Source organism: Glaciimonas sp. OK215 (assembly GCF_057787885.1).
Genome location: NZ_CM173544.1, coordinates 865,073 through 1,095,758 on the forward strand (window position 1 = coordinate 865,073; position 230,686 = coordinate 1,095,758).

The window sequence follows — 230,686 nt, forward strand, 5'->3', positions numbered from 1 at the left end:
ACCAATCTTTCAACGAGTCGGCTATTCGATTTGCTTACGATGGATACTTTCTTCGGACCGCGTATCGGGAAGAGAGCCAGCTTTTTCAAGTGGCTACAAAAAGAGGGCGTGCATGGCAAGGGGAGGTCGCGTACTACCAAGCGCAGCCTGATCGATCGTTGCCAATTAAATCTTCATCTGACTTGCTTCAACCGACAACCAGATGACGATAAACCAACAAATATTCTAGCGATACTCTGGGCCTACGAAGTCGCCACCGGCTTTTTTAATTGCCAATTGTTTACGATTGATGACGTCACAAATGTCAATGCCGCTGCTGGTGAAGCGGGTGACTTGCCCCAAAAATTCATTACCAACCGGCGCTGTACGTTACCTCTTTGGGCGATTAGCTGTGTTTGGGCGGACACAAGTGATCGGTTAGGTTTGCCAATTCGGTATGTGAAATTGACGCAGGACTTCATTGCCTACCCAGACTCGCAGCGGTCACTCGAAGAAGAATTAACCGAGTTGATCAAAATTGCTAAAGTAACGGTCACGGTTGAGCCGTCCGATGCTCAGCTCATTGATACAATCCCTTGGCCTTCTCGCGTTGCTTTGAACACGCTAAGAGTGGCAATCAAGACGCAGGTGAATGCGCACAACTTACGCGTGGCCCTTAAGCTTCGGGAGTTGAAGAATGAGATGAGGGATTTGCTGAAGAAGCCAAGTAGAAAATGGTCGAATAGTGTTAAGCGAGACATCCCGCCACTCGAGACGATACAGCTCAGAAAATACAACGATGATCATCCGATAGGTCATACTTCACTGGGATTGGTGTTCTGCCGTCCGGCGAAGTTATCGCAACCTGAATTTCTTCATGAGTAATCTCCAACTGCATTGTATGACCTGTCGGAACAAGCTATCACATTGGTCAAAGATATTCACATTTAGGTCCAGTAGCTAGCTGTTTAGTCCCGTGCGATCATATTCCTCGTCGTAGCTGGCCTCTGTTTCGAGCGAAGGCGGTTCTCGGCGAGTTGATTGCGGGCCGTCCACGGCAGCAGTTGAAACAATCATTTAAGCAGTCGAGAGCATGAGTACACGAATTCATCCACAGGCCCGCACCACCCCAAAGATCCGCCAGGAGATCAAGAACTCCGGCCTCTCGGATCGCGAGGCTGCCAAGGTCTTCAACATTACCCGGGCGACAGCGGCCAAATGGCTCAAGCGCGATGATGTGCAAGATCGTTCGCACCGCGCTCACACCTTGCATACAACTCTGACTGCCACGCAGGAGGCTGTCGTTTTATCTCTGCGCCAGACACTCTACCTGCCACTCGACGACCTGCTTTACATTACCCGGCAATACATCAATCCGGCAGTATCCCGTTCCGGTCTGGCACGTCTTCTGAAACGAGAAGGCATGGCACGGCTGGAAGACGTAATACCGAAGGCCGAAGGGGAAACCATCGCTCCCAAGAAGACCTTCAAAGACTATGAGCCGGGCTTTGTTCACATCGATATCAAATACCTGCCGCAGATGTCGGACGAGACGTCACGGCGTTATCTGTTCGTCGCCATCGACCGCGCCACGCGCTGGGTATTCCTGCACATTTATGGCGATATGACCAACGCCAGCAGCGTCGATTTTCTGCGCCGTCTAAAGCTGGCTTCGCCAATCAAGATCGTCAAGATTCTGACCGATAACGGCTCGCAATTTACCGACCGCTTCGCAACCAAAGACAAGAAGCCGAGCGGCAAGCATGCCTTTGATGTGGCATGCGCCGCCATCTCGATCGAGCATCGTCTGGCACCCCCGCGGCACCCGCAAACGAATGGCATGGTCGAGCGTTTCAATGGCCGAATCAGCGAAATACTGCAACAGACCCGCTTCGATAATGCAACGGACCTGGAAACGACTTTGCTGAACTATTTGAAGCTGTACAACCACCATATTCCGCAACGCGCGATCAACGGTCGAACACCAATTCAGGCGCTCAAGGAGTGGCAACGGAAGAAGCCAGAATTATTTGTTAAACGCGTCTATGATCAAACGGGACTGGACAGCTAGCTAGTCATATCCGCTCACGGCAACCTAACCAAACCATTCCCCCGCAACAGTTGCATCAACAAGAGCGTAATCTCCAGCACCTTTGGCAACAGCCCCCCTAATTGAGGGGACATTAGCTCAAAAGACGGCACTAGATCGTATCAATAATCGGATATTAGCCCCTTGTCGAATCCCGGTTCCGACTTACTAAAACGTTTGCTTATGAAAAATTTTGGATTATCTATTACAAATGGTGGTATATCGTTGTCAACGACAATAATTTGGCATTTGACGTTTTTTTGTTCTGCAATATCCGCTATATCAAGCAGTCGCTTATAAATATTTTCGTATATGGCTGGATCTGCGACCTCCGAGTCTTCACTTTTGTCTCGATTGCGTCCGATATTCTGGCCTGGTGTATCAAGCATCATAAACGTCGGAAAATTACATGGGTACAATATTGAATAAAGTAATTTTGAGAGAAAAATTCCTATCGATGCAATGGTTCGTAGACCGCCAGACGTTAGGCCTGTGTAAGGTCGATTTCTAACAAAATAATCAAATTGTTCATTTATATTAATACCAGTCATATTCTGTAGACCACTATTCTGCATAAACTGCGCAAATAGTTTACGGAGTCGATCCACGACCTCTTTGGAGTCAATTTGGTTATCCCGAGCACTAGTTAGACGAAGTTTAATTCGCTCAATTGCCTGTTTTAGAAGGTCTATTTTTTCGCCAAGATCATCAAAATTATGGATCACTCGGATATTGCGCTCCATAACCTTCCGCATCTCGACTATTTCCGATTTCTCTTTCTCAAGATGTTGAATAACGGCGATGCTAGCCGAAACCTCGGTAGCATATGTGGAGTCATAGCTTTCCACGGCATTTTGTAAATGCCGTGTAAGGTCGGTCTCCTCTTGGGAAAGTTGATCGGCAACAAGCTCCGTCTGAGAAATGAAGTTCTTCAGGCCCTGCAACCGATGTTTGAGGACAACGAGCTCGTGCGACAGTGAATGTAGCGGATCGGCACTCGAGTCGACATCAAGGAGTGAGTCACACACTACACACTTTACTATTTCACCCCGACCATAAACGCCATTAAAAGTGTCTTTTAACTGCAATGATGTTTCTATTGATGAAATTTCTTTTCCGTATGTATTTTTTAACTTCAAATAAGAGGTAAGCTCGTCGTATTTTTTGCGCTTATTTAACTTAACGAGCTCAAGTCTTTTTGATGCATTTTCAATTCCTAATTTTATAGCTTCATCTAACGAAAGAGCTTTTCGATGTTTGTCTTTTATTGCAATAATCTCAGAGTCAATTTCTAAAGCATTTGCTAATTTTTCGGCTAGCTCGACTTCATAATCGACGGTCAGATCGATTTCAACTTTTTTCAAGAATGCCATGATACTGTCGCGCTCTAAAATTTGATCCTTCAGATCTTTGACGTGCGAAGCAATTTCGGCTTCTATTTCAGAAACTTTTTCATTGTATACGTCGAGTAAATATCTCAGAACTTGTTTATTTTTAATATATCGAACTGGGTCGCTTATGTTGAGAAGCGTATCCGCTGCAATATCTTTTTGCTTTAAATATAAAAACTTCAACACATCCTTAAAGCCGACGCGGTCTAAAGTCGAATCCGTTTTACTCGGAGATTTCTTTACTTGAGTTCGAGGTAGCCCCAATAGATCCAAAACGTAAAAAGCAACGTATCCGTCGGGAGCATCATCTCCGATGCTAGCCCCGAGTACCTTTGGCATAATTAAATCGTTAATCGAACCCTGGTGGCAAAAAATGAATTGCGTAACGCTTAGAAGACTGCGTTGGAAAAAATATAGCTTTTCGTTGAGCTCGACACTAAGCTGTACTTCTCTACCTTTCTCAAGAATTTCATCATACGAGTCAAAACTTGATGCCCCCAAAGCGTATGCGATAAGTCCTAAAATGCTAGACTTTCCGGAGTCCATATCGCCCCAAATTACGTTTACTCCTTCATTGAATTCGATGTCATAGTTTCTAGTAACACCTTTTATCCGAAGTTGGCGCACAATTACGGATGGCGAAATATCAATCATTTTCTGCCTCTAATAAACTTTTGTATAATTGGGTTATTGATTTTGCACATGCAAACTTCAGGTGAGTTAGGGAGTCACGCCACAGGTCAATTAAGTCGTTGTTTTCGATGCTTATGTTTTTCACGGCTCGAAGGAATGGGGTGGAGTCTTCGAACACCACATTTATTATTCCCTTTGCCGCAAGTAAGGCTAGATTATTTTTTGCCTTGTGACGGAAAAATACTTCACTTGGAGATACGTTTTGGTCATAAACATCCTTAACGTAATACCGCTCATCTAGAACAATCGCAGGTTTTAGGTTTTTTAACACACGGCGTACAAATTGGTGCCGTGTAAGAACAAAATCAAAAAATAATGCTTTTTCAACATCTAATGCAAGATTGCCCTTTGCGTTTGTCTGCAATTCGCTTATCACCATATACGTTCTATAAATGGAGAGAAGATTTTCGTTTTCGGCATTAGAATACCGATATGTAAGCGCTTCACCCATGATTGACTTGGCGTTCTAAATCATCCAGGTTAAAGTCGCGATTCCATACCACGTCCCCGTCAAAACTATTGGCGAGTTGATGTAAAAGTCCCTTTTTGTGCACAAAATTCACATTTTTAATTGTCGCCTTCAAATTGCTGTCACTATTATTGAAAATCAATTGGTGTATTTTTATAACAAAGTCGTTATTTGATTGACTGCTTGTCATGTGTTCCGCAAACTGAGTTCGATACATGCTTAAAACCATTGTGTACAACGTACGTAGGTTGTCTTTGTCCTCATCGCTTACGACTCGCATCAAAGTTTCAGCGGAAAAGAAGGACTGTTTTGCATCATCAATTAGTATGTTCTGAATATCCGCAACCATGAGTTTTAAAACAAATATTTCTTTTTCATATTGTGGCGGCTCACCCATATCTGCGGCGATAAGTGCATTATTTTTATTTTTTATATTAACAAATGCCATGATTGAATCTCTAACCGCGAGATACGTCTCAGCCGTATTGTCAGCAGGTTTGCAAATCGACTTATGGTCTTCATTGAAGTGAAATATGTCAGTTGCCGGAATGTTCGCCGGAACAGCGCTTTGTGGCAGAACAACCTCGTCATTTTGAGCAATCAAGTAGACAGAGGGAGGTAGTTTGTCCTTGTGTTTCATCCATTTTCCGTCAAGATCCATCGTAAAGCGATCAAGAGGTACCAATTGTTGGGCCTGAGTGTTCCCTGCCCAGCTTACCAATAGAGCTTTTAATGATCCGCGATGAGGAACTGCAATAGATACGAAGCCGATGAATCCATATTGAGTTCCGTCATCAATGTTCTTGATAATTAATTCTTTTGAAATTAAGCCACCTAGACTGTGGCCAACAAAGATTACGGATTTATATGCACTGACCTTAGTTCGGAGGAATGTTGATAGACCTTGGGCTAGGTTTTCAATCGGCTGGTTTCTATGTACTTTTCGGAATTTATTTCCTAGCTTTCCAAGTATTGGGAGTTTTGAAATAAAGCTAAAAATTTCACGGACGATCACACCGTCAAAGGCTTCAGTGAGCTTTGAATAGTATTCAAAATTAAAGATATCGCAGTTTTTTCCAACGAAAATATCTTCTTCTAGCATTCCCATAAAGGAACGGCCTATAGCGTTCGTCCATGTGCCATCCCCTCCAGTAAAACCATGGACAAATATGACTGCGACTTCTTTCATGGCGTGAACTTTCTTATTTGAATAGACATGCATTTGAAGGGATGTTGAGGCTTGTGGATGTTCAGTTTTTTTTTTGCTCGAGACATATTAACGCTAACTGTAGCCAAAAAATGCACTTCGAGCGTTAGTTGTTTTTTCAGTCACGTAATTATCGGTGATAATTATGCAAACTTCACATATTTCAAGCTTCTTCGGTCCTCTGCAACGTCCGCTAAAAACCCGGATCAGAAGCCGAAATGCCTCGTGAAACTTATGTTTAGCCTATTGTAGACATCCGGAAGCACACGTCTGACCGGCTAGTTTTGGGAGTGGCCATTCGGAGGTGAACGTTGAAATTGTGGTGGTGGGATCGCCGTGCGAATGGGTGGGAAGGCTGATGCGAATACGCAACACCTCCGAATTCGGCGAAATTACCACCTCTTACAGACAGCATCAGGGTGTCAATATGCACGTATACCATCCCCTACCAATAAAATGACGCCAGTTACGCTGGGAAGTGCGTTGCCGATTTGAGCAGCAGCGCATCCCGAAATCAACGGGAGTTATTGGCATATATGATTTCATGGGTTAAATCCAGCCGTAGACCAAACCACTTTTGCTTTTCTTCACTTTTTTAAGGTAACAAGGGATATCAGGATGGAGAGAACGTCTCGCCGCCACGGCAGACCACTGATCACAACCGTCGGTGGCGCGTTGATGACCGATCAATCAACGCGCCGTCTTGTCCTGTTCGGCAAGCACGCAGCGAACGATATTTCCCACCAATCGCACATTTGCCGAGGAAAGCTGCGTCAACAGTTCGATCACAGGCATTAGCGCTGCCTGCTCCTGGCTGATGACTATCACTCCCGCTTGCAAAGTAGCCTCATCGGACGTCTTTTCATTTGCCTTCGACGGCTTGCGCGGCCCCTTTCCGAACCGTAGCCATTGAGGCGATACCCCAATCCAGTCAGCAAGCGCCAACAGCCTGGCCTGCGTCGGAATAGCATCCGCCAACAGCCACTTGCGTACCGTTTGTGCGGTCACCTTGTTTAACGGGTACTGACGATTGAACTCGTTCGCAATCTGCGTCGGGCTGGAGACGGGCAGTCTTTCGCGGATAAATTCCTTCTTCAATCGCTCGCTAAACTGTCGTCGGATTTCTTCGTTGGTTGCATCCATGTGGCGGAACGCTACCAACTTCGATAGTAACTATGTAGTACTAATAAGTTTCTGTGGTAACACATAGTTACTGTAAGATTTCGCAACTGCAACACCAACCACAACATGCATCATTTTTAAAAATGGAAACCACAATGAAAAATATTAAATTATTTGCAATAGCGGTACTGGCGCTGCACGGCACCTTGCCACCAAGTGCCTGAAATAGCGTCACTGTCAGCCTGATACAACTACTCAACATTTAATCAACACGAAGAGACATATAACGGTGCGTCTTTATTAAAGGGAAAGCATTATGACCAGCTTGGTATTAGATAAGAACGAAATCGTTGTACAGCCGGAGCGAGAAAAATACAATGCAATTCGTTGCAAGTATCAGGCTCTTGCAGAGAAGGCATCCAAAGATTTCTCCGATGCGTACTATGGTAATTTTAGCAACATCGACGACGTGCATGAGAAATGCAATGACGTTGCCATGAGACTCCTATTCCCAGTCGCTGAAGAAGCTATTCGTGACTTGATCGCGCAGGAAATATATGACATCGACATCAATGAATTTGATGCCTACTTTGCTCCCTACGTATCCTGGGATGAAGACTTTGCCGAGATCGATGACAAATACATGTCGATTGTCTTGAAGGCTGAGGAATCGGACGCCTATCGCACTCAACGCCGGGAAGGGCGTGGAAAATGGATAGGAGGCGGATTCGGTGTCGGTGGTGCGCTAAAGGGCGCGATGCAAGCCGGTGTTATGAATGCTGTGACCGGCTTAGGGCATATGGTCATCAATTCGGCAGCAAAAGGGATGAGCGCGGTTGGCGACGCAATGAAGAAAAACGCTCTATTTGCGGACCCAGCGACCAAATCAAATCTGACTGAGGCCATCTATCGATTGGTATTCAACGCCCATGAAGCACTTATTGCGGCGCTGACCGAGAAGAAGCCAAACTACATTAGCGGGAATGTGTCCGAAGAAGATGCAGGCAAAGCTAAGCGTTTGCTCGAAAATGTTGCGAAGGGCCGGCTGCCAGCCGACTCGATCAAGCCGGTGCTCATCGAGGCGCTTGCGCTAAATCCATACGACGACAATTTCTATCGCTATTGGCTCCAAGCATATGGCGATAAAGACGGTGAACTGGAAACCGTCGAAAACTTCTTTGGCATTTACGTTTCAAGCAAATCTAAAAAAGACTTGCTCTTTGCGCGCAAGTCTTCACTTGACCTATCAACGCCTGACGCTTGCGAAAAGAACCTGGCCGAATTGGAAGCGTATGCAATATCCATCGGATACCGTGGATTTCCCGGCGAAAGGGACAAGATTATTGCCCAAGCAAAAATGTTGGATCAGGAACGTCGAACGGTCGCTGGCGTCACGTATGAAACAACGGTCGAAGCGAACGCCGCACAGCAGCGGGCACAAGACGAACTTGCGAGGACTGTCAAAGGTGCTGTTTATGCGACGCATGCCGAAGCCGAGTATGCAAGAACGAGGAAAACCGTAGGGGTCGGCTTCATCGTGGGGATGGTGTTCCTGCCATTTATTGCTTTAATCACGCTAAGGAAAGGTTACAGCAAGCAGGTGAGACTTATCTCATTAGGGTGGCTTGGCCTTTTGTTCGTCTATGGGATGTTTATCGCTCCACGTGCCGGAAGTAACAACGTACCGAAGACGATCGACACACCCAGCGCGGCCGTTACCGCTCAGCCGATAACCGCCGCTTCCACTGCTTCGACGCTACCGATCAAATTGACGCCACCCGGCGCGATGGTAGCATTTGCGGACCTTTATGGAATCGTAGCGCCAACAAGCGACAAAGTGACTTTGCCTTCGGGTGAAGAAGTAACGATCTGGTATACCGGGCTTCTTGCGACCGACTCGGGGCCGCGCTTTTTGGTCATGTTAGCAAGAACCAATCATGATAAAACGTCCGAAGCAGATAGCGGCAAAATTGATGTCGTCAGCTATCGTGAAGAAGCTGGTCAATGGACGGTAGATGCGAAGGCAAAAGAACTGGTTGGAGTCGGTACTTTCGGGATCGCATCGCCACTCGTGAAAGAAGATCTGGCTAGAATTGACAACCATCCGCTGAAACAAGGGCTCACAGGCATTTTTCTGCCTGGCAGTAGCTCGACTCAGGGCTACAGTACAGACTACTTCGATGTGCTCGCTGTTGGCAGCGGGACTATCGAATATCTTGGGAAGGTTGAGACTGGCGGTGAAAATTCCGGTGGCTGCGATCCCAAGGTAAAAGACGGTTCCAGCATTTGTTACAGTTGGAAGGGTCAGGTGCAAGTTGAACCTTCACGAAATGGACAGCCAGGTGATATTTTGGTAAAGAAAACGGGGACCGTTAACATCGACTCCAAAATTGTCCCGGCACCGCAAGTCCGCTACGTATGGGTACGCGGCAAGGGCTACACCACATAGATGGAATAACACGATTGCCTGACTGACGGGGTGATGTCTGCCAGTAACACTACCACCCCTACCAATAAAATGACGCTAGCGACTGGATAGTGACTAAGCGCGTTGTCGAATTAAAAAACGCTGGTATCCATGTTGGAGGATCGAAAACGTATTAAAATAATTATCAAAGATATATTATTTTCAAGTACTACCAATCAAAAGGTCAACGTTGATTTCAAGCGTTGACCTTTTTTCATTGATGATTAAAAAACAAGGGAGTTTTAGCATGATTCATGCAAGCGTAAAGCCAACATGGGAATGGTCGAGTGGCAGCGGCAGTCGAGGTCGTTCTCGTAATAATAATGGCGTGAGTTTGCGATCCTCAGCAGGCTTGGGTTTGGCAAAGCAAGTTTTTCTGCCGCGCAGTCTCGATTTAAATGCCTCCTTTGGCCTGAAATATCGCCGCTGAGTCAGCTTGCGAGTTGACAGTTCTGATGCCAGTCCGTAAAGCATCCTGAATAACAATAGGGCAGTTTCGGTGGCCTTGTAGCTCAAAAAATGTCATCGCCACAAATCTAGAAATCCCCGCTACAGCGATGTTCGGGGATTTCATTTTTTACATTTACATTTACATTTCCCAGGAGTAATCCATGACTTCATCGCAAGCGCCCAAGAAAAGCAAAAAAATCAAACAAACATCTCCATCACCGTTGTCACCTGTGACACCGCCGGAAACACAATCCTTCGTTTTCCTACGTTCCGACTCTGCCAACAAGCTGGGCAAAAAAACGCAAGGGTCCTTGTCGTACCAATGGCTATGTGATGCCAGTCATCAACATTTGTCACTGCAAATCACCGGGAATGACGGCGCAGGATATTTCTCAAAAGAAATAATTTCATTTAACCAAATCGAACAAAGCCTGCGATCACGGGTAGAGGATAAACCCTTTCCTTCAAAGTTATTTAAAACATCATTTAGTGGCCAAAGTAGCAATAATAGCGGGTTCTTGGCGGCAATTCTCAGGGCGGAAAAATTGCTCGTAGCTGCCGCCGACACGGAAACTCAACATCTCGTTTCGGGTGACTGGAACAGCTGGGAGCAAGCCTTGCTGTCACTACCAGGCACAGCTATTGAGATCGCCTTAGCGACGGCAATCAAAAAGCCACCAGAGACCGCCGTTCCTGAAGTAACCACCGTGCGTGGCAATAGCAGTGTCGATGGAGGTAGTGCAAACGATGAGAACACCGCCAGTGATACTGGCGCCGCCGCTGATCTTTCCCGGCAGTCCGAATCGGATCACACGGATCAAAGTAAAACTTTGAAGCTTTCCAAGAAAAACCGGATTGATCTTATCTAGGCTCATTAACAATATGCGGGAGGACATATGAAACACCTAAAAATGCGTGAAACAACACGAGCTGCGAATTTCACGGTGGTAGTAAATTGGATGGAGCAGGCTTTCGGATGCTCAAAATCCTGTTCATATTGCAGTTGGCGGACTAGCCCCTACTTACCGCACGGCGCGCAAAGCAAAGAGGCGATTGTTGATTTTGTATCCAAGTGCAAGAAAAATTTCGTGACTGTAAGCGGTGGGGCAGACCCGCTGTTTCGATTTGATACCTACGGTGAGAAACTACTGGCTATGCTAGTCACCATACGCGAGCAGGGTTTCAAGACCCGTGTCATAACCCGCGAAATTGCACGGGTCGCCAAACTCAAAGGATGGGTAGATTGCGTGTCAATTTCACTTGATCCAGAAGTGATGGCGGAGTTGCCTCAGCACATCGCAGCGTGGGAAAGCATGGAGGTGGAGTGTTCGCTGGTCTTGCCTCCATTGCCTACCGCAGAAATTGTTCGCTTAAAGCCGCAATATTTTGCTTTGCTGCGCCAGCTATCCACCATGGGGGGTATTGGCAATTGGTGCAAGCGTTTGGTTTTACGGGAGAACCTGAATAGCATCTTTCCGCTCGACATGGAGCAACTGTCATTCGGTCATGCGGGGATAGTATTTGTACCGAGAACCTTGTGTTTAGGGGGGCGCTATTTGTCTACCGTCGATAGCAATGGCTACTCGCTTTTACACGACAATGCCGTGCTTGCGTATTCCACGGAAACTGGACACCCAAACCGCCGCAAACTGGACAGGCATTCCACGCCAAACTGGACACTTCGGGCGTAACGACGCGGGGTCGAGCTTGAGGTTTTACTCCTGATCAGGTGAGCTTGTCAAACGAGCACGCTTTTTACGCAGCGAATCCCCATTCAAATTGATCTGGTGGGCGTTGTGGACGAGCCGGTCGAGGATGGCGTCGGCCAGCGTGGCGTCACCGATGGCGGCATGCCAGTGATCGATCGGAAGTTGGCTGGTCACCACGGTCGAACGTGCGCCGTGCCGGTCGTCTAGCACCTCCAGCAGATCGCGGCGGTGCGTGTCGTTGAGGACAGCGAGTCCCCAGTCATCGATCACGATCACATCGATCCTTGCCAATTGCTTGAGCAGCTTGCCGTAGCGGCCGTCGGCGCGCCCGATGCTTAACTCGTCGAGCAGACGCGGCAGGCGAACGTAGTAGGCGCTGTAGCCCTGCCGGCAAGCCTGGTGGGCCAAGGCGCAGGCTAGCCAGGTCTTGCCGACGCCGGTCTTCCCGGTGAACAGCACATTCTGCTTCTCGCGCAGCCACTGCCCAGCCAGCAGCCGCTGGTAGAGCATCTTGTCCAAGCCGCGTGCATGGCGGAAGTCGGTGTCCTCGGCAGCCGTGTTCGGCTTGAGCTTGGCGCGCAGCAGGCGCTGGGCCAGCAGGCGGCCATCGCGGTCGGTCGTTTCGCGGTCGACCAGCAGGCCAAGGCGTTCCTCGAAACCGAGGTGGTCAAGGTCCAACGCGCTCTGTTCGGCCAGGGCACGGGCCATGCCAAAGAGCTTGAGCTGGTTCAGTTTCTCGTGGGTGGGGTGGTTCAGCATTGTCGTCCTCGGGTGGGTGGTTTAGTGCAAACTGAGATTGGATTGGTAGTAGGCGGGGCCGCGCACATTCTCGTGCTCGGGCAGGTCGAGCGCGCGCTGGTAGTCGTCCGGCGCCTGCTGGTCCAGGCCGTGCTTGAGGATCGATTGCAGGCTCTTCCAGCTGACCGCGTTGTGCTTGAGGGCACGCGCGCAGGCCGCCTCCAGGCGCGTGCTGCCGAACTGCCGGCCCAACTGCAGCACACCCAGGCAACTGCGGAAGGCTTGCTGCGGATGGCGCCGCTGGTGCAGCAAGCGTTCGATCAGGGTTTCGGTACGCGGCCCGATGGCGACGGCCTGGTTGCGCAGGCTCTCTGCGCTCACGCCGGCCATCGCGCGGTGTGCCGGCGGCATGTGTTCATCGATCGTTGTGTGACGGCCTTTGACCGTGCTGCGCAGGTGGCTGCTCAGGCGCGCGCCGCGCCGGAAGATCTCGACTGTAGCGGCCGTGATGCGGACGTCGACCTCTTGACGTGCATGCTGGCAAGGCACCGAGTAGAAGTGGCCGTCGGCCTCGACGTGGTAGTCGACGCCAACGCGGGCCAGCTTCCATTCAGCGTACTCGTAGGCCTTGAGCGGCAAGGCGCGCAGGGCTGGCTGGTCCATATCGGCGAAGGCGCTTGCGCGGCTGCCGGGCAGCTTCTTGAACGGGCGCTGGTTCAGGTCGGCCAGCAACGTGCGCAGCATGCGGTTGAGCTCATTGAGACTGAAGAAGCGTTGATGGCGCAGGCGCGCCAGCACCCAGCGCTCGACCACGAGCACGCCGTTCTCGACCTTGGCCTTGTCCTTGGGCTTGCGGGCGCGCGCAGGCAGCACCGCCACGTCGTAGTGGGTGGCCAGGTCCTGGTAGGTCGGGTTGATGTCCGGCTCGTAGCGCGAAGCCTTGCTGACGCCGCTGCGCAGGTTGTCGGGTACCCACAGTTCGGTGGCGCCGCCGAAGAAATCGAGCGCCCGCACGTGGCTGCCGATCCAGTCCGGCAGTTGTTGCGACCAGGTCGCCTCGATGTAGGTGTAGTTCGACGCGCCCAGCACGGCCACGAAGATCTGCGCTTGCCGGATTTCGCCACTGTGCATCTCGGTGATTTCTACGGTCGGGCCGGCATAGTCGATGAATAGCCGCTCGCCCGGCGTGTGGGTCTGCCGCATCGATAGCGACAGATGTTGGCGCCAGCGCCGGTAGTGCTCGCAGAAGGCGCTGTACTGGAAGCCATCGGTCTGTTCTGCCTTGTATTCCTGCCACAGCAGGTCAAGGGTGACGCCCTTGCGGCGCAGGCCGGCATGGACCGCCGCCCAGTCTGGTGCGGGGCGCTGCACAGCCGACGGTTCGCTGGGCGGAAACAGCTGGCGTTCCAGCGCCGCATCGTCCAAGCCGGGCGGCAAAGGATAGGAAAGGCCCGCCAGTTTGGCGCGGGAGAGGTAGTCGGTGACGGTACTCGGCGAGGCGCCGATGATGCGGGCTATTTCCCGTTTGGAGCGGCTGTGCTCAAAGTACAGCCGAAGAACTTCAGTGATTTTACGCATGGATAACCTGTTGTTGGCCATAAGCCTTTCTCCGGCAAAAACTTGCCAGAGTGCCACAGTTATCCCGCGTCGCTACGCTCTTTCAGGCCGTTTCAAACTGTCCAGTTTGAAGCGGAATTGCTGTCCAGTTTGCGCTGGACCGGGTGGCCGGTTTGCCGTGGAATCGGTGATCGGTTTGCCGTGGAATGGGTGTCCAGTTTGCCGCGGAAAACGCAGTGCTAGCAAACTTCCTGATGTCGCAGCCCGATCTTGTCTTATTCGGCGGTTTTGTCAAACATCTATTGCAACCAATAGTTCACCATCACTATGCAGATATTGATGTGATTGCACTTAATCAAGGTGTGATGCAAAAGTTGGAAACTTTGTTCGACTACCATTTTCAGGAGGTTTCGGCACCCACTAGCTACCCTCGCTACTTCATCGGAAAACCCTCGAAAGCTGGTAAGACCTTGCAGGTTATTTTGTTGCACTCCATGCCCGATGCTTTGGCGTTCGTTCACCAGGCACAATTTAATGGCGATAGAGTGGCCCTGTGCAATAACTGCTATTACTTTGATAAAGAAGTTGGCGAACACGATATCAGGCAAGCAATTTCTACGAAGGTAATGCAACGGGTTCCGTCAGAAAAACGCTTCTGGCTATTTCATGCAGACAGAGAGCGAATAGAAAATAAACATCGCGTCAAGCTGCTTAAGAAAGGGTTCCGGATTATCGAATGATCCGGCTTTGAATTTTATGGTTGTACATTTTTTCATATCGATACAGGCCAGCTTCCCAGCTGGCCTTTTTAATTAAAGGAACAAATATGTCAGCGACAATTTATGTTACGCCAGAAGCTATGGTGACCTTGGATGCGATCCGTAGCCTAGACCATTTCGACCGCTGCGGTTTAGCCGACAATGCTCAAACAGACGTAAGCCAGAAAGCAGGTTACTTTCTGAAGAGTGATACAAAAATGCGAGTAGCAATTTTGCCTGCAGCAGCAGACATAGCCGTGCGACTAACACCATTCGATCAAGTTTTATATGCACGACATGTCAGCCTGCCCGCTTCATTGCGTGGCTGTCTATTTGAACAGGCGCCCCATTTGCCGGACGCCTATGGCGAAATCGTAAAATACTGGTCTGGCAGTACGGTCAATAAAAAGTCATCAGGTAGTGCATATTATCAGTCAAGTTTAAACGAATATATGATTGACTTGTCGGTGTTGGAAAACTCTGATCTTGATCCAGAAACGCCATCGGCTTTGGGGGGAATGGACGATCTGCTTTCCGAAGGTGTGGTGCTCTATTTGAGTTGCATGCGGGCTTTGACATCGGCACTGCAACCGGACCAATTTTTGGAAATTCAGATACCGGTGTATTTGCCGATGCTGGGATTGGAGCAGGAAAGTTTTCGGACAACTGCGGAGTATCCACTCGACCCATCTTTACGTTGCGAGACGATATTCATAAAAATTGACGATATACGCCGAAGCCCAAACCCTGATGCAATCTACATCGACTTATTGCGATGGGAGAGCTTGGACTATGGCTTCTTTTACTGATTTGGGACTTGCCACAGCCGCATGGCGTTCCATAGAGGAATTTTCAGCGCAAGGCTGGAAGCGATCCTAGTCCAAGTTGATAAGTCTGCCTCGCTACGAGGTATGAAGTGGTTTTTTCGGGGTTCCGCTACATCGGCCGTCTGATGGCTTTCGTCCGTTTCAGGACAAATTTTTAAATGAAATTATTGACGCGATTTTGCTTGGACGGAAAACCCGTTTGGCCATGTCACGTCTATATCTATGAAAAAGGAGTAGCTATGGAAAGTGCATTAAAGCCGATCTTATTTTCGGCCGGACAATTGGTCGCAACACCTGAAGCACTGGCCTTGCTTGAAGCATCCGGCGTAACCCCGATGTCTCTAGCAATGCGGCATGTGCGTGGCGACTGGGGGAAATTGCCTGCTGAGGATGAATTAGCAAATCGATCGGCCTTGGACCATGGTCTTCGACTGTTATCCACCTATGTGGTCGGCGGGAAAACGGTGTGGCTGATCACTGAGGCTGACAGATCGGTGTCCACAATTTTGTTGCCAAGTGATTATTGATGCGCTGTTGATTCTATGTTCCGGTTTGACGTTGCCGGTCTGAGTTGAGTTCGGTTGGCGCAAACCACCGGAAATGGACCGGAGCTTGTATTCCCATTGGATATTGAGTGGGGAGAGTTACGTGCGCCTGTTGTAGATGTTAGCCGTATGCGGCGTCAGAAGCGTTGGTAGGCAGAAGTGTGACGGATTCATACTTCTTGCCTCTTTTTACAACTTTGTGTAGGAGTGATGGGTCATGAATCGTCAATTCCGGTTTAGTAAGAAATTGATTGATGCGCTTCCCGCGCATTCTGCGGAATCGCGATCAAGGGAAAGCGAATATTCTGATACGGAGGTAGCAGGTCTGCGTTTGTTGGTAAACCGATTGGGCCGGAAATTTTTCTATTTCCGATACAGCTTTGAAGGTGGCAAGCGCAGCATGAAGTTGGGTGATTATCCTGCCCTGGAAATTACTGAAGCGCGATCGAAGGCGTTGGAATGTCGCAGTCAATTGGCAAAGGGTATCGACCCCCAGCAAGAAAAGGTGATTGTCGAGAAGCTCAAGCCTCTGACGTTTGGTGAGTTTGCGATGAAGGAGTACTTACCCCACTCGAAAGCCAGCAAACGTAGCTGGCGAGACGATGAAAGTCGTTTGCGTATTCACTTGATTCCAGCCTTCGGCGAACTTCCCTTGGAAGAGGTAAAAAGTTATGGAATTCAGCAGCTACACGATACCTTGAAAGTCAGGAACTGTCCGGCAACGGCAAATAGGATGCTATCTCTCATAAAACGCATTCTTAACGTGGCGATACTATGGGGGAAGTTGGAGAAAAATGCAGCGAAAGGTATTCGAATGCACGGTGAGGATAACCAACGTCAGCGATATTTGTCGTCAGTGGAATTACGTACCTTCTGGATGGTGCTAGCCAAATTTGAAAATCAGGACGTGGCAGATGTGTTTCGCTTCTTGTTGAGCTCTGGCGTCAGGCGTGAGGAATGTTTAAGTTTGACCTGGGAGTGTGTGGATCTTGAAGCACAGCATATCTATCTACCAACATCTAAAACAGGTAGCAGGTTTGTCGTGTTGAATGAAACGGCGCTGGCAGTATTAAAACGTCGTCACCGGGTGCACGACATTCCTTATGTTTTTTGCAGAAGATGGATCACTCAAAAAGTAGATGAATGGCGACCCATACGGAGTGTCGATAAAGCATTTCGAAGAATCCTTAACAGTTGTCAAATAAACAATTTTAGAATACACGACCTTCGTCACACTTTTGCATCAATGGCAATTAATAATGGGGCGTCGTTGTACGACGTAAAGAACTTGCTGGGCCATTCTGATGTCAAGACAACAACTCGCTACAGTCACATTTCACCTACTCGTTTGCGCGATGCCAGTGCGCAGGTGTCAGCGGCAATTGCGTTTTCGCAGCGGGAGGAAATTCTGCCTTAGTGACTGAATTGATCCGATGGAAGCTCAATACGGAGCTTCCATTGGATTTCTTTAACACTGGGGTACAACTGCGAGCAATGAAGCGAGGGAGCATTTTGCGGCACTCCCCACACCAAGCGAGTTGCTGAAACTCTACGCCAAAGCTGCCGCGATTTCCCTGAAACTATTCAATCCGGCCTCAAGATTTTCGATGATTTCCCCCGCCAACTCATCTGGTTCGGGCAAATTATCCAAATCAGCAAGACTTTTATCCTTTAACCAAAAAATATCCAAACTCGTTTTGTCACGCCCGATGATGTGCTCATAGCTAAATTTGCGCCAGCGGCCATCCGGGTTATTTTTTTCGCCCCAGTTTTCCTTGCGTACATGGCGGTTTTGCGGGTTATAAAACGTGATGAATTCCTCTAGGTCATCAAAGCGCAGTGGCTTCTTTTTCAGCGTGTGATGAATGTTAGTCCGGTAATCGTAGAACCAGACTTCTTTCGTCCATGGCGCCTTACTCGCAGCATGATTGTCAAAGAACAGCACATTTGCCTTTACGCCGTTAGCGTAAAAGATCCCGGTGGGCAGGCGCAAAACGGTGTGCAATTCAGTCGATTCCAGTAGCTTCTTACGTACAGTTTCACCTGCGCCACCTTCAAACAGGACATTGTCTGGCACCACCACTGCCGCGCGCCCCGTTGTTTTGAGCATGGTACGGATGTGCTGTACAAAGTTAAGTTGTTTGTTGGAAGTCGTCGCCCAGAAATCCTGTCGGTTGTAAGTGAGGTCGTCCTTCTCTTGTTCGCCTTCGTCATTGGTGAAGCTCATTGAGCTTTTCTTGCCGAACGGTGGATTCGCCAGGATGTAATCGTAAGTTTTTGCGGAAGGAGCAACTAACGCATCATTGGGAGAAATCATGCTCTCGCCATCAATCTCGCCGATGTTATGTAAGAACATATTCATCAAAGCGAGGCGGCGTGTACCGGCCACAATTTCATTTCCAAAAAACGTGTCGTGTTTCAGAAATGCTTTTTGGTTCTTGTCCATCTGGTGTGTCGCGACCAGAAAATCGTAGGCGGCCAGAAAAAATCCACCCGTGCCGGAGGCTGGGTCAGCGATGGTCTTGCCTGGCTCTGGTCGCATACATTCGACCATCGCACGTATCAAGGCGCGTGGCGTAAAGTATTGCCCTGCACCGGATTTGGTATCTTCTGCATTGCGCTCTAAAAGTCCTTCATAGATGTCGCCCTTTACATCGGCGCCCATCGTGACCCACTGTGTTTCGTTCACCATGTCGATCAGGCGAAATAACTTGGCCGGGTCTTGTATCTTGTTTTGCGCTTTAGTAAAAATTGTCCCTAGCATTCCCGATTTGTTGCCTAGCTCACGCAGCAGCGTCACGTAATGCACCTCTAACTCTGCCCCGCGCTTTGCCTTCAGACTTTGCCAATTGTATTCAGTGGGAATACCTACGTTGCGCTTGTAAGGCGGTTGGCTGTATTCATCTGCCATCTTCAGAAAGATCAGATAGGTCAGTTGTTCCAGATAGTCGCCATAACCCACACCGTCGTCGCGCAAGGTGGTACAAAAACTCCAAACTTTGGAAATTATGGATGAGGTAGATGCGGTCGTGCTCATGTGTCAACCTTCGTTATTGAATTTTATTAATGAGATTACGCCTTAGCACGTAGCTTCATTTCTGCTTAGTTCTTTCATTGCTTTTTCAAGTTGGACTTGGGCATCAGTCCTATGTTTCTCGGCTAGAACTGCTGCTTCAGCAATGAGGTCAATGATGACAGGCGTCGCCTCTCCGACGCCAGCAAATACCGTTTTCAATCCGCGAGTAATACCCGCTCGTGCGCCTGGATGTAGCGCAGCAAATAATCCTCCAGCAAGCAAACCAATTTTCACCCAATCAGGTGCCTTATTTATCCCATCGTTCAATGCTTTGATTCCTATATACAACCCCCGAAGCGCAGCAACACTGACCATGGAAAATCTAACTCCGTTGACTTTTATGTTTAACTCAATTGCCGTAGCACGCGAATAGTTGCGAAGATGGGTTACGCACTGAATTGAGATTTGGTTTCCGCCCATAAGACGGATGTGCTTGTCCTTACTGACAATGCCAGCAGCGACGATAGTCTGTGCCAGCGCGATAAATTCTGCATCATCAGGGTCAACACCATTTTTTAAGACTGCGACCATTCCGCTATCTGGCTCAATTATTTTTATTTTTGCTTTGTAAATGAGCCATTCGGCAACCATCTGATCGATGTCTAAACCCTTTTCAACCGCGATCAAAGGAATTTTTTCTTCGACTTCTGTAACGAGGACAGGCGGGGCGTATAACTCGATGGTTTCTGCCTCAAGTGTCTCCATTAGTTGCGTCTTGGCGGTCTTATCTTTGCGTTTGGACACTAACCAAATTAAGTCACCAAGAACAATATTGCTATCCACCACCAAACGAAACTGAACTACACCGCCCAACGTCACATTGGAATCCTTCAAAGTGTGGATGACAGCCCTTAGCTCTTTCAGCTTATCTGAATGTACCGTAAAGACATCTGATAAATTGAACGGGGTACCGGCGAGTGTCCCGGTCACGCGTTTATTCTCCGGCGCTTTACCGGTGTTTCCCCCTCTTTTTCAGCCTTGATCCGTTCAAGCAAAACCGAAGCAGGTTCGTCTTGCGGGTCTTGTGGCACCAGTTCGCCTGAGAATGCTTTTTTCAGGATTGATTGGCGCAGGACTTCGGCCTGTTGTAACGATGTGGCGATGGTTTGCTCGAGTTGGTCTATTTCAGAGAGATGAGCGCCAAGAATCTCTGAAATTGCAATTTGCTCGGCCAAATGCGGTAAAGGTAGAGGGGTCAGAGAAACATCGGTTTGGTTAATGCTTGCTTGATTGACTGCGTGTTTGGCATTTGCACACAATCTTCTCCGTCCAAAATGGCTCGACAAATATGATGTCACAAAAAAGTTGCAAACTAAATTCGATGCAAGTGCCATCTTCATAATATTACTCTCAAAAACGACAGGTTCCGCCACCCCCTTTATTTCACAGCATTTTCCTAGGTACTCAATGCTGTTAACACGATTGATAAGAATATCTCCAACGTGGGCGGTAAAAGTCGTAACTTCATCCAAGGAAAGTTTAACTTTTTTAAAGCCCGAGGTTCTACGTAGAAGGCCATCATAAAAATCATCGATACGAATTATCGAAAATCCCGACCCATAATAATCCGCTGATTTATATATTCCATTCTTCGGACTATTGGAAAAGACTTCGCCAAAGCGAACCCAACCCCAACCAACCGGTAATCCGGGCAATTCTGCCAGTTCTTTGGCGGTCAACGGCGGTAAGGCTTTTGGGGCTTTGGGTTTGCTGTCTTGTTTGCCTGAGGCTTCCCAGTCTGCGAGTTGTTGCTGGTAGCGCTGGGTCCGTTGTTGCTGGATGCGTTTTTGTAAGTCGGCGGTAGTTTCCAGTTTGTTCGGGTTGTCGACACGCCACTGCGCCGTGAGCTTGCCTTCGAAGGCGTGCTTGAGCAGGGCTTGACGATACACCCTGAGCTGCGCCCGGGCGGTCTTTAGATTGTCTATACCCTTGTCCAACTCGGAAAACAGCTCTTCGATTTTGGCGACGATACGGTGTTGTTCGCTGGTTGGTGGGAGGGGTACCGGCAGCTTTTTAAACGCTGTGCCAGAGATTTCCTTAAACGTTGTACCGGTTGCTTGTGATTCGGCTAATTGCTTCGCACTTTTGAAATAGTAGTAAATGTATTCGTTAAAAACCCCTTCTATGGGGACAAGACTCTTAAAGCCTTGATTAGTAGTCATGTTGACGGAGCTGATGACTGTATATCCTATTGGTGCTCTCGAAGAAAAATGAATGCTGCCCGCAGGCATGACGGTGGCAGAGCTATTTCTTAAGCCCTCTTGAGTGATCGATTTCGCACCTTTACCGATATACTTATTGCTAAATCCCGTGAGATCCGAAGGTGAAATCCAACTGATATTTCCACCCCAATAGATATTTTCTTTTGTGGATGGTGTGCCTCCAGACACAACGTTACCGAGTTCAGCGATAGTCACCTGTTCCCAACTTTTTGGGAGATTCAACACTTTGTCCATTACGCCGCCAGCACTTCATTCAATTCATCCAACAACATATCCATTTTCGTTCCAAATAATTGATACATCTTACCTAACCCACCTTGCCCATCAAAAGGCGACATTTCCAGATCGTCGCGCTCTATGTGAAAGGAATTTACTACATGGTCGCGGATCATGCGCAGCCATGTCATTTGTTCTTCATTAAATTTTTCGCTTCCACCAGAGTGGTGCTTCATAACCCAATTCTGAAAGTTTCGGCGCACAGTGTCGTCGAAGGTGGCGAGCTTGCTATCCATGCCGCACACGCGGCGAATCAGGGCGACCAGGGCGGTCAGTTCGCCAATCGGTTGCTCACCCTTGTAATCGTCTAAGTGGCGGTAGGCTTGCCACACGCGTAGCGGGGCGAGCTTCGGTTGGTCTGCCTTGAGTTTATCCAGCACCTGGCGGATTAGATCAAAGCTGAGTTCGCGTCTTCTATACGGTTGGCTAAAGAAGATGGTTAGGGCAGCTATATTGTCTTGATTGGCTGTCAGATAGGAAGCAAATTCGTCGGTGATGGCTTGTGCATTGTTGGCCGCATCTTTGTCCCACTCGGCGCGTAATACGATGTCGATGCCATCGTGATCGATGGTTTGCTCTTTGTCGCGGCGGATGCTGTCGAAGAGTTCGACCAATTCGCCATTTAAAAAATTGGCGGCGGCGCTGACCAACTGCTGCTGCGCCAGTTCACGGTTGGAGTCGCCGGGGTCTGTTCCGATTGGCTGCCCTGCAATCTCTAACGCCTTGGCTTCGATGTTGTCGGCATCAATCGCGCTGAATAGTTTACCAATGATCTGGGTCAGTTCCACACCGCCAGCAGCTTCGCGAATGCGACGCTGGTCATTGGCATCGAGTTGTTTGTTGAGCCGCGCCAAGCGCCCTGCCAGTGATGACACGGTATCTTCGTCAGTCGCGCCCATCATCACACTCATTGCCAAGTCTTTCATCGGCACGGTGGGCTTGGTGATGAGCGGCTGGCTGGCGGTTTTCAACGACTTGGTCACGCCGATGGCATCAACTATGACATAGTGCGTTTTGGCGCTCAGGGCGGAGGGCGTGACTTTTTTCAGATCATCCATGTCCAGAGTGCGCGTGCCACGGCCTTTCATTTGCTCGAAGTAGTTGCGGCTTTTTACATCGCGCATGAAAAGCAAGCATTCCAAAGGCTTGACATCGGTGCCAGTGGCGATCATGTCCACTGTGACTGCGATGCGCGGGTAGTAGGCATTGCGAAAATCCGCCAACACCGATTTCGGGTCTTCTTCAATTTTGTAGGTGAGTTTTTTGCAGAAGGCATTGCCCTCGCCAAACTCTTCGCGCACGGTCTGGATGATGTCGTCTGCATGGCTATCGGTCTTGGCAAAGATCAGGGTTTTTGGCACTTCTTTGCGACCAGGGAAAATCTCCGGCAGATTGTCGCGGAAGGTGCGGATGACGGTACGAATTTGGTCCGGCGTAACGATATCGCGGTCTAGCTGCTTTGCGGAATAAACTTCATCTTCGTCTTGTTGTTCCCAGCGCTTTTTGCGCGTGAGCTTTTCGCGTTTCTGGACTTGCTGATCCTTTTCCAGAGCGCCGCCTTGCTGAGTAATTTGGGTTGCTATCACATAGATTTCATTGCCGACGTTGACGCCATCGGCAACCGCTTTTTCGTGGCTGTAATCGCTGACTACATTTTTTTTGAAGAAACCGAAGGTGCGGTTGTCTGGTGTGGCGGTGAGACCGATCAGGCTGGCATCGAAATAATCGATCACCTGTTGCCATACGTTGTAGATGGAACGGTGACATTCATCAATGAAGATGAAGTCGAAAAAATCTGGGGGAATTTTTTCGTTGTACACGACCGGCATCGGTTTTTTGGGTTGCGCTAATTCCGCTGGATTTATCTCTTCGGTGGCATCATCGAGTGGCGTGCCTTTGAGAATGGAGTAAAGCCGCTGAATGGTGCTGATGCATACCTGACTGTCCTTGGCGACAAATGAAGACTTGAGCCGCTGGACGTTATATAGCTCAGTAAACTTGCGATTATCATCAAGGGGCACGTACGCCATCATTTCCTGTTCGGCTTGTTCGCCAAGATTCTTGGTGTCAACCAGAAACAATATGCGTTTTCCACCCGCGTGCTTGAGCAGGCGATAAATCGAGGTGATGGCGGTATAAGTCTTGCCCGCACCCGTCGCCATTTGGATTAGCGCACGGGGGCGATCCGCTTTGAAGGATGCTTCTAGATTGGTTATGGCGATTTCTTGGCAATCACGTAGGCGCAAGTCGCTGGCTGGTAAATGATTAGGATTGAGCAACGGAATTTGCTGCAGGCGTTTACGCAGGCTGCTGCCAAGATCCAACCATTCTTTAATCGTTTCCGGACGGTGGAAACTGAATACATCACGTGAACGCGGCTTAGGATCGCGCGCATCGGTGAAGCGAGTAATGATGCCGGTGCTTTCATAAAGAAAGGGCAGGGGCGCTTTGTTGTTGATCCACTTCAGTTTGGCGGACGCATACCCTTCTGTTTGCTGCTCCACTTCAGTGATTTTATGGCCTAACTCTTCTTTCTTGGCCTCGATCACGCCTACCGCATTTTTGTCCACGAACAGCACATAGTCCGCCGGGCCAACATCTGTCTGGTATTCGCGCACTGCTACGCCGATACCAACGTTCAGATCTATTTTCTTGGCAGATTGAACGACCCATCCTGCCTGCTTGAGCAGCGCATCAATGTTATCTCTGGCTTTTTGTTCGGGGTTTTGGTTTTCGGTCATCGCTAAGTCAGTTTGCGCCTATAGGGCAGCCTGCGAATGAAAAAAGTATCTTAACCGTTATCTAAACGGTTAAGGTGCTTTTTGCCAACTCAGCAGTTGAAGCAGCAATAAAAACCAGATCGCATCAATGGAGCGGAGAGACGGGCAAAGAAAAACCAAGCTGAGACGTAAAGCACGCAGGGACCAGACGGAGACCAGACGAAAAAAAAGAGTTACATGCCGAAGCGTGTAACTCTTTGATCTTGTTGCGAATTCTGGCTCCCCGACCTGGACTCGAACCAGGGACCTGCGGATTAACAGTTGAACGTCTAGGCTTCTCGACCGGAATTGCGTTATCCCAACTTCAGTAAAATCAAGCACTTACGCGAATGCGACCGCATTCAACCGCAGCTGCCCGACCCCGTCCGCCGACCTCAACGCTATCATTTCTGCTATCACATCGGGACCTGCGGACATGCCCCATTATAAAAGTGGGGACCGTGCGTGACAAGCGATTCCGTCGGAGCGACGCGCGGGTCCCGGGCGCAGGACCACGCCTTTTTTCACCGACAGCGGGGCTGCACGTGTTACCCCGATGTCGCGGCTCCGGCAACTTGAATGCGTCGCGTTAAATTTCAACACACTAATCGTCTATCCAGTATGCAAGGTGGGCAGGTGGATGCGCCGCACGCGGTATCCAATGGCATTTGTCGCATTTGCTGGCGATTGGAAGAAAAAACTGTCCATATCGAAAAAGTTTCAAGTCATATACATTGTCAATACAACTTGTTTCTGTCACTTATTATGGCTAAATCAAAAACCGAACAGCTCAGCTTTCGAGTTTCTCCTCGTGCAAAGGCATTGATGCGCACTGCGGCAAGCAAACAACACCGTAACGCCTCGAAACTGGTGGAACACCTGGTTCTGGACACCTACGAGAAAAACCATATTCAAACCGAGTCCGATGCACTAATAGCGCCGAAGCCGGATAACGAATGAATAGCCCACATCCTCCTGCTTTGCACGACAGCGCGACAACCCTGGATAGTTCAGCCGAGCAAGTCAACCGTCTTGACTTGTCCCGACAGCTCAAAAATTTGCTGCTTGTCCGTCCGCTATTTGAGTTGGCCTTACGCACCAGGAGGACCGACGAGGGCGACCGCCTGTTTTCCGGTCTCGATACGAATTTCCTGGCCGTGTCCCTTCTGGACTTTGTCATGGAGGGGAGCGTCTTCGGATTTGGGCGGTCGCGCGAGGAGGTATTGAGCTACCTCGGTGAGAAAGCCCGCTTGCTCAAGTCATCGCTTTCTGAGTCCGACTCCCGAAAGGTGGCTGCTGCAGTGGTAGATGCTATCCACAACGCGGACAACCGCTCTGAGCGCTTCGAATACGAGTATTTCGATTCGTTTAGCGGAGAGATGAAGCGATATGCCTTTCACCTATTGCGATGGACCCGCTGCGAAGACGACCGAAGCTATTACCGCGTCACCGATGAAGGGCACCTCGTGTATTTAGGCATGCTCGACTTGGGCACGGAAAACATGCAGGTGCTGTTGGACAAAATGTTGGCTGAGCTTATCCGCCGCGGCCGCGTGGAGCAGGCGTTGGATGTGTCGGAGCGCGGTCGGCGTGAAGCAATGCGCTATCAAGAAAGCATTCGCTCACACTTGGAGCGCGCGCAGCGCTCACCGGATTCAGTTGCCTGGAAAGGAGACCTAGAGCCATTCCTTGACCGTTCCCGAGAACATATCGACGGGCGCCGCGACGAAGAACGAAAGCTCCAAGTGTTGGTCAACGAACAGCTTCGTGAGGCGACTGACGTCGGCACTCGACGAAAATTCGTGCGATTGCACGAGACGCTGGAGCAGGAGCTAGGTGTCCATCTGCGGTTGCTGCTTATGGTCGGCGAAGCAGGGGACCGATATCGGCAGGCACAAAAGACCTTGTTCCGCGCGCGACGTCGGCAAAAGCTGCCGGACATCGAGGAACACTTGCTGCCCCCGCTGTTGGCAGATACCGTCCAGCACAATGCCGAGCTAGGAGACACGTGTGGTCATGTTCTCCTGTCTGCGGAAGCACCGAAGCAGTTCAGTCTTGGGCAGGCGTTCGGGATGTTAACTGAGTTGCGGGGGACTGCCGAACCGCAAGAGTGGACCGAAGAAAACATGGTGCCACTCGACCAGTTGCCCCCGCATTTTCATGCGGACGTTATCGCGGCGGCCAAGGCGCATGTCGAGCAGGCGTTCAAGGAAGCGTTCGCGCGGGGTACGTCAATCGACAACGAACAAATTCTTCTCGCCGGCGAGGCCAAGCTCCTGCCGACCGCTGTGCAAGAGTACGCCATGCATCGGCTATATGAAATGTTCTCGGACCGGGACTCTAACCTCAACATTGAAAAGTCCGGCAGATTCAGGACGCAGCATGTAGCGGGCGAGCGGCTTGTGTATCAGGAAGTGGCAACACCACCGTCGGAGAATAATAATGACTGAATACCGAAACCTGGCATGCGATGCGGGACGGCTGTTGTCCAAGGCACTGCAGCCGGGCCTGACGCCGACCAACGATAAAGAGTATCGACTTCTTCTCAACAGATACGAAGCAGACAGTAGCTTTCGCGAGATTTTTGACTCGGTTGCGGAAGGCATGGAGCTGGCCCCGGTATCCGTCGATTTCCGAGGCGCTATTTTAGTCCCAAGCAGCGGCGAGAGCCTTTTTGCGATGCGCTTGTCCGATTTGCGCGCCAGTGGCCTCAAAATGGAACAGAAGGCGCTCATGGTGCTTATCCATCTCACCGTCGCGGCGCTGTTCTTCCCGACCGCCGAGAAGCTGTTCGATGACGGTTATGATTCACCGCCCGTGAGCGAACGACTAACTGCCACCCACTTACGCGACCTTGCAGCGACGGTAGCCGCCCGAAAAACCGAATTGCTGCCCGATTTGCCGCGCGAACTGGAGCCGGCCTGGCAACTGGTGTCGTCCATGCCGGAGGCGCTACCTGATAAAAAGAATCACAGCTTGTCCACGTTAGAAGGCACCGTCAGTGCTGTTTTTAAGCAATTACGAGAAGCCGGACTCGTTCGCTTGGACGCCGAGGAAGAGTCCCCGCGGTACAACGCCACTTGGCGTTACATCGCCCAATTGCGGGAAAACACCGTTGAAAACCTCTTCAAGGCAGTTCGCCACCTTCTGAACACAGCCGCCGCGAGTGCGGAGAAAGCGTAAGCCATGTATCGCATCTCACGGGTCTACATCGCCAACGCTGGCTATCGTCTTGCCTGGTACCCCGGTCTTCTGTTGCCATTCACCGATGCCGAAACAGGCTTGCCCACGCAGGCGATTTACAACTTGGCTAACCAGGGCGGGAAGACCACGTTTTTAGCGCTATTTTTTTCTGTCTTCGACACGAAGCAGGACCGATTTCTTCAAACCCTGTCGAACCCGGGTCAGCATTTCGTCGACTATTTTGACAAAGACGGATTGCCCGGAATCATTGTCGTAGAGTGGGACATGCCCGGCGGGGACCTCTTGTCTCCGCGGAAGCGGTTTGTAACAGGACAGTTCGTTTGTCTGCGTAAATCCGGCGATGGGCTGACGCCGGACCGGCATTTCTTTTCGTTCGAGGCGAACGACAGGCTGTCGCTCGATAATATTCCCGGACCCAACCTACCGGGGGCCTCGACCGGTGTTTTGCGCACCCGTGAAGATTGCGTTCGCTGGTTGCACGAAACGGCGCAAGCCAATCGGGGAAACTTCCAGTATTTCACCAACCAGACCGAGTGGAAGGCTACGCTGACCAGCCATGGTTTTGATGTTGAATTGCTTCACAAGCAGGTCGATTTCAATCGTAAAGAAGGGGCGATGGACGAGGCCTTTCTCGACTTCAAGTCCGAGCTTGACTTTGTCCGTCGCTTTTTGCTTCTCACCCTGAACCCGGATATGGCATGCGACACGCAACAGCTTGTTGCGTCCCTCTGTCGAAAGATGGGCAACCGCAAGGGTCTCCAGGACGCACTTGCGCAAATGGAACGGCTGGGGGATATCTTCCGGCCCTTTGCGAAAGCAGCGCAGGAGTACCAGACAGCGATTACTGCCCGTGAATCTGCGGAACAGGAGCTCGGCATTGCAGCCACGACGCTTGATGTTCATGTCCTGCAAAAGACCGACCAAGCCGAGGCGCAGAACACCTTGCAGCGGGAAAAGGACGCAGAACACACAGAACAATCGACACTCGCGACGGTGGCCGATGCCGATGCTGAAGCCTTGGAGGCAGAGCGGTTAAGTCGTGTGAGCCGCGACGCAGAAACTGGCGCCAAGCTCGCGGATACGCATCAAAAAGAAGAACATCGTCAGGTGCAGATAGTCGATGCCGCAAAGCTGAATGGCGAAATTCTTGGCTTGCAGGCAGACATAGCCGGACTGACCAAAGCACTTACCGATGCAAATCAGGGAACAGCACCGCTGCGTCAGAGTTTGGCGGAGACGGCTGCTATCTACCGCAGAATACTGATTGACCTCGCGAAAGCCGCCCGCACCCAAGCAACCACATTTCGCGAAACAGAGAAATCAGCGAAACAATCAGCGCAGCATCAGGAAACCTTGAAGGTGGCAGCCCAGCGCGATAGGCAGACCGCGGAACGCCAGCACACGGAGGCGAACACGCGCCTGGTTGACGCCGAAGGTCGGCGCAATACCTTGATAAAGGATAGTCTCCTAGGCGACGACGAGCAGGCGTTAGCCGCTATCGAACGGGTGACCGCAGAAAAAACGGCTCTCGCTGCAAACATTACCCGGCTCGAGCAAGAGGCCACTGACTTTGAGGCCAAACGAAAAGCCCTCGCCGCCGATGCGCTCACACTAGCAAATGAAATCAAGCCGGCTCAGGAGGAGTTGTCTCGGTGCGCGAAGGAAGTCGAAGACGGCGACAGCGCACGTGAAGCACTCTCGCACAACAGGGCGTTAGCGAAAGCGGCGGGCGCCGAGATTTGCAACCCTGACTCGGAGGTTCTGCCCGGCCGTGCGGCAGAGCTGCTGAGCCATGAGCAGGAGCGTTGGCGCACTGCCGAGCAGCACCTCTCGCGGCTTCAAGAAGGCCAGGACAGCGTTGACTTGACCGAATTGTTCGGACGGGACCCGGACGTGGCGCGAGTCGTGCGGTTACTGAGTGACCAAGGGATTCAGGGTGTCAAAGCCTATGCCGAATATATTGCGTACACGGTGCCAAGGGCAGAAATGGCGCGCGAGCTTGCGTTGTCGAATCCAGCCCGATACCTCGGCGTTGCGGTACCTAGCCTGAAGGATGTCGAGGCCAGCAAGGACTTGTTGGTAAAAGCGGCCTTGGACTTGGGTCGGCCGGTCGTCATCTCAGCTTACAGTACCTCCGCGGAGTCGAGCGATGCCCCTCTATTCGTCATCGGCCCGAACGACGACAGCTTGTGGAATAAGGTGTCGGCAGCTAAACGGGCTACCCAACTGGCGGGATTGATTGCAACCGCCAGTTCCGCCCGGGATGATGCACAAAAAATTGCGAGTGACACCCTGTTGGCCAAAAAGGACCTCGACAAGTATGTTGACCGGTTCGGCGAGGGCAAGCTCGAGCATCAGCGTACTAAGGTTAAGGACCTCCGGGATGAACTGGGCGTGGCAGAGCAGCGCATTACCGAAATGCGCAGCAATGCGGAGGATGCCACCGAACGTGCGCGTACTAGTCGTGCGGACGCCTCTCGCTTGCAAAAAAATGAAATGCCAAAGGTATCTTCCCATCTGCAGCGATTGACCGACTACTTCGACGACTGGGAGTCAAAATGCCCTGAATGGAACCTGCAACAGGCGGACGCGCTGCTAAGGAAAGACAAGTCGAAAGCCGCAGAAGACGCGGCTCTTGTGGCCCTCGGCCAAGAACGAGAAGCGGCGGATGAGGCTGCGCGTCAAGCGAAAAGCCGGGAGGAAGCCGCGTCAACTCACGACGAGAAGCGTAACGATTTAGTCCTCGCTGACGAGAAGTACGATGCGGATGCCGAGTTGAAGGCTAACCCCCGCACACTTCCTGAGATAGATTCCGACTACAAAACGTTGGTCACAGCACTGCGGGCGGCTGAGTCGGAAAAAACAGAACCTTTGGTGGTCGAGCAAAGGCTTAAAACAGGCCAGCTTAGGGAGAAACGGGATGAGTACAGCAGTAAGTATCCGGCCGACCGCTTCCCTCTATCCGAAGTACGACGTCTCATCGGTGGCGACTACCGCGAGCTGGAACTGGTAGCGCAAGGACGCTTCGAACATGCGCAGCAAAGCCATTACAACGCTTTGAGTTTATTCACCCGTGCAAGTACGACTTACGGCATTTATGAGCAGCAGCGAAAACATCCCAGCCATTTCGTGGCCGAGGCTGCGACTCTCACAATGGAGGCTCTGGTGAGCGAGATTAGCGTGCGTCGAAGCGAGAGTGTCCGTGCTACTCGCGCTGCGCAGGCCGCAAAAGACGTGGCAGTGGCCGCCCGTAGCAAAGCCAAGGAGTTGAGAGACAGCGTTAAGTTGTTTGCCGGGCAGCGGTCTTCTCTTGACGGGCTGTCCCTCGACTTTTCAACGGCACTGCCCGATGTTTCGCGTTTTACAGATGCGGGTGCCATCGCGGGCGAGGTAGGGCAACTCATGAGGGCCTATTCCGAATCAAAAAAAACAGCGGAAGCCGCCGAAAAACGCGCAAGACAGGCGTACGAGGCGGTCACCAGCATTGCCGGCGATGAAGCGTTTGCCAAGGCCGATTTCGAGATTGCCATGATGTTGCGTGACAATTCTCTCGATAACACGGCGGCGAGTGCCACTCGCATTCAGGACGCCATCGGCAACCGGATTGACGCACTGACACACGACCTTACCAAGATGGCGGAGGACTTTGCCAGGGCGACCGATGCGCTCATGGGGTTGGTCGGAGATACAACCAGGATTTTGCGACGCGCGGTTGAGCACTTGAAGCTGCCGGATAATGTGCCCATCGTCGGCGGCAAGAGTGTATTCAAGATGCGCACCGCTGTGCTGGCAATGAGCCAAGAGCAAAAGAAGCAGGTTCTGTCGACGTATATGGAGGAATTGACCGCAGACCGCAACATTCCGGAAACCGGCGCGCAGTTGGCCGCTCAGGCCTTGATGCGTCTTGCGGATAATAAGCTGGGATTAAAACTGCTCAAGATGGTCGAAATTGAGGATGAGCAGTATGTTGCGGTGGACAGATTGTCGCACTCCGGAGCAGAAAAGATATCCATGGCGCTATTCCTCTACTTCATCACCATGCGCCTGCGCTCCGAGCAGCGGGCTTCCGTTCATCGCGCGGAAAGCGGCGTTCTGCTCCTGGATAATCCGTTTGCAAAGGCAACTTTGCGGCCGATTTGGGTGGCTATTCACAGCTTGGCAGAAGCGATGGGCTTGCAACTCATCATTGCCACGGGCATGAATGAGGTCGAGACGCTGTCGGTTTTCAAACGACACCTGCGTTTGGGCAAGACACAGATGGATAAGACGACCGGACGAATCCACGTCAAGGTCACTGATTACCAGTTCTTCCCACTCCCGGACAAAGCCGCCGCATGAATACCTCACAACGACTTCTGAAGTGGCTGCAAGAGGAATCCGGAAAGCGGATTGCGCAAGAGCGGTTCCGCGTTGGGTTTGCCGAGGCCTGCCCTGAACTTGAGCACAGTGGCGCCTTCCGCACCGAGCTTCTCTCCGCGCTACAAACCTTAGAAATGGAGGGGCGCCTGGTCCTTCCGAAAGGTGCCGGCGGATGGGACACTGTCGGCAACCCGAAGCTTCCCTCAAGCATAACGATGGTCCGGACCAGTGTCTCTGCGCCGATGCCAAGTTCCGCCACGGTATGGGCGCCAGAACTGGCTTTTGCTACTGGTGTGCGACGCACCGACACGCTGGAACGGCTTCGCCGGATTAACGAGTATTTGATACATCATCGGGACAGGACTTGCACGGAGGTTCCGTTTCGAGAACGCGCGCTCGAGATATTCGATGACGAGAAGGCGTTTGAGGGCCAAATCAAGAAGGGCATGCTGTACGGCGTGCTGCCCATCAGTGTTCTCGGGATGTGCGACCCGGAGCCGCCTCTTCCACGGGAAGACTTCGAAGTGCCGGGCGCGCCCCTCTTATTGCTTGAAAATCATCACACGTATTGGTCATTTCTTCGATGGAATCGCGTCGCTCGTGTATACACATCAATTGCTTACGGTAACGGCAACACGATAATGAAGTCGGGCCGTGCTCTGGTTGATGCGCTAGAGCGAAGCCAGGCGGCTCACGCCGAGTATTTCGGGGACCTCGACCCGACCGGCCTGGTCATTCCGGCGACAATTAACGAGGAGCTACGCGGTCTTGGCCAACCGGAAATCAGGCCTGCGACTTTCCTATACCAACGACTGCTTGCTGAGGGCAAGCGTCGACCGTTGGGCGCCAATAAACGGCAAGACCCTGGCACCGCAATCGACTGGCTGCCCGCTGACTTAGCGATTCAGGCTAAGCAGTTGTTTGGCGACAGGACGTGGATGCCACAAGAGGGCTTGCGATTGCAGGTCGCTGAGCCACATTCGAGGATTATGGCGCCTGGCGGTACGGCACATCTTTAAGGTCAGCGTACAAGGCGAAGGACAGCCACACTTCCTGTGACGCCATGATTTTTCTAGAGGGAAGGCCTTATCGACACGCTGTAATGCGACTAGCTTATCTGGACCAACTTGAAGAGCGATTCACGGCGCGAGCCGAAAGCAACGACGCTGGATTCCGGCAAACAATAGCGAATGCGCGGCAGCTCACGGCGGGCCTTGATTTCACCGAGAGGCGAATCGAGGAATTGGCAAAAACTGCAGGAGTGCCAAATTATTAGTTTCACTGCTCGTCTTACTTGAAAAAGTAAAGAGACCGTATTTTAGTTCGACGCTTGGATTGGTGGGGGAAGGACCGCCGACAATCTAGCGGCGGTCTGTCACTAATACAAATCTGAGAACATGGGCGAAGACCCATGGTCATCTGACCCTACAACCTATCTTCCTTTGCCGATGGCTCAGCCCTGATTTTCGTCCGTATTGCGCATCCATTTTGGTTGTCCGCATCACTTACCCCGGCACCGACATAAGCTAAAGTCGATTTTGCGCGTGAATCTCATTCCATAGCTACTTGTCACGTTTCGAGGAGGCTTCAATGCTACAAAGTTCATAAGGCTCTTTTCAACATGATAGTTATGTCAAGTTCTCGCCTAGCGGTTCCTCGGGCTCGGTGCCGGTCAAACGGAAATGATTCTTAACCTCCCCGGCAAGCCTTCTGTCAATTTATTTATTTGAATCATCCGCAGCGTTGCTTGCCAATAGCGGGTGATTTCTGGTGTGTCCAGGCTTAGTAACCAGTCGGCCGCCTCGTCCTCAGCCTCAATCTCGGCAAGCTTTGCGTGAGTTTGGTGGGAAAAATCCTTTATGTACTTTATACGTTCGAACAGTACACCCTTACGGGTCTGTTGGTCCGAGCTCAGCGTATCGTCCGAAAAGAGCGATGCAAGCTCTTTTTCGTGCGTTTCAATACCCGTTTTGCAGAGCGCAATGTGCTTGTTTAATAGAGCCTTCTTTACTGAGAGTTCGGCCTTAACTGATTTTAGGTTTTCAATGAAATCGTCCAGAGTTTTGTACATATTTATGTGCCAGGTCAAAAGTGGTGGGTAACAATGCATGTAGCACTTGTCATTTAGCCTTTTAGCATCCCAGACGAGCACATACTCACCATTGCGGCGGGCGGAAGCCTCAGATAGTTTCACCATCCTGTCGTCTTCGCAATTTATCCATTGGTCGGCATCCGCGCGCGAAGCCCGGGCCAATTTTCAGGGTAATGAAAGCGTTCTCGGCTGTTTGAATTTGCAAGGCATTGCCATAGCAGCGTCACATGCGCGCATAACTTGACGCTAGAATCGCAAACTGTCGTTCAGCACCATCGTTGCTGCGCAGATGCGCATAATGTTTTTGCACAGTTTCTGGCCGGTCGTGTAACACTAATGCAGCAGTTTGCCAGTCATTTAGCGACACTTTGAGAATTGCGGTGGCTACGATATGTCGGAATCCATGCGGTCCGAACCCTGGGCAACGCCAGAAGTAGAGGCGAGTAAGCTGCTCGATTCTACGATTCAAGCCATACATCATGCCCGTGGACGTGACGCCCCTGCTCGAGGTAAAGAGATACGGATTGTCGGCTGAGGCGATGAGAGGGCGGTAATGCGCCAAAAAAATTTCAATATCCCGCCATATGGAATCATGGACGGGCATATCGTAGTTGCGGTCCCTCGCGGCACCAGCAAAATTTTTAAAGAATTTCTTGGGAACCGCGATGCGCCAGCCGCCATCTCGTCCGCGATACAGTCTTCCCGTGTCATCACCTGATATAACATCCATTGTTTTGTCGTCAACAATTTTCAACATTTTAATATTTTTCGCCCGCAAGGGATTTGAAGCGAATATTTTTATCAACAATCTGTCGCGTGCCCAGATTGCCTCTTTCACTCCTCCGGTGCTGGGTTGTGCCGCATTCATTCGTTGAATTGCGTCTGCCACACCATCCAAAGGATTATCTAGTTCCAGTATGGCTTTGAGAGGTTCAAATGAATTGCGGGATAATTCGCTTTGACCGGACAGCACATTCAGTGTCTCTTTGGCAAACGCGAACGCCTTGTCGCAGCGCTCGTGCCACGTCGCTTCGTTGAGTGACAATGATTTGGACAACAGGGGCGTATTGCAAAAATACCCCGTTTTCGGATGGCATAAGCTCTTGACCAACTTCAAGAAGCTAAAGATGGCTCCGTTTACCGTTTGCTCGGCCCGTTCGATGCGCCAGTCGATGTACTGCCCCAGAAATTCGCAGTTTGTGAGATGGGCGAGCGTTTGAGCATCGGTTGAGGGAAGGCCGCCCCCGCCGCGTGCGGGACAAAGCTGCAGCCAGCCGATATAACCGGAGACATAGCCCCACTGGATGCCTGCCGTGGCGACGTAGTTTGTGCCGACGAAGGAATGCCAGTTGCTTACGGTGCGGGGTACGACTTTTTCTGCCGTGACGCTCCATCTGCCATTCTTCTGTCGCGCTTTGCTGTACGTTGTCCGGGCTGTTTTGTATTGCACGAATTCAGTCCATTCTTCTCGTAGCCGCGGGTCGGCGTTTTTCACGACATAGGTATCGCCTACATTTTCGCGCAGCCGCTCGCGATAGCGAATCTGGGGCGCCTCGCCGGTTTCGGCGTTGTTGTCAAATTTTGCGCCTAACCCTGCCAGACCAATGAGTTCGCCTGGCGTGATACCAAAAAAGCGTTCAAGGCGCATTAGGGAAGGCCGCGCCTTTTCGCTCGGCTTCGCGCCCGCCAGCCAACGCTTGAATGATGCCAAGCTAATGCCGGCTTGTGTCGCAAGCCGCCTCTGGGAGATGCCATTGTTAAGCAGCTCCTGCAACGCGACAGTGAAGGGTGAGGCTTGTCCGGAGGCGGACGCGTACTCGCGGTCCAGCTCCGCAACTAGCTTATGCCAGCGCGCGAGGTAGGTCTTGCGATTCGCAATGTACGCTGCGTTTTTTCCGAGCTGGGATAGAATCGCAACATGCGCAGCACGATTTTTGTAAAAGCTGGCTCGCAAAAAGGACGATACTGAATTGTTATCGCTGACAGCGCATTCCGACATCATCGCATTCAAAGCCGAGACTAGATTTGCATAGATTTGTTTTGATTCACCTCGTTTGATGATGGTATCGGCCATTTTTTCTTTGAGTTGGCCGAAGGTTAGATTGAATGAGTTCATAGGACGCCTTCGCGCCCGATTCCGCTTTTGGCTTATCGACTTTCGCGAGTCATTAAGTGATGCAGGAATAATGTAATGAAGCATCTCCTTAACCCTTTGATTTGATTGAGGTTAACGTGAATGTTACATGACATTTCCCTGTCCAGGATGGCGCTCCCGACGTCATTATTGGAGCGCTTCCTACCGCCATTTTCGGAACAGAGCAAGAGTTCTCGCCTACGGTATAGCGATAGTTATTATTCGTGCGGTGCAGCAGAAAACGAACCGGTATCGCTCTTCGTGCCTCCTCTTGCTGCATGCGATGAAATGCTAGCACCCGACCGAGCTCTTTGTGGCGGGTACCAACCGTTGAGTATTCAAGATGCCTAGAGAAGTTGTTCCCGCCTGATGAGGGAACAGACTACCTGCGGACCTCCCTACAGTATTGGCGCAAGCCCCCAAAAGCATCTTCTACAAGCCACCAGCTTGTCTTGTCGCGATAATAACGCCTAGGCCGCATGCCGCGCAGTTCCCCGATAGGGCTGGACACTTGCACACGTTCTCGGCCGCAGTCGCCCTGAGCCTTGGCCAACCGAAGCGTAATGGCATCCTGTTGCGTGATAGGCCGCCGCGCCGGCCGGCTTCCTCCTGACAGGCATCTGGCGGGCATTAACGTCGATATGCCCATATCAGTCCGCTATAGACAGAATCTTCGAAGAATTAATGGGGGGAGAAGGCCATTGTATTGTGGCGTCGACGCAGCCCATCTTGGTTTAACCGCGCGGCGAATAAGGCATCTTGCCACGCCGAGGATAGGGTCGGTAAGCGCCCTCGTGCTATCGTTTTTTGCCAGCGATAAATTTACGGGCGCGCATCGCTATACGTTCCATCTCAACCAGCAAACGGTAAGGAAAGGAACGGCTCATGGCTTCTGTTTTAATAAATATTTCCCGCAATCGACACGGCACTATTATCCGAGGGGTCCGCGTCCTGCAATCCCAGTATGACAAGCAAGCAAAGCGCGATAAATTGGTCTATCTTGGCACGATTGCGCAGGGTGGGGTGGGCGTCCCGGCCACTATAGCCCAGCGCCTGACCACCGACGAATGCGAACATCTCAAGGCGCAATTGCTTATCGCGGCGAAGGTATATTGGTGCCAGCGCGCCAGCATTCTCGCGACGCAGTTGAAAGCAGTGCACAAAGCCCAGGAGAGCCTCGGCGTGCAGTACGGCGTGGTGCCGACAGAAGTAGCCCAGGGGCCAACAGATGGCGACTCCTAAAAAGCTGCCAGCGATAAAACGGCGGTTTTTCGTCGTGCCTAATGTGCCCGATGGCTGGGGTTCGTTTCCGAAAGAGTGGGGCGCGGCATCGTTATTTACAATGGTGCCGCGCGGTCGCCACGAGCAACGCGGATGTCTTCGCAATCAGCCATTGGCGCTGGGATTTACCAAAAACCGGTCGATTGAGCACGCAGGCACCGCATTGGATGCCGAACATCAGGATATCTTGCTTTTCCTGTTCAAGCTTGCGGAGGGTAAACTCCCAACTGCCACCTTCATTGAGGTTGATTTTTCGTTTTCTGAGGCACTGGTGTTTCTTGGCAAGGCCTACACCACCAACAACCGTCACTGGCTACGGGATAAGCTGGATGATTTATCTCGTCATCACTTGCACTCCAGGAACATCGAGACTGGTAAAACCATCTTTTCTGGGTCGCTCATTGCATGGGGGGATGACAAGCACCATGAGCCTGGAATTTCCGTGCGGAGTCGTCTGCGGGTGTCGCTCAGCCAGGCCATTCTCGCTGTCTACGAAAATGGCTACGGCAAAGTTGACCTGGACAACCGTAAGCTACTCGGTTCGAGTCACCTTGCGCGGCTATTACAAGTTGAGCTCGCGTGCCAGCCGGAATTGCACCATTCATATCTTTTAAGCACATTCCGACGCCTGTTCGGGTCAACTGCTCAGTTAGACGGCTTCAAGGAGCAGCTCAAAGCCGCGCTAAATCGGCTGAAGGACGCTGGTATTATCGCGGGGTGGTCCTATCAGAGCAGTGCCAAAAGCTCTGCTGACCCCTTGGTTGTTATTGAGAATTTAGCACGACCAAAGCGGAAGAAAATGCTCCAAGGCACAGCATAAACCCAGTTTTCCCTTTCTCCAGGACGAGGTTTGTCAGTGCGTCACCATTGCTGCCGAAACGCTGGAACAACTGCAGCGGGTGTTATGGAGGTTGTAAGCTGGAGTCCGGATGTTTTGGCATGCCGATGGTACTCATTTACCCACGAATCCTTACGCTGACCTGATACGACGCGGCAAAAATACTGTGGTGGGCAACACACCCTTCGCGCAGTTTTTTCCACCCATGCGCCAACGCGTCGCGCTGCTACTGATACCCCCCAAATAAAAATAAAAATATTTTCGCTAATCGTCTCAAAACCCCGCTTTTTTCAGGGGTCGGTGCCTATACGGCTCAGAACACAAATCTTTGCGTTCTTATAACCGACCCCAGCAACCGGAGATTTAGATGAAAACAATCAACACCACCAGCAACACACACTTCTGCACAGCCTGCAACGGCGTCGTCGACCGTGAGTACGACCGTTTTCTGGCAGCCGATTTCCCTTGGTTTTGCTGCGAGTGCTGCGAGAACAAGCTCAATTCTGAAGTGACGACAACCACGCCACAGTCTCGGGGCATAGGGGCACACGCCTTGTTAACTAAAAGCCGGCACCCGGCCGGAAGGAATCTTCCAGGTATCCCTGGAGACCTGCAATGAATAAAATCACCGTGGGTCCGCAGCATGCGGCACGTGTCGCCAAAAACTTCGAGCCCGTGGCGGATGCCCCTTTGGTCACCGTTTCGCTTATGCATATAGCGGAAATGATGACCTGCGAGCAAACTCCGACCGCCGTTACGTTGTTGTAAGCAAATGGGTAGGACCAGGCTACAGCACGACGCTCTACGATGGCAACGCGCATCAATTTTATCGAGCTACCCACAGCCACGGCGTTCGCGTATTCCTGAAAGCAATCGCTGAAAACCGAAAAAATATCAGGCTGCTTGCTCCGCATGAGCCGATGTTTGCGGGGGAGGGCGCTGCCCAATACTCGGCGAATCACTAATGACTGCTTACTTTAATCATCACGCACGAAACTCAACGGAGCTGGTAGTGCCACCCATGAAAATCAAAACAGGCTAGGCGTATCGCCCGAAGAAACATCATTTGCACTCGGCTTTTTAATAGCTTTGGGTTTTGGCGCTGGCACAGCAACCATCAATTCTGGCGGACAAAGACTCAGGTATGTTCGAGCACGCTCAGTATCTCTGCACTCCAGCCAGTCGTCGTATTCCGACCGCGGTATGATGACAAGTGAGCGCTTCTCATCACCAGGCTTATGAAACCGCCTCATCAAGGGATGTTCATCGGCGTTTATCGTCAATTGAGTAAACGAAAAAGATTCGCTTCCATCGGATTCAAGCCACGACCTGTAGAGGCTTGCTACGGCAAAGGGTGATTCGTCTGCCATGCCGATTTTCCACCGAACTGCCCCGCCAGTTTCCCAGCTGGGTTCATAAAATGCGTGCATGGGTACTAGACAGAGTTGGCCTGCCTTCCAAGACGTCGCGTAGCTGCGAAGTTGTCCTACACTTTCTGCGCGGGCGTTCATCGTGCTGAACCGTTTCACTCCCGGTGGGAGGTGCCGCTTCGGCACCATGCTGTACTCTGCGACGAGTGCCTCTCGTCGGCCCGGATTCTTGCTCCGGATGATGGGAGCAAGATAGTCTTGATATGCTTCTTCAGGCCAATTGACATCGGACTGCATTGGCGTATCAAACAGGTCGTAAAGGATTTGTCTGGATACAGTAACGTAATTGACGCACATAAAATTCACTCCGACTTTTGTAGTCCTGACCTTGGTGGCTCTCGCCACAAAGTAGCAGTTAGCGGCAGACAAACCAGTTCGCGCTTTGGGTGGTCAGGAAGTTGTATTTTTCGAGCACTCGTAGCCCGATTCTGGTTCCAGCCGATTGACCATTCGCATTAATTTTGCCACCAATTCGCACGCAAAGTTCCGCCAATCGCGCTTGAAACACTCATACATTTTGCACTCGGCTGACGGGCTGCCATCGCCTCTGAGCAGCCACTAATGTTGGCCATCTAGGCTTGTATCGAATCCAGATATTTTCACAACGCCAATATTTCTGCGTAAAATCACTCACAAATCGCGGTGGGCGGCGGAAGTCCCACACCGCCAAAAAAAGGGACTCCAAATGAAAAGTTTTCTTGAAAAACATCTGAAGAGTACCGGTAGTAGCCTTCTCACAGCAGACGGCCACGAAATCCAGGTGTTCGAATTGGTGCAACCGATAGAACCAGCAGGTTTAAGTCTCTGGGCCGCTAAGTTTCGTCAAAACTATTGCCTCGATGAGGAAATTGACATCCTACGGGACGGAACCGGCTTCACTCGAGCACAATTTTTACACAATCTCATATTCCCCGATGCCACCGAAAAGCCTGGACCATCCATACGTGCGGGTGACTTTGCCGAAATCCTTCTTGCAGACTATGTCGAATATACGCTTGGATTCTGGGTGCCTCGCGATAAATATGCGATGAAGGCGAGCCGTAACGAGTCCGCCAAGGGCGTCGACATACTCGGACTAAAGCTTGCGACACCAGGGTCGTATTCGACAGAGGATGAGCTCATTACCTATGAGGTGAAAGCCCAGCTTTCAGCGACCAAATATACCGGCCGGCTTCAACATGCAATCGACGACTCATCGAAAGATTATTTACGTTCCGCGATGAACTTACATGCTTTGAAACACCGATTAATACGGGCAAAGCAAATTAATGAGGCATTGACCGTAAAACGATTTCAGAACAAGGCGGATAACCCTTATCGGTACCGTTCGGGCGCAGCGGCTGTTTTGTGCGGGCGCTCTTATGATGAAAGCGGGATACTCAAATCGAGCGTTGGCAACCACAACAACGTGGATGACCTTGAGCTTATTGTTATTCGAGGGAGCGACCTAATGATGCTGGCTCACGCACTTTACGCAAGGGCAGCAGATGAAGCCGGAATTTGAGAGTCGACGACTGTTTGGTATAACGCGTTCGAAAGGGAAAATGTATGAATTCGGCTTACCGGAAAATTCTCATCTAAAGCTGCCCGCTGGTGTTGAACCTGATGCATTACTGCTTCTTACCGTTGGCACTCTGGGGGACTTCGTCGTTACGTTGCACCAAGCTATAGAGGCACGCAAAACGACTGATGATACGGATATACAAGACCTTAGCTTTGCTGCGAGTTACTTCGACGCACTTCTGGCTGCGGGTTACGTAAAACATATATCTGCAGACTTAATGCTGCTGGCGTCTGCTGCATATTACCTCGCACGACGTCCGGGCAGTAGCTTTGTAATTGCTAGGCGTTTGGAGTCTTTGGCAAGCGAAAGTCCAGTCGATGCATTTTTACGATGGATACTCCAAGCAAAATGGGACACCTATCTCGATAATACAGACACGTCGTTTGGCACGCTAGTCTCCGATTATACGAGGCTTCTCGCGTTTCATTTTTATGATGGTTCCAATTCAGAGGAATTACGAATCGCGACAGCAGCGCTAAGACGTCGTGCCTATGAAGTAGGAAACGCTCGTGAAGTCTTATTCGTGGATGTCGGAACGGCGATAGCGATGTTGAGGCTTGCATCTTCTTCATGGAATCTGCTTCCTAAATTTTCCAAACTGGGCATTTCTGAATGGACACCAATCATTCGTAAAGCTGGATTCCCGAAGGAGTTCTGGCCCTCACAAGTGCTACTTGGGGAGTCTGGATTTTTCTATGGTAGGTCTGGCGTAATACAAATGCCAACTAGCGCGGGGAAGACGCGTTCAGTGGAGATTATCATTCGGTCCGCGTTCATGTCCGGGCGAGCTACGCTAGCCGTTGTTATCGCTCCTTTCCGTGCATTGTGTCATGAAATTGGTGACGCTTTGCAAGCCGCTTATACCGGCGAGGACGTAAAAGTGAACGAATTGACCGACGCTTTGCAACTCGATTTTTTGGCAGAGATTGCAGAGTTATTTGGTCAAAAAAAGCCAGATACAAAATATATCTTGGTGGTCACACCCGAAAAGCTATTGTATATATTGCGCCAGCAACCACAGCTTGCCTCCGACATTGGGCTTGTTGTCTATGACGAGGGCCACCAATTTGATTCGGGTAGCCGAGGGGTGACGTATGAGTTGCTGCTTACCGAAATCAAATCCCTACTCTTGCCTGGGGCGCAAACAGTGCTAGTTTCTGCCGTGATGCAGAACTCGCGCGCAGTGGGAAGTTGGCTCATTGGGCAAGACGCAATTGTTGCCGACGGCAAGGGATTGTTGCCGACTTCGCGCTCAGTAGCGTTCGCGACGTGGGCTGAGTCGGCAGGACAGTTATTGTTTTACGAATCAACTTCATATAAAACGAGCGATTATTTTGTCCCAAGGGTCATCAAGAAATTCACGCTGTCTCGACTCAAGGGCGACAGGAAGGAGCACTATTTTCCTGACAATACGGGCACGGAAACCGCCAAAGACATCGCCCTACAGCTGGGAATATCGTTGGCGCCGAGCGGGACCGTCGCTATATTCTGCGGTAAAAAGGACACCGTAACGTCCTTGGCCGAACGAGTGGCGGAAATATACCATCGAGAATACCCTGTTCCGTCGCCAGCCACGTCCGCGGACCAAGATGAGCTTGTTAAGCTGAAGATGCTAATTGCGAGGCATTTTGGTACGGAGTCAATTCTATATAAATGCGCTGAGTCAGGAATTTTCTGTCACCACGGTAACACACCCCACGGACTTAGGCTTGCGATTGAATTTGCATTGCAAACGGCGAAGATTAAATTTGTTATTTGTACCTCTACGTTAGCTCAAGGCGTAAATTTACCAATTCGATACCTTATTTTGACTGGCGTCTACCAGGCCGGAGTGCGACTCAAAACGCGTGATTTTCAAAATCTTATTGGGCGCGCGGGTAGGGCTGGAATTCATACCGAAGGATTGGTGATTTTCTCTGACCCAAAAATTGTTGATTTGAGAGAGGATGAGCCATGGCATTTTGAGACATCGGTAGATTTATTGAATGCCGAAAAATCTGAGGATACAACAAGTTCGTTGTTAGCTATTCTCGGGCCGTTCAAAAGTCCGAAGAACAAAATGCATTTACCCATAGCTGCCGGGGAAATTGTCAATCTAGTATTCGCTGATATCGGACTTTGGTCCCAATGGGCGCAACAGCAGGTTAACCGCTTTTCTCGCTATGGGTATACCGTTAAGCAGCTAATTGGTGAGCTTAATCAGAGAGTGAAATTGTTGTTCGCTGTCGAAAGCTACTTGATGTCACAACGGGGTGATGTTTCATTCGACGAATTCAAAATCAAAGTTGCCAGGTTAGTTGAGACTACGTTGGCTTTTTCGCTCGCACCCGATGCTATGAAGGACCCGCTGCGAGAGCTGTTCGCACGCACCGCTGATTTTATTCATAGCCGTGCCCCTATAGTAGCTAAGCAAATCATATATGCGAAAACGCTTCTTGGGGTTCGCAGTGCTATACAGGTTGAGGCCTGGGTAGCCGAAAACAAACAGCGGCTAAGCGAAATCGAAGATAGCGGCGATTGGCTCGCGGCATCTTGGCCAATTCTCACCGACCAGATTAATAATAAATTTTTCCATTCTGTTACGCCGTCCAATCTCGGCTTCGAAATCACCCAAATGTGGATTGTTGGCGCAAGTTATAAGGATATTATTGCGCATTCTCAACGACAAAAGGCGAAGAAACCTTGGGGTGAGAATGGCTACAGGGCACTCACCGAGATGGATATTTTGACGTTCATTGAAAACACTTTGGGTTATGATGCGCCACTTGTGCTGGCCGCTGTTGCACAATTTCTTTACAAATCGCTGAATATTAGCGATGTGGAGAACACTCCACTATCGCTATTTCATAAGCGCCTCAAGTATGGCCTGCCGGATTGGCTATCAATATCCTGTTTTGAGCACGGATTCGCCGACCGAATGCTCGCTTCTGATATAACTCGGGAATTGGCTTCTGATGGCTATCAACAAGAATTTTTTTCCAATGCGCTAAAGGAAAACCGGCAAGCAGTTCAACGAGTAGTTGACGTCTATCCATCCTATTTCGAAGGCGCTATGGGCTTGTCGTAGCGAGGCGAAAGTCCTTCGCTCCGCGTGCTGTCTAGGCATGCGGTCTTCGTCAAGCCGGCCCTGACCGGCTGGTATTGTTGGCCGATAGCGGCTGTTCACGTTTAGATGTGAATCACTCGTAAGTTTGATGCGAATACTTCCAGCGCATCATCACTATGAAAAATCACGACTCCGCGTTTCCAAGTCGCCCAAAAAATGAGATAGGTCTACCAGTCGCATTGCAACCAGATGACGGACGTTATTGTGACACTGCCATTTGCCATATACCCCCAGCAAAGAAGCGCCGAGCAATTCAGCGCGTTGCTTCTCGACTAAGCTAGGCCAGACAATAACGTTGACTGGTCCGGTCTCGTCTTCCAGCGTTACGAATATCACGCCATTGGCAGTCTCCGGTCTTTGACGAACAGTCACAATCCCGCAGCCTCGAGCGAATTGCCCGTCTGAAAAAGTATTCAGTACTTCTACCGGTAGAAAGCGCATCTTCGTCAGCCTTTCTCGCAGCAAGGCCAGCGGATGTCTCCCTAACGTGAGCCCCAGGTGCCGATAATCCGCGACAATGCTTTCCGCCTCCGACGGTGCCTCAAGCTGGACCGGGGTCTCAATGACTGTCGCTGCACGAAGCAGCCCTTTGTCGGGCACGCTGGCAACTGCTTGCCATAATGCCTGTCGACGATTACCGCTCAACGATTCCAGAGCATTTGCAGACGCGAGCGCATGAAGGTGTCCTGCGTTTAATTGCGCACGACTAGCCAAATCCGTTGTGTCAGAAAATGGACTAATCGCCCGAGCTTCTTCAATTCGCCACGCGGCGTCCTGCTCCATGCCGCGTACGTTATTCAACCCGAGACGTACCGCCAGAGCGCCACCGTCCGTAAGCTCAAGCGTTGCCTCCCAATTGCTGATGCAAACATCGACTGCTCGGACATCGACACCGTGACGGCGCGCATCCTGCACCAGCGACGATGGAGAGTAAAACCCCATGGGCTGGCTATTGAGTAATGCCGCCAAAAACGCAGCCGGCTCGTGGCACTTGAGCCAGCTAGATGCGTATGCAAGTAACGCGAAACTTGCAGCGTGCGACTCCGGGAAACCATACTCCGAGAATCCTCTAATTTGGCCAACAATGGATGTGGCAAATTCTGTCGTATAACCACGTTCTGCCATCCCGGTCATGAGCTTGTCCTCAAATTGTTCTAAGCCGCCTTTCCTCTTCCAAGCCGCCATCGCGCGCCGCAGCTGGTCAGCCTCTCCAGCAGAAAATCCGGCAGCGACCATCGCGATTTGCATCACTTGTTCTTGGAAAATCGGGATGCCCAGCGTACGCGAGAGCACAGCCTCCATTTCGACGCTCGGATACGTGACCGGGTCAATCCCTTGACGGCGCCTCAAGTACGGATGAATCATGCCACCTTGAATTGGCCCGGGGCGGATGATGGCAACTTCAATCACGAGGTCATAGAAAATTCGCGGCTGCAAACGCGGGAGCATCGACATCTGCGCGCGGCTTTCAATCTGGAATACTCCGACGGTGTCAGCCTGGCATATCATTTCGTAGGTGGCGGCATCCTCGGCTGGGATGTCGCGCAGCTCAAAGCGTTCTCCGCGCTGCTCGGACACCAGCTCCAAAGCGCGCCGGATGCAGCTCAACATACCAAGTGCAAGAATGTCGATTTTCAGCAATCCAACCGCGTCCAAGTCGTCTTTGTCCCATTGAACGATTGAACGTTCTGCCATTGCCGCATTCTCAATGGGCACCAGGCGCGAGAGTTTCGAATGCGAGATGACAAATCCGCCCGGGTGCTGCGACATATGTCGGGGGAACCGCATCATTTGCTCAGCAAGGCTGCCCCATTTTTCAGCGATAGCCGAATCGGGGTCAAATCCACAGCTTTGCAACCTCTCGCGTAAATCTGCCTTACCGCCCCAGCGGTGGCCTGCCTTCGCTACTCGGTCGACGACGGAAAGGTCAACTCCAAGCGCAGTCCCTACATCACGCAACACACTGCGCGGGCGATAACTGATGACGACGGCAGTCAGTGCAGCCCGCATGCGGCCGTACTTTTTGTAGATGTATTGGATGACCTCTTCGCGGCGCTGATGCTCAAAATCGACATCAATGTCTGGCGGTTCATTCCGCTCTCTTGATATGAAACGTTCGAACAACAGCGTACCGCGAACCGGGTCTACTTCGGTAATGCCGAGGCAGTAACAGACCGCGCTATTGGCAGCAGACCCCCGACCTTGGCAGAGGATATGGTTGGACCGAGCATATCGGACGATGTCGTACACGGTTAGAAAATAGCTCTCGTACTGCATTTCTGCAATGAGCCCTAACTCTCGCTCTAACTGCGCTTGTACATTGTCGGGGATGCCATCGGGATAGCGCCAGTGCGCACCCAGGTAGCTCTCGGAACGGAGGTAGCTGCTGGCCGTCTCGCCTGTCGGAACAAGCTCGTCAGGATATTCGTACCGAAGCTCGTCCAGTGAAAATCGGCACAGGTCAGCAACGCGCACTGACTCATCCAATGCCTGTCTCGTATAGAGGTTCCCAAGCCTTACCCGCGACCGAAGGTGCTGCTCGGCGTTCGGGGCAAGTCGGTACCCGCATTTTTCGACAGGGATGCCATGGCGGATAGCAGTCATTGTGTCCTGCAGTGGCTTGAATGAGCGGACATGCATGCAGACATCGCCGGTAGCTACCATCGGTAAACTGAATTTTTGAGAGATTGCTGTCACCAAGGACTTATGTTTGTCATCGTTCGCCCGATAGTGCAGCGTCATCGCAATCCGCGCACGCCCCGGTGCACAATGCAGCAACCAAGCCGCTTGCTTTTCCAGCTCCTCGTATGTCGCGCCGTATTTTGGAGCCAGTATCAACTGACAATCCGGCATTCCGCGCAGATGCGCAAACTCGTTAGCGGGGTTGGCAATATCGCGTGGTCTAACGAGATAGCAACCTTTTTCAGCACGGGTGCGCGCAATCGTAATCAGCTCACTCAAATTCCCGTATCCGTTCTTGTTCATTGCGAGGACAAGAAGTGTGAACGCCTGGCTTCCGTCCTCTGGCGTGACGGTCATCTGGCTACCGATTATCAAGGAAATCCCAAGGTTCTTCGCAGCTAAGTGGGCTTTGACCACACCAGCGAGAGTACATTCGTCTGTGACGGCCACAGCGTGATAGCCGAGCGTGGCTGCTCGTTGGACAATCTGCTCAGGCGATGAGGCGCCGCGCAAAAATGTGTAGTGCGTCAGGCACTGAAGCTCGGCATATGCCGGCAAGATGGATGATATCGGTGGCATAATTTTTACGCATACAGTCCGTGTAAAAACCAGCGCGCCTCGCGTGTTCGTTCGAGGTAAATCCAGTAACAACTTGCATTTTCTGCCTGGGCGACGAAATAGTCTCTGGCCGCAGTTTGGTCATTCCACCACCCGGCTTCTAACCGTTCTGGTCCACGAATCAGTTTCAGCGGTGACCCGTAAAAGGGGCGGTCGTTTCGCATCAGCAGCGCTATCGGTTTTGGGAGTAACCAAAATGGCCGCTCGAGCGCTTCTCCCTCGTCATTTCCCTTCGGCGGCTTTTCGGTCGCGGGTACCCACAAATTGCACACTTCAGGCCGATAATCAGGCGACGAGACTGGCGTCAGCACATTTTCGGCTCCAAGCCTGGCCGTCAGCAGTTCTAGCAGTCGATAAAAATCGGCTGGCGAGCCACCTGGCTCCGGAAACAGCGATTGAGTGGGGGGAAGCATGGGCACCAACTGTCGAGCGTCTAGCCGCATGCCTATGACGGGCGCGACCAGTTCTACTTTGCTCAGCCGCTCCCTCAGCAGCCGAATCAGGTGGGCGTCTTTCCAAGCCGGCTCAGCTAACGCAATCTCCAGTGCGGTTGGAGGTATCGCGGACCGTCCCCGCTCGTGCTCGAGCGACAGGGTAAATATCGTCACGGCGAGTTGCTGCGATACCAGCCATCCGGTCATTTGAAGGATGAGCCGGGTTGCTCCGAACATCAAGGCGTCAGCATGCTCAATCCGGTCGAAGGTCTCGACGCTTGCAGAGAACGTCGAGGGCACTTTTATCCATTCAAACAGCTCGGGCATGTCACCGAAAGCGCGGTCCAGGTCTTCCAATAAATGCTTGCTGGTGCGCCGAATTAATCCGGAACGCGGCAGCCGACGTAGCGCGCCAAAATTCTTAGCGCCTATGCCGTTCAGCCAATCATAGTGTGGAAGCGCCGTGGGCAATAGATGACATGGTAAACCGTCAAGCCGACGCGTTAATGTGCGCATTTTGAGCACGCGGCGCCGCAGTGAATTGCCTTTAGTTCGTGCGCTTCGCGCCAATAACCACGCCCCCTTTGCAGTGGGTGCCGCCCCAACGTTGGCAGTGAATCCAAGCCCTGCAAGACTGCAACTGACACGCCTACAAATCGCTAACGGGCCACCGAACAATCGCAAGCTTGCACTGACATCCAATAGAATACTGAAGTCATCGGCATAGGCCACTTCAGGTGTGTACTGCAGCAGTGCCATTGCGATGGCATCGAGCGCCAACTGCTCTTTTTCCAAGCTACGCTGCAGCATTTCAGTGTCCGGGGAGATAGCAGACACGCCGCCCGCGCGCATGCCGACCTTGACGCCACTAAGTGACGCTTCTCGTGACGCAACGATTACCTGCTCGTGATGCATCACCGTATAAGAGCCCGGTTTAGACCAGGACGGGCGCAACGTTTCGAGCGGTAACAGTGGCAGGTATATGCTCAACAAAAGTCGCATTTTCTTTGTCCGAGAGATGGCGCCCAGTGGGCATGTCGGCGAGCGGGACAAATAAAGGGGTATCAGAATGCGGGCCCCGGCGTTTAACAATTTCGAGTAAAACTCCGCCAAGTGCCGGACGAAGTGCCAGCCGCAGCGGCGCCGGCGATGCATCGGCGCTACAGGCCATCGGTCGCATAAACCAAAACCAGGTATCTGTGGTCTGAGCCGCCAGGTTCAGCCGACGCAATGACTCCGCCCGTACATTCGACTGCCATAGAATGACGGCGCCGCAGCTACCGTTCTTCAGAATCTGCTCGGTGGTCCACAACGCGTCACCAGTACTCGTCGCCCGTATCCAAAGCAGTTGATTGGTTTCAATGCCCCATGTTTTGCAGGCAGTCGCATGCGGGATGTATGGCGGCTGAACCAGCGCAATTCTCTGATTTTTCGACAAGCGGGCAAGCGCCGGCTTCAATAACTGCATCTCGCCGATTCCGGCCTGCTGCAAAAGGAGTTCAATCAGAGATGACCTTGGCCAGCCGCCGTTTGGCAGTTCCTCATCCAGCAGAGCGTGACCGGTGGAACACGTAGTCGCCCGGGACACTGCCAACTCGCTCGCCCGCCAGACGTCCTGCGGCAACTGTACGAGTGAGCGAGCCGAATTGCTCGATGGGATGGATGAGGCCAACATGGGTTTTCTTCACGTCAAGGACGCCGCTCGTATAATTTTGATATGCAAAATACTGGATATGCATACAGTATTATATAAACGCTGAAGATTAGCAAATACAAGGTGCACTTGGCAGTGTTGACAATTAAATAGGCACGCTTGGCTTTCCTTGCTGGCAATGGGCTTGGAGGCTGCTTTCATGAGTTATCCACACAGCTATCCACACAAACTGTGGGTAATTTCAGATGCCGCCTGCGAGGTAGAAAATATTATTGAGACGGCAACCAAATTCAACGAAACCGTTCTAATGCGGTGAGACGGATTGTGTGCAGCATAGTTGGCGGTCTCTGCAGCTCTACGAACGTCTCAACTGGGCAGAATCGTGAGAGAAGATGAAGCGCAGGACAACCGCAAGACGAACTTGTGCGGCCGAGGCCGCTAGGTCGGCAATATTGCAGAATGATAGGGATAGTCCACATACGCTATACAAGGTATGTGATTGATTTTTAATAGTTTTCAACAAAAACTCGTATCTGTTCACGAATCTTTTGAAACAACTTTAAAATCAATGACTTACTTGCCAATATAGGCTCATGAAAACTGACTATGGATTTACGCCGCTTGACGGCGAATCACGCCGTCAATACGTGAATGCTCGGGAGGCGTTCGCGGCCACTTGTGCGGCTGAACGAGAGGCCCGTGACCTGGAGGGCAACATGTTCTGGCGCGTCCAAAAGGGTCGGGAGTACCTCATCCGAGTTTCCAGGCGCGGTGCGCAGACCAGCCTTGGCCCCCGGTCACCCGAAACCGAGGCCATCCACGCGAACTTTCAGGGCAGTAAGGCCACCGTCACGGAGCGGCTCGAAGGACTCCACAAGAAAATGGCGGTCCACGCTAAGCTTAACCGCGCGCGATACCTCCACCGGGTCGATTCAACGGTCATCGACATCCTTAACAGTCTTCACAACGCAGGACTGGACGAAAATATGCTCGTCATCGATACGAATGCGCTGTTCTGCTATGAGGCCACCGCCGGTATTCGAATTGAACAAGAGCATCTCGCGACGGAGGACCGAGACATCCTGTGGGACAACCGCAAACGTATTACTTTGGCCACCCGTGAAAAGCTGCAGCCGTCCGGCCTGCTCGGCATTTTGAAGACGGTCGATAAGTCGTTTGAGCTGAAGAGCCCGACGGAGCTCTACACCGCAGTGAACAAAGATGGCTACCAGGTTGACCTGCTGCGGCGAGAAGGGTCCGGTAGCGACCGGGAGCCCGACCGACTGAGCACGCATGACAAAGACTTCTGGGCCGTTAAGGCCAGAAATGTCGACTGGCTGCTCAGTGCGCCTAAGTTTCAATCGGTCATTGTCGGGGTAAATGGGAGGATGGCTCAAATGACCACTGTGGACCCCCGTGCTTTCGCACTCTTCAAGATGTGGATGTCGGTACAAAAAGACCGAGACCCTGTGAAGAAGTGCCGCGATGCGAACCAGGCTCGAGTAGTTATCAAGCTCATTCACCAGTACCTGCCACATTTGACCTTTGATGAGCTTCTCCCCTTTTCAGCCGACTTGCGCGCAGCGGTATCGTCATTCGCGCCGTAAGCACGAGTGCCAGACGTTGGTAAAGGAGTGGACTGAGAGCCCCGTCGTACTTCCGCGTACGTTACGTCTTTCAGGCTGCAATTCCTATCGCAATAAAATCGGCATGTTGAGCCTGCGACAATTCATCGCTAATCGCCAGCGGGTTGTTCAAGCTTGTGAGCCCAACATTGGGATAGCCGTTTCCACACGATAATCCGGATACCCGAAAGAGGTAGTTATTCCCGGTCGAAAAAGCCGCTCAATGCTGTGGTCGCGCCAGTTTGCAATGCAGGTCGTTACACATTACCAATGTCAGCGACGTTCCATCGTTTAGAGCAAAAATACGATAGCGCCTGCAGCAACCTCGAAGTGTCGGAAGAACTTACGCGAAAACCTAAAATAAATGTTGCCGCACGACAACTGTTTGAGTACATTACATGTGCTGGACGCTTATTGTTTATTGGCAAGTAATTTCCTTTTCGGAGGGGAAATACGAGAGTTGATTCGCTACAGTCGGAGCCACTTTTCAGATAGAACTGGGTTTCGGGAGTCAGCTCTCATATTGGCAAGTATTAGCCTCGCACTTTCACTGGTGCGGGGCTTCTTTTTTTATCGCATGCCACGGTACGTTACTGTGATGCACTGCACAAACTTCGTAGTAAAATTGATTCGTTTCATCCAATATCCTCCCAAGGGTTGGTTTCAGCCCGCAACCGAAAGGTCTCGCGGGTTTTTTTATTGTGTCAGGCTTGTGTATGCCAAATACATGAGGTGTCCTTGCGCCCGTCGCTCCGAGCAACCGAGTAAGCGAGCTTCGTCTAGGCACTTTCGTGTTCGTCAATTTTTGGCAAAAGGTAAGCGCCATCCCGTAACGGCCCACAGCTTAGTGTTTCTATCGGTCGCCAAGCCGCATGCGAGGGGTCGCCCCTGGACTCGGCAGTCTGCACGGCAAATCCTAAACATCATCAACTAACAGGAAATGATTCATCAACTAAAGCAGTGTTGATTGCTTAATTGTTTGTGGTTATAGTCGTTTTAGTCTGAAAGGGATATCCACTATGACTATTACCAATGCACTACCCACACTCTTCATTCCTCATGGAGGCGGTCCATGTTTTTTCATGGACTGGCCGAGTCAGCCCGACATGTGGAACAAAATGGGCGATTTCCTGAAGAACCTTCCCCCCGTTATCGGCCGGCGCCCGAAAGCGATTGTCGTGGTCTCGGCTCACTGGGTTGAGGACGCATTCACTGTGATGGCTGGCGCGCATCCGCCGCTCCTCTTTGATTATTATGGTTTCCCCGAGCATACCTATCGCCTGACCTATCCGGCTGCCGGCGCGCCGGAACTGGCCAAGCGCATTCAAGCGCTGCTTGGCGAGGCAGGCTTTGCCACCAAATCGGATTCTGAGCGTGGCTTCGACCACGGGACCTTCATCCCCTTCAAACTGATATACCCGGATGCAGACATCCCCATTGTGCAGCTGTCGTTGAAAACCGGGCTCGACCCTGCCGAGCATCTGCGCGCAGGCGAAGCGCTACGAGCGCTGCGCGACGAAGGCGTACTGATTGTTGGCAGCGGCATGAGTTTTCATAACATGCGCGGCTTCACTCCTGCTTTTACGGAGGCTTCCCGACGATTCGACGACTGGCTGACAGCGACCACTTCCGAGCCTGATGCCGATGCCCGCAACCGATTGCTTCAGAGTTGGGAGCAAGCGCCGGACGCCCGATTGACGCAACCCAATCCGGACCACTTGCTGCCACTCATGGTCGCCGCAGGCGCCGCGGGCGGCGATGCCGGGCGCAAGATATTCGAAGACAAGGTCATGAATGTCGTCGTTTCCGGGTTCGCCTTTGGCTGACAAACCAATTTTTCTCAAACCACCGCATAAGGAGCAAATTTCCATGCAAGACAACATTTCTTTTCAGGCAGTCTGGACACCGCGCATTCTCGGGCTTCTGCGCATCATTATCGGATTTCTTTATCTCCAACACGGAATGGCCAAACTGTTCGGCATGCCCCATATCGCGATGTTTGATGGAGTACAGGTGTTTTCCCTGATGGGTGCGGCGGGCGTGCTGGAACTGGTTGGCGGGGTATTCCTGCTGGTTGGCCTATTCACCCGGCCAGTCGCTTTCATTCTGTGCGGCCAGATGGCGGTCGCGTATTTCATGGCGCATGCGCCAAATGGATTTTTACCTATCCTTAACCAGGGCGAGTTGGCTGCGCTGTACTGCTTTGCCTTCCTCTATCTTTCGGTCGCCGGCGCAGGGGCATTCAGCATTGATGCTGCGCGCAAGAACGCCTAAGCACTGATGGACACGCTCGTCAGCATGCGAGTCTTTCGACAGGTCGTCGAGCGAGGAAGCTTCATTGGCGCGGCCGAGCAGATGGCAGTCTCGGCCGCCATGGCCAGCAAGCACGTCGCCCATCTGGAGCGCCATCTCGGAGTTCGGCTATTCAATCGCACCAGCCGTCACGTCAGCCTGACGGAGGCCGGCGCAGTTTATTACGAGCAGTGTAAGGATGCCCTCGACACCCTGGAGATGGCAGAAGCCTCCTTGAGCGGCAGCGTGGCTGAGCCTAGAGGAGTTCTCAAGGTAACGGCACCGGGATGGTTCGCCAACGCAACCATAGCCAGCCTACTGGCTCGCTACAGAGAACGGTTCCCCAAGGTGACACTGGATTTGCGGCTGAGTAACTGGCGGGTGGACCTGGCGGAAGAAGGATTTGATTTGGCGCTTCGCGCTACGTTTTCGGAAGTGCCAACACTGATTGTGCGACCGATTTGTCCGGTTCGCTTCATGTTCGTTGCGACGCCAACCTATCTTAAAAAGCACGGACCGCTGGACAGGTTGAGCCAGCTGGGCCGCCATGCTGCCGTACTGCCGTCTTATATCAAGTCTGCACAAGACAAACTGGTTGAAGGGCTTGCCGGGAAAGGCGCAGTCAGCTTGCCGGTAGCCATGAAGACGGACGATTCAACGCTTGCCTACCAAAGTGTGTTGGCAGAGGTCGGATTCGGCTATTTGCCGATATGGCTGATTGAATCGGATTTGGCTGCGGGACGCATTGGAATGCGTACTGGGCGACCTCGAAAAGCCGATAGTAACGCTTTACGCAGCTTACACGAGCCGAAAATACCTTACCCCTAAAGTACGAACATTCATCGATTTTTTGATTGAATCTCTCTAGCCTGAATATTTCAGTGCGACACGACGAGCTATATTGTGCTGCAGCTCGGTTTGCAAGTTGAACAATAAAGTCGATACTTGCAACGGGCGAGCGTTCAACAGTTGTTGGCGCCGGTCGCGAATTGACCCAGATGCCGAAACTGAACTGCTCCATCCCAAAGCCGACCAATCCCAGTTCTGGCAACGGTTTGTAAGCCATGCGGCTGGGTCGAAATCCCGCCACACCGGTCAAAAAAAATGCGTCGGCACCAACACACAAGCACGCTTTAGGTGGCAGTTAGGGGCAAAGTCTTGCTGTGTCGATTGGTCGATTCGCTGCTGCTACAAGCGCGTTGGAAGAATTGTCGACTTGCGCAAACGCAGGTGTCAATTTTCCGAGTACCAGAATCGCTCCTTCACCGGCAGTACAGTCTCCCTGCGGGATATTTGGCGAATTGTGGATGTGGCGTGCTGGGTGCCTAGCATTCCTTACGTAACAGGATTTGGAATGTTCGAGTACCGGTCACAATTAACTAACCTGCACCGTGACCTGTCTCGCGGAAAGTGCCCGTTCTTGACGAGACGATTCAATTATTAGGAAAAATCGGTGTTCTGCAATTTAGTAAAAAAATGGGCCGCAAGCGCAGCCCATTCAATTTCTGGCAATTTACTTTTTATTTCGCCGCTGCTTTTTTTACGGCCTGCGTATACTGGTCTGAGGCTTTGGCGACATGTGCCTCGGTCGCTTCGACGGCTTGTTTCGCGGCGCTGTTTATTTTCTCGTAGGCGGCCTGTGTGTTTTCGACGGACGATTTCAGCATTGCAATTGCGTTTTCAGAACCGGCTGGCGCGTTCTTAGCAATGGTATTCACCAAGTCGCTTACCTTGCCTTGGACTTCGGCGGCTTGCGCGTCGGCTACCTTGGTAAACTCCGCTTTCGTTGCAGACACGATATCGGTCAAATGATGGCTGTAGGCAGCGACTTTTTCGGCGTTGGGCTTGGCGTATGCAGTTGCCAGGGCGAAGAAGGTTTGCGGGTCTTTGGCCGTCAACAAATCCTTCGCTGCGGCTGCCGAGTCGGCGGCGGATGCTTTGACAGTTGCCATGTTCAATGCAACAAGCTTTTCTGTTCCCTCGACCGCTATGCTCGTAAGCGCACTGAATACAGCGAGTTGGGATTCGAAAAAGGCTTTGCTCGCAGACGTATATTGTTCTGTATTCGAAAACATGATTTCTCCTAGGGTAGGGATTTGATTACGCTGACATCGGATGTGCCTTGTGCGCCGCAGCAAAGTATATGGGGTCCATGCGATTGTGTCTAACAGTTTTCTCTCGTGGGCTACTCGTGTTTATTGGACAATCGATGCGTTGTGCGATAAGGGGAAATGTTGGGTCTCTTTACGTCGCACATCGACTGGAGTCGCGGTGAAGACGAGCGCTCGGGGGATATTGCCTGACGTTAAAGCACACCGATTTCCATCGAGTACCACTCCATTTTTTGCGCGCCGCTTTACGTTTAACTGGATGCATGCTTGGGCTATCCACTTAGCTCCGCAGGTGGTCTTCTGGCGACAAAAGCTCGAACGGGGCGGCGACAACGTAACAAGGTGTGAGTTTGCAGAACTGCCGGAAATGCCGTTTGTCTAATTTTTAGATACGGAATTTCCCCGTATATTTACGCTCGACATCATGAACCAGCACTTGAAAGGCGTAGCGAAACGCCTTACATTTTCGCTACTGCTCGCATCCGGTCTTGGGGGCTGCGCCGCATATGAGCCCACCTATTTTGGGGGTTATTCGTCCTATGACACGTACCCCTATGACACGTACCCATATGGTCAGTCCGTATATTCAATCGCTCCAGACTATATAGTAGGGGCGCCTGCGTTCTTCGACTTTGGGTTCTTTTCAGAAGGTGGTCATCGTCATGATGGGTTCCACGATGGTCGTCATCGGTTCCATGGCGGAGAAGGTTTCGGCCACCACGAAGGCATGGTCGGGGTGGGTCACCACGAAGGCGCAGGCGGAATGCGCGCTATGGGCGCGGGTGGAGTGGGCGCTAGGGGTGCCGGTGGAGCGGGCGCTAGGGGCGCAGGCGGAGTGGGCGCTAGGGGAGGAGAAAATCATCCTACCAACGACCGTCATTAGACCATCGCCGCGACCGTAACGTACAAGGACGTAAAAATGCCCGCGCAGCGCGGGTTGGTCGCCTCTCTCATTTCAAAGACCAATGTTTCGCATTTGTTGCCAATAGAAGACTGCATCGGACTTTTGGCGATGTAATTGGCCAGTTTGGCCACGTTTTGGTCGGCGCAATCCCGACACACACCGGCAATGAGGACCACTGCAGATTTTTTTGAAACACATTGCTACCACGCCAAAAATGCCGGAAATGCATCTTGTGGGGCTAAGTGGATAGACCATATGCACGCACAGTGTACGACGTATTCCAGTACTGCGAAAATCGGAATGTGGCGTTAAATGAAGCGCATCCGTTACTACGTTCATGGAAGGGACTGCCTCGCTTTTGAATAAAGCGGACGCTAGCTCCATCCATGGGATTACTGGTTTCCGGCGGGGTTCAAGGCACTCTTGGGCTGCGCACCACAGTAGCCCACTGGTTATCAAACAACATGCAAAACTTGCCAGATTAGAGGTGGGGCTTCGGCTAGACACGGCACATTACCTTCCTATGCTGGGCATTGTGACCTATGCTTAAACTCCGATTGGAAACATTCATAGGGAACTTCATGATTGCCGAATTGGAAACATTTTCTCCCCTGTGCGTTGCGCCCCCCACTAAAACAGAGACTAAAGCCGCCCAGGCTGAGTTGCTCGCCGCTGAAGACATGCTGACAGCACTATGTGACACTGAAGGCGGAATTGAAGCATGGGCAACGCTGCTGGGTTACGGGAAAAGTCGCGCCAAGTACTAAGTCGCATTGCTGAAACCTTTCGAGTCACAAGGGACATCCAGATTTATCTGGTCCTTTGCCTTGGCGACAACTCCACCCCTCGATTCATAGCTCAAAACTTCGCTCTGTCAATCCTGAAGAGCCAAGGGCATCTGAATGCGTTCGAAACTGAGCCCATCCAATTCAAGATTGGCTGAGAAGTCAGCAGTCCATCCTCGGTTAGAAAACGACCATTTCTTTGGGCTACTCGACCACTCAACCACCTATACCGAGTCTTTCAACAGGGAGATGGCGATGACGCAAGACGATGTCCTGGAGTTATTCAGGAAACAAGCGGCAACGCTTGGCGAAGTGCAAGCGACGCGGGCCGATAATGTTTTGAGGCTTGCACAGTTGATGGCTGACTCTAAAGGGCGCCTATCGAAAGAAAATTTGGCTATCCGGATTAACGTGTGGAAAGCTATTCGGTTTGCTCAACAAACCGTCGGTTCGATAGCTCGTCAAAAATACCTACCTGTCGTTAAGCCCTTGCCGTCCGCTCAGGATGACAAGGTTGTGAGACAACCGTTCGTGCAGTACGTTTTTCCAGTCCTGGTCGAGCCAATGTGCGACCTCGGCAAAACCAGCCGTGATACGTGCTAGCAGGTCATCGAGGTAAGTTGTTGCCTCCGTTGCACTCGTAAATCCGAAACGATGTGCGTCAGCCAATACAGAGTCCCGAGAAATGTCGAAGCGCCCCTGAGATAGCTGCATGTGAAGACGAACTGGCGTTTCAACCGGGTTAGGCACGACGTCAAAAGCCGGCGCGAGCCGCCAGCGGCGTTCCTCTGCTTTATAGACAATGGCATGATTGCGCACATGGTCGTCATCGTTGCCGCATACCGCATTAAACACCATGCGGCCAAACAGTTCGATACGGTCTTCAACTGGTACACCTGCCAACCGCAGTTCTTCGGCTAAACGCGGATAGCTCCAGCGGTCCGTCTGGAGGAGTCCCGGATATTCGGCCTGCAACAAAGACGCGGCGCTCACGCACATGTGGCGCTGCCGGCCGGTTCGGTCAAACCTTAGAACCCGTACCGCATTCCTGCCACGTGTGGCGGGGTGAAAGACGGTTTGGGCAAAATTTAATCCACTTGCCGCGCCCCACCGCTGACCCACGTGCTCGAGCAGAGGAATATTGGCAACGTCTGTTGCAATCTCCGGCTTAACCAGCCAAAACTGACCGTTGTCACCTTGCACCGTGGCTTTCGGCCGCGCACCACCCACGCTGGCCGTCTGGACCAACCTTGCACGAATTTTTGCGCGTATCGTAGGACGGCGCTCCGCGAGTGCCGCCAATTCTTCAATAACCTCACTGAGTTGAGGCAGACCAGGGGTGTTCACTTTCGCGTCCGGCGGCTTGGCGCCTGGACCTACGGCAAGCGCACCCCAGCGGTCAAGGTTGCTGGCTTTGAGCAAGTATTGCAGCGGCGGAGCATCTTCCGGCAGATTATGTTCTTGGCGCAGTAAGGCCTGTCCCCATGCATCCGGACATGCATCTCGTAAGACGTCATGCAGGCCTTGATACCGTGGCGCCGTGACATCAGTTCCCGGCAAAAACGGTAAGTTTCGCGGGTCAATGGCCCAGGCAAGCCCTGCATCAATGTAAGAGGGGGCGTACTTGAAAAAACCTTCTCCGGGTTTACCTGCCTTGTACCGGCCAACTGTGACCCACTCGCCGCTATCTGGCCGCTGCAGATAGACGTATATCGGTTTAGAAATACTCAGCATCGTCAGCTCCCTTTTCCTGCAGACTCAACTTGACGCGCTGACCGTAGTCACCTTGCCACAGCTCGGCAGGCAGTGCTGGTGCCGCCTGGTCGACGATGCCTAGCGCAAGAAGCGCTGTCAAATATGCTCCTGCACCTGCACCTGGGTCCCCTTTTTCCAGCCGGAGCAGTGTCGTCCGGGAGATACCCAGTCGGGCAGACAAATCAGCGACAGTGATACGCTGACGTAGGCGCTGCGTGTTGATACACTTACCCCATGCAGTGAGGCGGTCCTGCACCAGTGTTGGCCAAGTTTCAGCCTTGGAGAGTTTCTTTGGCATGACTTACTCCGTTCATAGATAGGTCATTATAGCGCACAACGCTTTATCTATGAACACTACCGGATACGCAATAGTGCCATAGTTGCGACTTTATGTCGTATAACGACGCATCTATGATGCGTGTCAGCAGAGTTGTCGGCCTTGGGGAAGCTTGCGCACGAATCCACACGAAAATCCGGATACCCGAAAATTTCGATGAATTGGTGCATATCGGCGCTGTAATGTACCAGGAAGGCCTGGGACAATTCACGGCGCGGTCGGAAGTCGCGGCTTTGATGAAAAAGTCGGTACAGGACCGGAAGGATGACCAATAACGATTTAAAAATCACCGCGGAGCACGCTAATCGTGCGACGCCTATGTGAGCCGGTACCGGAAGCAACTACCAAGAATCTCGTTGGCTCTCTGTCTTCAACTCCCGCGCGGCCTCGACCATCCTTCGCTGTTCTCTACGTTTGTGAATCACCGCCCAGTATTGTTCCGCAGTCATCGGTGGCGTGCTCATTAGGTCTTTGAGCGACGCAACATTGGCGCAATCTTTTTTGTTAGGTCGATTAAAACAGTTCAAATTCGCTCCTTTGATATCAGGCCTTAAAAATTTGGAGTCTGGTACCCGAGTCGTCACAGATAGAAAAATCTCCAATGCTTCGCGAGATTGATTTGGCGCAGTATCGAATCAATATTGCCTACGAATTCTGCATGAGGTTGTCTTTTTGATGACTTTGAGAATTCCCGGCTATTTCCTGTTGCCCATTCGGATACTTTTGCAGGCGGACGGCGTCGTCAATCGTTTCCGATGCACACCAGCCCAAAAGCGGGTAGCAGAAAAGAAAACGGGCCGCAAGCGCGGCCCATTAAAATACTGCACCGGCCATCGCTTATTTCTTGCTCGCTTTAGGAACAGCCTTTTCAACAGCTTGCGAAAACTGCCCGGTAGCGTTCACAACCTGCGCTTCAACCGTTTCTACGGCTTGCTTGGTGACGGTGGTCAGTTGTTCGTAGCCGGCACTGGCATTGTCGATGGCCGATTTCAGTAGCGCAACCGCATGTTCGGAGCCGGCCGGTGCACTTTTGGTCACGTTATCCACCAGTGCAGTTATCTTACTTTTTGTTTCTGCAAATTGGGCTTCAGCGGTTTTCGAGAACTCAGCCCGGACGCCAGAGGCGATATCCGTCAAGTCACGGCTATATGAAGCAACTATTTCCGCAGTCGGCTTTGCCTGTACGGCGGGCAAGGAGAAAAATTCCTGCGGGGTTTTGGCGGAAGACAATTGCTTTGCGACCGCAATCGATTGTTCTACCGACGCTTTCGTAGCAGCGATATTTAGCGCAATCGCCTTTTCTGCGCCTTCGATTATTTTACTGGTCAGTGCCTGGAACGAGGCGGCTTGGGATTCAAACAGGGCTTTCGTCGCGGAGGTAAATTGCTCTTGATTAAAAGACACGTGCTTCTCCTTATTCAATGAATGGTTTATGCCAAACGAAGTGAAAATGGTGCGATGCAACGTGGTCGATTTTACTTGATGGGTCAATGATGTCGAGGGTTATTTGCAAATAAGTTTATTCGTAAATAAACCCAGGAGCTTGTTGGCCACCTCCAACGACACTCAAAACTTGTGCCACCGTAGTCTCGTAGGTCCCGCATTGCAGCAATTGTCTCCCTTGCTCCTTTACGGCGGAAATCCTGTGGCTCCATTGCGCCGACAATCTGCTGACGCCTCAACGCCGAGAACCAAATGGCTCCTTATCGCCGAAAATTCACACCCATGCACATCGCGTGGACATTGCGGGAGCCAAGCGGTAATGCCTCATCTGGATACTGCGGCTTTGTGAGTTGCGTAGGAATCGCGAAGAGTCGCTCAGACGGCGTGGAAAACTCGTTTTTTCAGGTGTTTCCGTGATGCAAGGATGTTAATTTGGTTTAACCTGGTGGAATTCAGGGAACAAGTCATGAGCATCCATAATTTAAAAGACCCCCAAGCTGTCGTTGCCGCCATCCGAGAATTTGACCTGCTAGGCCGAACAGCCTTTCTGGAGAAATACGGATTCGGAAAGTCTCGCGAATATATGCTGCGAGATGCCAGCTCCGGAAAAATTTACGACTCCAAAGCTATAGTTGGTGCAGCGTACGGTTACGCCTTTCCCGATATCGGCCCGCTTCGACCGGAGGACTTTTCTGGAGGCGAAGCTACCGTTGAGCGCGTTCTGTCCAGTCTCGATTTTGAGGTTGTGCGCATTGGACAGGACTGGAACCAGGAGGAAGTTGACCTCATCGTCACGGACTACTTCGAGATGCTTGCTACGGAGTCCGTCGGGCAGCCATACAGCAAGAGCGAGCACAACGAGCTGTTGAGGGCAAAACTAAAAGTTCGGAGCAAATCGTCCATCGAACTGAAGCACCAAAATATTTCTGCAGTGCTGGACCAACTAGGTCTGCCCTACATCAAAGGGTACAAACCCCGCTACAACCTTCAGGAGCTATTGCGCCGGAAAGTGCAAGATTACGTCGAGAAGCATCGGCAATACCTGGCTAAGGTGCTGGACAACCTTGAATCTCGGACCGCTCCGGGGAATCAGCAATACCGCGGAGTGCTTGTGACGCCGCCCAACGTGGAGGCATTTCAGCCTGCTGTCAAACGGACACGAATGCCGCGGAAGCTTGACTATGCCGCCAGAGACGAGCGCAACAGGCTGTTAGGTGCCAACGGGGAGTCTTGGGTCGTCGGGTACGAACAGACCCGCCTTGGCGATGAGGGACGACCTGACCTCATTGAGAAAATTGACTGGGTCTCTGACCGGCTGGGTGATGGAACAGGATATGACATTCTTTCCTTCGAGGTTTCGGATATGACCCGATTTATAGAGGTGAAAACAACAAACGGTGGTCCTGTGACACCGTTTGTTGTGAGTCGAAATGAGGTCAGTTTTTCTGAGGAGATAGAGGATTGTTTCTGCCTCTATCGTTTGTTCGACTTTAGTGCTGCGCCGAAGCTCTTTATCCTGCGAGGTCCGTTATCGAGCAACCTGGCACTTGACCCGATTGACTATCGAGCTCGGTTGAAGGCGCTGACCTAGTGATTTGGTCATTGGTAACCTGTTGGACAACCAGGCGCTCAGATGGCAATTCCTGCAGTGCCCAGCACAACGCATAATCTGGATTTCCGACAACCGTGTTTGCCGACAAAAATGGCATCAAACATATTCATCCAAAGAGCAACCACCGACGATTCGGACGAAATCGCGTCGATGGCCGGCGAGTTGCTGGACGAAATCATGAGTACTATCGGCCAGCAAGCATTCAATTTCGACCTGCACGACACCGTAGTCCGGCTCAAGGATTTTATCGCCACCGAAAAATATTTCGTATTTGTCGCGTTGGGCAAGGAGGCAAAAGCGGTCGGGTTTATTACGCTTTTTGAAAGCCACGCTCTCTATGCCGAAGGTTCGTTTGGAACCATACCTGAACTTTATGTCCGTCCCGAATATCGCTCAGAGAACGTGGGATTGCGCCTTCTGGAACAGGCAAGAAGTTTCGGCACGTCGAGAGGCTGGAAGCGCCTGGAGGTTACTACTCCACCACTCCCGCAGTTCGACAAAACACTGGCGTTCTATGAACGTGAAGGTTTCACAATTACTGGCGGCCGCAAACTGAAGGTGACCCTATGATTCAGCGATTAAGGTTCTTCTTTCGTGTGCGGTTAAGGCTTTCAGAAGTTCAATACAAGTAGCGAAATACAACAAATGCCCCGCCTTTTCATATTCATCACCAAGTATCCACTTCTGTGGAGCATTCTCGCGAGCTTTATGTTGTCCTGCTTCGCCGGGCTTCTGCCTTACACGGCTGCGCTTCTGTTGCCTGCCAACATTCACCCACGAATAGTACCGGTGACGGCCGGTCTCTTCACTGTTATAGCAATGCTGTTTGCCGTAGTCGCTGGCGCCCGAACAACCATTGTGGCATCAGCCCTTGTCTCCGCCGTATTCCCAATCCTTTTACCTTTCGGCATGCTTCTCGCCACACAAGATGAGTTGGAAGTTGCCGTCCAGATTTCGAAATGCATGCTACTCATTATTGGCTTTAACGGCGCTGTTACTTGGTTAATCTACCGCGCTATCCAGAGGCAAGAGCGCAAAATGCAGCATAAATAACAAGTCGACCAAATTGGCCTCCTTCGGCTAGCCGGTTGCGACTGGTTGGACTCTACTCACTCTGGCCAGTCGAGTTGCCTAAAAACCGACGTTCAACGCGGAGTTGTCCTGCGCAAAACGTCGTCCCACGGTGACGAATTACGATTCATTTATTACCTCCTCATCGCCCACATTGCACGCCGCAACAGTAACGCTCATTTTTTTCGCGCGAAGGTTCAAAAGATGGCGACCAAGATATGCTCCTGCAACCGTAATTAAATATGCTATTGGCAAAAACTCCAGAGCGCCTGTCGCGTACCCTTCAATAAATGCTCCCTTATCACTCAAGGATTTACTCGCCCATTTGCTACTCTCAGTCAGCGAAATCTGGATTGGGCCACCTAGTACCCAAATCAAAAAAATGGGAATAGACAAAAAGCCGACCTTAAACGGATTATTTCTTCGTCGCGCCAGAGAAAAGCCGAGTGAGAAAACTAACAGTAAGTTCGCCGTAAGAAAAAGCCAGAAAGGCACTCCAAAATCGTTCCAATACGCAAACCGAGAAAACCCCTCTAGGGCTATCGCAGCCAAAATGTAGAGAATGAGCAATTTGTGGCCTCTCAGCGCGACAACGACGTTCGAGACATTTTTATGCTTTGCAAAATTGGCTGCGGAATGTGTTGCGTTTAGAACGAACAAAATAAGGCACGCCATCTGAAAGAACAGAACGACCTTGACAGATACGGACATATCAACGGAAAGTCCCCAAAGTGTAATTGCAAGAACAGGGGCAATGCATATTAGCGCAACGATTGGCGCGTAACGTTTATACAGGATAGCAAGCGGAATAGAAAAAAGAGCCGCCTCAAGGACAGCTTGGACAAAACCGTGAAACTCAGCAACGACAATACGAACGGTCATCGACGAGTGCCCGCCAACAGGAATCACACTATCAAGAAATGACTTGGAATAGACGTACAGTGCAACAAATAAAATAGCTAATACGGGGACGAGTAATAATCTGAGAATCGTAGACATTCGTTGCATTGCATTTGTCCCTCTAGGATTGGATTGGATGACTCGGGCATACATTTTTAGCTGTTATTTAAAGTGAAAATTTTTCCGGTACAGCTCGGCTGGACAATCGTCTATCCGGACAAGACAGTCGGCGGCCGGAAACGTGCGCCACAGCTTGCTTTTCCAATTGCCGGCTAGGTTAGGCATCAAAAAAAACGCGAAACGCAGGCAACTGTCCCCCGTGCTTTGTTGCCGGCAGTGTCGGGAAGAATTTGCCGACTCACAAGAAATTGCTCTGAATTTGTCGCATCATCGCAAATGGCCGGTTTGGAGCGGAAGCGTGACTACCTGCTCCTGGCCGCAATGTGACTGCCGCAATTCGGCCCTATGCCAACAACCCAGGCAGCGCATCATGGCAACACACGCAAATTTTATTCCATCGACATCGCGGAAATAGGCGCCGTAATAATCTGGATGATATTGTGGCCGCAAACCGGGTGGTCCTTCGCAAATGCCACCATTTTTTAGGGCAACGGCATGAGCGCGCTCGACAGCTTGGCGTGTAGGTGCTAGTAGCGCAATCATCTGGCCGTTTCCGGGAGTGGTAATTCCGCCGCGTTGTAGAGTAATTGCATCAAGGCGTCAGGTGGGTGATAGCGGTTCATCTTCGTGTCGGGGCTCAGGTTACGACTCCAGAAAGTTCAATTCTATATAAAATTACACGTGTTTTCCGTACTGGCCACTCTTATACTAAGCACTCCGGCAGCCGACCACTTCTAACGTTTAACACACCAACATGCGATGCAACATAACGAATGCTGAGGCGGTTTTTAAATATTCTTTTTCGTCGGTACAGCACGCCGGAATCTTCGGCGGGGTACTTCTTGTCGTTGGCTTGATATTTATTAAGAATAAAATTTCGTCCACCTCGTTGTCTGGCAAACTTATGGGCTTAGGCATCCTGTTGTCAGGATTTGGCGTACTCGCCTTATGCGTAGTTATGCCCTCAATGTATTTCAGTGAGAGAATCGTCTTTGGACGACAAGAAATGTGTTCGTCTGGGTTTTGGTTTTGGCCTGTGAACGAAGGGTTCTCATACTCGAACGTGGACTACATATTGAAGAAGGTCGAGCCCAATAGGGAAAACAAAGGGCATGCCGGATTGCAGGTGATTTTCAAGAATGGAACCAAAACCTACATGAGCAGAAGCGACCTGTGGGCGGACAACGAAATAGAAATATCACAGGTGCTTCTAAACCACGGCATTGACCTCCGCGAGTGATGCGCCATGTTTTTTGGTCCAAACGGATTAGGTGCGCTGTCATGGCTCGGGATTCGAGCTCCTATACGTGTTGCATGCGCCTCACGTAAAGTTCTCAGAGGTGGTACTTACGCACGCATTTTCACCTCCGACTAGAGTCGCGCCCTATGCTCACAATAACCCCTGAAGACCCCGCCACCCTGGATTCGCAAGCTCTCACTAAGGAACTGTCCAATGCACTGCGCTCAATTACCGGTGACAGCGGAGCCACGTCGTTTGACGCCGAAGATGTTCGGGTACCCAATGCGCGATTTGTAGTCGCCAGGAACGCAAACGGAGAGGCCATCAGTTGCGGTGCATTTCGACCTCTTGAGGGACGTATTGCAGAAATAAAACGGATATATTCGCGTCCGGGCAATCCGGGAACAGGCAGTGCAATCCTTAAGTTCCTTGAAAGTGAAGCCGCCGGACTGGGCTACGATACTCTTTTGTTAGAAACCCGAATCGTGAATCGCAGAGCCGCGGAGTTCTATCAGTCCAAGGAGTACAACCGAATCACCAATTTCGGCAAATATGTTGGAAACCCTTCGGCAGTTCATTCCGCACGCCTGCAGCCCGATTCATACAGCGTAAGAAATAGGGAGGAATTTTTTTGCTAAACGTCATACCTGAGCCCGACGGTGATGTCGTCTACACTCGTTTCCTCTATTTCGCCTATGGCTCTAACATGAGCCAAAAACGCCTTACTGCGCCTGACCGTGCACTTTCGGCAACACGGGTCGCCACCGGTTACGTTTCCGGTCGGCGGCTTACCTTCGACAAAGTCAGCAAGGACGGCTCAGGCAAGTGCGACTGCCAGCAAACGGACGACCCAGAAGACAAAGTCTATGGTGTCGTGTTTTCGATTTTGGAGACGGAGAAGCCTGCCTTGGACAGAGCTGAAGGTAACGGCAACGGCTACGGTGAAACGAAAGTCGAAGTCATTACTGAAAGTGACGTGTTGACCGCGGTTACCTATTTTGCAACCAACAAAAATCCTGCACTAAAACTGTTCCACTGGTACAAGCAGCATGTGCTTCAAGGAGCAATTGAAGGAAACCTGCCTCCAGAGTACATCAGGGCATTGGAACGGATTGAGTCGGTTGCTGACGGTGACGAACGCAGAGTTGCACGCGAATCACGACGATGATGGCAGACCAAGACCCCGAAGGCGAGAACGCAACGAACCGACCGCCCCGCGCAATTGTGGCAAGCACGGGAACGGTGGATAGATGAATGCTTGTTTTCTCGTTTACCTGGAGCCAATGCAATACCTGGGCAGGTCTGACGCCATACCATGTGGTCTGCGGTCAGCGCACACGAAGTTTTTGAACTACAAGAGAAACCAGAAGGACTCTTATTTAAAACTTTTTAAGAAGGCACGTACCCAAGCCACCCCAGCGGCCAACAGTGGCCTGGCAGGCTGAACTTCTTTTACGGTATTAACGGTTTTGGCGCGTTGACGTTTGATAACTGCCGACTCTTTTGTGCTCACGATTGCTCCTCCTTGGAATAGAAAATCAGAGCGTATTGTACGCGTCGGGCGCTGGAACGATATATTGCTAAAGTGTTGATTTGTGCCAACATTTGAGCAGCCGTTTCGAACCCAGTTAGCTAGTGCCCATATGGAAACAGTCACCTATACACGTCTACAATTGTACGAATTGGTTTGGAAGCAGCCAATCCAGACGCTAGCGAGGACCTTGGGAATTTCGGATGTCGGATTGGCGAAGGCGTGTCGCCGGTTAAGTATTCCGTTGCCGGGAAGAGGTTACTGGGCCAAAGTCGCTGCAGGCAAAAAGCTGAGTCGGGTGCCGCTTCTTAACGACCCGCGCGCGGAATCTCAGATACGCTTTAAACAAATCGAGAAGCCGCCGAAGAAGCTGCTTGCCCCTCTTTCGGAAAAGCACCAGCCATTGGCCAGCTCAGAGCCCGTGACGCTGTCCACTCTCGAAGCGCCACATCCGCTCGTGCGGAAATGTCAAACGCGGTTTAAGCGCCAAGAGCCGGACCAGTACGGATTGCGGAACGTGTTACCAGTTGCTGGCCTTGCAATCCGAGTATCCGCCGCAGAGGAAACTCGTGCGCTTGCGATTCTCGATACGGTTTTGAAGGTTTTGAAGCAATCGCGCATCAAAGTTGAAGCGAAGAAGAAAGACGGCCAACGCGACAACGTAAGCAAGCAGTATTTGACTGTCGCTGGAGAAGAGCTGCAACTGAGCATTCGGGAATCCTACGCAAAGAAGCGGAAAATTGACGCGGAGCTCGAGACCGAGGAGGCTACGGGAAAACTCTTTGTCCGAAAGATGAAGTTTTTCCCAAACGGGCGTTTAACCCTGAGCATCGACAATTATCCGCACGAATATGTTTCGAGGTGGGCAGACCGTGCAACTCGAGTCGAGGAACAGATAGCCGATATTGTCCACGCGCTACTTGCGTTTCCAGATGCGATGGCTCGAAAGCGCGAGCACGCGATGGAAGCGCAGCGGGTATGGCAACAACAGCAGTTAAGGCGTTGGGCGCACGAGCAGGAAGAAACACGGAAGAAAGCCTATCGACAGGAGCTGCTCAACGAGGCCATCGCTTACAGGGAAAGCATTTTACTGTTGGAGTACCTGAATCAAATTGAGAAGCGGGCCAAGGAGCAGGCAGCGGTCCTCACCCCAAAGTTCTATGAATCTCTTGCCGAAGCCAAGGCTTTAGCTGCCACGTTAGACCTGACAGATGTGCGAACTGAACAGTTAAACACACGCGCTAACCGATAGCCTGTCGTCGCCGAACCAGTCTCCGCGCCAAGTGTCTATGCATATAGGTCGGCATTTCGCCGGCTTTTGTACCTCTGGAGAGCAAAATGACTAGCAAAATCGCACCGAAGGACAACAGCTCCAACATGCCAAATGCCAACAAGGGCACTTCTGGCACAAACAAGCAGTACGACCAGAACCAGGGCAATCGGGGCAGGCAGATGGCGGGTCGGAAGGCCCCTGCACCGGCCGGTAAGCCGCCTGGCAAGAAATAGCAGAGTATTGGCCCCAATGAAACCTAACGGCGTGCAGTCAATGCACCGTTGATGACCTTGACGTGTGCGCCAGCATGCCAGCGGTTGTTTCCGGCTTCGGTGAACGTTCGAACCGAACCATTGCTCATCCGAACGCGCACTTGTGTCACCGTGGTCGCCCGTACGCGCTTCTCTATCACATTGCCGGCATAGCCGCCGCCAACGGCTCCGGCCACCGTCGCCAGGGTGCGGCCATTCCCCCCGCCCACCTGGTTACCCAGCAGGCCTCCTGCAACAGCGCCCGTTGCGATACCCAAACCGCTACCGTGTGCCGCAGGTCGTTGAAAGGTGTGCGCCGAGATAACCGTCCCACAATAGTGACAAGCCGAAGCGCGCGCATGATGATGCGATGGCGCTGCCTGTGCAGCGAGGGGCGCAACGCTCATTAAGGCGGCGAGCATGGCAGATGATGCGATGCGCATCATCAAGGGGGTAAAGCGTTTAAACGGTTGTTTCATGACTATTCCAGAATTCGCTGAGTTAACGTACGCATGGCATGTCCATAGAGTAGTTTACGCCGTCTTGCCTTGTGAAGTCATACAAGTGTTTCTTCAGCAAGCATTTGTAACAGAGCCTGTCTCCAGATAGAGACTCTGGATGATGTATTCAACAGCGACTGGCCAGGCCCCGCTATTTATTTAATGCCGGCAGTCTGACCTCGGTCAGCTTCCAGTCCGCGAACCCGCTGCGCTGAAGTACTATGCGGAACTTCTCCTGGTTCTTCTCATCCGGCTTTCTGGGGTCAGTAGCATAGGCAATGAGCTTATCTACGCCCTTGCGTTCATACGTCCACTTGAGCTTTTCGTCCTTTGGTTCGGCGCCGACCTGGTTGTCTGGCTTGCCGACGGACGCCGCCGGGACGTCGCTTGGCTGTGTGGCTTTTGGGGACAACTGGCCGTCTTGCATGGCTCGCATGATGGTTTCGGGCCGCACCATTGCATCAACAAGTGGATTCGCCACGGCCATGCCTATCATGGTTCCGAGGGCAGCGCCTGCCTTGGCGAAGTCGTTGTCGGAGCCAGCGGGGCTGCCAAGCTTGTTTGCCAACATGGCTGAGAACTGGCCTTTTAGGTTCTCGCGCAGCTTTGGGTAATTGACATGCTCGTTGAAGGCGTCTGCGTCCTTTTCCTGAGCGGCCGACTGCAGCTGCCGCACGACCAGGATTGGTGACCAATACCAGTAGCCAGCGACGGCTACGACCACGGCGACTGCGGCCGCTTTGATTACTTTTGCTGTCATGTTGATTCCTCTTTGGAAATTGTGTTGTCCTGGTGCAGAAGCAGCTTCAGGGGAAGCAGGTGTGCTGGGCACACTCGCTGCTTATCTTCATCACCGAATGTGGACAAAGCCGCGCATAGGCCTGTTGGAAGATTTCGGGGCAATTCCAAGCTGCACATCTGGCTTGTTTGGGCGTGACAAACAGTCTCGAACGTCGAAAAACACGCGCAAGATTTGCGCGTGTTTTTCAATAATATTTGAATTTTAGTAACCGTATTTCTTGCCAACTACGTCGCCCAGATACCCGCCGCCAACTGCAGCTGCGATGGTCGCAAGCGTACGTCCGTTTCCGCCTCCAACTTGGTGACCAAGTAGGCCACCAATCACGGCACCGGTCGCAATACCGACAGTACTGTGTTCCGCGGCTGGTTGCTGAATTGGTTGTTGCACCGGCTGCGAATACGGTTGACTGTAATTCGAATCTGCTTGGGCGTAATGCATCGGTTGTGGTGCTTGGTAGTAGCTGGGAGTTGCATGATGTACCACACGGCGATGATGCACAACCGGCGCTTCATCAAGTTGGGCCGGTGCGGCGTACTGAACTGGTGTAGCGGTAGCTGCAACAACGCTTCCGGCAACCGGCAAGGCAGTTGGCGCCGCAGTACTTGCCATCGGTGCGACGGTGCTGTGCGAAGTAGGTAACAAGCCCGTAATAGCGGCTGCAGCAATCAAGCTGACAAGCATGACTGATACTGCAGCACCTGCCATCAACGGGTGGATGCGATTCGCCGGTAGATTCATTTCCATTTTGTGCTCCCATATGCCGCCGTGAATGTGGCGTATGGGTAGATTAACGTCCAATGCGTCGACCGGTTAGCAGGAAAGGTGTATCAAGCGTAAGTAGCTGTAACTGAATACCCGGATATTAAAAGCCTTCGGCATCCCGTCAATTCAAACGTTATTGTTTCTGGTCTTCGTGGGAATAGCTAGCACATAGACTGAAGGCTCGGTGCCTATGAATTGGCGGCGACGTATTCGCAGGTACGACTCGGCGCTTGCCCGCTTTCTTCGCTTGATACATTGCCGTATCGGCGAGGCGAAGGAAATCCTGACCGCTACGACCACAATCCGGATACCCTGCATGCCCGATGCTGGCGGACACTGCGTTCACGCTAATTTTGCGAGTAGCCTCGCAACGGCGTGAATGCCTGTTGAATGAAACCAAGTGTGGTCCGCCATGACCAAAGCGGCAGCCCAAGCGGTTCCCATGATTATCCAGTCAGCGCGCCCGCTCTTCCACCACTTCAGCGAATGCCTTCTTGATATCCAGAGCCACGGCACACCCAATGGGTTAGGCCAGTCGGCGAGCAGATGCATGATGCCGCCTGCCGCAAATCCAAACGGCAATGCCATCACGGGGGAGCGGCGCAATCCGTAGTACGAAATGACTAAGAGGGCTATCCACGCAACGCCCCAATGTGTGAGGGTTCGATGGGCAATCCAGGAATGCCGTCCACTGCCACTTGACCACCACGACAATTCTAACCAATCAGGTGCGCCACCTCCGGCGTATCCCATCAGAAAAGCGAGGATACTCCAGACATGGAGAGGCCCGGGGGCGGAGACTTGTGAGACGACTGCCGCCGCGATGAGTCCAGCGGCCCAACCGGTAGACTGGTGTGCTTCTTTAGATGCCACAAAATTCCTTACAAAGTTGATTCTCAAGGTAACAGCGCTCGGCATTATCAGCGAATTTCGATGCGAATATCGAAGTGCTCGTACGTCATAGCGGGCATCGCGCTCAACTAGCTTTGATTCACCGAGAGTGGTAACGCATTGCAACGCGTAACCGCTTTGTTCGAGAATAACCAGTAGGCCGCGAACAGACCGATAACGAAGAGACTCTGGCGAGGAAGCGCGCCAGGATGCGGTGCTTTGAGGTCAACAGCAAGAGGACAACCCAAATTGGTCTATCACGCTCTCGCCGTTAATCTTGGCAGGTTCCCCCTTCGTTTTCTGGTACTCATTTTGCGGACCGTCTGCGTCAGCGCCGGCGCGTTTCTACATGCTATTATTTAATTTTTTGGGGAGTCGCCAAGTTGGTTAAGGCACCGGATTCTGAATCCGGCACGCGAAGGTTCGAGTCCTTCTTCCCCAGCCATTTCCCAGCGCTGAATCTAATTGGCTTGTCATGCCGCCGACATCCATCTGGACAGTCCCTTGACGGGGCTGCCCTTGAACTCGCCTGGTATGAGGAAAATGGACGGATAGCTTATGACCGTCGACTTTTCCGGATGCTTGCCTTGATGGCGCATCGCTTGGTGGGCAACATTGCGGTTCTCTAGCGTGACCACAGGGCATAGCAGCCTACAGTTGCTTCAAATCGTTTCAGATACGTGACGGACTCGCACAATGCATGATGACGTAAAGCGGAAAACCGAGTACGACTTGGGCTGGGACTACGCAATGTACGGCCTCAACTTGCCGGATTTGATACATACCGTTTCTCGCGCTGGCTATGAGCTTGCCAAGAGCAGTTTCGACGAAAAAATGAAGAAGGCAGACCGGTTCGTTCGAAAATGGCTTCAACTTCGCTTGAACGCCTATAAGCGCGGTCGCCTGGTCAACGATGACGTCAACCCCAGTTTCATCGAAGAAATCGACACGGAACAATGTCCTGTAACCCTTGTGAAGCTCACTCACGGAGAGCAGCTCGAGTCTGACTGGTCAGTCGACCGGTTGAATAACAATGGTGCCTACGCAGTAGATAATCTTGCTGTCATCAGCACGAAGGCAAACACCGCCAAGGGAAACAAAAGCTTCGAAGAAGTACTGGAATTGTCGAATGCCAGTGAGCCAACACAAGGTTTAACGCCTCGAGAATGGCTACGTATGGCGTCCATCATGAACGGCCCGAGTGTAGTCGAGGACCAGACTCGGGATATGCTCCTGCCCCTTGCAACCAAAATCCCGAATAGAACAGTTCATCCGGAGTGGTTCAAGCTGCAGTACTGCATCGTGTTAGCCCTCAAGAAAAAGACTGCAGCCCGCAACGAGCAGCATAAAACGCTGCGTGCCCTCTGCCAGGACCCAGTAATGCAGGATGCGTTGGACAAGGTATTTTCTCGATTGGAGGTGGTTCGTCGGGAATGTCCTTATCCCTATGATGCCATGCTGGATGTCCGTGTTCAGGAGAACCTTCAAAGATGGTTTCTTGGCATCGGTAGACATGCACGAGTGCTGCTGAAGTTGTACATGAAGTCGGCCGGCGACGGCAAGCCGTTCACGTTAAATGACCTGACAAGCTTTTCACTGCGCACAAAGGGGTACGCCAACTAAATGTCATTTCATCGCATCCCTGATAGAACCAAGGTAGCCAGTGCTTTCATGCCGTAGTCCTGAAGGAATTGGTACCAATCCCAGACCTAAAAATAATGCAGAAAAAGTGACCGTTATCCCGCCGACCGCGGGCATATCGATGCATATTGCGCCGCCTATGCAGGGAAATAGCTACTACCAAGAATATCTTCCGGTCTCTGACTCCGTTTTCAACTCCCGTGATGTTTCGACCAGCCTTCAGCTCGGCTCCTTCGGCCAACGCATAGTCTGAGTGACATACCGCCGCAAAGAATAGTGCGCAGTCACCTCCATCTCTTTAAGCGTAATCTGCCGAGCGACATTTCGCGTCTGACCGCCGATGTGATTTAATCATGTACATATGAAAATTCACCTTGATACCGTCATCCCATTGCTGCACAAGACGACCTATGGCGTCCTGGCGACACAATCTACACAGCTGCCGGGATACCCATTCGCATCCATTCTGCCATTCGTACTCGATGAATGGCATTGCCCCGTGTTTCTCATCAGCGCTCTGGCTGAACATACGAAAAATCTCATGGCGGACCATCGCGCCAGTTTTCTTGTTTCCAGCCCGGACACCCAAAACGTCCTGACGGGCGCGCGTCTGACCTTAGTGGGAGATGTGCTGCCTTGTGAAGCATCACCGGAATTGGTCGCGCGTTATCTTCGCTATCAGCCAGACGCGAAGCAGTACCTCGACCTTGGGGGTTTTGCTTTCTTCCAGCTCACGCCAAGGCGTACCAGGTATGTCGCTGGTTTTGGTGAGATGGGCTGGATGGAAGACGTCGAATGGGCAAATGCGTCAGTCCTGCCGCTGGCCGACGAGGCAAAATTCTACCGGGAACTCATTGGGGTTTTACCGATGGGCGTTCGATTGCTCGGCCTCGACCATTATGGGGTCGACATTGAGCGTCAGGGCAAGCGTGAACGGCAGCAGTTTCCGAATGCGCCGGTTGCGGCAGAGAATGCCGGCGAAGTCATAAAGCGGTTTCTTGCGGCATTGTGAAACGTAAAGGACTTTACCTGACCTTGGTGAATACTAATAAATCGTGGCTTTTTTATGTCTCACAATTTGACGCAAGAGAGGTGCTTCGGCAAAGTTTAAATTTCCCCCTGAAATGCGAGGACTACACCGAGAAGATAACAGTGGGGATTACGCAGCCTGGCAGTGCCTGAAGGGGGCGTCTGAGAAAAAGGGCAAAATCGAACGCCAACGGCATCACTTGTAAGTTTGAAGCCATAGATGCGGTGAAAGGCGCGTCAAAAATGCCAGAAACCGGCCCGACTCTGACGTAGCCAGCCTCATTCCTGCCAACGAGTTGAGATATACCTAAAAAAATAAATTAACTATGCCAAAACACCCATATAAACGGTTCTTTACAGTGGTTCTAGCTTTGGTGGCCAGCACTCTTTTTGCTGGCTGCGCCATTAATGAAGTCACCTCAGCGCCAGATGTATCTCAGTCTGTCGTGCCACCAACTTCGATAGAGCACCTGACCGTGCGCTTTGAAGGAAGCAACATTAACTACACCTTGCAGGCTAGAGGCCGCGCTGATGTCGAGTTCAAGAAAAAAATTGCGAGGACGTTTTTAGACGGCGTTATATCCGCAGTGCGAACCAAGGCTCCTGGCATGATTGGCGAAACGTTACAAAGCCATGGTATTGCGCCGGGCAGGGACTACACGCTTACCATCAAAGCAACTGAAGGCTATTTTTTACTCTTAAGTCGCCTGAACGACGTCAATAGCGCCGGTCGAGTAGTCTTTCAGGCATCGCTCACCGACGCAACGAATAAGCGCGTGTGGGAAATGACAACCAACGTTATCGGCGAAAATCTTGATAACAGTACTGCGTATGCGAAGTCTCTATCTCAACATGTGGTGTATCGCCTCATGCGTGATGGCTGGGTAAATGTATCAAAGTCGGAACTGGCGTCGTACGCCCCTATTGGTGATGTTTCGGCATTGCCGTTTAGCAATGAGAGTGTGAGGGCTGCCTATCGTGACTGGCTTACCAAGAAAAAACCCCGCGCATTTGTCATTGCGTCTGATGGTCATTACAACTCTGCTTGGGGCGGAACCAACCCAAGCGAGAAGGCAATGTTCGCTTGCAACAGCAGAGGGGAAGCTGCTTTGTGCAAGTTGTACGCTGTCGACGACGATGTGGTTTGGGTCAGGTAAGGCGTATCGACAATCCAACGTACTATTTTTTCTGAGACGCCCGGTGAATATTCTCAACAGCGTGGTGTCGCAGTAGCCTCAACTAAGTCTTTGACGGCGCTCGCAGCGGAGAATTCACATGAGCGACAACGCTATTTCGATTCGTGCATGAAAGAATTCTCGGCTGGATATTGTAATCAGCTTATCGCACGTGCGATTCAAATCGAATGGCGTAAGCCTGTAAGCGATGACTCCGTTGATACCCGAGTTGATGAACGCGGGCGGGAAGAATAGAAAAACCAGCTCTTCTTCCTAGGATTTCGACCATGCGATTGACGCCAAGCTGAAGGTGCTGACTCGGGAGGATTGGCCAGGCAGCTAAAAGGGCATGGGACGAGCGAGACCATCGGGCTGGTCGTCCTCCTTAGGCCCCTAGTATCGGTTACTTCTAAGCAGACTATTCAATCTGTCCAAAGGAATTAAAGTGAAACGCCTTAACATCAACCAAAACTATGGCGAAGCAAGAAAAATCTTAAGAGAGCGGCTCGTACGATTCTTACCGGCGTATTCCATGTCAAAGCCGTTTCCGAATGCGCAAAGCCGACCGCCAATCTCGGACCGTGAGCTTGTTGACCTCTATCTACATCTTAAAATATCGCCTCACAGTGACATCGCATGGGCTCGTGAAGTGTACGAGCAGGCGCGCCAAGCCCAACTGATGGCGGAGGCCGACCAGCCCAACGAGCCTACCCCACTTTCAGTTGTTGAAGTAAGTCACTCAGCCGAACCACCTGAAGCCGGCGCTGCCGGCACCGTATCAATCTCTATGCAGGTCGGCACGCTGGTTCATAGTCTGGCCGGACTTTCGCCCCCACCAACGTTCGACGAATTGGTGTCGCGTGGATGGATTCTTACTTCATGGGGAAGATTCGCTGTGCCTCGTAACATTGTCATGGCAGTCCTTCGGAGCCAAGATGCCCGGGGCAATGCGTTCAGAAGCATTGTCAACGGTCGCGGAGACAATATATATACGGTGATTGAGGAGGCAAACCTGAATGGCCCACTCTCGGAATTGGCGGCCGGCATTGTCAGGGGAGAATATCGGCCCGGTGAGATAGTTTGTGTATCACGTCCGTGGGTCGCTGCGAGGTTGTGGGATACAAGCCTGAACGCCGGGGGTGAACAAATCACCGAAGATGCGGAACAGCGTCTGAGCCGTTGGGTTGACCGCTGGATAAGCCTTGGGGCGCCGCCTTTTGCTGCGAGCGCATACCTTGACTCTGAGTCGTTTGAGACCTTCATTGAAACTGCAATGAGCGTGCTCCAGCCCCCTTCCACGACCCCGAATTGGCAGGAATTTGAGCAGGGTGTTACAAAGCCTGAAATGCTTCTTCAGCCCGATAGAGAGGAACCTATTTCTATTGATGCAGCACCCTTTACGACCATTGGCCGCGAAAAGTGGCTGGGACGTGGGATGCCGCAGCACACGGTCCACGATTACCTCGCTACACGGGGAGTCGCAGCCATGTCTTTGGTCTTAAATGAACTGGAAGAGGCGCATTATGACTCACGCAGGATTGGTCCGCGCTTGATGGAATTGGCGGTAGAGCGCCCCGTTCTGCTCATGCTAATGGCACAGCGTGTACAGCGGTACCCGGTGCTTCTGGCCGACATGCTGCTGTCTCCGGCAACATGTACTTTGGCTTGTAGCTTGATTGCAAGCTGGAGCTTCAATGACGGAGGATGGTTCCGCGAGTTCCAAGCTCCTGCGAATCGAGTAACAGAGCTACTTGCCTTTGAAGACGCGCTGGCCGTGTTAGGCGGTCATCTTGATGCCAGGTGTGTCTCTGCAAGAGATATGGCCTCTTTGTATCGGCATATCTATGAGCAGGCGGCGAACCCGGAGCAGATGACGCGGGCTGGTGAGCTTCTCTCCCTACTGAGAGAGGAACTGACATCCGCAACGGCGACATACTACGACGAGGTGGTGGGCGAACTCATCACCGCCGTAGTCCACTCTTCAAATCCAATCAACTCATTCTGTGCCGCATTGGATATGTTGACGGACAGCGGTTGTGTAGAGCGCATTGAGCCCCACCAAATTGTCACTTCATATCTGGAAGTGATATTTCCACGGGGGGAGCGCATCACCGGCAGGGAACTGGACATACAGAGTGCGCAGGCATTGTGCTCTCTCGCGTTGAGATGCGATGAGGCATTGCGAAATCGTTTTCTTAACGCAATCGACGTTCGGGCTTGGATGGAGGTCGGACCTGAAATCGAACAAGAGAGTTTTATCTTCCAAGACAGGATGGAGTGCCGCATCAGGTTGCACATCCGCGTTCTCTCTCGCGCAATCGCAGGATGGCCTACCGAAGCGCCAAGGGATATCGTCGATGTATTAGCACGAGCAATTTGGGCCGGCGCCACCAAAAACATTGACCGCGGTCGCATAGATGTATTTGTGCCGGGCCTCAGTTTCGGGCATTCCTGGGCACAGGAGCAGCCAATTGCTCAAGACATGTCGGCAGCATTGATGCGTCTCACAGGAGACGCTCTTCAGGCGGTAGTGATTCAGCTTTGCCAGATAGATGAACCAATTGTTCTGGCCGGTATAGTGGCAGGCACACCGGATGTCATTCATCGGCAAATCAAGCAGCACCTGTTGTCGCTGACACCCGCGACGGCTCCAGACGTGTCTAACTTGCCGGCGGCGCAGGCACGGGTGGAGGCACTCCTGAACGCGGGCCTGGTTGAGATGGCCGCGCCGTTTGTGGACGTCCAGCGTGAGGCACAGACATTCGGCCCAGTACCGGGGCGTGAAACGAGCATGCTGAGGACGAATCTTCGGCTACATCTGCTCCGTAAAGACTGGGCTGCCATAGAAGCATTCGAAGTACCAAGAAATCTCTCCGATGCTGCGACTAGAGAGCAATACGATGTGCTCCAATTCTACAAGGCGGTGGCCGAGCTCTCGAAAGAGCGCGGAAATCCGGCCGCCGCGGAGGCAATCTTCATCGACCTGATGCAGCGGAACCCCGGCGTTACGGCATATCCGCTGAATCTGTTCGCCAGCCGGGTTCATCGGCTTCTCAACGATAATTCGCTCAGGGTTCTCACGAGAGAAGAGCTTACAGAATCTAGGCGCTATCTCACCGACGCAGTCCGCGAAATTCGACCACGCATTCAGCATGCTCCAGGCGAACTGAAGATGCTGGACATCAACAGGGCGATGCTCCACTTGGCCGCCGGTCAACCTCGGCAAAGCTTGGACATCTTGCTATCGCTCAGGGATGGTTATCCGATGGAGCACATCGAAGGGTTCCGAGCGTTGGCGATAGCAAGACTCGGCGCATTAGAAGAGGCTAAGATTGCACTGTCAGAAGCTGAGCGTGATTTTGGACGGACTGAATTTCTTACCGCGATAAGAGAAAACATCGACACCCATCGTCCCTACATGACGGCTCCGAACTTCGCAATCGATGATAACCCTCTGCCGGCTATTCGCCACGCCATAGCGGCGTTTCATCGCTTAGGACATGTAGAGCAGGCTCAAGCGCTACATTCGCACGCTCTGTTTGAGCGCTTTCTAATCGAAGAGGTTCGAGGCGCATGCGCCAGTCTGGTCGCCCTGGTGCCGATGATGCGTAACCTTGAGCTGATGGGCCTGGAGGATGACATTTCTGGCGTGCTGAAGCAGATTCTGCGTTCACGGCTAATATTCCCACAGTGGGCTGTAGAAGACCAGCCACGCGGCGGATATTCGGAGACAGGAGGAGTCGGGGAGCGCGATTTTGCAATTAGCAAAGGGGCGGCCGAGCTTACAGTGATAGAGGCCCTTGTTGTCCGCTCAGTGGATACTGGTACCCTAACATCGCACTTCAAAAAACTGCTTGGCTACGGCCTTTGTCGCGTTTTCTTCCACATTACCTACGTGCGCAATTCGAATTGCGCAGGGGTTCTTCAATTTCTGAAAACAGCATGCGCCAGCCCTCCCCATGCTGAAATCGAATTTATTCGGGCCATCGACCTCCCTGATTATGATTCTAGGCCCATGGGATTTGAGGCCCACTACAAAGTTCAGGGGCGAGATATCCTAGTCGTTTTCTTGGCGCTAGATATGGGACAGCAGATTCAAAGAGAAGCGGCTCAGAAACAGCGACAATAGATTAGGCCCATGATTCGCCGTTCGGCAGGCCTGGTGGGTCAAGCGAAGGGGGCCAAACATGGCTGAAATTGTCTTTGGTGGACCGCCCAGAGACCCTTCGGTATGAGAAGTATCAAAAGTGATGATACTGATGATATTCGAAACGTAAGGGCCTGAGGTCTGCCAAGACTCTTGCGGGTACTCGTACAATGTCCCGGAAGGCATCAATCGCTCCCGTACGCATTCTGGTCGAAAATGCAGTTATTAGGAATTTCCGAATAACTGCCGCCAACAGCAAATCGTACGATACAGCTGACTAAAGTCTTGGCGTTGCAATCTCGGTCGATGCCGAGTCAAGTCTCCGCGCGGTATTCAGTTTCGCATTTGGGCCACTAGGACGCTGAAAGAACACTTGGTCAAGGGGGTAGCTCTTACTTCAAGTTCGGAAGGCCCACCTCAGAGTTTAAGCTTTTCAATGAGCAACTACGCCAAGAACTGATGGCAACTACCCGGTAATCCCGGATAGTTGCCAAAAGGATGGCGCCGAACGCATAAGCGGGACACAATCGGAACAACTGGAGCGAGTGGCGGAACGGCTTCTATTTCTCAAACCGTCCGAGAAATGTCGCGGTAATCGTTCCAGAGCCTTCCAGCGCGCTCATGCGCGCGGCGCGAAGCACGGCAGTTAGGTACCATGAAACGCACTGCTACGACGATAGGTAAAGTGCGACCAAAGGCACCAGGTTGACCAGGATGATTCCAAGTTTGTAGATAGTGATGCCTGCAAGGTTCATTGCGTCAAAGGTTTCAACCGAGACCTTGAACCAACGCGTATGTATTCGATACATCCAGTCGTGAGCATAGACGAAGATGCCGGCCCAGATGAGAAGCAACACGTAGTTGATACCGACACACCAAAGAAGAGCTTCCTTAATCTCATTCATATTCATGGCGCGCCCTTTTAGCATCCAATTTTGGTATGAGGCCGACACTTTTGCGGAATAACTCCGGCACCTGCAGCCTAACTTGGCGCGGTTGCGTCCCTCTTGAAGCGGCATGCCTCTTTAATCTTAGCCGATATCGACGCGTGATTGTGTCCTCCTAAACGGCCTTGAAAAGCAGCACCCTCGTTCGCTGGAATTGGCCGGAGCAGGCGCCTGAAGGTCGGATGTTGGTTGACTTTAACCGTCGGTAGACATGGTCAATTCCAGCGATGCGTCGCCGAACCAGTCGACGGCTACTGGTCGGGTGGTCAACATCACCGGAATACGCAGTTATTCGGTCATCAAGACCGATAGCAACGGCGGCAATATTCCCACAAGAACAAGCTTCGTTATATGGATGCTGTCTAACAGAGCAAAAGCAAACGCGAGCAATCCAAATAAAATGACCAAAAAAAATGCCATCCAATGTTTACGTGTTCGTTCTCGCGCTTTTATCTGTAAGGTCAGGATTTTAATATCTGAGGAGGATACTGGCTTTGAGCGTGGCCGATGAGGTACATCCTTCTTTCGAGAATCCGTCGAGGCTTTCAATCGCGGGGAAGTCGGGTTCTTGTTTCGCTGTGACGCGGTGACAGAGGGGTGCTGCGGGGAAGGTGCAACGTGGGAATTGAGGGGGTCTTGCGATTGTCTGTCACTGTCGGGGTCACCATCCCCGTCGCCATCGCCATCGTCCGCGATTACATCAGCGCCCTGATTGTCCTGACCTTGCTCCGCGCAAGCAGAAACACATGCTTGACTGGTCAATTTCGCCTTTGTGTGAGTTAATTTAGATACCCTGTCGCCACTAGGTAGTTGCCGGCCAACAAGTACCTGAAGTGCGTAGTCCATATATGATGAATTTTTGCAAGGAACAAGCATTAATATCTCCAAAAAAGGTCATTCGAAAAATTGTCGGGCTATTAAACCGACGCATGAAGTTTAGCCCATCCCTCTAACTCCGCGTGCTGGTCGATGCGCAACTTGGCAAAGTTGGATGCAGACCAAAGCGTGAGAAGTCGAACTTGGTCCCGTTTGACCCTCCTTTCGTTGTTCCAAAGGACTAGGTCCAAGAATCCAGTAGCCTATAGAGCGCGATTCTCTATGTGCTGTCGCATATTTATTGGAACATTGCACGCTGCACAAACAAGATGCCGGCGCAGCCGAACGCAAGTCGAGCATAGTTTCGAACAGCACGTGGATATGAATTGACCTTGGGGAACGAGAAAACTAACATTCTGTATGCCGAACGAAGGATGTAGGGTGCTTACGGATGACACAATGACCTATAAAGTCGCCCCCCTTGGAAGCCTATTTAAATAAAAGGACGCCATGCTGAACAAAGACATCAATTCTCGTTTCGAAGACTGGCTACTCAGCCCGACCGAGGCACTAGATTTCGAGGTGAAGCAGTGGCTTGACCTCGATGATGCGGAGGGTCGCGGTGCCGTGGCGAAAGCTCTAATCGCACTAGAAAATCATGGCGGCGGATTTCTTCTCATTGGTTACAAGGAGGAGGAAAACAGTCGATTGGTTCCAGATGAAAACCGCCCAGCAGGTTTGCAGGCTTACAGTACCGATGCTATTAACGCTATTCTCAAGAAATGCGCGGAGCCGGTCTTCCATGCTGAAGTCACCTTCCAGAAGCACCCTGAAACGGGTGACGAATTCCCATTGATTCGCGTCACAGGGAATTCACGTGTTCCTGTCCGCTCTTGTAGCGCCACGGCAGGCAAGACCCTGCATCAAAATATCTATTATATCCGCCGACCTGGCCCAGAAAGTGATAGCCCGAAGACCGCTGCGGAATGGGACCGGCTTCTCCATCGTTGCATACTTGCGCAACGAGACGAAATCATTACTGTCTTGAGAGCGTTTTTGCCCACAGGACCCGGTGCAGCAATATCCGCACCCGTCAGCGAGCTGGAGAAGCTTCACAAATTCAACGAGGCCGCGATGGCTCGCTGGACGGCGCTGAATGAGTCCCTGCCGGAGAGCCACCCGGCGCGAATTCACCAAGGCCACTTCGTTTTTTCTGCGAGAATTGTTGGAAGTCCTCGTGGCGTAGCCGCAAAGGACATACTTTCATCAATAGAGACGGCTAAACGGTACACCGGCTGGCCCGCGTTCGTGGCCCTGCACCAAGAAGCGACGCGACCCCGGCTCGTTGACAGTTGCTTGGAAGCTTGGCTTGCCGACTTGAAGCGCCCTGATATCGGACAAGCAGATTTTTGGCGAATCGCTCCCGAAGGTAACTTTTACCTGCTTCAAGGGATGCAGGAAGACTCTCTGGGGCCGGGCAGCAGGGGTTACGGTGCTCCTGGTACGCTCTTTGACATAACGCTGCCCGTATGGAGGCTCGGGGAATTCCTACTTCGAGTGACTGAGCTTGGTGCCGTCATGTTTGAGGAGGGTTTCGAAGTAGTTGTCGATTGCGAGTGGGCCGGCCTTAAAGGCCGAACGCTTACGATACTCAGCAGGCGGCGCTCTCTTCTGGGTGGTCGATATCGCGCAGAACAGGACAACGTTCGGTCCAGCGGTAAGTTCTCCCAGGCTGTCCTGCGCGACCTTTTGCCAGATGTCGTCAAGTCGCTAACGGCACAGGTCTACGAAGTGTTTGATTTCTTCCAGCCGCCTGACAATTTCTATGCCGAAGAACTAGCCGAAATGACCAAAGGCAAATTCTAGGATTATTTGGTTCAGCATTGGCTTCAGCTCCGATGCGGTTCTCAAAGCAACGTACAACATTGGCCCCACAGATGTAATTTTTTCAGAATATGGGGGTTTTGCCCGATTGCTGAAATGTCCAGGCCCAGGCGGGCGGAATATTACGTAGGATGAGCTTCGGACGCTTCCAAGCGAGAGTCCGGTGTGGCGAGGACATTGACTTTCAGTAACGCTGCCCCATGTGGTAATTTCTCAAATTCGATAGTCAGGTTCATAACATGAAGATTTTGCACATCGGCGGCGTGGCGGACAATGAATCTATGGACTTATCTGACAACACAATGACGGGGCACCACTCATTCAAATTGTCGGCCGACTTTGCGACGGATGGTTTACGAACCCATGACTACGAACGACGTACCTTCAAATTGATGGATAAAAACGGAAACTCCCAACATACGTCATTTATGATTTACGACAGACTGGACGCAGAGGCAGCAAAACTACAGATTGAAGCAATCACAGGACACCGTATCCAGGAGTAGTGAGATTGTCCGATTATCGACGACCTAGCGAAGAGTCCGCACGCACTCAACCACTGAGCGCAGCCGTTCACGATTTTCTACCGGCGGTGAGGCGACGCTGCATCTGCACTGGACGGATAAAGTCATGGCACTGTAACACGAGCACAAGGACATTCGTATAACTTCCCAAGGCTATAGCTTACAGGAATCAGACGGCACAGAGACGTCACACATTTCACGTCAGTCCTCGGATGCCGCGCGTGTATAGGTTCCCAACCATGGCCAGCAGTGGAGCGGCGCTGAACAAACACTCTCGTTGCGATTATTGAACTATAATCCCTCATAAATAGCTCGAAATTGATACATCAGTGGCAGCCCCGCGCAATGCCAAAGTGGTTGACAAGAGATGAGCCCGTGCCAAAAACTGCGATAAGACCAGACCATTTGCCTGACTTCACCGCCCCACCGCTGAACGAGGTCGTGCTGGGCGTCCAATTCTCACCGCCGAGTGGCTATCAACAGATTCATGCGGGGGAAGTTTGGAAATTATTCCGTGATACGTATCCGCAGGTTCAGGAATACTCACCGATTCCTCCGAGCTTTGAGACCTTCGGGCAGCATTCACCCAACTCCATGTCAGGGCAGATTAAGTTCCTCGATGGCCCGCTACACGACCGGTTCTGGTTTATCCGCTCGCAAGGAGATGAGCTCATTCAGTTCCAACAGGACCGCTTACTTCACAATTGGAGAAAAGTCGGCGACCAATCAAACGAATATCCTCGGTTTGAAAACATGGTCGTTCAATTTCGGACTGAACTTTATCAACTCCAAGAATACTTGGGTACCTTATTTCCGCAATCGCTAGTGGTAAATCAATGCGAAATTTCGTACATTAACCACATCCCAATAGATAAGTCAGGCAAGGTGTCAGATTGGCTGCGCTTTATTGGATTTGGCGATAATGAGCCAGAACACTTTTCCTTTGGCTTCCGTGATGTGATTCGTGGTCCTGATGGCGCGCCGCAAGGTCGGTTAGTCTGCGAGGCGACCGAAGGTGTTAAGCCGGGAGGCCAACGCATTATTGTGCTGACACTCTCAGTCAAGGGTCCTCCCAATGGTTCGGACATCGAGTCCGCGCTTGATTTCATAACGAAAGGTCGAGATTTAATCGTTCATCGATTCGTTGAATTGACAACCGATATGGCTCAAAAAATGTGGGGGCGAATAAAATGACGAATTACGGCGTTCTTTCTGCTTTTTCCTCGGTTGGCGTGATGCAACAACCAACTAGCATTCCCCAAACTCAATTTGTTCCTGCAAGGAAAATGATATCCGAGCGCGCAGCGGTATGGCGTGATTCGGTTGCTAGCCGCCTATCTGAACTCGTTGCGCTTGAGCGCGGTTGGGACGGTTATGACGGTGTTCCCGTGCGACGTGAGAACGCCGTATTTGCTCTGCGAATGATTGAAGCAATCTGCGACACTGACACCCCTGCACCTCAAATTGTCCCAGGTTCAGCAGGCGACCTGCAAATCGAGTGGCATACGTTGAGTGGTGATATTGAACTGCATGTAGTAGCTCCGAATAAGGTGCGCGCTTGGTATTCCATTGCTCTTGAAAATAACGAGGGTACCGAACTTCAGTTGAAAAGCGACTTCGACACCGTTGCCACGTGGGTGAAAGAAGTTACGGAGTCAGAGATTGCCGCTGAGCTTGCCGCCGCGTGACGAACATGGGGAGGTAATTCCCCATGACCATCCGGACATCCTTCCAGAAGACGGAGTTATCCGTCGCATATCTAATCAGTTTGTAGTCGAAGATGCAAAAATTGGTGGGCGTCGCATCTCGTCAATGGCATTTAACCCATCGTCAGGTATTAACGGCGGCCTTTCCGTTGACCTTGAGCGAGAGATTGTGGAGGCGGGCGGAGATGCACTTGCCCACGTGTCAACGCCTCCTTGGATTGGCTCGGTCCGGTTTGAAGCACGGAACTTACGAGCAGCCGGCTTTCAGGTCGGCTTCGCTCCGCTTGATAAGAACCCCTATCATGGCGAGGTTTGGGGCATCAAAACAAAGGCGAATCAAAAAGCCCTTCTCCGGCAATGCGTCTGGTTTGCCCCTATTACGAACTGTTTGCTAAATACTGATTAATGTCTGATGTCGCGCGAGCCAAGGCGAAAGCGGCGCATTTATCACGCCTCACCCCACTTGAAAGTGGGGTGTTACTAACCCTATTTTCCTTTTGGCGGTTTACTCGGCGGATTATTGCCTCTGCGCTTACCTGATTTTTCCCCGGTTTTGCTGGGCCCATTGGGCGGTGTAGTGCTTACGTAATTGCTTTTCATTTGGCTCTCCATTTTCACCCAAGAAAGAAAAAAGTTAGCACGCTGGGCGTGGACGCCTAACTAATTTTGGCCGGATTCATTTGACCTATTTCGTTTTTAAAGACGTACTTAAAACCTCTCGAAGCTTAGCTCGTGCTACGTGCGCTGCTAAGGAGAATTATATGAACGCCGATAAAAAAAACAGTGCTGTTTAATGGAAAAGTTATTGCCCTTTCGGATTGCTGCTGACCTGAATAGATTTTCGTGCAAAAATACTTGCTTTCGAATAAACAATGATTGATTCAGACGGGACAATGAGCGGTATTACTACTCAAGAAAACTGTAATACCTCTTCTCTAGAAACCACGGGATGGCCAGCGGAGCGGCTAACGCTGCAGCGGCCAATGCGTCTGTTCAAGAGTACGCTCAGGCTTGAGCCACACATCCCGGGCGTTCCAAGCATGGATGGCATTTTTGAGGTCGTTTTTGGTGAAACCATTGAAAGCCATTTGCGAAACCTCCTGGGAGATTCACAATTCAAGACTTTTGAGAATGCACGCCGCGGAAGACACCGTCCTAGTAAAACCTCGTTAGAAAGCATTCGCAAAACCTTAGGCAATCTAGCTGTTCTGGTGTTCCCTGCTGAACGGCACGAGCTAGGAGAAGAGAACTGGCTAGACCTTGCTCACTGTGATTCGTTATCCGCATCTCTTGCGGAAGAAACCTCGTTGATGCCAGAGTTACTTTCTGTAACCGCAAAGGCGGAAACGGTCCTCAGCAAGTTGCGTTCGGGGTGGCGAAAGAACCACGACCCTAGATGCCCTCATTGCAATCACCCGTTGATTGAGAAACCTGTTCAGTGGTGGCAAAACAATGGGTTAGGGATGGAAAATTCATCCCTCCGATTTGCCGATAGATTGATTGAACTGATGGTATTTGTCGAGGATTTGGCAACTATGCTTGCCGCGTTCGGAAAGAAAGATGACGCCGCCCAGTTTTCGTATTCCCAACTGCTCGACAAGGAGCGCACGCCAATTGGGCACTGGCTGGAGGCTTATCAGGGCGAAGCATCCTGCACGAGCCTCAACGAACTCAGCCTTTGGCTATTAAACAAGGACGTGAGGTATCTGGAAGACAGACGGATTAGCTATAGCCTATTGAAAAAGTGGTCTGGTCGTAGAGACTTGATGCCGCCTCGGGCCGCAAAATGCTTGCTTGCGGCGATTGCTCCTACCGGGAAGCTGACCTGGCAATACAATGCAGCGCGCTGGCTCACCTTCGTCTGCGATTTCGTTCACGCAGCGGTAATGGGGCACTCCCCGCCTCCGTGGGCGACGGTTCAATCAGCAGTCCAACTCCGCTTCAAGTATCTTTCAGAGATGGAACGTGCTCGACGAGCGCCATCGTTGCACCCCCATACCTGACCCGGACACCTGCGTTGAGTACCACCGGTGAGGAAATTATGCGTTTTATCGCTCATCATGCACTTTTCAGAATCGGAATTGGCTATATCGCCGCCCATTTACTGGCTGCTGAGGATGCAAGACTGCGTGCCGTGGTGTGATAGCCCTCTTTTTTTGCCATTTTTCACAGTGAACCGTGGTCGAACAACTTCGGGATGAGCGACCACGCCAGTTTGATTTTTCAGGACCGACAGACTGCCAGCAACGAAACATCAATAAACGATTGTTATAGCTTTGCCTTAGGTCTGAGGTTGTACAATCGTGGCTTAAAAATTCATCCTGCCACCATAATGTCTGAAGCACTCTCGCTCGAAACCCTCGAATCTTGGCTATGGGAGTCCGCGAACATACTTCGCGGCTCCATTGATTCTTCCGACTTCAAGAACTACATCTTCGGTCTGCTGTTTCTCAAACGCTTCAACGACGTCTTTGACGAACGCGTTGTCCAGCTCAGGCAGGACGACGGGCTGAAACACGATGAAGCCGAGGATGAGGTCCAGGATAAGTGGGGAAAATTCGCCTCTGCTGCTCGCTGGCCGCAACTGGTTGCCCGCACCGAGAACATCGGCGAAGCGCTGGACAAAGCGTTCGCCAGCATAGAAGAGCACAACACTGAACTGCAATACGTGCTGACTGCCACTCAATATGGCGACAAGCAAAAACTTAGTGATGCGGTATTGCAGCGCCTGTTGCGCCATTTCAACCAGTACAAATTGGGCAATGCCGACCTATATAAGTCCGACATGCTGGGCGATGCTTACGAATACCTGATTAAACAATTCGCCGATGACGCTGGCAAAAAGGGCGGAGAGTTCTACACGCCCAAGGCAGTGGTACAACTGGTAGTCGAACTCATCGACCCGCACCCTGGGCACAGCGTGTACGACCCGACCTGCGGCAGCGGCGGTATGTTGGTTGAGAGCGCGCACCACATTGCGAAGCTGCCCAACGGTACCCTATTGGGTAAGCCCAATGTGCTGTTGTACGGCCAGGAAAAGAATCTCGGGACTTGGGCCATCGCCAAGCTCAACCTCTACCTGCACAACATGCGTGCCGAGATTGCGCGCGGCGACACCCTGGTGGAACCGAAGCATCGCGAAGGCGATTACCTGAAGACCTTCGACCGCGTAATTGCCAATCCACCGTTCTCCGCCAAATCATGGTGGACACCGCTGGAACTGGCCAATGAAGCCGAAAACCAGAACGACGCCAAGAAGGCCAAATCCCCAAACTACAAACAGGTCAACGACCCGTTTGGCCGCTTCGTGTACGGCATACCGCCGCGTGGCTATGCCGACCTCGCCTTCGCCCAGCACATGCTGGCCAGCCTGAAAGCTGATGGACGCATGGGCATCATCCTCCCGCACGGTGTGCTGTTCCGCAGTGGTGAAGAAGGCAAGATTCGGGAGGGCCTGCTATTCGGCACCGACGCCGCCAATGGTAACCAGCCCGGCGACCTGATTGAGGCCATCGTTGGCTTGCCCTCCGCGCTGTTCTACAACACCGGCATCCCGGCCTGTGTGCTCATCCTCAACAAGCAGAAACCGGCCAGCCTCAAGGGCAAGGTCATCATCATCGGCGCCAGCCACGACTATGCCGAAGGCAAGGCGCAGAACAGCCTGCGGCCGGAAGACCTGGTGCGCATCGTTAGTACACATAAAGCTGCATTCGACAATCAAACTGAAGTGGACCACTACTGCCGCGTGGTGAGTCTGGATGAAATCCGCAGCAATGATGGCAATCTCAACATTTCCCGCTACATTGAAAATGGCGAGACCGAAGATGTAGTGGATGTGGTTGCCACCTTGGTGCAACTGGCGACATTGGTCGAGGAAGAAGCGGCGATTGATGAGCGGCTGAACGGTTATCTGGCGGACTTGGGCTTACTGGAGGTTGGGCAATGAGCGTGGTTGGCAAGCCGGGATATCAAGAAACGGCTATTGGTTGGATGTCAGTAGACTGGGAGATTGCATCCCTTGAAGAATTGTCGAACATTGACAGCGAGTCGTTGTCAAATAAGACATCACCCGATTTTGAATTCCGATACATCAGCCTCGGCGATGTGGATAGCGGGGCTTTGGTTGCTGGGTATCAGTGCATCAAGTTTTTGCATGCCCCTTCGCGAGCCCGGCGGATAGTAAAGTCAGGCGACATCCTTTTTTCCACGGTACGTCCCAATCTCAAGGGCCACTATTTTGCGCGGAAAGTTGATGGTGATGTAATTGCATCGACTGGATTTGCTGTTATTCGTGCCAAACATAAATTTGCATCGGCACAGTATCTCTATCAGTTTCTGTTGTCCACTAAGGTGGACGAACAAATTGAGAAACTAATTGTCGGGTCAAATTATCCAGCAGTTAATTCTTCTGATGTGAAGGCTCTCAAGGTCGGGCACCCCCCGCTCCCCGAACAACAAAAAATAGCCGCCATCCTCACGTCGGTGGATGATAAGCTGGATATGATTGCCCGCCAGATTGCCACAACCAAAAAACTCAAGCAGGGCCTGATGCAAACTTTGTTCAGCCAAGGCGTGGGCACTCAGGACGCCAGCGGTCGCTGGGTGCCACATACTGCGTTCAAGGACAGTGACCTAGGGAAGATTCCGGCCACATGGGAAGCCAAACTGCTCGGGGACTTGGCGCAAGAGAGTCGCCGGCGTAACTCTGGCTCTCTCAACGACAATCTATTGTGCGGTGTCCTCAAGAGCCAAGGATTGGTGCCAATGCGTGAACGCGTTAAAGGCGCTTCAACGGAACGATGCCGAGTAGTTGAACCAGATGCGTTCGCCTATAACCCTATGCGTATCAATATTGGTTCGATTGCGCGTAACCTTAGCACGCATGCGGTTATGGTTAGCCCAGATTACGTGGTGTTTGCTGCTACTGCTTCGCTTCTACATGCTGACTATCTCGACCATTTCCGTAAATCAGATGAATGGACTCGCTTCGTCGGCCAGTCTGGTGATGGGGGAGTACGGATACGCATCTATTTTGACCATCTTTCGCATGTGCTGATTCCGACTCCTCCCATGTTGGAACAGCTGCGAATTGCTCAAATACTTAATGACGTAGATGCCAAGCTCAATACCCTGGGTGAGAAACAAACTCACTACCAAACCCTCAAACGCGGCCTGATGCAAAAGCTGCTGACCGGCGAGTGGCGGGTCAAACTTGATGGGGAAGCGAACCATGGTGATTGACCGACCGACCGCCGACCGCTTTATCGAGGCCTATATGGCCTTTCTCGGGACCTTGGTCAGCGATGATGAAAAGCGCGGCAAATCCCCCTCGCAATCGCTGGTTATCGGCCGTGACCGGTATGGTGCCGACCGCAGCCAACTTGATGCTTATCGCAGCGCCCACCCCGAGGCCGACACCGAGGTACTGGACGCAATCGCGGCCATCCGCCTTGGTCGCTGGGTGTATCTGAAAGATACGCGCAGCTACTCGGTGCTGTTGGCCGAAGACGGCAGTGCCGCTTATGGCGTGTTGGGGCTGACCGACCGCTTGCGCGACGTAGCGCAGGGTACCAGCGGCATGGTGGTGGAGGCGGGGTTGATGCCGTTGCATGGGCGCTGGGTCTGCGATGGATTACTGAAAGACATGGCATGGGTGGGGCCAAACATGCGCCGCGACCTGACGGCTGGCTATCAAACCCTGCGCGAAAAAGACCGCTTTAGCCTTGGCCCCGTCTAAGCGAATTGGATGTCTTGAGAGCTCAGCACGACACGCTGTTCACCCGTAGTACATCGTAAAGGAGAGCAAGTGGGCGCAGAAAAAATTGGAGTCGAACTCCCCGCCATCGCCTGGTTGGTCAAGCTGGGCTATACCCATCTGCGCGGCAGCATGGTCAAGGTAGAGCTCCGCCACCGTGCTCCGGTGCTGGAGGACGTGCTAAAAGCCCGCCTGCTGGCCCTGAACCCATGGCTGGCATCAGCACCGGGTGGCGTGGAAGCTCCGCTGCTGGAACTGCGCAAACGGGTGAATGACGAACTGATGCCCGCCAACAAGGCGTTCTGGGAACAGGTGCTTCACCGCTCGGACATCCAAGTGAAAGATGCCGAAGGCCGCATGCGCAGTGTGCTCTTTTTCGATGCCAGCAACGCAGCCAACAATGATTTTCATGTGGTGGACCAGTTTGTTGGTGCCAATGCCGACGGCGAACTATTCCGACCCGACCTACTGCTGTTTGTGAACGGCCTGCCGATGGCCATCATCGAGTGCAAGGCCAGCCACCACCGGCTGGACGAAGCACTGGCGCAACTCGATGGTTATCAATCCCGCTTTGCACTGCAGTTCGTTTTCAATCAAGTCTGCGTCGGATTAAACCGGCGCGAAGGCTTATACGGTGCGATTCTCACCAAGCCAGCGGCTTATACGCGCTACCGGCTGCAAGAGTCGGAACTCGCTACGGTGACCGAACTGCGCGAAGAAGAGCCGTCCGAGCAAGACCAACTGCTATGGGCGTTGTTTGAACCGAGCCGCTTCCTGCAGCTGATTAGCCATTTCATTTTGTTTGAGACCCGCGACGGCAAGACGGTGAAGAAGTTGCCGCGTTACCAGCAATGGCGGGCCGTGCGCAAAGCCGTGGACAAACTGACCGGCCCCAAGCCGATTGGCGGCGTGGTCTGGCATACCCAGGGCAGCGGCAAGTCGCTGACCATGGCGCTGCTGGCGCGCATGCTGCGTGCCGACAGCACCGGACTCGGCAATCCGACGGTGTTGGTGCTGACTGACCGCAAAGACCTCGACAAGCAAATATTCGACACCTTTCACGCTGTGGGTATCAAGGCGATACAGGCGGTGTCGGTCGATGGTCTGGTCAAGATGCTGTCCAATGACTACGGCAGTGTATTCACCAGCACGGTGCAGAAGTTTCAGGAAAGCGACGAAGCGCTTGGTCTCCCAGATACTCCCCCGGATGCTGTTGATGAGGAATCCAGCGACAGCCGCCACAGGCGTGTGCGCGATGGCAAGGATTTTTACATGGTCGAGGAGCGTAATGTGCACTTCGGCGAGCTTGACAGTGATGGCCTGCCGCTGACAGCCAATTGGGAAGAGGACCGCCGCGAGAAGGTCAACTTCCGTGTGCTAAGCAGCAAGCCCAATTTCTACGTTCTGGTGGATGAAGCACACCGCAGCCAGTATGACTTTCTAGCTGCTTTCATGCGCGCCAGCCTGCCCAATGCCAAGTTCATCGCATTCACCGGCACGCCGCTACTTCAAGATGACAAGCACACGCTGGGCGAGTTTGGCGGTGGCGAGTATATCGACGAATACCGGCTACACGAAGCGGTGGCCGATGGCGCTACCCTGCCCATCAAATACCAGGATGCCTGGGTGGCACTGGCAACCTCCGCCAAACTGGATGAGGCGTTCAAAGACCAGTTCGGGAAAGAATCGGAAGTTCGGCAGCTTGCGCTGAAGCGCGGCCTGCTTGCAATGTGGCGGCAGGCCGGCGACCGCATGGAAAAGGTTGCTGCGCATCTGGTGGAACATTTCATCAGTAGCGTGCAGGCTAAAGGCCTGAAGGCCATGTTGGTGTGTAACGGGCGCGACATGGCAGTGCGTTACAAGGATTTGCTTGACGCCATAATGACCGACAGGGCCAAGGCGGGGCTGCCTACTTTCCAGAGCCAGGTTGTGGTGTCATTGAACAGCATGACCGCTGCACGCACAGGTCTCTCGGTGCAACAAGAAGCCGCCGAGTACGGTATGGCCCTCGACAAGATTGAAACCATTGAGGAACGGGTAAGGGCTGAAATCAAGGCGGGTAAGCAGCCAGTGGCCATGCCGTCGGAGCAAGTCGGCAACTTTGTCGGCAAGCTGTTCCCGCTGCCATATGGCGAAGAAGCCAGAGGCAGAGATGGGCAGCCGCATGCCAACAATGTCGGTCTCATCATCGTGTCGGACATGCTGCTGACGGGTTGGGATGCGCCGATAGTGGGCACCATGTATCTGGATAAGCCGCTGAAGGAACACACCCTGCTGCAAGCAATTGCGCGGGTGAACCGTACTTTGCCGGGCAAAAACGCGGGTTACATTGTGGATTATCACGGGGTGGTAGAACATCTCGACCATGCCCTGAAAATCTACGGTGGCGATGTCTTGCCTTCGCAGGTGTGGGAAGGCGTCGAAAGTGAACTGCCCAAGCTACAAGCCACGCTGGACCGCATCCTGAAATTGCTGCCCAAGAAGCACGACCCGGTAACGCAGCGCGAGGGCTACAAGGACGACGCAGAACGATTCCTTGACCCGGCCAACCGGCTCGATGCGGTGGAAGATTTTCTGGAACTGGTCAAACAGTTCAATCGTTCCGTCGACATCATTCTGCCCGACGTGCGGGGCGTGCCGTTCAAACCCTATTTCACCCTGTTTGCGGAAATCCGCCTCATGCTGCGCGACAAGCTGCCTGGCGCAACCTACCGCGAACGTATCACCACACTTGAATCGGCCTTATTGCAGCAAATGTTGGACGAGCACATCGCCGCCAGCCCGGCCAAGAGTTTGTTGGGACACGAGGTGTCGATTTTGGACGCCAGCGACATGGCAAGGTTGAAGAAGTTGGCTAGTGGCAGCAGCCAGGCCCTGGTGATGAAGAATCAGCTCAAGCACACCATCGTCACCGGCCGCGATAAAGACCCAGCCTTCTTTGACAAGCTGGCGGAGGAACTGGAAAAGCTGCTGGAAGAGGAAAAGGCCGGTCGTATTAGTCAGGCCCAGTTCCTTGAGCAGTTGGAACTGCTCGGCCAGCGTGTCCGGGACAAAGACAAAACAGGCTTTGGCCATCCGGCACATTCGGCGGTGTATCACTATCTGGCTGCACTACTTACCGAAGAAACTGCAAGGGTCGCTACCACCAAGCTGTTTGAGAACGAATCCCTCAGCAAGACCATGGCGGCCGACAACTGGAAGCAGATGCCCGACCTGTATCCTGACCTGAAGGACCTGCTGCGTAAGTTGCTGATGCCTTTGGCTGGCTGGGAGCGTTCCGTGGCGCGCGACCACGGTGCGCGGATTCTGGACATTCTGTTGAAGAACTAAGGCGCATCCTATGCCTCAGTTCCACTACGGCCAGACCACGTTCGAATGGCAGTACCAGGTCGATTCGAAGCTTAGGCGTCACTATGTGACGGTGGAGCGTGGTCGTCCAGTTTTGTTGCGTGGGCCAGTGGTAGATGCCTCGGAGCAGGAAGCACTTATTCAACGCCGTGCCCGCTGGATACGGGAAAAGCTGGCGGAAGTGAATCGGACACAGGAGGCCCTCCATTTTGTGACTGGGAGTCGGCTGCGCTACCGCGGCAAAAGCTATTACTGCGAAGTCCATACGACAAGAGGCCTCGAAGTGCCGGAGCTACAGTTTAAGTACAGCCGGTTCATCATTAACTCAGCCGAGGGAAATTTTATCCAACCGAGTTCGTTGGCCCCTATGCTGGAGCGGTTTTTTGTGGACAAGGCTGTAGAAAAGCTGTTACCCAGAGTGCGGCATTGGGAGCGCCAGACAGGTTTGACGGCGAAGAAAGTGAGCCTGCACAGTTTCAAGACCCGCTGGGCGAGCTGCAGCAAGGAAAATGCAATAGCGTTTCATCCTCGCTGCATGGAATTGTCCGTATCCGTACTCGACTACGTCATTGTTCATGAACTTTGCCACACCATCGAAAAAAATCACACTAAGTCGTTTTGGGGACTGGTTAGCAAGCATTTTCCCGGTTGGCGTCCATGCCATGCTTCGTTAGAACTCGCTGCTGGTGAATTATCGATATAGGATTTGCGTTACTTGGTACTGTCGAATAAATACATAACATCAACTCTTTGGTTGCTCGATTCGCAAGCTTCCATTAAGCTCCACCGAGGTTAGTAGGACTCTTTTTCATTACGTTCCCAGCGGCTTCCAGGAGCATTCGTTGAAGTTCATTCACACGGCTGACATTCACCTCGATAGCCCTCTTTCAGGGTTGGCATCGTACGAAGGTGCCCCCATTGAAATGCTTCGTACTGCTACGCGAGACGCGTTTACCAACCTGGTCAACGAAGCGATTGAGGAAGATGTCGATTTTTTGGTTATTGCTGGTGACCTCTATGACGGCAATTGGAAAGACTTCAACACGGGTTTTTACTTCTCACGTGAAATGGGGAGGCTCAACAAATCAGGCATACCGGTTTATCTGCTCTTCGGGAACCACGATGCGGAAAGCGAGATGACTAAGAAGCTTTCACTGCCGCCAAACGTCCACCAGTTTGAAACACGAAAACCGACAACTTTCCGTATAGAACACCTTAAAGTCGCTCTGCACGGTCGTAGCTTTAAAGAAGCTGCAACAACTGAAAATCTCGCGGTGAATTATCCGGAACCAGTCCCGGGATGGCTTAATATTGGCGTTCTCCATACAGCGCTAGAGGGTTACGCAGCGCACGCCACATATGCTCCATGTTCGTTGGCCGAGCTTTCAGCGAAGGGTTACGATTATTGGGCGCTGGGTCATGTCCACGAATATGCGATTTTGCAAGAAAGCCCATGTTTTGTAGTGTTTCCTGGAAATCTCCAAGGTCGCCATATTCGAGAAACAGGACCTCGCGGTGCCGTCCTTGTGAACGCCGATGAGACCGGAATATTATCTGTTGAAAGATTATTTGTTGACGTACTAAGATGGCATCGAGTTAATATCGATGCTAGTGACACAAAAACGCTAGCAGACGTGGTGCGGATTGCTGGGCGTGAATTTGAACGGCTCGTGGCAGAAAATATTGATGGGAAACCCATGTCCGTACGCGTTACGGTCTTGGGTAGGACTGCTGCCCATGGGGAGCTTTTCGGAATGGAAGCGCAACTACGCGCTGAAATCATCGGACAAGCTGCAGCCGTTGGCATAGATAGACTTTGGGTAGAAAAGGTACGAGTGGAGACCACTCCTGCGACGAACGCAGGCGATATTCAGGCGCGTTCTGACGCCATTGCTGACCTGCAGACACTTCTGGAAGCGGCACCGAACGACGAAGCACTTCTTCGCGAGCTCACAGAGGAATTGCAGCAACTGGTCGGAAAGGTGCCGTTAGAACTCATGGATGCGGTTTTAGATTTCAAATATATCCGCAATGGTGATGTGGCGCAAATTGTGAATTCCGTAGCTCCAGGGCTTATCGCTTATTTAGCGAAGGCGAACTGAATAAAATATGCGCATCTCTCGCCTCGACCTACTGCGCTATGGGAAGTTTACCGACCGCGCCATCGCTTTGCCCCATGCAAAAATCGACTTTCATTTGATTGTTGGACCAAACGAAGCCGGGAAGTCGACTCTGCGTAGTGCAATCCTAGACCTGTTTTTTGGAATCGAAACCCGCTCAAATTACAACTTCCTCCACCCCCATACCGAGATGCGGTTGGGTGCTTTGATTGAGCAAGATGGGAAGTCGCTCGACTTTCAGCGAATTAAAGCGCGCAAGCAGACACTTTTCAGCCCAACTGGCGCGCCCCTTACCGACGATGTATTGATTCCATTCCTCGGCACTACGGACCGCACGTTCTTCGACCACATGTTTGGACTGGACCACGAAAAGCTTGTGGCTGGCGGCAACGAGATTCTTAATGCCTCTAACGATATCGGACAGATTCTTTTCCAGTCTGCAGCAGGCATCGGAAGTCTCGGAACGGTTCGCGATGCCCTGGAGGGGGAAGCGAACAAACTCTGGGCACCGAGGAAATCAATTGAGCGGGAGTACTATGCGGCTAGCGATGAGCTAGCAAGCGCAGAAGCTGCCCTAAAACAAGCGACTGTCCGGACAAAGGACTGGGTCGAGGCTCGGTCCAGCGTTGAGCGCCTGGACGATGAGTTCGGCAAAGCCCAAGAGAAATACGGGCATTTAGAGGAGGAGCGGATTCGTCTTGAGAGAATCCGCCGTGTCGCTTTCGCCTTGAACACGCTCCGGGAAAAAGAGTTGGAATTAAGCCAACTCGGTGAAGTCACCGTTTTACCCCCCGAAGCCGAAAAACATTTTGTAGATGCAGAACTTGAATTAGCGAAGGCCGGTCAAGAACATTCTCTTCTCGCAAGTCAAACCAACGACATACTCGGGCAGTTGGAAATCATCCATCCGGATGAACGCCTGCTTGGGCGCGCGACGGATATTCTGGCACTGTCCGAGCGGCGCCAACAGGTCCGTAATCACGAAAGCGATATTGCCAAACGGCAGGAAGAAGTCGATGTTCATTGGAAGAATATTGTGTCGCAGATGCGCCAATTGGGTTGGCCATCGAAGAACGAAGATGAACTTGAGCGCAGATTGCCTGTACTCCCGGTTCGAACGGCTATAGCGAATCTGCTCAAGCGCCACGGCGTTGTTGAGCAGGCGCTTTCCAGTGCAAAGCAAGCGGTTCGCGACAAAGCCGCAGAACTTTCGTCCCTAGATGCACAAATCCAAGCGCTTCCAAGCACCAACGTGTCCGCCTCTTTGAGGTCCTCGCTAACCGTTGCGAGAAGTCTCGGCGATGTAGCGTCTCTCGAAAAGCGTCTGCAATCCCAAGTGGCTAAGGCCAACCGCGAACTGAAGGCGGCATCAGTTGGGTTGGGAAAGTGGAATCTCGATATTGAAACCCTCTGCGGAATCGCCATTCCACCTGCAGAAGAGATTAGCAGCCTGCAAAATCGGCAGGCGCAGTATGAATCTTCTACGAATACTCTTTCTGAGAGGCTCGCGGAGTTGCACAACAGTGTCCGTGACCACGAACTGGAAATTTCACAATATCGCAAAGCCCATCATCCCGTAACTGTTGATGAGCTAACTGAGGCACGGGTGGAGCGCGACATGCTTTGGTCGTCCATCAAATCTGGAGCTGTCGCTGCAACAGCTGCGGCTACGGACTATGAAACAAGGGTCCAAGTCGCTGACGGTGTTGCCGATAGGCGGCACGACAAAGCACAAGAGGTCAGCGAGTTACAGGCAAAGCTGGACAGTCTTAAACGTATGCAGGAGCAAGTCGCCGAGCTCGGCAGACGTATCGCAACTATTGGTGCTGAGAAAATAGCATTTCAGACGGAATGGTCAGCCCGCGCGGATGAAATTGGCCTTTCTGAGATTCCATTGCTCGTAATTGGAGATTGGGTGCAGACGCGAGAGAAGGTTCTTCGCACTGCTGAAACGGTCAGTGACGCTAGGTTGGCATTAGATGAGCTGATGCGCACTGCAAGCGACGCAAGAGATGCGCTGGTCCAAGCACTTGTTGCGGAAGGTTTGGTAATGGATGCGACCACTTCATTGGCTACACTCATTATTGCGGCATCGGACGTGGTCGAAAGTGCTGCTCAGGCGCGGGTGCGGCTGGATGAAATGAAGAGCCAGCAGCATAAAGCTAACGCGTTGATGACGGAGTTAGAGGAAAAAGATGTTGCAGCTCGCGAGGATTGGGGGTCGTGGGAAGGTTCCTGGCGCAAAAATATTGCCTTGGCCGGACTGAAAGAGGAAACAGACGTCGGCACAGCGGAGGGCGCTTTGAATCTCTTTGCTGAGATTGACGAAAAGCTTCGGGCAATCCAAGAACTGCGGAAAGCGCGCATTGAAACAATGCAGAGGGACCTTAGAGACTTTGAGGAAGCGGCGGTAACTTTAGTGGGTGCTGTGGCACCCGATATGGAGGGGCAATCTCCAGCCGCGGTAGCGATTGAGCTTGCTACCAGACTTGCAAAGGCGACGGTTGACCGGAGTGAATTCCTTCGTCTGTCACAAGAGCTAGCTACTAAAAAAGGAATGCTTGCTAGCGCGTTTGCGCGCATTGAAAGTGCAAACGCTGGAATTCTGCCGCTTTTACGACTCGCGAAAGCGGCGACCAGCGACGCGCTCCGGGAAGCTATCGCGCGCTCTGACCGGTGGCGGGCGTTGTCCGATGATATCGTGACCGCGAAAGATACAGCACAAGCCGGCGGTGATGGCTTGTCGCTAGGGGTTCTTGAAGCAGAGTTGCGGTCTACAGACGTTTCACAAATACCCGCTGTGCTCGGCGATATCGACCGTCGGCGCGAGGAGGTGCTGACGCAGCAGAACGCGCTTTCGGCGCTCCGTGCTGACGCTATGACTTCACTATCAAAGATTGCGGGCCAAGACGAGGCCGCGCGCGCTGAGTCGCGGCGGCAAGGCGCGCTAGCCAGAATGGCCAACGCGGCCGAACGCTATATTAAGGTTTTTACCGCAGCCAAGCTTCTCCGTTGGGCTATCGACCGATATCGAGAAACCAAACAAGGGCCGATGTTGGCTCGGGCAGGAGAAATATTTTCCGCGTTAACGCTGGGTTCATTTCAAAAGCTCGTGGTGGACTTCGATAGCGAGCCGCTTGCGCTTGAAGGCCAACGGGCCGATGGACGAATGGTTGAAATTTCCGGCATGAGTGATGGAAGTCGAGACCAGCTTTATTTGGCGCTGCGGCTGGCTGCTTTAGAGCTTCATCTCGGGCAGACGCAGTCACTTCCATTCATTGCCGATGACCTTTTCATTAACTACGATGATGGTCGAGCAAAAGCAGGTCTTGAGGCGCTGGCAGAGCTGGCGGGGAAAACACAGGTTATCTTCCTTAGCCATCATGACCACTTAGTACCTACCGTTCAATCGGTATTCGGACGGGATATCAACATTGTCAGTTTATGAACGCTTATTGATGACTTAGCGAAGAGGCCGCACGTGCTCAGCCATTGAGCGCGAAAGGTCACGCTTTTCTACCGACGGTGAAGCGGCGCTGCATCGACACTGGACTGGCTCTATAGCACGAGCACAAGGACCTCCGTATAACCTTCCGGCGCTATACCGTTCGTGGCGCACAACTTCAACCCCTATAGTAACTTCAATAATAAGTGGTTTACCCGCACGATGCCTGCCGCCGTGCAGTAGGCCTTGAAAAGTCGCCTTTTACGCTATTCCCATCACTTTCAGATTAGCTCATTTCGTCACGTTGAAGTAGAGCTAGCTTCGCCTTCCGTGTACACGAGTTGCGCCGCGTCACCTCGTTCCCGTGTAGCTTCAACTCACGGTACTAGAACGAGGCCGCCCAATTCCAAGTGAGACTTACATGGTTATCAACGGTTAGCGCATAGGAGCCTCGGAACGCTACATCCGCAGCACTACCCTCGACGGAGAGTGTGGATACCTCATCCAAAGGCACGACGTAACAATCGCGCCCGGGCGTCGAGAATTTCACCACTTGCGCCTCATTGATGTACCCGTCTGCAAACTCTGACTCGATACCTTTGCGATACCCAAGGACGACTCCAGTTGGTAATGATGCATTTTTCTGCTCGCTCCACCGATACGGCCGGAACACATTGAGAAGTTCTCCTTCCGGAACAAGCACCAAAGGATGACGTCCTGCGGCTTCCAGTGCACTGCTTCTTCTCGCGACTTCCTGAAGAAATACCACCTCATTTGCGGGAACTATGGGGGTGTACGAACGCGCGATGACTAACTCAGCGAAGGCGCCTTCGACTGCTTCCCTTCGAATGTAGCGCGCTATACTTGCAAGAAATGACTGGGAAATTTCTGCATCCATCCCTTCGGACAGCTGCTCTTGCGTGAAGTTACTGACGACGAAGCTTCGCTCCGCAGTCACTGAAGAACGCCCAATGGTGAACCGGCAGAACGGATACGAGTCCCGCGCTACTTCTGGGTCACCAATGACCAGACTCGAAACGATTTTAGTGGCCTTGGCCACTATTTCAGTGGATACAACCAGGCAGGACAGCATTAGCCGTCGTTCAATGGCGGCACGTCGACAAACAAACTGCGCGGCACGCGCAACGTGAATCCGTATGAACCAATTCCGTTTTGGCAGCTCCAGTTGCTGTCGCAGATTGTCGGACGCTGCCAGATAGGGGCGGAACGACTTGCCTGCAATGGCACCGTGCAGCACATTCCCAAATCGGGAGACCCTCTCTAGCTTGCGCACGTCGCGCCACCACACTTCAATCGCCTTTTTAGAATTTGGCCACACGGGCCTGCGCGCCTGAGGCAAAGCCAGAAGCAATTGCGCGTAAGGCAATAGCATCGATTCGACACCGGTTCTTGCCTGCGAACCGCCGTAAGTCCAGCCCGAAACAACGGGAGTATCTTCTTCCCAGCTAAGGTTTTCGCAGAATCCGTCGAGTCGACTTGTTGTCTTGGCGTCGCTGAAGCACAGGTCAAGAATGGCCGAGAGCATCACGTCGGCATCCAACCGTGGTTCCGCCATCACGTTTCCGCCTGCATAGAACGCACTCCCTTGGACCAGGCTGGCCACTATTCTGATTCGCAGTGACCCTGTCGCTGTCGCGCCATTGTCCTCGGGCAGCAATAAGCCCATCAGCACGAGCCGCATGCTTTCCCAATAGCGGCCCACCGCCAGCGAAACGACCCTGCCCGCTATGTCGATTGAAACCTCGCAGGCAGCCATTTGAGACAGCTCTTCCTTCGCCGCGCTCCAATCTTGGTAAACCAATGAGAGTCGTACTTTGGCGAAGTCTGGGTCGTAGTCCAGGTTGGCAGCGTTTAGCTCATACCGCCTGTTCCCCCACCACTTGAGGAATTGGTCGCTGAGCCAAGTGGCCGCAACTTCGTCGCCTCGGGCTACTGCCGAGAGCAGAAGCTTTGCCGTCGCATCAATGTGGTTGGCATACGCAAGCGCCCGATTGCACAGGGACCACCACTGCTGGTTGTCCCTGTGAGTCGAATCAAGGACATTAACATCTAAGCTGCTCCATCCACCGATAAAGCTAACCACTGCTTTCTCATAAATGGCTGCATAAGGCTCCGGAAGCTTACCTGCATGTGCAGACTCTCCGGCTGACGCGCTAGCTTGCATTTGCCGGCGCCACCACAGGCCAAGTTGATAGGCCAAATGAGTTGGTACTAACAAGCTCTCGGCAATCAGGCTAGCCGGTTGCGTCGGCGCCGCACGTGCAAGAGTTGTCGCGGCATAAGCGACTCTGTTGAACAAACCTAAGTCTTCCGGCAGCAAGCGCACCGCCAACGCTGCAACAGGCCGATATGGCGACAGCCACTCTCTGTGGAAAGAGCTCGTACCCCATCCATAGGGCGATGCTGCAAGCGATGCTGCACTGCTGGGGTCTCCGTCCGTCTTCTCCTCGCATGACCGCAAAAGTGTTCCGTGCAATTGCAGTACCGCGCGAAATGTTTCCGAGCTAGCAGAAAAACGGTGTTGCTCCGCAAGCGACTGTACTTCTGTAACGAGCTCCGTCAACATTTCAGCTGTACTGAGGGAAAGGACTCGCCGGCGCTGAGGACGGTACACGAAGGCTGCATTGACTGCGACCTTCTCCAATGCAGTCAGCGGTGGGCCGTTGTCGACAAGGCAAAGATTAGCCACACCCGATGTAGACTCGCCGACCATCGCAGGAAATACAAGCAGCGCTCGAATGTGCTGGTTTGGTGGTGGATGCGTGAGGGCACGCTTCCACCACCGTTTTGACACCCAAGCAATGAGCCCTAGGTGAACATCGTCGAGCACTGCGATACCAGAAAGATGACGAACGACTGCAGCCCGTCCGCAACCCAGTGATTGCATGACCACCTGTGGAAGTATCGGGTCCATTCCGTTGTCGACTACGGTCCAGCTTTCGCGCTCCGGCGTGTTGACGACCAGGTGCTGCTTCAAGCTGTTAACAAGCTCCAACCGAAACACTTTGTTGATTGCGAGGCGAACGAATGCCTCGTGGCCTTCCTCCTCCTGCAAGAAACGGATGGTACGCGACAAGAAGTACCCCGTAAGCGCTATGTTGATGATGAGCCAGACACCGTTGAACATCAGCGCCCGAACCACCCAGTCGTTGCCGACGTAGAGTGATACAAAGTACTCAGCGGTCATCACGGCTACGAGCGTAATGGAGCTTGTGCCAGCGGGCAAAATGGCCGAGTCCAGCACGTAGACGCGCAGGGCTACCTTGGCCGTCGCTCGGCGCTGCAGCAGGATGGTGATGAACGTCACCACGATGGGGTAGACGAGTACGACCAACGTGGCCTGGACCGCCCAAGCAGTGCCGAAGTATCCTGCGTGTCCGTATTCTTTCGAGAGATTGGGGGCCGATATGCCTGGCCAGGAGATGCTGGGCTGGGCGCCGGCAAGGCACGCTAAGAGTGCACAGATGGCGCCGACTCCCAAGGAAAAAGCCAGCGGTCGTTCGCCGCCCCAAAGAAGCAGCCGAAAGAGCCATCCGTATTCCAGCTCTTGGCGCGTTGAGTTGTTTGCCAAAGAACGATAGACGATGCTTCGCGCCTTTGGGGCGACCCTGTTCGTTACCCACGCTGGCGTTGCCGCGAGCACCTTTGCAATAACACCAAACACGTCTGTTCTCCCTGACCGCCGCGGAATGGCACGGTGATGTTCTAAATTTACTCACTTCCATGGCGCCCGGTTCTGCACGTAGCTGACGACCTAGATAAGCCTCTACTGCGGTCAATTGCAAAACCAGAACAACGCCCTGCAACCTACCGATGTGCATCCACAAGTATCAACTTGACGGGCTGCAGTCTAAACTGTCAAATTCTCCTATGTAGCGAGCCAAATAGCCGCGACCGATTCTGCCAGGTTTTCGAAGGACAGCCTAAATGACCAGCGCACGCATAACGTGGCCTGGTCAGCGCGCGGCGTAGGCCCAGAGATGCGAGGACGGAATTCACAGGACTGCCCGAGTCGTGAGCTGCACGCTGCTCAGGGGAAGCAAAGCATGTTGGCGAAGTGCCCCCTTCGAGGGGCGGGTTAAGCACGAATAAGCCCTGCATTCCAGATGGAAATGACAACATCCATTTGATGGTTTGGTGTCTTATCTTCGCCCTCCATCACGCGCTGCCAGAGTATTTTTTCATCGTGTAAAAGAGCTGGGTCTTGTTTGAGCAGCGACAATGCCTTCAATGCATAGCCTTTATTTAATTTTTTTCTTGGGTCGCAGTAGTTACCCTCTGGGATTCCCGAAACTACACCACTTTCACATAAGCCAAGGTAGGCGCTGCGAGGGCAGCTTTTTTCCTGTGATGATTGACTAGCTGGAAATATCTCGGCTACAGCCTTTTCCCAAGCAGTATTGGGTGTTGAGGCCAAGCCTTCGCGGAATAACTTTGTAGCCCTTACGGCAGCATTTCCAAATTTGCCCATCTGTATACCTCCGGATTGCCTACTTCAATTTATAGTGACAAAATTGTCGCCTCTATCGATACAGTTGTGACGTTGAAATATGGGGCACGGTATGAATTGGGCCGCCGTACAGGCCTGCGACGACATTACGCTGGGGCGACGACGCATGGTCGCGCCACAACGACCACTAGTCCATGTACAACAACCCGACTTCATCCGCATTCACCACGAGTTGCGGCGCAAGGGGGGGGGCCTTACGTGGAACTACACCACTTCTGAATCTGCAAAACACATCGTTCAACGCCGGGCTGCCCATGCGCGAACTGGGTCACAGTCCCAACGTCGTGCATGTCCCAAAATTCCTCCTCATTTAAGGATAGTACTTCCGGCTCGCCAGGAAGTAACAATAGGCATCGGTCCGGCCTTATTCCACTGGCAGCGCCCGGCTGTATCCCTCGCAAGCGCAAGGAGTCGTGATAAATATGTGCCGACTCCATCGCCTCAAGTACATTGCCCCGTCCACTACGGTATTTGGCATCAAGTACAAGAAACCGTTGCTTTTCTGCTTCAGTTATCACGAAGACAATATCCGGGATGCGCTCTCTGGATAAGCTCCACGCAATTCTTTTAGCGATTGGATTTTCCGAGTGGAACTTTGCCTGGAAAAGCGCCTCGAGTCGTGCCCCGTTAGGTAGGGTCGTTGCGAACGAAAGGTCAGCACTAGCCGCTGCGTCTTCAGTTAGTTGCCATCCACTAACGCACAGTTGAATCTTTAGCGCGCTCAATAAACGTACGAAGCACCAAGTCTCAAATACGGCCCACGTAGGACTGACGTTGAGCTGGTCCTTAAGTTGTCCCCCACCCACCCCCGAGCGGAGGGCTTCAGTACCCCAGCGATAAGCCCGGCTATATAACGGCTGGGCCGAAATGTGGGTCAGACCGGCGGCCGAAGTTCCGGGCTTGTTCACGTCTATGAATGGATGCACCGTCAACAAGTGCTCAGCGCCTGTCAGTAGGCCTCCGAGCAGCTCCAATCTGCGAGGCATCCTCAAATCTTGCTCTCCTGGCTCTTGCTTTAGTGTTTTCGACTGAACCACTTGGAGAAGCGCTAGTATCGAGGCTCGAAAGCGCATCAGTAACGCCTTCATTGCGCGATTGGCCGGGGTATCGAAGGTCGGCAAAGCCGTTTGGTTCAAAAGCTGGATGGATACCATTGATTCGGCCGCAGATACGTATCCGCCGGCGAGAGCCACAAGGCGGCGGTCCATTAAAGCACTCGGATGGAGCCTGCGAATCACGGACAGAGGGGACCGTTTATGTATGGGGCGCATGAGCTTGTGGGGCTTCCGCCCAATGGCTGTCACAGCCTCCAGAAATGCTTCGCCGTGCAACTTTAGCCGGGCCAAAGCCACTAATGCGTTGAAAGCGATATCCTGCGTCTCGACGCCAAAGGCGGATGTTACCGCCATGCTTCCAAGTAGTAGCTGCGCATCAAACGCTCGAATTTCCTCAAACATTGCGGTGAACTGGTCTGAGCCGAGTTTGCCGGGGGTAGGGCAAACATCGGCAATGAATTGATGCGTGTTACCAAATACGTCGACGGCCACCAACTCAACGCTGCCTGCAAAGAAGTCAGTGGACCAAGAGAATGGTTCATTTACCGAAGCACGTTGCACTTCAACGTCATCGATAAAGAATTTGGAGACCGGCGTACCCCTGAAGCTAAAGAGATATTGCCGATTCTCAATGAGGTCCGTCGCGACCTCTCCTGGCTTGATAAGACAAGACCAGCACTCTTGTTGTAGGGAGGCGAGTTGTATCAGCAACTCGCAGGTGGAGGTATTGTCCGTCATCGCCAAAAGCGCGCTGTGCCAGTTTCAATAAGGTCGGCCTTTAACTCCGCTATTTTTTTTGCACTGCGGTCCAGACCCTCATGGTTCAATAGTTGATAGGTTGATTCAAGCGCTGCTTGGAATCTGACCGTGTTCTCACCGCGAAGCTTTGGCAGTACCTTGGCAAAAATTGCAGCGTCCAATGGGTCTGCATTGGTGTCGCCTAGGTTTGAGAAGAACTCGACATAGCGCAAAACATCATCAATTGTGCGCCACCCGAAATGCAAGCGAACGGGCGCAAGACACGCACCCAAACCTTCCAGAACCCGTTTCGCCCGACTCTTCATGTCTTCAGATAGCTGGCTCGTTGCCCACAATGGAAAATTCGCGACCTTAATATTCCAGAACTCAAGCGTGTATGCGCGGTCCAGTACCTTGTCGGACAGGCCGTGAGTAGTCTCATCCATGTTCAGCGTACCGATAATGGCCAAGTTTGCCGGATACTGCACCTTCGGTGGGACGTCACTGGCTCCCTCGCTGAGTTGGTGTAGGTCTATCCATCCTCGCGTCTCCATAGCAGATAAGACGGGCGAAAGGTATTGTTCCGGATGCGAGAGGTTCATCTCGTCCAGAATAGCAACGTACGGGTGCGTGGGGTCGTCCGCCGCTCGCAGTAGTAGCTCTAGGAACGGAGCGTTGCGATAGGTCTGAGTAATGGGATTGACGTATCCAAGCAGAGGGCTCGGGTCGAACCACCCCGGCTGCACCGGAATTACGCGTACGTTCTCGTGGTCGTTATTCTGCACACCACAAAGTGCCATCGAATAATTCAACGCGAGTTGCGTCTTGCCGGAGCCGGAGATGCCAGTTAGAACAACGAAATGTCGTACTGGATGGAACCATAATCCGGCATGTAACTGCCGTACAAGTTCGGGTTCATAAACCAGCTTACCGTGAACCAATTGCTCAAGCCTTCCTACCAGTTCTTGGAACCCCGAAATTTCGACGTCGTGCTTGATGGATTCGAGTTTTGTGTCAGAGCTATCGGCGGGTGCCGGAAGGCACTCTGGCTCCCATGTCAGCATATCTGCCCAACGTCGGCCACGCTGGGTGAGTTGATAGCGTTTCGGTTCAACGGGCTCAATGACATCCAGACTAACGAGCCAGCCTAACAGCGATGAAGGTGCAAAGTTCGAAGTCCATCCTGGGTTGACCCTCTGGAGCAGGCCTGTCAGGTCAAGCTTCGGCTGAGCCCCACCTTTTAAGTAGTTAATGACGTTGTCGACGCCTAAAATGCGAGTAAGTAAGTGGTCGGCTAGTTCGTCCGGGTCCCTCGAATTTAGAAGGTCCAGTCCTCTGGCACTTAAACGGTAAACAGTGCCGTCCCTACTGCAAAGGTCAAACTCTCGGGCAACTGAATTGATGACGGTACCAATGCTGCCGGCCGCAAGGTCTGGATTTGCCTGACGAATCGTATCGGCGAATTCTTCGCGCGTCAGCCCTTCTTGTAACACTTGAACGAGATTCAACAAGGCTGGGAAACTACCCTTCATGGCAGTAAGTCCCTTCCTGCGTAACATGACTGGTAGTGGTTTCAGATTGCCATCAATTGGTGTCTGAGGCGCAGCGGCGCTGTCACCCGACTCTGCCTCAATATGCCGGTACAAAAACCACGGCAGGCACAGCCGTTGAATCATGGCGTTTTCGTCGCCATTTGGCACTGGCCCCAACACAGCATCCAATCGCTGCCGAATGAAACCATGAATGTGAACCGGGTGGTCCTGTTGTGAGCCACCCATGGCGCGGTATAAGACCTTTAACTTGCCTACACCTGCGAGCGTTGTAAAGTGGTCAGGGAAGATTGCACATAGAACCCGATTCAGCTTTAGCCGAGGCACGCGACCGCACAACCCCGTGAGCCGCGTTTCGAGTTCGTTATACAAATTCGTAAGGTAAGTTTCAAGTTCGGCGCGTGTATTAGGAGCAGTTGCTAGAATTTTTTCTTCAAACCAACTACGAAACTCTCCGTTATCCAGAGCAGGCGCAATTTTTACACTTCCCATGCCTGTCGCGCTGACCGATTCATTTTCCCAAAGATACTCAAGAAAATCCCTATCCTGAAGCTGATGTCCCAATCCAGCACGTACTTTACTTAGAAAATATGCGAGCTTGTCGTACCAGGGTTGAGCATTACTTGCGATACTAATTGCTAATGCAGCATCAACTGCGGCGCGGATACTTGCATCTGTTGATAGGTCATTATTCATTTTTTTTGCACTTTCATTGACCCTATAGACTAGGCACCCCTGAGCTTTTCAGCTTTGCCGAATCGAGCTTCCGATGGATGAGCGATAACGTCGTCAGAATATCCAGAGCGTCCTGCTCGGACATCGTCCATTCCACCTTAGCATTGTGTGCCAAGGGGTTGCGAACCATTCCAAAAAGACCCTTCAAAAGATTCATAAAACCCTTTTTCTCGCCCTCATCCGTCTGGTTTCGCAATTCGTTAATTGATATCAAGGGCGGGCCATTTGCCATGCCGAATGCGGTGTCCACCAAGGAAGCACCGTCTCCGTCAATGTTGGCCATTTCATTGATACGGGTTTTTATCGATTTCATTGCTTCGAATACGGCATGAAAATAGTTGGATTGAACCAGTTCAGCGCGACAAAACTCGAGGACCCTTGCATGAACATCTCGCGAACGGAGTTGCTCTTCCATACGATTGGCTTTCGCAAATGCTTCGTCAAGCGTTGTCGCTCTATTTGTTTTCCCCACTTTCCCGTCATCACGAACGTAATATCCGGCGAACGCTAGTACCGCGTTTAATTGACTCTGGCGTATGTTGAATAACTCGCGGTGTGACACGTAGGCCTCTGGCTGCATCACTGAATTTAATAGCATCACGGTATGGTTCCCAACTTGATGTTTGTTCTGCAGTTGTGCGAGGGAGTTGAATATGCGCTTCCATTTCGTGACCGTTGGACCGTCGTCAGGGAAGTCGAGTCTGAGGAGGAGCCTGCCAATATCTTGTCCGGACAATCCTGCCTCGGTCTCACCAATAATCCGAGCAATGCGCTCAATTTGTTGTTCAGTAAAAGGAGAGAGATGCGTCGCCATGAGGTGCCCGTCATTGATAAAAAAAGACTTCAGTACGTACTACACGCTGCTCTTTAAGGTAGCACTAGGTTTAGGCGTCCGGCATGAAAACCTGCAAGGTTTTGACCACAATTAGGCCACGGAACACAAATTCTTTCATTCTTGCAGCCGTGCGCTACACTGTAGCGCATTCGCACTACAAATTGGAGAGACCGCGATGGCGGCCCAACATCGAAATCCTACGTCTTTCCGACTTGATAGCGAAATCAAAGCACTGCTGGAAAGGGCCGCCCATAAGGAGCGAAGAACACTTACCAGCATGATGGAGGTGATGGTGCTCGACTGGTGCAGCCAGAATGGACTGACAATACGTCGACCCAGAGAGAAAGACTCCTCGATTAAATAAATCAGCTCGTTATCCCTGCCAGAAGAGAAAACAATGTCTCAAGTCCTGAACATCATTCTCGATTTACCGTTTCCTGCCAAGATTGTAGCGGGACTTTTGGTATTCCTCTTTCTTTGTTTCGTCGTCAGATACATGATTTGGGGTTACTTGCAAGGGCGAAAGCTCAACGGTGCAGTGAAGCAGTTGCAGAAACTTGAGGATAAGAGTCCAGCGTCGTTTGCGGCGATATTTGCGCGAGATAAGAGACTGGCGCACCTCTGGCGCGAATACTACAAGACCCTTCACGGACAAAAGGAACGCAATTCCCAAACGGGCGCCTACGAAATTACCCGGTATCGGTCCTCCGTGCCGGCTGAAGTGTTCTTCAGCCGCGAAGTCCTTGTCGACACCGTTCTCGTCACGGAATTTTTTCGTCATCTGCCAGGCATCTTCACGGGGCTCGGCATCATTGGAACCTTTATCGGCCTGATAGGCGGTATTAAGTCATTTACTGTCTCCGATAACTCCCAAATTGTTCGCGACGGCCTGAACTCTCTTCTTCATGACGTTAGCGAGGCATTCAGTGTTTCGTTCGGTGCCATCGCGTTAGCGATGCTTGTCACGTTCATTGAGAAATTTCAGGTCTCAGGCCTCTACAAAAGGGTTGAGGAAATTTGTCACCTTATTGATGAAGCGTTTGAGGCTGGCGCCGGTGATGAGTACTTAGAGCGCTTGGCCCGCTCATCGGAGTCGGCAGAAAAAGAGGCCAAGATTCTCAAGGACGCGCTGGTCACCGAGCTCAAACAGGTGCTGGAAGGACTGACGGACCGCCAAATCCAGCAGTCTGCTCTTCACGCCAACACAATGGCAGAGCGCATCGTCGCCGGGATGAACGAGGGCTTACGAGAACCGTTAACCCGCATCGGCGACGCTGTTCAGTCTGTCGGCGGAAATCAGAATGACGCCGTGAACAAAATCATTATCGACACAATGTCGGCAATGACTGCCCAAATTAAAGACCTATTCGGTGACCAGATAAGCGGCATCAATCGAATGCAACAGGAAACGATTGCTGCGCTGCAGAGCTCTTTGGGACGCCTAGACGAATTCACCACTAAGATGGGGCAAACCGGCGTTTCGGCCACAGAACAGATGGCAGCGAAACTAGGCGAAGCAGTCGCCGGAATGGAGGCTCGCCAACGAGCAATGAGTGATGAACTCATGAAAGCTGTGACCAGCATACGTAACGATGTCTCAGAATCCCAGTCGGAGACAAACCGAAAGACCCAGGAGGCGGTTTCGGCAATGGGCGCAAATGTTGCGGAAATGGTCCGCGGATTACAGGGGCTTGTCGAAACGACGTCCTCAAAAGACCAAGCCAGAACGGAAGCGCTTTCGCAGCATGCCCGCACAACACAGGAAGCCCTGTCGGAAAATCTCGGCAAGACTTTGACCCAAGTCGCGGATGTTGGCGAATCTATCAAGCAAGCGGTGCTGCGGATGGAACAGGTCACCGGCGATTCGATTTCCCGCATGAGCGAGGCTGCCAATACCCTCTATATTGCAGCATCTGACTTTGCCAAAGCTGGTTCTAAGACTTCGGAGACCCTGGAAAAGGCGAACTCTCTATCCGGTCAGCTTGGTGCCGCAAGCACAGCCTTGACGGGGTCCAATAACACCCTTACCGTGGCGATTTCTGAATACAAATTGGTGCGTGACGAGGTTTCTCGAATGGTGTCAGAGCTTCGCTCCACGGTTGACTCCGCCAAAACCGAGGCAAGCCTCACGGCAGACGTCCTTGCCAAAATTGAAGCGGCAACCAGGAGCCTGGTCGTCGCTCAGCAAGAAGCCGACCAGTATCTTGAGCAGGTCACAAAAGTATTGGGAACTGCCCATGGCGAATTTGCTAAAAACATTACCTCAACGCTGCGCAGCGCAAATTCCGATTTCCATCAACATCTGACCACCGCAACCAAGATGCTCGGTGACACTGTTGATGGTTTGTCCGACATTCTCGAACGTGTTCCGGCGAGGTAACTGAATGGTTGCCCCTCGAATCTACATAAAGCGCGGAGCGAAGGACGACGGGGAGCGCCCGTTTTGGATTTCCTTCTCAGACTTGATGACTGCCTTGATGGTGGTCTTCTTGCTGGTCATGAGCGTAGCGCTTCTATCTGTGACCAAGGAGTCATCCGCTCAGCAGAAGGCAGAGGCTGAACGTCGAAAGGACATCCAGGAGCTCTTAACTGAGATGAAGAAGGCTGCTGGAAATTTCGAGGGGGTCACCGTTCACGACGAAGACTACCAAAATCCGTATGTCGATTTCGGCTCCCTTGCGACGTTCGACCTCGATAAGAGTCGCTTAACAAGCGGCCAAGCTAAATTCCTCCGCTCTTATATCCCGGACATTCTTGCGGCCGCCGACACGGAGAAAGGCCGCAAGTGGTTCAAGCAGGTCGTTGTAGAAGGCTACACCGACAACGCAGGTCGCTACTTGCATAACTTGGATTTGAGCCTCCGACGAAGCGAGCGTGTTGTCTGCGTCCTCTTGGATAATCCAAAACCGGAGGACGCGCCTCTCTCTGATAAGCAGAAAAACCAAGTACGAAATCTCTTCCTGGTTGGGGGGTATTCGTCGAATTCGGCGAAGGCGGACCCTGCATTGAGCCGCCGTATTGAACTTAAGTTGAAGTTCTGGGAGATTAACGACCCTGATAAACAGGGGACCTTATCCGCTTCCGAAATGGAGTCCGACCACGGCGTTTGCGCGCTGGGTGGGTAACAATGAACTCAGTTCTCAACCTGCAGAATGTACTTAAAGCCTTTTGTCTGTCAGGGTTAAATTGTGACTTCATCGAACCGGTTGAACTCCAGCAATATACAAAAGAGCTCGAAAAACGTTTTGGTTCTCCGGACCTTGATAAGCCGCGAATCGATAGGATGATACCTGCGCTCCGTCGAATTCTTGACAAGGGTGATGTTGAGTCCGCGCGTGACCTTCGGTACATCTGCTATGGCTTGGCTCATGAGTTAGGTCCCTCCAAACAACGTGTCATTAGTTCAGAAAAGGCGTTTTCCGCACTGTTTTCTCGGTTGAAGACGCTTGTCGGGGACACCAAACGTCTGCGTCGATGCTATCAAGGCTTGCTTGCCGTCTATTTTGAGTTTGATGGCCGAGATGCTGATGAGCCGACGCGGTCCAATTGGCTTGAAGTTTGCGACTTCCTTTCTCGCCATTTGCGAGAAATCGTCTCTCAAGCGCCAGTGCCGCAGTGGGCCACTATCCTCGACGAACACAAGAATCTATTTGAAGAAAATCCCTGCAAGCGCTACGCGAAGGACCTTCTCTGTGGGAATGCCGATGAATTTGAAAGCGTACGCGATGGCCTAGCGATATCGGACACTTCGTGGGTATTCCATGAGGCAGCATTTTCTGCGATTCGCGATGCGTGTGCTCTAGTTGCTCATGACGCCTTTGCCAAGCATGTGCCGGTGCTGACTGACTTATTAGAAGCCCACCCGCTAATTCAAAGCCGTGGACTCGCAGAAGTTCTGTCTCGCTATTCAAAGATAACTGGGCAACCGGAACACAAGGGACTTCTCGATTTATCGGTCAGGCTTTGGCACAACCCACTTTTCAGCCGAAATCTTGTTAATTGGGACTGTGCCGGCCCGGCCGCCACCCAAATGGTCGCGGCGTGGCTCAAGTCGAGTCTCATCGAAGATTTCTTTGAACTTCTCAGTGATGACGGCAAGATGGACAAGCGTCGCGTTCACTTCTGGCAGCGTTATGTCGACTCGATTGACAACATGTACTTTGCTCTTGGTAGACGAGCCATGGTAAACCGCGACCCCGACATTGCGAAGCTGCGTAGAACAATGGGTGACAACCTGCTCCAGCTTGAGGGGGGCTCGACCACAAACAACGGATTTTTCATGTTGATGGGAGACCGTGTCATCGCAGAATTCGGAGAGGCAGGAAACGCGGTGTACTTTTTCCGTCGGGACTCGATGCCGTTTGAGTTGACGGGGCGCATCAATGGAACGGGAAGGACAGAGTGGCGTGACCTTCCTGGTGCTCATTACCTTTCACATAAGGATAATGTGCACGGACACTATAGGTGGGAGCAACGATTTGAGGAAGTTCTGCGTCTCCACCTAAAAATTGGGCCCACGCCATCGCCGACCAGGCCTGTTGCGCTGGCTCCAAGGCGTTCGTTTCCCGAGAACGTGGCAACTACAGCGCCACCGACTCTGTCAGTTGACCTCAATGAAATCCGACGGTTCTGTGCGCGCTATGGGATTCGATGCTCCTCCGACCAAGTTCATCGAACCATGTCGGTCTTTGCCGGAACCAGAATTCCTCTCATTTCGAACTACCTAAAGGCAAATGGTTTTACTCTTCATACAAGTAAGCTCTTTTGGGAAAGGAAATTCTAGTGGCATTCAAGTGGGCAACGGGTCTTTTTGGCGATAAACCTCAAACGCTCGGTCGGGTCTTCGGCGAAGACGGTATCCTTTTGCTCATTGAGGGGGTTCATCCCAAAGAGCAATCCATCAATGCAGATGTCGCTTTAGGCTACATCCAGCAGTTGGTCGGCGAAGAACGGTTAGTTGATACCGAAGGTGGGCTTCTTTTGACCTGGGACGAAATGTACAGCATCTTGGACACTCCGGACGGAGAATCTGAGCTGCGGATGCTTTCACTGCCGCCCGTTAGTAACTTGGTTCCGCGGCTCAGAAGCGAGGGTTCGCTCACCTCTCCCGATTTTGCAGTGGGAGTTGATGGTTGGCGTGTCGGAAAGGAGTCTGACCGGGACGACGTCAGTTGTGTCGGGGCCGTTGCCTATCTGGGGGTTGAGAAAGTATTGTTGCCAAAGCGTAGCTACGGCGTATTGAAGAAACTTCAGGCCTTCTACGACACCGATTCCCGCACTCCGGATTTTAACCGGATGTTCTGGGGTGAGCTACGCCAATCTGCCGTCGAGGCTGGAGCAGTCCTCGACCAGTTTCTCTACTCGAACGTTGTTTTAACCCCGGAAAAGTTGGCAATTGAATTGCAACGAACTTCACCGGGAGGTGTTGGCGTCGTCGAAGTGGAGCCGTGGTTCGCAGGTGCCCCCAAGAATTGGATACAACATTTTGATAGCTTTTCACGCGTTCGTGACCTGTACGAAATCCCGACGGAAGACGGAATTATCCAGGTTGTCGTCACCCCGAAGGTCAAGACGGTTTTAGAAGCCATCAAGAAATTGCCGGGTCGCCGGGTCGCCGGCACGCTTGGAGAGCGATTCGTCACGAATCCATTCGCGGCGCTAGGTGGTGCAGCAGAGGGAGTAATCGACCCGGACCAGTTTGAGCAAGCGCGAGAAGAAGCCGGCATTATCTTCAAACGATTCGTCGCGCGCGTGAATCTAGACGCGTCGGGAATTCCGACCAACGTTGGCATCCAGGTGCAGGCAATTGTCACTCGTGAAGCCTGGAGCGCGCACGAATCGTTTAAAGACCCCCTCGAACTGCGTCACTTCATTACGGCTGTCGCAGCGCGCCTGCATACTGGAAATGAACTTTACCACTGGCGCGGACATGACCTTCAGCTTCTCGGCGATACTCAAAAGGAGATAGACACTCTGCAGCTTGCGTATCAAGAGTGGACCCGTCCGCGCGTCACGATTCACTATGCGGATGTGGCGGACCTGGCACGATATTCGAAGCGCGTAGCTGGCATTGGAATCCAAAAGCCGCTCATTTCTCCGTACATTCCACGAGGCAAGGACGAGGATGGCTGGTTCCCCGCCGAAGACGCTGCAGCAGGAAAGCCAGTACAGACGGTTGTCGTCAACGTCACATCGGTTGATGGCGAGGAATTGCCTACGACAGTAACTCCAGAAGACCTCAAGTTAGTGCGCGAACGCGTCGCAGCTGCCAAAACTGCAGGCGCCACGTCAATTAAATGGCCCGACACCGACAAACACGTGGAGCTTTCCACAGCAGAAGAGGTAATAACTCAAGTTGAAGAAATATGGGTTCCGGGAAAACTGAACGAAGATGAATGGCAACCGTCCTCGGTGGTGCCCAAAAAGAAGACGCCCCGTCAAGAGTTACTTCTGCGCGCCAACATTGAAACTACCGAGTACCGTGAAAGCCGGGCGGAACAACTCAAATTTGACCAATCGAAGAGCCCCACTCTACCAACGACATTACTGCCCCATGTATCGCTCAAGGACCATCAGTCAATCGGCATTGCGTGGCTACAGAACCTGCTTACGCAAGCCCCTGACTACTGTCGTGGTGCCATTCTTGCAGATGACATGGGATTGGGGAAAACGCTCCAGTTGCTCACTGTCATTGCTTATCTGCTTGAACAGGGCGACAAGTTCAGCCCGGTCTTGGTGGTCGCTCCGGTCTCCCTACTCGAAAACTGGAAGGAAGAGGCCGAGCGATTCTTCAAACTCGGCACTTTTAGCCTCCTTACGCTATACGGCGATACTCTGTCGGGACTTCGCGAAAGTCGCGCAAACTTAGACGAACAGCTTCAGCGGGACGAACTGTTTCGATTTTTAAAGCCGAATTGGCTGGGTTCCTCAAAGGTCGTGCTGACCACCTACGAGACCTTGCGTGACCTTGAGTTCTCATTTGCAGCCACTCATTGGTCGATAATGGTATGTGACGAAGCTCAGAAAATTAAGAACCCGGCCGCGATGGTCACCCGGTCGGCGATGAAGCAAAACGTCGACTTCAAGATTGCCTGTACCGGTACGCCAGTTGAAAATACGCTTGCCGACCTCTGGTGCCTGTTTGATTTTATTCAGCCCGGCCTGCTCGGGGGCTTGAACGAATTCGGCGACCGTTACCGACGGCCAATCGAGTGCACAGGCGACCCCGAGGCTGAAGCACGAATCAATGAACTGCGGGCCATTATCGAGCCGCAGATTCTGCGCCGGAACAAGAAAAACGTCGCAAAAGACTTGCCTCCAAAAATTATCGTAGCGGAGGCGCAGAACCTCGTGATGTCTGCGTTCCAGCGGAAGCTGTATGCCGAAGCGCTCGAGTCGTACAAGAATAGGCGCAGTGGAGTGGGCGGCGGTCGGTTTGTAAACTCACTTGGACTCATTCAATATTTGAGGCGCCTTTGTACCGACCCGCGGGAAATCGGTCGCGAAGTATTTGTGCCCGGACCTCTCGCAAATTACCGCAAGAGGTCGCCGAAACTCGACTGGCTGCTCAATACGTTGCAGGAAATAAAGACCAAGGGCGACAAAGCGATTGTGTTCTGCGAGTTTCGCGAAATGCAGCGAATGCTGGTGCACTACATCGAGCAGGTTTTCAAGTATCGGCCAGATGTTATCAATGGTGACACCACAGCGTCGGCAAAGCACGAGCATAGCCGGCAGAAACGACTAAAGACGTTTCAGCAGCAGCCGGGATTTGGGGTCATCATTCTGTCGCCAGTTGCCGTTGGATTTGGCGTAAACATCCAGGCAGCCAACCACGTAATTCATTACAGCAGGACGTGGAACCCTGCAAAGGAAGACCAAGCAACTGACCGCGCCTACCGCATCGGGCAGAAAAAGACGGTTTATGTCTACTACCCGGTAGTCCGAGCCGCAGAGTTCAAATCCTTCGACGTGAAGCTGCACGAACTCCTTGAATACAAACGCAGCCTTTCTTACGACATGCTTAATGGAACGGGAAATATCCTTCCTGGCGAGTTCACTGATGTCGTCGATGTGGGCGGCGAAGCTTTTGAGGACCGAATTGACTTGGACTACGCGCTTGGGCTGCAGCCTGAATATTTTGAAGCATTAACAGCCTCGTTATGGCTCAAGCGCGGCTTTAAGACCGTAATTCGAACTCCAGCATCGAATGATGACGGTGTCGATGTTGTCGCCAAGACCCAGCGTTCTGGGGAGTTGGTTCAATGTAAAAGTTCTTCAAATATCGGAAATCAGCTTGACTGGGACGCGGTTAAAGATGTGGTCACCGGACACGCGGCGTATCGGGTGCGGTATCCCGGGACGCAATTTCAGTTGGTTTGCATTACCAACCAGTTATTCAACGAGAAGGCTCATAGGATGGCTAATCTAAACGGGGTCGAACTGATTGACCAGCATGGCTTGAAGTCTATGCTTGAAGATTACCGAGTAACGATGAGTGACGTCGAGAAGTTTTTGTCGGCCAACGAGCTGATGTGATGATGGCAGCGCTCGTAAATTCAGGTACCAGTTGCCGGAATCCGCGTAGGGAGGACCGTGGTTCATTAGCAGTCCGCGGAGAATAAGGGTAGACGGCATCAGGGCTTCGGCCTTGGTGCCGTTTTTTGTTGGGTGCGAGGAGAAAATTTATCCGTCGACCGTTGGACATTCGGGCATGGAGTCGCACATGCCCCGAGTTGCAGAAAGGCGTTATGAAAACATTTTCAATCTTTAATCATCCCGACCATCGGTTGGAAGCAGTGAAACAAGGGTTTTCCTTTCCTGGTGTACTCGGGGGCGGGTTCTGGCTGTTATGGCACAAAATGTGGTTTCTCGGCGCGCTCGCGACCGTGTTCGGCGTCGGCGTCTACCTCTTGTTTCCCAGCCCGGAAGGTTATGTGTACGGCATTCCATATGGACACCGTTTTGGGCTGGCTGATATCATCAACATTGGTATTGGTGGCGTAGTCGGGTTCTGGGGAAACGAGTGGCGTGCTACGTCACTTATTGATAGGGGATTCGAGAACGTCGCGGCAGAGCAGGCGGCGACGCCTGACGGTGCCAAGGCTGCATACCTGCGACGTGCTACGGCTACCCATCAGGAACCCGCATTCGTTCGGCGCGAGCCTTCCTAAGCTGACGCGGTCTAGACATCGCGGCAATTTAGTCGCCAGTGGTCAGCTGTAACGGACGCGGGTATATAAGTCGTCTTCGGGTAGTATGGGAGGTGGAAGCCCTTGCGAGCTGCCGGCAGCGAGCTCCCGCCCATGCTGAACTAGCCGCAGACGGGACAGGAGCCTGTTCCGTTCAGTGACGAGGTCAGAAAATGACTCGAACCATAGTTGTTCAATTTCTTCCACGGCTTGCGTGAGCCTATATTCCTCCTCATTGAGTGTACTAGCCTGTTGCTGGGAGTAGTACATCGCCACGGGAAAATCTAGCGCGCATGCCGTCGGTGCAAACAGATGTGCCTGCTCCTCGCCCTCTGCATAGTTCCAAACGCTCCATTTTTTAAAGGCGATTGACCACATTGCTTTGGCCTTTGACGGAATGACCTCGTTCGAAAAATGTAACATAATGCTGGCTACAGGCGCTGCCATCAACTGGGAGTGGCTCAAGGACAGCACCCCCAAGAACTCATTCCAGTGCTTTTCATCGAGGTCCACAAGTGCCTTCGATAAAGCTTCAGCCGCTAGCGAATCATTATTCAGGTACTTAAACAATGCATTCATCCACCCAGCCCAGTCCGAGGTTTGGGCCACTTGTAAGAGTAGTCGTCTATAAACGTCGCTCCAATCGTGGGTCATACGACTTGCGTTATGCGCTTGCTGAAGGAAACGGATACTAATAAACTTGAACGCAATAAGTGGAACTTTGAGTGCGAATAGAGCACTCGAATCCTCAAGTACTAGGCAAACTAGTAAAGAGAAGAGGATATTATCTTTTTCGGTTACGGCATCCGCGAGTTTATCCGGTTCTAGCACCCAAAGAAGCACGATGGCTGCCGATAGGTCCGTTTGCGGCTCAGGCATTAGGTTTCGGAGCAGATGAGTCAAATTCTCGTAGTTGACTTGATGGCCCGCTAATTTCAGCGTGTTCTGTATCTCAGCAGGGTTGCCTCTGTGGCTATTGTGGATGCCGACATTTGCATTTTCAACGAGCCGCAGTAAACCAGTCTTCAGACCATCTCCAACTAGCGACGCGGCAACGCTCTCGAGTCCGGCCGAACGAACGTCAAGCACTTGTGTGGCTATCAATAGCGCTTGTAGCTCGAAAAGCGCGTTAGCGTTTTCCATGTTCCAACTACGCAAGGAGTCCAAAACACCGCGCACCGCGATTTCCCATCGCACGCTTGAGGCACCGTCAGGCACACTATCTGCCCAGACCAGCGGCCGAAGGAACGGAAACTCGGCATCAAGCGAATTCTCAAGGGATTCTTTGTTCGAAAGGGAAGGCTGTCCATTTACTCTAACCGCTTGGGCAAAGAATAGCTTGAGGGACTTCGGTTGCTCAGATGGTCCGGCGCCAAGGGCTGCTTGGAACGTTTGTTGGGCGAGTTTTTTCGTATTTTCTGTCATGGAGTCTTCCACACGGTATATTCTGGGCCATCAAGTTCGCCCCATAGCTCCAAGAAAGCTTGCCGAATCAGCTCTCCGTCGGCGACCTTCTGAAGGATGTGGTGCTGACGACCTAGGCTATTGACTGAGGTACCGAGAGACCAAGCGATTGCACCGCCCAGAGCACTAGGGAATATCAAAAATCGGTCGTGGAAAGGCCATCCCGCCGAACCTTCGCGAATGCGAAACTCAAGCTTCAAACCTTCACAGTTACCCATTGCGCCTTGAATGGCCGCCAATTGTTGAGTCTTCCAGGATGGCTTTGACACTACCGACTTGCGAAGTAAACCAAGTTTGTTTAGGCAATGTCGACCCCATATCTGAATGGCTTGGGAAATACGTTCGCAAGGCGTACTCGCTACAGGAGATTTGGCCTTAGCTTGCCCCGAATCTGGCACCTCAGCTCCAGCAGTCAGTGCACGCAAGTCCACCCCAGGATGCGGGCAGAAGAAGAGGGTACTCAACACGTCTCTGGCGTTGAGATAAGGGTCCCAAAGCCATGCCCCACTTTTGCCGTGTTCTGCTAGTAGCCAACGAATATCTGCCAAGGCTTCCTCGCGCCCGGCCTCAGACGGTCCTCCGTACTGGAGAAACTCTTTTCGTATTTGTAATTTATGAAGACTATCCCTGAAAACTCTCTTGGAGCGCCACGGTTCTCGAGGGTTCGGCCACACTTTCCCAATTCGGTTGGGTTGAGCCTCGCGATTAAGCGGAACTATGACGACTTGGTGTTGGCCGCCCGGAGCTGGTATCTTGAACTCACGGTCAGTCGACCGTTCTCCGACCACGTTGATATTTAGGCCGATACCCGTGATGAAAGTGGTCTGCGCGGAGGCACCGAGAACCACCTCATTGCTGTCGTCCCACATGATATGCCGAGCCCCCCCGCGATGCGAGTGAAGGGGAAACTTTGCAAGTTCACTATCGACAATTCTTGAACCAAAGCCCTCTAACGTTTCGTCCTCGTATATTTCACACGATACCCGTAGCGGCCGCCCTTTGACCTTGGGATGCCATGCGGGCTCAACAAGAAATGCCCCGTCTTCCGAGCCTCGCACACTTGTGGCAGCGACGGTTACCGGAAGCTGGATTAACACGTTCCCCAAGCGGTCCGAGAGCCCATCAATTCCCATAGGTACGTGCGCCTGGAGGAGCGTTGCGAGCCCCGTAAGCAATTTCGGGTCATCTAGGAGAAAACGGACGTCATTTTTTTCGGTATCAAAAAACTCGATGAGATGCGAGCCATTCCAGAAATTGTTCTTTAACACGCCGTTCCAAGGATGAGGCTGGAATGAGTCCGATGGAACGAACTGCGGTGGCACCGCGATGAGCGTTCCAACCCGCAGCGCGAAATTACTCAGCTTCCACTCATGTGTTTGTCCGAACCTGCGCAGAGCATCAAGCACCTGCTTGGGAGAGATGCGGTATCTGGATACGCCGAACTTCCATTCCGTGCCTCCCAGCACCAATGGTTTTGAATTGATGAACGGATTTCCGGATGGTAAGTTCGCAGGAGGTTCGCCTGCCTCCGCGACCAACAAGCTCAGGAAATTCGTGGGCGGAACGTCACGCTGGTAGCCGACAATCTCAGTTACTTCAATGCTGCGATACATTCCAATCACGCCAGGCACTAATAGCTTTTCTAGTTGTTTAATGTGCTCTGTAATGTCCCAGGTCATCGCTTTCCCATATCGTTAAGCCGGAGTGTCGGCTGCATTCTGAAGCGGAGGAGTGTCTACGTTACCGCCGTTTTCATTTCGGGCCGCAAGCTTCGAATCAATTCAAAGAGAAACTTAATCTCATTGGGGCAGGTTTCCCTATTCAGACATTCCTCTAGCTTACTAAGCAAATCTCTTAACGCCACATCATCAGCATTAGCTATTATTTTCGAGTCTCGATTAATTGCGTTGGCTATCCATGCAAGCCCAGGAAGATTTTCAGTCTCAACAAGTGGCAGCACCAATCGCCGAATAACCTTATTGGAAGTATTGCTCAATACACCTTTGATGATTAATATTTCCCCGACCAAAAGGAAAAAACCTTCGGCAATTTCGCGCCCAGCGTTATTCGCTGCCATTTCGTATATCTGGTCAACCAACCCATCAACCAGCTCAGCCGACAGTGATTGGAAAAGATTGATAGAAGCAGGAGGACGAATCGCTCCTTCAGGCGGTACTAGACCACCAAGTGTTTTACTTGAAAAATCTGCCAGCGCGCCACGAAACTCAGCGCCAAGCTGCGGAGGCGTTGAATTGGCGGCCAAGGCAATGATTAGCTTTGTCCATGGGCCACTTGAAACAAGGTCGTTGGCTAAAACCTCGCGCGATACCGATTGAAGCGCTTTCTGACACCACTCAGGAAATAGACGATTTGACCGTATAGACGTGTTATCCATTAAAAATGCATAAAACGGAAGCAATTTGAGGTCAAACGTCGATTCGGTTAGCTCTTTGACGAAGTTGCCCGTTTCAATCCGCTCATTTAGGAATGCGATAAGGGGAGCCGTATTTTTTTGCGCCGCGTGCATTGACTGAGTAATAAAAACGACGCGCTGCACAACGTCCGCTTCACCGACCAGTGCGTTGATATCATTTTTTTCCGTTGCCTGAGAAACAAAATAAGCAGCGAGCGGTCTTGAAGGCCCATTCAACGATGCCATTCTAAAAACTAAGGAATCTGAATCAAACTGCTTTGCTAAGGCGAATAGTGCTGTAACAAGTGCTGGACTGCTAGATGGGGAATTGAAGAATGCTACGGCCAATGCATGTCCTTCTGTGGAATTTGCGACTGCGGCCCCTAAAGTTCCGGCTGGTTGTTCCCTAAGCCATATATAAAGTGACCAAGCGGTTAAAGATTCTGCAGAGATTGAAAAGCCCTCTGTAGTGGTTGTAAAACCCAACCAAACAGTATGAAGCACCGTGCCTGATTCCACGTTTTTTTTCAGTGCCGAAGCTGCAGCTGGAAGTACTTTCGATGCATACTGCAAGAAGCGGTAGATGTTCAGAGTACTCTGAGGAGACGTGGCAGATAAAGTAGAGAGTTGCTGCAAAGATGCTTCAACGATTGGTCCAAAGTGTTCTAACTCGTCGGCGTTAACGTAGGAAAGCAGTGAATTGTAGATTGACGCCGAAACCGTTCCAGTTTCAATCGCTGACTTCAAGAATTTAACGATGTCTGCCATAGGAATTCCAGGTTTAATCGCCTTGAAATCTAATGATGGGTTAGATGTTTGCACGAAATCGCATATTTCTACCCAGCGCTGCGGCTCACCTGGAATTGTGACAGGGTGCATAGGCCAATTGTCTTTGAAGTACTCCCGTAATTGTTGGTTGCGCCAGACATTTGAAATTAATTGTAGTATCGGCTTGTAACCATCAATTTCTTTCGGCACAAAGCCAACATTTTTACTCATAAAAAACCAGGTCTCGGTTTTTTTGAGGGAGTTTCCCAGCGCTTCGCGCATGAATCCTTCGGAATCTATTTGTGCAACTGCCACCAGAGCCTCAAGCACTCGACCATCTTGTAGCGGCCAAAAGGAAGTATTTTGTATGGCGCGCCCAATTTCTTGTCTAATTTCAAGTTGGCTGTCTAGTTTCGCGTTTTCGAGTATTCCGCTTGCTTGGACGGATAAGATGCATGTCACAAGCGACTCTTGGTCACCTGCAACGAATTCAGGTAAAAGAACCCCGAAGTCAACGTCAAATAATTCAGAAAATCCAGGTCGACTATGATACTCATCCTTAAGCTTCTTTCCAGATGAATCAAGTAAAGCGTCTTTAATTAGTGGTTGCAACAGAATCTGCTTTGCCTTGTCCGCATCGACATTAAATGTGAGGGAAGCCAGCGAGTCACTTAGCTCGACCCCTAGTAAGGCAATCTGTTTGGCTGAAGGAATTTTTCGAGAAATTAGATTCTCCCGAATTTTAATTCCGTTTCGCTTCAAAATTGCGAAAAGGGCTTGGTGTTCCAACGGAATTTTCCCCTGCCACTGCAATTCTGTCCCCACTATGTCGTTGACCAAGGTAACAAGTTCCCGTGGTCCCGGGGGGGTAGTCTTGGCGAGTTCGTTGGCACACAACAGATATATTTTGTGAAAAGTATTATTCCCCTGTTCGTAAGAAAATGCTTTCCGAAGTAATTCAGTTAAATACTGCTTCCAATTCGACAGTACCGGACCTGGCACGTAGAACTTAATCTGGATAACTTTCTCCAAAAAATGCTCACGTGGTGGCAAGGAATTTTTGACCAAGTCGTCTGTATCACGACCAGACACAACATTGTCTTGGGCACCGGACGCGTCTCCTGTTGAATCAGCAACTAGTCCATCAGGTGCGTAGGGGATGAGAACCCAAATTTGTTTGAACCACGCTTCTTTTCTAATAATTGGATTATCAATGAATGAGCGCAGCATTGACCAAACACCTGCGGACTCCTCAGTGGAAATTCTGTCGAGATTGTCGAGCACAATAACGAATCTGCGTTCTGGATTTGTTAGTGCAACGGATAGCAGCTTCTTGAATACATTTTGAAACTCGAGTGTTGTTGGCTCGCTAGTTTCAATCGTCGTTGTACTTTCCGCAGTTGATATTTTTTGATAAAAAATTGCTAGCAATTGCTCTTTTTTAGCGCTATCTTTTCTCGTTGCGAACAAGTAAAAATATAGGAATATAAGAATTGGCGCTGCGGTTAGCAGCAATCCTAAAATTAGCAGCCACCCTGGTGAGCCTTCTTTGAAGGCTCCTGTGAGCAATCCCCACCCTATTGGTAATAGGAGTAAAGATGGCAAGAGAATTTTACCCATTGGCGTTAGCACAGGAATCGTCAATTTTTTAGATTCCTTCATCCGACGTGCTAGCCGGGCTTTCTCATCCTCCCAATCTTGGTTCGAATCTAATTTCGGTACTGCTAAGTCGCCGACCCACTTTTTTTCCAAGCATTGGTCAATCAGCCCTTCCAAAAAAGCACGCCGTAGCGGGTCTCCCTGATGTGCCCATGCGTCAAAATTATAGATAAGAACTGGCCGGTCGTATGGAGGATTGCTTAGTGCTTTAGAGAACAGTCTAATGATTGTTGACTTACCAGCCCCCCAACTGCCTTCCAGTCCAATCGTCTTACCCCCAGCCTGCTTATCAATCAGCTCTGACAGAGCATCGGCTATTTTCTGATGCGATTGAAACTTGTCCTCGTCAGACGGAACATCCTCGATTAATAGCGGCTGTTTCATTTGTTTGGCAGGAGTAGTCATTTGAGCATCATGCCTTAGCAGTTGCATGAGTGCAAGTAGCAATGGCGAGAGGTCCGTTCCAGCAAAGTTGATGCCAATTCACCACAAATTGGGCGTGAATGACAGCTTTAATGATTTCTGCACCAGACCCATGAAAGGTGACTGTAGGATGGTAGGCGTTCTTCAAGCTGTTGCTTGCGTGAGCTGAATTCTTCGTAAATTTTTTCGGATTCGGGTGTGCGCCGGCCGAGCCGAGTTTGGCGATTGTCCGGGTACGTTTTGACTAGATACTCGTATTCCCCTTCGGATTTCCAATACATACCGCCCTTATATTGTTGAGCCTGTTCAGCAACGCGAGCGTGTTCAGAAAACAGGGTCGTAGAATCTATAACCTGGCGAGCAGCGTTGTCGGAGAGAGGAAGGTAGTCCATGGAAGGCAGTCAGTTCACCGTATAGTTTTCATAATCTGCTTTTATACGGTGAATGTGCAGAAAAAGCGTTGAAGGTTTGAAAATTGAGAGCATAAAATCCTTCAATTCGACATCTTGAATAGCTATATTCATCGGGACTTAGGCGCCTTCGGAATGCCCTCCAACTCATCGTCATAGAGACCAAGGTCTCGGGAGACTCTGGCCACATTCGCGCTGGCTTTGGCCTGGTTTACCTTCCTCTGCGCCTTGTACTCAAGGGCAGCGGCCCTTGGTATGCGTCGATGCCCACTGTCGGTCTTCTGTATGCCGGGAATATATCCATGGTCGAGCAGCTTAATTACGTATGGCAGCGAAACATGCAGTAGTTGAGCAACCTGCCGTGTCGAGAGCATCTCTCCGTCGTCAGGAGGTACGCCCAAGGGATTCAACTGCCCTGCGACATCGGTCGATGCAGCAGGCGATTTTGCATCAACGCGCACACCCTTCGTGGCAATGCTGCTATCACTCACGGCGCTGGCGGCGTCATCAAGGTCAACCGGCGCTGGAATACCGGGCAACAGGATAGCTGCCTGTAACGCACGCATCCTACGTAGCGTGGCGGCCTCACCTTCGGGCAAGCCCTCGACACTCCGCACACTGATGTCGTGACGGCGCGGAATTTTGTTTTGATTCAACGCACGTTCAAGCTGAGCGCCAGCGCGCGCAATGTCCACGTCCTTCTCAACATATATCGCTATCCCGCTTCCGCGCGTGTCGACCCGTCGCAACCCCAGACGCCCCAGTGGCAACGCCATTGCGACTAATCCGATAGCTCCTAACGCAGCAAGAGCCTGATTGACTATGAGCTGCCACTGCAGGAGCCTGGTCTTTGCTGCGAATGGTAGGACTTTTGTCCACCTAATCCATACCTCCATCCATTGAAGCTGCGCAAGGTAGTCTCGATTGATGTCAGGAATCCAGCCCGGAAATACCCAGGGTACGCAGGGTATCGGTGCCGGATGAGGCAATCCCCCAAAGAGGTTGGAATCCTCCGCTGCGTACGCATCTAACTGTGTTGCATGCTTTACCAGCATTGCCTTGACCACGTTCGCGAAGCCCCCGCATGTGTGCCCAAATACTGTACGCACACATTCTGCGAGTACCGTGTCATCCGGTGTCAAAAACGCAGCAATGCGCGCCGCCTCGTTATGTAGACGGTGCATTTCCGCTACCGGCGCCCGGATGTACTTTGACAGCGGTTGAGCCGGCCCGTCGGTCAAGTCCACCACCAAGCGCGGATTGAACTCCGGCGCATCGCCGCGAAATGGTTCCTTTTCAAAACTCGCCTGGCTTCTGGCAATAGTGGGGGCGGAAATACCGAAGCCACTCCAGAGTGAAAATGCTTTCGCGGCTTCCTCAGTCAGGGGCTTCTGGTGATAGCCGCGCGGGTTGCACATAATGCGCACACCAGAATCGAGGACATCGATGCCCTTGTGGAGATGCCCGTGACACCAAAGTTCGATGTTCGCGTAATGTGATTTCAAAAAAGGGGTTAAATTGCTCGCGTAATTCCCGACGCGCATGAGGTCCTCGTCATGGTAGTCCCAGTTCTCCCGGTCCAATAGCACATCGCGAATCCCGAACGCACGCAACGATTCAAAAGTGGGCGCGTGATGTGTCACGACAACCGTTGGACCGTCGAAAGGCTTGACTAGCTGCTCCTGCAGCCATTGCATCGACGCTTTGTGCTCAATGTATGCAATGACCGGGTGAAAGTCCCCGGGCTCGGGAACGTCGCGCTGTATCCGCCGGCACAGCCGCTCCACGCGGTTGCGCACGGGGCCGTGAGCATAGCGTGCCGCTTTGATGCGGCGAAAATCGCTACTTCCCCCCAGTGACCAAGCGACGAGCTGGCGGGTAAGTTCGCCGAAATTCGTCCAGAGCGTCGTACCCAAAAACCGCATCCCGTCAATCACTACAGCATCGCGTTCCAACACATGCACTTGCGTCCCTTGCGCGAGCCGTTTCGCTTGCACGACCACTTCATCAAGGTCAGCGTGGTAGCGCTCGTAATTGCCGAGCACGTAGACAATCGGCTTGCCGAGTGCAGCTAGCCAGGGCACTGCGGTTTCCACAGGACCAATATCGCCAGCGGCGACGAGGATGTCAAAATCGACACCGGCCGGTAGTTCGTACGGTCCGGTGTCGAGGTGCAGGTCGCTCAGGAGATGTAGTCGCGGCCACGGCTTCTCTAGAACGAGATGCCCAACTTTTTTCTTGGAAATAGGTTTCATCCTCGGAAATCTTCGCCTGGTATCGCCCACCTTTCCGGCAAAGTAGATGCGGTCAGTTCCAGGTCGTCATCTGAGGGATAGTGACGTAGAAGCCGGTGCGCTTCCCGCCGAACAGATTCAGGCACCTCAGCGCTCTGCACGAGCTCCTGGAGAAATTCGCGGGCTTGTACAACGGAGCGTGTGCGCTCGAAGGGCATTGTCATAAAGTGTCTTTCGAAGTAGCTGCATCTTGTGAATTGACATCAATTACACACGCCACTGAAAAGTGGGCGTCTCAAATCTTAGGTCGCGGGCCTTTGCGACTTTATTTCTGTTGCCCGCATTGTCAGCGCTCTGCAAAGCCTATTGCTGCAACGAGCGTTTCCGCTAGGCGTCCTGCCGCCAACGCGTCCAAGGGCGTATTGCCTCCCAAGCGGTGTGACCTACTCGTAAAAAATTGGTATTTCACGGATGCAGGCAGGCTGCCAAGTGCTTTTGACACCTTCTCCAAGGAACGTCGGTCGTACCTCCCGTCTACGAAGAAAGCAGGATAGAAGTTTTCACCGGAGGGGCCGATAAGAGCAAACAGCCGGCCAGCTTTGACGGCCTCGCTGATGAATTGACGAGTAACGTCCCACCGAGCGTGAATCTGGCTAGACGAAATGAGTTCTTTGCGCTCGATAAGCTTCGATAGCGCTACCGCCTCGTCCTCACGCATTTTCGACATAAATGCTTCGCCGTCCTGCCGAGATTTTTCTGTGGACATGGGGCGCTGGGCGAGCTCTTGTGCTGCATGGAGCATGCTGTCGAGTTCGGCGTCAGTTTTCGTGTCCTCAATGGGAAGGCCTTTGATTATTTTCATAGCGTCTCCAATTTCCCCGTTTCAGTTTATTCAATTGACGTCAATCACACACGCCCACTGAAAACCCGGGTTCTCAAATTTCAGGTCGCGTGTCTTGGCGACTTGATTTCGGTTCATTGCGTAGCCAAGCGGATTTGCCACGACGCGGCACCCGCCAACCAGGTAATCGAAGCTGTCGTGTACATGTCCATGCACCCAAAGTTTTGCTTTGAGCAGTAGTGCGTCAAGGTTGCCGCTCACGAACGCGGCATTTGTTGGGTCGCCGGCGTAGCGTGGATGAACTGATAGAGCATGCGGCCCATGGTGTGTTATGACGACGGTTTTGCCGTCGTAGGGCTTATCGAGTTCGCGCTCTAGCCAGCGACGCGATTGCTCGTGCTCTACCAACGCTTTGCTGGCCGTGAAAAAACCTTCCTGGGTGCGAATCGAGTGGTGGTCATTCAGTCGGCGTTCGGCGTTGTCCATGAGCTGTCGTTGCGTACGATTGCTGGACAGGAGGTAGTCTGTCCACAGAGTGGCCCCAAGAAAGCGCACTCCGCCAAAATCCGCTATGTCGTTGTCGAGGAAGCGTATGTGTGTGCCCTCGGCCGCTTTACGAAGGTCAATACGCGCCTGTTCAAACGATTCCCCGTAAAACTCGTGATTGCCAGCCAAATACAGTACAGGGACCGGCCAATCTTTGAAGAGCTCGATGGCTTGTGTGCCGTTGGCGATGTCGCCGGCAAGAACCAGCACATCCGCTCCGTACGCAGGAGCAATCAATCGCTCCCCCGGAAAATCTCGCTGAAGGAATTCAAGGTGCAAGTCGGAGGCTAGCTGGATTTTCATTTAAAAACGCCCAAGAATTTTTCGGCTGGTCCGTCCGGAAACCGGAGATATTTTGACGGGACGTTCGGAATAAGCCAGACGCCATTTTCGGCGCACCGGAACTGAAAGCCGTCTCGCAACAATGGATACGTTTCAATAATCAGCACAACAGGTGTGCCGCGTCGCGCACCAACCGCCACCGCCGTTTCTTTGGTTGCAGATAAATGCACATCGCGCCGGGAACCGGGCAACAAACCTTGTTTCCGAATCGCTGCGAGAAATTTTCCAACGGTGCCGTGATACAAGACTGGTGGCGGCGTTTTGAACGGCAGATTTAAGTCCACTGCGACTGAGTGCCCTTGCGCCGCTCGGATGCGCAGTCCATCCTCACTCAACGAGAACCTCTGTTTGTCGTTCTCGCTTACCACCTGCAAAAGTTCTTCATGTGTCAGCGGTGTGCCGGCAGCCCCCGCTTTCGCTAATAACTCGGCGATATTGGCCCAACCGTTTTTATCCAGCGCAAGGCCGATAGCGTCCGGGCGGTGGCGCAGCCAGCGAGCTAACGCTTTGCTCTTTCCTTTAACTGTCATCATTTCTTGAAAATCCAGAGTTCGGGCCGGTCGTCAACGTCCAAAGCGGCTGGTCCCATTTCTACCTATACGTGCCGGTCATGGCCGCAGCAGGCGCCGGCCAGCCAAGCAGCTCGGCGGTGCGGCGGATGACCCAGCGCATCTCATCATCCGAACCCCACCTTGTTTTCAATAGACGTACACAGTACTGGTCGAGAATTTCCGTCTCGGAGAGGTGCGAATATTTTCCGGTTTGATTCCTCCGGCATTTCTCGACGAACTGTACGGCGAGGTCCTCGCAAATGTCCCATCGGTCGAAAATCTCGGGTGGGGTTGCCCCAGGCACGTAGAACTTGCCGTCATATTCAACCAACGCGAGTTTCGATTGGTAGCCCGCGACGGCGCTGGCTACTTCCGGCCGCGGAAAATCGTCCGGCACTTGTGAATGACGCACCGCTTGGTCGTTGGAAGAAGTGATATCGGTCATAGCGTTTTACCTTGGCGTTGTACTCAGGAGATATAGTGTGCCGGCCTTTTTTTGCTATTGATAGTAGGTCATGCTATACACGGAAACAGCATGACCTACTAGCTAGGGGGAAGCCCAAGCGGCTTCTTGCTGCAATAATTCTTTAGCCTTTTTGATGGCGCAATATTAGTACCTAAAAAATCCTCCCAATCTTGTAAATAAGCACAATCCTTTCCGGGGATATCCGGGGTCATCGCTCCCTGCAAATGAATCGCAAATGCAGCTCGAGAAGTTGGCAACAGTTCGCTCAAGCGCACATAAGCAATTTCTTCGTATTGGTGCACGTGCAATTGAATAGGCTCCGGTAACGAGAGAAGTGTCGAGGTCTCCCAAAGTGTTTTTGCGATGGCATGGGCGGCCAGGTAAAACGGGTCGCTGTCTCCTGGACAGAGAGTGAAATATCGTGGCGGCGCTGACGTAGTCACATCGCGATACTGGCAAGTCGGATTGTCCCCGACTGCGTAAATACGCACTGCCTCGAGCTCACTGAGTGGCTCAACTCCATCTTTGCTAATGCCTACGGATACGTCCATTAGACAAATTCCGGACGACGGGAGGCGCGATTTCGGGACTGCCTGCGTACCCCATCTAACCTGACACATCGCCCGCAGCGCAAACGCAAGTACGGACTCGGACCAGTGTGGGTACGAGAAAAGTACTCTCCCCTCGGAAGGCACTTCATCGCCGTGAAGGTGTAATTGATAGTCCGCGCACAGGCCGCCTCTTTGAATGATGATATCGAGAAAAATTCTTCGAAAATGTACGTAATCATTCGTCCACGTGATAGTCGTTCTAAGCATGGCATTTTCTGGTGATTCAAATATTCACGACCAAGAGTGGTGGCAGAACTTTGCTGAAATGGTCTTGGAGACGTGGGCCGCCTTTATGCCTCCTAACCGCCGCTGCGACAACGCAATACGACGAAACAAATTGGGTAGAAAACATATATTGGCTTCAAAAAATTCAGGCTATTTGCTGCTTAAAGGTTGGTGTATTCAATTGTTATAAAAAAATCGATAGCTTTGTCGGAAGACGCTGCTTTAAAAGCCATCGCCCTTTAGATACGGAGGCTCGACCGACTGAAATTGCGTTTAAATAGCGTAGCAAACTGCAAATGCCGCATTACGAAACATTGTAACGTATACTTTATAGACTGGGCTAAAAGTTAAGGCCAAGCTACGGCTGCTATGAGCAGCCCCCATAAATTCCAAACAGCTAGGGAAAGAATTGCGCGCAATCTACGGGATTGGCGTGAAAAACGCGGCATGACCCAAGACTTATTGGCGGAACAGGCCGGCTTGTCGCGAGTTTATATTTCTCGGGTTGAGAATTGCGTCGACACCGTGTCTTTAGACAATATCGAGAAATTGGCCGAAGTTCTTAAAATAGATATAGTAGATTTGCTGCTGCCCTAGCCCCTGCCCACAAGGGCCGCCGTCGCGGCCCGCACACGCAGATTCAAAACTAAAGATAGTTGCTATACGCGTCAGACGGTGGCAGCGGACCTTTTATGTCCACTTGCCTCCGCAACTCCCTTCTTTGACGAGTGCGCGTGATGACAAAATATTTAGATATCTTTGAGCTCGGGGAACTGCTTCGCAAGAGTCCTGAAACAATACGGAAACACCTACGGAGTAACCCTAGAAGGATTCCTCCAAGGATGCATATTCCGGGTGCGCAGATGCTGCGCTGGCGCGTTTTGTCGACGTGGAGGTGTGGCGAAATGAGCAGAGCGTCCCGGCCCCTGAGCTACTCCTCCTGCAAACCTTGTCATCCGTTGCCATCATTAAACTCTTTTGACATTGACGGTGGGGGCGCCCAACATCGCAATGTCTATCCATTTCAGGCTGGCCGCCACACGGCGGACGATGTATTCCCACCAAAAACCCTCCGACCAGGCCGGGCCCAATTGCCAGGGGAGTAGCCACGCGATGCGTCACTGCAGCCATTCGCCGATGGCGCATGGCGCCACCTGTTCATAGGGAGATTGCCCTCATGCAGCTGACGCCTCGGACACGCCAGGTTGGAAGTTTTTTTAAAAAATGACGACATTCCAGCATGTATGCCGCCAGTCAGCCGAAAAGGCTAAATTCATTCGCTATGCGTTCAGACCAACACTACAAAAGGTTTGAACATGTCTACTTCCTCCACTTTGCTTGGCAAGAGCGACGTTTGCAAGCGGCTCGATATCTGTGAGCGGACGCTCGAAAAACTCGTGTGCGCACGGAAGTTTCCGCCAGGACTGAAACTCGGCAAGCACGTCCTGTGGGCGGAGTCCGTTGTCGAGAAGTGGCTGGAGAACGCCTTGGCGCCGCAGTTGACGTGGGAGCCGCCACAGCGCGGCCGCAAAGGTGCGCGGCCAGCCTAGCATCACATTCTGCTGTGACCGCTGCGGCGCTACCCGGGGTGGCGCCGCAGCCGTGTGCGCGCGGTCGGGAAAAGCACCCGCGCGGACCGGCAGCGCCGCCGACCCTTTACCTACACTGCCTGAGGCGATGTCGCCGCCGCCACGCCGCTGTGGGTTGGATGCGGCGGCCATCCAGCCGTGGCCAAGCCTCACCGGTCACCTGACGGGTGGCCGGCGTTGTTAACACCTTGTTCAACCCCGCGGTGCGCTGAGCGCCCGCGGGGTTTCTTTTCAAATAATTTTACGTCGATAAAAAAGGCCGCGACCCGGGGCGCGACCTTGCGTTACAACGCCTTGAGGTGCCTGCCGCTGGGCAGGCACGACGGTCAGGGTGGGGGAGGCTCGCTTTCTGATACTGCGTCACTGGTGCCGCTGTCCTTCTTTTGCAAACGCGCCATGACCGCTTGCGTGAGCCGCTCGGAACGGTTGCGATTGAGCATGTCCGTGTCCGAGCCTGACGCCGCCGGCGGTATCTGCAGCACCGGCGCCATCGGTTCGGTGCGGTCCATGATATCGAGCACATCCTGGTTGACGAGATTGACATACACCTGCGCCATGAAGGTGGTCTTGTGGCCGAGCACGGTTTTCAACTGATGGCAATTGAAGCCGCGCCGCGCAAAGTCGGTGGCGCCGAGGTGGCGCAGGTCCCGGAATTGCAACAGCGGCAGGCCGGCTTTCTGCCGCACGCCGTCCCATGCCATGTCGACTGCGTTGGCGGACATCGGAAACACGCAACCGGAGGCATGGCGCGGCATCTCGCGCAGCACTTGGACCGCATGCAGCGTCAGCGGGATGGACACTTGCCCCGTTTTGGAGGGGAGCACCGCCACGCGGCCGTCCACATCCACCCGGTCCCAGCGCATCGCCAACAGACTCGAGCGGCGCGCGGTCGTTTGCATGCAGATTTCCACCAGCGGCCAGAAATACGGATTGTCGCATTCTGACAGCGCCTGCCAGAGCCGCTCACGCTGGACGGTGGTCACGAACACGAAGCGCGCAGCCGACTTGCCCAGTTTGATGCCGTTGCACGGGTTGTCGAAACCCTTCCAGCTCCATTCGGCAGCCGCCATATTGAACAGGTGCTTCAGCAGCGCGATTTCCTTTTGTATCGTGCTGGGGCTCAAGCCCTCGGCTTGCATGTCCGCCACCAGACGCCGCAGGTCGGCTGTCGAAATGGCGCTGCAACGCTTGTTGGCCAACTCGGCAATCCGGTCATAGGTTTGGGTACGCGCGGCGCGGCGGGCCTCGTTGTGTTCTTGCCATCCGGAGGGCAGGGCGCGCCGCGTGTAGGCCTTCAGTGTCTGGCCGCCGGTGGCGTTTGGCACCGATTTCAACGGCGCCCTCCCTGCGCCCTCGAGATAATGATTGATGCGATTGAGTTCACTGACGACACCGCCCTTGGCAGCACTGTACAGGTGGGCGTACAGGTGCAGGGCTTGGGCCAGCGTCGCCACCGTCGGGCCGCCGAGTTCGGGGGTATGTTCCGCATTCGCATTGGCCAACTGCTCGGCCATCCAGTGGACCGCCTGCTGGTATTCGCCGCTGTCAAAGTCGCGCGTGGGCCGCGTGCCGTTGGCAAGGGTCACTTGCGCGCGCCATTTGCCGCGGTATTTGAATGGTTTAGCCATGGCACACCTCCGCGACCGTCTGCACGGCAGGGCGGGGATGCCTAACAGGGTGCGCGGCGCAGTGGCGGCGCCGTGTGGGGTATTGCTGAGTGGGGAGAAGAGTTTCCGTTTTCATGCCGTTGCCTTTTATCGTTAAGGGACAACGGAGTACAGAAACCGACATTTATATGCCGTGCAACGGCATCAGGCGGCTCGACTCGGTAGCGCGAGCGTGAGGGCGCGCATTCGCGCGCACGCTGGCGCAACATTGCGCCGCGGGCCGCCGGAAAGCTGCGCTATCACTTGCGCTATCAAACCCGGCCGATACGCCAGAAACGACAAAGGCCTTCCGAGGAAGGCCTTTGTTTTCAACAGAATTCTTATGGCTCCCCGACCTGGACTCGAACCAGGGACCTGCGGATTAACAGTCCGTCGCTCTACCAACTGAGCTATCAGGGAAAAGAAAGAAGCAGGATTATAGTCGCGAAATATTCAAACTGTCAAATCTTCCGTAACTTTTTTTTGCATTCTTTTTTGGAGGAAAACCTATTGCAACTAACTTCGTCTTCGTCCAAAAGAGCCGCTATTCTAAAGGACTTTTGCGATCGCTGCTACAACATAATCAATATTTTTTGTATTTAATGCAGCGACGCAAATACGGCCAGTATCGACGGTGTGAATCGAGAACTCATCGCGTAGTCGTTCGACTTGTGCTTTGGTCAGGCCGGTGTAGGAGAACATGCCGCGTTGCTTGATGACGAAGTCGAAATCGTGGGCAGGTGCTTGTTCTTTCAGTTTCTTCGCCAGCAGTTGACGCATCTCGCGAATGCGTACGCGCATGCCGGCCAGCTCTTCTTCCCACAATTTGCGCAGCTCCGGCGAGGCCAGTGCCGTCGCTACAACTTGACCGCCATGAATCGGCGGGTTGGAGTAATTGGTACGGATGACGCGCTTGAGTTGTGACAGGACGCGATTTGCTTCTTCCGTGCTGGTGGCGACAATGCTCAGTGCGCCAACGCGTTCGCCGTACAGCGAGAAAGATTTGGAGAACGAGTTCGAAACGAACAGCGGTCCGCCGGCTTTAGCGAAGCGACGTACTACTTCGCCGTCAGCATCGATGCCGTCGCCAAAGCCCTGATAGGCCATGTCGAGGAACGGTACCAAACCGCGTTGTACAACCACCTGGATGACTTCGGTCCATTGGTCGCTGGTCAGGTCGGCGCCGGTTGGGTTGTGGCAGCAAGCGTGCAGCACGACGATGGAACCGCTCGCCATGGACTTCAGTGCGTCCAGCATGCCTGCGAAATTCACGCCGCGCGTTGCTGAATCGTAGTACGGATAATTGTTAACGGTGAAGCCCGCCGACTCAAACAGTGCGCGGTGGTTTTCCCAGCTTGGATCGCTGATCCACACTTGCGCGTTGTCGGCGGCGAAACGCTTGAGGAAATCAGCGCCCAGTTTCAACGCGCCGGTACCGCCGATGGCTTGCGCAGTGATTGCACGCTTCTCTTTAATTACTTCGCTATCGGCACCAAATACCAGTTCTTGCACGGCTTTGTCGTATGCGGCCAGGCCATCGATAGGCAGGTAAGTGCGTGGCGTCAGCTTTTCAATCAACTGCGCTTCAGCTGTATGTACGCATTTCAGCAGCGGCACTTTGCCATTGTCGTCGTAGTAGACGCCGACGCCAAGGTTGGTTTTGTTTGGGTTCTGGTCGGAATTGAAGCCTTCGGTAACGCCCAGAATCGGATCGCGTGGCGCCATTTCGACGGCGGTGAAGAGGGAGGCAGAAAGAGGAGCGGTCATCGTGATAACATAAAAAGTTGGCTGCTAACAGGGGGTTGCAGCCGGGTTGAATGCTGTGCCGGATCACAAATTTATCGCAAGTCGGCGCTGATTTACTGCCGCTTATTCTACCAAAGGTCGAAGCCCATGGCTGACATATCACAGGTTACTAGCAAGATTGACGAATCCAAAACACTGGTTACTAGCAAGATCGACGAATCCAAAATTGTCACTTTCCCGAATTCGCCATACAAGCTTTTCCAGCCGTTTTTGCCCGCAGGCGACCAGCCGGCGGCGATAAGCAAGCTGTCCGAGGGCGTGGAGGATGGTCTGTTTTATCAGACTTTGCTCGGGGTTACCGGTTCAGGCAAGACCTACACGATGGCGAACGTCATCGCCCGCATGGGACGGCCGGCAATCGTGTTTGCGCCCAACAAGACGCTGGCGGCGCAGCTATATAGCGAGTTCCGCGAGTTCTTTCCTCAGAATGCGGTGGAATATTTCGTCAGCTATTACGATTATTACCAGCCGGAAGCATACGTGCCGCAGCGGGACTTGTTCATTGAGAAAGATTCGTCGATTAACGAGCACATCGAGCAAATGCGCTTGTCCTGCACCAAATCGTTGATGGAGCGACGCGACGTGGTGATTGTGGCAACGGTGTCGGCGATTTACGGTATCGGTAATCCGAACGAGTACCACCAGATGATTTTGACCTTGCGGGTCAAGGACAAGGTTAGTCAGCGTGATCTGATTGCGCGCCTGATTCAGATGCAATACACCCGCAACGAAATCGATTTCGGGCGCGGCACTTTCCGCGTGCGCGGCGATACCGTGGACGTATTTCCGGCCGAGCACGCCGAACTGGCGTTGCGGATTGAAACTTTCGATGACGAAATTGAAAGTCTGCAATTGTTCGATCCGCTGACCGGGCGTGTAAAGCAAAAAATTCCGCGCTTCACGGTTTATCCTGGCTCGCATTATGTGACGCCGCGCGCCACCGTGTTGCGTGCGATTGAGACCATCAAGGATGAGTTGCGTGAGCGCCTGGAATTTTTCCGCAGGGAAAGCAAGCTGATTGAAGAGCAGCGGATCGAGCAGCGCACCCGTTTCGATCTGGAGATGATGCAGGAAATTGGTTTCACCAAAGGTATTGAAAATTACTCGCGCCATTTGAGCGGTGCGAAAGCGGGCGAGCCGCCGCCGACGCTGGTTGACTACTTGCCGCAAGATGCGCTGATGTTTCTGGATGAGTCGCATGTGCTGATCGGCCAGCTGAACGGCATGTACAACGGCGACCGTGCACGGAAAACCAATCTGGTCGATTATGGCTTCCGCTTGCCGTCGGCGCTGGATAACCGGCCGCTGCGTTTCGACGAATTCGAAGGCAAGATGCGGCAGACGATTTTTGTTTCGGCGACACCGGCCGATTATGAAAAGCAGCATGCCGATCAGGTGGTGGAGCAGGTGGTGCGTCCAACCGGCCTGGTCGATCCGCTGATTGAAGTGCGCCCGGCGCTGAGTCAGGTCGATGATCTGATGTCCGAGGCGAACGCCCGCATCAAGAAAAACGAGCGCGTCCTGGTGACTACGCTGACCAAGCGCATGGCGGAGCAACTGACCGACTTCCTCAGCGATAACGGCATCAAGGTGCGTTACCTGCATAGTGATATCGAAACCGTCGAGCGGGTCGAGATTATCCGCGACCTGCGTCTCGGTACTTTCGATGTGCTGGTCGGCATTAACTTGCTGCGAGAGGGGCTGGACATTCCTGAGGTGTCGCTGGTGGCGATTCTGGATGCCGACAAGGAAGGATTTTTGCGTTCCGAGCGAAGCCTTATTCAGACAATTGGTCGCGCGGCCCGTAATCTCAACGGTACCGCGATTTTGTATGCGGACCGGATGACGGATTCGATGCGCAGGGCGATTGATGAAACCGAGCGTCGTCGCACCAAGCAGATTGCCTTCAATCTCGCGAATGGCATTACGCCTATGGGCATACGCAAGGAAATTCGGGAGTTGATCGATGGCGTCTACAGCCCGCAGGCAGCGCGCGAGGAATTGCATGCGGCACAAGATCGGGTCAAGTATGAGGCTATGAGCGAGAAGCAGGTTAGTAAGGAAATCAAGCGCCTGGAGAAACTCATGGTTGATCATGCGAAGAATCTGGAGTTCGAACAAGCGGCGCAGGTGCGCGATCAATTGCATCAGTTGAAGCAGCAGTTGTTTGGTGCGCCCGGCGTGGACAATGTAGTGCCGTTTACGGGGTAAATTCATTTGAATATTCGCTCAAGCATCAGCGCTGAAAAGTGCTGATGCTTGCGCTTTTTTTTTGTAACCTGAGATTTTATATTTATGACTGATTCTCTTGCTGTAGCTATTCCCGCCGAAATCCATCAGGCGCTTGAGGTGGCGCATCCATCCTGGCGTCCAATATTGGTGCAGGGCTTGCGGGCGGTGGTGCAGGCGCATCCTGCCTATTTGTCGGAGTTGGCGCTTTCGGAGTACTTGCCGACCGAAGGGCGTTTATTTGCGGCTTTTGCGTTGCCGCTGGATGCGGTCAGGTATGTATTGGTCGGTGAGGGGCCTTATCCGCGTGCGGCGAGTGCTACGGGCGTTTGTTTTATGGATGGCGCGGTTGGCTCGTTGTGGTCCGAGAGCGGTTTGTCGAAGCAGGTGAACCGGGCAACGTCGTTACGCAATTTTATGAAAATGTTATTGGTTGCCGATGGTCAGTTGGCTATCGAGAAAACCACGGGTGATGCGATGGGCGGGGTAGCGCTTCGGGCGCAAGAAATGGGCTCGGCAACGATTCAAACCTTGGCGGATTTGCAGCAAAATCTCACTGCGCAGGGTTTTTTGCTGCTCAATGCGACGCTGGTTTTTCGGTCTGCTGTGGCGCCGGTCAAAGAGGCGAAGCCGTGGTTGCCATTTTTGCAGGCTGTTCTGCGGGGTTTGATTGATCATGGCGAGCGCCGTGCGGTCGCGTTGCCGACGTTGGTGCTGTGGGGGAAGATTGCCGAGCAGTTAAATGCGCTGGCTCTGACTGCGCAATTCCCGAAGGTGGTCGCAGAGCATCCTTATAACCTGAGCTTCATTGGCAATGCCGGAATGCAAGCCTTGTTCGGGCCTATGCGTTTGCTGCGCAAGGGCGCTGATATCACTCAAATTTGAATGGTCGGTCAAATCAGGCTCATTTGACGCAAATCGGTTTCGGCGGCACTGTCGTCGGCTTCAGTGGTGGCGACTTCAATTTCGATGGGTTTGCTCACTGCCGGCTTTATTGTTTTTGCGGGTTTTTTCTTTTTCTCGGGCTTGAACAGATTTGATTGGCGCAGGTCGGCCTCGGCCTTTCTTACCTCTTTTTCAGTTGCGGGTTTGGTGGCGGGGGGCTTGTTTTTTGGGGGCTGCTTCGCCTTGACCGGCTTGTCCTGCTTAGTGTCGCGTGCCAGCCAGTTTTTTAGCATGTCGTCGAATAGTGCCAGCAGCGCTTGCGGTTGATCCTGCGTGTAAGCCTGCCGAATCACCAGGCCGTCCCACATGGCGGTCAGTAGCAGTGCTACCTGCTGCGCATCCAGTGCCGGGTCGATCTGGCTGCGGCGTTGTGCCGTGCGCAACATGTCGGCCAGGCCATCGACCCATTCCGCTTCCGCCTTCTTGATGACGGCGCCGACCTTTTTGTTGCGCAATCCTTCCGCATAGATTTCCGTCATCAACCCGGCGTCGCTGGTTGCTGCGTAGCGCAGCGCAAAAGCCTGGGTAATCGCGAACAGCGCTTGCGGCAAATCATCGGTGTCGTGAAACTCGCTCAGCATGGTGCGCGCCTGGCGTCGTTCATCCTCAGCCATGGCCGCAATAATCGCATCCTTGCCGGTGAAATACCGATACACAGCACCAGGTCCAAGGCCGACTTCGTTGCAGATTTCCTGCATTGAGGTTTGGTGGAAACCGGTTTTGCGAAAGCACTTTCCGGCCGATTTCAGTATGTCGGCACGCTTCTTCTCCGCTCTGTGGGTCGGAGATTGCGGGGTTTTGGATTTGCGGATGGCCATGCGTATATGGTTCTGAAATAATTTATACCGGAAGGGGCGATATTATAGTTTGATCGACCTCATCCTTGAGGGCTTGTTTTAAGAAATGCCGATCTTTTTCATTCTTTTATATGGCGCTGTGCGGGATTGGGTCGCTGCATGTCGCGCCAGTTAAGCCGGGGGGTGAAAAAATGGCGAATAATCGATGTGTTTGCAATAGTCGTCTTGCTCGTAAATTTACTTAAGTGTTTGATTTAAAGTGTGTTTTTCAATTGATTGGCAATACCTGACGGATTCACTCAAGTTTGTTATACTGTACCGAATTATTCAGGTATTCAGAGTAAAGAAACAACAGATAGTTTTACGACCGGAGATCCCATGCGTCTGACTACGAAAGGCCGATTTGCGGTAACTGCGATGATTGATCTGGCTTTGCGCCAGGGTAGGGGTCCTGTGACTTTGTCCGCGATCAGCGAGCGGCAAGAAATTTCGTTATCCTATCTGGAGCAATTATTTGGCAAATTGCGTCGCCACCAAATAGTGGAGTCGGTGCGTGGACCTGGCGGTGGCTATAATTTGGCGCGCCGCGCCGAAGATGTCACTGTCGCCGACATTATTATCGCCGTCGATGAGCCGCTGGATGCGACCCAATGCGGCGGCAAGGAAAATTGCCACAGTCCGGATCATGAAGGTGGCAGTCGTTGCATGACACACGATCTGTGGTCGACGCTGAATGCGAAGATGGTCGAATATCTGGATTCGGTATCGCTGAAAGATTTGGTTGATCAGCAAAATGAGCATCAAAAACAGAAGAACCCTGAACAAAATGTGGTGGTGATGCATCGTTCCCACCTGGTTGCTTGATGATGGAGCTTGGAAAAAGTATGAACGCACCTCTGGAAAAAAGCCTGATAGATACCCTGAAGGCACCGCACTTCCCAATTTATATGGATTACTCGGCGACCACGCCAATTGATCCGCGTGTTGCCGACAAAATGATTCCGTACTTGCGCGAGCAATTCGGTAATCCGGCTTCGCGTAGCCATATGTATGGCTGGACTGCCGAGAAAGCGGTCGAAGATGCGCGTGAGCAAGTCGCTGCACTGGTACATGCCGACCCCCGTGAAATCATCTGGACCTCCGGCGCGACCGAAGGCAACAATCTGGCGCTGAAGGGTGCTGCTAACTTCTACAAGACCAAGGGCAAGCACATCATCACGGTCAAGACCGAGCACAAAGCTGTGCTGGACGTCGTGCGCGAACTCGAACGTCAGGGTTTCGATGCGACTTATTTGCAGCCGCAAGACAATGGCCTGATTACCGTTGAACAACTGGAAGCGGCGATTCGCCCGGATACGATTCTGATATCGGTGATGCTGGTCAATAATGAAATCGGCGTGATTCAGCCGATTCCTGAAATCGGCGAAATGTGCCGTCAAAGAGGCATTATTTTCCATTGCGACGCAGCCCAGGCAACAGGCAAGGTTGAAATCGATTTGGAAAAATGGAAAGTCGATTTGATGACTTTCACTGCACATAAAACCTACGGCCCTAAAGGCATTGGGGCTTTGTATGTACGTCGCAAGCCACGTGTCCGTATCGAAGCGCAAATGCACGGTGGTGGTCATGAGCGTGGTCTGCGTTCCGGTACCTTGCCGACACATCAGATCGTAGGAATGGGTGAAGCGTTTCATATCGCTCAGGAAGAAATGGCCACCGAAATTGTGCGTATCAGAGCGCTGCGTGATCGTTTGGCGACCGGCTTGCAAAGCATGGAAGAGGTATACGTCAACGGCGACATGGACCATCGGGTCCCGCATAACCTGAACGTCAGCTTCAATTATGTTGAAGGCGAATCGCTGGTTATGGCAATCAAGGATATCGCGGTGTCGTCCGGTTCGGCTTGTACCTCGGCCAGCCTGGAGCCATCGTACGTATTGCGCGCACTGGGCCGCAACGATGAATTGGCGCACAGTTCGATCCGTTTCACTATCGGTCGCTTTACGACGGAAGAGGAGATCGATTTCACGATTGATCTGATCAAGGGAAAAGTAGCGAAGCTGCGTGAGTTGTCGCCGTTGTGGGATATGTATAAAGACGGGATCGATATTAGTACGATCCAGTGGGCAGCACATTAATAGCCGATTCTAGGTATTCTTTTGCGGCGAAGCCGCAGGGCCTCAAACAAGGAGTAGCAAAATGTCTTATTCAGAAAAAGTTCTCGACCATTATGAAAACCCGCGCAATGTCGGTACCTTTGAAAAGGGTGATGACACCGTAGGTACCGGGATGGTCGGCGCGCCAGCATGTGGCGATGTGATGAAGTTGCAAATCAAGGTCGGCGCAGACGGCGTGATCCTGGACGCAAAGTTCAAGACTTATGGTTGCGGTTCGGCAATTGCTTCGTCGTCGCTGGTTACTGAATGGGTCAAGGGCAAGACGCTGGATCAAGCCATGTCGATCAAGAACACGCAAATTGCTGAAGAGCTGGCACTGCCGCCTGTCAAAATTCACTGCTCGATTTTGGCGGAAGATGCGATCAAGGCCGCAGTTGAAGACTACAAAGCCAAGCACGGCACGGTCGGGCAAAAACAAGCTGCGTAATTTGTAATTAGTTAGATGATGTTGTTCCGGCGATGTGCGATGGGTAGTGCGATCTGCATTGCACTTGCCGGGGTAACAGGGAAGAGATAACGGGTTATGGCAATCACACTTACTGAAAAAGCTGCGAAGCATATCAATCGCTACATCGAAAGACGTGGCAAGGGTATCGGCTTGCGTTTTGGCGTGCGCACCACCGGTTGCTCGGGTCTGGCCTACAAGTTGGAATATGTCGATGAAAAAACCGCCGAGGATGCGGTTTTCGAATCGCATGGCATCCAGGTTTTTGTTGACCCTAAGAGCTTGCCTTACATTGATGGCACCGAGCTTGATTTCGCCCGTGAAGGCTTGAACGAAGGCTTTAAGTTCTACAATCCGAACGTCAAGGACGAGTGCGGCTGCGGCGAGAGTTTCACGATTTGACAGGGCGCTGGCTGGGCGATGCCTGACCAGAGGTCGTTTGCTTGTTGTGTACCATTCATGAATAGCCTGTTGCAGTAGAACAGGCTTTTGTTTTAAGTAAATATGCAAAACCACTTCGATCTGTTTCACCTTCCGCAGCATTTTTCGCTTGATCTGTCGGCATTGGAGCGGGCCTATCACGAGGTGCAGAATCAAATTCATCCCGATCGTTTCGCCAATGCCACCGGTGCTGAAAAGCGGGTCGCGATGCAATGGGCGACACGTGCCAACGAAGCCTACCAAACACTCAAAAGTCCGTTCAAGCGCGCTGCCTATTTATGCCAGCTGAATGGCGTCGACTTGCAGGCTGAGTCGAATACCGCGATGCCGGGAAGTTTTCTGATGCAGCAGATGGAGTGGCGCGAGGCACTGGACGACGCGCGTGATGCCAAAGATCTGGAGGCGCTGGAGCGACTGGATAGCGCCTTGCGTTTGGCACGCAAGAAGGATTTGATACAGATTGCCGCAACGTTGGATATGCAGGATTTTGAACAGGCCGCGCAATATGTGCGGCAACTGATGTTTCTGGAGAAATTCGGCGAAGAAATCGGCAATGCCTTCGCTATTCTCGAATCTTAATTTTAGGCGACCTTTAGAAACCGACTGCACGAACCCATCTCGGATCTGCGCTGCGCACCATACTTATGTACAGGAGCAGAGTGTCCACGCCGGTCCGTCTTGATCAGTTCGCCAGCGTTTTTAGACACACCTATAACCGTAACAGAGAGCTCTAGCATGCCTGAAGTCTGGTTGTTTTTACTTGCTGCGATAACGCTGACACTGGCGCCCGGTCCCGACAATATTTATGTGCTGACACGCGGTATTGCGCAGGGCAGAAAAGCCGGTCTGGTCGCCGCGCTGGGTTTTAGCTCAGGCCTGTTCTTTCATACGATGCTCGCAGTATTCGGTTTTGCCGCACTGATCAAGGCCTCACCGACCGCCTACTCGCTGTTGCGGTATGCCGGTGCCGGCTATCTGATTTATCTTGGCGTACGCACCTTGCTGTCGACTGCGGCGATCCAGATGCAAGGCCCGGCCAAGACCATCAAGCTGTCACGCATTTATTGGCAGAGCGTGATCGCGAATATTCTGAATCCTAAAGTTACCCTGTTTTTCATCGCATTTTTACCGCAGTTCGTGAATGCCGGTGCCGGTCACATTCCTGCGCAGATGCTGTTGCTTGCGGCGGTGTTCATTTTGCAGGCGCTTGCTATTTTTAGCGTAATTGCCTGTTTCTCTGGAATGGTCGGAGCGTTTTTCCAACGCAAAGCTTCGGCCGCCACTTACCTGAATCGATTGGCAGGCTCGGCGTTTATCGCTCTAGGTGTCCGCATCGCTCTCCCGGAATAAATTATGGCTCTTCTTCAAATCTCTGAACCAGGCATGTCCACCGCACCGCATCAACATCGGTTGGCGGTCGGGATTGATCTTGGTACCACCAATTCGCTGGTGGCGACGGTACGTAACAGCATTCCAGAAGTATTGAACGACGAAGAAGGGCGGCCGTTAATGCCGTCTATCGTACGTTATCTGCCGAACGGTCATGCGCATATCGGCTACAAGGCACAGGCCGCGCAAACCAGCGATCCGAAGAATACGATTCTGTCGGTCAAGCGTTTCATGGGGCGTGGCCTGAAAGATATCGCTTACGTGGAAAATCTCCCTTACGATTTTCAGGATACGCCGGGCATGGTGCAACTGAAAACGGTCGCCGGCGTTAAAAGTCCGGTCGAAATTTCTGCCCAGATTCTGGCAACGTTACGGCAGCTGGCCGAAGATGCGCTCGGCGACGATCTGGTAGGTGCTGTCATCACCGTGCCCGCTTACTTCGACGATGCGCAACGTCAGGCAACCAAAGATGCCGCGCAATTGGCCGGCCTGAATGTCTTGCGCCTGTTGAACGAGCCCACGGCAGCGGCGATTGCTTACGGTCTGGATAATGCGTCAGAAGGTGTGTACGTGGTCTACGACCTGGGTGGCGGCACCTTCGACATTTCGATTTTGAAACTGACCAAGGGCGTGTTTGAGGTGCTGGCAACCGGCGGCGACTCTGCGCTCGGCGGCGATGATTTCGATCATAGGGTTTTCTGCTGGATCGGTCAGGAATCGCAACTGGCACCGCTATCCGACGAAGACACGCGTGTATTGATGGTCAAGGCGCGCGAAGCAAAAGAATTGCTCTCATCCAAAACCGAAGTCACCATCGACGCCGCATTGAGCTCCGGCGAGCAAGTTCACCTGACGCTGACCGCCGGCGTCTTCGGCGAGTTGACCGAGCACCTTGTCGCCAAGACACTGGCGCCGACCAGAAAGGCGTTACGTGATGCCGATCTCAGTGCTGATGATGTCGACGGCGTCGTATTGGTGGGCGGTGCGACGCGGATGCCGCCGATACGCAAGGCGGTCGGTGAGTTTTTCCACACTACGCCGTTGGCGAACATTGATCCGGATAAAGTGGTGGCGTTGGGTGCCGCTATTCAGGCGAATCTGCTGGCGGGTAATCGTGCTCCCGGCGATGACTGGTTGTTGCTGGACGTGATTCCTTTGTCACTCGGGATCGAGACCATGGGCGGTCTGGCTGAAAAAGTCATTCCCCGCAATTCGACGATTCCATGTGCGCGAGCGCAGGAATTCACCACTTTTAAAGATGGCCAAACGGCGATGGCGGTGCACGTTGTACAGGGCGAGCGCGAACTGGTTAGCGACTGTCGTTCCCTGGCGCGTTTTGAATTGCGTGGTATTCCTCCGATGGCGGCTGGCGCGGCGCGGATTCGCGTGACCTATCAGGTCGATGCCGATGGTTTGCTGTCTGTTTCTGCGCGTGAGTTGCGCTCCGGCGTGGAGGCGTCGATTAGCGTCAAGCCGTCGTATGGTCTGGACGATGATGAAGTCGCGAAAATGTTGCAGGATTCGTTTACCTCCGCCGATGTTGACATGAAATTGCGTGCATTGAGAGAAGAGCAAGTTGAAGCCGAGCGTATCGTGCTGGCGACCGAGTCCGCACTGGCGAGCGATGCCGCTTTATTGTCGGAGCAGGAGCGCGCCGCAATTGCGTTGTTGATTGTCGACGTTCGTGCCAAGGTACAAGGCGAGGATCATCTGGCGATCAAGGCGTCGGTGGATGCGTTGGCGCGTGGCACAGAGGACTTTGCTGCGCGTCGCATGGATCGCAGCGTTCACGATGCGCTAACCGGCAAGACAATCGACCAGGTTGCATAATTTTCGCCGCAATCGGTGCTTTGATGTAGTACATAACACCATATATTTTAGAGGTAATTCAAGTGACTCAAATTGTCGTACTGCCCCATCCTACTTACTGTCCTGACGGTGCTGTGCTGCAGACCGCAGCCGGCAAATCGGTATGCGATGTCCTTCTGGAAAATGACATCGATATCGAACACGCTTGCGAGAAATCCTGCGCTTGTACTACTTGCCACGTCGTCGTGCGTGAAGGCTTTGCTTCGCTCAATGAGTTGGATGACAAAGAAGAAGATTTGCTGGATATGGCCTGGGGGCTGGAAGCAACCTCGCGCTTATCCTGCCAGGCAATTGTAGGCGAGGAGGATCTGGTGGTTGAGATACCCAAGTACACGATCAATCATGCCAGCGAAAACCATTGAAACGGTTCATTGAAATATTTTTTTGACGGCTATGGGTGGCACGTTTTTAGAGGATTAGCGACATGAAATGGATTGATACACTGCACATTGCAGAAGCGCTATACGACAAGTTTCCGGATGTGGATCCGGCAACGATTCGTTTTACCGACTTGCATAATTGGGTATGTGAACTGGACGGGTTTGATGATGATCCAAAGCGCTCCGGCGAGAAAATTTTGGAAGCAATTCAACTGGCATGGATAGGCGAAGCCAGGTAATCGCATTTAAGCCGATAAAAAAAGCTGCCACTACAAGACAAGAAGCGGCAGCTTTTTTTACACACAATGGCGCAGAAAACACAAAAGGGTTCTAGATAGAAAATCTAGAACCCTTCTTTATCCTGGTAGGCCGTGCGGGATTCGAACCTGCGACCAACGGATTAAAAGTCCGCTGCTCTACCAGCTGAGCTAACGACCCAAAATAGTGCTGCTACTAAAAAACAAACCGCGAATTTTCTTGAAAAACTAGAAAAGATAAAGGGTTTTAGATTTTATCTAAAACCCTTTTTTATTCGTGGTAGGCCGTGCGGGATTCGAACCTGCGACCAACGGATTAAAAGTCCGCTGCTCTACCAGCTGAGCTAACGACCCGAAAGAACGCTATTATAAGAAGGTGTAGCTACTATGTCAAACGTCTCTTGGCTTTTTATTTCATAAGTCTGAAATTTCGGCTTTGGTGTTTACTTTGCGCCACCCAGGCGTTCTTTAGCAGTGACTGCAGCCGGCGTATTTGGATATTGCGCCACCAGTTGTTCCAGCGTTTTCCTGGCAGCGGCTTTATCCTTCAGTTCGGTGTAGCTACTGGCCATATTCAAGAGAGCGTCAGCAGCTTTCGGATTGTCGGGATATTTTCTGACGACGACTTGCTGAGCTGCAATCGCGTTCTTGTAGTCACGTTGCGCAAAGTACGAATTGCCCAACCAGTATTGCGCTGAAGGCGCAAAGCCTGATGACGGATAGCGCTTCAGATAGTCAGAGAACGCTGCACTGGCACCTTTGTAATCGCCGCCCTTGAAGCTGGCCAGCGCTGCGTCATACGTTTTCTGTTCGTTCGGATCGATGCTGACTTCCTGACCGTCAACGTTGACCTTTTGCGGCTCCAGTTTGCGCAGACGATTATCCAGATCGACGTAAAAATCTTTCTGGCGTTGTTGCGTATTGGCGACCTCGTTGGTCAACACCTCGAGCTGCCCGCGCAGTTTGGCAATCTCCTGATTCAATTGATCGTTCTGATCCGCCAGACTGAGCGAACTGCTCTTGTCCGCCTTGCCATCGACGCGGGCATTGACCGCATCAATTTTGCTGCGAATATCGAGGATCGCCCGTCGTGCTTCAGCATCGTCGAACAGACCGGCGTGCGCCATCGGTGCAAAGGAACATGCGGCCAGCAAGGCCGCAGTCAGCGTTGATTTGGAAAAAATCCGCATGATCATCGATAGGTTTATTGATAGACGATATCTGCACGACGGTTTTCAGCGTAAGACGCTTCGTCGCTGCCCGTTGCCTTAGGCTTTTCTTTACCCAGCGAGACTGCTTCTACCTGTCCCTCGGATACGCCCAGCAGTGCCAACGCCTTGCGTACTGCTTCAGCACGCTTCTGGCCTAGCGCCAGGTTGTATTCACGACCGCCGCGCTCATCGGTATTGCCTTGAATGAGGATCTTGCGAGTCTTGTTGCCGGTCAGATATTTAGCGTGCGCTTCCACCACCGAACGGAATTCTTCCTTGATCGAATAGCTGTCGAAGTCGAAATAAATGCTGCGTTTGGACAGTATTCCTTGTGGATTATTCAGTTCGTCGCTGGAACCGGCAGTGACGGGGTTCACCGAGCGCGCGTCGGCGGCGCCACTCGTGCCGCTGCGATCTTCGATCTTGGCCTTGTCGTCGAGCTTGACAGGGGATGAGCATGCAGCCAGCAAAATGGCGCTTGAAACGATAAGGGCAAGGCTACTGAGATTGCGCATTGTTATTCTCCAGATAGGTGAGTTGGCGTGACTTTAAATACGATGGCTAGGTAATTACTACTCGGTGACTACTTCATGAACGGGCCCCAGGTAGGCTCCCGAATGTCGCCTGCCTGTACCGTCAAACGTTGCCTGACACGGCCGTCGACCGAGACCACTGCGAGCGAGCCGCGGCGACCGCCGGACTCTGTCGCATACATAATGTATTGGCCGTTCGGCGAGAAGCTTGGCGATTCATCTTTAACGGTATCCGACAAGCGCTGCTCCTGGTTGTTGCTTAAATCCATTGCGTACAGCTGGAAGCCGCCACTGCGACGAGCAATATACGCCAATGTTTTGCCATCCGGCGAAATACGGGGACTGATATTGTAATTGCCGCTGAAAGTCACGCGCTGTGCATCGCCGCCATTGGCACTCATCTTGTAGATTTGCGGGCCGCCGCTGCGGTCGCTGGTGAAGTAAATGCTTTGGCCATTTGCCGAGAATTGCGGTTCGGTGTCGATGCCATTGGTATTCGTCAAGCGGCGCAAGTCGGAGCCATCGGCGTTGACTACGTACACTTGCGTCAAGCTATTGCGCGCCAGGGCAAGCGCGATCTTGCTGCCATCCGGCGACCATGATGGGGCCGAGTTGCTGCCTTTGTAATTGGCAATCACAGTACGTTGTCTGGTGACCAGATTCTGCACGTACACCACAGGTTTTTTTGCTTCAAAGGAGACATACGCGACCTTGGTGCCATCCGGCGACCAGGCTGGCGAAATGATGGGTTCGTTAGAACGCAATGCGACTTGCGTACCTTCGCCGTCGGCGTCGGCAATTTCCAGGCGATACTCTTTGCCCGATTTGGTGACATAGGCAATACGGGTTGCAAACGCACCGCGTACACCGATCAGTTTTTGATAAATATCATCGGCAATCTTGTGTGCCGAAACGCGGGTGTACTGCGCGGAGGAGGCGAGTGCCAGCGCCGATAGCTGAGCCGACTTGACGGTGTCGAGCAATTTGTAGCGGACGTCGTAGCGACCATCTGCCAGCTTCTCTACGCTGCCGACCACCAGCGCATCGGCGCCGCGTGATTTCCAGTCGCCGTAATTGATTTGGGATGCCTCGGAGAGCACATCGCCGGTGTCGATGATTTTGAACATGCCACTACGTGACAGATCGGCTTTGATAATGGCGGTAATTTGTTGCGGCGCCAGGTTTTCATTGCTGAAGCCGGCGATGGCGATGGGGATCTGGTTGGCACCGACACCGGCGGTTTCAATGCGTAACTGCGCGTGTACCAGTGGCGCCGATACGAGTGTGGTGAGCGTAATGCCGATCACGGCGATGGTGCGTACTAGCGTACTTAGAAAGTTCTTTTTCATAGATTACTGATCTTTCGGTTTGTGGATTCCGATGAAACTGGAAGGAACAGAACCCAACGATTTATCTTTTGGATAAGGCGCAGATCTTTCAATCGCACGCTTCACCGCTTCGTCAAAACCGGAAACTCCGGACGGTTTTCTCAAATGTATGCTGGCCACCGAGCCATCCGGCAGCAGTTGGACTTCATATTCTACCGATGGATTTCCAGCCATGCCATCGGGCACGTTGAAGTTGATATTGCCTTTGATTTTGTTGCCGACCTTTTGCGCGTAACCGGGATCGCCGCCACGCGGTCCTTGCGATTGGGCCGCAGTGCTGGTGCTGTTGCTTGCACCGTTATCGCTAGCTTGTCCCTGTAAACGTTTCATAACATCACTATGCCGTTTTTCGGCAGCGGCCTCGTCGGCTTGGCGTAGTTTGTCAGCGACTTTCTTATCTGCATCCTGTTTTTGCTTTTGTTTGGCCTCTGCCTGGGCCTTTTGTTTCGCCTCGGCCTCGGTTTTTTTCTTGGCGTCGGTTGCTTTTTGCTTCTCAGCCAATTTCTCGGCGTCTTTTTTCTGTTGCTCCTTGCGTTCCTGTTCGTCGGCTTTGCGCTGACGTTCTTTGTCTTCGCGCGCCTGCTCTTGGTCGCGCTCTTTCTGTTCCAGCGCTTTACGCTTGCGCTCTTTTTCCAGCGCAATTTCCGGGTTCGGCAAGGCCGGCTCCACGACCTTGGGTGGCGGTGGTGCTTCTTTGACGACGGGCTTGGGTTCCGGCTGCGGTTCCGGTTTTGCTGCCGGTTTGGGTATCGGTTCAGGCGGTGGCGGCGGTGGCGCCGCCTCACGCACCTCCGGACTCCAGACTTCAGCCTCGACCGCGATCGGTACCTGGCTTTGCCAATGTATGCCGATCCATAGAAATGCCACTAGCGCTGCATGCACCGTTGCCGCCAGTGCGATGGCGCGCCAGCGACCGGGTTCGATTGGTATTGAGTAAGGGGCGTTATCTGTCATGAGCAGACTGTCACTTTGCGGCAGATCGTCACTTGGTTGCCAATCCGACGCGGTTGATACCTAGCAGCTTGGCTTCAGAAATGACCTTGATCACTTCGTCATACTTGATGTCCTTATCCGCCGAAATCATCACCGGCATATCAGGATTTTCATCGTGCAGCGCTTGTAATTTGTTTTTCAGATTGTCTTTTTGCACCGGTTCAGCTTTGCCCGCGCCACTCTTTTGGCCATTGAGGCGCAGGCTGGAATCGCCATTTGCTTTCAGCGCGATCTCAATGTATTCGGTCGGTGGTACGACAGATTTGGCTGCATTCGGCAAGTTGATGACGCTCGGATTCACCATCGGTGCCGAGATCATGAAAATCACCAGCAGCACCATCATCACGTCGATGTACGGGACGACGTTGATTTCCGCCTTGAACTTGCGCGGACGGCCACCGCGCATGGATGAGAAGCCCGTCATTAGCGCGCCTGCCGTTGCAAGATGTTGGAGAATTCTTCGATGAAGCTTTCGAAACGAATCGCCAGACGATCGACGTCATGCGAAAAGCGGTTGTAAGCAACCACTGCCGGAATTGCCGCGAACAAACCGATCGCTGTCGCAATCAGCGCCTCGGCGATACCCGGCGCAACCGCTGCCAGGGTTGCTTGCTGGACGTTGGCCAGGCCACGGAACGCATTCATGATGCCCCATACGGTGCCTAACAGACCAACGTAGGGTGACACCGAGCCGACCGAGGCCAGGAATGCGAGGTGTGATTCAAGCGCATCCATTTCACGCTGGTAGGCGGCACGCATTGCCCGGCGCGAACCGTCGAGTAACGCGGTGGAATCAGTGCTGGATTTATGACCGACGGAGGCTTTGATTTTGCTGAATTCGTCCATGCCTGCGGCAAAGATACGTTCCATCGCACCAATTTGACCTGCACCGCGGCGGCGGTTCGAGGCGGTGCCTTGATACAACTCGGTCAGATTGCCGCCGGACCAGAAAGCGCGTTCGAATTCTTCCGTTTGGCCTCGGGCGTTTTTGATCGCAAACATCTTGCGGAAAATATAAGTCCAGCTCATCACGGAAACTGCTAACAGTAGCAGCATGACAAGTTGCACAAGCACGGAGGCGTTGGTGATGAGGGTGAGAAATGAAAGGTCTTGAGTGACGGTCATGTAGGCAGTCTTGATAAATGGTCTTGGGCAGCGGTCTTAAGATGTCTTAACCAACGGTAGTAAATGAATCTGTAAAACGCATCCGTCATTGTTTATTAGCTCGGTCAAGCGAAAAAAATACGATTGTAATCGTAAAATAGCGGCTTCCAGCTTCGCATCTATAGGCAGTTGGAGCGATTTTGCTGCATTTAGTTGCTCAGGTTGCAATCAAAAGTTGAATTCACGGGTATTGGCATTGATTGGTTTGTGATCGGCTGAATTCGGCCCAGCACGTGCCGCGGAATTGCTTGCGGTCGAAACGTCTGTGCATTCACGCAGACCACTTTAATCCGGCCGGTTGCCAGCAATTTCGGCGTCTCGCCATCGAGACGCCAGGCTTGCTGAATAAAGTCAACTGCGACGCGGCCAACGCTTTCGACAGTAACCGTCAGTTGGAGTTCATCATCCAGTCGAGATGGTGCGTGGTAATCGAGGGCGGTGCTTTTGACCACGAACATTACGCCGTCTGTTTCAAGCAGTCGACTCTGTTCAATTCCGGCAGCACGCAACCATTCGGTGCGCGCGCGCTCAAAAAACTTCAGGTAATTTGCATAAAACACAACCCCGCCGGCGTCAGTGTCTTCGTAGTACACGCGGATGGTCCAGCTGAAATCTTTTTTGGTGGCGGGTGATGCTGAGTTCATGTTGTGCGGATGTTGGCCTGAAATAAGGGAATGAGCGGAGTCGGCGCCTATGTTGCAATGCGAGATAAGCGGAAATTGTAGCCCAAACTCAGATGTATACCCGTGGAATTAAGAACTAGATATTATCAACCGGGCCAGAATCGTGCTTCGATAGCGTCGGTGCCTTTTCGCAATCTTGCTCTATCCAGGCCCTTCACTTACAATACGTGCACCATTTCGTCTCACGTAACTGGCGAAAAAACCGGACCGAAGCAAACTGCCTTGATTTCCGGTAAAGGTGGGCATCCACCGGGAAGCGTGAGATTTATCCGCCGTGCGCCTGGGCAGCCCGAATGGAACGTACGACTGAGGCTGCCGCATTCCCCCATCACTTTGGCCCTCATTCGATGCAGAACCTGCAAAGGTTAACCTCTATCGATTGGAATATCTCATGTTCGAAAAAAACCAAACCATCGCCAGCGTCGATCCAGAATTGTGGAGCGCGATCCAGAAAGAAAACCATCGTCAGCAAGAACACATCGAGCTGATCGCATCGGAAAATTATTGCTCGCCTGCCGTTATGGAGGCGCAAGGCACCCAACTGACTAACAAGTACGCTGAAGGTTATCCAGGCAAACGTTATTACGGCGGCTGTGAATTCGTCGATATCGCTGAGCAACTGGCAATTGATCGCGTAAAACAGTTGTTCGGTGCAGAAGCCGCTAACGTGCAGCCAAATTCCGGTTCGCAAGCGAATCAGGGCGTGTTCTTCGCAGTGTTGAAACCAGGCGATACCATCATGGGTATGTCGCTGGCAGAAGGCGGTCACCTGACCCATGGCATGGCATTGAATATGTCCGGCAAGTGGTTCAACGTGGTTTCCTACGGTCTTAACGAAAAAGAAGAAATCGATTACGAAGCGCTGGAGCGGCTGGCGCATGAAAAGAAACCCAAGTTGATCATCGCTGGTGCTTCTGCGTATGCGTTGCGCATCGATTTTGAGCGTATTTCCAAAGTGGCTAAAGCGGTTGGTGCTTATTTCATGGTTGACATGGCGCACTATGCCGGTTTGATCGCTGCGGGAGAGTATCCGAATCCAGTGCCTTACGCCGACTTCGTTACCTCGACTACGCACAAATCGTTGCGTGGTCCTCGCGGCGGTATCATCCTGATGAAAGCCGAACACGAAAAAGCCATCAATTCGGCGATTTTCCCCGGCATTCAAGGTGGCCCGTTAATGCACGTGATTGCCGCTAAAGCAGTTGCGTTCAAGGAAGCGCTGACACCGGAATTCAAGGCTTATCAACAACAAGTCGTGAAGAATGCCGATGCATTGGCTAAAGCACTGATTGCGCGTGGCCTGCGTATCGTTTCCGGTCGTACCGAGTCGCACGTCATGCTGGTTGATCTGCGCGCCAAGAAGATCACCGGTAAAGAAGCTGAAGCCATCCTCGGTGCAGCACACATGACTTGCAACAAGAATGCGATCCCTAACGATCCGGAAAAGCCATTCGTGACTTCCGGTATTCGTGTGGGTAGTCCTGCGTTGACTACGCGCGGTTTCAAGGAGGCGGAAGCGACGAAGATCGGTAATTTGATCGCCGACGTGCTGGACAATCCGCATGATGCGGCGACCATCGAACGCGTCAAAGTTGAAGTCAAGAAATTGACCGATGCATTCCCTGTGTATGGTTGATAATTGCTGCTGATGCTGTGAATACCATGCCTTGGTGGCATGTGTATGCCGCGGTATTCCAGAAGCGTCACAGCATGGGTCCGTTCTGGTTTTCAACTGGAACGGGCCCATGTAATATGGCGATAGCAAAAAGAAAAGTAAGTAGTCAGCCAATAGAACGTCGCTCCACTGTCATATAGATCGCTGCCATCATGAAATGCCCGTTCTGCCATCATGAAGAAACCCAGGTTCTGGACACCCGCGTGTCGGAAGAAGGGGATGCCATTCGTCGCCGTCGCCGCTGCACAAAGTGCGACAAACGATTTACGACGCACGAACGGATCGAGTTGGCGATGCCTGTCATCGTCAAGAAAAATGGCAGCCGCACTGAATTTGATGCGGGCAAGCTGCGCGCCAGTTTGATGCTGGCACTGCGCAAGCGTCCTGTTTCAGCCGAGTCGCTGGATGAAGCATTGCAAAAAATCAAAGAGAAGCTGCTGGCTAGCGGCGAGCGAGAGGTGCTCTCCGGCCATGTCGGAGAATTGGTCATGCATGAGCTGAAGCGGCTCGACAAGATTGCCTATATCCGATTTGCTTCCGTTTACAAAAGCTTTGAAGATGTGGCCGAATTTCAAAATATGATTGAAGAGTTTTCCGACCCTGCTCGCAAAAAGTAAACTTCATAAACCACGCCTTAACTTGCGACCATTTTTCTCCCGGGAAGTGGTTCGCCTGCAATTAAAACTATAGTATTTATTCCTCCTTCATTCGATGTGAGGTTGGTTGTCATGGCGCACTCCGTCGCTATTCCCACGTTGTCGACGTCTTGTTACGGGGCGCTGTTGCGTTCGGGTTTTACTTTGATCGAAATAATGATAACAATGCTCATCATGAGTATCCTGCTCGCGGTTGGCGTGCCGGCTATGCGTGATTTCATCATCGAAACGCGGTTGAGCGTGGCCGTTAATCAATTTGTCGCGGCCGCCACTCTGGCGCGAACCGAGGCGATCAAGCGCGGCCGTTCAGTCGCTATTTGCCGCAGTGTCAATGCAGAGTCCGACGACGGCCGCTGCGTCGCCAGCGCTGGCGATGGGCGCGAAGGTAACGACTGGGGCAGCGGGTGGATTGTGACGGTGCCGGATGAAAATCAAGTCCTGCTCCGACAAGCGGCATTGGGTAAGAAGACCAGCGTGGTCGGTGCGAATACAAAGATTACGTATAACGGCCTCGGCAGGCCTGGGGCCAGTTTTACCAGCCTGGTGTTCAGACATGGCGGTGGTGTGCGCATTGTTTGCTTAAGTCGCAGTGGCCGTATCAGGGTATTGGTGGGCGTCGCCGAATGCAATTAAAACATCGCCATCGATCAGGTAAATCCATCATGTGTCGTTGTGCCCATCAGCGTGGCGTCACGCTTGTTGAGTTGATGGTGACTATGTTGATTGGCATCGTGTTGGTGGCGGCAGTGGCTAATCTGTATTTCGGCAGCAAGGCGAGTTATCGGTTAAATGAGGACCTTCTTCGTTTGCAGCAGGATGGGCGTTATGCGATGCAGCTGATGGAGAGGAATTTACGGCAGGCGGGGTTTGGGCATTTAACGTCGGCAAGCGTGAATGCCACGGAAGTTGATCGCACGGATTTTGTCAGCGCAGACGGTAAGCCGGGACAGGGTTTGCGCGGTTGTGATTACGGATTTGTGAAGCCGATGTCGTCGTCGTTGGATTTCACGTGTAGAAGTGGGGCGGGCATAGCTGGGTTTGAGGTCGCGTATCGCGTGGCCGATACGTTTGATTATGCCAGCGGCACCGGTGCCGATTGCAATGATGCCCAGGCTGGTTCCCTTGTCTTGCCTGAAAGTCATCCGGCCTATAACGCCGGTCGGCAAGTGCGCATTGCCACTAACCGTTTCTTTGTGGCCACCCCATCCGGCGCCAAAACGGCATCGCTGTATTGCCATGGCAATGGTGGTGGCATTGCGCAGCCGATACTCAATAACGTTGAGAACATGCGGCTTACTTTTGGCGTGGCTGGGATTGACGGATTTTCGGTGCAACAGTTTCTGACGGCCGCACAAGTTGATGGATTGTCGTCAGATCAGCAGAAAAACTGGAAGAGAGTGATACGCGTCAAATTGTGTTTGCAACTGTACGCCAGTCAACATGCATCCATCGAGCCGCAACGATATGTCGATTGCGATGGTGTCGGCCAGGTTGCAAGGGATGGCAAGTTGCGCGCGGTAATGACCAGCATCGTCACCCTGCGCAATCACGCTGCCGCCAGTTTGACGGCTACTCGGGCTGGCGGCGTACCATGACGGGTATTGCGGCTCGTGTTGCCCGTATATTTTGTACAATGAGCAAATGTGATTTGTTGACTTACCCATTTGCGGTTACCGTTCGCCACTTTCCCCAGGTTTTACACTATGACTCACGCTGACGTATTTATGTCGCACGCATTGCGACTCGCTGAACACGGACTGCTCAGCAGTGCACCCAATCCCACCATCGGCTGTGTCATCGTCAAAGACGGGTTGATTATTGGTGAAGGTTTTACTCAGCCGCCGGGCGGCAACCACGCCGAGATTCAGGCGCTCAATGATGCGCGTGAGAAAGGCCATGATGTGCGTGGTGCGACCGCCTACGTCACACTTGAGCCGTGTAGTCATTTCGGTCGCACACCGCCGTGCGCGGACGCTTTGGTACGTGCCGGTCTCGCCAAAGTAGTAGCGGCGATGGAAGATCCGAATCCACAAGTGGCTGGTCAGGGTTTTGATCGGCTGCGGGCAGCAGGAATTGTGGTGGAGTCCGGTGTTCTGGCAGAACAGGCGCGAGAACTGAACATCGGCTTTTTCTCACGCATGCAGCGCGGCAAACCTTGGGTCCGACTCAAGGTGGCCGCGAGCCTCGATGGCAAAACAGCGCTGTATAACGGACAAAGTCAGTGGATCACTTCTCCGGCGGCGCGTGATGACGGTCATCTCTGGCGCGCACGTGCCGGTGTGATTTTGACTGGCATCGGTACCGTCAAGGAAGATGATCCGCAACTGACAGTGCGTGCGATTCCGGTTGCGCGACAACCCCTGCGGGTCATCATCGACAGCAAGCTCGGTATCAATCCGGAAGCGCGCATATTAAGTGGGGAGGCGACCCTGATCTTTGCTGCCGTAGAGGATGCCGAAAAGCAGGCTATGCTGCAGGAGCGCGGAGCAGAAGTCATGGTGTTGCCGAACGCGCAGGGCAAGGTCGACTTGCCGCAAGTGATATTGGAACTTGGCAGACGCCAGATCAATGAGGTGCATGTCGAAGCGGGCGCCAAGCTGAATGCATCGTTGATCAGGGAAGGATGTGTTGATGAATTGCTGGCATATCTGGCGCCGATCATTTTGGGTGATGCGCGCGGCATGTTTGATCTCCCTGCGTTGGAAAATTTACAGGGCAAGTTTTCACTCAAATTTCACCAGGTCAAGCAAATTGGCGAGGATTTGCGTATCCTTGCACGATTCAATTAACTTCCTATTTCTACTCCTATGTTTACAGGCATCGTCGCCGCAGTCGGCAAAATTACTTCAGTACAAACACAAGGCGCCGCCGCTGATGATGGCGTTCGGCTGCAGATAGATGCCGGGGGCTTGCCTATGGGCGATGTGGCGCTCGGCGATTCGATTTCACTGAACGGTGCTTGCATGACGGTGACAGAAAAAACTGACGATGGTTTCGCCGTTGACGTATCGCGTGAAAGTCTAAATTGCACCGTTGGCCTGGATGCCATCGGCGAGGTTAATCTGGAAAAGGCGCTGACACTGGCAGACCGGCTAGGCGGTCACCTGGTGTCGGGTCACGTTGATGGCTTGGGTATGGTGAAGAAGTTTGAGCCAGTTGGCGAATCATGGGAGCTGGTGATTCAGGCGTCGCGCGAATTGGCTAAATATTTTGCCTACAAGGGCTCAATTGTGGTTAATGGCGTATCGCTCACAGTGAACCGGGTTGAAGATACAAGGGATGCCTGTTTGTTTTCGATTAACCTGATTCCGCACACGATACAAGTAACGACGCTGAGGTATCTGGCGGTCGGCAAACAGGTAAATCTGGAGGTGGACCTGATTGCGCGCTATGTTGAGCGGATGTTGTCGGTGTCTGATACCGACAAATAGAAATCGTAATTCCCTCCGGCACCGGAGGGTGTGCGGGATTTTGTGTAAACGGAATTTCGTTTAATTCGGCGTCATCCGTTCTTCAAACTGAATTGTGAAGCGGTTGAGTGCTCCTTTCCAGTCCCGCAAGGGCATCGTCCACTTCTTGCTGATGTTGTTGAGTGCCAGATAAAACAGCTTGCTGACAGCCTCATCAGTTGGGAATGAACTGCGGGTTTTGATGACTTTCCGCAGGCTCATATTAATGGATTCAATGGCGTTGGTGGTGTAAATGACCTTGCGGATTTCCGGCGGGTAGTCGAAGAACGGCGTGATCCGAGCCCAATTTCGCCGCCAGGACAGGCTGATCGACTGGTAGTCCTTGTCCCACTTTGACTCAAATTCGGTGAGCATGAGTTCGGCTTCATCGACGGTCGCCGCACTGTAGATTCGCTTCAGATCGGTAGCCACTTCCTTCTGCACTTTCCAGGGAACGAAGTTCAGGCTGTTACGCACCATGTGAACGATGCATAGCTGAACAGCTGCTTTCGGATAGACCGCCTCGATGGCGTCAGGGAAGCCTTTCAACCCATCGACGCAGGCAATGAAGATGTCTTGCACGCCACGGTTCTTCAACTCGGTCACCACTTGCAACCAGAATTTGGCACCCTCGGTCTGAGCGATCCACAGGCCCAGCACTTCCTTGTGGCCCTCCATGTTCACGCCGATGGCCAGGTAGACGGCCTTGTTTCGGACAGCCCCTGTGTCGCGCACTTTGACGTGGATGCAGTCGAGATACAGAATCGGATACAAGGCATCGAGCGGCCGGGCCTGCCAGACCTTCACATCCTCGCTCACAGCGTCTGTGACGGACGATATTAGGCTTGGCGATACTTCGGCACCATAAATCTCTTCAAGGTGGCTCTGGATCTCCCTGACCGTCAGGCCACGGGCATACAGGGAGATGATCTTGTCGTCGAAGCCGGTCCAGCGGGTCTGATGCTTGCTGACGATTTGCGGTTCAAACGCGCCTTGACGATCGCGGGGAATATCGAGCGGGAGTGCGCCGAAATCGCCTTTGAGCGTCTTACTGCTGTGGCCGTTGCGAGTGTTGGCCGTGTCGTTGATCACCGCGTCGCTTTTGCCGTGACCGAGATGGTCCGTCATCTCGACCTCCAGCGCACGCTCGACCAACATCTTGGTCAATTGCTTGAGCAAGCCATTTTCGCCAATCAGGTCTTCAGGTTTTTTGTAGTTGGCAAGCAGGCTGTCCGCCAGCTTGACCAGTTCAGGATCGGGCTTGGCCCGTTTGCTGCGTTTTACGTAGGTCATTTTTTCCTCTATGGTGGCAGTGTCCTGCCAAATGACCGTTTACACAAAACTAAATACACCCTCCGGCACCGTGCCTCCGGAATGTGCTGTAGTTTCCCGCAGACTGCTCAAAGGCTTCTGACGCTTATTACATAGGGCCGTAGTGCGGGTAGGATGTTCGACAAGTTGGCGACGGTAGTTGGATAGCCACCCTGTTCGGGGTCATAGACCATCCCCAGTTGGGCAAGCATGCCGAGCGCAGATTCGTTGCCAGATTCTGGAACGATCAAGACTTGACCGCCCAGCTCGTGCCATATCATCAAACCGCCATCCTGCATACGGTAGTGGAGGGTCTGCCGGTGAGCTTCCAATGACTTTTGACGAGCCGGTCTCGTCAAGCTGTCGGCACGTTCCTGCTGTTGTCGCATCAGTCGGTCTTGTTCCGCTTGCAGGCGGAATCGCTCGTTCAATGCAACCTGTACTTCTCGCTTGCGCTCCAATCTAGCCGCCGCCAGAGTAGCTTGTTCCTGGCGCTGCTGTTCAAGTTGTTGAGCATATTGCGCGTGTTGTCTTGCCAGTTGTTCTTCCACGATGCCGTCAAGCTTGGCCTGAATTTCGCTCGCTTTGGGGTTGAAAATCCAGTGTTTGTGGCGAGTATCGTCGATTAACACGTGCTCAAATTGTTCAACCGTCCTAAACTCGCAATCGACCAGATGCATTTCGATAGCAGGCAATCCAAGCTTTTCGATGGCGCAACGTTTCTGGGCATCCAGACGGTGGGCATGCGTCATTTCCAATAGCAGTTCGCGACCCTTTACCAGCATCACGACGCTGGGGCGTTGTCGATGTACGCGCCGGTCGATGGTGGCGGATTCCACCTGCAGATTGCGGCTCGGTATGGTTTCCTCGCACTTGAGCGTACCAAGGGGGCCAGTGCGCGATGCCCTTACCGTCAACGCTGGCGTGCTAAAGCAAGCACGTGCGGCAATTAACTCCTTCGCCAGACGATTTAGCATTGCATCAATTGCATATTGGCATTCGGTGCCCGACTCGTGCGCAAATGAATGCGCCTTCATTTCGCCGTGACGCGCAATCAGCGCTTCACCACACGCCAGACAGCGGCAGTTGCATGCCTTACCGCGTCGTGCACCGTTGATGTGGATCAAATGCCCTTGCTCGTCTTGCGCAAAGACGACCATCCGAGCATGCACTGCTGCCAGTGAAATGTTAGGGTTTATGGCATCGAATCGTGCAGTTTCTTCCATCCGAATTTCCTTAAGGGGTTGTGATGCACCTTTCGAGGGCTTCATGCGTCAACACCCCAAATTTCTCCGACGAATTGTTCACCGGGTCCATTGCGCAGTAGATTGCAAACCGAATTACCCTACATCGCAGTCATCGTCCTGTGCGTATCCATATTGCTCAGCTTTCACGCCTCTTTCCTCCGCGATCGAAATCGGGCATGCCGAGAATGAACGAAGCCTGTTCATCGAGTGTCGAGCCCACGCGTACCTCTAATACGCAACGATACTCTTCCGTGAGATTTCTGCCGCCGACACACGCAATTGGTAGAGTAAATATTCCACTCATTATTCTGATTTAACGGCCGAGCAAGCTGTCGTAAGTACATAGTTGGTGGTTGCGTATGCCGCCGCGCACTTAAAAGCTGCATAACGCGGGGGAATATGGCTGGTACGAGTGGTGATTAATGCAATAATGCGGCACTTATTTATATATGCCGCATATTTGTGTAATATGTCGTCATGAACTCACGCCAAGCAAACCTCATCCTATCACTCGCGAAATCGCGCGGTCTGCTTCGTGCGCGTGAGGTGGAGAGGGCAGGGGCATCGCGCACAACACTTGCGCAACTCGTTCAGGATGGGCAACTCCAAAAGGTAAGTCGCGGGCTGTATTCCGTGCCTGACCGCGCACCATCGGAGTATGACACCCTGGCGGAAGTAGCTACCAAGAGTTCGCAAGGCGTCATCTGCCTGATCTCGGCGCTGCGATTTCATGAACTGACTACCCAGCAATCTTCCGAAATTTGGCTGGCGATCCCGCACAAGGCACACCCTCCAAAAATGGATTACCCGCCGCTGCATATCGTGCATATGTCAGGCGAGGCGATGATGCAAGGGATTGAGGTTGTCAACGTTTCGGGATCGCCGGTAAGAGTGTTCGGTGTCGCAAAGACGGTTGCCGACTGCTTTAAGTTCCGAAACAAGATCGGGTTGGATGTTGCACTCGAAGCGCTACGCGAATCGTGGCTAGCCAAACGGACGACAATGGATGAACTGTGGCGCTATGCGCAAATTTGTCGCGTCGCGAATGTCATGCGTCCTTATATGGAATCGCTGGGGGCGGCATGAGCGAGAAGAAAAACATTGCCGCATCCATCCGTGCACGCTTGTTGAATCGGGCGCGTGCCGAGAATATAGATTTCAATCTGATGCTAACGCGCTATGCGCTGGAGCGCTTGCTCTACCGGCTCAGCATTTCAGCGTGGTCCGATCAGTTTCTGTTGAAAGGTGCGTTGCTGTTCGATCTCTGGTTTGATCAGCCGCACCGACCGACGCGGGATATTGACTTGCTCGGATTTGGCTCTACGGAATTGGATCATCTGGGCTTGGTTTTTCGGGATATCTGCGGCCAGCCATGTGAAGACGGCATGGCATTTGATCAGAACAGCGTGCGCGCCGCAGAAATTCGCAAGGAAGCAAATTACGACGGAGTCCGTATCACGCTGCTTGGTGTTCTGGACGGTGCACGTTGCGCGGTGCAGGTTGATGTAGGCTATGGCGATGCAGTGACGCCGGCACCTGAAAGTGTGCGATTTCCGGTATTGCTGAATGACCTGCCTCAACCGACATTACGCGCTTACCCGGTGTACACCGTGGTGGCGGAAAAATATCAGGCGATGGTGAGCTTGGGCATCGCGAATACCCGAATGAAGGATTATTTTGACCTCTGGATACTCGCGAAGTATGCGGAGTTTGATCGCAATGTACTGACCCAAGCCATTGCCGCCACATTTGAACGACGTGGGACAGTGTTGCCGGTTGAAGCACCGCTTGGGTTGTCCGACGTGTTTTCTGGAGATATTATCAAGCAGCGCCAGTGGAAAGCATTTTTATCGAAAAATAAGTTGGAAGCGCCGGATCTTTCCGAGATCATTGCGACCTTGCAAAAATTACTCACGGTTTAATGCGCTACCACATAAATACGACGGTATTGGTGACGGTATTTATTGAAAATTCTTAATGTGAGCAAGCAGGCATGCGGGTTGCGACGCTACTCAACATAATTGCGCGCTATGTCGAGCGGATGCTGGGGGCATCGAAAGAAGGGCAAGCGTAACAATATCTGTATCGGGTTACTGCAGCGTCGTCTTGCCACGGAGTGAAATAGCAGTTAGGCAATAATGATGCGAAAGAGCTACATTGTGATACATATTGTTACAAGCCTTACGACTTGGGCATGGCAGGATAGTAAAAATTTGGGTTAAATGTTGGTATGCATCATCAATTTAATCCATCAGGAACTGTCATGAAAAAAACTATGCGCATTGCGGTAGTTGGTTTGCTGGCGACTGCCAGCCTGCTCTGGTCGGCAACGCCAGCGGTCGCTCGCACCCAAGTTGATTGGTCGGTCAATGTCGGTGTTCCGGGGCCGGTCTATTACCCGCCGCCGGTTTATTACGCACCACCTCCGGTGGTCTATGCTCCACGCCCAGTATATGTGCAACCGCCACCAGTCTATGTAGAGGCCTATCCTCAGCCTTACTATGGTTATCCTGGTTATTATCGCCATCGAGGCTACGGTTGGCGCGAACATGGGGGGCGTAGGCATCACGATCATTAAGTACGGCAGGAAATGTTGGCGTACCTGGTTACTTGATACTCATCCAACATTTGTAGACGAATACATACAGAATGGTATTTTACTGTATGTATATACAGTAGTCATGCTACAGTATTAGCTCCTTCAACGAGATGGAGCTAATATCATGACAAACCTGCATATCACCTCGGACTCCCGCTTTGGCATGGAGTCCACCCCTTCTTCCCTCTTGATGCGGTTTGGCAAGCGCGAACTGTTCATCTGCCGTGATTACTACAAGCGACTGTATAGAAGCAATCCGTTGATTGAATGCAGTGCGGGCGTTCAGCCGGGGCATCTTCAAATATTGCTGTTTCGCCGTTGGTTGATTGTTATGTCAAAATCACATTGAAATCATGCGTACATGGCATGAGCGTGTAGCCAAAGCGGGGCGACCTCAAGGACTACATTTCACGTGCTCGGGCACTGCCAAGCCGCGTTATGATTCGTGCTAAATCATTAAACGACTGGAACTGGCATGGCGAGAATTGACGATATTGTAAAAAGACAAAAAGACGGTGCGAAATTTGTTATTTCCGCACCCATGCTTGGTCTCGAGCCGGAGGAGTTCGATACGGTGGCAAAATTATGGGCTAAAGACTGCAGTCACGGGTTCGTCGTTACCGGCGTGCCACATAGAAAATGTATCGACGGCGAGTTTTTTATCGACAGAATCACCGTGATAAAAGTGGATACGATACAAAAATAGCAAAGTACCGAAAACCCAGGGACGTCTGTTCGATGGTGACTTCCGGTGATTCTGAAGTTGACATGGCGTGACGATATCGACCACGGGCCTGCCGATCCGCAGGAATGGCAGGAGTTGATCAGGCCTCGATTGGCTCGATCATAGTTGGATCATTTCGACCGGACTCGTTGACGTCTGTCGATACCCGGTACCATTCGAACATCCCGGGTCCTAACGCCATTTGCCGCGCGATCTGCTCGGCTTGATCGACTGATAAATCCGGACGCATCCATGACAGAGAATCCTCAGGTGACAACACAACCGGCCTGCGCTTGTGTATGTCGGCCATTCCGCCCTTGGCGGCGGCGGTGAGAATCACAAATCCCAATTCCGGCAGTGCCTCCTGCGCAGGCTCAGTGTAGGTTAGCGCCGCCAGGAACAGGGGATCGCCTGTCTTCCGCCTGAAATACCACGGCTGCTTGTGGCCTCGCTCTCCGCTCCATGCATACCAGCCGTCGGCGGGAACGATAATCCGGCCAGATTTGAGCATGTCTCGAAACACCAAACTGTGTGCCACTGTTTCAACCGGGGCGCTCAGTTGCACTCGGCACTTGTTTTCTGCAATCCAAGGGGGCTTATATCCCCAATACAAAGGATCGAACCGATGCAAATCATCGAAGAAACTCATCACCGTCGGTGACATGCCGGGTGCGATATTCCAGCATGGCTGCCAGACATGTTCGATGTAGTCGTCAGCAGCCCAGCCCATCTCTTTTGCATAGGCTTCGGCCGATCTGGTTTGGGTGATTCGTCCGCACATGGATTTATTCTAGATGAAAGACGGCTTTTTGCAGCAGGGCGAAGGCGGCCTCCAGCTGTGCGTCATCCAGCCCTGCTGACGCGACAGGGATTTGTAAGCGCCAGCGATGTGTGCCATCAGTTTGGCTGCCGGCGCTATTTCCTCCATCAAATGCCCCCAGTGTTTTTGCAATTATAATAGAAATATTTTTCTAAATTTAAAAAATATGGAATATTTATTGCTTTTTGATTTTCCATACGCTAGGATGGTTATCAGCCCAGCCAGGTATGTAAAGGCTGTGTGAGCCAGATGATCAAATCAGGCTTGTGTTCAATGTAATCGGAGTGGCTTGACGCGTGAGTATCGTAAAGCACGGCTGATCATAATTACAATTAATAAATGGAGACAACATGAATTTGAAACGACGTATTGTATTGGCCGTTGCAGCCGCGGTTTTGCTACCTATGAGCGCATATGCCCAGAGCGCATCAATTGGTGTTTCATTGTCCAGCTTTGACACATTTCTGGCGTTCGTTCGTACAGGAATGACTAAAGAAGCTGAAGCTGAGAAAGTAAAAATCCAGTTTGAAGATGCTAATCACGACGTTGGCCGTCAAGTCAGCCAGGTGGAAAATTTCATTGCGCAAAAAGTCTCGGCGATTATCGTGAACCCCGTCGATACCTCCGCAACGAAGCGCATTTCCGAAGCGGCTCGTAAAGCTGGCATCCCATTGGTTTATGTCAATCGCAAGCCGGATGAAAAAATGGGGAATGGCACCGTGTTTGTCGGTTCCGACTCCCTGATTGCCGGTCGTCTGCAAATGGAAGAGCTGGCCAAACTCATGGGTGGCAAAGGTAATCTTGCAATCATGGTGGGTGAGCTGTCCAGCGATGCCGCCCAGGATCGTACCAAAGGTGTGAAAGAAGTCGCCAAGAAATTTCCCGGCATCAAGATTGTTGAAGAGCAAGTGGCTGACTTCGATCGCAAAAAGGGGATCGATCTAATGGGGAAATGGTTGAGCGCAGGCGTCAAGATCGATGCCGTTGCTGCCAACAACGATGAAATGGCGCTGGGTGCATTGATTGCAATGAAACAGGCGAAAGTCTCTCCGAAAACCATTCTGGTCGCCGGCGTCGATGCAACACCTGATGCATTGGCATCGATGAAATCAAATGAACTTGCCATTACCGTATTCCAGGATGCTAAAGGTCAAGGTAGCGGGTCCGTCATTGCTGCAGTCAAGATGATCAAAAAACAGAAATTGCCGGACATGAACATGATTCCTTACGAACTCGTGATACCGCAAAATATCTCGAAATACGCTACCAACTAAGTTGTCGGGCACTCTCACCGAGGGTGCCCAAGAAAGTATTTCCGTATTTAGGTAAGGCAATGCGGCAGCATTGCTTTTGCCAGAGAGGATTGAAATGACATTCCAGAATGCCATGGCTGGCGGCAATGCCATGCCTAGCGACAGCGTAACCCCTATCTTGCTGGGTGCGAAAGATATCTGTAAGCGTTTTCCGGGCGTGGTGGCGTTGAATAAAGTGAGTTTGTATATCAGGGCCGGCGAAGTGCATGCCTTGATGGGGGAAAACGGCGCCGGTAAATCGACCATGATGAAGATTCTGGCCGGCAGTTATATTCCCGATGAAGGCACGTTGACGCTCAAGGGCGCGCTGCTGAAGCTTAAATCCCCGCGTGAAGCGCTCGACCATGGCATCGCCATGATCCACCAGGAATTGAATTTGCTGCCGGACATGACGGTGGCGGAAAATATATGGATCGGGCGCGAGCCAACCAATGCGATTGGCTTGGTCAATCATGCCAAATTGCATGACCAGACCCGTGACTTGCTGAGCCGCCTGAAAATCTTTATTGATCCGGAGTGCCTGCTGGGCGAATTGAGCATTGCAAATCGGCAAATGATCGAAATTGCCAAGGCGGTGTCGTATGAATCAGACGTTCTGATCATGGACGAGCCAACCTCCGCCATCACGGAAAATGAAGTCGAGCATTTGTTCGAGATCATCGACGATCTCAAAAAAGCTGGCAAGGCCATCATTTACATCACGCACAAGATGAATGAGGTATTCCGCATTGCCGACAACATTACTATTCTCCGCGATGGGCAGCATATTTTGACGCGGCCTGCTGCGGAAATGAATCCCAATTCATTGATAGCTGCGATGGTCGGCCGCGAGATGGATCAGATTTTCCCTAAGGAACAGGCCGACATCGGCGCGATCGCGTTGTCGGTGCGCGGCCTGACACGCAAAGGCGAGTTCAAGGATGTCAGCTTTGATGTGCGTTATGGTGAAATCGTCGGTTTCCCCGGTTTGATGGGCGCAGGGCGCACCGAAGTGATGGAATCGGTGTTTGGCATCAATCCCCCCGATGCAGGGCAGGTTTTAATTGAAGGCCAGCCAGTCAATTTCCGTACGCCAAAAGCAGCAATTCAGGCCGGTTTGGCCTTGCTGACTGAAGACCGCAAGAAATCAGGGCTTTTTCTGTCCCTGGACGTGATCAGTAATATGGATATCACCGTATTGCCCAGCTATTCATTCCTTGGTTTTGTACAGCAGAAAAAGCTCGATGCCGAATGCCATGCGATGAGCCGGCGCCTGAAGATCAAGACACCGAACTTGCAGGAAATCATTGGCAATCTGAGTGGGGGCAATCAGCAAAAAGCCCTGATTGCACGCTGGCTATTGAACAAGCCGCGGATCCTGATTCTGGATGAGCCGACCCGCGGTGTCGACGTTGGCGCCAAGGCGGAGATTCATAGGCTGGTGACGCAGCTGGCGCAGTCCGGCGCTGCGATCATTCTGATTTCTTCTGAGCTGCCTGAGGTAATGGGCATGAGCGATCGCGTGGTCATCATGCATGAAGGTCACGTGACCGGTGAATTGATGCGTGACGATTTTTCTCAAGAAAAAATTCTGACACTCGCCTCCGGACTGCCGCTGTCCGAGGCAATACATTAATTTTTAAAATAGAAATTTAGTTAGGAGACATCATAATGCAGTCAAATCAAACCGTTGCCCAGCAAGTTGCTCAGCCAGCTGCGCACAAACGTTCATTTAAATGGCCTCCCGAGGTCGGGATACTGTTTGTTTTGTTCGGCATTGCCCTGATTTTTGAACTTCTCGGATGGTATTTCAGAGGCCAGAGCTTTCTCGGTAATCCGACCGGTTTGTTGATCATGATCTTGCAGGTCTCCGAAATCGGGCTGATTTCGATCGGCGTCACCATGGTCATCATCACAGGCGGGATCGATCTTTCCTCCGGCTCGGTGGTTGCGCTGGCCGCGATGGTGGCCGCCAGCCTGGCACAGTCGAGTGAGACCACGCGTGCCGTTTATCCGACGCTGGTTAACCTGCCTGTCATTCTTCCCGTGCTGGCAGGATTGTCGGTGGGTGCCTTCATCGGCTTCATCAACGGCAAGCTGATCGTCAAAACCGGCGTGCCGGCGTTCATTGTGACCCTGGGCATGATGGTATCCGCCCGGGGCCTGGCAAAACTGTATACGCACGGCCAACCGGTGAGTACCTTGACCGATAGCTATTCCTGGATCGGATCGGGCGCCAATCCGGTGATCGTATTTCTGGTGCTGGCCTTGTTCTTTCACATCGTGCTGCGCTACACCCGCTTTGGCAAGTGCACCTACGCGATTGGCGGCAATCCTGTGGCCGCCCGCGTTTCGGGTATTAACATCAATCGTCATCTGGTCATCATCTATTCGATCGCCGGCTTGCTGGCAGGGATCGCAGCGGTCATTGGCTCGGCGCGTGCGCAGACCGGCCAGTCCGGCATGGGCGTGTCGTATGAACTGGATGCGATTGCTGCCGCAGTCATCGGCGGCACCAGTCTGTCCGGAGGTGTCGGACGCATTACCGGCACGGTCATCGGTGCGCTGATTCTGGGTGTGATTTCCAGCGGCTTTACTTTCCTGGGGGTCGATTCCTACTTCCAGGAGGTGATCAAGGGCGCCATCATCATCATTGCCGTGGTTGCCGATCAAATCCGGAAACAGAAGAAGCGCTAATCATGTCCCTACAGAAAGCCTTATCGGAAAGCAGCAATCAGGATGGCGGCATGGTCATTATCGGTGCCGGGCATTGCGGCGGCAGAGTAGCACTTGCTCTGCGCGGCATGGGATGGAATGGGGCAATTACGTTGATCGGTGAAGAGACGATCCTGCCTTACGAGCGGCCACCGCTGTCTAAATCCGTACTTGCCGGTCAGATGGAAATGACGGGTATTCAGCTGGCAGATGAAGCGGCTTATCGGGCCGCTGACATCCGCCTGTGTCTGGATGCCAAAGTCCATGCGATTGATCGCGTAGCGAAAACGGTATCACTTGAAAGCGGTGAGTCGATTCAGTATGCATGCCTGCTATTGGCAACCGGTGGCAGCGCAAGACAATTAAGCATACCTGGTGCGATCCATCCGCAGGTCTTATCGCTGCGTACCCATGCGGATGCAATGCAGATCAAGTCGCATTTAAAAGCAGGCAGCAGAGTCATCCTGATCGGCGGCGGTTTCATCGGCCTTGAAGTGGCCTCTACCGCCCGCGCTGCCGGCTGCAAAGTCGATGTGATTGAAGGCGCGCCAAGATTGCTGAGCAGGGCAGTGCCGGAGTCGATTGCAGCGAGAGTGCTGGCCTTGCACGGCAAGCGCGGCACGCAAATCTCCTTGGGCTCCCAGCCAGTTGAGATACGGCATCAGGCAGACGGCAGCCTCGAGCTGGTCTTTGCCGACGGCTCCAGCAAAGCTGCGGATCTGATCGTGGTGGGTGTTGGCATGTTGCCGCGCACCGAGTTGGCTAAGCAGTCCGGTTTAACGGTGGAACAAGGCATCGTGGTCGATGGTCGGCTGCGAACCAGCGATGCGGCCATCTTTGCGGCTGGCGATGTCTGCCAGTTCCCATCCGCATTATCTGGCGCCCTCATTCGGCAGGAAACCTGGCATAACGCCGAAACCCAAGCCAGTGTGGTTGCCGCCAATATGTTGGGTGCTGAAACATCTTACGTAGAGTTGCCGTGGTTTTGGTCGGATCAGTACGATCACACGCTGCAGGTCTGCGGCGAACCTGGTCATGGGGTAAGCAGTGTTACCCGCTTACTTGATGGCGATGGGATATTGATTTTCTTTCTGGATACAGATGGACGTCTGGTCGGTGGTAGCGGTTTTGGGCAAGCCAGTGCGGTTACTAAAGATCTGAAAATCATGCGCAAGCTGGTAGAAAAACGCGTGCTGATTGCGGCTGACCTGCTACAAAATCCGGAACAATCGCTTAAAAAACTGCTTTCTTCATGAGGGACAACGTGATTTCGAACCAACCTTTTTCGATTGGCATCAATATTGACGGCGTGCTGGAGCACGATGGCTTGCCCGCACTGACTGTCGATCAACGTTTCGACTGGATTGCCGATGCGAAAGCATTTGATTACGTTGAGATAAATCCTCCCGCAGGCGAAGATTTTAAGCAATACATCCGCGCCAGCGAGAGAGTGGGCGTGCCGATTGGCGTAATGGGTGGCATCTTTTGTCTCGGCGTCGACACACTTAAGGTCTTCGCTGGCCTGAATAAGCAAGCCGGGGTGTTGGGCTGCAAAGTATTCAACTGCCAGGTTTTTTCCAGGAATAGCGCTGGCGCCGATGTGACGCTGGATGAGATGGGACAGTTTTATTTACAGGCACTGGAAATCGGGGAGAAAAACGGTTGCCGTCCCTCGCTGGAAGTGCATGTCGATATGTGGATGGAGCATTTCTCCCGCGTGCAAGAGTTAGGTGAATGGCTGGCGCAAAGAGGCGCTCCCCTTTATCTGACACTGGATCACTCACACCTGATTTTTAAAATCGATAACCCTGAAGAACTGGCTAATTCCGGTCTAGGCGCAGAGCCGGATTCGGGACGTGCATTGTTACACCCTGATAGTCCGGATAATTTTTACGCACAGTGGCTTGCACGCGGCTGGATTGCCCATGCGCACACGCGCAGTGTACAAATCAATGGGGTGCCTAATTCGCTGACGTCACGTGGTGACAAGCCCGGACGTGGCATTCAATACCCCTTCGTGCAACCGCCGGAAGCTTCCTACCATCAGGCGTGGGCCGAGAGCGAACTGGGGCCGTGGAAGAGTGCCGTAGAAAAATTGCTGCAGTGGAAAAAAGCCAATCCTGGTAGCGCGTTTAACCAGATTAGCTGTGAATTTATTCCGTTCCCGGATTACGGCGGCGGCGTGCGCTATTCGATCTTTGAACAAAACGTTGCCTGTGCAAAATGGCTGCGGCAGTTAATTCGGAATTTGTAGTGCCACAAAAAGAGGAGATCAGTATGTCGGAAAATCGTGGTGTTGTTTATATAGGGCAAGGCAAAGTTGAAGTGCAGTCGATTCCGTTTCCCAAGCTGGTGAATCCACAAGGGAAAAAGATCGAACATGGCGTCATTCTTAAAGTAGTCTCCACCAACATCTGTGGCTCCGATCAGCACATGGTACGTGGCCGCACAACCGCTGCAGCCGGACTCGTACTCGGTCATGAAATCACCGGCGAAGTCATCGAAGTCGGCAAATACGTTGAAACCCTCAAGGTCGGCGATTTGGTTTCGGTCCCCTTCAATGTCGCTTGCGGCCACTGCCGCACCTGCAAAGAACAACACACCGGCGTCTGCCTCAGCGTCAACCCCTCCCGTGCCGGTGGTGCCTACGGCTACGTCGACATGGGCGGCTGGATCGGTGGTCAGGCCGAATATGTGATGGTGCCGTATGCCGACTTTAACTTGTTGCGCTTCCCGGACAAAGAGCAGGCCTTAAGCAAGATCCAGGATCTCACTTGCCTGTCCGACATTCTGCCAACCGGCTACCACGGCGCAGTGACTGCCGGTGTCGGCCCTGGCACCACGGTCTATATTGCCGGCGCCGGCCCGGTTGGTTTGGCCGCAGCCGCATCTGCCCGTCTGCTCGGCGCGGCGGTTGTGATTGTTGGCGATCTCAATCCAGCCCGCCTGGAACATGCGCGCAAAGTGGGCTTTCATACGGTTGATCTATCGCTAGATGCCACATTAGGCGAACAGATCGAACAAATTCTGGGTGAGCCGGAAGTTGACTGTACCGTTGACTGCGTCGGTTTTGAAGCACGTGGACATGGCCATGAAGGCTCCCAGGCGGAAGCACCTGCCACAGTATTGAACTCCTTGATGGAAATCACCCGCGTTGCCGGCCGTATCGGCATCCCAGGCCTATATGTGACGGATGATCTAGGTGCGGTCGATCCTGCGGCTAAACGCGGTAGTCTGAGTATCCGTCTCGGACAGGGCTGGGCCAAGTCGCACAGCTTCTTTACCGGACAAACGCCTGTGATGAAGTACAACCGTCAATTGATGCAGGCGATTTTGTGGGACAAAATCAAGATTGCGGAGATTGTCGGCGTGCAAGTGATCTCGCTGGATCAGGCACCGAACGGCTATGAGCAGTTTGATGCCGGAGCGCCGAAGAAATTCGTCATTGACCCGCATAGTGTGTTGCGGAAAGCAGCTTAATTTGGTTCGGTAGTGGTAGTAGCGTCGTAACCCAGATAGTAACGGCAGTAAACGAATCAAGTCTTCGGATCCAGACCCCGTAGATTTGATTCGTCGAGCGTTTGTGTGCTCTGTTTTTTGTCTATTTGAAGTTCTCCCGGGTGCGACGGTTAAACGCGCTTTTTCTTTTTTTTTTCCACCGCTAGTATCCATGTGGACTTGCGGGGACGCGCTGAAAAATTCGTGTAATGGCACATTTTTCAAAAGCATTCTAGTATTTGCATTCTATAAATCAGTTTTAAAGTAACGGCATGTTTATCAAAGTCACTGCAGCCGGACCACGCCGTTATAACCAATTAGTCGGAGCGTATCGCGGTGCCGATGGCCGGCCCAAACAGCGTACCGTTGCCAGGCTCGGTCGGCTCAAACCAAGGACCCGTTGAACTCGGCAGCGCTCGACCAACCCCTCGCCGTTGGTCGAGCGCCGCTTCAAACCTCGATGTAAATGACCGCGCCCTCGACTTTCGTCGGAAAGGTCTTGAGGTTCACGCACACCGGTGCACCAAGCGCCTTGCCGTCGCGGATGTCGAAGCGGCCATTGTGCTTGGGGCATTCGATCACATTCTTCATCACCAGCCCGTCGGCCAGGTGCACATGCTCGTGGGTGCACAGGCCTGCGCTCGTGTAGACCTGGTCGTTGTAGCGGTAGATCGCGTAGGTCTGACCGGCATAATCGAAGCGCATAACATCTTCGTCGTCGAGGTCATCCAGCGCACAAACTTCAATCCATTGGTTCATACAAACTCCTGTAGGTTTTGGATACGGTGAATTTCAGGCCTGCGATGCAGGAATCGGGCGGTTCACCTGATAGCGCGCGTCGCGAGACTGTCGCCACAGTGCAGGAAGTATCTCCTTCCAGGCCGCCCATACGCTGGGATATGGCGCAGGACACTGGCTGAGGATGGCTTCGTGCAGCTTGGGCAACTGGTGGTAAGGCACCATCGGAAACATATGGTGCTCAGTGTGGTAGTTCATGTTGGCATATAGCCAGCGGAACACCGGGTTGGTATGGAAGGTGCGCGTATTGAGCCGGTGGTCGTGAACGTCTTCGGCCAGCCCGGCGTGCTGCGTGATATTGAATAATTGCGCCATGAAGCCGCCGTAGAAGCGCGGCAACACGATGAACATGGCCGGCAGGATGCTGTGCGCATAGAGGCAGGCGGCGATAACGGCGGCGAAGACCGACACGTAGATGCGCGAAGCCGCTACGACCTTGCTGCGCTCGGAGACGGGAATGAAGTGCTCGCCCACCTCGACGATGTTTCCTGTGGCGTTCCGGCAGATACTGGCGATCATGATCAGACCCGAACGCAGGAAGAAGAAGTCGAGCAGCACGTGGGCCAGCCGCGCAGGCCGGGGAACCGCGATCTCAGGGTCGCGGCCGACGATGACGGTGTGCGTGTGGTGCCGTGTGTGGCTCCAGCGCCAGTAGTGGCCTTCATGCAGGCCCATGAACCCATTCAGGTGGTAAAGCGGTTCGTTAAGCCAACGCGTCTTGAACGGTGTGCCGTGCGACAGCTCATGGGCACGATGGTCGCTCGTCGAGTAGAGAACGCCATACACCAGGAAGGCCGGGATGGCCCACAGCGTGCCCCAGGTCAGATAGCCTGCCGCGCCGCTGGCGGCCAGCAGCAGCAGCCAGAGGCTGTAGTTCCGGATTGCGCACGCATCGGTGCGCTTCATCAACTGTTTCAGCAACTTCCGATCGACGGCAGGGGTAAACCATTGGCTGCTCACCTGTGTGTCGAAGTTGTCCTGTGTGAGATCACCGGTGGTGGTGTTGTTGCCCCGCAGTGCGTAGCGGGCATACGGATCGTTTTCTGGCATTGTCGTCTCCTGTTTCTTTTTACATGGACGCCACCAAGGGCTGGCGGGCGTTGATTGCGTAGTAGATGGTAGACGAAAGGCCAAATGACTTGCAACGCAATCGTCTCAAATTGTGTCAAAATGTGCCAAACGTTAACCGGTAATTTGAGACAAATATGTCAGATATCAAACAAGATCAACGGCCCTCCATGTCGGACGTCGCCCGCGCATCGGGTTACAGCCGGTCCACGGTCGATCGCGTACTGAATGGCCGGGCATCGGTGCGCGACGACACAGCGCAACGGATCCGGGAGGCCGCCGAATCGCTGGGCTTCCATGCCGCAGGGGTGATCCGCGAGCGAATGCGAGACGTGCGTCCGCGCAGAACCCTGGGGTTCTTGTTACAGCTCCCTGACGCGGTTTTCTATCAGGGGTTAGCCGATGCGCTGGTTCGTGCAACAGAGGCCTGTGCAGCGATTCGTGGCCGGCCCGTGGTGGAATTCCTGAAGAGTCAGTCACCGGATGACGTAGCCGAACATCTCGAAGACCTGGGGAAACGTGTGGATGCCCTGGCGGTGGTCACGACAGATCACCCGGCCGTCAGTGAAGCCATCGAGAACCTGAGGAGCCGGGGGGTACCGGTTTTTGCGCTGATCTCCGACCTCAGCTCGCCGGCGCGGGCCGGTTACGCCGGGCTCGACAATCGGCGCGTGGGCCGCACAGCCGCATGGGTGATCACCGAGATGGCGCGCGAGCCGGGGCCCCTTGCGATCTATGTCGGCAGTCACCGCTTTCAGTGCCAGGAACTGACCGAAATCAGCTTCCGCTCCTACATCCGCGAACACGCGCCGGAATTCGAACTGCTCGAGACCATCTCCACTTTGGAGAGCGATCAATACGGCGAGGAGCGCACCCACGAACTGCTGCAACGGCACCCAGACCTCGTCGGCGCCTACATAGGCGGCAGCGGCATCGAGGGTGTGCTGAAGGCCCTGCGCAGCCGGCGCTCGACCAAGCGTCTGATCGGCGTCGGCAATGACCTGACCTCAGTCACCCGCAGTGGCCTGCTCAGCGGGCACTTCCACGCCGTGCTGTCGCATCCCTTGTCGCTGCTGTGTCCGGAACTCGTGACACAAATGGCCGATGCGCTGGCAAACCCGACGGGCGGGCTGCGGCAGGTGGTGGTTCCTCTGGAGATATGGACGCGCGAGAACGTGTAAGGTCGACGCAAGGAGCTGCGCGGTCGGAATATGCTGCTAGTGTCCTGAGTTGTTAATTCGTTGAATAAATATGCCGAGAATCACCCCGATACGGCGTCACAAATGCGCGCAAGGCCTGGGCCTTGCTGTGCTTTGTTCCTTGTCTCGGGTCGATTTCGACATATTTAATTTCTCAACGAATTAACAACTCAGGACACGAGAGGAGGGCGCAAGTCTATTGCAAAATCATATTCAGTCATGCAATATCCTTTCATTTGCTATCATTTCTATCAGGACTAAGGTTATTTCATGAGTAGTCGTCCCACGATGTCTGCGGTCGCCAAAGTGGCGGGGGTATCCATCGCCACTGTCGACCGGGTATTGAACAGCCGTTTGCCGGTACGGGACGGCACCGCCGAGCGAGTCATCATTGCCGCACAAAAAATCGGCTACCACGCTACCGAACTGATGCGCCAGCGCGTGCGTGAGCAGGCCCCATTCCGTAGGCTGGGGTTTTGCCTTCAAAAAGCCAATGACCCGTTTTATCAGGGATTAGGTACGGCACTGCAAAGCGCGGCCGCCGGCAACAAGGAAGTGCGTTGCGATACGCAGATTGCGTTCATGGATGAACTGGCGCCGGTGGCGATTGCCGCGAAAATCCGCGCGCTTGGACAACAGGTCGATGCGATCGCCGTCGTGGCGCTAGATCATCCCCACGTCAATGAAGCAATCCAAGAACTGAGCGAGATGGGCAAGCCGGTCTTCACGCTTTTGTCGGATGTCAGCTCGCCTGTATGCAGCGGCTACATCGGCACCGACAACCGCAAGGTCGGGCGCACCGCCGGATTGCTGTTTGCGCGGATGACGCGGGAGTTGGGGGAAGTCGGCATTTTTGTCGGCAGTCATCGCTACCTGGGGCAGGAAACCCGGGAAATCAGTTTTCGCTCTTATTTGCGGGAACACGCGCCTGCTTTCAGATTGCTGGATGCTTATTCCAACCTGGACGATCAGAACCTGGCTTATGAGACGGTACTGGAACTTCTGTCGTCGCATCCGGGCCTGGTCGGCATTTACGTTGCCGGCGGCGGTGCTGCGGGCGTGATCCGTGCGCTCAGGGAAGAGCGGACCGGAAAGCGCCTGACCGTGATTGTCAATGAACTGACCGCCGATTCAAGAGCGGCATTGATCGATGGCGTGGTCGATATCGTCATTGCAAGCCCTTTGGCCCAAATCGCTCAGACGGCGGTGAAAGCCATGATCGATGCGATTGATGGTGTCAGCAGCCCGCCTCCATTGCCTGGCTTGGCCGCTGCTTCTTTTGAGCTATATACCGCTGAAAACGTCTAGTGTCCTGAGTTGTTAATTCGTTGACGAATTAAATATGTCGAAATCGACTCGAGACAAGGAACAAAGCACAGCAAGGCTGGAGCCTTGCGCGCATTTGTGACGCCGTATCGGGGCGATTCTCGGCATATTTATTCAACGAATTAGTAACTCAGGACACTAGGATGATGAGGGAAGATAGGCCCGCTGCGAAATATTCTCACGGCAAAACAGCCTGAATTCGTTCGGTAAGGCACTATGCAGCGTTAGCGATACCCCAAAAAAAACCCACTCCGACAAGAATGGGCAAAAGCTGGGGGATACCCAGGGACGATTTGCTACTGCCGCTGTTCATCGGCAAATGTGCTGTAAGAAAATTGGCGCACCGAACGCCGGCAGCGCGCCAATCAATGCTAGAACGTGTGGCTGATACCCGAGTAGAACGCATTCTGGTTGACACCAGGCGCACTGGTACCCGTCTCGACGGCAAAACTAGTGAGCGCGCTATTCCGTACGGTACCGATGCTCGCGTATAGCCGGGTCCGTTTAGACAGGTAGTAATCTGTGCCCACCATGAACAGGTTGGCGGTACCGCTATCGTGATTCAGCTTGACATGAAATGCGCCGCCAAACATTGCCAGAGCCGGGGTAACTTGATAGTGGGCGCCGATCCAGAACTGGTTAGACTTGTCGGGATTGCCCTGACTGGCGATCACGGCCGGTGCCGATAGGTTTTGGAAAGCGGCATACAGCTTCAGCTTGTCGAGAGTAACGGTGCCGCCGACAGTCAATTCTTTTGAATATTGAAACAAGGACGAATATTGTCCATTGGCATCATTCGCAACGTCGTATATCACCCGCAATTCGTAGCTCGGCTGTACGAAAGCCAGTTGGAGTCCGCCGGTACTTCCTTTTTTAGTCGAGCCCGCGACTTCACCCATGCCATACACGCCTTCTGCCGAGAAACCGCCGAAGTCTGGTGTGGTGTAGTCAATCTGGTTATTGTATATCGGCACATTACGCGCCTTCGCCAGGGTGACCGAGCTCATTGCTTGCTGGCCGACTGGATCCAGATTGCACACCGCGTCGCTAGGAAGAGTTAAATCCTTACCCACTTTCAATGTTCCGAAGCCACCGCTCAGGCCAACGACAGAACGGCGGGTCCACAGGCCGGAGCCGCCATTGACGTTGCCGGTGCTGCCGTCAAAGCCGTTTTCCAGAAGGAACGATGCGCTGAGCCCGCCGCCCAGATCTTCGCTGCCTTTCAAGCCGAACAAGCTGGTATCCCGTATGTTGCCGTCAATACTCCACTTGCCGCCAACGATGGGTTTTCCATTGCTGTCGACACGACCGGTCGTCTGATTGCTTTGGTAATTGATGCCGTCCACGACGCGGCCATAGATGGTCACGTTGGTTTGGGCCTGGGCTTGACCGATACAGGCGCAAGCGAGTATTGCCGCAGTGGCAAGGGGTTTTGCCAGCGGCAAGGTTTTATAAACAGTTTTTTTCATTTTGTCTCCGAAGTAAAAAATGTGGCATTAACCACTGCTTTTCGAGTCTTGCACCGCTCGAATTTTTGAACCGAACCATCGCGTTTAACCGCAATCCCTACTTTTTTAAGGCGCAAAAATCCCCCTGGCGCAGTCAAGGCCATTTCCAGAATGTGGATTGAGATCAAGGGGGAAGTGCTGTTTATTTCATCGTCGGCATGGCAAACGGCGCCGGCCAGCGTTGCGTGATCGCCTTTTTCCGGGTGCAAAAGCGCACCGATTCCAATCCTCTGCTCAGGTCGTTAAAACGATCTCTTTGCTATTGCACATCAATGAATAAGCCGAAAATCCCTCTCCTTGCATCCAAGCGAAAGGAGAGAAATAAAGACTTAGTTAGCGCTGTACTTGGACAGGTTTTCCGGCGTCACGAGTTCGTAAGGAATCATGTTCATGTCCGGCACTTTTTGCTTCTTGATCATCTTGACGGCAGTATTGACTGCACCGGAACCTTGTCCCTTGGCATCCTGGAACACGGTGACGGCAAGTTCATTTGATTTCATCGATGTCAATGCATCAGGCGTTGCATCGACACCGGCGACCAGAATGGTTTTCGGCGAGGTTTTTACCTGTTTCATCGCAATCAAGGCACCCAGTGCCATTTCGTCATTGTTCGCAGCAACGGCATCGATTTTGACGCCCGTGCTCAACCATTTGCTCATCAGATCGATGCCTTTTTTGCGATCCCAGTCAGCCACCTGTTCTTCAACAATCTTGATGCCAGGGTATTTCTTGGCGACTTCTTTCACACCGATAGTGCGATCCTGCGCCGCATCGGTGGAGAGTTCGCCCACCATGATCGCAAGATTGCCCTTGCCACCCATGCGCTTGGCCAGCCCTTCCATTTGCAGACGGCCTGCTACTAGAGAGTCGGAGCCAACATACGCGGCGCCATTGCCCATTTTTTCGTCAGGCTTGAGGTTGACATAAACCACTGGGATGCCAGCCTTGCGCGCCGCTTGGGTCATGCTCTTGGTTGCGGATTTATCGACGGGGTTAATGATGATGGCGGATACTTTTTGCGCAATGAAGTTTTCCACCTGGCTGATTTGCCGACCGACGTCGTGGTTAGCATCTTCAAACTGGATTTTTACTTTCTGGGCCTCAGCCTCCGTTAACATTCCCCCCCGAACAATGGACAGAAAAGTATCAAAACTCATCAATGAAACACCAATTGACGCGCTCTGGGCATATGCGCTCATAGGCAGCAAAACGGCCACAGCAACGGCCAATACAATACGTCGTTTCAAGTTCATGTCGTCTCCATTAATTAACTGTAATTATGATAAAAATGTGCTTTACGATACTGACGCCTCATAAGGCGGGCCCACCCGTCAAGACAAGAATGCATGCAGTTTTGCTGTACTTTCTCCCTCACATGCAGCGGTGCGGCGCTGCCCCGGTTTTGGTGTTGCTGCACAAGCGCGCCGCCTTTGGGGAACCTCTCCCAACGTCACTGAATTCAAACTAAGCGAACCGGGCGCTTTTCCTGCACTGATTGTATGCAGGCAAGGGCGATCGCAAGTGCGGCACGGGCATCCTCGCCGCCGGGCCCGGCATTCTTGCCCGAACGCACCGAGGCCACGAACGCGGCAAGTTGGGCTGTGTAGGCGCCAACGAAATGATCGGTGTCCAGACGCCAGGTGTCGCTTGAGACGCCGTGGGCGCTGGACAAGGTCATGCTTGAGCGCCGTACATCGCCCATCGTCACCATCCCGGTCGAGCCAAACACCTCGCCGCGAATGTCGTAACCGTAGAGCGCGCTGAAATTCGCTTCGGCGACGGCAATCGCGCCATTGTCGAAACGGATGGTCACAACGGCGGTGTCGAGATGGCCACGGTCCTTGAAGTCAGGGCGGATCAGCGCATCGGCGGCCGCGTAGACTTCGACCGCCCTGGCGCCCGAGTTGAGCCACAACATAGTGTCGAAATCATGAATCAGCGTTTCGTAGAAAATCGTCCACTGCGGGATTTTCGCCGGGTCGCCCGAGAACGGACCCGGGTCGCGGGTGACCGAACGCAGCAACTGGGGGGTGCCGATCTTGCCCTTAGCGATGGCCTCGTGTCCTTCGGCAAATGCCTGGTCCCAGCGGCGGTTGAAGCCGACTTGCAGAGGCACGCCGGCCTTCTTTGCGGCGGCGATGGCGCGATCTGCCTCTTCGAGGGTAAGCGCCATCGGCTTTTCGCAGAACACCGCCTTGCCGGCCTTGGCGGCTTGCTCCACAAGATTCGTGTGGAAGCGGGCGGGCGTGGCGATGATCACGGCCTCGACGTCCGGGTTGTCGATCAGTGCGGCGGCATCGGTCGTCGCGATCGGGCAGCCCAGTTTGTCCGCAAGCTTTGCGGCCGCGCCTGGCGCCGGGTCGGCAATCGCCACCAGGTTGGCGTCAACTATACGCCGGGCGATGCTCTCAGCGTGAGATGAACCGATGCGTCCGGCACCGATCAGGCCGACTCTGACAGGGTTGTTTGTAGTCATACTATTCTCCAGTTATACGGTTATATGTTGTCGTGATGCTCAGGCTGCGGCCTGCAGCGTGAATGCGGAGCGGAAGCGGCTCAGCGCGAGTTCGTCGTCGCCTGAGGCCCACGCCTCAAGGCCGACGGTGCCGCGGTAGCCTACGTCGTAAAGCGCCTTGGCAATGGCCGGATAGTTGATCTCGCCAGTGCCGGGCTCGCAGCGGCCGGGGACGTCGGCGACCTGGACTTCACCGATGTATGGCGCGCAGCGACGAATCAGTTCGATCAGGTTGCCCTCGCCGATCTGCGCATGGTAGACGTCCAGCATCAGCCGCACTTCAGGCCGGTTGACGCCTGCGACCAGCGCGAGGGTGTCCTCTAAGCGCGCGAATGGAACGCCCGGATGATCGACCGCGGTATTGAGGTTCTCCAGGCAAAAGATGACGCCCGCCTTCTGGCCGAGGTCGGCGATGCGGTTCAGCGTGTCCTGCGCCTTGAGCCACATCGCACCGGTCATCCCGTCAGCTGGCTTGACCGGCAGACCGCGGCTGTCGAGGCCGGTGCCGTGCAGGTTAAGCCGGGGAATGCCGAGTTCCTTGGCGATCGGGATTGACTGTTCGGCGGTGCGCAGGAGTTCATCCGCGCCGGCATCGTCGGCGAGCGTGCCGGTGACGTAGCCTGTCATCGAAGAGAAGATGGCATCGGTCTTTTTCAGCGCGTCGATATCGTGCTTCGTCCAGTCCCAGATTTCCACCTGGAAGCCGAGGTCCGCTATCCGCTTTACCCGTTCGACGATCGGAAGGTGGCGGAACACCATTTCAGCACAGACGGCGAGCGTGAACGGGGTCGGTACAGCGCGATTGGTCATGATTATCCTTCTTGATAAAGTTTGTGAATGTGTTCTGGAACAAGGGGCTCAATCGTATGCCAGGGATTCTGGCGTTGAATCAGCAAAGCCGGAATAATCTCGCGATAAGCTGCCCACAAAGAAGGACAGGCGGGTGCCGATTGGCTTTTTATAGCGGCGTGCAACTGGGGTAATGCGTGGAACGGCACCATCGGGAACATATGGTGCTCAACGTGATAATTCATGTTCATATAAAGGAATTTGAATACCGGATTAAAGTAAACGGTGCGCGTGTTCACACGATGATCCAATACATCCTCAGCGAGACCGGCATGTTGCGTGATATCGAATAACTGGGAGAGAAAGGCGCCATAAAAACGTGGCAGAACGATAAACATCGCCGGCAAAATACTGCCAATAGCAAAACACCATGCAATCGTCGCCAGGAAAATCAGAACGAAAACACGGCTGCAAAAAATGACTTTTCCAATTTCCGATTCAGGAACGAAACTACGGCTTTCTGCACTCACGCTGCCTAAGGCATGACGCAACGTACGCAGGATTTCAGTGATGCCGCTAGGCAGAAAAAAGAAGTCCAGGAAAATCAGGAACACTCTGGTTGGCCTGGGAAAGGCGATCTCGCGATCACGGCCAACAATAACGGTATCGGTATGATGCCGTGCATGACTCCAGCGCCAGTAGACGGGTTCGTGCAGCGTCATGAAGGACGTTAGCTGATAAAAAATAGTGTTCAGCCACTTTGTTTTAAATGGTGTGCCGTGAGAAAGTTCGTGCGCGCTATGATCGCTAGTAGAGTAAAGCACGCCATAGGCAAGGAATGCGGGTACGCACCAGAGCGTACCCCAGGTAAGGAAGGCGATGACACCGGCCGCCGCCAACAACATCAACCAAAGGCCCAAATGCATCAACGCTTCTTTGTCGCTGCGCTTCATCATCTGTTTCATTTCCTGACGGCCTACCTTGCATGCAAACCACTGCGCGGACACCAGCCCTTTCTGCTCGGCTTGATTGCTATTCGCTTCGCTAAGCCGGTAATCCTTCCACTTGCCTGTTTGTCCCATTTTATCTTTACCTGATCAATATTTGATATAATCCCATCATGCTCAATCATTCGATGCAATGTGAGAGATTGCCTACGGAGTGATGGTAATTATTTTAAGAAAAATAGACAATACGAATAGATGACTAACCTCAAAACTATCAAAGCGTTATTGATTAAAAATGATAACTCTATCAAAAATACGATGAAAATTAAGAACTGCACGGTTGCCGATGTGGCGAGGGAAGCGGGTGTGGGAGTCGCAACAGTTGACCGCGTGATCAACCAGCGTGCCTCTGTGAAACCGGGAACTGCGCAACGCGTGCTTAAAGCTGCAGAGGCGTTGGGGTTTCGTGGTACAGGATTGATTCGGAATCGCATCAACGAAAGCGGCAAGAAGCATCGGCTTGGCTTCCTCATGCAAAAGCGGGACAGCATTTTTTATCAACTGCTGGGGCAGGCATTAACGGATGCCGCCAGAGCCTCTCCTTCGATTCAGGGGGCGTTGATAGAATTCATGGACGACTTGACGCCCCGCCGTGTCGTCGAACAAATACGCGATATGGCGACCAAAGTCGACGCGTTGGCGTTAGTAGCAACGGAACACCCGCATATTTGCAATGCGATTGACGAGCTTGGCGAAAGAGGATTACCTATTTTTTCGCTCATTTCCGATGTGACCGCTGTCAAGCGGGCCGGCTATGTCGGTATCGATAATTGGAAAGTCGGCAGAACGGCCGCGTGGGCGATTGCCAACCTGAGCCCCAAGCCAGGGAAGATCGCGATTATGATAGGAACCCACCGATATGTGTGTCAGGAGCAATGTGAAATCAGCTTTCGCTCCTATTTCCGGGAAAAGGCGCCGGACTTTCAAATCCTGGAGACGCTGATCAGTCTGGAAGATCGGGGTCTTGCCGAAGAGGCAACGCTGGAGCTACTGCAACAACATCCTGATTTGGTAGGGCTGTATGTTGCCGGTGGGGGTATAGAAGGCGTTATGGATGGTTTACGTGCGCATAGTCCCACGCAGAAGATGATCACCGTTTGCGTTGACTTGACACCAGTGACCAGGGCAGCGTTAATCGATGGCTATGTTGCAATGGTGATTTCCCATCCGCGCGAATTGTTGGCCACACATTTGGTGGATGCGATGATCAATGCATTGGAAGGCAAAGGCAGTGATGGCCCCCAACAGCTTATATTGCCGTTACAAGTCTTTACGCCGGAGAATATCTGAGGGCAAGCTATTGCTGCCGATTTACTCTGGTTCGGATGAAGGTAGATAGGCCCGCTGCGAAATATTCTCACGGCAAAACAGCCTGAATTCATTCGGTTCAGGCGACGGTGCATCTTCGATCATGCCGCATGCATACAGCAGATGCTGCAAGCCGGAGAGGGTTTGGCCGTCCGGGTCTTGATCGATCACCAGATCCATGATGCCTTGTTCAATATATTGCCGGTGCTCATCCGATATTTCATGCCCGGTCAGCATGATTTTTCCTGCCATGTCGGATTTGCGCAAGGCGGCCACGATCCCGGCCGATCCCGCGCCGCTATTGTAGATACCGACCAGATCATCGTGCTGCCTAAGCGCTTGCGTGACCGCCGTATAGCATCGATCAGATTCGTCGTGGCATTCGTTGACGCTGGTGCACTGCAAAGCGGGGAAGGATTCGGCAATGACATCGCACAATCCTCTGATCCGGTCCGCATGCGCCTGGTAACCCAAAGAATTGCTGAGCAACAGGATGCGCCCGGAACGTTGCGCAAAACGGCCCAGAAAGTAGCCGGCGGTACGTCCGGCCCGATAATTGTCGATGCCGGCATAGTGCACCCGGGGCACATCGACGATGTCGCTCATGAGGGTCACCACAGGAACGCCGCTCTTGATGACCTGGCGCAATGCCTGGCGCACTTTTTCGGTGTCGTGTACCGCGACGATCAATCCCTGGCGTTTTTGGCGCGGACTTAACAACGCATGGGCGATGCCGTCGTCGTCGTCTTCCGGGATGAAAGTGCGGTGAATAACGACTTTCCTGTCCAGCATTTGCATCGCACGCTGGAATGCAAGATTGAGGCGGTGGAAATAGGGCGTGCTACTGGCTGCAAGGATGACATCGAAGCGGGTCAGGCCGCGCCGCGTTTCCGGCAACAGGCGCGATATGCCGAGCCGTTTGGCGGCCGCCACCACGCGCGCACGGGTGTCGGCCGAGACGCTGCCGCGCTCATTGAGTACCCGATTGACCGTGGTGTGGCTGACTCCCGCTGCTTCAGCGATATCGATGAAGCGGGGGCTGCGTTTGCGTCGTGCTGCCGGTTTTGCGTCATTCATGATGGATTGAAGGATGAGAAGATTCATCGAAAAAACCATCATGCATCAAGGCTTCACCTAGAGACAAGTCAAAATTCGACGATGCGCTTTTCGCGCCATGAGATTTCCGCTGCTTCTGACAATTCCAGCGCTTTCAGGCCATCGGCGATGGTTGTGCGAACCGGCTTGCCGTCGCGAATCGCCTCGACGAAGTGCGCCATTTCGCTTGCATACGCAGCGCGATAGCGTTCCAGGAAAAAGTTTTCCGGCAAACCGGAAGCGATGCCCTGGGCAGTCCAGGATTCCACTTCGGTCGGACGATGGTTGTGGGCTTGCAACATGCCCTTGCTGCCCAGCACTTCAAAGCGCTGGTCGTAACCATATGCGGCACGGCGGCTGGTGTTGATCTGGCACAGGCGCCCCTTGCGGGTCCGGATCGTGACCGCTGTGGTGTCGGCATCGCCGGCATCGGCAATCGCCGGGTCGGTCAATACGGATGCCGTGGCATACAGGCTCACCGCTTCGTCATCCAGTATCCAGCGGAAAACGTCGAAGTCATGAATCAACATGTCCTTGAAGATGCCACCCGAGCTTTTGATGTAAGCCAGCGGCGGCGCGCCCGGGTCGCGGCTGGTGATGTTGAGGACTTCCTGCACCCCGATTTCACCTGCATCGATGCGCGCCTTGAGTGAAGCAAAGGTCGGATCATAGCGGCGCTGAAAACCGATCAGCGCAGTGATCCCGGCTTTGGCTACGGCATCGGCGCAGACGCGCGCGCGTTGCACCGTGAGATCAACCGGTTTTTCACAGAAAATATGTTTGCCGGCAGTGGCCGCACGCAGGATCAGGTCGGCATGCGTATCGGTGCTGGAGGCGATGACGACCGCCTGGATGTCCGGATCGGCAAACACTTGATCGACGTTGGCGACAGTGGCGCCGTATTGCGTTGCCAGGGCTTCTGCACTCGGGGCGTGGACGTCGACCACATACTTCAGTTTGACGCCGTCCTGCTGCACCAGGTTGCCGGTGTGGATTTTGCTGATGCGTCCGGCGCCAAAGATTGCTACTTGCAACATGTTCATCTCCTTTGATTAATTAAGTGTTTAAGCTGCAATGCCGTCGCGAATGAACGCCATGCTGGCGCGCAGCTGGTTTTCGATATCAGCCGATGCGGCGACTTCTTCCGCGAATGGCTCGTAAGAGATGCAGCCGGCATAGCCGCGTGCCAACAGTGTCTTGATCTGGCGGATATTCCCGAGGCGGTCGGCGCCGCCGACCAGTACGCGGTGAGCGTCGCGCATTTGATTGACCGGCAAGGCGCTGTCTTCCACGCCGGAGACATGGATCAGCCCGGTCAGGTTCGGGTAAAAAATATCTTCGCCGGCCAGATGATGATGGAAAGTGTCATGCACCAGCTTGAAGTCGTTTTCCCCGCCAGCGTCATACATGGCCAGCACAGCCTGTGATTTGCGGCGCACCGAACACTCCTCAAAGCCCAGCGGTTCGATCAGGCCGAGGATACCGTGGTCGGCCAGCATCGGCTTCAATGCTTTTAATGCCGCCACCAGAGCTGTATGCCGTTCGCTCGCTGTGCGGCTGTCTTTCAGGCTGTTGGTCGGGCACAGTACCAGCGCTTGTGCACCGCATTCTGCGGCGTAGCGGATCAGCTCTTGCGCTTCGGCTGCGCGGGCGGCATCGAATTGCTCAAAGCGTTGCAGCGCATTGATCGAGCGGATGGTAATGCCGGCGGCCGCAGTCAATTCCCTGATCTGTTTTGCCGGTGTGCCGTCATTCAGTTCAACCCCGTCCAGGTCGTTGCGGATTTCGATGGTGTTGACGTCCAGGCGCTGGCACAGCGCGAGATAGTCGCTAAAGCCGAGGCGCGGCGCGCTGATCCGGTTCAATGAAAACGTGGTGGTTTTTTTCATGGGGAATACTTTCAATATTGTTGCTGGTTCTGGTCTCAATGGCGCCGCTGTCGGCGCTCTCTTGTCAGCAGTGTCAAACGATTCCGACGGGATAACACTGTGCTCAACCAATGTAAGAAATTTGGCGCTCTCATGCATTAACAAAATTGACCATAAATGGTCAATTTTCTGCGCTTCGGAGCGCTTGAAATGAAAGAAATGATGTTTTCAAATGGGAGTATTTGATATGTTTTGATATGTATTTCAATGAGTTGTTGAGAAAAGCAATCCATTCCAACTAATATTCCAGTCACGAACCAGCTGGGTTCCAATTCACCCCCAACCAGAGGACGTGACGAATATGCATTTCGAGACAAGAAGCAAGAAAAATCTGAAGCAGGCTTACCGGATGATAGGCGGCGATGGCGAGAAGGCGATTGCGCAGGGACTGGCGAATGCCGTCTGGTACAAATGTGCGCTGACACGTCCGCAGATGAAAAGCCTGATGCAGCGTCAGGACGCCGCAGCGATTCGGGATACCCTGATCTGGTTCAGCCTGATAGCAGCGTTCGGCGTGCTGGCGTACCTGAGCTGGGGCACCTTCTGGGCGATTCCTGCCTTTCTGCTCTACGGCACTTTGTATGCCGGCCCGGCCGATTCGCGCTGGCATGAAACAGGGCATGGCACGGCATTCAAGTCGCCCCGACTCAACAATATCGTGTATCAAATCGCTTCCTTTCTGGTGCTGCGCCGGCCCACGCAAAAACGCTGGAGCCATGCCAGGCATCACACCGATACCTTGATTGTCGGCCGCGATCCGGAGATCGTTGCGCCGCGTCCGCCGGATTTGTTGGGCCTATTGCTGAATTGCCTGAATCTCAAGAATGGCGTGAGCGAATTGCTTGGCGTATTGCTGAATGCGGCAGGAAAAATCCCGGACGAAGACAAATCGTATATTCCGGCAAGCGAGTATGGAAAAGTCGTACTGGAAGCCCGGGTCTGGTGCGCCATTTATGCCGCGGTTATCGCCGCCTGCTTCGCCATGGATAGTATTAAACCGCTGCTGTTCATCGGCCTGCCTTCATTTTACGGCGCCTGGCTGAGCCTGTTTTTTGGCGTGACGCAACACTCCGGCTTGCCGGAAAACGTCCTCGACCATCGGCTCAATTGCCGTACGATTTACATGAATCCGGTATTCCGGTTTTTATACTGGAACATGAACTATCACACCGAACACCACATGTTTCCGATGGTGCCTTTTCACGCACTGCCGAAGCTGCACGCGTTGATCAAGGATCAATGCCCTGCGCCCTATCCGAGCACGATCGCCGCGTACCGGGAAATCATCCCGGCCCTGCTGAAGCAGGTGAAGGACCCGAATTACGCCGTCCGGCGCGAGCTCTCGGCTGGTGGTGGCCTTGAGCAACCGATCGGGACCTACGCGAAATAATTACATTCAAGGAGATTTTTATGAGCAACTGGATTGAAGTATGCGATTTTGAGAGCATTGACGATGAAGACGTGATCCGTTTCGATCACCAGGAAAAAACCTATGCCGTCTACCGCTTGAACGATGCAGCCTTCGCCTCGGACGGGCTGTGCACGCATGAACAGGTGCATTTGGCGGACGGTCTGGTCATGGGCAATGTGATTGAATGCCCGAAGCACAACGGACGCTTCAACCTGATCACAGGCAAGGCGCTCGGCGCGCCCGTTTGCGTGAATCTGAAAACCTATCCGGTCAAAGTCGAAGAAGGAAAAGTCTTCCTGGATATCGCCTGACAGGATACGGCCGCGGTTCGCGGGCTGCCGTCTGGGCAGCCTGGAAAATAGTTTTTGCATATTAGCTAATGCGATCTCCTTTTCGACATGTCGCACGCTAGCGGCCGTCAATTAAATAGAAATTAAGTTCTAAATTAATGAAAAATGAAAAAGATATTGCATTTTGATTTACCATGATCTACGATGATTGCCAGCTAAGGCGGAACCCGTCTTGCGCGGCAAGCAAGAAGCAGGGCTGAAAAATGCGCAGGTTTGCCGGTGCTAACGAGAAAAATGATGATTCAACCTGATGGCATGACCATCTAGAAAGACAGCCAAATGAAAAATCCAACTCAATTCGCGCCTGGCAGAGTGCACGACGTCATCTGTCTGGGGCGACTTGCCGTCGATCTGTATGCGCAGCAAATCGGTGCGCGTCTGGAAGACGTGAGCAGCTTTGCCAAATATTTGGGCGGTTCCTCTGCCAATATCGCTTTCGGCACAGCCCGCCTGGGGCTGCGCTCGGCCATGCTGTCGCGCGTCGGCGCCGATCACATGGGCCGCTTCCTGACCGAAGCGCTGGTCAATGAAGGCTGCGACGTCAGCCACGTGGCGGTCGATCCGGACCGTTTGACCGCGATGGTGATGCTGGGCCTGAAGGACAAGGACACCTTTCCGCTGATCTTCTACCGCGAGAATTGCGCCGACATGGCGATCCGCGCAGAAGATGTCGATGAAGCTTTCATCGCCGGCAGCCGAGCCCTGCTGATCACCGGCACGCATTTTTCGACCAGGGAAATGCACCACGTCAGCATGCTGGCACTCGACTATGCGCGCCGCAATAACGTCCGCACCGTGCTCGACATCGACTACCGTCCGGTACTCTGGGGTTTGTCGCAAAAAGGCGACGGCGAAACCCGCTTCGTCTCGAACGACGGTGTGACGGCGCACATGCAGACGATCTTGCCGCAGTTCGACCTGATCGTTGGTACCGAAGAAGAATTCATGATCGCCGGCGGCGGCGCGGACATCATCGCGTCGCTGAAGGCGGTGCGCAATGTGTCGCATGCCACGCTGGTGGTCAAGCGCGGCCCGCTCGGCTGCGCGGTGATCGAAGGGGCGATCCCGGCAACACTGGACGATGCGTTCAATTTCCGTGGCGTGCAGGTCGAAGTGATGAATGTGCTCGGTGCCGGGGATGCCTTCTTGTCCGGCTTCCTGAAAGGGTGGCTGAACAATGCCGATTATGCGCGCTGCTGCGAACTCGCGAATGCCTGCGGCGCGCTGGTGGTTGCCCGTCATGCCTGCGCACCGGCGATGCCGACCCCGGCCGAGCTCGACTATTTCCTGGCCAATGCAGAGCAGCTGCAACGCCCGGGGCAAGACGCCACGCTGACCCGCTTGCATCGGGTCACGGTCAAGCGCAAGCAATGGAATGCGTTGTGCGTATTCGCCTTCGATCACCGCAACCAGTTCTTCGATATGGCGCAGCAAGCCGGCGCCAGCGAGCAGCGTATCCCCGCACTGAAACGTCTGCTGGTGCAGGCGGTCGCGCAAACCGAAGCAGCCTGCGATCTGGCCGGCAAGATCGGCGTACTGATCGATGACCGTTACGGCGAAGATGCTCTGAATGCCGCTACCGGACGCGGATGGTGGATCGGGCGTCCGGTCGAGTTGCCCGGCTCGAACCCGTTGCAGTTCGACTGGGGCCGTTCGATCGGTTCGCACCTGATCAGCTGGCCGCAAGAACACGTGATCAAATGCCTGGTGCAACTGCATCCGGACGAAAGCGTCGAGAGCCGCCTGGAGCAGGAAGCGCAGATCAAGGCCCTGTACGATGCGGCGCAAGTCAGCGGCCACGAACTGCTGCTGGAAATCATTCCATCCAAATCGCTGCCGGCGGCGCCGGATACCGTATTGCGCGCGCTCAAGCGCCTGTACAACATCGGCGTCTATCCGGAATGGTGGAAACTCGAAAGCATGAGCGCAGAACAATGGCGCGCCATCGATGCGCTGGTGCAGGAGCGCGATCCGTATTGCCGCGGCGTGGTGCTGCTTGGCTTGCATGCGCCGGTCGACGATTTGGCCGACAGTTTCAAGGCCTCGCGCGACAGCACAACCTGCCGCGGCTTCATGGTCGGCCGCACCATTTTCCATGAACCTAGCCGCCGCTGGCTGGCAGGGGAAATCGATGATGCGCAACTGATCGACGAAGCACGTGCAAACTTTGAAGAACTGATCGGCATCTGGAAAAAAACGCGTGCTGATTTGAACGCGTTTCCTTTGGAGCAAGCAGCATGAGCAGCACTATTCGTCTGACCATGGCGCAAGCCCTGGTGCGCTACCTGGCGGCCTTGCGGGTCGAGACCGAGAGCGGCCCCGAAGCGCTGTTCGGCGGCGCTTTTGCGATCTTCGGCCATGGCAACGTAGCGGGCTTGGGCGAGGCGCTGTACCAGTACCGCGCATCCTTTCCGACCTACCGCGCGCATAACGAGCAAGGCATGGCCCACGCCGCGATTGCCTATGCCAAGGCGCATATGCGGCGCCGCATGATGGCGGTGACGACCTCGATCGGTCCGGGCGCCACCAACTTATTGACTTCCGCTGCGCTGGCGCATGTGAACCGCCTGCCGGTACTGCTGTTGCCGGGCGATGTATTCGTGTCGCGTGCGCCGGACCCGGTATTGCAGCAGCTGGAAGATTTTCAGGATGGCAGCGTCTCGGTCAACGACGCCTTCAAGCCGCTGTCGCGTTATTTCGACCGGATTATTTATCCGGAACAGTTGCTGAGCGCCTTGCCGCGCGCGATCCAGGTGTTGACCGATGCCGCGCTGTGCGGCCCGGTCACGCTGGCCCTGCCGCAAGACGTGCAGACCATGGCATATGACTATCCGGTCGAATTCTTTGCGCCGCGCAGCGTGACTTTTCGCGCCGCCGCGCCGATCGCTGCCGAACTGGAAGAGGCCGTCGCCGCGTTGCGCATGGCAAGGAAACCGCTGATCGTCGCCGGCGGCGGCGTGCTGTACGGCCAGGCCAGCGCAGCCTTGCGCGCATTTGCCGAGCAACACGGCATTCCGGTCGCTGAAACGCAGGCCGGCAAAAGTGCGCTGGCATGGGACCATCCGCTGCAACTGGGCGCGGTCGGCGTCACCGGTTCACCCGCGGCCAACCGGATGGCAGGCGAAGCCGATCTGGTGCTGGCGGTCGGCACGCGCCTGCAGGATTTCACGACCGGTTCGAACACCTTGTTTGCCAAGGCCAGGCTGATCAGCCTGAACGTCAACCGCTTCGACGCGGCCAAGCGTCAAGGCGTCAGCGTATTGAGCGATGCCCGGCTGGGGCTGGAGCAACTGTCCGCCGCCTTAGACGGATGGCACAGCGATGCAGAGTGGCACGCAAAAGCCCAGCAGGAAGCGGAACAATGGCGCGCCACGATTGCGGCCATTACCGCACGGCGCGAAGTGACACTGCCGTATGACGGCGAAGTGATCGGCGCGGTCCAGCGTTCCGCGGCCGATTCCGCCGAGCGCGACATTGTCGTTTGCGCCGCAGGCACCTTGCCGGCAGAACTGCACAAGCTGTGGCGCAGCAGCACACCGGGCGGCTATCACATGGAATACGGCTATTCCTGCATGGGCTACGAGATCGCCGGTGCGCTTGGCGTGAAGATGGCCAAGCCGGATGCCGAGGTGATCGTGATGGTCGGCGACGGCAGTTACCTGATGATGAATTCCGAGATCGCCACCTCGATCATGCTGGACAAGAAACTGATCATCGTGGTGCTCGACAATCGCGGCTACGGCTGTATCAACCGCCTGCAGCAGGCGGTCGGCAGCGCGCCGTTCAACAATATGTTCGACGACTGCCTGCAGGGCGAACACGGTGCGCCGCAGATCGACTTTGCGATGCACGCACGGTCGCTTGGCGCGCATGCAGAAAACGTCAAGACCATCCCCGAGCTGGAGCAGGCGCTGCAACGCGCGCGCGCCGCCGATCGCACTTACCTGGTCTGCATTGACACGGACCCGACGCGCACCACCAGCGAAGGCGGCTGCTGGTGGGAAGTGGCGGTGCCGGAAGTCTCCGAGCGTGAACAGGTACGGGAAGCGCGCGCACTCTATGAGCAAGCAAAAAAAATGCAAAGGGCAGAACAATGAACAAGAAATTCAACGTCAAGATCGGCATCAATCCAATCTCCTGGATGAACGACGACCTGCCGTCGCTGGGCGGCGAGACACCGCTGGAAGTTGCGCTGGCGGAAGGTGCCGAGATCGGTTACCAGGGTTTCGAGCTGGGCAACAAGTTTCCGAAGGAGCCGGCGGCATTGCGTGCGGTACTGGGCAAATACAAGCTGGAATGCGTCTCCGGCTGGTATTCCGGACAGCTGGCGCATGCCGACCGTAGCGTCGAGCAGGAAATTGAAGCGGTTGGCCCGCACTTGCGCCTGCTGGCGGAAAACGGCGCCAAAGTGATGGTGTATGGCGAAGTCGCCGACGCGATCCAGGGCCGCCCGCAGCCGCTGTACAAGCGCCCGCGTTTCCGCAGCGCCGCAGAATGGCAAGCCTATGCCGACAAGATGACCGCCTTTGCGCGCCACACCTTGGCGCATGGCGTGCGCCTGTCCTACCACCATCACATGGGCGCGTATGTCGAATCGCCGGCCGATGTCGATCAGTTGATGGCGCTGACCGGCCCCGAGCTGGGCTTGCTGTTCGACAGCGGCCACATCACGTTCGGCGGCGGCGATGCGGTGACCGTATTGAAGAAACACATCAAGCGTGTTTCGCACGTGCATTGCAAGGATGTCCGTCCTGCCGTGACAACACTGGCGCGCAATGGCAACTGGAGTTTCCTGCAAGCGGTGATGAATGGCGCATTCAGCGTCCCCGGCGACGGCTGCATCGATTTCGCCAGCCTGCTGCAACTGCTGTATGACAATGATTATGAAGGCTGGCTGGTGGTCGAGGCGGAACAGGACCCTGCGGTTGCGCCCAGTTATCAGTACGCCGAAATGGGTTACCGGCATCTGGCCGGACTGGTGCGCGTGCTGGAACAGGGCGCGCCTGGTCAGACCCGCAACCACCTTCCCAGGGAGGCCGCATGAACCTGCTGGTCAAAGGGCAGAGCGGGCGCGACATCGTCAGCGTCACGCCGCAATCGGCCGGCTGGACGTATGTCGGTTTCGCAGCACATCGGCTGGCACGCGCTGAAACCTTGTCGTTCGGTAGCGCCGGGCGCGAAACCTGCATCGTCGTTTTGCGTGGCGTCGTGAGTGTCAGCGTTGACGGCGCGCTTGGGCAAAATGCGTGGCGCGAAATCGGCGAACGCAACAGCGTATTCGAAGATCGCTCGCCGTATGCAGTCTATGTGCCGGGCGGGCAGGCGGTCCGCATCACTGCCCACAATGATGCGGAAGTGGCTCTGTGTACTGCGCCGGCCAAGGGCGATTTACCGTCGCGCCTGATAACCCCGGCTTCGATGAAGCGCTCGGTGCGCGGCAGCGGCAGCAATACCCGCTATGTGTGCGACATCCTGCCCCATACCGAACCGGCCGATCACTTGCTGGTGGTGGAAGTCCGCACACCGGCCGGTCATTCATCGAGCTATCCGCCGCACAAGCACGACGTCGACAACCTGCCGCTTGAAAGTTCGCTGGAAGAAACCTACTACCACCGGATCAATCCGGACCAGGGCTTCGCATTCCAGCGCGTCTACACCGACGACCGCAGCATCGACCAGTCGATGGCCGTCGAAAACAACGATGTCGTGATGGTGCCGAGAGGCTACCACCCGGTTGTCATGCCGCACGGCTATGAAGGCTATTACCTCAACGTCATGGCAGGCGCCACGCGCGAATGGTATTTCAAGAACGACCCTGCACATGAATGGATGCTGAAAACGTAAGGCTCCAGCCTGTAGGTACAACGAGTAGCCCGGAGAAGCGTAGCGCATCCGGGCTATGCAACCATCCCCGACGCTGCGTTCCGCCGGGCTACGGATAGCCGTTTTAGGATTCGTGCCCCAAATTTCCTCATTTGAAAGTTTGCACACCATGTCAACACCCTCCATCATCGGCCATTTTATTGCCGGCCAACACGTCACGCCAGCAGAAGGCCGCACCAGCGACGTCTTCAATCCAGCCACCGGCGCCGTCAGCGCCAGGGTCGCGCTGGCGACGCATGACGATCTGAACCGCGCGGTTGCTGCTGCCAAGGCGGCTTTCCCGGCATGGGCGGCGACCTCGCCGCTGCGCCGCGCGCGGGTCATGTTCAAGTTCAAGGAATTGCTGGATCGTAACGTCGACCGCCTGGCGGAAATCATTTCGCAGGAACACGGCAAGGTATTTACCGATGCCAAAGGCGAAGTGACGCGCGGCATTGAAGTAGCCGAATTCGCCTGCGGTATTCCGCAACTGCTGAAAGGTGAATTTTCGGAGCAGGTCGGCACCGGCGTCGACGCCTGGTCGATCCGTCAACCGCTCGGCGTCTGCGCCGGCATCACGCCGTTCAACTTCCCGGTAATGGTGCCGATGTGGATGTTCCCGATGGCGATTGCCTGCGGCAATACCTTCATATTGAAACCGTCCGAGCGCGATCCATCCGCAAGTCTGTTGCTGGCTGAATTGCTGAAAGAGGCCGGACTGCCCGATGGTGTCTTTAATGTGGTGCAGGGCGATAAAGCGGCGGTCGATGCGATCCTTGATCACCCCGACGTCAAGGCCGTCAGCTTCGTCGGTTCGACGCCGATTGCCGAATACATTTATGCCACCGGCTGCGCCAAAGGCAAGCGCGTGCAGGCGCTGGGCGGTGCCAAAAATCACATGGTCGTGATGCCGGATGCGGACCTGAACCAGACCGTCGATGCGTTGATGGGCGCGGCCTACGGCTCGGCAGGCGAGCGCTGCATGGCGATCTCGGTGGTGGTCGCGGTCGGCAACATCGGCGATCAGCTGGTCGAAGCGCTGATACCGCGCATCCGTTCCCTGAAGATCGCCCAGGGCATGGATCTGTCGGCCGAGATGGGCCCGGTGGTGACACAAGTGCATAAAGCCAAGATCATCGACTACATCGGCCAGGGCGTCGCAGCAGGTGCGGCATTGCTGGTGGACGGGCGCGATTTCGTCTTGCCGGGGCATGAAGCCGGTTTCTTCCTCGGTGGCTCGCTGTTTGACAAGGTCACGCCGGACATGAGCATCTACCAGGAAGAGATCTTCGGGCCGGTGCTGTGCATCGTGCGCGTACCGGACTTCAGCGCCGCGATCGATCTGGTCAATGCGCACGAATACGGAAACGGTACCGCCATTTTCACCCGTGACGGCAACGCCGCGCGTGAATACAGCCTGCGCGTGCAAGTGGGCATGGTCGGCGTGAACGTGCCGATTCCGGTGCCGATGGCATTCCACAGTTTCGGCGGCTGGAAGCGCAGCCTGTTTGGCGATCATCATGCCCACGGTCCGGAATCGGTGCGCTTTTACACCAAGCAAAAAGCGATCACGCAACGCTGGCCGGCATCGATTGCCGCCGGTGCCGAGTTTGCCATGCCGACGATGAAATAAACGCCTAGGAGCCTGTCGGACTTGGGGAATCGAAGCGAAAAAATAGCTGGGCGAGGACAGATTTTGCCGGATTCGAAGTGTCAATAGCGAGCTATTGACCGAGAAGGCGGTGAAATATGGACCGTCCAGATATTTTTGCAGCCGATTACTCCCAAGTCCGACAGGCTCCTAGACACTTCCCCCTTCATCTCAATCCGCATCTTGGAAATGGCCTTGACTGGGCCAGGGGGATTTTTGCGCCTTAAATTCTGTCCTGCAAGAGGGTCCTGAGGAATGGCCCTATTTCGACAATAGAAATTTCCACACTTGGTGGGATAAACGGCGCCGTTTGTTTTGAACGGGGTCAATACAGTAAAAGCATCCAGAGGTGCTTGGTTTACACAGGAGACGAATTCAAATGAACACAACTAAAATTAAAATTTTGAAACAAGCAGCGCTTACCGCAGGACTCATTGCGCTGAGTCAGTCGACTTTCGCGGTCGATTATGACGGTTACTTCCGCGGTCTCGCCGGTTCAAATTCATCGAAGGGAGGCGCCACCTGTTTTCAGTTGCAAGGTGCGATGACCAAGTACCGCCTCGGCAACGAGTGCCAGGTATACGGCGAATTCGGGCTCGGCCAGGAGGTGATCAAGACCGACGACGGCGCGGTGTTCAAGGCGTATATGATGTTCAACTTTGATAGCCCCAACATTATGACGAACCCCACTGTGGGTTTACCGCAGGTTTATGCGCAGGGCGACAAGATTCCCGAGTTGAATGGCGCCAGCGTCTGGGTGGGACGCAAATACTACAAACGTGAAGCGCTCGGCCCGAATGACTTTTTCTACTGGAGCGGGCAGGGCTTCGGCGGCGGCATCGAGGATTTGGCCATCGCAGGAAACCTGAAGTTCAGCTATGCCTGGCTGCGCAAGGATGCTTTGGTCGCGACAACGACCGGGCAGGAGCCGGCCGTGGGCGCGCTGGCAATCAATGGCAGCAACTCCGCCAGTCGGCACGACTTTCAACTGCGTGGGATTAACACCAACCCGAACGGCTCACTCGAGTTGGGTGCGAGCTTCATTGTCAAGGATGCCAAAGGCTCCACCGATAATCCCGGCCAGACCCTCCATTCGGGCTATGGGGTCACGATTCAACACCGTCAGGTCGGTATCAATGGCGACGGCTGGAACAAGTTTGCAGTTCAGTACGGCACTGGTCCCGGCACCGGTGGCAGCGATACGGCGATCGGCGCGATCGGTGACCTGACCGACAGCAAAGATGTTCATCGCTTCCGGATCGTAGAAGGGGCGTACACCCAGTTTACGCCCAGACTGGGTGGTGAATTGGTCGCGATTTACCAGAAGGACAGTGGCTATACGGCAGCCCAAACGGTACTGGGCGTCACCGAAAACAAGGTTTGGACCAGCCTGGGCGGGCACCTTGTGTATGGCATTACGCCGCATATCAAGCTGGGAGCGGATCTTGGGTTCGATACCGTCAAACCGGAAAATGGCCCTACCCGCCACATGACAAAATTTACCATTGCACCGACCATTTCCGGCGGTCCCGGGGTGAATGCACGGCCTGATCTGCGCTTCTTCTACACCTATGCCAAGTGGAACGATGCGGCAAGGTTGGCGGCAGACAATGCAAGCCCAGGCAGCGCGCTGTCGTCCACCGGCGCCTTTGGGTCGACTACCGCTGGCTCCATGGTCGGTGTTCAGGTGGAAGTCTGGTTCTAAGCTGGCACTTCCAGCCTGCTTTTCCGGAGTGGCCGTGCTTTGGCCGCTCCGGTTACAGCTCCTCAGAGACAGGTTCGCACCGATTGCTTAAATGTGGCCGGTATGAACATCGCTGCGAATCTGGCCTTGAGCATATTGCAAACTTGAGGGAGTCAATAATGAAAGCATGTAAGGGCAGGGAGCTTGCAGAAGACATGGCCGTCGGTACTTACCCCGCCGTCAGGACGACGATGCGCTCAGGCGTGGTTGCATTGACTTTCTGCACGGTGTTGTCTGGCTGCTCCACGTTCGGCATCGGCGGGATCGGCGGTGACAGTAAATCCACGGAAGTGCGCCCGGCTTCGAAACAAGGGGCTGAGCTATATCGAGGTAAGTACAGTTTTGTTCGTCTGGAGCCGAGCGAAGCGGGTTCGGCAGCGAATCAGTCACAAGCCATCAATGCCACCCAGCTCGCGGCGGCCCTGTCGGCGCTGAAGGTGAGTAACGGTGAGCCAGTGTTCCTACCTGAGGAACTGAACGAGATCGTGCCTCATCTGGCGCACGGGCTGGAACGTGCAAAAGTGAACGAGGACGTGGTGTTTGCCGTCTCCGGAATGCATAAGCTGCTGGGGCTTATGCCTTCCCGTTCGGTGACCACCGGTCGGGTATTCGTCGCTAATGGGAAGCTGAACCTGATTTTCGGTTTGGTCCAGGCCAATTTTGATGTTGAAAGGCTGAGCAAACAGCCGACTAAAGTTTTTACGCCTGGCAGTCGGCTGCGGGCTTTGGCGGAATCGGGCAATGTCAAAGGGGGCGACTGGTTCCAATTTTCGTCTGGTCGAAACGATTGGCTGATATTGCCGCTTGACCGTCTGGCGGCAACGGTCACCGCGCCAGCCGCACTCCACGCTGGAACTGCCCCAGCGGCGAAGTCCGCTGTGCAGAGTCCTGTGGTAACAGACCAAGCGATTAGCGATGTCGAGCGACGTCTTGCGATCAACGCACGATTGAAGCAACAAGGCTTGGTGACCGAAGAGGAATACCAGGAAAAGCGCCGCGTCATCCTGAAGGATTTTTAAAACGGGGCGAATGCGATGCTCGACCCGATCCCTACGAGCGGTTACGCTGGTAGGGATTTTTTACACCGGCCGTGATTCACCAGATACCCGCAAACCGGTGACGAAACACGGCCGCTTCAACTATGATGACCCCGGCCACGGAGCGATGCTGACCCGGTCTTTCCCCTCCCGCTTGGCCCGGTACAGCGCCTGATCTGCAGCCTCGATCAGCTTTGCCTGAGAAATGCCGCGTTGCGGCACTACGCTGGCAGCACCGACGCTGACGGTGACGCGGACGTCGTGGGTGGATGTGTCATCGGAGAATCGCAGCGCATGCACCGCGACTAGCAGTTTTTCCGCCTGTTTCTTCGTATGTTCGGGCGAGATGGCCGGCAGGACAAGGATGAACTCTTCGCCGCCGATCCGGGCCGCCAGGTCGGTCGGGCGTTGCGCAAAACTGCCTATGCACTGCGCCACTCGCTTGAGTGCGATGTCGCCGGCCAGGTGTCCATAGGTATCGTTATATTGCTTGAAATCATCGATGTCGATCATCAATACCGATAGCTGGGCTTGCTCGCGTTCGCAACGCTTCCATTCGGCGCCGAAATATGCATCGAAAGAGCGTCGATTGGCCAGCCCGGTCAAACCGTCCGAATTGGTCAGGCGCTGCAGTTCCAGATTGGTTTCCAGCAGTTGCTGCTGGCTCTGCCGCAGCGCGCGATACGCCTCGTCGCGTTGCAGCAGATTCACATACGAACGCGAGTGATAGCGAATCCGTGCCACCAGTTCGATCGTGTCCGGCAGTTTGACCAGATAGTCGTTGGCGCCGGCAGTGAAGGCGGCACTCTTGACCGCCGCATCTTCACGGGTCGACAGCACGATGATCGGGACGTTGCGGGTGGCCGGGTTGGCGCGGTATTGACGCACCAGCGTCAGGCCGTCGATGCCGGGCATCACCAGATCTTGCAGGATCACCGTCGGTCTGGTCCTCTCTGCCGCCTCGATGGCCTCGTCGGAATGCGCGCAGTAGTGAAAATCGATGTTGCTCTGATTCGACAATGCGCGTCGGACGGCTTCGCCCACCATGGCCTGGTCGTCGACCAGCAAGACCATCACCGGATAGTCGTCTGGCGCTTGGTCGATGTCGAGATTTAATTCCTTATGCATATGTTTGCTCCGTATCTGAACTGATTGCTTCTATTGTTTGCATACGATGCTGACCAGCTTTTCTGCTATGCGGTTGACCGGCAGTATATCGTCGGCGGCATCCAGCAAGGCCGCCGCTTTCGGCATGCCGTAGACGGCGCTGGACTGGCGGTCCTGGGCGATGGTGTGATAACCCTTGTCGCGCATGGCTTTCAATCCCAGTGCACCGTCGCTTCCCATGCCGGTCAATAGAATGCCGATGGCTTTGCCGGGCCACATGCACACGACACTTTGGAAAAACACATCAACCGACGGCCGGTACGGGTAACCGCTGGGCGCTTCGGTATAGCCCAGCTGAAACGGGTGGATCAAGCGCAGATGGTCGTTGGTCCCGGCCAGCAGCGCGCTGCCCGGCGCCGGACAGTCGCCATCTTGCGCCAGCCGCACCGGCAAACGCGATTGGCCGGCAAGCCAGTCAGCCATGCCGGCGGCAAATTGGGCATCGACGTGTTGCACCACGACCAGTGCCGCCGGAAAATCCGCAGGGAGTTGCGATAGCAGCGTTGCCAGCGCCGCCGGCCCGCCGGCAGATGCGCCAATGGCGATCAGGTGGGCGGAATCGGCGGTTTGCAGTGGCAAGCTGCGCTTGGTCGCAGCCGCAGTCCCGGCGTTGCTCTCGGGAGCATATTGGCGCTGACTGATCAGTTGCTCGATCGCATCAATCTTGGCCAGCAAGGAATTGACGCCGTTGCGCGGATGACTGAGCAAAGCGTTGGGAGTATCAATCGCATCCAGCGCGCCGTATGCCATCGCATCATAGACGGCCGAGACATTCGCGCCGACGTCGCCGGTGACGATCAGAATGGCGCATGGGGTGTGGGCCATGATATGGCGGGTCGCACCGACCCCATCCAGCACCGGCATCATCAAATCCATCAAGATCAGATCGGGAACCTGCCAGGCGCACAGTTCGATGGCGCGCCTGCCATCTTCGGCGATCCAGATGATATCAAGCTCGCGCCGCAGCGCCAGGGTGCGGCGCAGCGCCTCGACCGCAATCGGGGCATCGTTGACGATACCGATTTTCATGATCCTAGATTCCTCGGTTGGACAGGCGCGAGTGTGCGTTTTTCCGGTCGTCTGGCAAGGCGCGACGCCCGTAACCCTGCAGGGTAGGAGTTTGCCCTTGCAAGGGCAAACCGTTGCGTAGGCAGACGACATGTCGTCTGAATTCCCTACTCCACCGCGGCAGGGCTTTCCCTGCAAGGAGGAGCAACGCGGCCAGAGGGCCGGAAAAATGTGCAATCGCACCTGTAGCGCTCTCACTCAGTCGGTGCAGCTTATCAAACGAAAGATAGTGTGTGCTCATACGGATTTCCAGACAAAAGTAAGCGGTCAACTGAGGAATCTAGGATCCTTGCGCCTCGCCGATCAAGTCCACGACAGCTTGCAACAGCGTTTCGTCGTGGAAGCTGGCCTTGGCAAGATAGTAGTCGGCGCCGGCTTCGAGTCCGCGCTGGCGATCTTCCTCGCGATCCTTGTACGACACGATCATTACCGGGATAGCTTTCAACTGCGGGGTTTTCTTGATCAGCGTGACCAGTTCGATGCCATCCATGCGCGGCATGTCGATATCGGTCACGACCAGATCGAAGGGTTCGCTGCGCAAGACGTTCCAGCCGTCCATGCCATCGACTGCGACGCGCACCGCATAACCGCGGTGGCTGAGCAGTTTGCGCTCCAGTTCGCGCACTGTCAGCGAATCGTCGACCACCAGCACCCGCTTGCTGGTCTGCACCGCTTGCCGGTCGACGCCGTTGTGGACTTTGTCGAGCTGCCCGTGCGCAATCAATTTTTCGACCGAGCGCAACATATCGGCCACATCCAGTATCAGTACCGGCGCACCGTTTTCCATCAGCGCCGCTGCCGCTATGTCCTTGATCTTGCCAAGCCGTGCGTCCAGCGGTTGCACCACCAGCATGTGTTCGCCCAGCAGCCGGTCGACTTGCAAACCGTATGTCTGCGCCTGGCTGCCAATCACCACCAGCGCGATGCCGTCGTCGGTTGCCGCTACCTCGCCGCTCTGCAGAATCTGGCTGGCCGCCACCAGGCCGATCTGGCGCTCTTCGAAAGAAAAATGCTGGCGGCCTTCCAGCAATTCAATCTGATGCTTATCCAATAGCATGGTGCGGTTGACGTAAGCCAGAGGAAAAGCGTAAGGCTCGCCGCCAATACTGACCAGCAAACAGCGCACCAACGACAGCGTCAGCGGCAGTTGCAGCTCGAAGCGCATGCCGCGGCCGAATTCGCTGTCAATCTGGATCGTGCCGTGCATCTGCTTGAGCATGTTGTGGACCACGTCAAGGCCGACCCCGCGTCCTGAAATTTCAGTGACCGTGTCGCGCATGCTGAAGCCGGGCAATAACAGAAAATGCAGCAACTCGGCATCGCTGAGCCGGGTTGAGGTGGCCCGATCGACCAGGCCGCGCCGCACCACGGTATCGCGGAGTTGCTCCAGATCGATGCCGTTGCCATCGTCGCTGACGGTGATTTGCAACATGCCCGCATGGTGCCGGGCAGCCAGCGTGATCAGGCCTTCTTCGGCCTTGCCGACGGCGCGCCGCTGGTGCGGCAGTTCGATGCCGTGATCAAGTGCATTGCGCAACAAATGTACCAGTGGCGCGTCCAGCTGTTCCAGGATGTCGCGGTCGACCTGGGTGGTCGCGCCGCTGATGGCCAGTCTTACCGGCTTGCCCAGCATGCGTCCGAGATCGCGCACCGTGCGGCCATAGCCGGCCACCCGATCGGCAAATGGCCGCATGCGGCAGGCCAGCGCCTGATCGTACAGACGCTGCGCCAGACTGCTGTTGCGGCGTTCGAATAAGTCCAGTTCGGCCAACCGTTCCGCCAGCATTTCCTGGCAGGCGTCGACCTGCTGCCGGCAGTCTCGCAAACCCTTCAGTTGCGCATCTGCCAGCCCGCTGTCGCGCAGGGTGTCATGCAACAGCTGGAGCGATTGCGCGGCACTTTGCTGCAGGCGTTTCAGGCGCAACAGTGAAGTGTTGAAAGGCGGGAGCCAGCGCGACTCCACCATTGATGCGCCGGACAGGCTGATCAATTGGTTCAAATGGGCGGCGGTGACGCGCAGCATGCGATCGGCGCTATCCTGCTGAGCATCGCTTGCGCTGTGTGGGGCATCGATGTCCGCCGCTGCGCTCACTGGTGGCGGCTCGCGCTCGTCTGGCTGATTCAGGCTGTTTTGCAAGCCTTGCAGGAACGCGTCGATTTCCTTGCGGCCGCTACCGGCTTGCCAGAATTGCTGATCCTCTGCGCTGGCGGCGATCCGCAGCAACAAATCGACGCCCAGCAACAGCCGATCGATGCGGCGCGGGCCGAGTTGCAGATTTCCTTGTTGGGCGCAGACAAAGCAGTCTTCCATGACATGGGTCACATCCACGCCTGCCTGCAAGCCGACAATCCGTGCCGCCCCCTTGATTGAATGGGCCGCGCGCATGCAGGCTTCCAGTTGTTCCGGCGATGCGGAGCGTTCGATGGCGAGCAGGGCGCTGCTCATGACCTGCGCCTGGTTGTCGACCTCAAGCCGAAACAGGTCAAGCATTGAGGCATTGCGCATATCGTCCGGGTTCATGCCAGGCCCCGGTCAAGCGTGTGAAACACTAATTCTTCATCCAGCAAGCCGACGCTGCGATCATTCCAGCTAATGACAGCGTGCGTGAAATGACCGGCGGCGCGGGCCAGCGTGGTTGGCACCGGCCGCTGTGCCGCACTGGCGACGCGCAGCGTGCCGTGTACTTCGTCGGCAGTGAAGGCGGTGGCCTGACCGTGGCGCTTGACCACCAGCATGCGCCGCTGCTGCTGCCGGGCCGCGTGTTTGCCGCTGTCGTCGCGCGCAATGCCGAGTACGGCAGCCAGCGAGATGCAGGTCACCAGCGCGCCGCGCAGGTTGATAATGCCCAGCACGATGGCGTTGCCGCGATGCGGCAGTGAATGCACGGTGCGACATTCTGTGATTTCTTCAAACAGCGCGGTGGGCAGCGCCAGCCATTCTTCACCGATACGAAACAGCAGCAAGGAGACCAGATCGTCGGCGCTTTGCTGCGGACTCTCCAGTCCGTCGTCCCAACTGCTGGAAATAGCGTCTGCCGGTAACCGATCCAGCAGTTCGGCGGCAGCACGCGCGTGGACCGGGCAGTTGCGGCAGTCGATATGCTGCGCCAGCTTTTCGCATGAGGCATCGCCGCGCACGCCGATCCGGTTCCAGCAATCGTCGATCGGCGTGAATTTGTCTGTTGGGTCTGGGAAAGCGTTCATGCTTGCTCGCCATCGGTCGAACGGTGCGCGCGTTGCTGCAATAGTTTGGCGCCGGCGCTATCGCCCTGAGTCTGCAGCAGGGCGGCCAGGTGAGCCATCGCATCCGCATGGGTCGGCTCCAGATACAAGGCTTTGCGATAGCAATCCGAAGCTGCCTGCTGGCGGTCGGTGGCGTCGTGAATCACGCCCATCAGATAGTAGGCAGCGGCCGCTGCGCCATGCCGATTGATCCATTGCTGGCACAGATTGGCGGCTTCGCCCAGTTTCCCCTGATCGGCAAGCAATTGCGCGGCTGCCAGGCTTTCCTGCGGCAGCGGCGCCAGGGCCGCTGCGGAGGCCGGCCTGGCCATCGATTGGCGTGACGGCAATGCGGCAGGCACCGGCGACGACGGTATGAAGATGTCCTGGCGCTTGCGTGCGCCCTGGCGGAACGCGAAGGTCATTGGCGTCCCGAGCGGCGTCAGCGGACGCTGCATCATCAACGCACCTTCTGCCGGGCCGACAAACAACAGGCCCTCCGGCGCCAGCCGCCGGGTCAGGATGGCGATCGCCTGATGCTGTGTCGGGCGATCAAAATAGATCAGTAAATTTCGGCAAAAAATAATGTCGTAGGGAGGTTCTCCGGGCAGCAAGTCGTCGGCAAACAGATTGCTCCGGATGAAGCGCACCTGACGGCGAACTGTCTCCGCCAGCGTATAGCCTTGCGCATTCAGCGCGAAGTGGCGATCTCGAAATGCCAGAAAATTTCCGCGAAACGAATTCTTGCCGTAGACCGCCTGACGGGCGATGCTGATCGATTGCGCGCTGATGTCGATCGCGTCGATCCGGAAATATTGCGGCGGCATGCCAGTGTCCAGCAGTGCCATCGCAATGGAATAGGGCTCTTCGCCGGTTGAACAGGGCAGGCTGAGGATACGCAAAGGCCGGCTGGCGCTGAGCGGGCGTTGTGGTTGCAGTTGCGCCATCTCGATGAAGGTTTCGCGATTGCGGAAGAACCATGTCTCCGGCACGATCATGGCCTCGATCAATTGCAGCTGTTCCGGCTCCGATTTCTGTAAAAAAAGCCAGTAGGCATCAAGGTCGGCCAAGCCACAGTTGCCGCATCTTTCCTGCAATGCGCGCTCGAGCATCGGCCGGCCGATAGACTGGATATCCAGCCCCATCGTGCGTTTTAACAAGGTTTCGAATTTTGCGAGTGGCATTATTTTTCCACAGTTGGAAACAGCTGCGCCTGCACTTCGGGCGGCAGCAGGTCCTGTACCCGGACGGATTGAATCATGCCGCGCGGATCGTCGGTGACCGGGCCCAGATAAGGGGCGTTGCCGTGCGCGATGCCACTGTCGCGAAACGCGGACGGATCGCGTCGCATGATTTCGCTGGCTTTTTCCAGCACCAGTCCCAGCAGGCGGCTATCCGGTCCCGCGACCGGATAGTGCACCAGCACGATACGCGTGCTGACACGGCGCTGCGCCGGACGACCCAGCGCCAGCTGGCTGAGGTCGATCACCGGAACCGATTGGCCGCGATACGTGAAAATGCCGGCCACCCAGGGCGCGGTCGCCGGCATTTGTTTCAGGTCGACCAGCGACAGCACGACAGCCACCTGGCGCGTGTCCAGCGCATAATGATCATGACCGATCTGGAACAATAAAAAAAGCATGTGATGTCGATCTTTATCTGCTGAGGCTTTCTTCAAATTTCCGTCGTGGCCTTAGCGGTGGTTTGTAAACATCCGGCTAGCCTGCTTTCAATTTGAAGCGCGTGACGCCGTTGCGCAGGCCGTTCGCGGTCAGTGTCAGCTCGTCGATCGCCTGGCCTGACTGGCGCAGCGATTCGACGCTTTGCTGAGCGGCTTCGCCCAATTGCCCCAGCGCCTGGCTGATCTGTTCGGCGCCGACGGCCTGGGTCTGCACACCTTCATTGACCGACTGGAAGCGCAGTGCCAGCGCTTGTACCTGCTGGATGATCTGCGATAACTGGTTGCCGACATTTTGCACATCGGCGATGCCGCGTCGTACTTCTTCGGAAAATTTGTCCATGCCCATCACGCCGGCCGACACCGCGGACTGGATTTCCTTGACCATTTGTTCGATGTCGTAGGTGGCAATCGCGGTCTGGTCGGCCAGACGGCGGATTTCGGTTGCGACGACCGAAAATCCGCGACCGTATTCACCGGCTTTTTCAGCTTCGATGGCGGCGTTCAGCGACAGTAGATTGGTTTGTCCGGCGACTTTGGCAATGGTCGTGACTACCTGATTGATCTTGCCGGCTTTTTCGTTGAGAATCGCGAGTTTGGCATTGACCGAGCCGGCTGCATCCATCACATGGCGCATCGTGTCTTCCATCTGGGTCAGGCCGGCTTGACCGCTGCCAACCAGTCGGGCAGCCTGTTCGGCGCCGGACGAGACTTCATTCATGGTGCCCACCAGTTCTCGCGAGGTGGCAAAGATTTCACGGGAAGTGGCGCCGATTTCGGTGGTGGTGGCGGCAGTTTCGTTGGCTGTGGCTTGCTGCTGTTTGGCGGTCGCGGCGATTTGGACAACCGACGTGGTGACCTGGACCGCCGATTTCTGGGCTTGTCCGACCAGGCCGGTCAGTTCGTCGGACATGCGGTTGAGACCGACTTCGAGCGCATGAAACTCGTCGCGGCGATTGAGGTTGAGGCGCTGCGATAAATCCCCCGAACGGATCACCTCCAGTGCGGCAATCAGTTGCGCCATCGGGCGGGTGACCGCCTGCAGCAGGAAGTAGCTGCAGATGATTGCCGCTGCCAGCGCAATCGCCAGCGCTACCAGCAAGCTGTTCTTGGCGACTGCCACTGTGGCCGCAATTTGCTCTACAGAGCGCACTTCGGACTGCTGGTTGAAGTCGCGCAGCCGGGTAGTGGCGCTCCGCCCCTGTTGCCAGGCGGGCTCGAGCTGCTCGGTAAACATGTTGCGGGCCTGGGCATTCTTTTGCATGTCATCGAGCTTCAACACCTCGGACATGATGCGGTCATAGCGCAAGCGCACGGCTTTGAAAGCATCGAAATTGTTTTTGTCCTGCACCTGGAAGATGGTCTTCTCATAATCCGCGATCAGCTTGTCCATTTTTTCGGCGTCGGCGCGTAAGGCCGCCAGATCCTGCTTGCGCTTTTCAGGCTGGGTATCCAGTGCAATCATCTGCATCGTGACCAGGTGGCTTTGAGACCAGGCCGAGCGAATACCGGTGCTCAATTCCAGGCCCGGCAGGGAGTCGGTCAGGAAGCTGGTGGTTTCGTGTTCGATCGCGGCCAGATTGAAGTAGGTGACACCCGCCATGAGGCCCATTAATGCCAGAATGACAGCAAAACTGACCTGCATTCGTTGCCGAATAGTCCATTGCTTCAAGTGTTACCCCTGTTGTTGGTTGATGATCGTTGCATTTTCGCGATTGACATCGGCGGGTATGCTTTTTGAGTTATTTATTTGGCAACAGTTCGGTATTGGTGAGTTGCTCTGTGGATACAATAAACCAGGAAGATCGAAAACGGGTAAATTTTTAACAATCGCAACGCTGGATTGGCAGTTCAGTTGCGGCAGTGGGTCAACGCGAAGTTCTCGACCCCTTCGTATGAATTCATCATGCGCGCCAGTTCGGAGACCGAGGTTCCCTTCTTGCTGTCGATGGCGACGGCGATGAAATGCCATGTGATGTGCTTGTCCCTGGCGCTGATCGACAACGAGCCCCCCGCAATTTCATAGCCGTGCTCCAACGCCACCTTGCGCAATATTTCCTCGCGTGGGGTAACGCCTTTTTCAAATTCCACTGTAATGGCGACGCCCGCCCGCGACGGCAACCAGCGCTCAAGCCTGGCTACCCATACCATGCACAAGGTGGACAACAGCGTGAGCGATATCGCCGCGACGTAGAACCCGACGCCGACCAGGACCCCAATCGCCGAGGCAGTCCAAATCGACGCTGCGGTGGTGAGCCCCCGGATATTCAAGCCTTCTTTCATGATGACCCCGGCACCAAGAAAGCCGATGCCGGTGACGATCCCCTGCACGACCCGGGTCGGATCCGGATTGACGGGCAGCGAGACCAGTCCTCCATACCAGAGACCGGGGTAACCCACGAACACGGTGAGCCCTGCCGAAGCCATGCATACCAGGCCGTAAGTGCGCATCCCGGCAGCCCGCCCGTGGAATGCACGCTCGTAGCCGACCACCATCCCCAACATCAAGGCGCCCAACAAGTTAAAGAAGATAAGGATATTAGTGGCAACTTCGGGAGCCGACCAATAGGCGGCCAGTGAATCAAGTGAAAGCATGTTCATATATTTTCTTTTAAGTTATTCTTTTCAGTACCCCAAAAATGGGGCGCGAAAAATGTCAGACTGACCATCTCAATGATACCGCTCACCGCCATCGTGCAGACCGTTGAGGTACAAATTCCGGGCGCGTCCGGGTGCTTGTTTCCTCCAATCCACTTGTGCGTTGGCCCGGCTAGCCGGCGCGGGACCGTAGTTGTCCAGTCCCGTTTGATCATAGACGCGTTTAACAAATAATTCTGGCTTCTTCCGTTGCCACTCCTTGAGCGCCTGAATTGGTGTTCGACCGTTGATCGCGCGTTGCGGAATATGGTGGTTGTACAGCTTCAAATAGTTCAGCAAAGTCGTTTCCAGGTCCGTTGCATTATCGAAGCGGGTCTGTTGCAGTATTTCGCTGATTCGGCCATTGAAACGCTCGACCATGCCATTCGTTTGCGGGTGCCGCGGGGGTGCCAGACGATGCTCGATCGAGATGGCGGCGCATGCCACATCAAAGGCATGCTTGCCGCTCGGCTTCTTGTCTTTGGTTGCGAAGCGGTCGGTAAATTGCGAGCCGTTATCGGTCAGAATCTTGACGATCTTGATTGGCGAAGCCAGCTTTAGACGGCGCAGAAAATCGACGCTGCTGGCGTTGGTCATATCGCCATAAATGTGCAGGAATACCCAGCGCGTGGCGCGGTCGATGGCGACGAACAGATAACGCCGTGACGTCTCGTCCGACATCTGCGGCAGGTATTTGATATCGATGTGAACAAAGCCCGGCTCATAGTCTTTGAAGGTCTTCTTGGGAGCGATGGTTTCCCCTTCGGCCTTCGGTATTACGTCTTCCAGCCGTGCCATGCCTTCTCGTTTCAGAAGACGTGCCAGACCGGAACGGGATACTGCCGGATTGATGTATTGCCGGGTAATGTAAAGCAGGTCGTCGAGTGGCAGGTAGAGTGTCTGGCGCAGAGATAAAACGACAGCCTCCTGCGTGGCAGTCAGAGTTGTATGCAAGGTGTGAGCGCGGTGCGAACGATCTTGCACATCATCGCGCTTGAGCCATTTGGCCGCTGTCGCCCGGGTAATGTTGAAGACCTTGGCAGCCTCGCGATCCGAGAGGCCGGAGTTCTTGATCTCCTGGCGGATCTTTGGGGTGGTGCGGGCCTGTGGATGAATTCGTGTACTCATGCTCTCGACTGCTTAAATGATTGTTTCAACTGCTGCCGTGGACGGCCCGCAATCAACTCGCCGAGAACCGCCTTCGCTCGAAACAGAGGCCAGCTACGACGAGGAATATGATCGCACGGGACTAAACACGTAGTGATGCAGATCACGTGCATAATATTGGTCTGACTAATTCTTCTTCGCTGCTATAGGAGCAACAAACATGAGTCCACAAGAAACCCAATCGCTACAGGATTTTCTGAATCAATTAACGCAGGTGCGAGGTATTCCGAAAGATCCGCAAGCCGATGCACTGATTGCCAATGCCGTTGCGCAACAACCGGACGCGGCGTACCTCCTGGTACAGCGCGCACTATTGATGGAGCAAGCGCTGAATACCGCAAAAACACAAATCGCTGCGCTGCAGAGCCAATTACAGGCAACGCAAGCTGCGCCAGCGCGCGGCTTCCTCGACCCCAATGCCTGGGGCAACACGCCGGCTGCAGTATCCCGGCCAGCAGCAGCCCCGATGATGGCGAGTGCCCCGGCGCCAATGCAAGCCCCCGTGATGCAAAGCCCGGCTCCGGCGGCATCACCTGGCTTCTTCGGCGGCGGCATCGGGAGCGCGCTCGGCACCGTCGCGGCCACCGCTGCCGGCGTGGCGGGTGGTGCATTCCTGTTCCAGGGGATCGAACACCTGATGCATCCCAACAGCGGCGCCGGATTGATGAATCAAGCCGGGATGGCGCCGCTGGCGACACCTGTGGAGAACACCACGATCAACAATTATTACGGAAACGATGCGGCAACGGATGACAGCAGTAGCGTGGACGACGTCGCTAGCGACGACTGGAGTGGGGATGATGGATCGTCTGTGATTTGAGGCGCGGCGAATCGGTTTTGCCGTGCCTGCAATTGTGCGGGCCCTGCAGGACTCAGCAACCCGACAGACGCCAACCTGAGGAGGCCGATGATGAGTGATGCACAGGCAACGATCCGTGTTATTCGAAACACTCTTTTCAGAGCCTTCCTCATCGGCCTTGTCTTCGGCTTGCTGTATTTCGGAGCTTACTACGGCTGGCAGGGTTATTGGGACGGGCTCATTGTCGATCGATGGGCACTCATTGACCGACATTCCCTGCACGTCCTCGTGCTGAATTTTTTCGGGCTAATTCGGTTTTATCTTGTCTTTATTCTTCTGACACCGGCGTTAGCCTTGCACTGGACACTTAAGCGTCTCGCGCACTGAGTGGCATGTGTTCGAATTGCCATTCGCTCATGAACAACTCTCCTCTCCCTTGATTGTAGCGCCGCCAATTCCGGGGAGACGATGCACCCCGCCCGCGATTTTCCGCAGTTCTGATTCCCTTTGCTGAATGCCTTCTCATCCGACGCCGCCGGCGCTGCAGAAGACTGTTTCTGCACGTAATTATTTTACTTGGCGATTTATTCACAGACGATTACAATAAATTTGCAACGCAGCAATAATCGGCCTCTCAATCGGCATGTTTATATGGATGCCGGATGCTCGCCGACGGATCACAGCAATCTTCCCGCCATAAAGAGAGAGATTCCGACATGAGTGCCGATAATGTGCAGTTGTATGACGATATGCCAAGGAAAAATACAGAGCTGATTCCTGAGCAGCCTATGGGAATCGCCGATCTGCTGGTGGCCTATCTGGAGCAGATGGAAATCGACTACGTCTTTGGCGTTCCCGGCGGTGCCATTGAACCCCTTTTTAATGCCCTTGCCAGAAGCGCTCGCAGGGGCGGGGTGCGCCACATGCTGGCGCGGCACGAGGCGGGAGCAGCCTTCATGGCCGATGGCTATGCCCGGGAAACCGGCAAGATCGGTGTCTGTTGCGCCACGTCCGGCCCAGGCGCTACCAATTTGATTACCGGTGTCGCTTGCGCCTACGACAACAATATTCCGATGCTGGTCATCACGGCGCAGCCGGCTTTGCCTCTTTTTGGCAAACATCCGTTCCAGGAATCCGCTTGTACCGGTATCAATACCCTGGGTATGCTTCAGCACTGCACCCGCTACAATTCGCTGGTGTCGCACCCGCAGCAGTTTGAGAACAAACTCATGACAGCATTGCAGCGCGCCACCCGGGGCCCCATGGGACCAGTGCATCTGAGTATCCCGGTGGATGTGTTCCGCAGTCCGAGCGCACACCCAACCCCCACCTATGACTTGCGAGCCCTCTTGCAGCCGGCGTCCCTGGTTGACGACGAAGCGCTTGCAAAACTGCTTCCCATGCTGGCCAAAGCCGGAAATATGGTGTTGCTGATTGGCGCGGGTTGCGGCGAGGCCATCGGTTCCATTCTCGAGTTCGCCGATCTGAGCGGTGCTTCAGTGATCACAACGCCAGACGGCAAGGGCCTGGTGAGCCCGCATCACCCGCTGTTTCGCGGCGTATTCGGCTTCGCCGGCCATGCCTCTGCGGAAACGGCCTTGCGCGACGAGTCGGTGGATTTGATCATGGCCATCGGTACCGGCATGGGGGAATGGAGCAGTGCCGGATGGAGCGATAGTTTGATGAATGCACGGCTGGTGCATATCGACGATTCGGAGGAGCACCTGACGCACACCCCGATGGCGGGCTTTCACATGCGGGGGCGCATCCTGTCGATCTTCAACCGCCTTGTCGTGCATATCCATGACGTGCGGCGAGCGGGGAATTTCGCGTATGAACAGCGGCGCCTGGTTCGCAAGCAGCATGGCCTCAGCTGGGAACCGGGTTCCATGCTGGCTACTCCGAACAAGTACGAGAGCAGCGTCATACCGATCCTGCCGCAACGACTGATGCGCGAATTGGGCCGGCTGTTTCCCCCCACCACCCGTTTTCTCGCTGATACCGGGAATAGCACTGCCTGGGCTATTCATTACCTGCAGCCAAGGGACAGGCGCAGATCCGAAAGGCGCCAAGGCGCAGGGGGGACCGCACGCGCGCCGGGGCGACGCAAGACCGATGGCGGGTGGCTGCGGGTTACCATGAACTTTGCCCCGATGGGCTGGGCCATCGGGGCTGCTGTCGGTACTGCGGCCGCGAATCCGAAAGTGCCGGTGGTGTGCATTACCGGCGACGGCAGTTTTCTGATGAATGGCCAGGAAATCTCGGTGGCGGTCGCCGAAAAGCAATCCGTCATCTTCGTCATCCTCAACGACCAGGCCCTGGGAATGGTCAAGCACGGCCAGCGGCTGGCGGGAGCCGAACAGATCGGCTGTGATTTGCCTCCCACCGATTTCGCCGCCATGGCACGCGCCATGGGCGCAGAAGCGCATACGATTCGTGCTCCGGAAGATCTGGCCAAGCTGGATATCGCCGCCATGTGCGCGCGCCAGGGGCCGACGCTGCTGGACGTATTCATCGATCGCGACGAAGTGCCACCCATGAATGTTCGTATGCGCGTTTTGGCCGGCGGCCAATAAGGCATGATTCGCGACAGGGGATAAGATGAGCGACGCAGAAAATCCAAACACCATTCGCAGCAGTATCTGGCAAGAAGAGCCGGAACCGGACAACCCTTTCGCTGCCGCAGCGTGCTATTGCCGGGGTTACGACGTCTACGGCGACTTGCTCGGCAAGGCCCGCTACATCGAATACCTGTATCTCCTTTTCAAAGGTGAGCGTCCAACGCCGGACGCGATTGCCGCGTTGGAGATTCTGGCTGTGGCGCTGGCCAATCCCGGTCCGCGCGATTCCTCGGTGCACGCTGCGATGGCGGCCGGGGTCGGCGGTTCGACTGCCGCCTCGGTTCTGGTGGCGGCGCTTGCCGTCGGCGCCGGTTCCTACGGTGGCGCACGGGAAGTCTTCCTGGCGTTAGAGGCATGGAAGAATAACGGGACTGAACTTGAAACCTGGCGCTCCCGCCTGGCCGCTCCGGCCCCGCCCACGCGTCAGCAAGTGTGGCCTGAGGCTGAACACCCTCCTGGCTTCGATCCCTACGGCAAACACTGTGCCAAGCCCGTGCGCCAGACCCTGTCGCTGCTCGCTGAGACGCTGCCGGCCGGGCATCTGACGTGGCTGGCACAAGAGCGGGAAGCGCTGGAAACGGCCGCCGGCCATCCGTTGGCAATGACCGGCGTAGCCGCAGCAGCGCTTGCCGATCTGGACTTCTCTCCGAGCGAGGGCGAGATGCTTACCCTTTTGCTGCGGCTACCCGGTGCCGCCGCCCACGCCCTGGAACAAGGAAAGCAAGGTTTTCGCCACTTTCCTTTCTTCGCACTGGATCTGGAAAACGATCCCGGCCCTGCTGTCCGGAAGGAGCAAGCATGAGCAACACTTTGCTGGATTACGAAGGTCCCTTACGCACCCGCATGGGCGCATGTTTTCCGGGCGAGCGGGCGGTGTTCCGCGGCCATGATCTGCATGCGGACCTGAAAGACATGGATTGGATCGAGCTGTATACCTTCGGCATCACCGGCCGCCGTTATTCAGCGCAACAAATAACCGTTCTGCACGCTCTCTGGACCTACACCAGCTACCCGGATCCGCGCTTGTGGAACAACCGTGTCGCGGCTTTGGCAGGCAGCGCTCGCAGTACCGGCGCCCTTGGCGTCGCCGCCGCCATTGCTGTTTCGGAGGCCAGTATTTATGGCTGGCAGCCAGAATTCGCCGCGGCGGATTTTCTGGTCCGCGCCCATGACCGCATGCTTGCGGGCGAGTCCCTGCAAACAATTCTGGAGCAGGAGTTGCAGCAGCATCGGCGCATCCTGGGATATGGCCGGCCGGTGGCCACCCTCCAGGTGGACGAACGCATTCCGGCGATTCTCGCCCGTATGGAACACGAACAAATAGCGCAAGGCCCCTATCTGCAATTGGCCTTCGAAATAGAGCGCGGCTTGCTCCGGATGGGGCGGAAGTTACCGATTAACTACGGTGGTGCAGTCGTGGCGATTCCCCTTGATATGGGATTCTCTCCGCGCGAGTGTTACCTGTTCCTGCTGCCTTCATTTATGGCGGGTATGCCTCCTTGTTATCTGGAGGCTAGCCAGCGTCCTGAAGGTGCGACATTTCCGTTGCGCTGTTCCCAGCTGCGTTATGAGGGGCCAGCGCGACGCCTCTGGTAGCAGGAATAAGGTAATAGGCAGTGAGTAGTGTTTTTTTTTGGTGGGGGGATCGAGATACCGGTTGTACATCTCTTGGTGGCATCTGAGTTCCATAAAATAATGGATCGAAAATGAAAAAACACTGGCAATCGCAAGTTCCGTGTGCCGTCGTGCTGTTTCTGAGTAGCGCTGTTGCTGCGGCTCAGCAAAATGCCGAAGAAGACGACTTAGCCCTTTCGTATGGGAATAAAGCGTCCGTCAGCATCGCCACCGGCAGCGAACAGTCCATCTCCCGCGCGCCGGCAGTCGCCTCGGTGATTACCGTTCAGGACATCCAGGCGATGGGCGCGACGAACATGGATCAAGTGCTGGAAAGCGTACCCGGCCTGCATGTCTCGCACTCAGGCCTGTACAACGACCCGATATATTCGTTTCGCGGTATCACCTCCCTATACAACCCCCAGACATTGATGCTCGTCAACGGCATTCCCATCAACGACGCCTTTCTTGGCAACCGCGACCTGGCCTGGGGCGGCGTGCCGATCGAAAACATAGCCCGTATCGAGATCATCCGCGGCCCTGGATCTGCGCTCTACGGCGCCAATGCTTTCGCCGGGGTAATCAACGTCATTACCAAGACTGCAGCCGACATTAATGGTACCCAGTATGGTGTCCGCGCCGGCTCATTCGATACGCACGACGCCTGGCTCCTGCATGGCGGCAAAATGGGTCCGGTGGATGTGGCTTTCTATCTGGGGGGCGGTCATACCAACGGCCCAAATAAGACCATTGACGCTGATGCGCAAACCAGCCTGGATAAAATCTTCGGAACGCACGCCTCCCTGGCCCCGGGGCCGGAGCAGCTTATGCGCGATAATCTGGATATGCAGCTGGATCTGGCCTACGACTTATGGCGTTTCCGTGCCGGTTACCAGGACATGAAAACCGGCACAGGGGTAGGGTTGGCAGAGACTCTGGATCCTCAGGCGCGGGTGAGGGCACACCGCTGGAACACCGATCTGACCTACTCCAATCCGAATTTTTTTCGCAATTGGGATATCACAGCGCAGGCCTCCGTGAAGGATGTTCAGGAACTGCCGGCAGACCCGCCAACGGTGCTGTTCCCGCCAGGAGCGTTCGGCGGGACATTCCCGAGCGGTGTCATCGGCAATCCCGGACACGATGAACGCGACAGTCAAATCAGCCTGTCGGGATTCTATACCGGTTTCGAGAAGCATCGGATCCGGGTCGGTACCGGTTTCCGGATTGAAGACATATACCAGACCAGCGAGAGCAAGAACTTCAGGCTCGTTGCGATCCCCGGTGTGGGGATCGCGTTCGTTCCGTTGGGGAGTCTCGTTGATGTCAGCGGCACCAGCGAGGTATTCCTCACACCCCACAAACGCACTATCAGTTATGCGTTTGCGCAGGATGAGTGGACCCTGGCGAAGGACTGGATCCTGACTGCGGGAGTACGGGATGACCATTATTCCGATTTCGGTAACACCGTCAATCCGCGCCTGGCACTGGTGTGGGATGCTGCTTATAATTTTACGGTCAAGGCCCTGTATGGCAGCGCTTTCCGCGCGCCGTCATTCGCCGAGCAGTACAACATCAATAATCCGGTCACGATCGGCAATCCCAACCTGAAACCGGAAACCATCGTCACGCGTGAACTGGCGTTCGCATGGCAACCCACGCAAGCGCTGCAAACCAACCTCAGCTTCTTCTACTACCGCATGCACAACATCATTCAGTTTGTGCCGAATGCCGACCCGTCGACCGGTTCCACTGCGCAAAATACCGGCGACCAGACGGGGCGAGGCCTGGAACTGGAAGCCATTTGGGATGCCACGCGCACTCTGCGGCTGTCAGGCAGCTATTCGCTGCAACACTCTATCGACCAGGCCAGCGGCCAGGATGCCGGCCTCGCGCCCCGCCAACGGCTGTTCGGTCGCGCCGATTGGCGCTTCGCGCCCTTGTGGCAGCTTGGTACCACGATCAACCATGTGGCCGACCGCAAGCGCCAGCCGGGAGACACCCGCCCTCAGATTGCCGACTACACCACAGTGGATCTGAATTTGCGGAAAGAGAAGTTGTTTGGCAATTGGAGTGTCGATGCACTTGTGCTGAACCTGTTCGACCGGGATGCCAGGGATCCGAGCTTCGCTCCGGGCAACATACCGTTCGATTTACCGCTTCCGGGCCGCACTTTCTATGTGCAGTTTCAACACAAGCTCTGAACCGTCCGTGACTATTCGGCCTCTCAGGATGTCATATGCTGCCGCATTGCGGATCGAGCTCGGCTTGTTCCTGCTGCTGGTATGTACGTTCGGCCGCGCCGGCCCGGACCTCGGCAAGAGCGACAGAACCGTAGAAAGCCAGTTGCCGGATTGGAGTGATAGCGGTACCGAAACACCTGTCATGCGCCATGACCTCTACCCGATCCTCCTGGCCGCCCTGGACGCTCCGCCAAAACGACAGGAGAACTCAGATAACAAAGGCGCGATCGCTGTCATTTACCCGGATATCGCTGAGCCTTATCGCAGCATCTTTGCCAAGATCATCGAAGGCATCGAAGCGCAGACCAGAGTGCAGGTAAACGTTTACCCGATCGGACCGAACAGCAATACGGCCGACCTGAACATGCAGTTGAAGCGCGGCGGCACCAGGGTGGTGATCGCTCTCGGGCGTCAAGGACTGAAGACCGCGGCCGGGTTGGATCGGGACTTCGCGGTGGTGGTCGGCGGCGTGCTGTCGGCTCCCGATAGCGAAGGCCGCAACCTGACGGGCATCAGTCTGACGCCGGACCCGGCCCTGCTGTTCGCGCTCCTGAAAAAACTGCTGCCCGGCACAAAAAGGGTGACTGTCATCTACGACCCGCAACGCAACGAATGGCTAATCAAGCTGGCACGGGAAGCAGCCAAGGCCCAAGGCTTGGAATTGGTAACCCGTGAAGCGCACGACCTGGCCTCGGCGGGACACCTTTACGAAGCCGCTTTCGCCGCAGCCGACAGTCGGCTTGATGCAGTCTGGCTACCCCAGGATGCCACCACAGTGGACGAAGACACGATTTTGCCGCTGGTTCTCAGGGAATCCTGGAGCCGTGGCGTGCCAGTCTTTTCCAGCAGCTTCCTGCACGTCAAGAAGGGCGCCTTGTTCGCCTTGTATCCGAATAACCTGGGACTGGGGCACGACTTGGCCAGTTCCGCCCTCGGCATGCTCGCAGGAGAGTCCCGTAAGCGTGGCCTGTCACCGTTACGCGAGGTGCTTACGGCGGTCAATCTGCGCACCGCCAGTCACATCGGCTTGAACATCGACTATCAGCAGCAACGCAATTTCGATTTCGTTTTCCCGGAACCTTGAACCTGAAAACAGCAGTTGAGCATGTACTAGTTTCGATAAAGGTATGAATGTATGCAGCCCGGCATGGGGTGCAGATGCAATACGCATGGCCGGTCAGTATCTGACGGCTTCTTTCCCCTCATCTTGAGGAACCGATCATGTTGCAAGCCTACTTTCGCCGTACCGGATTTCGCCGCCAGCTGATGATGATTGTCACTGTCTCCATCCTGGGCCTGGCATTGTTCTCCTCCCTGATGAACTCGTGGGAAACCAGCCGACGCATGCGCGGCTATCTGATCGAGCAAGGCCGGCATATCGCTGAAAATCTGGCACGCCAGAGCACACTGGCCCTGCTTTACCATGCCGCCGACAATGTCCGCGAGGAGGTCGCCACCTCGCTGGCGTTCCCGGATGTACTCCAGGTCGAGATCACCGATGCGACCCACAAAATCCTGCTGTCCGAAACCAAGGCCGGCACGATCGTCGATCCGAATCATGGGCTGCGGCCGGAAGTCGCGCTGACCCGGGCCATGCTGGAGCAGGAAACCGATGACGAATGGCGCTTCGGCGCACCCGTCTACCAAGGCCGTGACGTGCTATCGCCGTTCGAACTGCAGGAGCGCAAACCTCAACTCCTTGGATATGTACATATCGTGCTCGGCAAGGGGACCATGAATCGTCTGGTGCTAACTTTGCTGGCTGTCAACCTGGTCGTTACGCTATCCTTCGCTCTCATCCTGCTGGGCGTCATGCACCTTCTGGCGCGCCACCTGATCCGGCCATTGAACGCCTTGTCCGGGCTGATGGGACGCGCCGAGGCTGGCGAGTCGGGCATGCGCGCGGCGCCAGATGGGCCGCGCGACATCATCGACATGGCGCATGCCTTCAACCAAATGATGGCCGTGCTGGAAGAGCGGGAAGCGGAATTGAAACAGTCTCGGGACCAGGCGCTGCACGCCGCGCTGATGAAGGCGCAATTCGCCGCCACCGTCAGCCACGAAGTGCGCACTCCCTTGAGCGGTGTGGTGGGGATGCTGGACATGCTCAAAGAGATGCGCCTCACCAAACCCCAACTGGAATGTGTCGAGGTGGCCTGGAACTCGGCCCACATACTCATTGATTTGATCAACGACATCCTCGATTTCTCCAAGATAGAAGCCAACAAGCTGGTATTGGAGGAGATCGACTTCGACTTGCGCAAGCTGGTGGAGGAGATTCTTGACCTGCTCGCCAAGCAAGCTCACCAAAAGGGGCTGGAGCTGGGCTACCTGCTGGCCCCCGACGTCCCCGATCTGATCAAAGGCGATTCGATGCGCTTGCGGCAGGTGCTGATCAACCTGGTCGGTAACGCGTTGAAATTCACCGAGCATGGCGAAGTGGCGGTGCGCATCTCTTGCACGGCGGACAGCGGCGAGCGCTTCAGCCTGCGGGTCGAGGTGAGCGATACCGGTATCGGCATGGACCAGGATGCGGCCAGCCATGTGTTTGAATCGTTCGCACAGGCGGACAGTGCCACCGCCCGTAAATACGGCGGTACCGGCCTCGGCCTGGCAATTTGCAAGCAGCTGGTGGAACTCATGCATGGCGAGATCGGCATCGTCAGCCAGCCCGGGCAAGGCGCCACATTCTGGTTCACGATCCTTTGCCAACCGGGCGAGGTACAGCCGGTCGCCCCCGCACAGCAAGCCCTGCTCGGGGTGCGGGTGCTGGTGGCGGAAGAAAGCGAGGTCGTACGCAGCTTCCTGCAACAAAACCTGATACGTCACGGGCTGTCTTGCCACGCGGTTGACAGCGGTGCCGAGGCGCTGGCAGAACTGGGCCGGGCTGAACAAGCGCCGTATGCACTGGTCATCATGGACCGCGGCACGACCGACGGCAACGGAGCGGACCTGGCGCGCCATATCCGCTCCGACCCCGCACTATCGAAGACACTTCTGCTGCTATTGGACCGCTACGGCTCGCCGAAGAGCGACAGGCCGCAGGAAGCCGACGGCCATCTGGGTAAACCGTTACGTTTGAATCGCCTGTTGGACGCGATCCGCGATCTGCTGTCTGGCGACGAAGTACGCGCCATCGCAGCGCCTTCGACTGCTCTGCCCCGTGCGGTGGCGACTGCCGCCAGGGAGTACCGGGTACTGGTGGTGGATGATAACCGCACCAATCAAGTAGTGGCCGCCGGCATGCTTGCCATGAGCGGCTGTCATTGCGAATTTGCTTCCAACGGCTGGGAGGCGATCGAAGCCGCTCAGCGCACCCAGTTCGACCTGATCCTCATGGACTGCAATATGCCGGAGATGGACGGTTATGAGGTCACTGCGCGCATTCGCAATTTCGAAGAGCCCGAGGGGCGACGTACAACGATCGTCGCGATGACTGCCAATACCCAGGAGGGAGATGTGGAAAAATGCCTGGCAGCGGGCATGGACGATTACCTGGCAAAACCCATCACCTTGATTGAGCTGCGCAATAAGCTGGAGCGCTGGCTCATCTATGGCACCACGGGCAGCACGACGGAGCAGGCAACGGCATCGATGTCAAGTCTGAGCCTGATCGAGAGTGAATTCAGTCCTCTGGACCGGACGGTATTCGACAAACTGCGGGAAATCCTGGGTCCCGCCCTGCAGCAGGCGGTGACACCCTACCTGGAAGATACGCCGGCCTATCTGGAACAATTGGAAAAGGCAGTCGACCAGGGGGACGCAGAGTCCGTTCGATCCACGGCCCATACCATCAAGGGTAGCAGCAGCAATCTGGGCGCGACCAGCCTGGCCCAGTTCGCCAAGGAAGTGGAGGAGCTGGCGCTGAACCAGCAAATCGATCAAATCCGTCCCCTGCTGCCGCAGTTGCGTTCAGCCTTCGACGACGTCGCCGCGTTGCTGGCTGGCGAGGTGTCGATCGAGACCTATCGCAGTACCAAGCCGGCGGTAGGGAGTGCCCTGGTACTGGTGGTGGACGATGATCGCAGCACCCGCAGCGCATTGCGGTACACCTTGCTAAGGGATGGTTTCCGGGTGGTCGAGGCGGAAAATGGCGTCCAGGCCCTGCGGCTGCTCAAGCGCGTACAGCCAGACGTCATCCTGATGGATGCGGTGATGCCGGTGATGGACGGTTTTACCGCCTGCGCCCGTCTACAGGAGCTGCCCAACAGTCAAAACATTCCGGTCTTGATGATTACCGGTCTGGAGGACAATCTATCGGTAGAGCGGGCGTTCAAAGCCGGCGCCAGCGACTACATTCCCAAGCCGATCCACTTCGCCGTCCTGTCTCAGCGGGTCAAGCGCATCGTCGAGGCCAACCGGGCGGAGAAGCGCGTGCGCGACCTGGCCTTCAACGACTCGTTGACCGGACTGCCGAACCGGGCCATGTTTTTCGACCAGCTAAAGCGCTGCCTCGAGCAAGCGCGGCAGACCGGGGACGGGGTGGCCGTGCTGTTCCTGGATCTGGATCGTTTCAAATACGTGAACGACACCCTCGGCCACGATATCGGAGACCAGCTGCTGATAGCGGTGGCGCAGCGCATTCGGCGCAGTGTACGTATCGTGGACTGTGTGGCGCGCCTCGGCGGTGACGAATTCACCGTGGTGCTGGCCGACATGACAAGTCCGAATGCCGCCACCACCGTCGCCCAGAACATCTGCCGCGCCGTGGCCGCGCCGTTTCTGATCGACGGTCACGACATTTTCGTCAGCGCCAGCATCGGCATCTCGGTCTATCCCCACGATGGCACCGATGTGGGTACCTTGCTGCAGCACGCCGATACCGCCATGTACCGAGCCAAGAAGACCAGCTCCGGCTTCAAGTTTTTCGAACCGTCCATGGAGCATTTGATCTCTGAACAAATGCGTTTGGAAAGCGACCTGCGCGAGGCCTTGAATCGGCAGGAGCTGGAGGTGTTCTATCAACCGCAAATGCGATCCGACACCGGTCAGATCGTCGGTATGGAAGCACTGGTGCGTTGGCACCATCCGACCCGGGGCATGGTCGCTCCCAAAGAGTTCATTCCACTGGCAGAGGAAACCGATCTCATTAACGTTCTCGGCGGCTGGGTTATGCGTACTGCCTGTGCCCAGCTCCAGAGCTGGATCAAGTCCGGTATGCCGGCCATGCGGGTGGCGGTGAATTTTTCCGTCCGACAGCTCCAAACCGACTTCGCCACCACAGTCGAACGCGTCCTGGCGGAAACCGGGCTGCCGCCGCACCTGCTGGAGCTGGAGATCACTGAGGGCACTCTGATGGAAAATGCCGAGGACAATTTACAGGCGCTGCACCGGCTGCGCAACCTCGGGGTGCGGCTGACCATCGACGACTTCGGCACGGGCTACTCCTCCCTGGCTTACCTGAAACGCTTCCCCGTCGATATCATCAAGGTCGACCAATCTTTCGTTAAGGACGTACCCCAAGATCTGGATGACTCCGCCATCGTCAAAAGTATTATCGCGTTGGCGCACAGCTTGCGCCTGGAGGTGGTGGCCGAAGGGGTGGAAAGCGAGGCCCAGTTCCAATTCCTGCGCGATCTTTCCTGCGACATGATGCAGGGTTACTACTTCAGCAAGCCCGTACCGGCAGCGCAATTCGCCCATTTCGTCATGGAGCAAGCCCGCCTCCGGCTGATAGAGCTCCCGGGCCCGAGTACATGATCTTGGAATCGGTCACGCGAAATTAACTGAACCAGCGGAATCACTTTGCATGTGCCGTCGTGGGTGTTGAGGTATTCGAGGGACGCCATCTCCAGGGGCACGCCCAAGTGCTCGAACCACACTCTTACGGCCCTTTCCTTGTCCGAAAGAGCGGGTGCCAGCGCTTCGCAAAAGCGCTGCGCCAAGTTGCTGAGGCCGAAGCGCTCCAGCACTGCCAGTGCGTACGGTAGCACGGCGCTGTCAGGAAGCGCGTGCCGAATGAAGCACCAGTTGGCAAGCGCCACGTGTCGCCGCTCCGCCTCGCTGAGTCCGTCCGCCGCAAGTTCTTTCCAGACCCGCTGCATGGCGCGCTCCCAGTGTGCTCTCCGTTCAGGGCGACGCAGCAGCTCTTCCGGAACGATGACGAGATGTTCAAGGCAGTTGTCCTGGAGTGCCAGGCTCCTGCGGATGTGCGAACTCCAAGGCGCGTAGGTCGCGCAGTCTGTGAGACGCGGCACGCCTTCATTCAGAAACCTGCGAACGTGAAGCAGCTCATGCAGCACGGAGCCGTCGGGGAAACAATCCGGGGCGGGAATCAGCAACTCGGCACCGGTCGGAAATACCTCGCACGCCAAGGGGGGCGGTTGGTCGGGGAAGCCGCGCGCGATGTCTGGAGTGACCCTGACGATGACCTCGACACCGCTTTCCCGTTCGACCTCCTCGGCCAGGCTGCGGATATCAGGGGCGAGGCGGGCGAGGTATTTTGTTTGCATAATTGGCCGAATTCACAGCGTCGTTATGTCTACAACGCCATATGAGTTATTTGCTTGCGCAACAACGCCTTGCCCTGCCGATGCTAGTGCAGTGTGGAGGCGGGCATCTCATTCAATTCTACTTTCATATACCTTCATTTTGTGGGTAGACAGAATGTATTGACCTGCCGCACCAGAATGAAGCCTTGCTACCCATTCCGGTGCGGAACTACCTCACTGAATGTTTGTTGCCCCTCCATTAGCTTCTTCCATAGGTATATGTGAATATGGCACAGTGTTTGCTAGTGGTATATACGATTTAATGCGTAACGTATCACTCTCTCCAAAAAAGGACTTATTAGATGAAAGCACTAACCATATCCGCAAGAACCCTGGCACTCACTGTTGCCATGGCCATCTCGACGCTGGCGGGTCACGCCCAAGCGAAGGACTGGCAGAACGTCACCATTGTATTGGAAGGGGCGTACGAACCCTGGAACCTGACCAAGCCGGACGGCACGCTCGGCGGTTTCGAACCGGAGCTGGCCCAGAACCTGTGTGTCCGCATGGCGGTGAAATGCAAGCTCATCGCTCAGGACTTTGACGGCATGATTGCCGGCCTCAAACTCGGCAAGTTCGATGTGATCATGGACGCGCTGTCCGTCACCGACGAGCGCAAGAAAGAAATTGCCTTCTCCATGCCCTACGCCAGGACGCCGGCCGGGTTCGCTGCACTCAAGACCGGCCCGCTGGCCAATCTGGCAGGCACCGGCACGTTGGTCAGCATGACCGGCAAGGCAGCTTCGGACAAGGCGACGGTGGCCGCCCTGCGCAAAGTCTTGAAGGGCAAGACTATCGGCATCCAGTCCGCCACGGTCTACTCGACCTTCATCTACGATAACTTCAAGGACATCGCCACGATCCGCGAGTACAAGACGGCCGCCGAGCATGATCTGGACTTGAGCAGCGGGCGCATCGATGTGGCGTTTGACGACGTGACTTACTTCCTCTCCGCCTTCGCCGATCCCGCCAATAAAAACCTCGCCTTAACCGGTCCCCAACTCGGCGGCACGATCTGGGGCGAGGGCGAAGCACTCGGCCTGCGCAAGAGCGATCCCGAGCTGAAGGCTAAATTCGACACGGCCATCAAGGCTGCGCTGGCCGACGGTACCGTCAAAAAGCTCAGCGAGAAGTGGTTCAAGATGAACGTGGCGCCGTAACGGCGACGTCCGGACGGAACAACCATTAGTCCGGCGATGCAACAGAGCCCGTCACTTTCAGCGGCGACGGGCTTTGTTTCGCAAGTGCGCTGACCCCACCTTCGGATCACCTTGCTCTTCGATGTGCCCTATTTGCGGGTTGGCCGAAAAACCTCTTCGACGGCGCCAACCACTTCGCCCGACCGCACCAGTTCGGTGATGGCCACAATGTCAGGATAAAAATACCGGTCCTCTTCCACGGTCGGCGCCACCGCGCGGATCTGCCGATAAACGGCACGCGTGGCGCTGGATGCCTTGGCCGGGTCGTAAAAGTCCAGCGCCTGGCAAGCCGCCATTAGCTCGATGGCAAGTACCGAATCCAGCTTGCGTGAGATCCGGTAAGCCTTGATGGACGCATTGTAGGCAAAACTGACCGGGTCTTCCTGATTGCCGCAAGTCGATATCGAATCCACCGTCGCTGGATGAGAGAGGATTTTCATCTCGCCCACCAGGCCGGCAGCCGTGTACTGAGGAATCATATAGCCGTTGTTCAACCCTGGGTTCTTGACCAGAAAGCTCGGCAGCCCGCTGAAATGGGAGTTAACCATGCGGTCGGTGCGGCGTTCGGAGATCTTGGCCAGGTTGGCCATGGCGATACACAGCGTGTCGGCCGCAATGCCGATGTAGGAGCCGTCGAAGTTGGCGCCTGAGATGGCGACGCCATCATCCTCGATCGGAAAAATAACCGGATTATCACCGGATGAACGCAGCTCGTTTTCTACGCTGGTGCGCGCGTCGGCGATGGTTTTTTTACTGGCGCCGTGGACTTGGGGAATGGCACGCAGGCTATACACATCTTGCAGGCGAAAATCAATGTTCTCTGCGACCAGCACGCTGTCGCTCAGGATACGATTGAGATTGGCCGCCGTACTGGCCTGCTCCTTGTGCGCCTTGACCGAATGATAGCGGGCATCGAATGCCCGGATCGTGCCTCTCAGCCCTTCCAGCGACATGGCGGCGGCAATATCGGCCACCTTGGCGGATTCCATGGCATTGAACAACGCCAGCGTGGCAATCGCCGTCACCGAGGTGGTGCCATTCGTGAGCGCCAAGCCCTCCTTGCATCCTAGCGTAATCGGGCTTAAGCCGGCTTGTTCCAGCGCCTGGCGGCCTGGCATCAGCAGCCCCTTGACCCAGGCTTGTCCTTCTCCAATCAGTACCAGCGCCATATGCGCTTCGGGGGCGAGATAACCGACCGACCCTTCACCGGGGGCAAACGGTACGATGTCATGGTTCAGCAGGGCGGCGATCAACTCCAGCAACGCCATGCTGACGCCGGAATAACCCTGGCCGAGGCTGACCAGCACCATTAACTGAATCCCGCGCACCAGCTCGCGCTCCAGCGGCTCGCCCACCGACACTGCATGCGATCTGACAATATTGCGCTGGAGGGTTTCGGCATCGGCCGGCGCAATCACCTTGGTGACGTTATCGCCAAAACCGGTGGTGACGCCATAAATCAGGCGATTTTCAGACAGGAAGCGTTCGATCAATGCGCGCGAGCTATGGACGCGGCGGCGATAGGCTTCTGAAAACGTCAGCGTCGCACCATAACGCGCCACAGCGACAAACTCTTCGATAGAGATGTCTGAATCGCCCAGGATGACTTCTTTAATGTGTTTCGGATGCATACCATTCCTTACTTGTACGTTGAGATGTTGGATTCCAGTTCCATGCAGGTAAACCGCCGAACAAAATATAATCTCGTCTTTTAATATTTGAAAATTAAATCTTTAGCTATAATTAAGTGTGTTTTCGACTTATAGGTGATGCATGCTCGATCTTGATCTGCTAAGAAGCTTTGTCTCGGTGGTGGATGCAGGCGGCTTTACCCGTGCGGGCGAGCGGATACACCGGACGCAATCGACCGTAAGTCAGCAAATACGCAAGCTGGAAATCTCGATAGGGCGGCCGGTACTGCTGCGCCAACGCGCCGGTAAAAATGTCACGCTGACGGAGGATGGCGAGCTATTGCTCGGTTATGCGCGCCGTCTGCTGGCGATCGAGGAGGAGGCGCGCGACATGTTGTCGCGCCCGGCGGCCGTCAGCGTTGTCCGGCTTGGCATCCCGGAAGATTTCGCTGTCCGTCGTTTGACCAAACTGTTGTCGGGTTTTACCCGCGCGTATCCGAACGTACGGCTGGACACGAATAGCGGTTTGAGTGCCGAGCTCAGTTTGCAGCTGGATGCGGGCGAGCTGGATCTTGCGCTCATCAAGCGCGAACCTGGCGATGGGCCATGCCTTGCCTGCTGGCCGGAATCCCTGGTGTGGGTAGCCGGGCCGGATTTTCTGGCGGACGCAGAGCAGGTGCAACTGGCCGTGTTTCCGCATGGCTGCATGTATCGCGCGCGCGCCATTCATGCGCTTGAAACCGAGGGGCGCCGCTGGCGCGTTGCCTACACCAGTCAAAGCCTGAGCGGCGTGCAAGCCGCCGTATCTTCCGGACTCGGCATCTCCATCCTGCCGCAGGATGCGGTCCTGGCGGATCATCGGGTCCTGGATAGCACTGATGGTTGCGTCGCTCCGCCGCCCACCGAACTGGCGCTGATCGCAGCGACGAGCCAATTGAAGTCGCCTGTTCGGCAGCTTGCCGAATACATCAAGGCGGAGTTTTAGCCTGTGCTTTTGGGGCGCAGGACACGCAGCGGAGTCCTTGCGCGTTAATTATCTTCGAACGAATCCTTACCCTTGCACTGGTCGATCTTCGTGAGCCGGCGATTCCCGAGATATTCGTCAATTTTCTCTTTGGCGAGCTCTAGCATCGCATTCGCGGAGCCGAGAGCGCCGTCCTGTTTTGGGAACGCGCGCTGCAGCGGCGCGACCTTGGGTATGAAATCGTTGCCCGTAAATATCCCGGCTCTGGCTTCCACAGTCCACATGGTGTGTGTCTCCTGCATGGAAACCAGGATTGAGAATCCACGATAAATCCCAACTTCACGTTCAGTCATTTTCGTACTTTCTATGTGCTGGTGCAGCCGATTTTCCCTCTAGACCACCGGCGGCGCTTCGCCGAGCAATCTGCAGGCGGCTGCAATGTCGTTGGCAAGCGGCCGGTCGTCGCAGTATTGCGGCAGCACCTGGCGCACGCGCTGCCAGACCGAGTCGGTCAGTGGCGCCCGGGCCGCTTTGCTCGCCTGCAGGTCGAATGCCTGGGTCGCGGCCAGCAATTCGATCGCAAAGATCTGCGCGGCGTTTTCGATGATGTTCAGCGTCTTCAGCGCGGCGGGCGTCGCGTGGCACAGATGATCTTCCTGCAAGCCTGAGGTGATGCCGCCATCGAGACTCGCCGGCATCGCCAGACGCCGGTTCTGCGAGACCAGCGAGACTGCCGTGTACTGCGCAATCATGAAACCGGAGCAGGTCCCGCTGCTATCGGCGAGAAACGCGGGCAGGCCGCTCACAAGCGGATTGACCAGGCGGTCGATGCGGCGCTCCGCCATCGCCGCGACGCCGGCCACGGCGGTGGCGAGACTGTCCATCGCCAGGGCAATCGACGCGCCGACGGCATGTGCCTGCGAGTAAGCGCGCGGCGCATCCGGCGTACCGGCGACGATCGGATTGTCGGTCACCGAAGCCAGTTCGCGATTCACCACTTCGGCGGTCGTCGCGAATACATCCCGCGCTGCGCCATGCACATGCGGGATCGTGCGCAGGCTCAGTGGATCTTGCGTACGCGCGCCGCGCGACTCCGCGAGAATGCCACTGCCCGCGAGCAGTGCGCGCAAGCGCGCCCCCACCATCGACAAGCCCGGCGAGATGCGCAACGCCAGCGCATCGGCATCGAAAGCGGAGGCTTGTCCGCGCAGATTTTCGAAGCTCATCGCGGCAATCGCATCGGACCAGTCGAACAGGCGATCCGATTGCGCCAGCGCGAGCGCGGCCAGTCCTGTCACGCATGGCGTGCCATTGACCAGGCTCAAACCTTCCTTCGCCTCGAGCACCAGCGGCACGAAACCAAGACGTTGCAGCGCTTCTGCGCCGCTGATCCGTTCGCCGCTTTCGCGGCCGCCCGTTGTGTTGGAGAAGTCGCGGACGAAGCCTTCGCCGATGCACACCAGCGCGATGTGCGCCATATGGCTGAGATAGCCGACCGAGCCGAACGCGGGGACTTCGGGCAGGTAATTTGCGTTCAGCATAGCGACCAGGCGTTCGACCACTTCCAGTCGAATACCCGAATGTCCATGCGCGAAATTGTT

At 53.9% G+C, this 230,686-nt stretch carries 187 protein-coding genes, 4 tRNA genes, 3 pseudogenes and 1 riboswitch (2 of these 195 cut by a window edge); of the genes and pseudogenes, 109 read left to right on the forward strand and 85 right to left on the reverse strand.

The genetic code is table 11. The features are described 5' to 3' along the window. On the forward strand, nucleotides 1-864 hold the 3' portion of the coding sequence (locus tag AC3CHX_RS03910; protein WP_488642787.1) for a hypothetical protein. It extends 348 nt beyond the left edge of the window; the window shows 864 of its 1,212 coding nt (coding positions 349-1,212); its start codon lies off the left edge, out of view; the stop codon is at nucleotides 862-864. Nucleotides 865-1,072: 208 nt separating this feature from the next. Next, a complete protein-coding gene (locus tag AC3CHX_RS03915) occupies nucleotides 1,073-2,050 on the forward strand; it encodes an IS481 family transposase (protein WP_488642788.1) in 978 nt (325 codons plus the stop codon). A gap of 140 nt (nucleotides 2,051-2,190) precedes the next feature. Here AC3CHX_RS03915 and AC3CHX_RS03920 read toward each other — a convergent pair whose 3' ends face one another. The 4 genes from AC3CHX_RS03920 to AC3CHX_RS03935 form a co-directional block, all read right to left on the reverse strand. Continuing rightward, nucleotides 2,191-4,113, reverse strand: coding sequence for a hypothetical protein (locus AC3CHX_RS03920; protein ID WP_488642789.1), 1,923 nt, complete (start codon nucleotides 4,111-4,113; stop codon nucleotides 2,191-2,193). After that, complete coding sequence (locus AC3CHX_RS03925) at nucleotides 4,106-4,603, reverse strand: hypothetical protein (RefSeq protein WP_488642790.1); 498 nt, start codon at nucleotides 4,601-4,603, stop codon at nucleotides 4,106-4,108. Before AC3CHX_RS03925 ends, AC3CHX_RS03920 begins: the two co-directional genes overlap by 8 nt. Next, a complete protein-coding gene (locus tag AC3CHX_RS03930; RefSeq protein WP_488642791.1) occupies nucleotides 4,596-5,810 on the reverse strand; it encodes an ABC-three component system protein in 1,215 nt (404 codons plus the stop codon). Before AC3CHX_RS03930 ends, AC3CHX_RS03925 begins: the two co-directional genes overlap by 8 nt. A 708-nt stretch (nucleotides 5,811-6,518) precedes the next feature. Further along, on the reverse strand, nucleotides 6,519-6,971 hold the full coding sequence (locus AC3CHX_RS03935) for a hypothetical protein (RefSeq protein WP_488642792.1): 453 nt from the start codon (nucleotides 6,969-6,971) through the stop codon (nucleotides 6,519-6,521). A gap of 295 nt (nucleotides 6,972-7,266) precedes the next feature. Between AC3CHX_RS03935 and AC3CHX_RS03940 the strand changes: the two genes are divergently transcribed. The 3 genes from AC3CHX_RS03940 (at nucleotide 7,267) to AC3CHX_RS03950 (ending at nucleotide 11,558) form a co-directional block, all read left to right on the forward strand. Then, nucleotides 7,267-9,399, forward strand: coding sequence for a hypothetical protein (locus AC3CHX_RS03940; protein ID WP_488642793.1), 2,133 nt, complete (start codon nucleotides 7,267-7,269; stop codon nucleotides 9,397-9,399). Nucleotides 9,400-10,028: 629 nt separating this feature from the next. Next, nucleotides 10,029-10,736 carry a hypothetical protein gene (locus AC3CHX_RS03945; RefSeq protein ID WP_488642794.1) on the forward strand — a complete coding sequence of 236 codons (708 nt, stop codon included), beginning with the start codon at nucleotides 10,029-10,031 and terminating at the stop codon, nucleotides 10,734-10,736. A gap of 27 nt (nucleotides 10,737-10,763) precedes the next feature. Then, nucleotides 10,764-11,558 carry a radical SAM protein gene (locus AC3CHX_RS03950; RefSeq protein ID WP_488642795.1) on the forward strand — a complete coding sequence of 265 codons (795 nt, stop codon included), beginning with the start codon at nucleotides 10,764-10,766 and terminating at the stop codon, nucleotides 11,556-11,558. A 24-nt stretch (nucleotides 11,559-11,582) separates the two neighbouring features. Here AC3CHX_RS03950 and istB read toward each other — a convergent pair whose 3' ends face one another. Together istB and istA are read right to left on the reverse strand one after the other, a co-directional pair. After that, a complete protein-coding gene (gene istB / locus AC3CHX_RS03955) occupies nucleotides 11,583-12,335 on the reverse strand; it encodes an IS21-like element helper ATPase IstB (protein WP_488629775.1) in 753 nt (250 codons plus the stop codon). Between the two features lie 21 nt (nucleotides 12,336-12,356). Continuing rightward, the gene (gene istA / locus AC3CHX_RS03960) at nucleotides 12,357-13,913 is read right to left on the reverse strand and encodes an IS21 family transposase (protein ID WP_488629776.1); all 1,557 of its coding nucleotides are present in this window, start codon (nucleotides 13,911-13,913) and stop codon (nucleotides 12,357-12,359) included. 212 nt (nucleotides 13,914-14,125) lie between these two features. On the opposite strand from istA, the gene AC3CHX_RS03965 reads away from it, so the two are divergent. The 4 genes from AC3CHX_RS03965 (at nucleotide 14,126) to AC3CHX_RS03980 (ending at nucleotide 17,418) form a co-directional block, all read left to right on the forward strand. Continuing rightward, complete coding sequence (locus AC3CHX_RS03965) at nucleotides 14,126-14,611, forward strand: hypothetical protein (RefSeq protein WP_488642796.1); 486 nt, start codon at nucleotides 14,126-14,128, stop codon at nucleotides 14,609-14,611. Between the two features lie 86 nt (nucleotides 14,612-14,697). After that, nucleotides 14,698-15,438, forward strand: coding sequence for a hypothetical protein (locus tag AC3CHX_RS03970; RefSeq protein ID WP_488642797.1), 741 nt, complete (start codon nucleotides 14,698-14,700; stop codon nucleotides 15,436-15,438). 176 nt (nucleotides 15,439-15,614) lie between these two features. Beyond that, nucleotides 15,615-15,983 (forward strand): type I restriction endonuclease subunit M, encoded by a 369-nt coding sequence (locus AC3CHX_RS03975; RefSeq protein WP_488642798.1) that lies wholly within the window; start codon nucleotides 15,615-15,617, stop codon nucleotides 15,981-15,983. 235 nt (nucleotides 15,984-16,218) lie between these two features. Continuing rightward, nucleotides 16,219-17,418: a tyrosine-type recombinase/integrase gene (locus AC3CHX_RS03980; RefSeq protein ID WP_488642799.1), complete on the forward strand. Its 1,200-nt coding sequence runs from the start codon at nucleotides 16,219-16,221 to the stop codon at nucleotides 17,416-17,418. A gap of 132 nt (nucleotides 17,419-17,550) precedes the next feature. On the opposite strand, the gene AC3CHX_RS03985 is transcribed toward AC3CHX_RS03980, so the two are convergent. The 4 genes from AC3CHX_RS03985 to AC3CHX_RS04000 are packed head-to-tail and all read right to left on the reverse strand — an operon-like array spanning nucleotide 17,551 to nucleotide 24,316. Next, nucleotides 17,551-19,038, reverse strand: coding sequence for a type I restriction-modification system subunit M (locus tag AC3CHX_RS03985; protein WP_488642800.1), 1,488 nt, complete (start codon nucleotides 19,036-19,038; stop codon nucleotides 17,551-17,553). Nucleotides 19,039-19,080: 42 nt separating this feature from the next. After that, nucleotides 19,081-20,007 carry a PIN domain-containing protein gene (locus AC3CHX_RS03990; protein ID WP_488642801.1) on the reverse strand — a complete coding sequence of 309 codons (927 nt, stop codon included), beginning with the start codon at nucleotides 20,005-20,007 and terminating at the stop codon, nucleotides 19,081-19,083. Continuing rightward, the gene (locus AC3CHX_RS03995) at nucleotides 20,004-21,533 is read right to left on the reverse strand and encodes a restriction endonuclease subunit S (RefSeq protein WP_488642802.1); all 1,530 of its coding nucleotides are present in this window, start codon (nucleotides 21,531-21,533) and stop codon (nucleotides 20,004-20,006) included. The genes AC3CHX_RS03990 and AC3CHX_RS03995 overlap by 4 nt, the downstream gene beginning before the upstream one ends. Continuing rightward, nucleotides 21,533-24,316 carry a type I restriction endonuclease subunit R gene (locus AC3CHX_RS04000; protein WP_488642803.1) on the reverse strand — a complete coding sequence of 928 codons (2,784 nt, stop codon included), beginning with the start codon at nucleotides 24,314-24,316 and terminating at the stop codon, nucleotides 21,533-21,535. The genes AC3CHX_RS03995 and AC3CHX_RS04000 overlap by 1 nt, the downstream gene beginning before the upstream one ends. 597 nt (nucleotides 24,317-24,913) lie before the next feature. Here AC3CHX_RS04000 and AC3CHX_RS04005 point away from each other — a divergent pair. Genes AC3CHX_RS04005 through AC3CHX_RS04025 form a run of 5 tightly spaced genes read left to right on the forward strand, consistent with a single transcriptional unit; the run spans nucleotide 24,914 to nucleotide 32,916 of the window. Next, the gene (locus AC3CHX_RS04005; protein ID WP_488642804.1) at nucleotides 24,914-25,294 is read left to right on the forward strand and encodes a hypothetical protein; all 381 of its coding nucleotides are present in this window, start codon (nucleotides 24,914-24,916) and stop codon (nucleotides 25,292-25,294) included. Then, the gene (locus AC3CHX_RS04010) at nucleotides 25,291-26,784 is read left to right on the forward strand and encodes a hypothetical protein (protein ID WP_488642805.1); all 1,494 of its coding nucleotides are present in this window, start codon (nucleotides 25,291-25,293) and stop codon (nucleotides 26,782-26,784) included. Before AC3CHX_RS04005 ends, AC3CHX_RS04010 begins: the two co-directional genes overlap by 4 nt. Beyond that, a complete protein-coding gene (locus tag AC3CHX_RS04015) occupies nucleotides 26,777-27,517 on the forward strand; it encodes a hypothetical protein (RefSeq protein WP_488642806.1) in 741 nt (246 codons plus the stop codon). The genes AC3CHX_RS04010 and AC3CHX_RS04015 overlap by 8 nt, the downstream gene beginning before the upstream one ends. 3 nt (nucleotides 27,518-27,520) lie before the next feature. Continuing rightward, entirely contained in the window at nucleotides 27,521-31,876 is a 4,356-nt protein-coding gene (locus AC3CHX_RS04020) for a coiled-coil domain-containing protein (protein WP_488642807.1), read from the forward strand. Further along, entirely contained in the window at nucleotides 31,873-32,916 is a 1,044-nt protein-coding gene (locus AC3CHX_RS04025; RefSeq protein WP_488642808.1) for a hypothetical protein, read from the forward strand. The genes AC3CHX_RS04020 and AC3CHX_RS04025 overlap by 4 nt, the downstream gene beginning before the upstream one ends. Before the next feature lie 653 nt (nucleotides 32,917-33,569). Here the strand turns inward: AC3CHX_RS04025 and AC3CHX_RS04030 are convergent. Together AC3CHX_RS04030 and AC3CHX_RS04035 are read right to left on the reverse strand one after the other, a co-directional pair. Beyond that, entirely contained in the window at nucleotides 33,570-34,094 is a 525-nt protein-coding gene (locus AC3CHX_RS04030) for a hypothetical protein (protein WP_488642809.1), read from the reverse strand. A 118-nt stretch (nucleotides 34,095-34,212) separates the two neighbouring features. Then, on the reverse strand, nucleotides 34,213-36,105 hold the full coding sequence (locus AC3CHX_RS04035; protein ID WP_488642810.1) for a hypothetical protein: 1,893 nt from the start codon (nucleotides 36,103-36,105) through the stop codon (nucleotides 34,213-34,215). 903 nt (nucleotides 36,106-37,008) lie between these two features. On the opposite strand from AC3CHX_RS04035, the gene AC3CHX_RS04040 reads away from it, so the two are divergent. The 4 genes from AC3CHX_RS04040 to AC3CHX_RS04055 all read left to right on the forward strand — a co-directional run bounded on the left by AC3CHX_RS04040 (nucleotide 37,009) and on the right by AC3CHX_RS04055 (nucleotide 39,010). Further along, on the forward strand, nucleotides 37,009-37,365 hold the full coding sequence (locus tag AC3CHX_RS04040) for a hypothetical protein (RefSeq protein WP_488642811.1): 357 nt from the start codon (nucleotides 37,009-37,011) through the stop codon (nucleotides 37,363-37,365). After that, the gene (locus AC3CHX_RS04045) at nucleotides 37,352-38,224 is read left to right on the forward strand and encodes a hypothetical protein (protein WP_488642812.1); all 873 of its coding nucleotides are present in this window, start codon (nucleotides 37,352-37,354) and stop codon (nucleotides 38,222-38,224) included. Before AC3CHX_RS04040 ends, AC3CHX_RS04045 begins: the two co-directional genes overlap by 14 nt. A 385-nt stretch (nucleotides 38,225-38,609) precedes the next feature. Next, nucleotides 38,610-38,861, forward strand: a complete 252-nt coding sequence (locus tag AC3CHX_RS04050) for a hypothetical protein (protein WP_488642813.1) — start codon at nucleotides 38,610-38,612, stop codon at nucleotides 38,859-38,861. Further along, nucleotides 38,858-39,010 carry a hypothetical protein gene (locus tag AC3CHX_RS04055; RefSeq protein WP_488642814.1) on the forward strand — a complete coding sequence of 51 codons (153 nt, stop codon included), beginning with the start codon at nucleotides 38,858-38,860 and terminating at the stop codon, nucleotides 39,008-39,010. The genes AC3CHX_RS04050 and AC3CHX_RS04055 overlap by 4 nt, the downstream gene beginning before the upstream one ends. 260 nt (nucleotides 39,011-39,270) lie before the next feature. On the opposite strand, the gene AC3CHX_RS04060 is transcribed toward AC3CHX_RS04055, so the two are convergent. Further along, nucleotides 39,271-39,969 (reverse strand): SOS response-associated peptidase, encoded by a 699-nt coding sequence (locus AC3CHX_RS04060; protein WP_488642815.1) that lies wholly within the window; start codon nucleotides 39,967-39,969, stop codon nucleotides 39,271-39,273. Nucleotides 39,970-40,357: 388 nt separating this feature from the next. Between AC3CHX_RS04060 and AC3CHX_RS04065 the strand changes: the two genes are divergently transcribed. Both AC3CHX_RS04065 and AC3CHX_RS04070 read left to right on the forward strand, forming a co-directional pair. Then, nucleotides 40,358-41,176, forward strand: coding sequence for a Hachiman antiphage defense system protein HamA (locus AC3CHX_RS04065; protein ID WP_488642816.1), 819 nt, complete (start codon nucleotides 40,358-40,360; stop codon nucleotides 41,174-41,176). Then, on the forward strand, nucleotides 41,160-44,303 hold the full coding sequence (locus tag AC3CHX_RS04070) for a DEAD/DEAH box helicase (RefSeq protein WP_488642817.1): 3,144 nt from the start codon (nucleotides 41,160-41,162) through the stop codon (nucleotides 44,301-44,303). The genes AC3CHX_RS04065 and AC3CHX_RS04070 overlap by 17 nt, the downstream gene beginning before the upstream one ends. A gap of 153 nt (nucleotides 44,304-44,456) precedes the next feature. Here the strand turns inward: AC3CHX_RS04070 and AC3CHX_RS04075 are convergent, their stop codons facing one another. The 3 genes from AC3CHX_RS04075 to imuA are packed head-to-tail and all read right to left on the reverse strand — an operon-like array spanning nucleotide 44,457 to nucleotide 49,751. Beyond that, nucleotides 44,457-47,603, reverse strand: a complete 3,147-nt coding sequence (locus AC3CHX_RS04075) for an error-prone DNA polymerase (protein ID WP_488642818.1) — start codon at nucleotides 47,601-47,603, stop codon at nucleotides 44,457-44,459. Nucleotides 47,604-47,608: 5 nt separating this feature from the next. Beyond that, nucleotides 47,609-49,078, reverse strand: a complete 1,470-nt coding sequence (locus AC3CHX_RS04080) for a Y-family DNA polymerase (protein ID WP_488642819.1) — start codon at nucleotides 49,076-49,078, stop codon at nucleotides 47,609-47,611. After that, nucleotides 49,011-49,751 carry a translesion DNA synthesis-associated protein ImuA gene (gene imuA / locus AC3CHX_RS04085; protein ID WP_488642820.1) on the reverse strand — a complete coding sequence of 247 codons (741 nt, stop codon included), beginning with the start codon at nucleotides 49,749-49,751 and terminating at the stop codon, nucleotides 49,011-49,013. The genes AC3CHX_RS04080 and imuA overlap by 68 nt, the downstream gene beginning before the upstream one ends. 572 nt (nucleotides 49,752-50,323) lie before the next feature. Between imuA and AC3CHX_RS04090 the strand changes: the two genes are divergently transcribed. The 4 genes from AC3CHX_RS04090 to AC3CHX_RS04105 all read left to right on the forward strand — a co-directional run bounded on the left by AC3CHX_RS04090 (nucleotide 50,324) and on the right by AC3CHX_RS04105 (nucleotide 54,475). Continuing rightward, nucleotides 50,324-51,337 (forward strand): GSU2403 family nucleotidyltransferase fold protein, encoded by a 1,014-nt coding sequence (locus tag AC3CHX_RS04090; RefSeq protein WP_488642821.1) that lies wholly within the window; start codon nucleotides 50,324-50,326, stop codon nucleotides 51,335-51,337. Between the two features lie 1,037 nt (nucleotides 51,338-52,374). Continuing rightward, a complete protein-coding gene (locus tag AC3CHX_RS04095) occupies nucleotides 52,375-53,181 on the forward strand; it encodes a DODA-type extradiol aromatic ring-opening family dioxygenase (RefSeq protein ID WP_488642822.1) in 807 nt (268 codons plus the stop codon). A gap of 43 nt (nucleotides 53,182-53,224) precedes the next feature. Next, nucleotides 53,225-53,629: a DoxX family protein gene (locus AC3CHX_RS04100; RefSeq protein ID WP_488642823.1), complete on the forward strand. Its 405-nt coding sequence runs from the start codon at nucleotides 53,225-53,227 to the stop codon at nucleotides 53,627-53,629. A 6-nt stretch (nucleotides 53,630-53,635) separates the two neighbouring features. Next, a complete protein-coding gene (locus tag AC3CHX_RS04105) occupies nucleotides 53,636-54,475 on the forward strand; it encodes a LysR family transcriptional regulator (protein WP_488642824.1) in 840 nt (279 codons plus the stop codon). A gap of 692 nt (nucleotides 54,476-55,167) precedes the next feature. Here AC3CHX_RS04105 and AC3CHX_RS04110 read toward each other — a convergent pair. Next, nucleotides 55,168-55,785: a phasin family protein gene (locus AC3CHX_RS04110; RefSeq protein ID WP_488642825.1), complete on the reverse strand. Its 618-nt coding sequence runs from the start codon at nucleotides 55,783-55,785 to the stop codon at nucleotides 55,168-55,170. Nucleotides 55,786-57,243: 1,458 nt separating this feature from the next. On the opposite strand from AC3CHX_RS04110, the gene AC3CHX_RS04115 reads away from it, so the two are divergent. Continuing rightward, a complete protein-coding gene (locus AC3CHX_RS04115; RefSeq protein WP_488642826.1) occupies nucleotides 57,244-57,429 on the forward strand; it encodes a hypothetical protein in 186 nt (61 codons plus the stop codon). 489 nt (nucleotides 57,430-57,918) lie between these two features. Here AC3CHX_RS04115 and AC3CHX_RS04120 read toward each other — a convergent pair whose 3' ends face one another. The 3 genes from AC3CHX_RS04120 to AC3CHX_RS04130 all read right to left on the reverse strand — a co-directional run bounded on the left by AC3CHX_RS04120 (nucleotide 57,919) and on the right by AC3CHX_RS04130 (nucleotide 61,030). Next, nucleotides 57,919-59,181 (reverse strand): type II toxin-antitoxin system HipA family toxin, encoded by a 1,263-nt coding sequence (locus tag AC3CHX_RS04120; protein ID WP_488642827.1) that lies wholly within the window; start codon nucleotides 59,179-59,181, stop codon nucleotides 57,919-57,921. Then, nucleotides 59,165-59,500, reverse strand: coding sequence for a helix-turn-helix domain-containing protein (locus AC3CHX_RS04125; RefSeq protein ID WP_144737403.1), 336 nt, complete (start codon nucleotides 59,498-59,500; stop codon nucleotides 59,165-59,167). Before AC3CHX_RS04125 ends, AC3CHX_RS04120 begins: the two co-directional genes overlap by 17 nt. A gap of 876 nt (nucleotides 59,501-60,376) precedes the next feature. After that, nucleotides 60,377-61,030, reverse strand: a complete 654-nt coding sequence (locus AC3CHX_RS04130) for a phasin family protein (protein WP_488642828.1) — start codon at nucleotides 61,028-61,030, stop codon at nucleotides 60,377-60,379. Nucleotides 61,031-61,448: 418 nt separating this feature from the next. On the opposite strand from AC3CHX_RS04130, the gene AC3CHX_RS04135 reads away from it, so the two are divergent. The 3 genes from AC3CHX_RS04135 to AC3CHX_RS04145 all read left to right on the forward strand — a co-directional run bounded on the left by AC3CHX_RS04135 (nucleotide 61,449) and on the right by AC3CHX_RS04145 (nucleotide 63,647). Then, complete coding sequence (locus AC3CHX_RS04135; RefSeq protein WP_488642829.1) at nucleotides 61,449-62,573, forward strand: protein NO VEIN domain-containing protein; 1,125 nt, start codon at nucleotides 61,449-61,451, stop codon at nucleotides 62,571-62,573. Between the two features lie 42 nt (nucleotides 62,574-62,615). Beyond that, entirely contained in the window at nucleotides 62,616-63,164 is a 549-nt protein-coding gene (locus tag AC3CHX_RS04140; RefSeq protein ID WP_488642830.1) for a GNAT family N-acetyltransferase, read from the forward strand. Nucleotides 63,165-63,239: 75 nt separating this feature from the next. Continuing rightward, nucleotides 63,240-63,647, forward strand: coding sequence for a hypothetical protein (locus AC3CHX_RS04145; RefSeq protein WP_488642831.1), 408 nt, complete (start codon nucleotides 63,240-63,242; stop codon nucleotides 63,645-63,647). A 138-nt stretch (nucleotides 63,648-63,785) separates the two neighbouring features. Here AC3CHX_RS04145 and AC3CHX_RS04150 read toward each other — a convergent pair whose 3' ends face one another. Continuing rightward, nucleotides 63,786-64,664 carry a hypothetical protein gene (locus AC3CHX_RS04150; protein WP_488642832.1) on the reverse strand — a complete coding sequence of 293 codons (879 nt, stop codon included), beginning with the start codon at nucleotides 64,662-64,664 and terminating at the stop codon, nucleotides 63,786-63,788. A 364-nt stretch (nucleotides 64,665-65,028) separates the two neighbouring features. Further along, nucleotides 65,029-65,258, reverse strand: a pseudogene (locus AC3CHX_RS04155) (VOC family protein); the annotation flags it as partial. 181 nt (nucleotides 65,259-65,439) lie between these two features. On the opposite strand from AC3CHX_RS04155, the gene AC3CHX_RS04160 reads away from it, so the two are divergent. The 3 genes from AC3CHX_RS04160 (at nucleotide 65,440) to AC3CHX_RS04170 (ending at nucleotide 67,093) form a co-directional block, all read left to right on the forward strand. After that, nucleotides 65,440-65,925: a hypothetical protein gene (locus AC3CHX_RS04160; protein ID WP_488642833.1), complete on the forward strand. Its 486-nt coding sequence runs from the start codon at nucleotides 65,440-65,442 to the stop codon at nucleotides 65,923-65,925. Nucleotides 65,926-66,071: 146 nt separating this feature from the next. Then, complete coding sequence (locus AC3CHX_RS04165) at nucleotides 66,072-66,563, forward strand: GNAT family N-acetyltransferase (RefSeq protein WP_488642834.1); 492 nt, start codon at nucleotides 66,072-66,074, stop codon at nucleotides 66,561-66,563. Further along, entirely contained in the window at nucleotides 66,557-67,093 is a 537-nt protein-coding gene (locus AC3CHX_RS04170; RefSeq protein WP_488642835.1) for a gamma-glutamylcyclotransferase family protein, read from the forward strand. The genes AC3CHX_RS04165 and AC3CHX_RS04170 overlap by 7 nt, the downstream gene beginning before the upstream one ends. Before the next feature lie 207 nt (nucleotides 67,094-67,300). On the opposite strand, the gene AC3CHX_RS04175 is transcribed toward AC3CHX_RS04170, so the two are convergent. Then, nucleotides 67,301-67,438: a hypothetical protein gene (locus AC3CHX_RS04175; protein WP_488642836.1), complete on the reverse strand. Its 138-nt coding sequence runs from the start codon at nucleotides 67,436-67,438 to the stop codon at nucleotides 67,301-67,303. Nucleotides 67,439-67,568: 130 nt separating this feature from the next. Here AC3CHX_RS04175 and AC3CHX_RS04180 point away from each other — a divergent pair, with 130 nt between their 5' ends. Together AC3CHX_RS04180 and AC3CHX_RS04185 are read left to right on the forward strand one after the other, a co-directional pair. Beyond that, complete coding sequence (locus AC3CHX_RS04180; RefSeq protein ID WP_488642837.1) at nucleotides 67,569-68,708, forward strand: hypothetical protein; 1,140 nt, start codon at nucleotides 67,569-67,571, stop codon at nucleotides 68,706-68,708. Between the two features lie 86 nt (nucleotides 68,709-68,794). Beyond that, a complete protein-coding gene (locus AC3CHX_RS04185; RefSeq protein WP_488642838.1) occupies nucleotides 68,795-68,962 on the forward strand; it encodes a hypothetical protein in 168 nt (55 codons plus the stop codon). 23 nt (nucleotides 68,963-68,985) lie between these two features. On the opposite strand, the gene AC3CHX_RS04190 is transcribed toward AC3CHX_RS04185, so the two are convergent. The 5 genes from AC3CHX_RS04190 to AC3CHX_RS04210 all read right to left on the reverse strand — a co-directional run bounded on the left by AC3CHX_RS04190 (nucleotide 68,986) and on the right by AC3CHX_RS04210 (nucleotide 71,917). Next, on the reverse strand, nucleotides 68,986-69,459 hold the full coding sequence (locus AC3CHX_RS04190; RefSeq protein WP_488642839.1) for an outer membrane lipoprotein: 474 nt from the start codon (nucleotides 69,457-69,459) through the stop codon (nucleotides 68,986-68,988). 172 nt (nucleotides 69,460-69,631) lie between these two features. Next, nucleotides 69,632-70,240, reverse strand: a complete 609-nt coding sequence (locus AC3CHX_RS04195; protein WP_488642840.1) for a DUF2939 domain-containing protein — start codon at nucleotides 70,238-70,240, stop codon at nucleotides 69,632-69,634. Between the two features lie 243 nt (nucleotides 70,241-70,483). Then, on the reverse strand, nucleotides 70,484-71,026 hold the full coding sequence (locus tag AC3CHX_RS04200) for a glycine zipper 2TM domain-containing protein (protein ID WP_488642841.1): 543 nt from the start codon (nucleotides 71,024-71,026) through the stop codon (nucleotides 70,484-70,486). Between the two features lie 151 nt (nucleotides 71,027-71,177). Beyond that, complete coding sequence (locus AC3CHX_RS04205; RefSeq protein ID WP_488642842.1) at nucleotides 71,178-71,390, reverse strand: GGDEF domain-containing protein; 213 nt, start codon at nucleotides 71,388-71,390, stop codon at nucleotides 71,178-71,180. Continuing rightward, complete coding sequence (locus tag AC3CHX_RS04210; protein WP_488642843.1) at nucleotides 71,387-71,917, reverse strand: metal-dependent hydrolase; 531 nt, start codon at nucleotides 71,915-71,917, stop codon at nucleotides 71,387-71,389. The genes AC3CHX_RS04205 and AC3CHX_RS04210 overlap by 4 nt, the downstream gene beginning before the upstream one ends. Nucleotides 71,918-72,303: 386 nt before the next feature. On the opposite strand from AC3CHX_RS04210, the gene AC3CHX_RS04215 reads away from it, so the two are divergent. From AC3CHX_RS04215 to AC3CHX_RS04235, 5 genes are all read left to right on the forward strand, one after another. After that, nucleotides 72,304-72,380: transfer RNA gene (locus tag AC3CHX_RS04215), tRNA-Gln, on the forward strand. A gap of 251 nt (nucleotides 72,381-72,631) precedes the next feature. Continuing rightward, on the forward strand, nucleotides 72,632-73,558 hold the full coding sequence (locus AC3CHX_RS04220; protein WP_488642844.1) for a hypothetical protein: 927 nt from the start codon (nucleotides 72,632-72,634) through the stop codon (nucleotides 73,556-73,558). 379 nt (nucleotides 73,559-73,937) lie between these two features. Then, nucleotides 73,938-74,588, forward strand: a complete 651-nt coding sequence (locus AC3CHX_RS04225) for a HugZ family pyridoxamine 5'-phosphate oxidase (protein ID WP_488642845.1) — start codon at nucleotides 73,938-73,940, stop codon at nucleotides 74,586-74,588. Nucleotides 74,589-74,931: 343 nt separating this feature from the next. Beyond that, nucleotides 74,932-75,762: a hypothetical protein gene (locus tag AC3CHX_RS04230; RefSeq protein ID WP_488642846.1), complete on the forward strand. Its 831-nt coding sequence runs from the start codon at nucleotides 74,932-74,934 to the stop codon at nucleotides 75,760-75,762. Nucleotides 75,763-76,225: 463 nt separating this feature from the next. Next, complete coding sequence (locus tag AC3CHX_RS04235; RefSeq protein WP_488642847.1) at nucleotides 76,226-79,909, forward strand: hypothetical protein; 3,684 nt, start codon at nucleotides 76,226-76,228, stop codon at nucleotides 79,907-79,909. Between the two features lie 686 nt (nucleotides 79,910-80,595). Here AC3CHX_RS04235 and AC3CHX_RS04240 read toward each other — a convergent pair. Both AC3CHX_RS04240 and AC3CHX_RS04245 read right to left on the reverse strand, forming a co-directional pair. Then, nucleotides 80,596-80,946 carry a DUF6868 family protein gene (locus AC3CHX_RS04240; RefSeq protein WP_488642848.1) on the reverse strand — a complete coding sequence of 117 codons (351 nt, stop codon included), beginning with the start codon at nucleotides 80,944-80,946 and terminating at the stop codon, nucleotides 80,596-80,598. A gap of 216 nt (nucleotides 80,947-81,162) precedes the next feature. Then, the gene (locus tag AC3CHX_RS04245) at nucleotides 81,163-81,720 is read right to left on the reverse strand and encodes a hypothetical protein (protein WP_488642849.1); all 558 of its coding nucleotides are present in this window, start codon (nucleotides 81,718-81,720) and stop codon (nucleotides 81,163-81,165) included. A 480-nt stretch (nucleotides 81,721-82,200) separates the two neighbouring features. Between AC3CHX_RS04245 and AC3CHX_RS04250 the strand changes: the two genes are divergently transcribed. The 13 genes from AC3CHX_RS04250 to AC3CHX_RS04310 all read left to right on the forward strand — a co-directional run bounded on the left by AC3CHX_RS04250 (nucleotide 82,201) and on the right by AC3CHX_RS04310 (nucleotide 100,475). Then, nucleotides 82,201-83,556 (forward strand): AlbA family DNA-binding domain-containing protein, encoded by a 1,356-nt coding sequence (locus AC3CHX_RS04250; protein WP_488642850.1) that lies wholly within the window; start codon nucleotides 82,201-82,203, stop codon nucleotides 83,554-83,556. A gap of 257 nt (nucleotides 83,557-83,813) precedes the next feature. Then, nucleotides 83,814-84,080 (forward strand): hypothetical protein, encoded by a 267-nt coding sequence (locus AC3CHX_RS04255; RefSeq protein ID WP_488642851.1) that lies wholly within the window; start codon nucleotides 83,814-83,816, stop codon nucleotides 84,078-84,080. Between the two features lie 393 nt (nucleotides 84,081-84,473). Next, nucleotides 84,474-85,292 carry a TIGR04255 family protein gene (locus AC3CHX_RS04260; RefSeq protein WP_488642852.1) on the forward strand — a complete coding sequence of 273 codons (819 nt, stop codon included), beginning with the start codon at nucleotides 84,474-84,476 and terminating at the stop codon, nucleotides 85,290-85,292. Then, on the forward strand, nucleotides 85,289-85,786 hold the full coding sequence (locus tag AC3CHX_RS04265; protein ID WP_488642853.1) for a hypothetical protein: 498 nt from the start codon (nucleotides 85,289-85,291) through the stop codon (nucleotides 85,784-85,786). The genes AC3CHX_RS04260 and AC3CHX_RS04265 overlap by 4 nt, the downstream gene beginning before the upstream one ends. After that, nucleotides 85,761-86,210 carry a hypothetical protein gene (locus AC3CHX_RS04270; protein ID WP_488642854.1) on the forward strand — a complete coding sequence of 150 codons (450 nt, stop codon included), beginning with the start codon at nucleotides 85,761-85,763 and terminating at the stop codon, nucleotides 86,208-86,210. The genes AC3CHX_RS04265 and AC3CHX_RS04270 overlap by 26 nt, the downstream gene beginning before the upstream one ends. 466 nt (nucleotides 86,211-86,676) lie before the next feature. Then, nucleotides 86,677-87,807, forward strand: coding sequence for a hypothetical protein (locus AC3CHX_RS04275; RefSeq protein ID WP_488642855.1), 1,131 nt, complete (start codon nucleotides 86,677-86,679; stop codon nucleotides 87,805-87,807). Nucleotides 87,808-88,136: 329 nt separating this feature from the next. Beyond that, complete coding sequence (locus AC3CHX_RS04280) at nucleotides 88,137-89,750, forward strand: type I restriction-modification system subunit M (protein ID WP_488642856.1); 1,614 nt, start codon at nucleotides 88,137-88,139, stop codon at nucleotides 89,748-89,750. Then, nucleotides 89,747-91,045, forward strand: a complete 1,299-nt coding sequence (locus tag AC3CHX_RS04285; protein WP_488642857.1) for a restriction endonuclease subunit S — start codon at nucleotides 89,747-89,749, stop codon at nucleotides 91,043-91,045. The genes AC3CHX_RS04280 and AC3CHX_RS04285 overlap by 4 nt, the downstream gene beginning before the upstream one ends. After that, nucleotides 91,035-91,541 (forward strand): hypothetical protein, encoded by a 507-nt coding sequence (locus AC3CHX_RS04290; RefSeq protein ID WP_488642858.1) that lies wholly within the window; start codon nucleotides 91,035-91,037, stop codon nucleotides 91,539-91,541. Before AC3CHX_RS04285 ends, AC3CHX_RS04290 begins: the two co-directional genes overlap by 11 nt. Before the next feature lie 69 nt (nucleotides 91,542-91,610). Further along, nucleotides 91,611-94,889: a type I restriction endonuclease subunit R gene (locus tag AC3CHX_RS04295; RefSeq protein ID WP_488642859.1), complete on the forward strand. Its 3,279-nt coding sequence runs from the start codon at nucleotides 91,611-91,613 to the stop codon at nucleotides 94,887-94,889. A 10-nt stretch (nucleotides 94,890-94,899) separates the two neighbouring features. Further along, complete coding sequence (locus AC3CHX_RS04300; RefSeq protein ID WP_488642860.1) at nucleotides 94,900-95,610, forward strand: M48 family metallopeptidase; 711 nt, start codon at nucleotides 94,900-94,902, stop codon at nucleotides 95,608-95,610. A gap of 139 nt (nucleotides 95,611-95,749) precedes the next feature. After that, nucleotides 95,750-97,009, forward strand: a complete 1,260-nt coding sequence (locus tag AC3CHX_RS04305) for a metallophosphoesterase family protein (protein WP_488642861.1) — start codon at nucleotides 95,750-95,752, stop codon at nucleotides 97,007-97,009. 7 nt (nucleotides 97,010-97,016) lie between these two features. Next, nucleotides 97,017-100,475 carry an AAA family ATPase gene (locus tag AC3CHX_RS04310; protein WP_488642862.1) on the forward strand — a complete coding sequence of 1,153 codons (3,459 nt, stop codon included), beginning with the start codon at nucleotides 97,017-97,019 and terminating at the stop codon, nucleotides 100,473-100,475. Nucleotides 100,476-100,857: 382 nt separating this feature from the next. Here the strand turns inward: AC3CHX_RS04310 and AC3CHX_RS04315 are convergent, their stop codons facing one another. From AC3CHX_RS04315 to AC3CHX_RS04335, 5 genes are all read right to left on the reverse strand, one after another. Then, nucleotides 100,858-104,157: a hypothetical protein gene (locus AC3CHX_RS04315; RefSeq protein WP_488642863.1), complete on the reverse strand. Its 3,300-nt coding sequence runs from the start codon at nucleotides 104,155-104,157 to the stop codon at nucleotides 100,858-100,860. A 414-nt stretch (nucleotides 104,158-104,571) separates the two neighbouring features. After that, nucleotides 104,572-104,964 (reverse strand): DUF6979 family protein, encoded by a 393-nt coding sequence (locus tag AC3CHX_RS04320; protein ID WP_488642864.1) that lies wholly within the window; start codon nucleotides 104,962-104,964, stop codon nucleotides 104,572-104,574. A gap of 233 nt (nucleotides 104,965-105,197) precedes the next feature. Then, nucleotides 105,198-106,796 carry a DUF2357 domain-containing protein gene (locus tag AC3CHX_RS04325; RefSeq protein WP_488642865.1) on the reverse strand — a complete coding sequence of 533 codons (1,599 nt, stop codon included), beginning with the start codon at nucleotides 106,794-106,796 and terminating at the stop codon, nucleotides 105,198-105,200. Next, on the reverse strand, nucleotides 106,793-109,042 hold the full coding sequence (locus AC3CHX_RS04330; RefSeq protein ID WP_488642866.1) for an McrB family protein: 2,250 nt from the start codon (nucleotides 109,040-109,042) through the stop codon (nucleotides 106,793-106,795). Before AC3CHX_RS04330 ends, AC3CHX_RS04325 begins: the two co-directional genes overlap by 4 nt. 22 nt (nucleotides 109,043-109,064) lie before the next feature. After that, nucleotides 109,065-109,895: a TIGR02391 family protein gene (locus AC3CHX_RS04335; RefSeq protein ID WP_488642867.1), complete on the reverse strand. Its 831-nt coding sequence runs from the start codon at nucleotides 109,893-109,895 to the stop codon at nucleotides 109,065-109,067. A gap of 418 nt (nucleotides 109,896-110,313) precedes the next feature. Between AC3CHX_RS04335 and AC3CHX_RS04340 the strand changes: the two genes are divergently transcribed. The 5 genes from AC3CHX_RS04340 (at nucleotide 110,314) to AC3CHX_RS04360 (ending at nucleotide 119,089) form a co-directional block, all read left to right on the forward strand. Beyond that, nucleotides 110,314-112,296 (forward strand): hypothetical protein, encoded by a 1,983-nt coding sequence (locus AC3CHX_RS04340; RefSeq protein ID WP_488642868.1) that lies wholly within the window; start codon nucleotides 110,314-110,316, stop codon nucleotides 112,294-112,296. A gap of 4 nt (nucleotides 112,297-112,300) precedes the next feature. Next, nucleotides 112,301-113,041 (forward strand): flagellar motor protein MotB, encoded by a 741-nt coding sequence (locus tag AC3CHX_RS04345; protein WP_488642869.1) that lies wholly within the window; start codon nucleotides 112,301-112,303, stop codon nucleotides 113,039-113,041. Nucleotides 113,042-113,043: 2 nt separating this feature from the next. Further along, a complete protein-coding gene (locus AC3CHX_RS04350; protein ID WP_488642870.1) occupies nucleotides 113,044-114,699 on the forward strand; it encodes an EH signature domain-containing protein in 1,656 nt (551 codons plus the stop codon). Next, complete coding sequence (locus AC3CHX_RS04355; protein WP_488642871.1) at nucleotides 114,699-118,454, forward strand: SNF2-related protein; 3,756 nt, start codon at nucleotides 114,699-114,701, stop codon at nucleotides 118,452-118,454. Before AC3CHX_RS04350 ends, AC3CHX_RS04355 begins: the two co-directional genes overlap by 1 nt. A gap of 212 nt (nucleotides 118,455-118,666) precedes the next feature. Continuing rightward, entirely contained in the window at nucleotides 118,667-119,089 is a 423-nt protein-coding gene (locus AC3CHX_RS04360) for a DUF2628 domain-containing protein (protein ID WP_488642872.1), read from the forward strand. 42 nt (nucleotides 119,090-119,131) lie between these two features. On the opposite strand, the gene AC3CHX_RS04365 is transcribed toward AC3CHX_RS04360, so the two are convergent. From AC3CHX_RS04365 to AC3CHX_RS04410, 10 genes are all read right to left on the reverse strand, one after another. Further along, a complete protein-coding gene (locus AC3CHX_RS04365) occupies nucleotides 119,132-120,532 on the reverse strand; it encodes a hypothetical protein (protein ID WP_488642873.1) in 1,401 nt (466 codons plus the stop codon). After that, a complete protein-coding gene (locus AC3CHX_RS04370; RefSeq protein WP_488642874.1) occupies nucleotides 120,529-122,250 on the reverse strand; it encodes a VPA1262 family N-terminal domain-containing protein in 1,722 nt (573 codons plus the stop codon). The genes AC3CHX_RS04365 and AC3CHX_RS04370 overlap by 4 nt, the downstream gene beginning before the upstream one ends. 56 nt (nucleotides 122,251-122,306) lie before the next feature. Then, complete coding sequence (locus AC3CHX_RS04375; RefSeq protein ID WP_488642875.1) at nucleotides 122,307-125,816, reverse strand: P-loop NTPase fold protein; 3,510 nt, start codon at nucleotides 125,814-125,816, stop codon at nucleotides 122,307-122,309. Between the two features lie 538 nt (nucleotides 125,817-126,354). After that, the gene (locus tag AC3CHX_RS04380) at nucleotides 126,355-128,499 is read right to left on the reverse strand and encodes a metallophosphoesterase (RefSeq protein ID WP_488642876.1); all 2,145 of its coding nucleotides are present in this window, start codon (nucleotides 128,497-128,499) and stop codon (nucleotides 126,355-126,357) included. After that, the gene (locus tag AC3CHX_RS04385) at nucleotides 128,496-128,702 is read right to left on the reverse strand and encodes a BPSL0761 family protein (protein ID WP_488642877.1); all 207 of its coding nucleotides are present in this window, start codon (nucleotides 128,700-128,702) and stop codon (nucleotides 128,496-128,498) included. Before AC3CHX_RS04385 ends, AC3CHX_RS04380 begins: the two co-directional genes overlap by 4 nt. 122 nt (nucleotides 128,703-128,824) lie before the next feature. After that, entirely contained in the window at nucleotides 128,825-129,340 is a 516-nt protein-coding gene (locus AC3CHX_RS04390) for a hypothetical protein (RefSeq protein ID WP_488642878.1), read from the reverse strand. Nucleotides 129,341-129,370: 30 nt separating this feature from the next. Continuing rightward, nucleotides 129,371-130,168, reverse strand: coding sequence for a metallophosphoesterase (locus AC3CHX_RS04395; RefSeq protein ID WP_488642879.1), 798 nt, complete (start codon nucleotides 130,166-130,168; stop codon nucleotides 129,371-129,373). Continuing rightward, the gene (locus AC3CHX_RS04400) at nucleotides 130,165-130,740 is read right to left on the reverse strand and encodes an RNA 2'-phosphotransferase (RefSeq protein WP_488642880.1); all 576 of its coding nucleotides are present in this window, start codon (nucleotides 130,738-130,740) and stop codon (nucleotides 130,165-130,167) included. Before AC3CHX_RS04400 ends, AC3CHX_RS04395 begins: the two co-directional genes overlap by 4 nt. Before the next feature lie 58 nt (nucleotides 130,741-130,798). Then, nucleotides 130,799-131,203 carry a hypothetical protein gene (locus AC3CHX_RS04405; protein ID WP_488642881.1) on the reverse strand — a complete coding sequence of 135 codons (405 nt, stop codon included), beginning with the start codon at nucleotides 131,201-131,203 and terminating at the stop codon, nucleotides 130,799-130,801. A 98-nt stretch (nucleotides 131,204-131,301) separates the two neighbouring features. Continuing rightward, entirely contained in the window at nucleotides 131,302-131,775 is a 474-nt protein-coding gene (locus tag AC3CHX_RS04410; RefSeq protein ID WP_488642882.1) for a hypothetical protein, read from the reverse strand. Nucleotides 131,776-132,429: 654 nt separating this feature from the next. On the opposite strand from AC3CHX_RS04410, the gene AC3CHX_RS04415 reads away from it, so the two are divergent. After that, nucleotides 132,430-132,657 (forward strand): helix-turn-helix domain-containing protein, encoded by a 228-nt coding sequence (locus AC3CHX_RS04415; protein WP_488642883.1) that lies wholly within the window; start codon nucleotides 132,430-132,432, stop codon nucleotides 132,655-132,657. A gap of 719 nt (nucleotides 132,658-133,376) precedes the next feature. Continuing rightward, on the forward strand, nucleotides 133,377-133,610 hold the full coding sequence (locus AC3CHX_RS04420) for a helix-turn-helix transcriptional regulator (protein WP_488642884.1): 234 nt from the start codon (nucleotides 133,377-133,379) through the stop codon (nucleotides 133,608-133,610). A gap of 365 nt (nucleotides 133,611-133,975) precedes the next feature. Here AC3CHX_RS04420 and AC3CHX_RS04425 read toward each other — a convergent pair whose 3' ends face one another. The 3 genes from AC3CHX_RS04425 to AC3CHX_RS04435 all read right to left on the reverse strand — a co-directional run bounded on the left by AC3CHX_RS04425 (nucleotide 133,976) and on the right by AC3CHX_RS04435 (nucleotide 137,062). Further along, complete coding sequence (locus AC3CHX_RS04425) at nucleotides 133,976-135,277, reverse strand: tyrosine-type recombinase/integrase (RefSeq protein WP_488642885.1); 1,302 nt, start codon at nucleotides 135,275-135,277, stop codon at nucleotides 133,976-133,978. Nucleotides 135,278-135,639: 362 nt separating this feature from the next. Beyond that, a tRNA-Asn gene (locus tag AC3CHX_RS04430) sits at nucleotides 135,640-135,715 on the reverse strand. Between the two features lie 129 nt (nucleotides 135,716-135,844). Beyond that, entirely contained in the window at nucleotides 135,845-137,062 is a 1,218-nt protein-coding gene (locus AC3CHX_RS04435; RefSeq protein ID WP_488642886.1) for an amino acid aminotransferase, read from the reverse strand. 126 nt (nucleotides 137,063-137,188) lie between these two features. Here AC3CHX_RS04435 and uvrB point away from each other — a divergent pair, with 126 nt between their 5' ends. Beyond that, nucleotides 137,189-139,312 carry an excinuclease ABC subunit UvrB gene (uvrB, locus tag AC3CHX_RS04440; protein ID WP_488642887.1) on the forward strand — a complete coding sequence of 708 codons (2,124 nt, stop codon included), beginning with the start codon at nucleotides 137,189-137,191 and terminating at the stop codon, nucleotides 139,310-139,312. 84 nt (nucleotides 139,313-139,396) lie between these two features. Further along, nucleotides 139,397-140,215: a uracil-DNA glycosylase family protein gene (locus AC3CHX_RS04445; protein ID WP_488642888.1), complete on the forward strand. Its 819-nt coding sequence runs from the start codon at nucleotides 139,397-139,399 to the stop codon at nucleotides 140,213-140,215. Between the two features lie 8 nt (nucleotides 140,216-140,223). Here the strand turns inward: AC3CHX_RS04445 and AC3CHX_RS04450 are convergent, their stop codons facing one another. Beyond that, nucleotides 140,224-141,093: a TetR/AcrR family transcriptional regulator gene (locus AC3CHX_RS04450; RefSeq protein ID WP_488642889.1), complete on the reverse strand. Its 870-nt coding sequence runs from the start codon at nucleotides 141,091-141,093 to the stop codon at nucleotides 140,224-140,226. Nucleotides 141,094-141,450: 357 nt separating this feature from the next. Here AC3CHX_RS04450 and iscR point away from each other — a divergent pair, with 357 nt between their 5' ends. From iscR to iscX, 9 genes are all read left to right on the forward strand, one after another. Then, nucleotides 141,451-141,936: a Fe-S cluster assembly transcriptional regulator IscR gene (gene iscR, locus AC3CHX_RS04455; protein WP_488644719.1), complete on the forward strand. Its 486-nt coding sequence runs from the start codon at nucleotides 141,451-141,453 to the stop codon at nucleotides 141,934-141,936. A gap of 20 nt (nucleotides 141,937-141,956) precedes the next feature. Beyond that, entirely contained in the window at nucleotides 141,957-143,210 is a 1,254-nt protein-coding gene (locus tag AC3CHX_RS04460; RefSeq protein ID WP_488642890.1) for an IscS subfamily cysteine desulfurase, read from the forward strand. Nucleotides 143,211-143,271: 61 nt separating this feature from the next. Then, complete coding sequence (gene iscU / locus AC3CHX_RS04465; protein ID WP_488642891.1) at nucleotides 143,272-143,676, forward strand: Fe-S cluster assembly scaffold IscU; 405 nt, start codon at nucleotides 143,272-143,274, stop codon at nucleotides 143,674-143,676. A 96-nt stretch (nucleotides 143,677-143,772) separates the two neighbouring features. Then, nucleotides 143,773-144,096, forward strand: coding sequence for an iron-sulfur cluster assembly protein IscA (gene iscA / locus AC3CHX_RS04470; protein ID WP_488642892.1), 324 nt, complete (start codon nucleotides 143,773-143,775; stop codon nucleotides 144,094-144,096). 102 nt (nucleotides 144,097-144,198) lie between these two features. Next, nucleotides 144,199-144,714, forward strand: coding sequence for a Fe-S protein assembly co-chaperone HscB (hscB, locus tag AC3CHX_RS04475; RefSeq protein WP_488642893.1), 516 nt, complete (start codon nucleotides 144,199-144,201; stop codon nucleotides 144,712-144,714). A 156-nt stretch (nucleotides 144,715-144,870) separates the two neighbouring features. Continuing rightward, nucleotides 144,871-145,485, forward strand: a complete 615-nt coding sequence (locus AC3CHX_RS04480) for a LysE family translocator (protein ID WP_488642894.1) — start codon at nucleotides 144,871-144,873, stop codon at nucleotides 145,483-145,485. 3 nt (nucleotides 145,486-145,488) lie between these two features. Then, nucleotides 145,489-147,354, forward strand: coding sequence for a Fe-S protein assembly chaperone HscA (gene hscA, locus AC3CHX_RS04485; protein ID WP_488642895.1), 1,866 nt, complete (start codon nucleotides 145,489-145,491; stop codon nucleotides 147,352-147,354). A 62-nt stretch (nucleotides 147,355-147,416) separates the two neighbouring features. Further along, nucleotides 147,417-147,755: an ISC system 2Fe-2S type ferredoxin gene (fdx, locus tag AC3CHX_RS04490; protein ID WP_488642896.1), complete on the forward strand. Its 339-nt coding sequence runs from the start codon at nucleotides 147,417-147,419 to the stop codon at nucleotides 147,753-147,755. A 62-nt stretch (nucleotides 147,756-147,817) separates the two neighbouring features. After that, a complete protein-coding gene (iscX, locus tag AC3CHX_RS04495; protein ID WP_488642897.1) occupies nucleotides 147,818-148,012 on the forward strand; it encodes a Fe-S cluster assembly protein IscX in 195 nt (64 codons plus the stop codon). Nucleotides 148,013-148,135: 123 nt separating this feature from the next. On the opposite strand, the gene AC3CHX_RS04500 is transcribed toward iscX, so the two are convergent. From AC3CHX_RS04500 to ybgC, 9 genes are all read right to left on the reverse strand, one after another. Further along, nucleotides 148,136-148,211 (reverse strand) — tRNA-Lys (locus AC3CHX_RS04500). 97 nt (nucleotides 148,212-148,308) lie between these two features. Continuing rightward, a tRNA-Lys gene (locus tag AC3CHX_RS04505) sits at nucleotides 148,309-148,384 on the reverse strand. A gap of 89 nt (nucleotides 148,385-148,473) precedes the next feature. Then, nucleotides 148,474-149,220 carry a tol-pal system protein YbgF gene (gene ybgF, locus AC3CHX_RS04510; protein ID WP_488642898.1) on the reverse strand — a complete coding sequence of 249 codons (747 nt, stop codon included), beginning with the start codon at nucleotides 149,218-149,220 and terminating at the stop codon, nucleotides 148,474-148,476. A 14-nt stretch (nucleotides 149,221-149,234) separates the two neighbouring features. Further along, complete coding sequence (pal, locus tag AC3CHX_RS04515) at nucleotides 149,235-149,756, reverse strand: peptidoglycan-associated lipoprotein Pal (protein ID WP_488642899.1); 522 nt, start codon at nucleotides 149,754-149,756, stop codon at nucleotides 149,235-149,237. A gap of 68 nt (nucleotides 149,757-149,824) precedes the next feature. Continuing rightward, the gene (gene tolB / locus AC3CHX_RS04520) at nucleotides 149,825-151,123 is read right to left on the reverse strand and encodes a Tol-Pal system beta propeller repeat protein TolB (protein ID WP_488642900.1); all 1,299 of its coding nucleotides are present in this window, start codon (nucleotides 151,121-151,123) and stop codon (nucleotides 149,825-149,827) included. 3 nt (nucleotides 151,124-151,126) lie between these two features. Beyond that, a complete protein-coding gene (gene tolA, locus AC3CHX_RS04525; RefSeq protein ID WP_488642901.1) occupies nucleotides 151,127-152,116 on the reverse strand; it encodes a cell envelope integrity protein TolA in 990 nt (329 codons plus the stop codon). A 28-nt stretch (nucleotides 152,117-152,144) separates the two neighbouring features. After that, entirely contained in the window at nucleotides 152,145-152,579 is a 435-nt protein-coding gene (locus tag AC3CHX_RS04530) for an ExbD/TolR family protein (protein ID WP_488642902.1), read from the reverse strand. Next, nucleotides 152,579-153,280 (reverse strand): protein TolQ, encoded by a 702-nt coding sequence (tolQ, locus tag AC3CHX_RS04535; RefSeq protein WP_488642903.1) that lies wholly within the window; start codon nucleotides 153,278-153,280, stop codon nucleotides 152,579-152,581. Before tolQ ends, AC3CHX_RS04530 begins: the two co-directional genes overlap by 1 nt. A 188-nt stretch (nucleotides 153,281-153,468) precedes the next feature. Beyond that, complete coding sequence (gene ybgC, locus AC3CHX_RS04540; RefSeq protein ID WP_488642904.1) at nucleotides 153,469-153,963, reverse strand: tol-pal system-associated acyl-CoA thioesterase; 495 nt, start codon at nucleotides 153,961-153,963, stop codon at nucleotides 153,469-153,471. Nucleotides 153,964-154,178: 215 nt separating this feature from the next. Then, nucleotides 154,179-154,295, forward strand: a riboswitch (ZMP/ZTP riboswitch). Nucleotides 154,296-154,393: 98 nt separating this feature from the next. Here ybgC and glyA point away from each other — a divergent pair. The 6 genes from glyA (at nucleotide 154,394) to AC3CHX_RS04570 (ending at nucleotide 159,764) form a co-directional block, all read left to right on the forward strand. Then, nucleotides 154,394-155,638: a serine hydroxymethyltransferase gene (gene glyA / locus AC3CHX_RS04545; protein WP_488642905.1), complete on the forward strand. Its 1,245-nt coding sequence runs from the start codon at nucleotides 154,394-154,396 to the stop codon at nucleotides 155,636-155,638. Nucleotides 155,639-155,829: 191 nt separating this feature from the next. Beyond that, entirely contained in the window at nucleotides 155,830-156,294 is a 465-nt protein-coding gene (gene nrdR, locus AC3CHX_RS04550; protein WP_488642906.1) for a transcriptional regulator NrdR, read from the forward strand. A gap of 111 nt (nucleotides 156,295-156,405) precedes the next feature. Further along, complete coding sequence (locus AC3CHX_RS04555) at nucleotides 156,406-156,966, forward strand: GspH/FimT family pseudopilin (protein ID WP_488642907.1); 561 nt, start codon at nucleotides 156,406-156,408, stop codon at nucleotides 156,964-156,966. A gap of 29 nt (nucleotides 156,967-156,995) precedes the next feature. Next, on the forward strand, nucleotides 156,996-157,928 hold the full coding sequence (locus AC3CHX_RS04560) for a PilW family protein (RefSeq protein WP_488642908.1): 933 nt from the start codon (nucleotides 156,996-156,998) through the stop codon (nucleotides 157,926-157,928). 108 nt (nucleotides 157,929-158,036) lie between these two features. Next, nucleotides 158,037-159,122, forward strand: a complete 1,086-nt coding sequence (gene ribD, locus AC3CHX_RS04565) for a bifunctional diaminohydroxyphosphoribosylaminopyrimidine deaminase/5-amino-6-(5-phosphoribosylamino)uracil reductase RibD (protein ID WP_488642909.1) — start codon at nucleotides 158,037-158,039, stop codon at nucleotides 159,120-159,122. An 18-nt stretch (nucleotides 159,123-159,140) separates the two neighbouring features. Further along, entirely contained in the window at nucleotides 159,141-159,764 is a 624-nt protein-coding gene (locus AC3CHX_RS04570; RefSeq protein ID WP_488642910.1) for a riboflavin synthase, read from the forward strand. A gap of 60 nt (nucleotides 159,765-159,824) precedes the next feature. On the opposite strand, the gene AC3CHX_RS04575 is transcribed toward AC3CHX_RS04570, so the two are convergent. Together AC3CHX_RS04575 and AC3CHX_RS04580 are read right to left on the reverse strand one after the other, a co-directional pair. Further along, the gene (locus tag AC3CHX_RS04575) at nucleotides 159,825-161,075 is read right to left on the reverse strand and encodes an IS256 family transposase (protein WP_488629134.1); all 1,251 of its coding nucleotides are present in this window, start codon (nucleotides 161,073-161,075) and stop codon (nucleotides 159,825-159,827) included. Nucleotides 161,076-161,182: 107 nt separating this feature from the next. Beyond that, nucleotides 161,183-162,319 (reverse strand): competence protein CoiA family protein, encoded by a 1,137-nt coding sequence (locus AC3CHX_RS04580; RefSeq protein ID WP_488642911.1) that lies wholly within the window; start codon nucleotides 162,317-162,319, stop codon nucleotides 161,183-161,185. 498 nt (nucleotides 162,320-162,817) lie between these two features. Between AC3CHX_RS04580 and AC3CHX_RS04585 the strand changes: the two genes are divergently transcribed. The 5 genes from AC3CHX_RS04585 to AC3CHX_RS04605 all read left to right on the forward strand — a co-directional run bounded on the left by AC3CHX_RS04585 (nucleotide 162,818) and on the right by AC3CHX_RS04605 (nucleotide 165,645). Then, entirely contained in the window at nucleotides 162,818-163,426 is a 609-nt protein-coding gene (locus tag AC3CHX_RS04585) for a type IV toxin-antitoxin system AbiEi family antitoxin domain-containing protein (RefSeq protein WP_488642912.1), read from the forward strand. Then, nucleotides 163,423-164,262 carry a nucleotidyl transferase AbiEii/AbiGii toxin family protein gene (locus tag AC3CHX_RS04590; protein ID WP_488642913.1) on the forward strand — a complete coding sequence of 280 codons (840 nt, stop codon included), beginning with the start codon at nucleotides 163,423-163,425 and terminating at the stop codon, nucleotides 164,260-164,262. Before AC3CHX_RS04585 ends, AC3CHX_RS04590 begins: the two co-directional genes overlap by 4 nt. Before the next feature lie 341 nt (nucleotides 164,263-164,603). Beyond that, entirely contained in the window at nucleotides 164,604-164,918 is a 315-nt protein-coding gene (locus tag AC3CHX_RS04595) for a hypothetical protein (RefSeq protein ID WP_488642914.1), read from the forward strand. Nucleotides 164,919-165,063: 145 nt separating this feature from the next. Beyond that, nucleotides 165,064-165,288: a hypothetical protein gene (locus AC3CHX_RS04600; RefSeq protein WP_488642915.1), complete on the forward strand. Its 225-nt coding sequence runs from the start codon at nucleotides 165,064-165,066 to the stop codon at nucleotides 165,286-165,288. Between the two features lie 126 nt (nucleotides 165,289-165,414). After that, complete coding sequence (locus AC3CHX_RS04605; RefSeq protein ID WP_488642916.1) at nucleotides 165,415-165,645, forward strand: hypothetical protein; 231 nt, start codon at nucleotides 165,415-165,417, stop codon at nucleotides 165,643-165,645. 118 nt (nucleotides 165,646-165,763) lie between these two features. On the opposite strand, the gene AC3CHX_RS04610 is transcribed toward AC3CHX_RS04605, so the two are convergent. After that, on the reverse strand, nucleotides 165,764-166,444 hold the full coding sequence (locus tag AC3CHX_RS04610; protein WP_488642917.1) for an SOS response-associated peptidase: 681 nt from the start codon (nucleotides 166,442-166,444) through the stop codon (nucleotides 165,764-165,766). Nucleotides 166,445-166,833: 389 nt separating this feature from the next. Between AC3CHX_RS04610 and AC3CHX_RS04615 the strand changes: the two genes are divergently transcribed. From AC3CHX_RS04615 to AC3CHX_RS04645, 7 genes and pseudogenes are all read left to right on the forward strand, one after another. Beyond that, on the forward strand, nucleotides 166,834-167,757 hold the full coding sequence (locus AC3CHX_RS04615) for a sugar ABC transporter substrate-binding protein (protein ID WP_488642918.1): 924 nt from the start codon (nucleotides 166,834-166,836) through the stop codon (nucleotides 167,755-167,757). 94 nt (nucleotides 167,758-167,851) lie between these two features. Continuing rightward, nucleotides 167,852-169,411 carry a sugar ABC transporter ATP-binding protein gene (locus AC3CHX_RS04620; protein ID WP_488642919.1) on the forward strand — a complete coding sequence of 520 codons (1,560 nt, stop codon included), beginning with the start codon at nucleotides 167,852-167,854 and terminating at the stop codon, nucleotides 169,409-169,411. A gap of 35 nt (nucleotides 169,412-169,446) precedes the next feature. After that, nucleotides 169,447-170,472 (forward strand): ABC transporter permease, encoded by a 1,026-nt coding sequence (locus AC3CHX_RS04625; protein ID WP_488642920.1) that lies wholly within the window; start codon nucleotides 169,447-169,449, stop codon nucleotides 170,470-170,472. Nucleotides 170,473-170,474: 2 nt separating this feature from the next. Next, on the forward strand, nucleotides 170,475-171,746 hold the full coding sequence (locus tag AC3CHX_RS04630) for an NAD(P)/FAD-dependent oxidoreductase (RefSeq protein ID WP_488642921.1): 1,272 nt from the start codon (nucleotides 170,475-170,477) through the stop codon (nucleotides 171,744-171,746). Between the two features lie 8 nt (nucleotides 171,747-171,754). Next, nucleotides 171,755-172,744 carry a xylose isomerase gene (locus tag AC3CHX_RS04635; RefSeq protein WP_488642922.1) on the forward strand — a complete coding sequence of 330 codons (990 nt, stop codon included), beginning with the start codon at nucleotides 171,755-171,757 and terminating at the stop codon, nucleotides 172,742-172,744. Between the two features lie 23 nt (nucleotides 172,745-172,767). Next, a complete protein-coding gene (gene fdhA, locus AC3CHX_RS04640; RefSeq protein WP_488642923.1) occupies nucleotides 172,768-173,970 on the forward strand; it encodes a formaldehyde dehydrogenase, glutathione-independent in 1,203 nt (400 codons plus the stop codon). Between the two features lie 290 nt (nucleotides 173,971-174,260). Beyond that, nucleotides 174,261-174,374 (forward strand): annotated as a pseudogene (locus AC3CHX_RS04645) (hypothetical protein); the annotation flags it as partial. 64 nt (nucleotides 174,375-174,438) lie between these two features. Here the strand turns inward: AC3CHX_RS04645 and AC3CHX_RS04650 are convergent. Both AC3CHX_RS04650 and AC3CHX_RS04655 read right to left on the reverse strand, forming a co-directional pair. Next, nucleotides 174,439-174,747 carry a MocE family 2Fe-2S type ferredoxin gene (locus AC3CHX_RS04650; protein WP_488642924.1) on the reverse strand — a complete coding sequence of 103 codons (309 nt, stop codon included), beginning with the start codon at nucleotides 174,745-174,747 and terminating at the stop codon, nucleotides 174,439-174,441. Between the two features lie 33 nt (nucleotides 174,748-174,780). Next, on the reverse strand, nucleotides 174,781-175,836 hold the full coding sequence (locus AC3CHX_RS04655) for a fatty acid desaturase (RefSeq protein WP_488642925.1): 1,056 nt from the start codon (nucleotides 175,834-175,836) through the stop codon (nucleotides 174,781-174,783). A 155-nt stretch (nucleotides 175,837-175,991) separates the two neighbouring features. Here AC3CHX_RS04655 and AC3CHX_RS04660 point away from each other — a divergent pair, with 155 nt between their 5' ends. Then, nucleotides 175,992-177,035, forward strand: a complete 1,044-nt coding sequence (locus AC3CHX_RS04660) for a LacI family DNA-binding transcriptional regulator (RefSeq protein ID WP_488642926.1) — start codon at nucleotides 175,992-175,994, stop codon at nucleotides 177,033-177,035. 288 nt (nucleotides 177,036-177,323) lie between these two features. Then, nucleotides 177,324-178,361, forward strand: coding sequence for a LacI family DNA-binding transcriptional regulator (locus AC3CHX_RS04665; protein WP_488642927.1), 1,038 nt, complete (start codon nucleotides 177,324-177,326; stop codon nucleotides 178,359-178,361). A gap of 389 nt (nucleotides 178,362-178,750) precedes the next feature. Here AC3CHX_RS04665 and AC3CHX_RS04670 read toward each other — a convergent pair whose 3' ends face one another. The 6 genes from AC3CHX_RS04670 to AC3CHX_RS04695 form a co-directional block, all read right to left on the reverse strand. Continuing rightward, nucleotides 178,751-179,848, reverse strand: a complete 1,098-nt coding sequence (locus AC3CHX_RS04670) for a porin (RefSeq protein ID WP_488642928.1) — start codon at nucleotides 179,846-179,848, stop codon at nucleotides 178,751-178,753. After that, on the reverse strand, nucleotides 179,845-180,096 hold the full coding sequence (locus AC3CHX_RS04675) for a hypothetical protein (RefSeq protein ID WP_488642929.1): 252 nt from the start codon (nucleotides 180,094-180,096) through the stop codon (nucleotides 179,845-179,847). The genes AC3CHX_RS04670 and AC3CHX_RS04675 overlap by 4 nt, the downstream gene beginning before the upstream one ends. A 120-nt stretch (nucleotides 180,097-180,216) precedes the next feature. Further along, entirely contained in the window at nucleotides 180,217-181,140 is a 924-nt protein-coding gene (locus tag AC3CHX_RS04680; RefSeq protein WP_488642930.1) for a sugar ABC transporter substrate-binding protein, read from the reverse strand. 206 nt (nucleotides 181,141-181,346) lie between these two features. Next, complete coding sequence (locus AC3CHX_RS04685; RefSeq protein WP_488642931.1) at nucleotides 181,347-182,363, reverse strand: Gfo/Idh/MocA family oxidoreductase; 1,017 nt, start codon at nucleotides 182,361-182,363, stop codon at nucleotides 181,347-181,349. A 39-nt stretch (nucleotides 182,364-182,402) separates the two neighbouring features. Then, on the reverse strand, nucleotides 182,403-183,212 hold the full coding sequence (locus AC3CHX_RS04690; RefSeq protein ID WP_488642932.1) for a TIM barrel protein: 810 nt from the start codon (nucleotides 183,210-183,212) through the stop codon (nucleotides 182,403-182,405). A 2-nt stretch (nucleotides 183,213-183,214) separates the two neighbouring features. Next, entirely contained in the window at nucleotides 183,215-184,273 is a 1,059-nt protein-coding gene (locus AC3CHX_RS04695) for a fatty acid desaturase (RefSeq protein WP_488642933.1), read from the reverse strand. Between the two features lie 120 nt (nucleotides 184,274-184,393). On the opposite strand from AC3CHX_RS04695, the gene AC3CHX_RS04700 reads away from it, so the two are divergent. Continuing rightward, a complete protein-coding gene (locus tag AC3CHX_RS04700) occupies nucleotides 184,394-185,488 on the forward strand; it encodes a LacI family DNA-binding transcriptional regulator (RefSeq protein WP_488642934.1) in 1,095 nt (364 codons plus the stop codon). 21 nt (nucleotides 185,489-185,509) lie between these two features. On the opposite strand, the gene AC3CHX_RS04705 is transcribed toward AC3CHX_RS04700, so the two are convergent. From AC3CHX_RS04705 to AC3CHX_RS04715, 3 genes are all read right to left on the reverse strand, one after another. Then, on the reverse strand, nucleotides 185,510-186,583 hold the full coding sequence (locus AC3CHX_RS04705; RefSeq protein WP_488642935.1) for a LacI family DNA-binding transcriptional regulator: 1,074 nt from the start codon (nucleotides 186,581-186,583) through the stop codon (nucleotides 185,510-185,512). Between the two features lie 68 nt (nucleotides 186,584-186,651). Further along, nucleotides 186,652-187,638, reverse strand: a complete 987-nt coding sequence (iolG, locus tag AC3CHX_RS04710; protein ID WP_488642936.1) for an inositol 2-dehydrogenase — start codon at nucleotides 187,636-187,638, stop codon at nucleotides 186,652-186,654. A 27-nt stretch (nucleotides 187,639-187,665) separates the two neighbouring features. Then, a complete protein-coding gene (locus AC3CHX_RS04715; protein ID WP_488642937.1) occupies nucleotides 187,666-188,490 on the reverse strand; it encodes a TIM barrel protein in 825 nt (274 codons plus the stop codon). Between the two features lie 340 nt (nucleotides 188,491-188,830). On the opposite strand from AC3CHX_RS04715, the gene AC3CHX_RS04720 reads away from it, so the two are divergent. From AC3CHX_RS04720 to AC3CHX_RS04760, 9 genes are all read left to right on the forward strand, one after another. Further along, nucleotides 188,831-189,919 (forward strand): fatty acid desaturase family protein, encoded by a 1,089-nt coding sequence (locus tag AC3CHX_RS04720; RefSeq protein WP_488642938.1) that lies wholly within the window; start codon nucleotides 188,831-188,833, stop codon nucleotides 189,917-189,919. Nucleotides 189,920-189,939: 20 nt separating this feature from the next. After that, entirely contained in the window at nucleotides 189,940-190,251 is a 312-nt protein-coding gene (locus tag AC3CHX_RS04725; protein ID WP_488642939.1) for a MocE family 2Fe-2S type ferredoxin, read from the forward strand. 318 nt (nucleotides 190,252-190,569) lie between these two features. Continuing rightward, a complete protein-coding gene (locus AC3CHX_RS04730) occupies nucleotides 190,570-192,531 on the forward strand; it encodes a bifunctional 5-dehydro-2-deoxygluconokinase/5-dehydro-2-deoxyphosphogluconate aldolase (RefSeq protein ID WP_488642940.1) in 1,962 nt (653 codons plus the stop codon). Then, a complete protein-coding gene (gene iolD, locus AC3CHX_RS04735; protein WP_488642941.1) occupies nucleotides 192,528-194,387 on the forward strand; it encodes a 3D-(3,5/4)-trihydroxycyclohexane-1,2-dione acylhydrolase (decyclizing) in 1,860 nt (619 codons plus the stop codon). The genes AC3CHX_RS04730 and iolD overlap by 4 nt, the downstream gene beginning before the upstream one ends. Then, the gene (iolE, locus tag AC3CHX_RS04740; protein WP_488642942.1) at nucleotides 194,384-195,334 is read left to right on the forward strand and encodes a myo-inosose-2 dehydratase; all 951 of its coding nucleotides are present in this window, start codon (nucleotides 194,384-194,386) and stop codon (nucleotides 195,332-195,334) included. The genes iolD and iolE overlap by 4 nt, the downstream gene beginning before the upstream one ends. Beyond that, entirely contained in the window at nucleotides 195,331-196,134 is an 804-nt protein-coding gene (gene iolB, locus AC3CHX_RS04745) for a 5-deoxy-glucuronate isomerase (RefSeq protein ID WP_488642943.1), read from the forward strand. Before iolE ends, iolB begins: the two co-directional genes overlap by 4 nt. A 148-nt stretch (nucleotides 196,135-196,282) precedes the next feature. Beyond that, nucleotides 196,283-197,785 (forward strand): CoA-acylating methylmalonate-semialdehyde dehydrogenase, encoded by a 1,503-nt coding sequence (locus AC3CHX_RS04750; RefSeq protein ID WP_488642944.1) that lies wholly within the window; start codon nucleotides 196,283-196,285, stop codon nucleotides 197,783-197,785. 397 nt (nucleotides 197,786-198,182) lie between these two features. Beyond that, on the forward strand, nucleotides 198,183-199,508 hold the full coding sequence (locus AC3CHX_RS04755) for a carbohydrate porin (protein WP_488642945.1): 1,326 nt from the start codon (nucleotides 198,183-198,185) through the stop codon (nucleotides 199,506-199,508). 158 nt (nucleotides 199,509-199,666) lie between these two features. Then, nucleotides 199,667-200,566, forward strand: a complete 900-nt coding sequence (locus AC3CHX_RS04760; RefSeq protein WP_488642946.1) for an SHOCT domain-containing protein — start codon at nucleotides 199,667-199,669, stop codon at nucleotides 200,564-200,566. Between the two features lie 120 nt (nucleotides 200,567-200,686). On the opposite strand, the gene AC3CHX_RS04765 is transcribed toward AC3CHX_RS04760, so the two are convergent. The 9 genes and pseudogenes from AC3CHX_RS04765 to AC3CHX_RS04805 form a co-directional block, all read right to left on the reverse strand. Further along, nucleotides 200,687-201,712: a GGDEF domain-containing response regulator gene (locus AC3CHX_RS04765; protein WP_488642947.1), complete on the reverse strand. Its 1,026-nt coding sequence runs from the start codon at nucleotides 201,710-201,712 to the stop codon at nucleotides 200,687-200,689. 30 nt (nucleotides 201,713-201,742) lie between these two features. Further along, nucleotides 201,743-202,780 carry a chemotaxis-specific protein-glutamate methyltransferase CheB gene (cheB, locus tag AC3CHX_RS04770; protein WP_488642948.1) on the reverse strand — a complete coding sequence of 346 codons (1,038 nt, stop codon included), beginning with the start codon at nucleotides 202,778-202,780 and terminating at the stop codon, nucleotides 201,743-201,745. A gap of 319 nt (nucleotides 202,781-203,099) precedes the next feature. Beyond that, the gene (locus AC3CHX_RS04775) at nucleotides 203,100-205,340 is read right to left on the reverse strand and encodes a hybrid sensor histidine kinase/response regulator (protein ID WP_488642949.1); all 2,241 of its coding nucleotides are present in this window, start codon (nucleotides 205,338-205,340) and stop codon (nucleotides 203,100-203,102) included. Then, the gene (locus AC3CHX_RS04780; RefSeq protein ID WP_488642950.1) at nucleotides 205,337-206,023 is read right to left on the reverse strand and encodes a chemotaxis protein CheW; all 687 of its coding nucleotides are present in this window, start codon (nucleotides 206,021-206,023) and stop codon (nucleotides 205,337-205,339) included. Before AC3CHX_RS04780 ends, AC3CHX_RS04775 begins: the two co-directional genes overlap by 4 nt. Then, entirely contained in the window at nucleotides 206,020-207,225 is a 1,206-nt protein-coding gene (locus AC3CHX_RS04785) for a CheR family methyltransferase (RefSeq protein WP_488642951.1), read from the reverse strand. Before AC3CHX_RS04785 ends, AC3CHX_RS04780 begins: the two co-directional genes overlap by 4 nt. Further along, the gene (locus AC3CHX_RS04790; protein ID WP_488642952.1) at nucleotides 207,225-207,683 is read right to left on the reverse strand and encodes a chemotaxis protein CheW; all 459 of its coding nucleotides are present in this window, start codon (nucleotides 207,681-207,683) and stop codon (nucleotides 207,225-207,227) included. Before AC3CHX_RS04790 ends, AC3CHX_RS04785 begins: the two co-directional genes overlap by 1 nt. A 76-nt stretch (nucleotides 207,684-207,759) precedes the next feature. Continuing rightward, the gene (locus AC3CHX_RS04795) at nucleotides 207,760-209,391 is read right to left on the reverse strand and encodes a methyl-accepting chemotaxis protein (protein WP_488642953.1); all 1,632 of its coding nucleotides are present in this window, start codon (nucleotides 209,389-209,391) and stop codon (nucleotides 207,760-207,762) included. 179 nt (nucleotides 209,392-209,570) lie between these two features. After that, nucleotides 209,571-210,320: an MgtC/SapB family protein gene (locus AC3CHX_RS04800; protein WP_488642954.1), complete on the reverse strand. Its 750-nt coding sequence runs from the start codon at nucleotides 210,318-210,320 to the stop codon at nucleotides 209,571-209,573. Nucleotides 210,321-210,512: 192 nt separating this feature from the next. Continuing rightward, a pseudogene (locus AC3CHX_RS04805) lies at nucleotides 210,513-211,484 on the reverse strand (IS481 family transposase); the annotation flags it as partial. Between the two features lie 199 nt (nucleotides 211,485-211,683). Here AC3CHX_RS04805 and AC3CHX_RS04810 point away from each other — a divergent pair. From AC3CHX_RS04810 to AC3CHX_RS04845, 8 genes are all read left to right on the forward strand, one after another. Further along, nucleotides 211,684-212,343, forward strand: a complete 660-nt coding sequence (locus tag AC3CHX_RS04810) for a DUF2076 domain-containing protein (protein ID WP_488642955.1) — start codon at nucleotides 211,684-211,686, stop codon at nucleotides 212,341-212,343. Between the two features lie 87 nt (nucleotides 212,344-212,430). Then, on the forward strand, nucleotides 212,431-212,709 hold the full coding sequence (locus tag AC3CHX_RS04815; protein ID WP_488642956.1) for a hypothetical protein: 279 nt from the start codon (nucleotides 212,431-212,433) through the stop codon (nucleotides 212,707-212,709). A 329-nt stretch (nucleotides 212,710-213,038) separates the two neighbouring features. Then, a complete protein-coding gene (locus AC3CHX_RS04820) occupies nucleotides 213,039-214,898 on the forward strand; it encodes a thiamine pyrophosphate-binding protein (RefSeq protein WP_488642957.1) in 1,860 nt (619 codons plus the stop codon). Between the two features lie 25 nt (nucleotides 214,899-214,923). After that, nucleotides 214,924-215,745: a citrate synthase family protein gene (locus AC3CHX_RS04825; protein WP_488642958.1), complete on the forward strand. Its 822-nt coding sequence runs from the start codon at nucleotides 214,924-214,926 to the stop codon at nucleotides 215,743-215,745. After that, nucleotides 215,742-216,539: a citrate synthase family protein gene (locus AC3CHX_RS04830; protein WP_488642959.1), complete on the forward strand. Its 798-nt coding sequence runs from the start codon at nucleotides 215,742-215,744 to the stop codon at nucleotides 216,537-216,539. Before AC3CHX_RS04825 ends, AC3CHX_RS04830 begins: the two co-directional genes overlap by 4 nt. A gap of 110 nt (nucleotides 216,540-216,649) precedes the next feature. Then, nucleotides 216,650-218,761 (forward strand): TonB-dependent receptor plug domain-containing protein, encoded by a 2,112-nt coding sequence (locus AC3CHX_RS04835; protein ID WP_488642960.1) that lies wholly within the window; start codon nucleotides 216,650-216,652, stop codon nucleotides 218,759-218,761. A gap of 28 nt (nucleotides 218,762-218,789) precedes the next feature. After that, nucleotides 218,790-219,884 (forward strand): ABC transporter substrate-binding protein, encoded by a 1,095-nt coding sequence (locus AC3CHX_RS04840; protein WP_488642961.1) that lies wholly within the window; start codon nucleotides 218,790-218,792, stop codon nucleotides 219,882-219,884. Nucleotides 219,885-220,021: 137 nt separating this feature from the next. Next, nucleotides 220,022-224,500: an EAL domain-containing protein gene (locus tag AC3CHX_RS04845; RefSeq protein WP_488642962.1), complete on the forward strand. Its 4,479-nt coding sequence runs from the start codon at nucleotides 220,022-220,024 to the stop codon at nucleotides 224,498-224,500. Here AC3CHX_RS04845 and AC3CHX_RS04850 read toward each other — a convergent pair. Next, complete coding sequence (locus AC3CHX_RS04850; protein ID WP_488642963.1) at nucleotides 224,404-225,252, reverse strand: hypothetical protein; 849 nt, start codon at nucleotides 225,250-225,252, stop codon at nucleotides 224,404-224,406. The two genes, AC3CHX_RS04845 and AC3CHX_RS04850, sit on opposite strands and share 97 nt — an antisense overlap. A gap of 341 nt (nucleotides 225,253-225,593) precedes the next feature. Here AC3CHX_RS04850 and AC3CHX_RS04855 point away from each other — a divergent pair, with 341 nt between their 5' ends. Beyond that, a complete protein-coding gene (locus AC3CHX_RS04855) occupies nucleotides 225,594-226,451 on the forward strand; it encodes a transporter substrate-binding domain-containing protein (protein WP_488642964.1) in 858 nt (285 codons plus the stop codon). A 128-nt stretch (nucleotides 226,452-226,579) separates the two neighbouring features. Here AC3CHX_RS04855 and hutH read toward each other — a convergent pair whose 3' ends face one another. After that, nucleotides 226,580-228,121, reverse strand: coding sequence for a histidine ammonia-lyase (hutH, locus tag AC3CHX_RS04860; RefSeq protein ID WP_488642965.1), 1,542 nt, complete (start codon nucleotides 228,119-228,121; stop codon nucleotides 226,580-226,582). Between the two features lie 142 nt (nucleotides 228,122-228,263). On the opposite strand from hutH, the gene AC3CHX_RS04865 reads away from it, so the two are divergent. Continuing rightward, nucleotides 228,264-229,106 (forward strand): LysR substrate-binding domain-containing protein, encoded by an 843-nt coding sequence (locus AC3CHX_RS04865; protein WP_488642966.1) that lies wholly within the window; start codon nucleotides 228,264-228,266, stop codon nucleotides 229,104-229,106. A gap of 44 nt (nucleotides 229,107-229,150) precedes the next feature. Here AC3CHX_RS04865 and AC3CHX_RS04870 read toward each other — a convergent pair whose 3' ends face one another. After that, entirely contained in the window at nucleotides 229,151-229,438 is a 288-nt protein-coding gene (locus AC3CHX_RS04870) for a hypothetical protein (protein ID WP_488642967.1), read from the reverse strand. Between the two features lie 39 nt (nucleotides 229,439-229,477). Further along, nucleotides 229,478-230,686, reverse strand: partial view of an HAL/PAL/TAL family ammonia-lyase gene (locus tag AC3CHX_RS04875; protein WP_488642968.1) — the 3' portion only. The gene runs 354 nt beyond the window's last position; 1,209 of the gene's 1,563 nt are visible here — the last part of the coding sequence; its start codon lies off the right edge, out of view; it ends in the stop codon at nucleotides 229,478-229,480.

Excerpts from the sequence above, each read along its gene's own strand:
- AC3CHX_RS03915 (WP_488642788.1), top strand. The coding sequence starts at position 1,073 with ATGAGTACACGAATTCATCCACAGGCCCGCACCACCCCAAAGATCCGC.
- AC3CHX_RS03920 (WP_488642789.1), bottom strand. The coding sequence starts at position 4,113 with ATGATTGATATTTCGCCATCCGTAATTGTGCGCCAACTTCGGATAAAA.
- AC3CHX_RS03925 (WP_488642790.1), bottom strand. The coding sequence starts at position 4,603 with ATGGGTGAAGCGCTTACATATCGGTATTCTAATGCCGAAAACGAAAAT.
- AC3CHX_RS03930 (WP_488642791.1), bottom strand. The coding sequence starts at position 5,810 with ATGAAAGAAGTCGCAGTCATATTTGTCCATGGTTTTACTGGAGGGGAT.
- AC3CHX_RS03935 (WP_488642792.1), bottom strand. The coding sequence starts at position 6,971 with ATGGATGCAACCAACGAAGAAATCCGACGACAGTTTAGCGAGCGATTG.
- AC3CHX_RS03940 (WP_488642793.1), top strand. The coding sequence starts at position 7,267 with ATGACCAGCTTGGTATTAGATAAGAACGAAATCGTTGTACAGCCGGAG.
- AC3CHX_RS03945 (WP_488642794.1), top strand. The coding sequence starts at position 10,029 with ATGACTTCATCGCAAGCGCCCAAGAAAAGCAAAAAAATCAAACAAACA.
- AC3CHX_RS03950 (WP_488642795.1), top strand. The coding sequence starts at position 10,764 with ATGAAACACCTAAAAATGCGTGAAACAACACGAGCTGCGAATTTCACG.
- istB (WP_488629775.1), bottom strand. The coding sequence starts at position 12,335 with ATGCTGAACCACCCCACCCACGAGAAACTGAACCAGCTCAAGCTCTTT.
- istA (WP_488629776.1), bottom strand. The coding sequence starts at position 13,913 with ATGGCCAACAACAGGTTATCCATGCGTAAAATCACTGAAGTTCTTCGG.
- AC3CHX_RS03965 (WP_488642796.1), top strand. The coding sequence starts at position 14,126 with ATGTCGCAGCCCGATCTTGTCTTATTCGGCGGTTTTGTCAAACATCTA.
- AC3CHX_RS03970 (WP_488642797.1), top strand. The coding sequence starts at position 14,698 with ATGTCAGCGACAATTTATGTTACGCCAGAAGCTATGGTGACCTTGGAT.
- AC3CHX_RS03975 (WP_488642798.1), top strand. The coding sequence starts at position 15,615 with ATGAAATTATTGACGCGATTTTGCTTGGACGGAAAACCCGTTTGGCCA.
- AC3CHX_RS03980 (WP_488642799.1), top strand. The coding sequence starts at position 16,219 with ATGAATCGTCAATTCCGGTTTAGTAAGAAATTGATTGATGCGCTTCCC.
- AC3CHX_RS03985 (WP_488642800.1), bottom strand. The coding sequence starts at position 19,038 with ATGAGCACGACCGCATCTACCTCATCCATAATTTCCAAAGTTTGGAGT.
- AC3CHX_RS03995 (WP_488642802.1), bottom strand. The coding sequence starts at position 21,533 with ATGGACAAAGTGTTGAATCTCCCAAAAAGTTGGGAACAGGTGACTATC.
- AC3CHX_RS04000 (WP_488642803.1), bottom strand. The coding sequence starts at position 24,316 with ATGACCGAAAACCAAAACCCCGAACAAAAAGCCAGAGATAACATTGAT.
- AC3CHX_RS04005 (WP_488642804.1), top strand. The coding sequence starts at position 24,914 with ATGCGTCGCGTTAAATTTCAACACACTAATCGTCTATCCAGTATGCAA.
- AC3CHX_RS04010 (WP_488642805.1), top strand. The coding sequence starts at position 25,291 with ATGAATAGCCCACATCCTCCTGCTTTGCACGACAGCGCGACAACCCTG.
- AC3CHX_RS04015 (WP_488642806.1), top strand. The coding sequence starts at position 26,777 with ATGACTGAATACCGAAACCTGGCATGCGATGCGGGACGGCTGTTGTCC.
- AC3CHX_RS04020 (WP_488642807.1), top strand. The coding sequence starts at position 27,521 with ATGTATCGCATCTCACGGGTCTACATCGCCAACGCTGGCTATCGTCTT.
- AC3CHX_RS04025 (WP_488642808.1), top strand. The coding sequence starts at position 31,873 with ATGAATACCTCACAACGACTTCTGAAGTGGCTGCAAGAGGAATCCGGA.
- AC3CHX_RS04030 (WP_488642809.1), bottom strand. The coding sequence starts at position 34,094 with ATGGTGAAACTATCTGAGGCTTCCGCCCGCCGCAATGGTGAGTATGTG.
- AC3CHX_RS04035 (WP_488642810.1), bottom strand. The coding sequence starts at position 36,105 with ATGAACTCATTCAATCTAACCTTCGGCCAACTCAAAGAAAAAATGGCC.
- AC3CHX_RS04040 (WP_488642811.1), top strand. The coding sequence starts at position 37,009 with ATGGCTTCTGTTTTAATAAATATTTCCCGCAATCGACACGGCACTATT.
- AC3CHX_RS04045 (WP_488642812.1), top strand. The coding sequence starts at position 37,352 with ATGGCGACTCCTAAAAAGCTGCCAGCGATAAAACGGCGGTTTTTCGTC.
- AC3CHX_RS04050 (WP_488642813.1), top strand. The coding sequence starts at position 38,610 with ATGAAAACAATCAACACCACCAGCAACACACACTTCTGCACAGCCTGC.
- AC3CHX_RS04055 (WP_488642814.1), top strand. The coding sequence starts at position 38,858 with ATGAATAAAATCACCGTGGGTCCGCAGCATGCGGCACGTGTCGCCAAA.
- AC3CHX_RS04060 (WP_488642815.1), bottom strand. The coding sequence starts at position 39,969 with ATGTGCGTCAATTACGTTACTGTATCCAGACAAATCCTTTACGACCTG.
- AC3CHX_RS04065 (WP_488642816.1), top strand. The coding sequence starts at position 40,358 with ATGAAAAGTTTTCTTGAAAAACATCTGAAGAGTACCGGTAGTAGCCTT.
- AC3CHX_RS04070 (WP_488642817.1), top strand. The coding sequence starts at position 41,160 with ATGAAGCCGGAATTTGAGAGTCGACGACTGTTTGGTATAACGCGTTCG.
- AC3CHX_RS04075 (WP_488642818.1), bottom strand. The coding sequence starts at position 47,603 with ATGCCACCGATATCATCCATCTTGCCGGCATATGCCGAGCTTCAGTGC.
- AC3CHX_RS04080 (WP_488642819.1), bottom strand. The coding sequence starts at position 49,078 with ATGCGACTTTTGTTGAGCATATACCTGCCACTGTTACCGCTCGAAACG.
- imuA (WP_488642820.1), bottom strand. The coding sequence starts at position 49,751 with ATGTTGGCCTCATCCATCCCATCGAGCAATTCGGCTCGCTCACTCGTA.
- AC3CHX_RS04090 (WP_488642821.1), top strand. The coding sequence starts at position 50,324 with ATGAAAACTGACTATGGATTTACGCCGCTTGACGGCGAATCACGCCGT.
- AC3CHX_RS04095 (WP_488642822.1), top strand. The coding sequence starts at position 52,375 with ATGACTATTACCAATGCACTACCCACACTCTTCATTCCTCATGGAGGC.
- AC3CHX_RS04100 (WP_488642823.1), top strand. The coding sequence starts at position 53,225 with ATGCAAGACAACATTTCTTTTCAGGCAGTCTGGACACCGCGCATTCTC.
- AC3CHX_RS04105 (WP_488642824.1), top strand. The coding sequence starts at position 53,636 with ATGGACACGCTCGTCAGCATGCGAGTCTTTCGACAGGTCGTCGAGCGA.
- AC3CHX_RS04115 (WP_488642826.1), top strand. The coding sequence starts at position 57,244 with ATGATTGCCGAATTGGAAACATTTTCTCCCCTGTGCGTTGCGCCCCCC.
- AC3CHX_RS04120 (WP_488642827.1), bottom strand. The coding sequence starts at position 59,181 with ATGCTGAGTATTTCTAAACCGATATACGTCTATCTGCAGCGGCCAGAT.
- AC3CHX_RS04125 (WP_144737403.1), bottom strand. The coding sequence starts at position 59,500 with ATGCCAAAGAAACTCTCCAAGGCTGAAACTTGGCCAACACTGGTGCAG.
- AC3CHX_RS04135 (WP_488642829.1), top strand. The coding sequence starts at position 61,449 with ATGAGCATCCATAATTTAAAAGACCCCCAAGCTGTCGTTGCCGCCATC.
- AC3CHX_RS04140 (WP_488642830.1), top strand. The coding sequence starts at position 62,616 with ATGGCAATTCCTGCAGTGCCCAGCACAACGCATAATCTGGATTTCCGA.
- AC3CHX_RS04145 (WP_488642831.1), top strand. The coding sequence starts at position 63,240 with ATGCCCCGCCTTTTCATATTCATCACCAAGTATCCACTTCTGTGGAGC.
- AC3CHX_RS04150 (WP_488642832.1), bottom strand. The coding sequence starts at position 64,664 with ATGTCTACGATTCTCAGATTATTACTCGTCCCCGTATTAGCTATTTTA.
- AC3CHX_RS04160 (WP_488642833.1), top strand. The coding sequence starts at position 65,440 with ATGCGATGCAACATAACGAATGCTGAGGCGGTTTTTAAATATTCTTTT.
- AC3CHX_RS04165 (WP_488642834.1), top strand. The coding sequence starts at position 66,072 with ATGCTCACAATAACCCCTGAAGACCCCGCCACCCTGGATTCGCAAGCT.
- AC3CHX_RS04180 (WP_488642837.1), top strand. The coding sequence starts at position 67,569 with ATGGAAACAGTCACCTATACACGTCTACAATTGTACGAATTGGTTTGG.
- AC3CHX_RS04185 (WP_488642838.1), top strand. The coding sequence starts at position 68,795 with ATGACTAGCAAAATCGCACCGAAGGACAACAGCTCCAACATGCCAAAT.
- AC3CHX_RS04190 (WP_488642839.1), bottom strand. The coding sequence starts at position 69,459 with ATGAAACAACCGTTTAAACGCTTTACCCCCTTGATGATGCGCATCGCA.
- AC3CHX_RS04195 (WP_488642840.1), bottom strand. The coding sequence starts at position 70,240 with ATGACAGCAAAAGTAATCAAAGCGGCCGCAGTCGCCGTGGTCGTAGCC.
- AC3CHX_RS04200 (WP_488642841.1), bottom strand. The coding sequence starts at position 71,026 with ATGGAAATGAATCTACCGGCGAATCGCATCCACCCGTTGATGGCAGGT.
- AC3CHX_RS04220 (WP_488642844.1), top strand. The coding sequence starts at position 72,632 with ATGCATGATGACGTAAAGCGGAAAACCGAGTACGACTTGGGCTGGGAC.
- AC3CHX_RS04225 (WP_488642845.1), top strand. The coding sequence starts at position 73,938 with ATGAAAATTCACCTTGATACCGTCATCCCATTGCTGCACAAGACGACC.
- AC3CHX_RS04230 (WP_488642846.1), top strand. The coding sequence starts at position 74,932 with ATGCCAAAACACCCATATAAACGGTTCTTTACAGTGGTTCTAGCTTTG.
- AC3CHX_RS04240 (WP_488642848.1), bottom strand. The coding sequence starts at position 80,946 with ATGCCGCTTCAAGAGGGACGCAACCGCGCCAAGTTAGGCTGCAGGTGC.
- AC3CHX_RS04245 (WP_488642849.1), bottom strand. The coding sequence starts at position 81,720 with ATGGACTACGCACTTCAGGTACTTGTTGGCCGGCAACTACCTAGTGGC.
- AC3CHX_RS04250 (WP_488642850.1), top strand. The coding sequence starts at position 82,201 with ATGCTGAACAAAGACATCAATTCTCGTTTCGAAGACTGGCTACTCAGC.
- AC3CHX_RS04255 (WP_488642851.1), top strand. The coding sequence starts at position 83,814 with ATGAAGATTTTGCACATCGGCGGCGTGGCGGACAATGAATCTATGGAC.
- AC3CHX_RS04265 (WP_488642853.1), top strand. The coding sequence starts at position 85,289 with ATGACGAATTACGGCGTTCTTTCTGCTTTTTCCTCGGTTGGCGTGATG.
- AC3CHX_RS04275 (WP_488642855.1), top strand. The coding sequence starts at position 86,677 with ATGATTGATTCAGACGGGACAATGAGCGGTATTACTACTCAAGAAAAC.
- AC3CHX_RS04280 (WP_488642856.1), top strand. The coding sequence starts at position 88,137 with ATGTCTGAAGCACTCTCGCTCGAAACCCTCGAATCTTGGCTATGGGAG.
- AC3CHX_RS04285 (WP_488642857.1), top strand. The coding sequence starts at position 89,747 with ATGAGCGTGGTTGGCAAGCCGGGATATCAAGAAACGGCTATTGGTTGG.
- AC3CHX_RS04290 (WP_488642858.1), top strand. The coding sequence starts at position 91,035 with ATGGTGATTGACCGACCGACCGCCGACCGCTTTATCGAGGCCTATATG.
- AC3CHX_RS04300 (WP_488642860.1), top strand. The coding sequence starts at position 94,900 with ATGCCTCAGTTCCACTACGGCCAGACCACGTTCGAATGGCAGTACCAG.
- AC3CHX_RS04310 (WP_488642862.1), top strand. The coding sequence starts at position 97,017 with ATGCGCATCTCTCGCCTCGACCTACTGCGCTATGGGAAGTTTACCGAC.
- AC3CHX_RS04320 (WP_488642864.1), bottom strand. The coding sequence starts at position 104,964 with ATGGGCAAATTTGGAAATGCTGCCGTAAGGGCTACAAAGTTATTCCGC.
- AC3CHX_RS04325 (WP_488642865.1), bottom strand. The coding sequence starts at position 106,796 with ATGACGGACAATACCTCCACCTGCGAGTTGCTGATACAACTCGCCTCC.
- AC3CHX_RS04330 (WP_488642866.1), bottom strand. The coding sequence starts at position 109,042 with ATGAATAATGACCTATCAACAGATGCAAGTATCCGCGCCGCAGTTGAT.
- AC3CHX_RS04335 (WP_488642867.1), bottom strand. The coding sequence starts at position 109,895 with ATGGCGACGCATCTCTCTCCTTTTACTGAACAACAAATTGAGCGCATT.
- AC3CHX_RS04340 (WP_488642868.1), top strand. The coding sequence starts at position 110,314 with ATGTCTCAAGTCCTGAACATCATTCTCGATTTACCGTTTCCTGCCAAG.
- AC3CHX_RS04345 (WP_488642869.1), top strand. The coding sequence starts at position 112,301 with ATGGTTGCCCCTCGAATCTACATAAAGCGCGGAGCGAAGGACGACGGG.
- AC3CHX_RS04350 (WP_488642870.1), top strand. The coding sequence starts at position 113,044 with ATGAACTCAGTTCTCAACCTGCAGAATGTACTTAAAGCCTTTTGTCTG.
- AC3CHX_RS04360 (WP_488642872.1), top strand. The coding sequence starts at position 118,667 with ATGAAAACATTTTCAATCTTTAATCATCCCGACCATCGGTTGGAAGCA.
- AC3CHX_RS04365 (WP_488642873.1), bottom strand. The coding sequence starts at position 120,532 with ATGACAGAAAATACGAAAAAACTCGCCCAACAAACGTTCCAAGCAGCC.
- AC3CHX_RS04370 (WP_488642874.1), bottom strand. The coding sequence starts at position 122,250 with ATGACCTGGGACATTACAGAGCACATTAAACAACTAGAAAAGCTATTA.
- AC3CHX_RS04375 (WP_488642875.1), bottom strand. The coding sequence starts at position 125,816 with ATGACTACTCCTGCCAAACAAATGAAACAGCCGCTATTAATCGAGGAT.
- AC3CHX_RS04380 (WP_488642876.1), bottom strand. The coding sequence starts at position 128,499 with ATGAAACCTATTTCCAAGAAAAAAGTTGGGCATCTCGTTCTAGAGAAG.
- AC3CHX_RS04385 (WP_488642877.1), bottom strand. The coding sequence starts at position 128,702 with ATGACAATGCCCTTCGAGCGCACACGCTCCGTTGTACAAGCCCGCGAA.
- AC3CHX_RS04390 (WP_488642878.1), bottom strand. The coding sequence starts at position 129,340 with ATGAAAATAATCAAAGGCCTTCCCATTGAGGACACGAAAACTGACGCC.
- AC3CHX_RS04395 (WP_488642879.1), bottom strand. The coding sequence starts at position 130,168 with ATGAAAATCCAGCTAGCCTCCGACTTGCACCTTGAATTCCTTCAGCGA.
- AC3CHX_RS04400 (WP_488642880.1), bottom strand. The coding sequence starts at position 130,740 with ATGATGACAGTTAAAGGAAAGAGCAAAGCGTTAGCTCGCTGGCTGCGC.
- AC3CHX_RS04405 (WP_488642881.1), bottom strand. The coding sequence starts at position 131,203 with ATGACCGATATCACTTCTTCCAACGACCAAGCGGTGCGTCATTCACAA.
- AC3CHX_RS04410 (WP_488642882.1), bottom strand. The coding sequence starts at position 131,775 with ATGGACGTATCCGTAGGCATTAGCAAAGATGGAGTTGAGCCACTCAGT.
- AC3CHX_RS04415 (WP_488642883.1), top strand. The coding sequence starts at position 132,430 with ATGAGCAGCCCCCATAAATTCCAAACAGCTAGGGAAAGAATTGCGCGC.
- AC3CHX_RS04420 (WP_488642884.1), top strand. The coding sequence starts at position 133,377 with ATGTCTACTTCCTCCACTTTGCTTGGCAAGAGCGACGTTTGCAAGCGG.
- AC3CHX_RS04425 (WP_488642885.1), bottom strand. The coding sequence starts at position 135,277 with ATGGCTAAACCATTCAAATACCGCGGCAAATGGCGCGCGCAAGTGACC.
- AC3CHX_RS04435 (WP_488642886.1), bottom strand. The coding sequence starts at position 137,062 with ATGACCGCTCCTCTTTCTGCCTCCCTCTTCACCGCCGTCGAAATGGCG.
- uvrB (WP_488642887.1), top strand. The coding sequence starts at position 137,189 with ATGGCTGACATATCACAGGTTACTAGCAAGATTGACGAATCCAAAACA.
- AC3CHX_RS04445 (WP_488642888.1), top strand. The coding sequence starts at position 139,397 with ATGACTGATTCTCTTGCTGTAGCTATTCCCGCCGAAATCCATCAGGCG.
- AC3CHX_RS04450 (WP_488642889.1), bottom strand. The coding sequence starts at position 141,093 with ATGGCCATCCGCAAATCCAAAACCCCGCAATCTCCGACCCACAGAGCG.
- iscR (WP_488644719.1), top strand. The coding sequence starts at position 141,451 with ATGCGTCTGACTACGAAAGGCCGATTTGCGGTAACTGCGATGATTGAT.
- AC3CHX_RS04460 (WP_488642890.1), top strand. The coding sequence starts at position 141,957 with ATGAACGCACCTCTGGAAAAAAGCCTGATAGATACCCTGAAGGCACCG.
- iscU (WP_488642891.1), top strand. The coding sequence starts at position 143,272 with ATGTCTTATTCAGAAAAAGTTCTCGACCATTATGAAAACCCGCGCAAT.
- iscA (WP_488642892.1), top strand. The coding sequence starts at position 143,773 with ATGGCAATCACACTTACTGAAAAAGCTGCGAAGCATATCAATCGCTAC.
- hscB (WP_488642893.1), top strand. The coding sequence starts at position 144,199 with ATGCAAAACCACTTCGATCTGTTTCACCTTCCGCAGCATTTTTCGCTT.
- AC3CHX_RS04480 (WP_488642894.1), top strand. The coding sequence starts at position 144,871 with ATGCCTGAAGTCTGGTTGTTTTTACTTGCTGCGATAACGCTGACACTG.
- hscA (WP_488642895.1), top strand. The coding sequence starts at position 145,489 with ATGGCTCTTCTTCAAATCTCTGAACCAGGCATGTCCACCGCACCGCAT.
- iscX (WP_488642897.1), top strand. The coding sequence starts at position 147,818 with ATGAAATGGATTGATACACTGCACATTGCAGAAGCGCTATACGACAAG.
- ybgF (WP_488642898.1), bottom strand. The coding sequence starts at position 149,220 with ATGCGGATTTTTTCCAAATCAACGCTGACTGCGGCCTTGCTGGCCGCA.
- pal (WP_488642899.1), bottom strand. The coding sequence starts at position 149,756 with ATGCGCAATCTCAGTAGCCTTGCCCTTATCGTTTCAAGCGCCATTTTG.
- tolB (WP_488642900.1), bottom strand. The coding sequence starts at position 151,123 with ATGAAAAAGAACTTTCTAAGTACGCTAGTACGCACCATCGCCGTGATC.
- tolA (WP_488642901.1), bottom strand. The coding sequence starts at position 152,116 with ATGACAGATAACGCCCCTTACTCAATACCAATCGAACCCGGTCGCTGG.
- AC3CHX_RS04530 (WP_488642902.1), bottom strand. The coding sequence starts at position 152,579 with ATGACGGGCTTCTCATCCATGCGCGGTGGCCGTCCGCGCAAGTTCAAG.
- tolQ (WP_488642903.1), bottom strand. The coding sequence starts at position 153,280 with ATGACCGTCACTCAAGACCTTTCATTTCTCACCCTCATCACCAACGCC.
- ybgC (WP_488642904.1), bottom strand. The coding sequence starts at position 153,963 with ATGAACTCAGCATCACCCGCCACCAAAAAAGATTTCAGCTGGACCATC.
- glyA (WP_488642905.1), top strand. The coding sequence starts at position 154,394 with ATGTTCGAAAAAAACCAAACCATCGCCAGCGTCGATCCAGAATTGTGG.
- nrdR (WP_488642906.1), top strand. The coding sequence starts at position 155,830 with ATGAAATGCCCGTTCTGCCATCATGAAGAAACCCAGGTTCTGGACACC.
- AC3CHX_RS04555 (WP_488642907.1), top strand. The coding sequence starts at position 156,406 with ATGGCGCACTCCGTCGCTATTCCCACGTTGTCGACGTCTTGTTACGGG.
- AC3CHX_RS04560 (WP_488642908.1), top strand. The coding sequence starts at position 156,996 with ATGTGTCGTTGTGCCCATCAGCGTGGCGTCACGCTTGTTGAGTTGATG.
- ribD (WP_488642909.1), top strand. The coding sequence starts at position 158,037 with ATGACTCACGCTGACGTATTTATGTCGCACGCATTGCGACTCGCTGAA.
- AC3CHX_RS04570 (WP_488642910.1), top strand. The coding sequence starts at position 159,141 with ATGTTTACAGGCATCGTCGCCGCAGTCGGCAAAATTACTTCAGTACAA.
- AC3CHX_RS04575 (WP_488629134.1), bottom strand. The coding sequence starts at position 161,075 with ATGACCTACGTAAAACGCAGCAAACGGGCCAAGCCCGATCCTGAACTG.
- AC3CHX_RS04580 (WP_488642911.1), bottom strand. The coding sequence starts at position 162,319 with ATGGAAGAAACTGCACGATTCGATGCCATAAACCCTAACATTTCACTG.
- AC3CHX_RS04585 (WP_488642912.1), top strand. The coding sequence starts at position 162,818 with ATGAACTCACGCCAAGCAAACCTCATCCTATCACTCGCGAAATCGCGC.
- AC3CHX_RS04590 (WP_488642913.1), top strand. The coding sequence starts at position 163,423 with ATGAGCGAGAAGAAAAACATTGCCGCATCCATCCGTGCACGCTTGTTG.
- AC3CHX_RS04595 (WP_488642914.1), top strand. The coding sequence starts at position 164,604 with ATGAAAAAAACTATGCGCATTGCGGTAGTTGGTTTGCTGGCGACTGCC.
- AC3CHX_RS04600 (WP_488642915.1), top strand. The coding sequence starts at position 165,064 with ATGACAAACCTGCATATCACCTCGGACTCCCGCTTTGGCATGGAGTCC.
- AC3CHX_RS04605 (WP_488642916.1), top strand. The coding sequence starts at position 165,415 with ATGGCGAGAATTGACGATATTGTAAAAAGACAAAAAGACGGTGCGAAA.
- AC3CHX_RS04610 (WP_488642917.1), bottom strand. The coding sequence starts at position 166,444 with ATGTGCGGACGAATCACCCAAACCAGATCGGCCGAAGCCTATGCAAAA.
- AC3CHX_RS04615 (WP_488642918.1), top strand. The coding sequence starts at position 166,834 with ATGAATTTGAAACGACGTATTGTATTGGCCGTTGCAGCCGCGGTTTTG.
- AC3CHX_RS04620 (WP_488642919.1), top strand. The coding sequence starts at position 167,852 with ATGACATTCCAGAATGCCATGGCTGGCGGCAATGCCATGCCTAGCGAC.
- AC3CHX_RS04625 (WP_488642920.1), top strand. The coding sequence starts at position 169,447 with ATGCAGTCAAATCAAACCGTTGCCCAGCAAGTTGCTCAGCCAGCTGCG.
- AC3CHX_RS04630 (WP_488642921.1), top strand. The coding sequence starts at position 170,475 with ATGTCCCTACAGAAAGCCTTATCGGAAAGCAGCAATCAGGATGGCGGC.
- fdhA (WP_488642923.1), top strand. The coding sequence starts at position 172,768 with ATGTCGGAAAATCGTGGTGTTGTTTATATAGGGCAAGGCAAAGTTGAA.
- AC3CHX_RS04650 (WP_488642924.1), bottom strand. The coding sequence starts at position 174,747 with ATGAACCAATGGATTGAAGTTTGTGCGCTGGATGACCTCGACGACGAA.
- AC3CHX_RS04655 (WP_488642925.1), bottom strand. The coding sequence starts at position 175,836 with ATGCCAGAAAACGATCCGTATGCCCGCTACGCACTGCGGGGCAACAAC.
- AC3CHX_RS04660 (WP_488642926.1), top strand. The coding sequence starts at position 175,992 with ATGTCAGATATCAAACAAGATCAACGGCCCTCCATGTCGGACGTCGCC.
- AC3CHX_RS04665 (WP_488642927.1), top strand. The coding sequence starts at position 177,324 with ATGAGTAGTCGTCCCACGATGTCTGCGGTCGCCAAAGTGGCGGGGGTA.
- AC3CHX_RS04670 (WP_488642928.1), bottom strand. The coding sequence starts at position 179,848 with ATGAAAAAAACTGTTTATAAAACCTTGCCGCTGGCAAAACCCCTTGCC.
- AC3CHX_RS04680 (WP_488642930.1), bottom strand. The coding sequence starts at position 181,140 with ATGAACTTGAAACGACGTATTGTATTGGCCGTTGCTGTGGCCGTTTTG.
- AC3CHX_RS04685 (WP_488642931.1), bottom strand. The coding sequence starts at position 182,363 with ATGACTACAAACAACCCTGTCAGAGTCGGCCTGATCGGTGCCGGACGC.
- AC3CHX_RS04690 (WP_488642932.1), bottom strand. The coding sequence starts at position 183,212 with ATGACCAATCGCGCTGTACCGACCCCGTTCACGCTCGCCGTCTGTGCT.
- AC3CHX_RS04695 (WP_488642933.1), bottom strand. The coding sequence starts at position 184,273 with ATGGGACAAACAGGCAAGTGGAAGGATTACCGGCTTAGCGAAGCGAAT.
- AC3CHX_RS04700 (WP_488642934.1), top strand. The coding sequence starts at position 184,394 with ATGACTAACCTCAAAACTATCAAAGCGTTATTGATTAAAAATGATAAC.
- AC3CHX_RS04705 (WP_488642935.1), bottom strand. The coding sequence starts at position 186,583 with ATGAATGACGCAAAACCGGCAGCACGACGCAAACGCAGCCCCCGCTTC.
- iolG (WP_488642936.1), bottom strand. The coding sequence starts at position 187,638 with ATGTTGCAAGTAGCAATCTTTGGCGCCGGACGCATCAGCAAAATCCAC.
- AC3CHX_RS04715 (WP_488642937.1), bottom strand. The coding sequence starts at position 188,490 with ATGAAAAAAACCACCACGTTTTCATTGAACCGGATCAGCGCGCCGCGC.
- AC3CHX_RS04720 (WP_488642938.1), top strand. The coding sequence starts at position 188,831 with ATGCATTTCGAGACAAGAAGCAAGAAAAATCTGAAGCAGGCTTACCGG.
- AC3CHX_RS04725 (WP_488642939.1), top strand. The coding sequence starts at position 189,940 with ATGAGCAACTGGATTGAAGTATGCGATTTTGAGAGCATTGACGATGAA.
- AC3CHX_RS04730 (WP_488642940.1), top strand. The coding sequence starts at position 190,570 with ATGAAAAATCCAACTCAATTCGCGCCTGGCAGAGTGCACGACGTCATC.
- iolD (WP_488642941.1), top strand. The coding sequence starts at position 192,528 with ATGAGCAGCACTATTCGTCTGACCATGGCGCAAGCCCTGGTGCGCTAC.
- iolE (WP_488642942.1), top strand. The coding sequence starts at position 194,384 with ATGAACAAGAAATTCAACGTCAAGATCGGCATCAATCCAATCTCCTGG.
- iolB (WP_488642943.1), top strand. The coding sequence starts at position 195,331 with ATGAACCTGCTGGTCAAAGGGCAGAGCGGGCGCGACATCGTCAGCGTC.
- AC3CHX_RS04750 (WP_488642944.1), top strand. The coding sequence starts at position 196,283 with ATGTCAACACCCTCCATCATCGGCCATTTTATTGCCGGCCAACACGTC.
- AC3CHX_RS04755 (WP_488642945.1), top strand. The coding sequence starts at position 198,183 with ATGAACACAACTAAAATTAAAATTTTGAAACAAGCAGCGCTTACCGCA.
- AC3CHX_RS04760 (WP_488642946.1), top strand. The coding sequence starts at position 199,667 with ATGAAAGCATGTAAGGGCAGGGAGCTTGCAGAAGACATGGCCGTCGGT.
- AC3CHX_RS04765 (WP_488642947.1), bottom strand. The coding sequence starts at position 201,712 with ATGCATAAGGAATTAAATCTCGACATCGACCAAGCGCCAGACGACTAT.
- cheB (WP_488642948.1), bottom strand. The coding sequence starts at position 202,780 with ATGAAAATCGGTATCGTCAACGATGCCCCGATTGCGGTCGAGGCGCTG.
- AC3CHX_RS04775 (WP_488642949.1), bottom strand. The coding sequence starts at position 205,340 with ATGAACCCGGACGATATGCGCAATGCCTCAATGCTTGACCTGTTTCGG.
- AC3CHX_RS04780 (WP_488642950.1), bottom strand. The coding sequence starts at position 206,023 with ATGAACGCTTTCCCAGACCCAACAGACAAATTCACGCCGATCGACGAT.
- AC3CHX_RS04785 (WP_488642951.1), bottom strand. The coding sequence starts at position 207,225 with ATGCCACTCGCAAAATTCGAAACCTTGTTAAAACGCACGATGGGGCTG.
- AC3CHX_RS04790 (WP_488642952.1), bottom strand. The coding sequence starts at position 207,683 with ATGCTTTTTTTATTGTTCCAGATCGGTCATGATCATTATGCGCTGGAC.
- AC3CHX_RS04800 (WP_488642954.1), bottom strand. The coding sequence starts at position 210,320 with ATGAACATGCTTTCACTTGATTCACTGGCCGCCTATTGGTCGGCTCCC.
- AC3CHX_RS04810 (WP_488642955.1), top strand. The coding sequence starts at position 211,684 with ATGAGTCCACAAGAAACCCAATCGCTACAGGATTTTCTGAATCAATTA.
- AC3CHX_RS04815 (WP_488642956.1), top strand. The coding sequence starts at position 212,431 with ATGATGAGTGATGCACAGGCAACGATCCGTGTTATTCGAAACACTCTT.
- AC3CHX_RS04820 (WP_488642957.1), top strand. The coding sequence starts at position 213,039 with ATGAGTGCCGATAATGTGCAGTTGTATGACGATATGCCAAGGAAAAAT.
- AC3CHX_RS04825 (WP_488642958.1), top strand. The coding sequence starts at position 214,924 with ATGAGCGACGCAGAAAATCCAAACACCATTCGCAGCAGTATCTGGCAA.
- AC3CHX_RS04830 (WP_488642959.1), top strand. The coding sequence starts at position 215,742 with ATGAGCAACACTTTGCTGGATTACGAAGGTCCCTTACGCACCCGCATG.
- AC3CHX_RS04835 (WP_488642960.1), top strand. The coding sequence starts at position 216,650 with ATGAAAAAACACTGGCAATCGCAAGTTCCGTGTGCCGTCGTGCTGTTT.
- AC3CHX_RS04840 (WP_488642961.1), top strand. The coding sequence starts at position 218,790 with ATGTCATATGCTGCCGCATTGCGGATCGAGCTCGGCTTGTTCCTGCTG.
- AC3CHX_RS04845 (WP_488642962.1), top strand. The coding sequence starts at position 220,022 with ATGTTGCAAGCCTACTTTCGCCGTACCGGATTTCGCCGCCAGCTGATG.
- AC3CHX_RS04850 (WP_488642963.1), bottom strand. The coding sequence starts at position 225,252 with ATGCAAACAAAATACCTCGCCCGCCTCGCCCCTGATATCCGCAGCCTG.
- AC3CHX_RS04855 (WP_488642964.1), top strand. The coding sequence starts at position 225,594 with ATGAAAGCACTAACCATATCCGCAAGAACCCTGGCACTCACTGTTGCC.
- hutH (WP_488642965.1), bottom strand. The coding sequence starts at position 228,121 with ATGCATCCGAAACACATTAAAGAAGTCATCCTGGGCGATTCAGACATC.
- AC3CHX_RS04865 (WP_488642966.1), top strand. The coding sequence starts at position 228,264 with ATGCTCGATCTTGATCTGCTAAGAAGCTTTGTCTCGGTGGTGGATGCA.
- AC3CHX_RS04870 (WP_488642967.1), bottom strand. The coding sequence starts at position 229,438 with ATGACTGAACGTGAAGTTGGGATTTATCGTGGATTCTCAATCCTGGTT.